This is a genomic window from Mixta tenebrionis, from assembly GCF_006517625.1.
In the GTDB taxonomy this organism is placed as follows: domain Bacteria; phylum Pseudomonadota; class Gammaproteobacteria; order Enterobacterales; family Enterobacteriaceae; genus Mixta; species Mixta tenebrionis.
This window is the reverse complement of record NZ_VHQI01000001.1, coordinates 285,059-515,744: the sequence shown is the minus strand read 5'-3', so window position 1 is coordinate 515,744 and position 230,686 is coordinate 285,059. Positions and strand designations below refer to the sequence as shown.

At 56.1% G+C, this 230,686-nt stretch carries 211 protein-coding genes, 7 tRNA genes and 2 pseudogenes (2 of these 220 cut by a window edge); 138 read left to right on the top strand and 82 right to left on the bottom strand.

What is annotated here, in order from left to right:
- From pflB to ycaO, 3 genes are all read right to left on the bottom strand, one after another.
- Positions 1-461, bottom strand: partial view of a formate C-acetyltransferase gene (gene pflB / locus FKM52_RS02360; protein ID WP_141174578.1) — the beginning only. It extends 1,834 nt beyond the left edge of the window; only the first 461 of its 2,295 coding nucleotides appear in the window; its start codon is at positions 459-461; the stop codon falls past the left edge of the window.
- An 86-nt stretch (positions 462-547) separates the two neighbouring features.
- A complete protein-coding gene (focA, locus tag FKM52_RS02355; RefSeq protein WP_141174577.1) occupies positions 548-1,408 on the bottom strand; it encodes a formate transporter FocA in 861 nt (286 codons plus the stop codon).
- A 352-nt stretch (positions 1,409-1,760) separates the two neighbouring features.
- Positions 1,761-3,518 carry a 30S ribosomal protein S12 methylthiotransferase accessory factor YcaO gene (gene ycaO, locus FKM52_RS02350; protein WP_141174576.1) on the bottom strand — a complete coding sequence of 586 codons (1,758 nt, stop codon included), beginning with the start codon at positions 3,516-3,518 and terminating at the stop codon, positions 1,761-1,763.
- 308 nt (positions 3,519-3,826) lie between these two features.
- On the opposite strand from ycaO, the gene serC reads away from it, so the two are divergent.
- From serC to kdsB, 11 genes are all read left to right on the top strand, one after another.
- Positions 3,827-4,912: a 3-phosphoserine/phosphohydroxythreonine transaminase gene (gene serC, locus FKM52_RS02345; protein ID WP_141174575.1), complete on the top strand. Its 1,086-nt coding sequence runs from the start codon at positions 3,827-3,829 to the stop codon at positions 4,910-4,912.
- Positions 4,913-4,995: 83 nt separating this feature from the next.
- Positions 4,996-6,282, top strand: a complete 1,287-nt coding sequence (aroA, locus tag FKM52_RS02340; protein ID WP_141174574.1) for a 3-phosphoshikimate 1-carboxyvinyltransferase — start codon at positions 4,996-4,998, stop codon at positions 6,280-6,282.
- A 208-nt stretch (positions 6,283-6,490) separates the two neighbouring features.
- A complete protein-coding gene (cmk, locus tag FKM52_RS02335; RefSeq protein ID WP_141174573.1) occupies positions 6,491-7,174 on the top strand; it encodes a (d)CMP kinase in 684 nt (227 codons plus the stop codon).
- A gap of 114 nt (positions 7,175-7,288) precedes the next feature.
- Positions 7,289-8,962, top strand: coding sequence for a 30S ribosomal protein S1 (rpsA, locus tag FKM52_RS02330; RefSeq protein ID WP_038627041.1), 1,674 nt, complete (start codon positions 7,289-7,291; stop codon positions 8,960-8,962).
- A gap of 86 nt (positions 8,963-9,048) precedes the next feature.
- Entirely contained in the window at positions 9,049-9,333 is a 285-nt protein-coding gene (ihfB, locus tag FKM52_RS02325) for an integration host factor subunit beta (protein WP_038627039.1), read from the top strand.
- Between the two features lie 205 nt (positions 9,334-9,538).
- The gene (locus FKM52_RS02320; RefSeq protein ID WP_141174572.1) at positions 9,539-11,800 is read left to right on the top strand and encodes a ComEC family protein; all 2,262 of its coding nucleotides are present in this window, start codon (positions 9,539-9,541) and stop codon (positions 11,798-11,800) included.
- Between the two features lie 35 nt (positions 11,801-11,835).
- Positions 11,836-13,584, top strand: coding sequence for a lipid A ABC transporter ATP-binding protein/permease MsbA (gene msbA, locus FKM52_RS02315; RefSeq protein WP_141174571.1), 1,749 nt, complete (start codon positions 11,836-11,838; stop codon positions 13,582-13,584).
- The gene (gene lpxK / locus FKM52_RS02310) at positions 13,581-14,564 is read left to right on the top strand and encodes a tetraacyldisaccharide 4'-kinase (protein WP_141174570.1); all 984 of its coding nucleotides are present in this window, start codon (positions 13,581-13,583) and stop codon (positions 14,562-14,564) included. The genes msbA and lpxK overlap by 4 nt, the downstream gene beginning before the upstream one ends.
- Positions 14,565-14,622: 58 nt before the next feature.
- A complete protein-coding gene (locus tag FKM52_RS02305) occupies positions 14,623-15,843 on the top strand; it encodes a winged helix-turn-helix domain-containing protein (protein WP_141174569.1) in 1,221 nt (406 codons plus the stop codon).
- Positions 15,844-15,912: 69 nt separating this feature from the next.
- Positions 15,913-16,095: a Trm112 family protein gene (locus tag FKM52_RS02300; RefSeq protein WP_038627028.1), complete on the top strand. Its 183-nt coding sequence runs from the start codon at positions 15,913-15,915 to the stop codon at positions 16,093-16,095.
- Positions 16,092-16,838 (top strand): 3-deoxy-manno-octulosonate cytidylyltransferase, encoded by a 747-nt coding sequence (gene kdsB, locus FKM52_RS02295; RefSeq protein WP_141174568.1) that lies wholly within the window; start codon positions 16,092-16,094, stop codon positions 16,836-16,838. The genes FKM52_RS02300 and kdsB overlap by 4 nt, the downstream gene beginning before the upstream one ends.
- Positions 16,839-16,889: 51 nt before the next feature.
- On the opposite strand, the gene elyC is transcribed toward kdsB, so the two are convergent.
- Positions 16,890-17,675 (bottom strand): envelope biogenesis factor ElyC, encoded by a 786-nt coding sequence (gene elyC / locus FKM52_RS02290; protein WP_141174567.1) that lies wholly within the window; start codon positions 17,673-17,675, stop codon positions 16,890-16,892.
- Positions 17,676-17,800: 125 nt separating this feature from the next.
- On the opposite strand from elyC, the gene cmoM reads away from it, so the two are divergent.
- From cmoM to FKM52_RS02255, 7 genes and pseudogenes are all read left to right on the top strand, one after another.
- Positions 17,801-18,586 (top strand): tRNA uridine 5-oxyacetic acid(34) methyltransferase CmoM, encoded by a 786-nt coding sequence (gene cmoM, locus FKM52_RS02285; protein ID WP_141174566.1) that lies wholly within the window; start codon positions 17,801-17,803, stop codon positions 18,584-18,586.
- Entirely contained in the window at positions 18,583-19,905 is a 1,323-nt protein-coding gene (gene mukF, locus FKM52_RS02280; protein ID WP_141174565.1) for a chromosome partition protein MukF, read from the top strand. The genes cmoM and mukF overlap by 4 nt, the downstream gene beginning before the upstream one ends.
- The gene (gene mukE, locus FKM52_RS02275) at positions 19,886-20,593 is read left to right on the top strand and encodes a chromosome partition protein MukE (protein ID WP_141174564.1); all 708 of its coding nucleotides are present in this window, start codon (positions 19,886-19,888) and stop codon (positions 20,591-20,593) included. The genes mukF and mukE overlap by 20 nt, the downstream gene beginning before the upstream one ends.
- On the top strand, positions 20,590-25,068 hold the full coding sequence (gene mukB, locus FKM52_RS02270) for a chromosome partition protein MukB (RefSeq protein WP_141174563.1): 4,479 nt from the start codon (positions 20,590-20,592) through the stop codon (positions 25,066-25,068). Before mukE ends, mukB begins: the two co-directional genes overlap by 4 nt.
- A gap of 241 nt (positions 25,069-25,309) precedes the next feature.
- Positions 25,310-27,022 (top strand): annotated as a pseudogene (gene ldtD / locus FKM52_RS02265) (L,D-transpeptidase); the annotation flags it as partial.
- Positions 27,023-27,209: 187 nt separating this feature from the next.
- Positions 27,210-27,758, top strand: a complete 549-nt coding sequence (mepK, locus tag FKM52_RS02260; protein WP_141174561.1) for a peptidoglycan L,D-endopeptidase MepK — start codon at positions 27,210-27,212, stop codon at positions 27,756-27,758.
- A gap of 47 nt (positions 27,759-27,805) precedes the next feature.
- The gene (locus FKM52_RS02255; RefSeq protein ID WP_141174560.1) at positions 27,806-28,435 is read left to right on the top strand and encodes an MBL fold metallo-hydrolase; all 630 of its coding nucleotides are present in this window, start codon (positions 27,806-27,808) and stop codon (positions 28,433-28,435) included.
- A gap of 56 nt (positions 28,436-28,491) precedes the next feature.
- Here the strand turns inward: FKM52_RS02255 and FKM52_RS02250 are convergent, their stop codons facing one another.
- The 4 genes from FKM52_RS02250 to pncB form a co-directional block, all read right to left on the bottom strand.
- A complete protein-coding gene (locus FKM52_RS02250; protein WP_141174559.1) occupies positions 28,492-29,682 on the bottom strand; it encodes an amino acid aminotransferase in 1,191 nt (396 codons plus the stop codon).
- Between the two features lie 188 nt (positions 29,683-29,870).
- Positions 29,871-30,992: a porin OmpF gene (gene ompF, locus FKM52_RS02245; protein WP_280115549.1), complete on the bottom strand. Its 1,122-nt coding sequence runs from the start codon at positions 30,990-30,992 to the stop codon at positions 29,871-29,873.
- A 301-nt stretch (positions 30,993-31,293) separates the two neighbouring features.
- Positions 31,294-32,694 carry an asparagine--tRNA ligase gene (asnS, locus tag FKM52_RS02240; RefSeq protein WP_141174558.1) on the bottom strand — a complete coding sequence of 467 codons (1,401 nt, stop codon included), beginning with the start codon at positions 32,692-32,694 and terminating at the stop codon, positions 31,294-31,296.
- A gap of 195 nt (positions 32,695-32,889) precedes the next feature.
- Positions 32,890-34,110 (bottom strand): nicotinate phosphoribosyltransferase, encoded by a 1,221-nt coding sequence (pncB, locus tag FKM52_RS02235; RefSeq protein WP_141174557.1) that lies wholly within the window; start codon positions 34,108-34,110, stop codon positions 32,890-32,892.
- Between the two features lie 236 nt (positions 34,111-34,346).
- Between pncB and pepN the strand changes: the two genes are divergently transcribed.
- Entirely contained in the window at positions 34,347-36,962 is a 2,616-nt protein-coding gene (gene pepN / locus FKM52_RS02230; protein WP_141174556.1) for an aminopeptidase N, read from the top strand.
- A 246-nt stretch (positions 36,963-37,208) separates the two neighbouring features.
- Here the strand turns inward: pepN and ssuB are convergent, their stop codons facing one another.
- Genes ssuB through ssuE form a run of 5 tightly spaced genes read right to left on the bottom strand, consistent with a single transcriptional unit; the run spans position 37,209 to position 41,458 of the window.
- Positions 37,209-37,988, bottom strand: coding sequence for an aliphatic sulfonates ABC transporter ATP-binding protein (gene ssuB / locus FKM52_RS02225; protein ID WP_141174555.1), 780 nt, complete (start codon positions 37,986-37,988; stop codon positions 37,209-37,211).
- On the bottom strand, positions 37,985-38,776 hold the full coding sequence (gene ssuC / locus FKM52_RS02220) for an aliphatic sulfonate ABC transporter permease SsuC (RefSeq protein WP_141174554.1): 792 nt from the start codon (positions 38,774-38,776) through the stop codon (positions 37,985-37,987). Before ssuC ends, ssuB begins: the two co-directional genes overlap by 4 nt.
- A gap of 11 nt (positions 38,777-38,787) precedes the next feature.
- A complete protein-coding gene (gene ssuD / locus FKM52_RS02215) occupies positions 38,788-39,933 on the bottom strand; it encodes an FMNH2-dependent alkanesulfonate monooxygenase (protein ID WP_141174553.1) in 1,146 nt (381 codons plus the stop codon).
- Positions 39,934-39,945: 12 nt separating this feature from the next.
- A complete protein-coding gene (locus FKM52_RS02210; RefSeq protein ID WP_141174552.1) occupies positions 39,946-40,896 on the bottom strand; it encodes a sulfonate ABC transporter substrate-binding protein in 951 nt (316 codons plus the stop codon).
- Between the two features lie 10 nt (positions 40,897-40,906).
- The gene (gene ssuE / locus FKM52_RS02205; protein ID WP_141174551.1) at positions 40,907-41,458 is read right to left on the bottom strand and encodes an NADPH-dependent FMN reductase; all 552 of its coding nucleotides are present in this window, start codon (positions 41,456-41,458) and stop codon (positions 40,907-40,909) included.
- A gap of 244 nt (positions 41,459-41,702) precedes the next feature.
- On the opposite strand from ssuE, the gene pyrD reads away from it, so the two are divergent.
- A complete protein-coding gene (gene pyrD / locus FKM52_RS02200; protein ID WP_141174550.1) occupies positions 41,703-42,713 on the top strand; it encodes a quinone-dependent dihydroorotate dehydrogenase in 1,011 nt (336 codons plus the stop codon).
- A 199-nt stretch (positions 42,714-42,912) separates the two neighbouring features.
- The gene (locus tag FKM52_RS02195) at positions 42,913-43,458 is read left to right on the top strand and encodes a cell division protein ZapC (protein ID WP_141174549.1); all 546 of its coding nucleotides are present in this window, start codon (positions 42,913-42,915) and stop codon (positions 43,456-43,458) included.
- A 12-nt stretch (positions 43,459-43,470) separates the two neighbouring features.
- On the opposite strand, the gene FKM52_RS02190 is transcribed toward FKM52_RS02195, so the two are convergent.
- Entirely contained in the window at positions 43,471-44,580 is a 1,110-nt protein-coding gene (locus FKM52_RS02190) for a YcbX family protein (RefSeq protein WP_141174548.1), read from the bottom strand.
- Positions 44,581-44,704: 124 nt separating this feature from the next.
- On the opposite strand from FKM52_RS02190, the gene rlmKL reads away from it, so the two are divergent.
- The 6 genes from rlmKL to rmf all read left to right on the top strand — a co-directional run bounded on the left by rlmKL (position 44,705) and on the right by rmf (position 52,673).
- Positions 44,705-46,816, top strand: coding sequence for a bifunctional 23S rRNA (guanine(2069)-N(7))-methyltransferase RlmK/23S rRNA (guanine(2445)-N(2))-methyltransferase RlmL (rlmKL, locus tag FKM52_RS02185; RefSeq protein ID WP_141174547.1), 2,112 nt, complete (start codon positions 44,705-44,707; stop codon positions 46,814-46,816).
- 6 nt (positions 46,817-46,822) lie between these two features.
- Entirely contained in the window at positions 46,823-48,733 is a 1,911-nt protein-coding gene (locus FKM52_RS02180) for an ABC transporter ATP-binding protein (protein ID WP_141174546.1), read from the top strand.
- A 15-nt stretch (positions 48,734-48,748) separates the two neighbouring features.
- Positions 48,749-50,017 (top strand): membrane integrity-associated transporter subunit PqiA, encoded by a 1,269-nt coding sequence (gene pqiA, locus FKM52_RS02175; RefSeq protein WP_141174545.1) that lies wholly within the window; start codon positions 48,749-48,751, stop codon positions 50,015-50,017.
- Positions 50,004-51,647 (top strand): intermembrane transport protein PqiB, encoded by a 1,644-nt coding sequence (gene pqiB, locus FKM52_RS02170; protein ID WP_141174544.1) that lies wholly within the window; start codon positions 50,004-50,006, stop codon positions 51,645-51,647. Before pqiA ends, pqiB begins: the two co-directional genes overlap by 14 nt.
- Positions 51,644-52,225 carry a membrane integrity-associated transporter subunit PqiC gene (pqiC, locus tag FKM52_RS02165; RefSeq protein WP_141174543.1) on the top strand — a complete coding sequence of 194 codons (582 nt, stop codon included), beginning with the start codon at positions 51,644-51,646 and terminating at the stop codon, positions 52,223-52,225. The genes pqiB and pqiC overlap by 4 nt, the downstream gene beginning before the upstream one ends.
- A 265-nt stretch (positions 52,226-52,490) precedes the next feature.
- Positions 52,491-52,673: a ribosome modulation factor gene (gene rmf / locus FKM52_RS02160; protein ID WP_141174542.1), complete on the top strand. Its 183-nt coding sequence runs from the start codon at positions 52,491-52,493 to the stop codon at positions 52,671-52,673.
- Positions 52,674-52,730: 57 nt separating this feature from the next.
- On the opposite strand, the gene fabA is transcribed toward rmf, so the two are convergent.
- Together fabA and FKM52_RS02150 are read right to left on the bottom strand one after the other, a co-directional pair.
- Complete coding sequence (gene fabA, locus FKM52_RS02155) at positions 52,731-53,249, bottom strand: bifunctional 3-hydroxydecanoyl-ACP dehydratase/trans-2-decenoyl-ACP isomerase (RefSeq protein WP_141174541.1); 519 nt, start codon at positions 53,247-53,249, stop codon at positions 52,731-52,733.
- A gap of 65 nt (positions 53,250-53,314) precedes the next feature.
- Positions 53,315-55,063 carry an AAA family ATPase gene (locus FKM52_RS02150; RefSeq protein ID WP_181407879.1) on the bottom strand — a complete coding sequence of 583 codons (1,749 nt, stop codon included), beginning with the start codon at positions 55,061-55,063 and terminating at the stop codon, positions 53,315-53,317.
- 185 nt (positions 55,064-55,248) lie between these two features.
- Between FKM52_RS02150 and matP the strand changes: the two genes are divergently transcribed.
- A complete protein-coding gene (gene matP / locus FKM52_RS02145; protein ID WP_141174540.1) occupies positions 55,249-55,710 on the top strand; it encodes a macrodomain Ter protein MatP in 462 nt (153 codons plus the stop codon).
- Positions 55,711-55,776: 66 nt separating this feature from the next.
- Here matP and ompA read toward each other — a convergent pair whose 3' ends face one another.
- Positions 55,777-56,850: a porin OmpA gene (ompA, locus tag FKM52_RS02140; RefSeq protein ID WP_141174539.1), complete on the bottom strand. Its 1,074-nt coding sequence runs from the start codon at positions 56,848-56,850 to the stop codon at positions 55,777-55,779.
- A 350-nt stretch (positions 56,851-57,200) separates the two neighbouring features.
- Entirely contained in the window at positions 57,201-57,707 is a 507-nt protein-coding gene (gene sulA, locus FKM52_RS02135; RefSeq protein WP_141174538.1) for an SOS-induced cell division inhibitor SulA, read from the bottom strand.
- Positions 57,708-57,917: 210 nt separating this feature from the next.
- Here sulA and FKM52_RS02130 point away from each other — a divergent pair, with 210 nt between their 5' ends.
- A complete protein-coding gene (locus FKM52_RS02130; RefSeq protein ID WP_141174537.1) occupies positions 57,918-58,535 on the top strand; it encodes a TfoX/Sxy family DNA transformation protein in 618 nt (205 codons plus the stop codon).
- Here the strand turns inward: FKM52_RS02130 and yccS are convergent.
- On the bottom strand, positions 58,532-60,679 hold the full coding sequence (yccS, locus tag FKM52_RS02125) for a YccS family putative transporter (protein WP_141174536.1): 2,148 nt from the start codon (positions 60,677-60,679) through the stop codon (positions 58,532-58,534). The two genes, FKM52_RS02130 and yccS, sit on opposite strands and share 4 nt — an antisense overlap.
- Before the next feature lie 12 nt (positions 60,680-60,691).
- Positions 60,692-61,138 carry a YccF domain-containing protein gene (locus FKM52_RS02120; protein WP_141174535.1) on the bottom strand — a complete coding sequence of 149 codons (447 nt, stop codon included), beginning with the start codon at positions 61,136-61,138 and terminating at the stop codon, positions 60,692-60,694.
- A gap of 135 nt (positions 61,139-61,273) precedes the next feature.
- Here FKM52_RS02120 and helD point away from each other — a divergent pair, with 135 nt between their 5' ends.
- Entirely contained in the window at positions 61,274-63,328 is a 2,055-nt protein-coding gene (gene helD / locus FKM52_RS02115) for a DNA helicase IV (RefSeq protein ID WP_141174534.1), read from the top strand.
- A gap of 5 nt (positions 63,329-63,333) precedes the next feature.
- On the opposite strand, the gene FKM52_RS02110 is transcribed toward helD, so the two are convergent.
- Positions 63,334-63,792, bottom strand: a complete 459-nt coding sequence (locus FKM52_RS02110) for a methylglyoxal synthase (protein ID WP_141174533.1) — start codon at positions 63,790-63,792, stop codon at positions 63,334-63,336.
- A 71-nt stretch (positions 63,793-63,863) separates the two neighbouring features.
- The gene (locus FKM52_RS02105; RefSeq protein ID WP_141174532.1) at positions 63,864-64,514 is read right to left on the bottom strand and encodes a DUF2057 family protein; all 651 of its coding nucleotides are present in this window, start codon (positions 64,512-64,514) and stop codon (positions 63,864-63,866) included.
- Positions 64,515-64,704: 190 nt separating this feature from the next.
- Between FKM52_RS02105 and FKM52_RS02100 the strand changes: the two genes are divergently transcribed.
- Positions 64,705-65,121 (top strand): CoA-binding protein, encoded by a 417-nt coding sequence (locus FKM52_RS02100; RefSeq protein WP_141174531.1) that lies wholly within the window; start codon positions 64,705-64,707, stop codon positions 65,119-65,121.
- A 69-nt stretch (positions 65,122-65,190) separates the two neighbouring features.
- Here the strand turns inward: FKM52_RS02100 and hspQ are convergent, their stop codons facing one another.
- Together hspQ and rlmI are read right to left on the bottom strand one after the other, a co-directional pair.
- A complete protein-coding gene (gene hspQ, locus FKM52_RS02095) occupies positions 65,191-65,508 on the bottom strand; it encodes a heat shock protein HspQ (RefSeq protein ID WP_141174530.1) in 318 nt (105 codons plus the stop codon).
- A gap of 63 nt (positions 65,509-65,571) precedes the next feature.
- Positions 65,572-66,762 (bottom strand): 23S rRNA (cytosine(1962)-C(5))-methyltransferase RlmI, encoded by a 1,191-nt coding sequence (gene rlmI, locus FKM52_RS02090; protein WP_141174529.1) that lies wholly within the window; start codon positions 66,760-66,762, stop codon positions 65,572-65,574.
- A gap of 89 nt (positions 66,763-66,851) precedes the next feature.
- Between rlmI and yccX the strand changes: the two genes are divergently transcribed.
- Entirely contained in the window at positions 66,852-67,130 is a 279-nt protein-coding gene (yccX, locus tag FKM52_RS02085) for an acylphosphatase (RefSeq protein WP_141174528.1), read from the top strand.
- A 32-nt stretch (positions 67,131-67,162) separates the two neighbouring features.
- Here the strand turns inward: yccX and FKM52_RS02080 are convergent, their stop codons facing one another.
- Together FKM52_RS02080 and yccA are read right to left on the bottom strand one after the other, a co-directional pair.
- Positions 67,163-67,489: a TusE/DsrC/DsvC family sulfur relay protein gene (locus FKM52_RS02080; protein WP_141174527.1), complete on the bottom strand. Its 327-nt coding sequence runs from the start codon at positions 67,487-67,489 to the stop codon at positions 67,163-67,165.
- 104 nt (positions 67,490-67,593) lie between these two features.
- Positions 67,594-68,256 carry an FtsH protease modulator YccA gene (yccA, locus tag FKM52_RS02075; RefSeq protein ID WP_141174526.1) on the bottom strand — a complete coding sequence of 221 codons (663 nt, stop codon included), beginning with the start codon at positions 68,254-68,256 and terminating at the stop codon, positions 67,594-67,596.
- A gap of 220 nt (positions 68,257-68,476) precedes the next feature.
- Here yccA and FKM52_RS02070 point away from each other — a divergent pair.
- The 4 genes from FKM52_RS02070 (at position 68,477) to agp (ending at position 70,972) form a co-directional block, all read left to right on the top strand.
- A tRNA-Ser gene (locus FKM52_RS02070) sits at positions 68,477-68,564 on the top strand.
- Positions 68,565-68,767: 203 nt separating this feature from the next.
- Positions 68,768-68,855 (top strand) — tRNA-Ser (locus FKM52_RS02065).
- A 203-nt stretch (positions 68,856-69,058) separates the two neighbouring features.
- Positions 69,059-69,146: transfer RNA gene (locus FKM52_RS02060), tRNA-Ser, on the top strand.
- A 302-nt stretch (positions 69,147-69,448) separates the two neighbouring features.
- Positions 69,449-70,972: a bifunctional glucose-1-phosphatase/inositol phosphatase gene (gene agp, locus FKM52_RS02055; protein ID WP_141174525.1), complete on the top strand. Its 1,524-nt coding sequence runs from the start codon at positions 69,449-69,451 to the stop codon at positions 70,970-70,972.
- Positions 70,973-71,019: 47 nt separating this feature from the next.
- Here agp and FKM52_RS02050 read toward each other — a convergent pair whose 3' ends face one another.
- The 3 genes from FKM52_RS02050 to wrbA form a co-directional block, all read right to left on the bottom strand.
- Entirely contained in the window at positions 71,020-72,396 is a 1,377-nt protein-coding gene (locus FKM52_RS02050) for an NAD-dependent succinate-semialdehyde dehydrogenase (protein WP_141174524.1), read from the bottom strand.
- A 63-nt stretch (positions 72,397-72,459) separates the two neighbouring features.
- Positions 72,460-72,690 (bottom strand): YccJ family protein, encoded by a 231-nt coding sequence (locus tag FKM52_RS02045; RefSeq protein ID WP_103058002.1) that lies wholly within the window; start codon positions 72,688-72,690, stop codon positions 72,460-72,462.
- Positions 72,691-72,714: 24 nt separating this feature from the next.
- Positions 72,715-73,314 (bottom strand): NAD(P)H:quinone oxidoreductase, encoded by a 600-nt coding sequence (gene wrbA / locus FKM52_RS02040; RefSeq protein WP_141174523.1) that lies wholly within the window; start codon positions 73,312-73,314, stop codon positions 72,715-72,717.
- Positions 73,315-73,602: 288 nt separating this feature from the next.
- Between wrbA and FKM52_RS02035 the strand changes: the two genes are divergently transcribed.
- From FKM52_RS02035 to FKM52_RS02025, 3 genes are all read left to right on the top strand, one after another.
- A complete protein-coding gene (locus tag FKM52_RS02035; protein WP_141174522.1) occupies positions 73,603-74,514 on the top strand; it encodes a DMT family transporter in 912 nt (303 codons plus the stop codon).
- Positions 74,515-74,687: 173 nt separating this feature from the next.
- The gene (rutR, locus tag FKM52_RS02030; RefSeq protein ID WP_141174521.1) at positions 74,688-75,314 is read left to right on the top strand and encodes an HTH-type transcriptional regulator RutR; all 627 of its coding nucleotides are present in this window, start codon (positions 74,688-74,690) and stop codon (positions 75,312-75,314) included.
- Positions 75,315-75,392: 78 nt separating this feature from the next.
- Positions 75,393-76,358: a metal-dependent hydrolase gene (locus FKM52_RS02025; protein ID WP_141174520.1), complete on the top strand. Its 966-nt coding sequence runs from the start codon at positions 75,393-75,395 to the stop codon at positions 76,356-76,358.
- A 33-nt stretch (positions 76,359-76,391) separates the two neighbouring features.
- On the opposite strand, the gene cycA is transcribed toward FKM52_RS02025, so the two are convergent.
- Positions 76,392-77,786, bottom strand: coding sequence for a D-serine/D-alanine/glycine transporter (gene cycA / locus FKM52_RS02020; RefSeq protein WP_141174519.1), 1,395 nt, complete (start codon positions 77,784-77,786; stop codon positions 76,392-76,394).
- 295 nt (positions 77,787-78,081) lie between these two features.
- Here cycA and FKM52_RS02015 point away from each other — a divergent pair, with 295 nt between their 5' ends.
- The 3 genes from FKM52_RS02015 to FKM52_RS02005 all read left to right on the top strand — a co-directional run bounded on the left by FKM52_RS02015 (position 78,082) and on the right by FKM52_RS02005 (position 80,869).
- Entirely contained in the window at positions 78,082-78,780 is a 699-nt protein-coding gene (locus FKM52_RS02015) for an extensin-like domain-containing protein (protein ID WP_141174518.1), read from the top strand.
- Between the two features lie 621 nt (positions 78,781-79,401).
- The gene (locus FKM52_RS02010; RefSeq protein WP_141174517.1) at positions 79,402-80,124 is read left to right on the top strand and encodes an autoinducer binding domain-containing protein; all 723 of its coding nucleotides are present in this window, start codon (positions 79,402-79,404) and stop codon (positions 80,122-80,124) included.
- 127 nt (positions 80,125-80,251) lie between these two features.
- Positions 80,252-80,869 carry an acyl-homoserine-lactone synthase gene (locus tag FKM52_RS02005; RefSeq protein ID WP_141174706.1) on the top strand — a complete coding sequence of 206 codons (618 nt, stop codon included), beginning with the start codon at positions 80,252-80,254 and terminating at the stop codon, positions 80,867-80,869.
- A 137-nt stretch (positions 80,870-81,006) separates the two neighbouring features.
- Here the strand turns inward: FKM52_RS02005 and FKM52_RS02000 are convergent, their stop codons facing one another.
- A complete protein-coding gene (locus FKM52_RS02000) occupies positions 81,007-81,231 on the bottom strand; it encodes a DUF2594 family protein (protein WP_141174516.1) in 225 nt (74 codons plus the stop codon).
- 479 nt (positions 81,232-81,710) lie between these two features.
- Between FKM52_RS02000 and uvrY the strand changes: the two genes are divergently transcribed.
- From uvrY to FKM52_RS01880, 25 genes are all read left to right on the top strand, one after another.
- On the top strand, positions 81,711-82,370 hold the full coding sequence (gene uvrY / locus FKM52_RS01995; protein WP_141174515.1) for a UvrY/SirA/GacA family response regulator transcription factor: 660 nt from the start codon (positions 81,711-81,713) through the stop codon (positions 82,368-82,370).
- Positions 82,363-84,195, top strand: a complete 1,833-nt coding sequence (gene uvrC, locus FKM52_RS01990) for an excinuclease ABC subunit UvrC (protein ID WP_141174514.1) — start codon at positions 82,363-82,365, stop codon at positions 84,193-84,195. The genes uvrY and uvrC overlap by 8 nt, the downstream gene beginning before the upstream one ends.
- Positions 84,196-84,266: 71 nt before the next feature.
- Positions 84,267-84,815, top strand: a complete 549-nt coding sequence (gene pgsA / locus FKM52_RS01985) for a CDP-diacylglycerol--glycerol-3-phosphate 3-phosphatidyltransferase (protein ID WP_141174513.1) — start codon at positions 84,267-84,269, stop codon at positions 84,813-84,815.
- Positions 84,816-84,963: 148 nt separating this feature from the next.
- Positions 84,964-85,039: transfer RNA gene (locus FKM52_RS01980), tRNA-Gly, on the top strand.
- Positions 85,040-86,342: 1,303 nt separating this feature from the next.
- Complete coding sequence (locus FKM52_RS01975) at positions 86,343-88,940, top strand: filamentous hemagglutinin N-terminal domain-containing protein (RefSeq protein WP_141174512.1); 2,598 nt, start codon at positions 86,343-86,345, stop codon at positions 88,938-88,940.
- Between the two features lie 53 nt (positions 88,941-88,993).
- Positions 88,994-90,643: a ShlB/FhaC/HecB family hemolysin secretion/activation protein gene (locus tag FKM52_RS01970; RefSeq protein ID WP_141174511.1), complete on the top strand. Its 1,650-nt coding sequence runs from the start codon at positions 88,994-88,996 to the stop codon at positions 90,641-90,643.
- Between the two features lie 20 nt (positions 90,644-90,663).
- Positions 90,664-91,041: a holo-ACP synthase gene (gene acpS, locus FKM52_RS01965; protein ID WP_141174510.1), complete on the top strand. Its 378-nt coding sequence runs from the start codon at positions 90,664-90,666 to the stop codon at positions 91,039-91,041.
- Positions 91,042-91,061: 20 nt separating this feature from the next.
- A complete protein-coding gene (locus FKM52_RS01960) occupies positions 91,062-91,817 on the top strand; it encodes an SDR family oxidoreductase (RefSeq protein ID WP_141174509.1) in 756 nt (251 codons plus the stop codon).
- A 3-nt stretch (positions 91,818-91,820) separates the two neighbouring features.
- The gene (locus tag FKM52_RS01955) at positions 91,821-92,372 is read left to right on the top strand and encodes a hotdog family protein (RefSeq protein WP_141174508.1); all 552 of its coding nucleotides are present in this window, start codon (positions 91,821-91,823) and stop codon (positions 92,370-92,372) included.
- A gap of 18 nt (positions 92,373-92,390) precedes the next feature.
- A complete protein-coding gene (locus FKM52_RS01950; RefSeq protein ID WP_141174507.1) occupies positions 92,391-92,693 on the top strand; it encodes an acyl carrier protein in 303 nt (100 codons plus the stop codon).
- A 17-nt stretch (positions 92,694-92,710) separates the two neighbouring features.
- Entirely contained in the window at positions 92,711-93,871 is a 1,161-nt protein-coding gene (locus tag FKM52_RS01945; protein WP_141174506.1) for an aminomethyl transferase family protein, read from the top strand.
- A 137-nt stretch (positions 93,872-94,008) separates the two neighbouring features.
- On the top strand, positions 94,009-96,567 hold the full coding sequence (locus FKM52_RS01940) for a beta-ketoacyl-[acyl-carrier-protein] synthase family protein (protein WP_141174705.1): 2,559 nt from the start codon (positions 94,009-94,011) through the stop codon (positions 96,565-96,567).
- 4 nt (positions 96,568-96,571) lie between these two features.
- Positions 96,572-97,798: a beta-ketoacyl synthase N-terminal-like domain-containing protein gene (locus tag FKM52_RS01935; RefSeq protein ID WP_141174704.1), complete on the top strand. Its 1,227-nt coding sequence runs from the start codon at positions 96,572-96,574 to the stop codon at positions 97,796-97,798.
- A gap of 1 nt (position 97,799) precedes the next feature.
- A complete protein-coding gene (locus tag FKM52_RS01930) occupies positions 97,800-98,783 on the top strand; it encodes an ATP-binding protein (protein WP_181407878.1) in 984 nt (327 codons plus the stop codon).
- A 21-nt stretch (positions 98,784-98,804) separates the two neighbouring features.
- Positions 98,805-99,506, top strand: a complete 702-nt coding sequence (locus tag FKM52_RS01925; RefSeq protein WP_141174505.1) for an ABC transporter ATP-binding protein — start codon at positions 98,805-98,807, stop codon at positions 99,504-99,506.
- Positions 99,493-100,152, top strand: coding sequence for a hypothetical protein (locus FKM52_RS01920; protein WP_141174504.1), 660 nt, complete (start codon positions 99,493-99,495; stop codon positions 100,150-100,152). Before FKM52_RS01925 ends, FKM52_RS01920 begins: the two co-directional genes overlap by 14 nt.
- Positions 100,153-101,466 carry an ABC transporter permease gene (locus tag FKM52_RS01915; RefSeq protein ID WP_141174503.1) on the top strand — a complete coding sequence of 438 codons (1,314 nt, stop codon included), beginning with the start codon at positions 100,153-100,155 and terminating at the stop codon, positions 101,464-101,466.
- A 10-nt stretch (positions 101,467-101,476) separates the two neighbouring features.
- Positions 101,477-102,265 carry an outer membrane lipoprotein-sorting protein gene (locus tag FKM52_RS01910; RefSeq protein ID WP_141174702.1) on the top strand — a complete coding sequence of 263 codons (789 nt, stop codon included), beginning with the start codon at positions 101,477-101,479 and terminating at the stop codon, positions 102,263-102,265.
- Positions 102,265-103,632 carry a hypothetical protein gene (locus FKM52_RS01905; RefSeq protein WP_141174502.1) on the top strand — a complete coding sequence of 456 codons (1,368 nt, stop codon included), beginning with the start codon at positions 102,265-102,267 and terminating at the stop codon, positions 103,630-103,632. Before FKM52_RS01910 ends, FKM52_RS01905 begins: the two co-directional genes overlap by 1 nt.
- A gap of 10 nt (positions 103,633-103,642) precedes the next feature.
- The gene (locus FKM52_RS01900; protein ID WP_141174501.1) at positions 103,643-104,575 is read left to right on the top strand and encodes an ACP S-malonyltransferase; all 933 of its coding nucleotides are present in this window, start codon (positions 103,643-103,645) and stop codon (positions 104,573-104,575) included.
- Positions 104,576-104,591: 16 nt separating this feature from the next.
- Positions 104,592-105,593 (top strand): hypothetical protein, encoded by a 1,002-nt coding sequence (locus tag FKM52_RS01895; protein WP_141174500.1) that lies wholly within the window; start codon positions 104,592-104,594, stop codon positions 105,591-105,593.
- Positions 105,594-105,611: 18 nt separating this feature from the next.
- Entirely contained in the window at positions 105,612-105,773 is a 162-nt protein-coding gene (locus FKM52_RS21635; protein WP_160250436.1) for a hypothetical protein, read from the top strand.
- A gap of 290 nt (positions 105,774-106,063) precedes the next feature.
- Positions 106,064-106,137 (top strand) — tRNA-Cys (locus tag FKM52_RS01890).
- Between the two features lie 9 nt (positions 106,138-106,146).
- A tRNA-Leu gene (locus FKM52_RS01885) sits at positions 106,147-106,233 on the top strand.
- Positions 106,234-107,290: 1,057 nt separating this feature from the next.
- On the top strand, positions 107,291-108,031 hold the full coding sequence (locus FKM52_RS01880; protein ID WP_141174499.1) for a YoaK family protein: 741 nt from the start codon (positions 107,291-107,293) through the stop codon (positions 108,029-108,031).
- A gap of 18 nt (positions 108,032-108,049) precedes the next feature.
- On the opposite strand, the gene FKM52_RS01875 is transcribed toward FKM52_RS01880, so the two are convergent.
- On the bottom strand, positions 108,050-109,552 hold the full coding sequence (locus tag FKM52_RS01875) for a SulP family inorganic anion transporter (protein ID WP_141174498.1): 1,503 nt from the start codon (positions 109,550-109,552) through the stop codon (positions 108,050-108,052).
- Positions 109,553-109,789: 237 nt separating this feature from the next.
- Positions 109,790-110,044 carry a biofilm/acid-resistance regulator YmgB/AriR gene (locus FKM52_RS01870; protein ID WP_246085483.1) on the bottom strand — a complete coding sequence of 85 codons (255 nt, stop codon included), beginning with the start codon at positions 110,042-110,044 and terminating at the stop codon, positions 109,790-109,792.
- Positions 110,045-110,675: 631 nt separating this feature from the next.
- On the opposite strand from FKM52_RS01870, the gene FKM52_RS01865 reads away from it, so the two are divergent.
- From FKM52_RS01865 to FKM52_RS01845, 5 genes are all read left to right on the top strand, one after another.
- Positions 110,676-111,107: a MarR family winged helix-turn-helix transcriptional regulator gene (locus FKM52_RS01865; protein ID WP_377091467.1), complete on the top strand. Its 432-nt coding sequence runs from the start codon at positions 110,676-110,678 to the stop codon at positions 111,105-111,107.
- A 1-nt stretch (position 111,108) separates the two neighbouring features.
- Positions 111,109-112,794, top strand: coding sequence for an MFS transporter (locus FKM52_RS01860; RefSeq protein ID WP_141174495.1), 1,686 nt, complete (start codon positions 111,109-111,111; stop codon positions 112,792-112,794).
- Positions 112,791-113,882, top strand: coding sequence for an HlyD family secretion protein (locus tag FKM52_RS01855; RefSeq protein WP_141174494.1), 1,092 nt, complete (start codon positions 112,791-112,793; stop codon positions 113,880-113,882). Before FKM52_RS01860 ends, FKM52_RS01855 begins: the two co-directional genes overlap by 4 nt.
- Complete coding sequence (locus tag FKM52_RS01850; protein WP_141174493.1) at positions 113,879-115,255, top strand: efflux transporter outer membrane subunit; 1,377 nt, start codon at positions 113,879-113,881, stop codon at positions 115,253-115,255. The genes FKM52_RS01855 and FKM52_RS01850 overlap by 4 nt, the downstream gene beginning before the upstream one ends.
- A 258-nt stretch (positions 115,256-115,513) precedes the next feature.
- The gene (locus FKM52_RS01845; RefSeq protein ID WP_141174492.1) at positions 115,514-115,699 is read left to right on the top strand and encodes a hypothetical protein; all 186 of its coding nucleotides are present in this window, start codon (positions 115,514-115,516) and stop codon (positions 115,697-115,699) included.
- On the opposite strand, the gene FKM52_RS01840 is transcribed toward FKM52_RS01845, so the two are convergent.
- Positions 115,654-116,850, bottom strand: a complete 1,197-nt coding sequence (locus FKM52_RS01840; protein ID WP_141174491.1) for a glycoside hydrolase family 1 protein — start codon at positions 116,848-116,850, stop codon at positions 115,654-115,656. The genes FKM52_RS01845 and FKM52_RS01840 overlap by 46 nt on opposite strands.
- 106 nt (positions 116,851-116,956) lie before the next feature.
- Here FKM52_RS01840 and FKM52_RS01835 point away from each other — a divergent pair, with 106 nt between their 5' ends.
- Entirely contained in the window at positions 116,957-117,508 is a 552-nt protein-coding gene (locus tag FKM52_RS01835) for an O-acetyl-ADP-ribose deacetylase (protein WP_141174490.1), read from the top strand.
- Positions 117,509-117,540: 32 nt separating this feature from the next.
- Complete coding sequence (locus tag FKM52_RS01830) at positions 117,541-119,013, top strand: phospholipase D family protein (RefSeq protein WP_141174489.1); 1,473 nt, start codon at positions 117,541-117,543, stop codon at positions 119,011-119,013.
- A gap of 24 nt (positions 119,014-119,037) precedes the next feature.
- Here the strand turns inward: FKM52_RS01830 and mdoC are convergent, their stop codons facing one another.
- Positions 119,038-120,153, bottom strand: coding sequence for a glucans biosynthesis protein MdoC (gene mdoC, locus FKM52_RS01825; protein ID WP_141174488.1), 1,116 nt, complete (start codon positions 120,151-120,153; stop codon positions 119,038-119,040).
- A gap of 245 nt (positions 120,154-120,398) precedes the next feature.
- On the opposite strand from mdoC, the gene FKM52_RS01820 reads away from it, so the two are divergent.
- The 3 genes from FKM52_RS01820 (at position 120,399) to FKM52_RS01810 (ending at position 124,825) form a co-directional block, all read left to right on the top strand.
- Positions 120,399-121,958, top strand: coding sequence for a glucan biosynthesis protein G (locus FKM52_RS01820; protein WP_377091469.1), 1,560 nt, complete (start codon positions 120,399-120,401; stop codon positions 121,956-121,958).
- Positions 121,951-124,509: a glucans biosynthesis glucosyltransferase MdoH gene (gene mdoH, locus FKM52_RS01815; protein ID WP_141174487.1), complete on the top strand. Its 2,559-nt coding sequence runs from the start codon at positions 121,951-121,953 to the stop codon at positions 124,507-124,509. The genes FKM52_RS01820 and mdoH overlap by 8 nt, the downstream gene beginning before the upstream one ends.
- Before the next feature lie 79 nt (positions 124,510-124,588).
- A complete protein-coding gene (locus FKM52_RS01810; protein WP_141174486.1) occupies positions 124,589-124,825 on the top strand; it encodes a YceK/YidQ family lipoprotein in 237 nt (78 codons plus the stop codon).
- 5 nt (positions 124,826-124,830) lie between these two features.
- Here FKM52_RS01810 and FKM52_RS01805 read toward each other — a convergent pair whose 3' ends face one another.
- From FKM52_RS01805 to FKM52_RS01795, 3 genes are all read right to left on the bottom strand, one after another.
- The gene (locus FKM52_RS01805) at positions 124,831-125,232 is read right to left on the bottom strand and encodes a MysB family protein (protein WP_141174485.1); all 402 of its coding nucleotides are present in this window, start codon (positions 125,230-125,232) and stop codon (positions 124,831-124,833) included.
- 150 nt (positions 125,233-125,382) lie between these two features.
- On the bottom strand, positions 125,383-126,303 hold the full coding sequence (locus FKM52_RS01800; protein ID WP_141174484.1) for a Kdo(2)-lipid IV(A) acyltransferase: 921 nt from the start codon (positions 126,301-126,303) through the stop codon (positions 125,383-125,385).
- Positions 126,304-126,461: 158 nt separating this feature from the next.
- Positions 126,462-127,559 carry an NADH:flavin oxidoreductase/NADH oxidase gene (locus FKM52_RS01795; RefSeq protein WP_141174483.1) on the bottom strand — a complete coding sequence of 366 codons (1,098 nt, stop codon included), beginning with the start codon at positions 127,557-127,559 and terminating at the stop codon, positions 126,462-126,464.
- Positions 127,560-127,766: 207 nt separating this feature from the next.
- Between FKM52_RS01795 and trhO the strand changes: the two genes are divergently transcribed.
- On the top strand, positions 127,767-128,828 hold the full coding sequence (gene trhO / locus FKM52_RS01790; protein WP_141174482.1) for an oxygen-dependent tRNA uridine(34) hydroxylase TrhO: 1,062 nt from the start codon (positions 127,767-127,769) through the stop codon (positions 128,826-128,828).
- 63 nt (positions 128,829-128,891) lie between these two features.
- On the opposite strand, the gene FKM52_RS01785 is transcribed toward trhO, so the two are convergent.
- Positions 128,892-129,467, bottom strand: coding sequence for a YceI family protein (locus FKM52_RS01785; protein WP_141174700.1), 576 nt, complete (start codon positions 129,465-129,467; stop codon positions 128,892-128,894).
- Between the two features lie 4 nt (positions 129,468-129,471).
- Positions 129,472-130,047: a cytochrome b gene (locus FKM52_RS01780; protein WP_141174481.1), complete on the bottom strand. Its 576-nt coding sequence runs from the start codon at positions 130,045-130,047 to the stop codon at positions 129,472-129,474.
- A gap of 212 nt (positions 130,048-130,259) precedes the next feature.
- Between FKM52_RS01780 and FKM52_RS21630 the strand changes: the two genes are divergently transcribed.
- Both FKM52_RS21630 and proP read left to right on the top strand, forming a co-directional pair.
- Entirely contained in the window at positions 130,260-130,415 is a 156-nt protein-coding gene (locus FKM52_RS21630; protein WP_181407877.1) for a hypothetical protein, read from the top strand.
- 291 nt (positions 130,416-130,706) lie between these two features.
- On the top strand, positions 130,707-132,167 hold the full coding sequence (proP, locus tag FKM52_RS01775; RefSeq protein WP_141174480.1) for a glycine betaine/L-proline transporter ProP: 1,461 nt from the start codon (positions 130,707-130,709) through the stop codon (positions 132,165-132,167).
- Between the two features lie 95 nt (positions 132,168-132,262).
- Here proP and solA read toward each other — a convergent pair whose 3' ends face one another.
- The 8 genes from solA to mdtH form a co-directional block, all read right to left on the bottom strand.
- A complete protein-coding gene (gene solA, locus FKM52_RS01770) occupies positions 132,263-133,378 on the bottom strand; it encodes an N-methyl-L-tryptophan oxidase (protein WP_141174479.1) in 1,116 nt (371 codons plus the stop codon).
- Positions 133,379-133,478: 100 nt separating this feature from the next.
- Positions 133,479-133,733: a biofilm formation regulator BssS gene (gene bssS / locus FKM52_RS01765; protein ID WP_141174478.1), complete on the bottom strand. Its 255-nt coding sequence runs from the start codon at positions 133,731-133,733 to the stop codon at positions 133,479-133,481.
- A 216-nt stretch (positions 133,734-133,949) separates the two neighbouring features.
- On the bottom strand, positions 133,950-134,225 hold the full coding sequence (locus FKM52_RS01760) for a hypothetical protein (RefSeq protein WP_141174477.1): 276 nt from the start codon (positions 134,223-134,225) through the stop codon (positions 133,950-133,952).
- Positions 134,226-134,371: 146 nt separating this feature from the next.
- A complete protein-coding gene (dinI, locus tag FKM52_RS01755; protein WP_141174476.1) occupies positions 134,372-134,617 on the bottom strand; it encodes a DNA damage-inducible protein I in 246 nt (81 codons plus the stop codon).
- 137 nt (positions 134,618-134,754) lie between these two features.
- Positions 134,755-135,798 (bottom strand): dihydroorotase, encoded by a 1,044-nt coding sequence (gene pyrC, locus FKM52_RS01750; RefSeq protein WP_141174475.1) that lies wholly within the window; start codon positions 135,796-135,798, stop codon positions 134,755-134,757.
- A 133-nt stretch (positions 135,799-135,931) separates the two neighbouring features.
- Positions 135,932-136,498 carry a lipoprotein gene (locus FKM52_RS01745; RefSeq protein ID WP_141174474.1) on the bottom strand — a complete coding sequence of 189 codons (567 nt, stop codon included), beginning with the start codon at positions 136,496-136,498 and terminating at the stop codon, positions 135,932-135,934.
- 141 nt (positions 136,499-136,639) lie between these two features.
- Entirely contained in the window at positions 136,640-137,287 is a 648-nt protein-coding gene (gene grxB, locus FKM52_RS01740) for a glutaredoxin 2 (RefSeq protein WP_141174699.1), read from the bottom strand.
- A 110-nt stretch (positions 137,288-137,397) separates the two neighbouring features.
- Entirely contained in the window at positions 137,398-138,603 is a 1,206-nt protein-coding gene (gene mdtH / locus FKM52_RS01735; protein ID WP_141174473.1) for a multidrug efflux MFS transporter MdtH, read from the bottom strand.
- A gap of 292 nt (positions 138,604-138,895) precedes the next feature.
- On the opposite strand from mdtH, the gene rimJ reads away from it, so the two are divergent.
- From rimJ to murJ, 3 genes are all read left to right on the top strand, one after another.
- Positions 138,896-139,486, top strand: a complete 591-nt coding sequence (gene rimJ / locus FKM52_RS01730) for a ribosomal protein S5-alanine N-acetyltransferase (protein WP_141174472.1) — start codon at positions 138,896-138,898, stop codon at positions 139,484-139,486.
- Between the two features lie 30 nt (positions 139,487-139,516).
- A complete protein-coding gene (locus FKM52_RS01725) occupies positions 139,517-140,437 on the top strand; it encodes a Gfo/Idh/MocA family protein (protein WP_141174471.1) in 921 nt (306 codons plus the stop codon).
- Positions 140,438-140,556: 119 nt separating this feature from the next.
- On the top strand, positions 140,557-142,095 hold the full coding sequence (gene murJ, locus FKM52_RS01720) for a murein biosynthesis integral membrane protein MurJ (RefSeq protein WP_141174470.1): 1,539 nt from the start codon (positions 140,557-140,559) through the stop codon (positions 142,093-142,095).
- A gap of 38 nt (positions 142,096-142,133) precedes the next feature.
- Here the strand turns inward: murJ and flgN are convergent, their stop codons facing one another.
- The 3 genes from flgN to flgA form a co-directional block, all read right to left on the bottom strand.
- A complete protein-coding gene (flgN, locus tag FKM52_RS01715) occupies positions 142,134-142,565 on the bottom strand; it encodes a flagellar export chaperone FlgN (RefSeq protein ID WP_141174469.1) in 432 nt (143 codons plus the stop codon).
- A 5-nt stretch (positions 142,566-142,570) separates the two neighbouring features.
- Positions 142,571-142,870, bottom strand: coding sequence for a flagellar biosynthesis anti-sigma factor FlgM (gene flgM / locus FKM52_RS01710; RefSeq protein WP_141174468.1), 300 nt, complete (start codon positions 142,868-142,870; stop codon positions 142,571-142,573).
- A gap of 102 nt (positions 142,871-142,972) precedes the next feature.
- Entirely contained in the window at positions 142,973-143,632 is a 660-nt protein-coding gene (flgA, locus tag FKM52_RS01705; RefSeq protein ID WP_141174467.1) for a flagellar basal body P-ring formation chaperone FlgA, read from the bottom strand.
- Between the two features lie 154 nt (positions 143,633-143,786).
- Here flgA and flgB point away from each other — a divergent pair, with 154 nt between their 5' ends.
- From flgB to flgL, 11 genes are all read left to right on the top strand, one after another.
- Positions 143,787-144,200: a flagellar basal body rod protein FlgB gene (flgB, locus tag FKM52_RS01700; protein WP_141174466.1), complete on the top strand. Its 414-nt coding sequence runs from the start codon at positions 143,787-143,789 to the stop codon at positions 144,198-144,200.
- A gap of 3 nt (positions 144,201-144,203) precedes the next feature.
- Positions 144,204-144,608, top strand: coding sequence for a flagellar basal body rod protein FlgC (gene flgC, locus FKM52_RS01695; RefSeq protein ID WP_141174465.1), 405 nt, complete (start codon positions 144,204-144,206; stop codon positions 144,606-144,608).
- Positions 144,609-144,620: 12 nt separating this feature from the next.
- Positions 144,621-145,295, top strand: coding sequence for a flagellar hook assembly protein FlgD (gene flgD / locus FKM52_RS01690; protein ID WP_141174464.1), 675 nt, complete (start codon positions 144,621-144,623; stop codon positions 145,293-145,295).
- A gap of 30 nt (positions 145,296-145,325) precedes the next feature.
- A complete protein-coding gene (flgE, locus tag FKM52_RS01685; RefSeq protein ID WP_141174463.1) occupies positions 145,326-146,525 on the top strand; it encodes a flagellar hook protein FlgE in 1,200 nt (399 codons plus the stop codon).
- Positions 146,526-146,546: 21 nt separating this feature from the next.
- Positions 146,547-147,305 (top strand): flagellar basal body rod protein FlgF, encoded by a 759-nt coding sequence (locus tag FKM52_RS01680; RefSeq protein WP_141174462.1) that lies wholly within the window; start codon positions 146,547-146,549, stop codon positions 147,303-147,305.
- 17 nt (positions 147,306-147,322) lie between these two features.
- Positions 147,323-148,105, top strand: a complete 783-nt coding sequence (flgG, locus tag FKM52_RS01675) for a flagellar basal-body rod protein FlgG (protein ID WP_141174461.1) — start codon at positions 147,323-147,325, stop codon at positions 148,103-148,105.
- A 77-nt stretch (positions 148,106-148,182) separates the two neighbouring features.
- The gene (flgH, locus tag FKM52_RS01670) at positions 148,183-148,887 is read left to right on the top strand and encodes a flagellar basal body L-ring protein FlgH (RefSeq protein WP_141174698.1); all 705 of its coding nucleotides are present in this window, start codon (positions 148,183-148,185) and stop codon (positions 148,885-148,887) included.
- Between the two features lie 9 nt (positions 148,888-148,896).
- Positions 148,897-150,006 (top strand): flagellar basal body P-ring protein FlgI, encoded by a 1,110-nt coding sequence (locus FKM52_RS01665; RefSeq protein WP_141174460.1) that lies wholly within the window; start codon positions 148,897-148,899, stop codon positions 150,004-150,006.
- Positions 150,006-150,974: a flagellar assembly peptidoglycan hydrolase FlgJ gene (flgJ, locus tag FKM52_RS01660; protein WP_141174459.1), complete on the top strand. Its 969-nt coding sequence runs from the start codon at positions 150,006-150,008 to the stop codon at positions 150,972-150,974. The genes FKM52_RS01665 and flgJ overlap by 1 nt, the downstream gene beginning before the upstream one ends.
- A gap of 125 nt (positions 150,975-151,099) precedes the next feature.
- Positions 151,100-152,737: a flagellar hook-associated protein FlgK gene (flgK, locus tag FKM52_RS01655; RefSeq protein WP_141174458.1), complete on the top strand. Its 1,638-nt coding sequence runs from the start codon at positions 151,100-151,102 to the stop codon at positions 152,735-152,737.
- A 25-nt stretch (positions 152,738-152,762) separates the two neighbouring features.
- A complete protein-coding gene (gene flgL, locus FKM52_RS01650) occupies positions 152,763-153,728 on the top strand; it encodes a flagellar hook-associated protein FlgL (RefSeq protein WP_141174457.1) in 966 nt (321 codons plus the stop codon).
- A gap of 319 nt (positions 153,729-154,047) precedes the next feature.
- Here flgL and rne read toward each other — a convergent pair whose 3' ends face one another.
- The gene (gene rne, locus FKM52_RS01645; RefSeq protein ID WP_141174456.1) at positions 154,048-157,458 is read right to left on the bottom strand and encodes a ribonuclease E; all 3,411 of its coding nucleotides are present in this window, start codon (positions 157,456-157,458) and stop codon (positions 154,048-154,050) included.
- Between the two features lie 572 nt (positions 157,459-158,030).
- On the opposite strand from rne, the gene rluC reads away from it, so the two are divergent.
- A complete protein-coding gene (gene rluC / locus FKM52_RS01640; protein ID WP_141174455.1) occupies positions 158,031-158,984 on the top strand; it encodes a 23S rRNA pseudouridine(955/2504/2580) synthase RluC in 954 nt (317 codons plus the stop codon).
- A gap of 52 nt (positions 158,985-159,036) precedes the next feature.
- Here rluC and FKM52_RS01635 read toward each other — a convergent pair whose 3' ends face one another.
- Positions 159,037-159,630, bottom strand: coding sequence for a Maf family protein (locus FKM52_RS01635; RefSeq protein ID WP_141174454.1), 594 nt, complete (start codon positions 159,628-159,630; stop codon positions 159,037-159,039).
- Between the two features lie 142 nt (positions 159,631-159,772).
- On the opposite strand from FKM52_RS01635, the gene yceD reads away from it, so the two are divergent.
- The 14 genes from yceD (at position 159,773) to ptsG (ending at position 172,037) form a co-directional block, all read left to right on the top strand.
- Positions 159,773-160,294 (top strand): 23S rRNA accumulation protein YceD, encoded by a 522-nt coding sequence (yceD, locus tag FKM52_RS01630; protein WP_141174453.1) that lies wholly within the window; start codon positions 159,773-159,775, stop codon positions 160,292-160,294.
- Positions 160,295-160,308: 14 nt separating this feature from the next.
- The gene (gene rpmF, locus FKM52_RS01625) at positions 160,309-160,479 is read left to right on the top strand and encodes a 50S ribosomal protein L32 (protein WP_038626789.1); all 171 of its coding nucleotides are present in this window, start codon (positions 160,309-160,311) and stop codon (positions 160,477-160,479) included.
- Between the two features lie 26 nt (positions 160,480-160,505).
- On the top strand, positions 160,506-161,540 hold the full coding sequence (plsX, locus tag FKM52_RS01620) for a phosphate acyltransferase PlsX (RefSeq protein WP_141174452.1): 1,035 nt from the start codon (positions 160,506-160,508) through the stop codon (positions 161,538-161,540).
- A gap of 6 nt (positions 161,541-161,546) precedes the next feature.
- Positions 161,547-162,500: a beta-ketoacyl-ACP synthase III gene (locus FKM52_RS01615; protein ID WP_141174451.1), complete on the top strand. Its 954-nt coding sequence runs from the start codon at positions 161,547-161,549 to the stop codon at positions 162,498-162,500.
- Positions 162,501-162,515: 15 nt separating this feature from the next.
- Positions 162,516-163,445, top strand: a complete 930-nt coding sequence (fabD, locus tag FKM52_RS01610) for an ACP S-malonyltransferase (RefSeq protein ID WP_141174450.1) — start codon at positions 162,516-162,518, stop codon at positions 163,443-163,445.
- 12 nt (positions 163,446-163,457) lie between these two features.
- Positions 163,458-164,192, top strand: a complete 735-nt coding sequence (gene fabG / locus FKM52_RS01605; protein ID WP_141174697.1) for a 3-oxoacyl-ACP reductase FabG — start codon at positions 163,458-163,460, stop codon at positions 164,190-164,192.
- 154 nt (positions 164,193-164,346) lie between these two features.
- Positions 164,347-164,583 carry an acyl carrier protein gene (gene acpP, locus FKM52_RS01600; RefSeq protein WP_038626777.1) on the top strand — a complete coding sequence of 79 codons (237 nt, stop codon included), beginning with the start codon at positions 164,347-164,349 and terminating at the stop codon, positions 164,581-164,583.
- Between the two features lie 86 nt (positions 164,584-164,669).
- Positions 164,670-165,911, top strand: coding sequence for a beta-ketoacyl-ACP synthase II (fabF, locus tag FKM52_RS01595; RefSeq protein ID WP_141174449.1), 1,242 nt, complete (start codon positions 164,670-164,672; stop codon positions 165,909-165,911).
- Between the two features lie 125 nt (positions 165,912-166,036).
- Positions 166,037-166,840, top strand: coding sequence for an aminodeoxychorismate lyase (gene pabC / locus FKM52_RS01590; RefSeq protein WP_141174448.1), 804 nt, complete (start codon positions 166,037-166,039; stop codon positions 166,838-166,840).
- A 13-nt stretch (positions 166,841-166,853) separates the two neighbouring features.
- Complete coding sequence (gene mltG, locus FKM52_RS01585) at positions 166,854-167,879, top strand: endolytic transglycosylase MltG (RefSeq protein ID WP_141174447.1); 1,026 nt, start codon at positions 166,854-166,856, stop codon at positions 167,877-167,879.
- Positions 167,869-168,498 carry a dTMP kinase gene (gene tmk, locus FKM52_RS01580; protein WP_141174446.1) on the top strand — a complete coding sequence of 210 codons (630 nt, stop codon included), beginning with the start codon at positions 167,869-167,871 and terminating at the stop codon, positions 168,496-168,498. The genes mltG and tmk overlap by 11 nt, the downstream gene beginning before the upstream one ends.
- 2 nt (positions 168,499-168,500) lie before the next feature.
- The gene (gene holB, locus FKM52_RS01575) at positions 168,501-169,499 is read left to right on the top strand and encodes a DNA polymerase III subunit delta' (protein ID WP_141174445.1); all 999 of its coding nucleotides are present in this window, start codon (positions 168,501-168,503) and stop codon (positions 169,497-169,499) included.
- A 15-nt stretch (positions 169,500-169,514) separates the two neighbouring features.
- Positions 169,515-170,315: a metal-dependent hydrolase gene (locus FKM52_RS01570; protein ID WP_141174444.1), complete on the top strand. Its 801-nt coding sequence runs from the start codon at positions 169,515-169,517 to the stop codon at positions 170,313-170,315.
- A gap of 288 nt (positions 170,316-170,603) precedes the next feature.
- Positions 170,604-172,037 carry a PTS glucose transporter subunit IIBC gene (ptsG, locus tag FKM52_RS01565; RefSeq protein WP_141174443.1) on the top strand — a complete coding sequence of 478 codons (1,434 nt, stop codon included), beginning with the start codon at positions 170,604-170,606 and terminating at the stop codon, positions 172,035-172,037.
- Positions 172,038-172,195: 158 nt separating this feature from the next.
- Here the strand turns inward: ptsG and FKM52_RS01560 are convergent, their stop codons facing one another.
- The 8 genes from FKM52_RS01560 to FKM52_RS01525 form a co-directional block, all read right to left on the bottom strand.
- Positions 172,196-172,966 carry a DeoR/GlpR family DNA-binding transcription regulator gene (locus tag FKM52_RS01560; RefSeq protein ID WP_141174442.1) on the bottom strand — a complete coding sequence of 257 codons (771 nt, stop codon included), beginning with the start codon at positions 172,964-172,966 and terminating at the stop codon, positions 172,196-172,198.
- A gap of 31 nt (positions 172,967-172,997) precedes the next feature.
- Positions 172,998-173,429: a PTS sugar transporter subunit IIA gene (locus tag FKM52_RS01555; protein WP_141174441.1), complete on the bottom strand. Its 432-nt coding sequence runs from the start codon at positions 173,427-173,429 to the stop codon at positions 172,998-173,000.
- A gap of 132 nt (positions 173,430-173,561) precedes the next feature.
- The gene (sgcQ, locus tag FKM52_RS01550; protein WP_141174440.1) at positions 173,562-174,368 is read right to left on the bottom strand and encodes a BtpA family protein SgcQ; all 807 of its coding nucleotides are present in this window, start codon (positions 174,366-174,368) and stop codon (positions 173,562-173,564) included.
- A 13-nt stretch (positions 174,369-174,381) separates the two neighbouring features.
- A complete protein-coding gene (gene sgcC / locus FKM52_RS01545) occupies positions 174,382-175,695 on the bottom strand; it encodes a PTS sugar transporter subunit IIC SgcC (RefSeq protein ID WP_141174439.1) in 1,314 nt (437 codons plus the stop codon).
- 12 nt (positions 175,696-175,707) lie between these two features.
- On the bottom strand, positions 175,708-175,986 hold the full coding sequence (gene sgcB / locus FKM52_RS01540) for a PTS sugar transporter subunit IIB SgcB (protein ID WP_141174438.1): 279 nt from the start codon (positions 175,984-175,986) through the stop codon (positions 175,708-175,710).
- Positions 175,987-176,000: 14 nt separating this feature from the next.
- A complete protein-coding gene (locus tag FKM52_RS01535) occupies positions 176,001-177,104 on the bottom strand; it encodes a M42 family metallopeptidase (protein ID WP_141174437.1) in 1,104 nt (367 codons plus the stop codon).
- Positions 177,105-177,989: 885 nt separating this feature from the next.
- Positions 177,990-179,129, bottom strand: coding sequence for a beta-galactosidase BglB (gene bglB, locus FKM52_RS01530; protein ID WP_141174436.1), 1,140 nt, complete (start codon positions 179,127-179,129; stop codon positions 177,990-177,992).
- A gap of 10 nt (positions 179,130-179,139) precedes the next feature.
- The gene (locus tag FKM52_RS01525) at positions 179,140-180,732 is read right to left on the bottom strand and encodes an MFS transporter (protein WP_141174435.1); all 1,593 of its coding nucleotides are present in this window, start codon (positions 180,730-180,732) and stop codon (positions 179,140-179,142) included.
- A gap of 366 nt (positions 180,733-181,098) precedes the next feature.
- Between FKM52_RS01525 and hinT the strand changes: the two genes are divergently transcribed.
- From hinT to FKM52_RS01485, 8 genes are all read left to right on the top strand, one after another.
- Positions 181,099-181,449, top strand: coding sequence for a purine nucleoside phosphoramidase (gene hinT / locus FKM52_RS01520; protein ID WP_141174434.1), 351 nt, complete (start codon positions 181,099-181,101; stop codon positions 181,447-181,449).
- Positions 181,450-181,469: 20 nt separating this feature from the next.
- Positions 181,470-181,838 carry a YcfL family putative periplasmic lipoprotein gene (locus tag FKM52_RS01515; RefSeq protein ID WP_141174433.1) on the top strand — a complete coding sequence of 123 codons (369 nt, stop codon included), beginning with the start codon at positions 181,470-181,472 and terminating at the stop codon, positions 181,836-181,838.
- Between the two features lie 41 nt (positions 181,839-181,879).
- Positions 181,880-182,455, top strand: coding sequence for a penicillin-binding protein activator LpoB (lpoB, locus tag FKM52_RS01510; RefSeq protein ID WP_181407885.1), 576 nt, complete (start codon positions 181,880-181,882; stop codon positions 182,453-182,455).
- Positions 182,436-183,266 (top strand): thiamine kinase, encoded by an 831-nt coding sequence (gene thiK, locus FKM52_RS01505; RefSeq protein ID WP_141174431.1) that lies wholly within the window; start codon positions 182,436-182,438, stop codon positions 183,264-183,266. Before lpoB ends, thiK begins: the two co-directional genes overlap by 20 nt.
- A gap of 57 nt (positions 183,267-183,323) precedes the next feature.
- The gene (nagZ, locus tag FKM52_RS01500) at positions 183,324-184,361 is read left to right on the top strand and encodes a beta-N-acetylhexosaminidase (RefSeq protein ID WP_181407876.1); all 1,038 of its coding nucleotides are present in this window, start codon (positions 183,324-183,326) and stop codon (positions 184,359-184,361) included.
- 40 nt (positions 184,362-184,401) lie between these two features.
- Positions 184,402-184,944: an alpha/beta hydrolase YcfP gene (gene ycfP, locus FKM52_RS01495; protein ID WP_141174429.1), complete on the top strand. Its 543-nt coding sequence runs from the start codon at positions 184,402-184,404 to the stop codon at positions 184,942-184,944.
- 217 nt (positions 184,945-185,161) lie between these two features.
- Complete coding sequence (locus FKM52_RS01490) at positions 185,162-186,466, top strand: NAD(P)/FAD-dependent oxidoreductase (RefSeq protein WP_141174428.1); 1,305 nt, start codon at positions 185,162-185,164, stop codon at positions 186,464-186,466.
- A 265-nt stretch (positions 186,467-186,731) separates the two neighbouring features.
- Positions 186,732-187,280, top strand: coding sequence for a glycine zipper 2TM domain-containing protein (locus tag FKM52_RS01485; RefSeq protein WP_141174427.1), 549 nt, complete (start codon positions 186,732-186,734; stop codon positions 187,278-187,280).
- 54 nt (positions 187,281-187,334) lie between these two features.
- On the opposite strand, the gene mfd is transcribed toward FKM52_RS01485, so the two are convergent.
- Complete coding sequence (gene mfd / locus FKM52_RS01480; RefSeq protein ID WP_141174426.1) at positions 187,335-190,784, bottom strand: transcription-repair coupling factor; 3,450 nt, start codon at positions 190,782-190,784, stop codon at positions 187,335-187,337.
- Between the two features lie 411 nt (positions 190,785-191,195).
- On the opposite strand from mfd, the gene lolC reads away from it, so the two are divergent.
- From lolC to cobB, 5 genes are read left to right on the top strand one after another with little or no spacing between them, the layout of a single operon-like run.
- Entirely contained in the window at positions 191,196-192,395 is a 1,200-nt protein-coding gene (gene lolC / locus FKM52_RS01475; RefSeq protein WP_141174425.1) for a lipoprotein-releasing ABC transporter permease subunit LolC, read from the top strand.
- The gene (gene lolD / locus FKM52_RS01470; RefSeq protein WP_141174424.1) at positions 192,388-193,092 is read left to right on the top strand and encodes a lipoprotein-releasing ABC transporter ATP-binding protein LolD; all 705 of its coding nucleotides are present in this window, start codon (positions 192,388-192,390) and stop codon (positions 193,090-193,092) included. Before lolC ends, lolD begins: the two co-directional genes overlap by 8 nt.
- Positions 193,092-194,333, top strand: a complete 1,242-nt coding sequence (gene lolE / locus FKM52_RS01465; RefSeq protein WP_141174423.1) for a lipoprotein-releasing ABC transporter permease subunit LolE — start codon at positions 193,092-193,094, stop codon at positions 194,331-194,333. The genes lolD and lolE overlap by 1 nt, the downstream gene beginning before the upstream one ends.
- A gap of 22 nt (positions 194,334-194,355) precedes the next feature.
- A complete protein-coding gene (nagK, locus tag FKM52_RS01460) occupies positions 194,356-195,264 on the top strand; it encodes an N-acetylglucosamine kinase (RefSeq protein WP_141174422.1) in 909 nt (302 codons plus the stop codon).
- 18 nt (positions 195,265-195,282) lie between these two features.
- The gene (cobB, locus tag FKM52_RS01455) at positions 195,283-196,122 is read left to right on the top strand and encodes a Sir2 family NAD+-dependent deacetylase (RefSeq protein ID WP_141174421.1); all 840 of its coding nucleotides are present in this window, start codon (positions 195,283-195,285) and stop codon (positions 196,120-196,122) included.
- Positions 196,123-196,169: 47 nt separating this feature from the next.
- Here the strand turns inward: cobB and FKM52_RS01450 are convergent, their stop codons facing one another.
- Complete coding sequence (locus FKM52_RS01450) at positions 196,170-197,132, bottom strand: sugar-binding transcriptional regulator (protein ID WP_141174420.1); 963 nt, start codon at positions 197,130-197,132, stop codon at positions 196,170-196,172.
- Positions 197,133-197,168: 36 nt separating this feature from the next.
- Positions 197,169-197,963, bottom strand: a complete 795-nt coding sequence (locus FKM52_RS01445) for a triose-phosphate isomerase (protein ID WP_141174419.1) — start codon at positions 197,961-197,963, stop codon at positions 197,169-197,171.
- 240 nt (positions 197,964-198,203) lie between these two features.
- Here FKM52_RS01445 and pdxA point away from each other — a divergent pair, with 240 nt between their 5' ends.
- The 7 genes from pdxA (at position 198,204) to FKM52_RS22165 (ending at position 204,236) form a co-directional block, all read left to right on the top strand.
- Positions 198,204-199,217 carry a 4-hydroxythreonine-4-phosphate dehydrogenase PdxA gene (pdxA, locus tag FKM52_RS01440; RefSeq protein WP_141174418.1) on the top strand — a complete coding sequence of 338 codons (1,014 nt, stop codon included), beginning with the start codon at positions 198,204-198,206 and terminating at the stop codon, positions 199,215-199,217.
- 28 nt (positions 199,218-199,245) lie between these two features.
- Positions 199,246-200,958 carry a four-carbon acid sugar kinase family protein gene (locus tag FKM52_RS01435; RefSeq protein WP_141174417.1) on the top strand — a complete coding sequence of 571 codons (1,713 nt, stop codon included), beginning with the start codon at positions 199,246-199,248 and terminating at the stop codon, positions 200,956-200,958.
- A gap of 139 nt (positions 200,959-201,097) precedes the next feature.
- The gene (locus tag FKM52_RS01430; protein WP_141174416.1) at positions 201,098-202,120 is read left to right on the top strand and encodes a 2-keto-3-deoxygluconate permease; all 1,023 of its coding nucleotides are present in this window, start codon (positions 201,098-201,100) and stop codon (positions 202,118-202,120) included.
- A gap of 1 nt (position 202,121) precedes the next feature.
- Positions 202,122-202,490, top strand: a complete 369-nt coding sequence (locus tag FKM52_RS01425; protein WP_141174415.1) for a PTS glucitol/sorbitol transporter subunit IIA — start codon at positions 202,122-202,124, stop codon at positions 202,488-202,490.
- Between the two features lie 72 nt (positions 202,491-202,562).
- The gene (gene rpiB / locus FKM52_RS01420; protein ID WP_141174414.1) at positions 202,563-203,021 is read left to right on the top strand and encodes a ribose 5-phosphate isomerase B; all 459 of its coding nucleotides are present in this window, start codon (positions 202,563-202,565) and stop codon (positions 203,019-203,021) included.
- 18 nt (positions 203,022-203,039) lie between these two features.
- A complete protein-coding gene (gene tal, locus FKM52_RS01415; protein WP_141174413.1) occupies positions 203,040-203,990 on the top strand; it encodes a transaldolase in 951 nt (316 codons plus the stop codon).
- 39 nt (positions 203,991-204,029) lie between these two features.
- Complete coding sequence (locus FKM52_RS22165; RefSeq protein WP_141174412.1) at positions 204,030-204,236, top strand: hypothetical protein; 207 nt, start codon at positions 204,030-204,032, stop codon at positions 204,234-204,236.
- A gap of 45 nt (positions 204,237-204,281) precedes the next feature.
- On the opposite strand, the gene potD is transcribed toward FKM52_RS22165, so the two are convergent.
- The 5 genes from potD to potA form a co-directional block, all read right to left on the bottom strand.
- On the bottom strand, positions 204,282-205,328 hold the full coding sequence (gene potD / locus FKM52_RS01405) for a spermidine/putrescine ABC transporter substrate-binding protein PotD (RefSeq protein ID WP_141174411.1): 1,047 nt from the start codon (positions 205,326-205,328) through the stop codon (positions 204,282-204,284).
- An 11-nt stretch (positions 205,329-205,339) separates the two neighbouring features.
- Positions 205,340-206,110, bottom strand: a complete 771-nt coding sequence (gene potC, locus FKM52_RS01400; RefSeq protein ID WP_141174410.1) for a spermidine/putrescine ABC transporter permease PotC — start codon at positions 206,108-206,110, stop codon at positions 205,340-205,342.
- 312 nt (positions 206,111-206,422) lie between these two features.
- A complete protein-coding gene (locus FKM52_RS01395; RefSeq protein WP_141174409.1) occupies positions 206,423-207,334 on the bottom strand; it encodes a GNAT family N-acetyltransferase in 912 nt (303 codons plus the stop codon).
- Between the two features lie 486 nt (positions 207,335-207,820).
- Positions 207,821-208,678: a spermidine/putrescine ABC transporter permease PotB gene (potB, locus tag FKM52_RS01390; RefSeq protein WP_141174408.1), complete on the bottom strand. Its 858-nt coding sequence runs from the start codon at positions 208,676-208,678 to the stop codon at positions 207,821-207,823.
- The gene (gene potA / locus FKM52_RS01385; RefSeq protein ID WP_141174407.1) at positions 208,671-209,786 is read right to left on the bottom strand and encodes a spermidine/putrescine ABC transporter ATP-binding protein PotA; all 1,116 of its coding nucleotides are present in this window, start codon (positions 209,784-209,786) and stop codon (positions 208,671-208,673) included. The genes potB and potA overlap by 8 nt, the downstream gene beginning before the upstream one ends.
- 269 nt (positions 209,787-210,055) lie before the next feature.
- Between potA and pepT the strand changes: the two genes are divergently transcribed.
- Complete coding sequence (gene pepT, locus FKM52_RS01380) at positions 210,056-211,282, top strand: peptidase T (protein ID WP_141174406.1); 1,227 nt, start codon at positions 210,056-210,058, stop codon at positions 211,280-211,282.
- A 37-nt stretch (positions 211,283-211,319) separates the two neighbouring features.
- Here pepT and FKM52_RS01375 read toward each other — a convergent pair whose 3' ends face one another.
- The 8 genes from FKM52_RS01375 to rluE all read right to left on the bottom strand — a co-directional run bounded on the left by FKM52_RS01375 (position 211,320) and on the right by rluE (position 219,173).
- Positions 211,320-212,444, bottom strand: coding sequence for a ribosomal protein uL16 3-hydroxylase (locus FKM52_RS01375; RefSeq protein ID WP_141174405.1), 1,125 nt, complete (start codon positions 212,442-212,444; stop codon positions 211,320-211,322).
- Positions 212,445-212,500: 56 nt separating this feature from the next.
- On the bottom strand, positions 212,501-213,964 hold the full coding sequence (phoQ, locus tag FKM52_RS01370) for a two-component system sensor histidine kinase PhoQ (protein ID WP_141174404.1): 1,464 nt from the start codon (positions 213,962-213,964) through the stop codon (positions 212,501-212,503).
- A 3-nt stretch (positions 213,965-213,967) separates the two neighbouring features.
- A complete protein-coding gene (gene phoP / locus FKM52_RS01365; RefSeq protein ID WP_141174403.1) occupies positions 213,968-214,636 on the bottom strand; it encodes a two-component system response regulator PhoP in 669 nt (222 codons plus the stop codon).
- A 116-nt stretch (positions 214,637-214,752) separates the two neighbouring features.
- Positions 214,753-216,123, bottom strand: a complete 1,371-nt coding sequence (purB, locus tag FKM52_RS01360) for an adenylosuccinate lyase (RefSeq protein WP_141174402.1) — start codon at positions 216,121-216,123, stop codon at positions 214,753-214,755.
- 50 nt (positions 216,124-216,173) lie between these two features.
- Complete coding sequence (gene hflD, locus FKM52_RS01355; protein WP_141174401.1) at positions 216,174-216,812, bottom strand: high frequency lysogenization protein HflD; 639 nt, start codon at positions 216,810-216,812, stop codon at positions 216,174-216,176.
- Positions 216,813-216,850: 38 nt separating this feature from the next.
- The gene (mnmA, locus tag FKM52_RS01350) at positions 216,851-217,963 is read right to left on the bottom strand and encodes a tRNA 2-thiouridine(34) synthase MnmA (protein ID WP_141174400.1); all 1,113 of its coding nucleotides are present in this window, start codon (positions 217,961-217,963) and stop codon (positions 216,851-216,853) included.
- Between the two features lie 98 nt (positions 217,964-218,061).
- Complete coding sequence (locus FKM52_RS01345) at positions 218,062-218,499, bottom strand: NUDIX domain-containing protein (protein WP_141174399.1); 438 nt, start codon at positions 218,497-218,499, stop codon at positions 218,062-218,064.
- 17 nt (positions 218,500-218,516) lie between these two features.
- Positions 218,517-219,173, bottom strand: coding sequence for a 23S rRNA pseudouridine(2457) synthase RluE (gene rluE, locus FKM52_RS01340; RefSeq protein WP_141174398.1), 657 nt, complete (start codon positions 219,171-219,173; stop codon positions 218,517-218,519).
- Between the two features lie 101 nt (positions 219,174-219,274).
- Here rluE and icd point away from each other — a divergent pair, with 101 nt between their 5' ends.
- Positions 219,275-220,528, top strand: coding sequence for an NADP-dependent isocitrate dehydrogenase (gene icd, locus FKM52_RS01335; RefSeq protein WP_141174397.1), 1,254 nt, complete (start codon positions 219,275-219,277; stop codon positions 220,526-220,528).
- Between the two features lie 107 nt (positions 220,529-220,635).
- Here icd and FKM52_RS21880 read toward each other — a convergent pair.
- A pseudogene (locus FKM52_RS21880) lies at positions 220,636-220,949 on the bottom strand (site-specific integrase); the annotation flags it as partial.
- 189 nt (positions 220,950-221,138) lie between these two features.
- Here FKM52_RS21880 and FKM52_RS01325 point away from each other — a divergent pair.
- Positions 221,139-221,921, top strand: coding sequence for an MBL fold metallo-hydrolase (locus tag FKM52_RS01325; RefSeq protein ID WP_141174396.1), 783 nt, complete (start codon positions 221,139-221,141; stop codon positions 221,919-221,921).
- A gap of 106 nt (positions 221,922-222,027) precedes the next feature.
- On the top strand, positions 222,028-223,008 hold the full coding sequence (locus tag FKM52_RS01320) for a GlxA family transcriptional regulator (protein WP_141174395.1): 981 nt from the start codon (positions 222,028-222,030) through the stop codon (positions 223,006-223,008).
- A gap of 182 nt (positions 223,009-223,190) precedes the next feature.
- Here FKM52_RS01320 and FKM52_RS01315 read toward each other — a convergent pair whose 3' ends face one another.
- Both FKM52_RS01315 and FKM52_RS01310 read right to left on the bottom strand, forming a co-directional pair.
- A complete protein-coding gene (locus tag FKM52_RS01315) occupies positions 223,191-223,946 on the bottom strand; it encodes a glycosyltransferase family 25 protein (RefSeq protein ID WP_181407873.1) in 756 nt (251 codons plus the stop codon).
- Positions 223,947-224,205: 259 nt separating this feature from the next.
- Positions 224,206-225,708, bottom strand: a complete 1,503-nt coding sequence (locus FKM52_RS01310; RefSeq protein ID WP_246085482.1) for a phosphoethanolamine transferase — start codon at positions 225,706-225,708, stop codon at positions 224,206-224,208.
- Positions 225,709-226,265: 557 nt separating this feature from the next.
- On the opposite strand from FKM52_RS01310, the gene FKM52_RS01305 reads away from it, so the two are divergent.
- Positions 226,266-226,661: a VOC family protein gene (locus FKM52_RS01305; RefSeq protein ID WP_141174393.1), complete on the top strand. Its 396-nt coding sequence runs from the start codon at positions 226,266-226,268 to the stop codon at positions 226,659-226,661.
- 114 nt (positions 226,662-226,775) lie between these two features.
- Here the strand turns inward: FKM52_RS01305 and FKM52_RS01300 are convergent, their stop codons facing one another.
- Positions 226,776-227,444 (bottom strand): DUF3313 domain-containing protein, encoded by a 669-nt coding sequence (locus tag FKM52_RS01300; protein ID WP_141174392.1) that lies wholly within the window; start codon positions 227,442-227,444, stop codon positions 226,776-226,778.
- Positions 227,445-228,180: 736 nt separating this feature from the next.
- Between FKM52_RS01300 and FKM52_RS01295 the strand changes: the two genes are divergently transcribed.
- Together FKM52_RS01295 and FKM52_RS21620 are read left to right on the top strand one after the other, a co-directional pair.
- Positions 228,181-228,423, top strand: a complete 243-nt coding sequence (locus FKM52_RS01295; RefSeq protein ID WP_141174391.1) for a hypothetical protein — start codon at positions 228,181-228,183, stop codon at positions 228,421-228,423.
- 228 nt (positions 228,424-228,651) lie between these two features.
- Entirely contained in the window at positions 228,652-228,984 is a 333-nt protein-coding gene (locus FKM52_RS21620; protein WP_181407872.1) for a hypothetical protein, read from the top strand.
- 210 nt (positions 228,985-229,194) lie between these two features.
- Here the strand turns inward: FKM52_RS21620 and FKM52_RS01290 are convergent, their stop codons facing one another.
- Positions 229,195-229,452 carry a hypothetical protein gene (locus tag FKM52_RS01290; RefSeq protein ID WP_141174390.1) on the bottom strand — a complete coding sequence of 86 codons (258 nt, stop codon included), beginning with the start codon at positions 229,450-229,452 and terminating at the stop codon, positions 229,195-229,197.
- Between the two features lie 484 nt (positions 229,453-229,936).
- On the opposite strand from FKM52_RS01290, the gene FKM52_RS01285 reads away from it, so the two are divergent.
- Positions 229,937-230,012: transfer RNA gene (locus FKM52_RS01285), tRNA-Val, on the top strand.
- A 232-nt stretch (positions 230,013-230,244) separates the two neighbouring features.
- Positions 230,245-230,686, top strand: the 5' end (the start) of a protein-coding gene (locus FKM52_RS01280; protein ID WP_141174389.1) for an amino acid permease. It continues 788 nt past the right edge of the window; the window shows 442 of its 1,230 coding nt (coding positions 1-442); the start codon lies at positions 230,245-230,247; its stop codon lies off the right edge, out of view.

Genomic DNA, 230,686 nt, shown 5'->3' with positions numbered 1-230,686 from the left:
GTATAAACATCGAATACGCCCTGGTTATGGGTTTTACGGTATTCGGTGAAGATTTTTTTCAGCTGCGGATCGAGTTCGCGGTTATAGGCTTTGCAGGAGCCTTCAACCATTTTGATGCCGCCAAACGGAATGATTGCGCGTTTCAGCGGAGCATCAGTCTGCAAACCAACGATTTTTTCCAGGCTTTGATCGATATAGCCGGCATCGTGAGAGGTGATGGTAGAAGCGACACTGGTATCGAAATCAACCGGCGCGTGCGTACGGTTTTCGATTTTGATGCCTTCCAGGACTTTATTCCAGAGCTGAGTGGTTGCTTCAGTAGCACCGGCCAGGAAGGATTCATCTCCTTCATAAGGCGTATAGTTTTTCTGAATAAAATCGCGAACGTTAACTGATTTCTGCCAGTCGCCGGCGGTAAAACCTTCCCAGGCAGCATTCAGTTTGTCATTGAGCTCGGTCATAATATACCTACCTTCTGATAAAAGTTCTTTTTTAGACCAAACAGGGGATGTTTGCCTGCCCGGTCGAATTCGTTACGCAGCTACCGTTAATGATGAGCTGAGTTGCCGCGTAAATAAATTACCCAGTACGTTAACCCCACCAGCAAGCCGCCGCCGATGATGTTGCCGATAGTGACAGGAATGAGGTTATCAACGATAAAGTGGCTTAACGTCAGGTGAGAGAACTGATCCGCCGTTACGCCGGTCGCCTGCCAGAATTCAGGGGAGGCAAAATCACGGATAACAATTCCCATAGGGATCATAAACATGTTGGCAATGCTGTGCTCGAAGCCACAGGCGACAAACATCCCTACCGGTAATACCATGGCAAGCATTTTGTCCGTCAGGCTGCGCCCGGAATAGCTCATCCAGACCGCAAGGCAGACCATCAGATTTGCCAGCGTACCCAGGCATACGGCCTGAATAAAAGTATGATGCATTTTGTGATCGGCGGTCTGTAAGACATTTAAGCCCCATGCGCCGTTGGCAACTTCATACTGACCGGAAAACCAGATAAGCGCGACAAAAAACAGTGCGCCGAACAGGTTGCCGACGTAAACGTTCAGCCAGTTTTTCGCCAGCTGTCCCCAGCTGATGCGGCCGCTGGCCTTAGCGACCACGATCAGTACGGTTGAGGTAAAGAGATCGGCGCCGCAGACGACCACCAGCATCAAACCTAATGAGAAACAGAGACCGCCGACCAGCTTAGCCAGGCCATAAGGAACATCGGCTGTTCCGGTGGTTGCGGTAATATAGAAAACAAAGGCGATAGAGATAAAAACGCCAGCGTTGATTGCCAGAAAAAACGTGGTTAATGGATGTTTCGTAGCTTTATAGACACCCGCTTCTTCAGCAACTTTCGCCATAGCTGGTGGTAATAAAAGATTGAAAGGATTGTCAGTACTCATACCAACGCACTCCCATAAAAAATTGTCGGCGTGATACTAACAAAGGAGTATTTGGCAAAATTTGATGTAGATCATATTGGGCGATAAGACAGAATGCAAAAGCCGGATAAAATACAGGGGTAATCCGTTTAAGTGTTTGAATTATAATAATAAAAATTATTTTAATTTATGCAAAAAAAATTGAATAAAGCATTTAATGTATAGCTTTAAAAAGAGAAAAGCCGCGGTGAATAGCGGAGATTGTAATTAAAAAGAAATGGAATTGTTTATATTGTTAATGTCACGTCAGGTAAAATAAACCGGCCAGCTATTATAAAGTAGCTGGCCTGAATTAACAGACTGGCAGCGCTATTTATTTCCAGTAAAGCCGTTTAGCGCGCTGTAATTTTTCCCAGGCCGCCAGCAAAGCCTGATGGGCTGGAAAAGCCTGTAGATTGTTGTCTACCGGCTGCAGCCCATAAAAAGGCTCTTCGCCGCTTAAAGCCGCTGAGGCTGCCGCAACCGCGTCTGCGCCATACATACGTATAAAGGCCGTGTAATACTGTTGCGGATCGCGCTCTTCTTCCTGTGCCAGCAGCAGCAAAGTTTGCAGGCAGCGGTAATAGTTGGCGCGTTCGGCAGTAAACACCGAGCTGTTGAACTCCATCGTCCATTCGGTCCAGATCAGCGCCTGATCGAGATCGCCGCCGGCCAGCGCCAGCATGGCCTTCAGTTCGCCAATCCGCAGCGTATACCAGCCGTTATCTTTACCGGTCGCCAGCCCCAGCAGTTCACGCACGCGGGTAAAGTCGTCATGGCCTTCTTCATCCAGCTGTTCGATGAGCGCCAGATAATCCGCTTTATCCCACTGGCTGCCAGGCAGAGCCAGCAGCGTTTCGCGCAGCGCGGCGCCCATATTATTATTCGCCAGCAGCAAATCTTCCGCCGGATAGATATCAGACATCCCCGGAACGATAATGCGGCAGGCATAGACGCCCAGATGCTCGTAGTCTGCAATATAAACTTCTTTATCTTCCGCCTGGAAAATGGCCATCAGCGTGGCAAATTCCTCTTCCGTGCTGCCGTCAAAGCGCCAGTCAACAAAAGGATAATCCGCCGTTTCCTTAAACAGATCCCAGGAGATAGCGCCGCTGGAATCGATAAAGTGCGTTTCCAGATTGGCGTGCTCAGCGACTTCTTCGTCATCAAAGGTAGGCGGCGTAAACACATCCAGATCTTTCAGGCTGCGGCCCTGCAGAAGTTCGGTCACGGTGCGTTCCAGCGCCACGCCGAAATCGGGGTGGGCGCCGAAAGAGGCGAAGCAGGTGCCGTTTGACGGATTAAACAGCACGACGCAAATCACCGGATACTTGCCGCCAAGCGACGCATCGAAGGCAAAAATCGGGAAGCCTTCTTCCTCAAGACGAGCAATCGCTTCCACGACGCCAGGATAGCGATCCAGTACCGCTTGCGGGATCGCCGGCAGGCTGATGGCTTCAGCAATAATGCGATTTTTGACATAGCGTTCAAAAACCTCGGAAAGCCCCTGCACGCGCGCCTCATTGCGCGTATTACCTGCGGACATGCCGTTAGAGACATAGAGGTTGCCGATAATATTCACTGGAATATAAACGGTCTGCTGGTCAGACTGGCGGGTAAAGGGCAGGGCGCAGATACCGCGCGCGCTATTGCCGGATTGCAAATCGATCAGATCGCTGGCGCTCAGCTCATTTTCCGCATCGTAAAACTGGCGCAGGCGTGCATCAAGCATACCTGCCGGCAGGCTATCGTCTTCCGGCAGCGGGAACCACTTTTCATGGGGATAGTGCACGAATTCGCCGTTGGCGACGGCGTCGCCTAACCAGAAATCGGCGAAAAAATAGTTAGTCGATAAACGTTCGAAATATTCACCGAGCGCAGAGGCCAGCGCCGCTTTTTTGCTGGCGCCCTTACCGTTAGTAAAGCAAAGCGGGCAGTCGCGGTCGCGAATATGTACCGACCAAACATGAGGAACGGGGTTCAGCCATGAGGCTTCTTCAATATTGAAGCCCAAATCCTGCAGCTTTTGCTGAAAGCGTGTAATGGAGTCTTCCAGCGCGGCATCTTTGCCCGGAATAAAAGTTTGAGTCATGTCGCCTACTATTGATTGGTTGCGCGTAAAGCGCGCAATGATACGGGCTTTCCGTTCAGGACGCTATTGACGCGCCAACTTTCCTTAACCGTATCCTGACAAAATTATCATTTTCTTTCTGCCGCTATCCCTCTCTGATGCGTGAAGCCTCACAAAATATCGCGTCGCTTTACTTTTGCCCTACAAGCTGTTGCGACAGATGCGGAGAAAACGTGATCCCGCCCAGAGAAATGTTTGCAGCATACTAATGGCAGTGATAAAACCGATAGCCTATTCACATCCAACCGATCTGACAGTGGTGACGGGAAATGACGCAGGTTTACAATTTCAGCTCCGGTCCGGCAATGTTGCCGGTAGAAGTGCTTCGTCGTGCGGAACAAGAGCTTTGCAACTGGAACGGGCTGGGCACCTCCGTAATGGAAATCAGCCATCGCAGTAAAGAGTTTATTCAGGTTGCAGAGGAAGCAGAAAAAGATTTACGCGATCTGCTGAAAATTCCCGGCAACTATAAAGTTTTATTCTGTCACGGCGGCGCTCGCGCGCAGTTTGCCGCGGTGCCGATGAACCTGCTGGGCGCGGCGAAAACCGCAGACTATGTCGATGGCGGCTACTGGGCGCACAGCGCCATTGAGGAAGCGAAAAAATACTGCCTGCCGAATGTTATCGACGCTAAGGTGCAGGTTGACGGCAAACGCGCGCTGCTGCCGATGAAAGCGTGGACGCTGAGCGATGAAGCCGCCTACGTACATTTTTGTCCGAACGAAACTATCGACGGCCTGGCCATTGATGAACAGCCCGATTTTGGCGACAAAGTGGTGGTGGCCGATCTCTCATCAACCATCCTCTCGCGTCCGCTGGACGTCAGCCGCTATGGCGTAATCTATGCCGGCGCGCAAAAAAACGTTGGGCCTGCCGGGCTGACGCTGGCAATAGTGCGGGAGGATTTATTAGGCAGGGCTCAGCAGGCGTTGCCGTCGGTACTTAACTATAAGACGCTGGCAGATAACGACTCTATGTACAATACGCCGCCTACGTTTGCCTGGTATCTTTCCGGCCTGGTTTTTAAATGGCTGAAAGAGCGCGGCGGCGTCAGCGAGATCGATAAAGTTAATCAGGCGAAAGCCGATTTGCTCTATGGCGTTATCGATCGCAGCGACTTCTATCGTAACGAGGTGGCTACGGCTAATCGCTCTCGCATGAATGTGCCGTTCCAGCTGGCTGAGCCGTCGCTTGATAGCCTCTTTCTGGAAGAATCTTTTGCCGCTGGTCTGCATGCGCTAAAAGGACACCGCGTTGTCGGCGGTATGCGCGCTTCTATTTATAATGCGATGCCGCTTGAAGGGGTGAAAGTTTTGACCGACTTCATGATCGATTTTGAACGCCGTCACGGCTGATTCCGATCTGCTTTGCTACTTACTGAAAACCTCGCCCTGATGCGAGGTTTTATTGCGCTGCTTTAATGGAGAAAAGTGTTCACATGCAGGAATCCCTGACATTACAACCCATCGCTCACGTTGAGGGCACGGTTAATCTTCCTGGTTCTAAAAGCGTGTCTAATCGTGCTTTGTTGCTGGCTGCGCTGGCGCAGGGAAAAACGCTGCTGACCAACCTGTTGGATAGCGATGATATTAAATATATGCTGCAGGCCCTTAGCGCGCTGGGAGTGAGTTATACGCTCTCCGCCGATCGTACCGTCTGTGAAGTCAGGGGCAACGGCGCGCCGCTGAAAGCGACAGGCGCGCTGGAGCTTTTCCTGGGCAACGCCGGCACCGCCATGCGGCCGCTGGCCGCCGCTCTGTGCCTCGCCGATAATGACCTCATCCTGACCGGCGAGCCGCGCATGAAAGAGCGCCCTATCGGGCACCTGGTCGATGCGCTGCGTCAGGGCGGCGCGCAAATCGATTATCTCGAACAGAATGACTATCCGCCGTTGCGCATTCGCGGCGGTTTTGTCGGCGGGGAAGTCACCGTTGACGGCAGCGTCTCCAGCCAGTTTTTAACCGCCCTGTTGATGGCGGCGCCGCTGGCGCCGCAGGATACCGCGATCGTGATTAAAGGCGAGCTTGTTTCGCGCCCCTATATCGCGATCACGCTGCAGCTGATGAAAACCTTTGGCGTTACGGTAGCCCATGATAATTATCAGCGTTTCTCTATTCGTGGAAACCAGCGCTATATTTCGCCGGGTAATTATCTGGTTGAAGGGGACGCTTCATCCGCATCCTATTTTCTTGCCGCTGCGGCGATAAAAGGCGGGACGGTACGCGTTACCGGCGTCGGGCGCCATAGCATGCAGGGAGATATCCGCTTCGCTGACGTGCTGGAAAAAATGGGCGCCCGCATCGAGTGGGGCGATGACTATATCGCCTGTACGCGCGGAGAACTGCACGCTATCGATCTGGATATGAATCATATCCCTGATGCCGCGATGACCATCGCGACCGCGGCGCTGTTTGCCAAAGGCACTACGGTACTGCGTAATATATATAACTGGCGCGTGAAAGAGACCGACCGTCTGGCTGCGATGGCTACCGAGCTGCGTAAAGTCGGCGCGCAGGTGGAAGAAGGTCATGACTTTATTCGCATTACGCCGCCTGCCCATATCCGCTCCGCGGCGATAGGCACCTACAACGATCACCGCATGGCGATGTGTTTCTCGCTGGCGGCGCTGTCAGATACGGCGATAACGATTCTTGATCCGAAATGCACGGCGAAAACGTTCCCGGATTATTTTGAGCGGCTGGCCGCTATCAGTAAGCACGCTTAAGTGCCACGTACCGCTTTTTTGCAACCTCAACAGCGCTGACGGGCTGGCGTAACGGCTTTATTACAAAGGATTGTCCTAAAAAGAAGAATATTTAAGCCCGGTCTATGCTTAAAGTTAACGTTCGGAATGATTGCAGCGTATAATGCGCCGCGACCTGTGATTGAATGCAGGGAGCCATAAGAACGACCAGCAGCGACAGGAGAAAAATATGACGGCATCAGCCCCGGTAATAACCATCGATGGACCAAGCGGCGCCGGTAAGGGCACGCTGTGTAAAGCGATGGCTGAAGCGTTGCAGTGGCACCTGCTGGACTCCGGCGCTATTTATCGCGTGCTTGCGCTGGCAGCGTTGCATCATCAGGTAGATATTGAAACAGAAGAGGCGCTGGTGCCTATTGCCGCGCATCTCGACGTACGCTTTATTTCTACCGATGGCGAAATGGCGGTCATCCTGGAAGGCGAAGACGTTACGGGTGAAATTCGCACTCAGGAAGTTAGCAATACCGCTTCAAAGGTTGCAGCTTTTCCGCGCGTGCGTGAAGCATTGCTGCGACGTCAGCGGGCATTTCGCGATGCGCCCGGCCTGATCGCCGACGGGCGTGATATGGGCACGGTGGTTTTCCCGGACGCGCCGGTAAAAATTTTTCTGGACGCCAGCTCCGAAGAGCGGGCGCAACGCCGTATGCTACAGTTGCAGGAAAAGGGCTTTAGTGTTAACTTTGAACGCCTTTTAGCCGAGATAAAGGAGCGCGACGAGCGCGATCGTAATCGGGCTATTGCGCCGCTGATACCAGCGGAAGATGCTTTGGTGCTGGATTCTACCAGCATGAGCATCGAACAGGTTATTGCTACCGCACTGGGCTATGCCCGTGAAAAGCTGGCCTTAGCATAACGGCGGCGAAACAGATGCTATAACCTGATGCCATGGAAGGGCATCAGGCATGTTAAACAACCCCATCCGGCAGGAAGTCAGATGGACGTTAAATTTACCTTTTAAAGATTAAATATGACTGAATCTTTTGCTCAACTCTTTGAAGAGTCCCTGAAAGAAATCGAAACCCGCCCGGGTTCCATCGTTCGTGGCGTTGTTGTTGCTATCGACAAAGATGTCGTACTGGTTGATGCCGGTCTGAAATCTGAGTCTGCCATTCCGGCTGAGCAGTTCAAAAACGCCCAGGGCGAAATTGAAATCCAGGTCGGTGACGAAGTTGACGTTGCTCTGGATGCAGTAGAAGACGGCTTCGGTGAAACCCTGCTGTCTCGTGAGAAAGCAAAACGCCACGAAGCCTGGCTGATGCTGGAAAAAGCTTACGAAGAAGCTGCAACTGTAACCGGCGTGATCAACGGCAAAGTCAAGGGCGGCTTCACTGTTGAGCTGAACGGTATTCGCGCGTTCCTGCCGGGTTCCCTGGTTGACGTGCGTCCGGTGCGCGATACGCTGCACCTGGAAGGCAAAGAGCTTGAATTTAAAGTAATCAAGCTGGATCAGAAACGCAACAACGTTGTGGTTTCTCGTCGTGCCGTTATCGAATCTGAAAACAGCGCAGAACGCGATCAGCTGCTGGAAAACCTGCAGGAAGGCATGGAAGTCAAAGGTATCGTTAAGAACCTCACTGACTACGGCGCATTCGTCGATCTGGGCGGCGTTGACGGCCTGCTGCACATCACCGACATGGCGTGGAAACGCGTTAAGCATCCGAGCGAAATCGTCAATGTTGGCGACGAAATCACGGTTAAAGTGCTGAAGTTCGACCGCGAACGTACCCGTGTATCTCTGGGTCTGAAACAGCTGGGCGAAGATCCGTGGGTAGCTATCGCTAAACGTTATCCGGAAGGCACTAAACTGACCGGTCGCGTAACCAACCTGACTGACTACGGCTGCTTCGTGGAAATCGAAGAAGGCGTTGAAGGTCTGGTACACGTGTCTGAAATGGACTGGACCAACAAAAATATCCACCCGTCCAAAGTCGTTAACGTCGGCGACGTGGTAGAAGTGATGGTTCTGGATATCGACGAAGAACGTCGTCGTATCTCTCTGGGCCTGAAACAGTGCAAAGCTAATCCGTGGCAGCAGTTTGCGGAAACCCATAACAAGGGTGACCGTGTTGAAGGTAAAATCAAGTCAATCACTGACTTCGGTATCTTCATCGGCCTGGAAGGCGGCATCGACGGTCTGGTTCACCTGTCTGACATCTCCTGGAACGCAACGGGTGAAGAAGCGGTTCGCGAATACAAAAAAGGTGACGAAATCGCCGCTGTGGTTCTGCAGGTTGACGCAGAACGCGAACGTATCTCCCTGGGCGTTAAGCAGCTGGCAGAAGACCCGTTCAACAACTACATCTCTCTGAACAAGAAAGGTGCCATTGTTACTGGTAAAGTCACTGCAGTTGACGCTAAAGGTGCTACAGTTGAATTAGCAGACGGCGTTGAAGGCTACCTGCGCGCTTCTGAAGCTTCACGCGACCGCGTTGAAGACGCAACTCAGGTGCTGAATGTTGGCGACGAAGTTGAAGCCAAATTCACCGGCGTCGATCGTAAAAACCGCGTTGTAAGCCTGTCTGTGCGTGCTAAAGACGAAGCTGACGAAAAAGATGCTATCGCTTCTGTTAACAACAAACAGGAAGAAAGCAACTTCTCTAACGCGATGGCTGAAGCGTTCAAAGCTGCTAAAGGCGAGTAATCGTCTGCCGGTTCCGGGTTGCCGCTGGCGCCCGGAAGCGGAAGCAGGCTGTCAGACCATTCCAACAGGGATTAACCGGAGGATTAATGACCAAGTCAGAACTTATTGAAAGACTTGCGGCCCAGCAAACTCATATCCCGGCGAAAGCCGTAGAGGATGCGGTAAAAGAGATGCTTGAACACATGGCCACGACTTTGGCTCAGGGTGAACGCATCGAAATCCGGGGGTTCGGCAGCTTCTCTCTGCATTACCGTGCGCCGCGCGTTGGGCGTAATCCTAAAACTGGCGATAAAGTGGAACTGGAAGGTAAATACGTTCCCCACTTTAAACCCGGCAAGGAACTACGCGATCGGGCGAATATCTACGGTTAAGGCAGAATGACGACGCATAAAAAACGACACTACGGTGTCGTTTTTTTTTGTCTTTTTTTAGCGTTGCGCGTTAGCTCGCAGCGCGGGTGATTAATTCGGTAACGGCTTTAATTTTTTCCCATTGTTGCTTCCGGTAATCTCTTTTGCCGCCAGCGGTTAACTTCAGATGCGGGCATACTCATCCTTCGCTTAACGGGATGAAACAATGCCATATTCTCTGCCTTTTCTGGCCCTGATGTCAGCGCTTGGCACGCTCCCCTTGCTCTTGCTGGCAGATTTGCCCGGCGAGAAGTGTTTACTGCTGCTGCTAGCCGGCGCGTTGCTGTTTTTAGCGCAACCGCTACGCAGTCTGCGCTATATCGGCGTTTACGGGCTGTTCAGCGTGTGGGCCTTGCTGGCCGCGCAACAGGCGCTGGCACCTTTTGCCGGACTGACGCGCGCGCCTGTTGCCGTAACGGCGGAGATTGTGCAGGTGCTTGCTGAAAAAGAGCGGCTGGTGATCAGAATCCGCCGCTATGGCAAGCAAAACTTATTTCTTCCGCTGTATGCCAGCGTCGCGGTCAGCCGGATACAGCAGGCATGGTGTCCGGGTCAGCGCTGGGAAATGAATTTGCGGTTAAGGCCGGTGCACGGCAGGCTAAATGAAGGCGGCTTTGACGCGCAGCGTTTCGCTGTTGCTAACAGCATGCCGTTGCAGGGAACGCTGCTGGCGGCGAAGGTGATAGTCAGCCGCTGCTCAATGCATCATCGGCTGGTTAGCAAGGCTCAGCAACAATATCAACATTTACCCTGGCACGGTGTTATGACGGCATTGCTTTTTGGCGATCGCCAGAGGTTGAGCGTGGCGATACGCGATACGCTGCGCGATACGGGCATTGCCCACTTAATGGCTATTTCAGGTATGCATATCAGCCTGGCCGCCTCTCTGGGTTGGATCGCAGCGCGTCTGTTACAGTTTCTGTTGCCTGCGTGGCGCATCAGCTATCCGCTGCCGTTGCTGTTCAGCCTCGGCGTAGCCGCGCTCTACTGCTGGCTCTCCGGCAGCAACCCGCCGGCAATAAGGGCGTTGATAGCGTTAACGGTATGGGCAGTGATTCGCTTTCAGCATATCAACTGCAATAGCTGGCAAATCTGGCTGGTTTGCGTAGGCACTATTTTATTTTTCGATCCGGTAACGGTGCTTTCCGATAGCTTCTGGCTTTCGGTACTGGCGGTTGCGATGCTGCTGTTCTGGTATCAATGGTTTCCCTTGCCTGCGCGCTGGCGGCATCGTAAACGCTGGATGCCTTTGCAGCTTGCGCATCTGCAGCTGGGAATGATGCTGTTGATGATTCCCCTGCAGGCATTGATTTTTCACGGTCTGAGTTTAACCTCGCTGCCGGCAAATATGCTGGCGATTCCGGTGGTTTCTTTTATTACCGTTCCGGCATTGCTGGTGGCGTTAATTATGCCTGCCGACTGGCTGGCTTTGCCGTTCTGGTGGCTGGCGGATCGCTCTCTGGCGCTGCTTTTTTATCTGCTGGCGTTTCTACCGCAAGGATGGATGGCGCTGGGTAAGAATGCGCTGGTTGTCGGCGTGCTCGTCTGGCTGTTGCCGATCGCTTTTCGTCTGGGCTGGTGGCAACGGGCGCCGATAGCGCTCATTACCGCCTGCTCGCTGCCGCTGCTGTGGCACGGCTCGCGCGCCAGGCCGGAATGGCGGCTGGACATGCTGGATATCGGCCATGGCCTGGCGCTAGTGATTTCGCGCCAGGGACATGCGCTGATCTATGACACGGGCAACCGTTGGCCTGGCGGCAGCGCCGCACGGCAGGCGCTGCTCCCCTGGCTTAGCTGGCAGGGCCTTAAGCCCGATGAAATTATTATCAGCCATCAACACCTTGATCATATTGGCGGCCTGGAGGATATGCAAAAAGCATGGCCGAACGTCGTCGTGCGCAGCGCGTTGGCATATCCTTATCACCAACCCTGCGTGGCCGGTATGGCCTGGCGCTGGCAGGGGCTGCAGTTTGACGTGCTGTGGCCGCTGGCTACGGGCACGCAGGGCGGTAATAACGACTCCTGCGTGCTGCGCATCAGCGATGGGCGTTATCGCGTGCTGTTAACGGGCGATCTGGAAGCCAGAGCGGAAAACAGGCTGTTACAGCGCGATCGGCAGGCGCTTAAAGCCGATATTATCCAGGTGCCGCATCACGGCAGCAAAACCTCATCCAGCGCTCCGCTGTTACGCAATGTCGATGGCCGTCTGGCCCTTGCTTCGGTAGCACGCTATAACGCATGGCGTCTGCCTTCAGCGCGTATTGTGGAACGCTATCGCGCTTTGGGCTATCTCTGGCGCGATACGGCCCATTCAGGTCAGCTCAGCGTAGAGTTTTATTCTGACGGATGGCAAGTTAAAGGCTTAAGAGAACAAATATTGCCCCGCTGGTATCATCAGTGGTTTGGCGTCCGCGGGGAATCCAGGTAAAATGAGCGGCTATTTCAAACAATGCTGGTTAAATAATGCATCAAGATAAAGATCTCTCAACATGGCAGACCTTTCGTCGCCTTTGGCCGATGATCGCACCGCATAAAGCGGGATTGATTGTGGCAGCCGTAGCGCTGATCCTCAATGCGGCAGGCGATACCCTTATGCTGTCATTGCTGAAACCTTTACTGGATGAGGGCTTTGGTAAGGCCGATAAGTCAGTCTTAATATGGATGCCGCTGGCGGTAATTGGCCTGATGCTGGTTCGTGGCGTAACCAGCTATGCTTCAAGTTATTGTATTTCATGGGTTTCCGGCAACGTAGTGATGAATATGCGCCGCCGTTTATTTAAGCATATGATGGGCATGCCGGTTTCCTTTTTCGATCAGCAATCCACGGGCACTTTGCTGTCGCGCATCACCTACGATTCGGAGCAGGTGGCTTCCTCTTCATCCAGCGCGCTGGTGACCGTGGTGCGTGAAGGGGCGTCGATTATCGGCCTGTTCATCATGATGTTCTATTACAGCTGGCAGCTTTCCCTGATTCTGATTGTGCTGGCGCCGATTGTTTCGCTGGCGATCCGCACCGTTTCAAAGCGTTTTCGCAGCATCAGCAAAAATATGCAGAACACCATGGGACAGGTCACTACCAGCGCAGAGCAGATGCTGAAAGGGCATAAAGAGGTGCTGATTTTCGGCGGGCAGGAGGTTGAGGCTCAACGTTTTGACAAGGTCAGCAACCGCATGCGTCATCAGGGTATGAAGCTGGTCTCCGCCTCTTCTATCTCCGATCCTATTATCCAGCTAATCGCTTCTCTGGCGCTGGCCTTTGTGCTTTACGCCGCCAGCTTTCCCAGCGTCATGGATACCCTGACGGCAGGTACGATTACGGTAGTGTTTTCTTCCATGATCGCGCTGATGCGTCCGTTAAAATCATTAACGAATGTCAACGCGCAGTTTCAGCGCGGTATGGCTGCCTGCCAGACGCTGTTTTCTATCCTCGACAGCGAGCAGGAAATCGATACCGGCACGCGCGAGATTGAGCGGGCAAAAGGCGATATCGAATTTCGTCATGTTACCTTCAGCTATCCTGGGCGCGATATTCCTGCCCTGCGCGATATCAATCTGACCATTGCAGCGGGTAAAACCGTCGCGCTGGTAGGGCGATCCGGCTCCGGGAAATCCACCATGGCCAGCCTGCTGACGCGTTTTTATGATATTCAGCAGGGCGAAATCACCATTGACGGATACGATCTGCGTGAATACAGCCTGCGGTCGCTGCGTAATCAGGTCGCGCTGGTCTCGCAGAACGTTCATCTGTTTAACGATACTATCGCGAACAACATCGCCTATGCTCGTACCGATGTCTATAAGCGCGAAGAGATCGAAAAAGCGGCTGAAATGGCTCACGCGATGGACTTTATTCGTAAAATGGAGAATGGGCTGGATACCGTAATCGGCGAAAACGGCGTGCTGCTTTCCGGCGGCCAAAGGCAGCGTATCGCTATTGCGCGCGCGCTGCTGCGCGACAGCCCGATTCTGATTCTGGACGAGGCTACCTCCGCGCTGGATACTGAATCTGAACGTGCGATCCAGTCAGCGCTGGATGAGCTGCAGAAAAACCGCACCTCGCTGGTTATTGCGCACCGCCTGTCGACGATTGAGAAGGCGGATGAAATCGTAGTGGTGGAAGATGGACGTATTATTGAGCGCGGTACGCATGATGAGCTTATCAGCCGGCAGGGCGCCTATGCGCAGCTGCATAAAATGCAGTTTGGCCAATGATTGAACGTATCTGGAGCGGACGCTCGCCGCTCTATGTGCTGCTGTTGCCGCTCAGCCTGCTGTATGGCTTCATTACCGCGCTGATCCGTCTTGGCTATCGTCTCGGCCTGCGTAAAGCCTGGCGTGCGCCGGTTCCGGTGGTGGTGGTAGGAAACCTGACCGCCGGCGGCAACGGTAAAACGCCGGTAGTCATCTGGCTGGTGCAGCATCTGCAGCAGCGCGGCCTGCGGGTCGGCGTAGTGTCGCGCGGCTATGGCGGAAAGGCGGCGCATTATCCGCTGTTGCTAACGGCGGAAACTCCTACTCAGCAGGCGGGAGACGAGCCGGTGCTGATCGCCCGGCGTACCGGTGCGCCGGTAGCGGTTTCTCCCGTGCGTAGCGAGGCGGTGCAGGCGCTGCTGGCGGCTGGCCCGTTGGATGCCATCGTTACCGATGATGGTTTGCAGCACTATGCGCTGGCGCGCGATATTGAGATAGTTGTGGTGGACGGCGAGCGTCGCTTTGGCAACGGCTGGTGGCTGCCGGCCGGCCCCATGCGGGAGCGCGCCGGACGTCTGAGCAAGGTTGATGCGGTGATTGTAAACGGCGGTAACGCCGAAGCGTCGGAAATAGCCATGAGCCTGGCGCCCGGTGCGGCTATCAATCTGAAATCGGGCGTAAGCCGCCCGCTATCGTCGTTCACTTCCGTTGTCGCAATGGCCGGGATTGGACATCCTCCGCGTTTCTTCGCCACCCTGCGCCAGCAGGGGGTTACGCTGATTAAAACCGTGCCGCTGGCCGATCATCGTTCCTGTAGCGAAGCCGAATTGCTTGCGTTAACGCCAAATAATGAAACCTTAATGATGACGGAAAAGGATGCGGTAAAGTGCCGCGCCTTTGCTCACGATAACTGGTGGTATCTCCCGGTCGAGGCGCGTTTATCCAGCGGCGCGGAGAGTCTGCTGGATAAAATTGCTGCGCTGGCTGCCCGCTCTCGCTAAGGTAAATCTTTTCCACCGAGCGATGACCTCGGGCGCCGGCTGACAGAAGGAAACGCTGATGGCGCCCCTGGCTCTTTCCCGACAAACCGCCCGCAATGTGCATCTTGCGACGCAGGGCCTGTTAAACCCGCCGAAACGCAAAGCAGGTTTTAACGATCTGCTGGCGGTTATCAAACGTATGTCGCTGCTGCAGATCGATACCATTAATGTGGTAGCGCGCAGCCCTTATCTGGTTCTGTTCAGCCGCCTCGGCGACTATCCGCAGGCGTGGCTGGAGCAGGCGCTGGCTAACGGCAGCCTGTTCGAATACTGGGCGCATGAGGCCTGTTTTATTCCCACGGAAGATTATCCGCTGCTGCGGCATCGTATGCTGCAACCGGAAAAAATGGGCTGGAAGTACAGCGCCGAATGGATGCAGCAGCATGCCGATGAGATCGCCAGCCTGCTACAGCATATTGCTGAAAAGGGGCCGGTGCGCTCTGCCGATTTTATGACCGCGCCGGGACATCAGCCCGGCTGGTGGGCATGGAAACCCTATAAGCGTCACCTGGAAAACCTGTTTACCGCAGGCGAGCTGATGGTCAGCGGACGGCGCAATTTTCAGCGCCTGTACGATTTGCGTCAGCGGGTGATGCCGCAGTGGGACGATGCCTTGCATATGCTCAGCGAGCCGGCGGCGCGCGAACAGATGTTGCGCAACAGCGCTGCCAGCCTGGGCATTTTTCGCGCTGAGTGGCTGCCTGACTACTATCGTTTAAAACAGGTGGCGCTGAAAGAGCTAGTCCCGCGCTGGCAGGAAGAAGGCTTTATTGTTCCCGTCACGGTAGAAAAAATGGGCGTGATGTGGCTGCATCACGATGCGCTGGCGCGCCTGGAAAAACCGCTTAGCGCCAGCCATACGGCGCTGCTTTCGCCTTTCGATCCGGTGGTGTGGGACCGGCGGCGAGCTGAGGCGCTATTCGATTTCAGCTATCGGCTGGAGTGTTATACCCCGGCGGCGAAGCGACAGTATGGCTATTTTACTTTGCCGCTGCTGCATCGCGGGGCGCTGAAAGGGCGGCTGGATGCAAAAATGCTGCGCCGCGAGCGCTGCCTGCAGGTTAATCAGCTATGGCTGGAGGAGAAAACCCGCGTCAGCGCCGGGTTTGCGGCGGATCTGCAGCGAGCGCTTAGCCGTTTTGCCCGCTGGCAGGGCGCGGAGCGGGTCATACTAAGGCAGGCGCCCGGTGAACTGATGCGGATACTGGGAGCTGGCTGGCAACTGGCGGAGCAGGCTTGACATTATCGCCCTGTTCTGCGGCTGTGTTATGCTTGCTTTTCTGAGGCTTCGGTCCATTACGGAGGAAACATGGATCATCGTTTACTTGAAATCGTTGCTTGTCCGGTATGTAACGGCAAGCTCTACTACAACAAAGAACAGCAGGAGCTGATTTGTAAACCGGACGGACTGGCTTATCCGGTTCGTGATGGCATTCCGGTCTTACTGGAAAACGAAGCCCGCACGCTGTCAGCAGACGAGATACATCCATGAGTTTTGTCGTTATTATTCCGGCTCGTTTTGCATCAACCCGCCTGCCAGGTAAGCCGCTGGTAGATATTCACGGCAAGCCGATGGTGGTGCACGTGATGGAACGGGCGCTGCAGTCCGGCGCCGATCGCGTTATTGTGGCTACCGATCATCCTGATGTTGCGGCAGCGGTTAGCGCTGCGGGCGGCGAAGTCTGTTTAACGCGCGCCGATCATCAGTCCGGCACCGAACGGCTGGCGGAAGTGGTAGAAAAATATCAGTTCGCCGACGATGCCATTATCGTTAACGTACAGGGCGATGAACCGCTTATTCCGCCGGAAATTATTCGTCAGCTGGCTGACAACCTGGCGGGCGTCACCGCCGGTATGGCGACGCTGGCGGTGCCGATCGACAGCGCCGAAGAGGCGTTTAATCCTAATGCGGTAAAAGTGGTGCGTGACGCGCAGGGCTATGCGCTCTATTTCTCCCGCGCCACTATTCCATGGGACCGCGAGCGTTTCGCGCAATCGCGCGATGCGATTGGCGACAGCCTGCTGCGTCATATCGGCATCTATGCCTACCGTGCCGGTTTTATCCGTCGCTACGTCAGCTGGCAGCCGAGCGAGCTGGAGCAAATCGAGCTGCTGGAGCAGCTGCGCGTGCTGTGGTACGGCGAGAAAATTCATGTCGACGTGGCGCAAACCACGCCAGCCGCCGGGGTGGATACCGCAGAAGATTTAGCCCGCGTGCGCGCGGTACTGCAATAACCGCTGCCGTTGCGATCCGGCAAGAGGCTGCCCGGCCTCTTGCCGCCAGCGTTATCGCGCTTCTTCCTTCCCGATGCTGTTTTTACCGTTAAGTTTTTGCCAAATCGTTCCGATGCCTTCATAAACCGCGCGGTCGCTATGGCTCAGCCATAAGGGAGCCGGCAACGCTTTTTCCCACCAGTTCAGCGCTGATTCGATCGCCATCTGATTTGCCGGCGTCGCAAGCGGCGCTAATCCCTGATGACGGAAAAAAGCCATCGCGCGCGGCATATGATTAGCGGAAGTCACCAGCAGAAACGCCTGTTCTCCCACCATTTTTTTCACCGCGCGCGCTTCATCGTCCGTATCGCGCGGCCAGTCGAGCCGGATAATATCCTGCTCCGGCACCCCCAGAGATAGCGCTACGGCAGCGGCCGCTTCGGCGTTGCTTACCGGATTGGTTTCCGCCGCGCCGCCGGTAAAGATCAGCCGCGCGCCGGGGTTCAGGCGCCACTGCCTTACGCCTTCCGTTACGCGCGACAGGCTGTTGCTAATCAGGTTTGAACTGGGCGCCCACTTCGAATTCCACGTATAGCCGCCGCCTAATACCACGATATAACGGATATTCGCCGCGGCGTTGCGCGTAGGATACTGCCGCTCCAGCGGACGCAGCAGGCTATCCGCTACCGGCTGCAGACTCAATGCAAAAAGTATGACCCAGGCGGCTGAAACGAGAGTTTTCCCGCTTTTCTGCCAGCGCGTGAACCAAAGCAGTAAAATCCCCGCCGCCATCAGCAAAAGCAGGAGCGGCAAAGGCAGTAATAGCCCGCCCACGATCTTTTTCAGGGTAAAAAACATATTTGCGGATTCCTTTTGTCCGAAAAAACATCATCCGAGAGCCAGAGTTTGCATCAAAGGTTCATTCTTAGCCGGGGTATGACAAAATAGGCGCTACTGAACCGCAATCTACCGGAGCTGCCGCTATGCAGGATCGTAACTTCGACGATATTGCAGATAAATTCGCGCAAAACATTTACGGTACCACTAAAGGACGAATTCGTCAGGCGATCCTGTGGCAGGAGCTGGACGCGCTGCTGCCTACGCTGCCGGCTCGCCCGCTGCATATTGTCGACGTCGGCGGCGGGCAGGGGCAGATCGCCTGCGGGCTGGCGGCGCGCGGTCATCAGGTATTGCTGTGCGATATTTCCGGCGAAATGCTGCAGCGCGCGCGCGCTAATGCGGAGCAGCAGAAGGTGCTGGCCAATATGCAATTCAAACAAATTAGCGCTCAACAGCTGGCGCAACATTTGGATAAGCCAGCAGATCTGGTATTGTTTCACGCTGTACTGGAATGGGTCGCCGCGCCCGAAGAGATCCTGGCCGTGCTGTATAACGCGCTGGCGCCGGGCGGAATATTATCGCTGATGTTTTATAACCTGCACGGACTTATCCTGCAGAACCTGGCGCACGGCAATTTCGGCTGGCTGGAATCAGGCATGAAGAAGCGTAAAAAGCGCACCCTTTCGCCAGATTATCCGCGCGATCCCCAGCAGGTTTATCAATGGCTACAGGCATGCGGCTTTGTTATTGAACGTCGCGCCGGCATTCGGGTATTTCACGATTACATGCACGATAAACAACAACGAATTGATGAATTCGATCGGGTATTGGCGATGGAAACGCAATATTGCCGCCAGGAACCCTTTATCAGCCTTGGGCGTTATATCCATGTTACCGCGCGGAAACCCGCCCAGAAGGATCGACTATGAGTGATTTTTCCCAGACTGTCCCGGAACTGGTTTCCTGGGCGCGGAAAAACGATTTTTCCGTTTCGTTACCTACCGAACGTCTGGCCTTTTTACTGGCTATCGCCACCTTAAACAGCGAGCGCATGGATGGTGAAATGAGCGAGGGCGAGCTGATCGACGCCTTTCGTCATGTCAGCAAGGCGTTTGAACAGACCCATGAAACCGTAATGGTGCGCGCCAACAATGCGATAAACGATATGGTGCGCCAGCGCTTGCTTAACCGTTTTACCAGCGAGCTGGCGGATGGCAATGCTATCTATCGCCTGACGCCGCTGGCTATCGGCATTACCGATTACTATATCCGCCAGCGTGAATTTTCCACGCTGCGCCTCTCGATGCAGCTCTCTATTGTGGCGCAGGAACTGAAGCGGGCGGCGGATGCGGCGGATGAAAACGGCGACGAATTTCACTGGCATCGCAACGTCTTCGCGCCGCTGAAGTATTCGGTGGCGGAAATTTTCGACAGCATCGATTTAACCCAGCGTCTGATGGATGAGCAGCAGCAGTCGGTAAAAAATGATATCGCGGAGCTGCTGAATCAGGACTGGCGCGCCGCGATTTCCAGCTGCGAAATGCTGCTCTCGGAAACGTCCGGCACGCTGCGCGAGCTGCAGGATACGCTGGAGGCCGCCGGCGATAAGCTGCAGGCCAATCTGCTGCGTATTCAGGACGCCACGCTCAACAGCCCCGATTTAGGCTTTATCGATAAGCTGGTGTTCGATCTGCAAAACAAACTCGACCGTATTATTAGCTGGGGCCAGCAGGCGATCGATCTCTGGATCGGCTACGACCGTCACGTGCATAAATTTATTCGTACCGCTATCGATATGGATAAAAACCGCGTTTTCGCTCAGCGTCTGCGTCAGTCGGTGCAGAACTACTTTGAGCAGCCCTGGGCGCTAACCTGGGCTAATGCGGATCGCCTGTTCGATATGCGTGACGACGAGATGGCGCTGCGTGACGAGGAAGTCACCGGCGAGCTGCCATCGGAGCTGGAGTACGAAGAATTTAATGAAATCCGTGAGCAGCTTGCAGCGATGATTGAAGAAGCGCTGCAGGTTTACAAAACGGAAAATAAACCGCTTAACCTCGGCGAGGTGATGCGGGATTATCTGGCGCAGTATCCACGTTCCCGCCACTTTGACGTGGCGCGCATCGTCGTCGATCAGGCGGTGCGTTTAGGCGTGGCGGAAGCTGATTTTTCCGGGTTGCCGGCGCAATGGCAGCCCATCAATGATTACGGAGCCAAGGTGCAGGCGCATGTCATCGACAAATATTGAACAAGTGATGCCGGTTAAGCTGGCCCAGGCACTGGCGAATCCGCTTTTTCCCGCGCTGGACAGCCAGCTGCGTGCGGGACGACATATTGGCATTGAAGAGCTGGACAACCACGCTTTTTTAATGGATTACCAGGAATATCTTGAAGAGTTCTATGCGCGTTATAACGTTGAGTTAATTCGCGCGCCGGAAGGTTTTTTCTATCTGCGTCCGCGTTCCACCACGCTGATTCCACGGTCGGTGCTCTCCGAGCTGGATATGCTGGTGGGCAAAATTCTCTGTTATCTCTATCTCAGCCCGGAGCGCCTGGCGAACGAGGGTATTTTCTCCCAGCAGGAGCTCTATGACGAACTGCTAAGCCTGGCGGATGAAAGCAAGCTATTGAAGCTGGTAAACCAGCGTTCCACCGGTTCCGATCTCGATCGCCAGAAGCTGCAGGAAAAAATGCGCGCCTCGCTGAACCGCCTGCGCCGGCTTGGCATGGTGTGGTTTATGGGCAATGACAGCAGTAAGTTTCGCATTATGGAATCCGTGTTCCGCTTCGGCGCAGACGTACGCAGCGGCGACGATCCGCGCGAGGCGCAGCTGCGCCTGATTCGCGTCGGCGAAGCGATGGCGCTGGAAAGCGGCGTTGAACAACCGGATGCCCAGGAAGCCCAGTCAGAAACGGCGGAGGATGAAGAGGAATGATTGAACGCGGTAAATTTCGCTCGCTAACGCTGATCAACTGGAACGGTTTTTTTGCGCGCACCTTTGAACTTGATAGCCTGGTTACCACGCTTTCCGGCGGCAACGGCGCCGGTAAATCAACTACCATGGCGGCCTTTATTACGGCAATGATCCCCGATCTGACGCTGCTGCATTTCCGCAACACCACCGAAGCGGGCTCTACCAGCGGTTCACGCGATAAGGGGCTGCACGGCAAGCTGCGTCCCGGCGTCTGTTACTCGGTGCTTGATGTGGTGAACTCGCGCCATCAGCGGGTGATTGTCGGCGTGCGGCTGCAGCAGGTAGCCGGACGTGATAAAAAGGTGGATATCCGGCCTTTCAGCATTCATGGTTTGCCGAGCGCTCAGCAGCCTACTGAAATACTGACCGAGACGGTCGGCACGCGCCAGGCGCGCGTTTTGCCGCTTAACGAGCTGAAAGAGCGGGTTGAAGCGATGGAGGGGGTACAGTTTAAACAGTACAACTCCGTTATCGACTACCACAGCCTGATGTTTGAGCTGGGCATTGTGGCTCGCCGTCTGCGCTCGGCCAGCGACCGCAGCAAATTTTATCGCCTGATTGAAGCCTCGCTTTACGGCGGCATCTCCAGCGCCATTACCCGCTCCCTGCGCGATTATCTGCTGCCGGAAAACAGCGGCGTTCGCAAGGCGTTTCAGGATATGGAAGCCGCGCTGCGCGAAAACCGCATGACGCTGGAAGCTATCCGCGTAACGCAGTCCGATCGCGATCTGTTTAAACACCTGATTTCTGAAGCTACCAGCTACGTGGCGGCAGACTATATGCGCCACGCTAACGAGCGCCGCATTCATCTTGACGGCGCGCTGGCGCTACGCAGCGAACTGTTCGCCAGCCGCAAGCAGCTGGCCGCCGAGCAGTATCGTCACGTAGAAATGGCGCGCGAACTGGCTGAGCACAGCGCTGCCGAAAGCGACCTGGAAACGGATTACCAGGCTGCCAGCGATCACCTGAACCTGGTGCAGACGGCGGTGCGTCAGCAGGAGAAGATCGAGCGCTACGAGGCCGATATCGACGAGCTGACCTACCGGCTGGAAGAGCAAAATGAGGTGGTGGCCGAAGCGCGTGAGCTGCAGGAAGAAAATGAAGCGCGTCGTGAAGCAGCGGAGCTGGAAGTTGACGAACTAAAAAGTCAGCTGGCGGATTATCAGCAGGCGCTGGACGTGCAGCAGACGCGCGCTATCCAGTATCAGCAGGCGCTGGCGGCACTGAAGCGCGCGCAGGAGCTTTGCCGTTTGCCGGAGCTGAGCGCTGAAAATGCGGAAGAGTGGCAGGAAACCTTCCAGGCGCGCGAGCAGGAGGCGACGGAAACGCTGCTGATGCTTGAGCAAAAAATGAGCGTGGCCGAAGCGGCGCACAGTCAGTTTGAACAGGCGTTTGAGCTGGTTTGTAAAATCGCCGGGCCGGTGAGCCGCAGCGAAGCCTGGCAAACCGGGCGGGAGCTGTTGCGCGATGCGGCGAACCAGCGCCATCAGGCGGAGCAGCTTGCCTCGCTGCGCATGCGCCTCTCCGAAATGGAACAGCGACTGCGTGAGCAGTATGAAGCCGAGCGCCTGCTGAACGAGTTTTGCAAGCGTCAGGGTCAGCAGTATGAGGCTCATGAGCTGGAAGCGCTGCAGCAGGAGCTGGAAGCGCGCATTGAGCAGCTGGGGCAAAGCGTCGCCGAGGCGGGCGAACAGCGCATGATGATGCGCCAGGAGCTGGAGCAGGTACGCGAGCGCATCAGCCATCTGACCGCGCGCGCGCCGCACTGGCTGGCCGCACAGGAGATCCTGACCCAGCTCAGCGAGCAAACCGGAGAGCCGCTGGCCAGCAGCCAGCAGGTGACGGAGTATATGCAGCAGCTGCTGGAGCGCGAGCGCGAAACCACGGTTGAACGCGATGAAATAGCGGCGCGCAAGCGGGAAACGGAGCAGCAAATTGAACGTTTAAGCCAGCCCGGCGGCGCGGAAGATCCACGGCTCAACGCCCTGGCGGAACGCTTTGGCGGCGTGCTGCTTTCAGAAATCTATGATGACGTAACCTTTGAGGACGCGCCTTACTTCTCGGCGCTGTATGGGCCGTCACGTCACGGTATCGTGGTGCCCGATCTTTCGCTGGTGCGTGAACAGCTGGATGGGCTGGAAGAGTGTCCGGAAGATCTTTACCTGATCGAAGGCGATCCGCAATCCTTCGATGACAGCGTATTCAGCGTAGAAGAGCTGGAAAAAGCGGTCGTGGTAAAAGTGGCGGATCGCCAGTGGCGTTATTCCCGCTTTCCGAAGGTGCCGCTGTTCGGCCGCGCCGCCCGTGAAAAGCAGCTTGAGCTGCTGCATAGCGAACGCGAGCAGCTGGCGGAAACCTACGCTACGCTTTCGTTTGACGTCCAGAAAACGCAGCGCCTGCATCAATCCTTCAGCCGTTTTATCGGCAGCCATCTGGCGGTAGCGTTCGAAGAAGATCCTGAGGCGCAGATTCGTCAGCTGAATGTCCGTCGTGGCGAAATTGAGCGCGCGCTGAACGCCCATGAAAGTGAAAATCAGCAGCAGCGTCAGCAGTATGAACAGGCGAAAGAGGGCGTGGCCCAGCTGAACCGCCTGCTGCCGCGCGTCAATCTGCTACTGGACGAAACGCTGGCCGATCGCTGCGAAGAGCTGCGTGAACTGTTGAGCGAGGCGCAGGAAGCGGCGCGCTTTATTCAACAGCACGGCAGCCACCTGGCCCGCCTTGAGCCGCTGCTGAGCGTGCTGCAAAGCGATCCGCAGCAGCATGAACAGCTGAAAACGGATTATCAACAGGCGCAGCAGGCGCAGCGCGAAGCGCGCCAGCAGGCGTTTGCCATTACCGAAGTGGTGCAGCGGCGCGCGCACTTTAGCTATGTCGACTCTGCGGGGATGCTTACCGGCACCAGCGATCTGAATGAAAAGCTACGTCAGCGGCTGGAGCACGCCGAGGCGGATCGCACCAGAGCGCGCGAACAGCTGCGTGAACACCAGGCCAAACTGACGCAGTATTCCCAGGTGCTGGCGTCGCTGAAAAGCGCTTACGACGCTAAACGCGATATGCTGAAAGAGCTGCAGCAGGAGATGCAGGATATCGGCGTGCCGGCGGACGCCAGCGCGGAAGAGCGCGCCAGAATCCGTCGCGACGAACTGCATAACGCGCTCAGCCATAACCGCTTACGCCGCAATCAGCTGGAAAAACAGCTGACTTTCTGCGAGGCGGAGATGGACGGCCTGCAGAAAAAACTGCGCCGCCTGGAGCGTGATTATCATATCAGCCGTGAGCAGGTGGTCAGCGCCAAGGCGGGCTGGTGCGCGGTAATGCGTATGGTGAAAGATAACGGCGTCGAGCGTCGCCTGCATCGCCGCGAACTCGCCTATCTCGGCGGCGATGAGCTGCGATCGATGTCGGATAAGGCGTTAGGCGCGCTGCGCCTGGCGGTAGCCGATAACGAGCATCTGCGCGACGTGCTGCGTCTCTCTGAAGATCCGAAGCGCCCGGAACGCAAAATTCAGTTCTTTATCGCGGTTTATCAGCATCTGCGCGAACGTATTCGTCAGGATATTATTCGCACCGACGATCCGGTAGAAGCTATCGAGCAGATGGAGATCGAACTGAGCCGGCTGACGGAAGAGCTGACCGCGCGTGAAAAAATGCTGGCGATTAGCTCGCGCAGCGTGGCGAACATCATTCGTAAAACCATCCAGCGCGAACAGAACCGTATCCGCCAGCTTAACCAGGGTCTGCAAAGCGTCAGCTTCGGTCAGGTGCGCAGCGTGCGTCTGAACGTCAACGTGCGTGAAAGTCACGCCATGCTGTTGGAGGTGCTCTCTGAGCAGCACGAGCAGCATCAGGATCTGTTTAACAGCAACCGCCTGACCTTCTCGGAGGCGCTGGCGAAGCTCTGGCAGCGCCTGAATCCGCAGATCGATATGGGGCAGCGCACGGCGCAGACTATTGGCGAGGAGCTGCTTGACTACCGTAACTACCTGGAAATGGAGGTTGAGGTAAACCGTGGTTCCGACGGCTGGCTGCGCGCTGAAAGCGGGGCGCTGTCAACCGGCGAGGCTATTGGTACCGGTATGTCGATTCTCGTTATGGTGGTGCAGAGCTGGGAGGAAGAGGCGCGACGCCTGCGCGGCAAGGATATCAGCCCGTGTCGCCTGCTGTTCCTTGATGAGGCGGCGCGTCTTGATGCGAAATCTATCGCTACGCTGTTTGAGCTTTGCGAGCGTCTGGAGATGCAGCTGATCATCGCCGCACCGGAAAACATCAGTCCGGAGAAGGGCACGACCTACAAGCTGGTGCGCAAAGTCTTCAATAATACCGAGCACGTACATGTTGTCGGCCTGCGCGGCTTCTCTGCCGATCCGCTGCCGGGCGCCAGCCAGCGTGAAGCGGAGCAGGACCAGCCGGAGGGTGAAAAAACCCAGGTTTGATATAGTAATGTTGTTGCTTCGCGTTTAATCTAACCAGCGGCATTTGCTCTATGAGACAAATGCCGTTGTTCGTTTATATACTTATTATAATAATTAACAGTCTTGACGGTGCGTTAACCGCAGATAAAACAGGCAGGGGGCAAGGATGTTGCTGGCAAATTTTTATATGGTTAGAAGAAAGGCGCTGGCCTGGGCGGTCGCCATCAGTCTGCTACAGGTATGTACGGCTGAGGCGGCGGTAACGACGACCGTACCGACAACGGTTACGGAAAAAATCATGAGCGCCGCGACGGCGCAGCAGGAAATTCTGGCTGCGCTGCCGCAGGGCGTAAAACCTTTCTACAGCGGAACGCTGGCGTCGCTTTACGCTACGCGCCACATGCAGCCGCTGTGGCAGGATCGGCAGGCGGTGCAGCAGTTTCAACAGCAGCTGGCAGAAATTGCGCTTTCGGGCATCCAGCCGCAGTTTACTCAGTGGGTACAGCAGTTAACCACGCCTGAAATTACCGGTATGGCGCGCGATATTATCTTATCGGACGCCATGCTCGGCTATTTGCAGTTTGTAAGCAATGTGCCGCAACAGGGGGAGAGCTGGCTCTATAGCCGGGTGCCTTATAAAATGGCGCTGCCGCCGTTGTCGGCCACTAACCAGTGGATCGCTGCCGTTAATGAGGGGCACGCCGCAACCTTTATCCACTCGCTGGCGCCCCGGCATCCGCAATATGCGCCTATGCATAAAGCGCTCAAGTCTCTGCTGGCGGATACGCGTCCCTGGCCGCAGCTGAAAAACAGGCAGACGCTGCGTCCGGGTCAGGTCAGCGATGATGTACCGGCGTTAAGAGAAATTTTGCAGCGCACCGGTATGTTTACACAACACGATACGCCGGCGCCGACCGAGGATACGGCCTCTGCTGACGCTTCTCGCCCGCGTGATAATACGCAGACGGCAGCCGTCAGCCCTTCAGCGGCGAACGTGGCCGATCTGCCCGCGGCGACGCCGGAGCATCCGGGCAACCTTGCCTCTTCGTCGCCCGCCAGCAGCGATAATATTTATGGGCCGGAGCTGGTGGAAGCGGTAAAAAGCTTTCAGCGCTGGCAGGGGCTGGACGCCGATGGCGCGATTGGTCCGCGCACCCGTGAATGGCTGAATGTATCGCCGCAGCTGCGCGCTGCGCTGCTGGCGTTGAATATTCAACGCCTGCGCCTGCTGACGGATGATATGCGTAACGGCATTATGGTGAATATTCCCAACTATTCTCTGGTCTATTACGCCGACGGCAATAAAATTTTGTCGTCGCGCGTTATTGTCGGACGTCCCGATCGTAAAACGCCGTTAATGCGCAGCGCGTTAAATAACGTGGTGCTTAATCCGCCGTGGAATGTTCCTACCTCGCTGGTGCGTCAGGATATTATTCCCAAGGTAAAGCGCGATCCTTCCTATCTGTATAAGCATGGCTATACGCTGCTGTCGGGCTGGAGCAGTCAGGCTGAAGTTATCGATCCCAGCATGATTAACTGGAACATGGTCTCGGCGGATAACTTTCCCTATCGGCTGCGTCAGGCGCCGGGCGCCAGCAACTCGCTGGGACGCTTTAAATTCAATATGCCCAGTTCAGACGCTATTTATCTGCATGACACGCCCAATCATGGGCTGTTCCAGAAAGATATTCGCGCGCTGAGCTCCGGCTGCGTGCGGGTGAATAAAGCATCGGATTTGGCGAATTTGCTGCTGCAGGACGCCGGATGGAGTGACGCCCGCATCTCCAGCAGTCTTAAGCAGGGTGATACGCGCTATGTACCAATACGGCATCGCGTCCCGGTTAATTTATTCTATTTAACCGCGTGGGTAGCTGAAGATGGCAAGACACAATTCCGTACAGATATTTACAATTACGATACCACCGCTCAGTCGGGGACGCGCATTCTGGCGCAGGCGGGGCAACTGTTGCTTTAACCCTTGATTTTTTTAAGGCTTTTGGTGGGCTGTCTGCGCTGTCAGACAGCCGTTTTATCCCCGCTGCTTGTGTCGTTCTTCATACTCCTGTCGTTTGGCGGCTTGACGTTAACAAAAGTGGCGGTTATGGTGCGAGCTTGTGTACTTTTTGCACGCTTCGCTTTCTTTTTGCAGGTAAACGCATTTTATGGCTAATATTGATTCTCAACGTCGTAAGCTGCTGGTTTTGGGCGGCGCGGCAGCAGGGCTTGCGCTGCTTCCGGACGCAGCTTTCGCCTCAGTTTCTACCTCTCGTCCGCGTATCCTAACGCTTAATAATCTTCATACGGGCGAAACCCTGAAAACTGAATTTTTTAATGGCAAAAACTACGATCTGGAAGAGCTGGCGCGACTAAATCACTTTTTCCGCGATTATCGGGCTAATAAAATTAAAAGTATCGATCCGAAATTGTTCGATCAGCTCTATCGCCTGCAGGCGATGCTTGAAAGTCGTAAACCCATCCAGCTTATTTCCGGTTATCGCTCACTCGCCACCAATAATATGCTGCGTGAAAAAGGCCGCGGCGTCGCCAGGCACAGCTATCACACGCTGGGACAGGCGATGGATTTCCATATTGAAGGCGTATCGTTAAGTAATATTCGCAAAGCGGCATTAAAAATGCGCGCCGGTGGTGTAGGATATTATCCACGTAGCAACTTCGTGCATATTGATACCGGGCCGGTAAGAACCTGGTAACAGAACGATAGTTTAGCGGCTGCCCTGGCCGCTGATAACGGAGCATTATGGATTACCTTATTATCCCCGTAACGTCCTTTGCACAAAACTGTTCGCTGGTCTGGTGTAATGAAACGCGCGAGGCGGCGCTGATCGATCCCGGCGGCGATGCGGAACAGATTAAACAGCAGGTTGAGGCGCAAAACGTGCAGGTTAAAGCGGTACTGCTGACGCATGGCCATCTCGATCATGTGGGCGCGGCGGTTGAGCTGGCGGCGCATTATGGCGTGTCGATCGTTGGACCGCAAAAGCAGGATGCCTTCTGGCTGGATGCGCTGCCGGTGCAGAGCCAGATGTTTGGCCTGGCTGAATGCGCTCCCTTTACTCCCGATCGCTGGCTGGAAGAGGGAGATAGCCTGGAGTTAGGGCGGGAAACGCTGGAAGTGCTGCACTGCCCTGGTCATACGCCAGGCCATATCGTTTTCTTCCACCGTGCCGGACGCCTGCTATTTTCCGGCGATGTTATTTTTAATGGCAGCGTAGGGCGCACGGATTTCCCACAGGGAAGCCATGAGGCGCTGATTAACGCCATTAAAAATAAACTGCTGCCGCTTGGTGATAACGTGACGTTTATTGCGGGCCACGGACCAATATCCACCCTGGGCCGCGAGCGTATCAGCAACCCTTTCTTAAACTGAAACCTCAGCAACAAAAATGGGCCACAGGGCCCATTTTTTTATGTTCGCAATTGCCGTTATAGCACCGCAACGATAGCTTCGCAGAGTGCAGCCATGTTATCCGGCGTCATACCAGCCACGTTAATACGTCCCGAATTGACCGCATAAATAGCATACTCTTCGCGCAGGCGAATAACCTGTTCTTTATTCAGACCGCTGAACGAGAACATACCGTTCTGGTGAATAATAAAGCTGAAATCGCGATTAGCGCCTTTTTCCTGCAGGGTATTCACGAACAGCTGGCGCATGCGGTGAATGCGCTGACGCATATCAGTCAGCTCCTGTTGCCAGATTGCGCGCAGCGTATCGTTGCTCAGAATAGTGGCGACAACGGCCGCGCCGTGCGCCGGCGGGTTAGAGTAGTTGGCGCGGATGGTATATTTTACCTGGCTGAATGCGGTATCAGCGATCGTGCTGTCGGCCGCTACCAGCGTAAAGGCGCCTACACGTTCGTTATACAGGCCAAAGTTTTTTGAGTAAGAGCTGGCGATAAGCAATTCGTCGTGGCTGGCAGCGAATATACGCAGCCCTTCGGCATCTTCTTCCAGCCCGCGTGCGAAACCCTGATAGGCGAAATCGAACAGCGGCAGCCAGCCGCTCGTCTTCGACAGCTGCGCCAGCTGCGCCCACTGTTCGGCGGTAGGATCGATGCCGGTTGGGTTATGACAGCAGCCGTGGAACAGCACCACGTCGCCCGCTTTGGCGCCGCGCAGGCTGTTCAGCATGGCGTCGAAATCAAGCTGGTGGTTCACCGCGTCATAATATTGATATTCATATACGTCGAGGCCCGCTGCGCTAAAAACGTTTTTATGGTTCGGCCAGCTGGGATTGCTGATCCAGACGCGTTTCGTGGTGGTTTGCGTCGCCAGAAAATCAGCGGCTACGCGCAGTGCGCCGGTGCCGCCGGGCGTCTGCGCCGTACGGGCGCGTTTTTCGCTAATAATCACGCTGTCATGACCGAACAGCAGGGCCTGGGTACAGCGGGCAAAATCGGCCAGACCATCAATGCTGAGATAGTTTTTAGTGGTTTCATTTTCCAGCAGGTACTGTTCGGCCTTTTTAACGCTGGTCAGTACCGGCGTCTGTCCGGTTTCATCTTTATAGACGCCAATACCAAGATTAATTTTATTCGGGCGATCGTCAGCGCGGAAAAGATCGGCTAAGCCGAGGATAGGATCGGCGGGTGCAGCACTAATATTTTCAAACATATGAGAGGTCCGTAAGCTTCGAAAAAAGCGAAAAGAGGCTTCAGGTTAACGCCAGAAAGATTAAATGCCAACCGTTTGCGAGAAAAAGTAAGGGGTAAATTCAGCTTTAAAACAGAAGAAATAAAAACGGGGCCAGAGGCCCCGTTATTTATGCCGGGCGGAGTCAACGCGCCCGTTATTACGCTAACTTAGAACTGGTAAACCAGGCCCAGTGCAACGGTGTCGCCAGAGCCGAGGCCCAGACGGTTGTTGTCATCAATCTGGTTGATGATGTAGTCAACGTAGGTGGACATGTTTTTGTTGAAGTAGTAGGTTGCGCCCACTTCAAAGTATTTAACCAGATCCACATCGCCGATGCCTTCAACATCTTTCGCTTTGGACTGTACGTATGCCACGGACGGACGCAGACCGAAGTCGAACTGATACTGCGCAACCAGTTCCAGCTGCTGAGTTTTGTTCGCGAAGCCAACGTTACCGGAAGTCAGGTTACCGGAAGTTTTGTCTTCAATGAAGGTTGCGTTGCGAGCTTCGCTATACATTGCCGCCAGGTAGATATTGTTGGCGTCGTATTTCACCGCTGCAGCCCACTGCTCAGCACGCTCACCGCCATTACCGAAGTAAGAGTTCTGCTGGCCGTTGGTACGGTCGCCAGAACCGTAGCCAGCGGCGAAGCCGAGGCCGATCGGTGAGGTATAGGTGGTAGAGATTGCGTAGCCGTCGCCGTTAGCCTGCTGAATGCCGCGGCTGTTAGCGTTTACGCCATCGTCGTTTTTACCCTGATACTGTAACGCGAAGTTCCAGCCTTCAACCAGGCCGAAGAAGTCGGTATTACGGTAGGTTGCCAGGCCATTGCTGCGGCCTACGAAGAAGTTATCTGAGTAAGCGGAATCGCCACCGAATTCCGGCAGCATATCGGTCCAGCCCATTGCATCGTAAACGACGCCATAGTTACGGCCGTAATCAAATGAACCGTAGTTAGCGAATTTCAGACCGGCAAAGCCCAGACGGGTTTTGTTGCCTTCCTGAACGTCGTTGCCGCCTTCAGAGCGGTTAGCCTGTACGTTGTATTCCCACTGGCCGTAACCGGTCAGCTGGTCGTTAATCTGAGTTTCGCCTTTAAAACCGAAGCGAACATAGCTCTTATCGCCATCGCTGGCGTAGCCGTCGTTATCAGAGAAGTAATGCAGACCTACAGCTTTGCCGTACAGGTCCAGTTTGTTGCCGTTTTTATTATAGATTTCGGCCGCATTTGCTGCTCCGGCAGCTAACAGAGCGGGGATAACCACTGCCAGAATATTGCGCTTCATCATTTTTTATTACCCTCATCGGAGTTATTTGGACACCTGCCACTGCCGTCAAGAATTCTTTACAAAATACCTGATCAGAGTTTGGTGTCTTCCTGTGTCTGCTGGCATCTTTCCATTCACAGCCAGGTAATTCTACCCCGAAAATGCTACTAAACCCTAATAGTAGTTTCAAGAAGAAAATATGTATTACAAAATGTAAAAATCAGGGAACTTTGTGAGAGAACTCAAAATTTAAAAAAATAAAAAAAGGCTGACGTAGTCAGCCTTTGTAGATATATGAATTTCTTATATTTAATGTCGAATTTTAGAAAGTGGCGTTGCGAGGCGTGCGCGGGAAGGGGATTACGTCCCTGACATTCTGTACGCCGGTAACATAGGCGATTAAACGTTCAAACCCTAAGCCGAAACCAGAATGCGGCACGGTGCCGTAACGGCGCAGGTCACGATACCACCAGTAATCTTCTTTATTGAGGCCCATTTCATTCAGGCGCTGATCCAGCACCTCAAGGCGCTCCTCACGCTGCGATCCGCCGATGATTTCGCCGATGCCGGGCGCGAGAACATCCATCGCCGCCACGGTTTTACCGTCGTCGTTAAGACGCATGTAAAACGCTTTAATATCTTTCGGATAGTTTTTGACCACCACCGGCGCCTGGAAATGTTTCTCCGCCAGGTAGCGTTCATGTTCGGAAGAGAGATCGATGCCCCATGTCACCGGGTTTTCGAAGTTCTGGCCGCTGGCCAGCAGAATGTCGATCGCGTCGGTATAATCTACCTGGGCAAAATCGGCCGTAACAAATTTTTCCAGGCGAGTAATCGCTTCTTTGTCTACGCGTTCGGCAAAGAACGCCATATCGTCCGCACGCTCTTCCAGCACGGCCTTAAAGACATACTTCAGCATCGCTTCCGCCAGATTGGCGGCATCATCCAGCGAGGCGAAGGCGATCTCCGGCTCCAGCATCCAGAATTCCGCCAGGTGGCGGCTGGTATTAGAGTTTTCCGCGCGGAAAGTCGGGCCGAAAGTATAGATTTTCGACAGGGCGCAGGCGTAGGTTTCGCCGTTCAGCTGACCCGATACCGTCAGGAACGCCTCTCTGCCGAAGAAATCTTCATTAAAATCCACTTTGCCCTGCGCATCGCGCGGCAGGTTTTCCAGATCCAACGTAGATACGCGGAACATCTCGCCGGCGCCTTCGGTATCGGAGGCGGTAATTAGCGGGGTGGAAACCCAGAAATAGCCGTTTTCATGGAAAAAGCGGTGCAGCGCCTGAGCCAGCGTATGGCGAACGCGCGCGACGGCGCCGATCAGGTTGGTGCGCGGACGCAGATGGGCGACCTCACGCAGATATTCGATGCTGTGACGTTTTGCCGCCATCGGATAGGTATCGGGATCTTCCACCCAGCCTACCACTTCAATTGCCGTCGCCTGAATCTCAAAACTCTGTCCCTGACCCGGAGATTCAACCACTTTGCCCGTGACAATAACGGAACAACCGGTAGTTAAACGCAGCACTTCGCTCTGGTAATTAGGCAGAGAATTATTGACGACAGCCTGAACGGGATTAAAGCAGGAGCCGTCATACACGGCGACAAAGGAAATACCGGCTTTTGAATCTCTTCGGGTACGCACCCAACCGCGTACGGTGACATCGCTGCCTACCGCAACCTGGCCGAGCAGTACGTCCGCTACAGGCACTACGCTCATAAAGTTCTCTCTTTATTAGTTCGAAAATAAACGGGTTAACCCCGAAAGCAGGGCTAATCTATGTTACTTGCCGTCCGTCAGGACACAAGCAGAAATCATCGACAGGGCGGAGTTTTGTTGTTATTTCGCGAATTATGCGATCGGAGCGAGGGGCAGTCGCGCCAGCACAGCGAAAAATCGTGCCGGCGCGACGGGTTAGCTGGCTTTTTTTACCAGCGGCAAATCGAAGGCTTTACGGAGGGCGCGGACAAAGGCTTTGTCCTGACAAATAGTTTTTCCCGGACTGTCAGAAAGCTTGGCTACCGGCTTGCCGTTGCACTCCACCAGCTTAATGACAATGTTCAGCGGCTTAACCTGAGGGATATCACAAGTTAAACGGGTGCCGATGCCGAACACAACATTGGTACGCTGACCAAAGTGCCGGTAAAGGTCGATAGCTTTGTTGAAATCAAGATTATCGGAGAAGACCAGCGTTTTGCTTTGCGGATCGATCGCCAGCTTTTGATAGTGCGCCAGCGCTTTTTCGCCCCATTCCACCGGATCGCCGGAGTCATGACGCAGCCCCTGATAACGGTTGGCGAAGCCAGGGCCGAAATCGCGCAGAAAGGCATCCATAGTGATGCAGTCGGTCAGGGCGATGCCCAGCTTATCGTCATACTCATCCAGCCAGGCCTGCAGCGCCGCGCGCTGGCTGTTGGCGAGCACCGGACTGATTTGCTGGTGCGCCTGAAACCACTCATGCGCTTGGGTGCCGACCGGCGTGATGGCTAACCGGCGGGCGATATCGTAGTTGCTCGACCCCACCAGCCACGGGAAATCGCTTTGCAGGGTGCTGACGATGGCGAACTGTACGTCGCGGGAGAAGCGGCGTCGGGTGCCGAAATCCATCAGGCTGAAGCGGGTAAGATCGAGCCCCTGGGTGCGCTCCCTGAAATCGCTGATTTTCTCCTGCAGGCGTTCAACCGCCATTGCCGGCGTCGCCTGCGGCGAGCGGTGGCGGTGAACCACTTCGCTGATCAGCGCCAGCAGCGGTACTTCCCACATAATCACTTCGCGCCACGGGCCGCTGATGCGGATATCCAGCTTGCCGCCATGGTTGCGGACCCGCACCTGGTCAGGGTTATAGCGAAACGTTTTCAGCCAGTCGAGATAATCCTGCTTAAAGAAAGGACGGCTCGCCAGATAAGCATACTCCTCTGCGTTCAGCGCCAGATGCTGCATGTGAGCAATCTCAGCGCGAATCTCATCGGCATAGATACCTAACAGATCGTCGCCCCGGCAACGGAACTCTGCGGTAACGGTCACGTTGCGATAGCGATGAAAAACAGCCTGCTGCATATGAAGCTTATAAGCATCGGTATCAAGCATCGTGGTTAAAATTGGGGAAGCGTATCGTGTCATGGTGCGTTTCAGCATCCTCTCGCGCGGGGCGTTTCCGTGGGTGTAAACAGATCTTCAGGACGAAAAGTATAACCTGCTAACAGATTAATAGAAGCCGATCACAGCATAAAACCGGGGCAAAGGTCGAGGATAAATACAGGGCGGCGAAAGGTATGTAGCATTAACTGCGAAAAGCGCCGTTCCGACGTGGCAAGCAGGACGCAACCAGAATAGACTTAGCGGTTAAACCATTGTAGACGCGAGAAGAATGTATGACGCAACAGCCGCAAGTGAAGTACCGCCATGACTACCGTGCGCCCGATTACACCATTACCGATATCGATCTGACCTTTAATCTCGACGCCGGCACGACGCGGGTGACGGCGGTGAGCAAAGTAAAACGCCTTGGTGACGCTCAGGCCGCGCTGCGTCTTGATGGCGGCGATTTAACGCTGGTTTCGCTGCTGGTGGATGAACGTCCGTGGCAGGATTATCAGCTGGAAGAGGGCGCGCTGCTGCTCAACAATTTGCCGGAAAATTTTACGCTGACGATCGTCAATGATATTCATCCCGACGCTAATACCGCGCTGGAAGGGCTTTATCAGTCCGGCGATGCGCTCTGCACCCAGTGCGAGGCGGAAGGTTTTCGTCATATTACCTGGTATCTGGACCGCCCCGACGTGCTGGCCCGCTTTACCACGACGCTGATCGCCGATCGCGCGCGCTATCCGTTCCTGCTCTCTAACGGCAACCGTATCGACGCCGGAGAGACGGATGACGGACGCCACTGGATCAAGTGGCAGGATCCGTTCCCGAAACCCTGCTATCTGTTTGCGCTGGTGGCCGGCGATTTCGACGTGCTGCGCGATAGCTTCACCACCCGCTCCGGGCGTAACGTGGCGCTGGAAATCTATGTCGACCGCGGCAATCTCGATCGGGCCGACTGGGCGATGACCTCGCTGAAAAACAGTATGAAGTGGGACGAAGAGCGCTTCGGCCTGGAATACGATCTCGACATCTTTATGATCGTCGCGGTGGATTTCTTCAATATGGGCGCGATGGAGAATAAAGGTTTAAATATCTTTAACTCTAAATATGTGCTGGCGAAGGCGGAAACCGCCACCGATAAAGATTATCTCGGTATTGAAGCGGTTATCGGCCACGAATATTTTCATAACTGGACCGGCAACCGCGTAACCTGTCGCGACTGGTTCCAGCTCAGTCTGAAAGAAGGACTGACGGTATTCCGCGATCAGGAGTTCAGTTCCGATCTCGGCTCGCGTGCGGTTAACCGCATCGATAACGTGCGCGTTATGCGCGGCGCGCAGTTTGCGGAAGATGCCAGCCCGATGGCCCACCCGATCCGTCCCGATCGCGTTATCGAGATGAATAACTTTTATACCCTGACGGTATATGAGAAGGGATCGGAAGTGATCCGCATGATGCATACGCTGCTGGGCGAAGAAAATTTCCAGAAGGGGATGCAGCTTTATTTCCAGCGTCATGACGGCAGCGCCGCTACCTGCGACGATTTCGTGCAGGCGATGGAGGATGCCTCGCATATCGATTTAACCCAGTTCCGCCGCTGGTACAGCCAGTCCGGCACGCCGGTGCTGACGGTACGCGACGACTATAATCCGGAGCTGGCGCAGTATACTCTGCACGTTACCCAGTTTACGCCGCCTACCGCCGATCAGCATGAAAAGCTGCCGCTGCATATCCCGCTTGATATTGAACTCTATGACGATAAAGGCGAACCGATTGCGCTGCAGCACAACGGCCAGCCGGTGCATCATGTGCTGAACGTGACGGAAGAGTTCCAGACCTTTATTTTCGATAATGTGCCCCAGCAGCCGGTGCCGTCGCTGCTGCGCGAGTTTTCCGCGCCGGTCAAGCTTGACTACAGCTGGAGCGATGCGCAGCTGACTTTCCTGATGCGCCATGCGCGCAACGATTTTTCGCGCTGGGATGCGGCGCAAAGCCTGCTGGCTACCCATATTAAGCTTAACGTGGCGCGCTATCAGCAGGGGCAGCCGCTGTCGCTGCCGCTGCATGTGGCCGATGCGTTCCGCGCGGTGCTGCTGGATGAGCACAGCGATCCGGCGCTGATGGCGCTGATCCTGACCCTGCCGGGCGAGAACGAGATTGCCGCCCTGTTTGATATTATCGATCCGGAAGCCAATGCCGCCGTGCGTGACGCATTAATGCGCACCCTCGCGGTGGAGCTGGCTGACGAGTGGCTGGCGGTTTATCGCGCTTATCAGACGCCGACGTACCGCGTTGAGCATAGCGATATCGGCAAACGCGCGTTGAAAAACGTCTGTCTGAGCTATCTGGCGTTGGGCGATGCGGAGCAGGCCAGCCGCCTGGTGCAGGCGCAATATCAGCAGGCGAATAATATGACCGATGCGCTGGCGGCGCTGACGGCGGCGGTCATGGCGCAGCTGGATTGCCGCGATGAGATGCTGCGCGCCTGGGATGAGCGCTGGCATCAGGATGGGCTGGTGATGGATAAGTGGTTTACGCTACAGGCCACCAGTCCGGCGCCGGACGTGCTGACGCGCGTGCGCGAACTGCTCCAGCATCGCTCCTTCAGCATGAGCAACCCGAACCGTATCCGTTCATTAATCGGCGCTTTCGCCTCGGCGAACCCGGCGGCTTTCCATGCGAAAGATGGCAGCGGCTACCGTTTCCTGGTGGAGATGCTGACCGATCTTAACCGCCGTAACCCACAGGTTGCGGCACGGATGATCGAGCCGCTGATCCGCCTGAAACGCTATGATGCCGATCGCCAGCGGATGATGCGCGAGGCGCTGGAAGAGTTACAGGGGCTGGAAAAACTCTCTGGCGATCTGTATGAAAAAATCAGTAAGGCATTAAGCGCCTGAGGAAGGAATCTTTAGCCGGTAATCTGCGGATAAAGGTTGATTGATTTGTTAATCTAAAAAACGATAACTTATCGACGAAAAGCCAGAGGTTGTCGCCTCTGGCTTTATTCTTTCCTGCATTCTGCATTCTGCATTCTGCATTCTGCATTCTGCATTCTGCATTCTGCATTCTGCATTCTGCATTCTGCATTCTGCATTCTGCATCCCGCATCCCGCATCCCGCATCCTGCGTTCTGTATTCGGCGTTCAGCGTTCGGCGTAACGCACCGTCGGCGCCGGCGCGCGCCGCATCACTCGTTCCAGCACCTGCTCCTCCAGCCCCGCCAGCCGGGCAGAGCCGCGACGGCGCGGGCGCGGCAGATCGATAGTCAAATCCAGCCCGATACGTCCATCCTCAATCAGCAGCACCCGATCGGCCAGCGCGACGGCTTCACTGACATCATGCGTAACCAGCAGCACGGTAAAATTTTGCTGCTGCCAGATCTCCTCAACCAGCGCCTGCATCTCTATACGCGTCAGCGCATCCAGTGCGCCCAGCGGTTCGTCCAGCAGCAGCAGGCCGGGGCGGTGGATCAGGGCGCGCGCCAGCGCCACTCGCTGCCGCTGGCCGCCGGAGAGCGCGGCGGGCCACTCTCCGGCGCGATCGGCCAGCTTCACCGCTTCCAGCGCCTGCATGGCAGCGGCGCGCCAGTCGCCGCGTAAACCCAGGCCCACATTATCGATTACCCGCTTCCACGGCAGCAGGCGCGCGTCCTGAAACATCAGGCGCGTCTCTTCCTGCGCGCTGGCAAGCGGCGCCTGCCCGGCCAACAGCTCCCCTTCGCTGGCCGCTTCCAGTCCGGCCAGCAGGCGCAGCAGGGTGCTTTTGCCGCAGCCGCTGCGTCCTACCACCGCCACAAACTGGCCGGAAGGGATGTGTAAATCGATGCCCTGCAGGATGGCGCGATCGCCAAAGCGCTTACCGACATTCTGTAGCCCAACGGGCGTGCCGGCGTTAAGACGCGACGGCGCTGCAACAGCGTTCATATTACGGCCTCCTTCAGTTGATAAGCGGGATGCCAGCGCAGCCATAGCCGCTCCAGCAGTACGGCGCTGATGTCCGCCAGCTTGCCCAGCAGCGCATAGAGGACGATAGCGACGACGACGATATCGGTCTGTAAAAACTCGCGCGCGTTCATCGCCAGATAGCCAATACCAGAATTAGCGGAGATGGTTTCCGCCACGATCAGCGTCAGCCACATCAGGCCAAGCGCAAAACGCACGCCCACCATAATTGAGGGCAGGGCGCCCGGCAGCATCACCTGGCTAAACAGCCGCCAGCCGGAAAGGCCGTAGCTGCGCGCCATCTCCACCAGACCGCGATCGACATTGCGGATGCCGTGAAAGGTATTGAGATAGATGGGAAACAGCGTGCCAAGCGCCACCAGGAAAATTTTTGCCGATTCGTCAATGCCGAACCATAAAATCACCAGCGGAATCAGCGCCAGATGTGGGATGTTGCGCAGCATCTGCACCGAGGTATCGAGCAGGCGTTCGCCCCAGTGCGATGCGCCGGCCAGCAGCCCAAGCGCCAGACCAAGCGTGCCGCCGATAATAAATCCGGTTAGCGCGCGCCAGCTGCTGATAGCGAGATGCTGCCACAGTTCGCCGCTGGCGCTGAGACGCCAGAAAGTCAACACCACGCTTTGCGGCGCGGGCAGAATACGCGTTGAAAGCCATCCGCTTTGCGACGCGATTTGCCACAGCGCCAGCAGCAGCAGCGGCAGCAGCCAGGGCACCAGCGGATGGCGCGAACTGAATTTGCCTTTGCTCATGATGCGTATCCTCAGCTTTGCGAAACTTTTTGCGGCGCGAAATCATTCGCCACCGCTTCGCCATGCGCCGGTATGCGGCGCGGCGCGGGCACGTCAGGCACCACCAAATCGAGGTGAGGGAATAGCAGTTCGCCGACCCGATAAGCTTCTTCCAGATGGGGATAACCGGAAAGAATAAAAGTCTCGATGCCGAGATCGGCGTACTCCTGCATCCGCGCCGCTATCGTCGGGCCATCGCCAACCAGCGCCGTACCGGCGCCGCCACGCACCAGGCCGACGCCGGCCCAGAGGTTAGGGCCGATCTCCAGCCGATCGCGGCGCCCGTTATGCAAGGCCGCCATACGCTGCTGACCGACAGAATCGGTACGCGCCAGCGTCGCCTGCGCTTTGGCGATAGTGGCGTCATCAAGGTGGGCGATAAGTCGATCGGCGGCCTGCCAGGCTTCCGCATTGGTTTCGCGTACGATAACGTGCAGGCGAATACCGAAACGTACCCGGCGCCCCTGCGCCGCTGCTTTAGCGCGCACCTGTTCAATTTTCTCTTTGACCTGGGCTGGCGGTTCGCCCCAGGTAAGATAGACATCTACCTGTTCTGCCGCTAAATCCTGCGCCACCGGCGATGAGCCGCCGAACCAGAGCGGCGGACGCGGCTGCTGTACCGGTTTAAACATCAGCCGCGCGCCGCGCACCTGCAGATAGTCGCCCTGATAATCGACGGTTTCCCCTTCCAGTACGCGCCGCCAGATGCGGGTAAACTCGGCGGATTCCGCATAGCGCTCGGTGTGATCGAGGAAGACGCCGTCGCCCGCCAGCTCTTCCGGATCGCCGCCGGTCACCAGGTTAAACAGCGCGCGACCGTTGGAGAGCCGATCCAGCGTCGCGGCCTGACGCGCTGCCTGGGTCGGCGAGATCACGCCGGGGCGTAGCGCCACCAGAAAACGCAGCCGCTGGGTAACCGGAATCAGCGAGGCGGCAACCAGCCAGGCGTCTTCGCAGGAACGTCCGGTAGGGATCAGCACGCCGCCGAATCCCAGCCGATCCGCCGCCTGAGCAATCTGTTGCAGATAAGCGTGGTCAACCGGGCGGGCGCCTTCCACCGTGCCGAGATAGTGACCGTCGCCGTGGGTGGGTAAAAACCAGAAAACGGATAGTGCCATGATATTCTCCTTTCACTGTACGGTTGCGCCGTGCCAGATATGGCGGGTGACGTCGAGCTTCACGGGAAGCAGATGATTTTGGTAAAACAGATCGGCGGTGCGCTGCTGCGCCTGTACCGTTTGCGCGCTGACCGACGTAATGCGCGTCGGCGGGCGGTGATCGAGATAGCTGGCGATGACGGTTTCAGGCAGCCCCATGCTTTGCGCCAGCAGTCGGATGCTTTCGGCACGCTGGCTCTGCGTCAGGGCGTCCGCCTGGCTGAAAATATCGAGCACCGACTGAATAAATGCGCCGTGCGCTTCGGCATAGCTGCGGCTGGCCAGGTAGAAAGATCCGGTGAGACTCAGCGCGCTGCCGTCGGTCAGCACCCGCACGTTGCCCTGTTGCAGAGCGGCGGAATAGTAGGGATCCCAGATCGCCCAGGCATCGACATTGCCCTGCTGGAAAGCGGCGCGCGCGTCGGCGGGCGTCAGCCAGATCGGCTGGATATCCTGAAACTGTAAGCCCGCTTTTTGCAGCGCGCGCAGCAGCAGGTTGTGGGCGCTGGAGCCTTTTTGCAGCGCCACCTTATGGCCTTTTAAATCCGCTACCGTTTTGATCGGGCTGTTCGCCGCCACCAGAATAACCTCCGCCTGCGGCTTGGGCGGTTCGGCGCCGACATAGAGCAGATCGGCGCCGGCGGCCTGCGCGAACAGCGGCGGAATATCGCCGGTGCTGCCCAGATCGATACTGCCTACGTTGAGCGCCTCCAGCATCTGCGGCCCGGCGGGAAACTCTACCCAGCGAATTTGCGTACTGGGGTAGCGTTGCTCCAGCAGGCGGTGCGTTTTAGCCAGCACCATGCTGACGGAACCTTTTTGGTAGCCGATACGGATGGCGTCAGGCGGAGCGGAGTGGGCGGCTGCGCTGAAGCCGAGCAGCGCCAGCAGGGCAGCGGTAAGCTGACGAGAGAAAAGAGACATGGGCTGCTCCTTATACTGCCCGTGCCAGGCGAGTTTCACGCTGGCGCAGGGCATAGCAGAAGGTGGTCAGGGCGTCATTTAACCGCTCGTTCAGCAGGGCGCCGATCTCAGGATGCCGATCGTAGTGGCTGATTTGGCTGTCTTCGGCAAAGACGCCGTGCAGCACTTCCTGCGCCTTCAGCGCGCTCAGCACCGGCTTCAGCGCGTAGTCCACCGCCAGCATATGCGCCAGGGTGCCGCCGGTAGCCAGCGGCAGCACTACTTTATGTTCCAGCGCGCGCTCCGGCAGCAGATCGAGCAGGGTTTTCAGCGCGCCGGAAAAAGAAGCTTTATAAACCGGCGTGGCGACAATAAGTCCGTCGGCCGCCGCTAAATCGCCTTTCAGCGCCAGCAGCGCCGGCGAATCGAAGCGCGCATAGAGCAGCTCCTCCGGTGGGAAGTTATGAATGTTCCAGGGGATCACTTCGATGCCACAGCCTTCCAGCGTCTGCTGGCACAGCGTTAACAGCGCCGTAGATCGGGAAGGAAATCGGGGGCTTCCTGCCAGAGTAATTACGCGCATCGTCACTCCTTATAACCTAAGGTTATTATTAGTGGTGTATTGAGAACTAATGGCTTTATAGTGGCAGAGCGGAAGGCGTCGATTAAATGATTTATCCGGCAATAAAAAGCTAATTTTGCGCTAAAGCAGGGCGCCGGGCGGCAATCTCAGATTTACTGGCGCCGGGATTTAACATTTCTGGCTTTTTACCGCCGTTATGCCAGATAATATCGCCCCGTTTGCCATCGGGAATTCAGGAGAGCCCATGTTTTACCCTTTCGCACGTAAAGCCTTGTTTCGTCTTGACGCAGAACATGCCCATGAACTGACGCTGCAGCAGCTGCGTCGTATCAGCGGTACGCCGCTGGAAGGATTGATTCGCCAGCGCCTGGCGGCGCGTCCGGTAACCTGTATGGGGTTAACTTTTAAAAATGCGCTTGGCCTGGCGGCCGGAATGGATAAAAACGGCGACTGCATTGACGCCTTCGGCGCGATGGGCTTCGGTTTTATTGAGGTAGGAACGGTAACGCCGCGCCCGCAGCCGGGCAATGATAAGCCGCGTCTGTTTCGCCTGGTGGAGGCCGAAGGGATTATTAACCGCATGGGTTTTAATAATCTCGGCGTGGATCGGCTGGTGGAAAATGTGAAACGCGCCAGCTTTAACGGCGTGCTGGGCATTAATATCGGCAAAAATAAAGATACGCCGGTAGAGCAGGGAAAAGAGGACTATTTGACCTGCATGGAAAAGGTCTATCCGCTGGCCGGATATATCGCCGTTAATATTTCCTCGCCCAACACGCCAGGCTTGCGGACATTGCAATATGGTGAGGCGCTGGATGATTTGCTGATGGCAATAAAGGCGCAGCAGAAATTGCTGGAAAAGAAACATCTGAAATATGTGCCGGTGGCGGTAAAAATTGCGCCCGATCTTTCTGAAGAAGAGCTGGTACAGATTGCCGATAGCCTGGTTCGTCATCAGATTGACGGCGTGATCGCGACTAATACCACGCTCGATCGTTCGCTGGTGAGCGGCATGAAATTTAGCGAAGAGACAGGCGGCCTGAGCGGGAGACCGGTACAGCTGCGCAGCACTGAAGTGATCCGTCGTCTGGCGCAGGAGCTGCAGGGCAAATTACCGATTATCGGCGTGGGCGGCGTTGATTCTCTGATTGCCGCGCGCGAGAAAATAGCGGCAGGAGCCACGCTGGTACAAATCTACTCCGGCTTTATTTATAAAGGCCCCGGTTTGATCAAAGAGATTGTGACCCATCTCTGACCTTCCTGAAGAATCTGGCCGGGGGCTTTTAATCTGTTTCCGGCTGGTTTATATTTTGTACATTCTTTGTTCTCAAATGGAAAACTGTTATTTACGGCGTCGAATAGTTTCTGTTTCTGCCGTGGTTGATGAACAATATTTTGTTTCAGGTTGGCGATAACCTGAATTCCGGAACCCTCAACTTGTAGTAAGGCAAACCATGAGGATAAAACCTGACGACAACTGGCGTTGGTTTTTCGACGCAGAGCAGGATCGTATGATGCTCGACTTAGCGGATGGTATGCTGTTTCGCTCGCGTTTTTCCCGCAAAATGCTGACGCCGGACGCGTTTAACGACGCTGTATTCAGCGTTGACGATGCGGCGCAGTTCTATACCTGGCAGGAGAGCTGCCGCGAAGCGGCGCTCAGCGATGAACAGAGCGCCGAGCTGCTGCTCAACGCGCTGGTTGCTTACCGTTTCCTGAAGCCGCTGATGCCGAAAAGCTGGTATTTTCGCGTGCGTCAGCGTCACTGCTGGCAGCCGGGCGACAGCGATCTGGTTACGGTTACCCTTGACGAGAGCGGGGAAGAAGCCAGGCTGCTGGTAATTGAGGCGGGAGAAAGCGCGGCGCTGTGCGTGCTGGCGCAGCCCCAGCTGCAGCTGGCCGGTAAAACGATGATGCTCGGCGATGCGATTAAAATTATGCACGATCGCCTGCATCCCTGGCATGCCGAACAGGCGCAGCACTACGCCTGGGCCAGCTGAGCAAGCGCGGCGTCAGGCCAGTTCAATATCGCCGGCGGGAATGCAGCTGCAGCTCAGCACGGTGCCGTCGGCGCGCACGGCGTCCTGCTTCAGCGCCTTTACTTCGCCTGAGACCAGCCGCATTGCGCAGCTGCCGCACAGGCCCGCGCGACAGCTGTAGGGAATGCGATGGCCCTGCAGCTCCAGCTGTTCCAGAATAACCTGTTGATTATTTCCGCTAAACTGCTGGCCGCGGTAGCGGATGGTCACAGGGCTTTCCGCCGCCGCTGCTACTTCCAGCGTCTCTGCTGTCTTACCCGCGCCATACAGGCGCGGCGGCTGAGTTTGCAGTACCTCCAGCGTATCGCCGACCCGAATAATGCCGCTGTTGCGGGCGATCAAATTCATGCCAAAATCGACAGCGCCGCTGTTATCCAACGCGCTGCGAAAACCCTGTAAGGTTTTCAGCGGTTCGCCGGCAGGGTGCTTCTGCCCACGCTCCGGGCTGATGGTGGTAAAAATGCAGCGGCTGCAGGGCTTCGCGACCTCAAATTCCACCTCGCCAATGCGCAGGCGCGCCCAGCGATCTTCTTCCCAGGCTGCCGCGCCGGTAACCGCCAGGTTCGGGCGGAACTGCTCCAGCCGGATGCTTGCCGTACAGCGCTGCTGCAGATCGTGCAGCGAGGCTTCGTTAACCAGCAAAAATGGATAGCCGTCGGCAAAACCGAGCGGCACGTCAGGACGACGTTTTACCCGGCGCGTCATTTCCGGGCCGACCCAGCGCAGCTGAACCGGATGCGGGAAAAAGCCGCTCAGCCAGTCATTAATCGGCGGCGGCGCGATGCGGGCGGTAAAGTGATTGCCCCAGACTTCAGTCGCAGCCTGCTGCGGCTGAAAATCAGCGTAGCGCAGCGTCGCGCTGCTGCTGTCCGGCGCCTGCAGCCACAGCCCGTCCGGCAGCAGCGCCGGAATAAACTGCACCAGCTGCGGAAACTGGCGGGCGGTAATAAAGGTGCCGTTTTCGGTAGTCAGCATAAACAGACGATCGAAGGCCAGACCGCTCTCTCTCACCTGGGCGTGCGAAAGCTGTAATCCCCGCATCGATTTGATCGGATGAATAAACAGGCGTGACAGAACAATCATAAGGCTCTCCGAACTTAACTGCAGCCAGGGCAGGAATCTGCGTTTAAAAGGAAGCTAACTTTATGACATGCGGCGGCGATTAGCTATAATGCGCAACAATTTTCCCAATACTGTAAGTGATGATATGAATTCTCTGTTTGCCAGTACGGCGCGTGGGCTCGAAGAGCTGTTGAAGAGTGAGCTGGAAGCGCTGGGGGCGCAGGAGCTGCAGGTGGTGCAGGGCGGGGTACATTATCAGGGCGACGATCGCTTAATGTATCGCAGCCTGCTGTGGAGCCGTCTGGCGTCGCGTATCCTGCTGCCGTTGAGCGAATGCCCGGTCTACAGCGATCTCGATCTCTATCTTGGCGCCCAGGCCATCGACTGGACAAACCTGATTAGCGGCACCTTTGCCGTCCACTTTAGCGGCACCAATGAGGCGATCCGCAACAGCCAGTTCGGCGCGTTAAAAGTAAAAGATGCCATCGTCGACAGCTTTACCCGCAAAAACCTGCCGCGTCCGGATGTCGATCGTGAACAGCCGGACGTGCGCATTAATGTCTGGCTGAATAAAAATAGCGCCAGCATCGCGCTCGATCTGAGCGGAGAAGGCATGCACCAGCGCGGCTATCGTCAGCAGACGGGGCTGGCGCCGATGAAAGAGAATCTGGCGGCCGCTACGGTGCTGCGCTCCGGCTGGCAGCCGGGCACGCCGCTGCTCGATCCCATGTGCGGCTCCGGCACGCTGCTGATCGAGGCGGCGCTGATCGCCTGCGATCGCGCGCCGGGCCTGAACCGCCGGCAGTGGGGTTTCAGGGGCTGGAAAGCGCATCAGCCTGAGCTGTGGCGCGAACTGATCGATGAGGCGCAGGCCCGCGCCCGTCAGGGCGTGCAGCAGACCGCCTCACGTTTCTTTGGCTACGATAATGATGAACGCGTGCTGGAACGCGCGCGCGGCAACGCCCGTCGCGCCGGCGTGGCGGAGCTGTTTACCTTCGGCGTACAGGATGTGGCGCAGCTGAAAAATCCGCTGCCGCAGGGGCCGGTCGGCACCGTTATCAGCAACCCGCCCTATGGCGAACGTCTGGAGAGCGAACCGGCGCTGATCGCGTTGCACAGCCAGCTGGGGCGCGTCATGAAAAGTCAGTTTGGCGGCTGGCATCTCTCGCTGTTCAGCGCCTCGCCCGATCTGCTGAGCTGTTTGCAACTGCGCGCCGACCGCCAGTTCAAAGCGAAAAACGGCCCGCTGGAGTGCGTACAGAAAAACTATCAGCTGGCGGCGAGCAGCGGCGAAGGAATGCCCGCGCAGGTAGCGGAAGATTACGCCAACCGCCTGAAAAAAAATATGAAGAAGCTGGACAAATGGGCGCGTCAGGAGGGTATCGAATGTTATCGCCTGTATGACGCCGATCTGCCGGAATATAACGTTGCCGTCGATCGCTACGCCGACTGGGTGGTGATTCAGGAATATGCGCCGCCGAAAACCATCGATGCGCTTAAGGCGCGTCAGCGTCTGTTTGATGTGATCAGCGCCACGCTGACGGTACTGGAGCTGCCGACCAATCGTCTGGTGCTGAAAACGCGCGAAAAACAAAAGGGTAAAAGCCAGTACCAGAAGCTGGGCGAGAAAGGCGAATATTTCGAGGTAAGCGAATTTAATGCGCGCTTCTGGGTAAACCTGACCGACTACCTTGATACCGGTCTGTTTATCGATCACCGTCTGGCGCGGCGTATGCTGGGGCAGATGAGTAAAGGCAAGGATTTCCTCAATCTGTTCGCCTATACCGGCAGCGCCAGCGTGCATGCCGGGCTGGGCGGCGCGCGCTCCACCACCACGGTAGATATGTCGCGCACTTATCTGGAATGGGCGGAGCGCAATATGCGCTTAAACGGCCTGAGCGGACGCCAGCATCGCCTGATGCAGGCGGACTGTCTGAGCTGGCTGCGTGAAAGCCGCGAGCAGTTCGATCTGATCTTTATCGATCCGCCCACCTTCTCTAACTCAAAACGTATGGAAGAGAGCTTTGACGTACAGCGCGATCATCTGCAGCTGATGCGCGATCTGAAGCGCCTGCTGCGCGCGGGCGGCACCATTATGTTCTCTAACAACAAGCGCGGTTTTAAAATGGATCACGAAGGCCTGGCCGCTATCGGCCTGCGCGCCCAGGAGATCACCGCCAGGACGCAGTCGCTGGATTTTGCCCGCAACCGCCACATTCATAACTGCTGGCTGATTACCCACGCCGGTAAGGAATAACGCTGTATGTCACTAATTAGTATTCACAACGCTTATCTCTCGTTCAGCGATGCGCCGCTGCTCGATCACACCGAACTGCATATTGAAGAGAATGAGCGCGTCTGTCTGGTAGGGCGCAACGGCGCCGGTAAATCCACGTTGATGAAAATCATCAACGGCGAGCAGCCGCTGGACGATGGCCGCATTATCTTCGAGCAGGATCTGGTGGTGGCGCGTTTGCAGCAGGACCCGCCGCGTAATATCGCCGGTACGGTATATGACTTTGTCGCCGAAGGCGTGGCGGAGCAGGCGGAACATCTGAAGGCCTACCACGCCATTTCCCATGTGGTGATGAACGATCCGAGCGAAAAAAATCTTAATGAGATGGCGCGCCTGCAGGGCGTGCTGGATCACCATAATTTGTGGCAGCTGGAGTCGCGCATTAACGACGTGCTGCAGCAGATTGGCCTGGAGCCGGAAGTGGAGCTGTCGTCGCTCTCCGGCGGCTGGCTGCGTAAGGCGGCGCTGGGACGAGCGCTGGTCAGCAATCCGCGCGTGCTGCTGCTGGATGAACCGACCAACCACCTGGATATTGAAACCATCGACTGGCTGGAAACCTTTCTGAAAACCTTCCAGGGCAGCATCGTCTTTATCTCCCACGATCGCTCTTTTATCCGCAATATGGCGACGCGCATTGTCGATCTCGATCGCGGCAAGCTGGTTTCCTGGCCGGGCGACTATGATAAATACCTGACCGGCAAAGAAGAGGCGCTGCGCGTCGAAGAGATGCAGAACGCTGAATTTGACCGCAAGCTGGCGCAGGAAGAGGTCTGGATTCGCCAGGGCATCAAGGCGCGTCGTACCCGTAACGAAGGCCGCGTGCGCGCGCTGAAAGCGCTGCGTCGTGAACGCTCGGAGCGCCGCGAGGTAATGGGCAAGGCGCAGATGCAGGTCGAGGAGGCGTCCCGCTCCGGCAAGATCGTCTTTGAGCTGGAGAATGTCAGCTACAGCATCGGCGATCGCACGCTGGTCAGAGATTTCAGCGCTCAGGTACAGCGCGGCGATAAGATTGCGTTGATTGGGCCGAACGGCTGCGGTAAAACCACGCTGCTGAAGCTAATGCTGGGCCAGCTTAAGGCGGACAGCGGACGCGTACACAGCGGCAGCAAGCTGGAGGTAGCCTACTTCGATCAGCACCGCGCCATCCTCGATCCCGATCGTACGGTGATGGATAACCTCGCCGAAGGCAAACAGGAAGTAATGGTAAACGGCAAGCCGCGCCACGTGCTCGGCTATCTACAGGAGTTTCTGTTTCATCCGAAACGCGCCATGACGCCGGTACGCGCGCTTTCCGGCGGGGAGCGCAACCGTCTGCTGCTGGCGCGCCTGTTCCTGAAGCCCAGCAATCTGCTGATCCTCGATGAACCCACTAACGATCTGGATGTGGAAACGCTGGAGCTGCTGGAAGAGCTGATTGATGGCTATCAGGGCACCGTGCTGCTGGTCAGCCACGATCGACAGTTTGTAGATAATACCGTTACCGAATGCTGGATTTTTGAAGGCAACGGCAATATCGGCGCCTTTGTCGGCGGCTATCATGATGCTCAGCATCAGCGTGCCGCATCGCGTCAGAGCCGCGCCGCGCCGGTAAAAGCGTCGGCCCCGGTGGAGAAAGCGCCCAGAAACGAGGCGGTAAAACAGCCTGCTGCAAAGCTAAGCTATAAGTTACAGCGTGAGCTGGAACAGCTGCCGCAGCAGCTTGAGGCGCTGGAAGCGCAGATTGAGCAGCTGCAGGCGCAGATGGCGGACGCCAGTTTCTTCAGCCAGCCGCATGATAAAACGCAGCCGGTGCTGGATGCGCTGGCGCAAGCCGAGCAGCAGCTGGAAAGCGCTTTCGAACGCTGGGAATACCTTGAATCGCTGAAAAACGGCGCCTGAGAGCGGGAGTAGGCTATGTGTTCCTCCGAACACTCAGAAGAGTGGATGCTTTGCCCGCAGTGCGACCTGATGACGCGGCTGCCGCCGATTGCTATCGGGCAAAAGGCGAGCTGTCCACGCTGCCACGCCGCCCTGATCGTTAACTGGAGCGAGCCGCGCAGGCGGCCCTCCGGCTATGCGCTGGCCGCGCTGTTTATGCTGCTGCTGGCCAACCTGTTTCCCTTTGTCAGTATGCAGGTCTCCGGGCTGGGCAGCGAAATCACTCTGATGGAGATCCCACAGGTGATGGTTTCGGAAGATTACGCCAGCCTCGCTACGCTGTTTATGCTGTTCGTGCAGGCGGTGCCCGCTTTTTGCATGGTAACGCTGCTGCTGCTGGTTAATCCGCTGCCGTTGCCGCAGCCGCTGCGTATTGGCCTGGCGCGTATTCTGTTTAAGCTGAAAAGCTGGGGGATGGCGGAAATTTTCCTTGCTGGCGTGCTGGTTAGCTTCGTTAAGCTGATGGCCTACGGCGATATCGGCATCGGCAGCAGTTTTCTGCCCTGGTGCCTGTTTTGCCTGCTGCAGCTGCGCGCCTTTCAGTGCGTCGATCGACGCTGGCTGTGGCGGGAAATCGCTCCGCAGCCGCCGCTGCCGTTCAGGCCGCAGGCCGGCATCAGCGGCCTGAAGCAGGGGCTGCGATCCTGTCCATGTTGTACTGCGGTGCTGCCCGCCGAGCGTTCTCTCTGTCCGCGCTGTGCGACGATAGCGCACGCGCGTCGTCGGCACAGCCTGCAGTGGACGCTGGCGCTGCTGTTTACCTCGGTTATTATCTATATTCCCGCCAATATCCTGCCGATTATGGTAACCGAGGCGCTGGGCGACAGAATGGGCTCCAATATCATGGCCGGAGTTATCCTGCTGTGGAGCGACGGCTCTTATCCGGTGGCGCTGGTAATCTTTATCGCCAGTATTATGGTGCCATCGCTGAAAATGTTGGCTATCGGCTGGCTGTGCTGGGATGCCAACGGGCATGGCAGGCGCGACAGCGAAAAGATGCATCTGATTTATGAAGTGGTGGAATTTGTCGGCCGCTGGTCGATGATCGATGTTTTTGTTATTGCCGTACTCTCCGCCCTGGTACGTATTGGGCAGTTAATGAATATTTATCCCGCGCCGGGTGCGATACTCTTCGCGGCAGTGGTGATCCTGACAATGTTTGCCGCCATGACGTTTGATCCCCGTCTCACCTGGGATCGTGAACCAGAGAATAGTATGAAGGAGCCGAGTCTTGACGGAAAATAATCACGGCGTTGCCAAAGTGGATCAAATTAAACGCTGGTCGCCGGTATGGATAGTGCCGGTGGTTACCGTTCTGATTGGCGCCTGGATCCTGTTTTACCATTTCAGCCATCAGGGGCCGGAGGTGACGCTGATTACCACCAACGCCGAAGGCATTGAAGGTGGCAAGACGGCGATTAAAAGCCGCAGCGTGGACGTGGGCGTGGTGGAAAGCGCCGTACTGACCGACGATCTGCATCATGTGGAGATTAAAGCCCGGCTCAATGCGGGAATGGAAAAGCTGCTGCATGAGGACAGCGTCTTCTGGGTCGTGAAACCGCAGGTGGGACGCGAAGGCATAACCGGTCTTGGCACGCTGCTCTCCGGCGCCTACATTGAACTGCAGCCGGGCAGTAAGGGCAGCAAGCCGGATCGCTATAAATTGCTCGATGCGCCGCCGCTGGCGCCGCCTGACGCAAAAGGCATCCGTATCGTGCTGGACAGTACCAAAGCGGGCCAGCTTAATCCGGGCGATCCGGTGCTGTTCCGCGGCTATCGCGTCGGATCGGTAGAAACCAGCAGTTTTGATGCCGACAAACGCGCTATGCAGTATCAGCTTTTTGTCGCCGCGCCTTACGATCGGCTGGTCACTTCTAACGTGCGTTTCTGGAAAGACAGCGGCATTGCGGTAGAAATGTCCGCATCCGGCATGCGCGTCGAAATGGGATCGCTGACCACGCTGTTTAGCGGCGGCGTCAGTTTTGACGTGCCCAACGGCTGGGAGCTGGGCGTACCTGCGGAAAATAAGGCGGAATATCACCTGTACGACGATCAGCGCAGCATTCAGGATTCGCTCTACACCAACCATCTCGATTTCCTGATGTTCTTTAACGATTCGATTCGCGGCCTGCAGCCGGGCGCGCCGGTAGAGTTCCGCGGCATTCGCCTTGGCACCGTCGCGCAGGCGCCTTACACCGTGCCGGGCTGGAATCAGTCGCTGAATAATGATTACCGTATTCCGGTACTGGTGCGTATCGAACCCGATCGTTTTATTAACCGTCTGGGCAGCGATTTCAATATTGAGCAGCACCTGCAGGATGGTAAAAAGCGTGGCCTGCGCGCCTCGCTGAAAACCGGCAACCTGCTTTCCGGTTCGCTGTATATCGATCTCGATTTTTACGATAACGCCCCGCAGTATAAAGGGCCGGATAAGGTTGCCGGGCTGGAGATTATTCCTACCGTTACCGGCGGGTTAAGTCAGATTCAGCAGAAGCTGATGGATGCGCTCGACAAAATTAACAAGCTGCCGCTGAATCCGATGATCAACCAGGCTACCGGTACGCTGAAAGAGAGCCAGCGCACGCTGCAGGAGCTGCAGAAGACGCTGGATAACGTGAATAAGCTTACCGCCAGCCCGTCAATGCAGCAGCTGCCGCAGGATATGCAGCAGACGCTGCGCGAGCTGAACCGCAGCATGAAAGGGCTACAGCCGGGATCGCCGGCCTACAACAAGCTGGTGGGCGATATGCAGCGGCTCGATCAGGTTCTGCGCGAGCTACAGCCGGTACTGAAAACGCTTAATCAGAAGAGCAACGCGCTGGTATTTGAAGCCAAGCCAGGCGAAGACCCGCAGCCGAAGAGGGCGAAACAATGATGAAATGGATGCCGCTGGCGATGGCGCTGGCGTTAAGCGCCTGTAGCAGTACCACGCAAACCACGCTTTACCAGCTGCCGGCGGCGGCGCCGACAACGACGCCGGGCGGCCAAAGCACGCTACTGGCGGATGCCGCGCCGCCGATATGGGTGGAGCGCGTATCGGTGCCCGATTACCTGGCGGGCAACGGCGTGGTTTATCAAACCAGTGACGTAAAGTACGTGATCGCGGCGAACAATTTGTGGGCCAGCCCGCTCGATCAGCAGCTGCAGCAGACGCTGGTAACTAACCTCAGCAATGCGCTGCCTGGCCGGCTGATTTCCGCCGCGCCGCTGGGCGAACGGCATGATACGCTGAATGTGAACGTGACCGGCTTTCATGGCCGCTATGACGGGCAAGTGGTTATCAGCGGCAGCTGGACGCTGGAGCACGGCGGAAGGATTACCCGTCAACCATTTAATCTGACGCTGCCGCAGCAGGAAGATGGCTATGACGCGCTGGTAAGAACCCTGGCGCAGGGCTGGCAGCAGGAAGCGCAAAAGATGGCTACTGCTTTTTCTGCTCTACAACAGAATTAATTATTCTGTCCCTGATTCCGATCTGCCGGCGCCGCTCAGCGCGCCCGGATCGGAATTTTTTCATTTCACAATCAAAAAGTTGCCCCTCAGACAGTCAAATCCGCCAGGAAAACCTCTAAAAATAGCTTATTCGTATGACAATGGCGTGAATTTTGCGCATTGACCTTTGCCGCCGATAGAGGTAGAACAGAAATGTGGTTGCGCATTTTGTGACCATTGTTTTCTTTCCACCAGTTCCACCATACCTGAATGAGGGAAATGAGGCATGAAGAGACAGAAACGAGACCGCCTGGAACGGGCACATTCACGAGGTTATCAGGCTGGCATCAACGGGCGCTCAAAAGAAATGTGTCCTTATCAAATGATAGAGGCTCGGTCTCACTGGTTGGGAGGTTGGCGAAAAGCCATGGAGGACAGGGCGGTTAGCGTCAGTACGGCGCTGGCCTGACGGCCTGTTCAGAAAAAGGATAACCTCCGCTGCAAGCGGAGGTTTTTGTTAAGGCGTTTAGAACGCGGTGGTGTCTTTAAACAGACCCACTTTCAAATCGCTGGCGGTGTAGATAACGTTTCCGTCAACCAGCACTTCGCCATCCGCGACGCCCATTACCAGCTTACGGTTAATGACGCGTTTAAAATGGATACGGTAGGTGACCTTCTTAGCAGTCGGCAGCACCTGGCCGGTAAATTTCACTTCGCCAACGCCCAGCGCACGGCCTTTGCCTTCCGCGCCCAGCCAGCCCAGGTAAAAACCGACCAGCTGCCACATGGCGTCAAGACCCAGACAGCCCGGCATTACCGGATCGCCAATAAAGTGGCAGGAGAAAAACCATAGATCGGGATTGATATCCAGCTCGGCTTCAACATATCCCTTACCAAAATTACCGCCTTCTTCGCTCATTTTGACCACGCGGTCCATCATCAGCATATTGCCTGACGGCAGCGGCGGACCTTCAGCGCCAAAAAGCTCTCCGCGTCCAGAGGCAATCAGATCTTCTTTTGTATAGGAGTCGCGTTTTTCAACCATGTTCAATAAGCCTTGTTTAGTGAATCACGAAGTTTAGCTAACAGGTGTAAGCTGAACAACTCCGATCAGCTGTGGTTAAACCAGTTTAGCCAACGCAGCGGCCAGGGGCGCTGGCGCGCGTGCTGTTGATTAAATTCTGTGATGCGTTCCTGAATCGACTGCAGTAAACATGGCGCGTTATCCTGCTTCCAGGCGATGCCGGTCAGCAGCGGCAGCGCCTCGTCAACTTCGTTGACCGCCCACAGATGAAACTGTCCGTCACGTACCGCGTCCACCACTGCCTGCTGCAGGCAGAGATGACGTACGTTTGCCGCCGGGATAATCACGCCCTGCTGGCCGGTCAGGCCGCGTTGCTGACAGACTTCAAAGAAGCCTTCAATTTTTTCATTCAGCCCGCCAACCGGCTGAACATGACCAAACTGGTCGACCGAACCGGTGACGGCGATCTGCTGATTAATCGGCTGTTCGGCCAGCGCGCTGACCAGAGCGCACAGCTCGGCGAGCGAGGCGCTGTCGCCGTCAACCTCGGAGTAAGATTGCTCAAATACCAGCGAGGCGGAGAAGGGGAGCTGCTGATCGAGCTCCAGCTCGGCAATCAGAAAAGCCTGCATAATCATCATGCCCTTGGCATGAATATTGCCGCCCAGCTCGGCTTTACGTTCAACGTCGGTGAACTCGCCGTCGCCCACATGGACCACGCAGCTAATGCGCGACGGCTCGCCGAAGGCGCGCGGGTGGCCAGGAAACTCCACCACTGACAGCCCGTTAATTTGGCCAGCGACGGCGCCTTCGGTTTCAATCAGGATCTGATCAAGCAGGATCTCATCGCGCATCTGCTCCGGCAGATAATTTTCCCGCCAGCTGCGCGCGTCCAGCGCGGTTTGTAACGCCTCCGCATCCAGCCTCTCGCCATACCCGGCGGCTTCGCGCAGCTGGCGCCCGATCCAGGCTGGGCACAGCGGCAGGATCTGCTGATCGCCGCTGTAGCGTACCGCCTCCTGCAGCAGCAGAGGCCAGAAGTCGGGCATTATCGCCGGCAGGCCGGCCTGGCGTGACAGCGCCGTAATCCAGCGGCACCACAGGGCCATATCCTCCGGCTCTTCCAGGCGCAGGCTTTCTTCATATTCGCTGTAAATAGCCAGTGAAGCGAGTTCAGGCTCCATCTCCTGAAAATCCGCCATCGCATCGCGATCGCCGCACAGCACCAGCTTCAGCTGCATCGGCATTGAGGGAATGGCGACCGGCAGCGGGCGCGACTCATCCGGCGACAGCCAGTCAAAACGTCGTTGCTGCACGATCTGTTTCAGACGCAGCCACATCAGCGGCTGCGCCAGCAGCGTGCGCAGGGAGAGCAGCAGCGTACCGCCGTTAGCGCGATGAATCAGGCCCGGTTCCAGCGTAATGCGTTGCGCAAAGATACGTACGCAGCCAAAAAGCTGTTCAGGTTCGATCCAGTCGGCGCACTGCGTATCGCCGCGGCTGGCAAATGCTTCCTCTGCCGTCTGCGCCGGTTGCCAGCTAATCTGTTCTTCATTAATCAGATAGTTACCGCCGTAAAGCCCCTTCTTCTTCGCGCCGTTATGCTGTAATGTTTGCGCCAGTAATGACAGCGTCTCGCTGTTTTCCGCACAGCGAATCAGCAGCAGTGGAAAAGGAGCGCGGCTGCGCTGCAGCAACTGGGCGGCATCAAACAGGCGAGGCTGAATATCCGGCAGAATATCGGTGCCGTTATCGCTAAAGTCGCGGGAGAAAATAGGCTGGAAACTATCGGCATCAGGCTGTAACGCCTGCCATGCAAGTCGGTTGCTGGTCAAAGTGATCGTATTTGTCTTGTATTAATGAAAAGCGCGATTATACAGCTTTTCAGGCTGTTAAGCACGGCAGAGATCGAGCCGCTATTGAGAAAGCGCATGGCGCATGCTCCGCTGCGCCTTTCTCTGCCGCAAGAGATAAAAAAGCTGTTATTCTTAGTTTGTTACCTGCTCATGATGAGATTCCGATGAAATATCAGCAGCTGGAAAACCTTGAAAGCGGATGGAAATGGAAGTACCTGGTGAAAAAACATCGGGAAGGGGAGCCGATCACCCGATACGTTGAAATCAGCGCCGCGCAGGAGGCCGTGAAGGCTTTACTGGCGATGGAGAACCATCCGACGGATGTGGTGAAATGGATCGGGCAACATATCAATCCGGCGCTGGAAAACCGCATGAAGCAGACGATTCGCGCGCGGCGAAAGCGTCATTTTAATGCTGAACATCAGCATACCCGTAAGAAATCCATCGATCTGGAATATCTGGTGTGGCAAAGGCTGGCGGGGCTGGCGCATCGTCGCGGCAGCACTCTCTCCGAGACTATCGTACAGCTTATTGAGGATGCCGAGCGGAAAGAGAAATATGCCAGCCAGATGTCGACGCTACGTCAGGATCTACAGGCCATTCTCGGTAAAGACGATATAAAGTAGAGCGTTAGCTACGACGCAGCTATAAAAAAACCCCGCCTGAGCGGGGTTTTTCGTAACGACTATTACTTAAGCCTGCGGCTGAGTAACAACGTCTTTCATACCTTTAACTTCGATTTCTACGCGACGGTCCGGCGCCAGGCATTCGATCTGGGCGTTACGGCCTTTCACGCTGTCACAGGTGTTGCCAGTAACCGGGTTAGATTCACCCATGCCACGTGCAGAGATCTTGTTAGCCGGGATACCTTTAGATACCAGGTAATCAACAACGGACTGAGCGCGTTTCTCAGACAGTTTCTGGTTGTACTGGTCAGAACCGATACGGTCAGTGTAGCCCAGAACGATAACAGAACCATCTTTCGGATCCATGGAGCTCAGCTGAGAGTACAGCTGATCCAGCGCCTGCTGACCTTCAGCTTTCAGCGTGGACTTGTTGAAGTTGAACAGCACGTCAGATTTCAGCGTGAAGTGCTTGGTTTCAACAACCGGAGCCGGAGCCGGAGTCGGGGCCGGCATCGGAGCTACTGCATCATCCTGACCGAAGCGGTAGGAAAGGCCCAGGCTCAGCATGCCGTTATCAGGACGCGTACCAACGGTACCTGCATCGCCGATGTTGTTAACCCACTGGTAGTCCAGACGGGTAGCCCAGTTTTTGGTCAGCGCATATTCAACACCAACGGCGGCCAGCGGAGAAACGCCGGTATCGTGGTCTTTACGGCTGATGTTAGTACCAACAACGTGCTGAGTAGAGTCAGCGCGCCATACCATACCACCCAGGCGGGTATAGATATCCAGGTCATCCATAATCGGGTAGCTCAGTTTAGCTGCCAGCTGGATGCCTTGTGCTTTGAAAGCGCCGTTTACTACGTCGCCTTTGTACGGCATACGGCCGAGCCAGTCATAACCCAGCTCGAAGCCAAGATAAGGATTAGCCTGATAACCAACGAATGCACCAGCGCCCAGCTGGCTTTCGTGAGTCGGGCCATCGTTATTTACGTAGTTGTTACCGTAGTAACCAGTATCGTGATACTGAGACCAGCCCAGTTTAGCACCGGTGTACCAGGTGTCATCTTTCGGAGCGGCCTGCGCTACGGTAGCGAAGCCAGCCAGTGCCACTGCAATTGCGATAGCTGTCTTTTTCATTTTTTGCGCCTCGTTATCATCCAAATAGGCAAGGAGCTTAAAGTAAGCTCTTGGTTGTAATCCTTCGCCGGGTCCTTTTGCTCGATTATTACTCTACCGGAAAACGGAGGTTATTGAGCACCCTGGCGAGATAAAGTCTACAACGTGGCGAGAAACTTACAAGTAAGTTGTGAGGCAGGTGCGCAAAAAAAGACTGTTCCGTACACAATTTTTAACATCTGTCCTGATTTTTAGCGCCAAAAAAAGTATAAGTCAGTATGGCGAAACTCAGGCGCAGCCGCGCCAGAGTAGAATCAGCGGGTTATCAGAAGAATGCCGCCGTTTTTAACTGAGATTTATCTTATATTTACTTAATGATACAAAGTTGAGTGAATTTTCAGCCGGTTTTTTTGTCCGTCAAGTAACGAACCGCCGGTTTGCGGACGCATAATCAGCCCCAAAGCCTGCCCAACCGAAGCTGCTTCTTCAAGCTGCCGCCGCTCATTTTCACTAATATCGTACGGAAACCATCCCAGCACAACGCTGTAATTGCCCGTCTGCAATGCTTTTATCATCGCTGCGACCGTCCCTGCCTTCGGCTGGTTGGCGATCTGCATCATTTTATTCAGCGGTAGCCCGGAAGCTTTCAGCCAGCTGCGGCTGATCTTTTGCGGCGGAGTAAGCCACAGCTGCCAGCGTGACTGAGCGCCCAGCTGCTGAAGCAGCGGCAGTAGCAGCAGCTGCGTCAGTCCCGGCTGCGCTTCACTGTAACTTAATTCGCTAATCCAGCCGTGAGCCAGCGTCGGCGATAAAGAAGCATCAGAGTGGCCTGGCAGGGCCGCGCGAGCAAAAGAGGACTTCAGTAAGTGGGTACGCATGATTATCAGCTCATGTGGTTACTGTATGGATATACAGTAATGCGATAAAGAGCTAAGATCAACCTCATTTTTTGAAAACGTCTCGCAATTTTACTACGTAAATTACTGCAAGTTAATTTAGTAATTGAATCGTTAACCAGAATTGCCTATGTTTTTAGATGAAGTAAAACAGGGAGTTAGTCCTAAATCGTTAAGGAACTGGAGCAGCATATGGATACACAACAGCGCATTGCTCAATCAAAAGCACAGCTGGCCGCATTAGGCAATATTACTGTTCGCTCGCAGTTTGGCGGCTATAGCCTGGCGGTAGAAAAGGTTGTGTTTGCCTTAATCACTAATGGGGAACTTTATCTGCGCGGCAGCGAAACGTTAAATAGCTATCTCAGCAAACAGTGTTTACCGCCGCTGGTTATCAATAAAAAAGGCCTGCCGGTTATCCTGCATTATTATCGTATCAACGAGGAGCTGTGGGCCGATAGATCGCTGCTGATCAAACTGTCAAAGTCGGCGCTGGCGTTGGCCCGGCAGCAAAAAAACGCCCGCCGGCATACTATGCGCGTTAAGGATCTGCCCAATATGGGCGTTCGCATGGAGACGCTGCTGCGGGAGATCGGCATCAACAGCGTGCATGCCCTGCGTGAGGCGGGCGCGAAGGATTGCTGGCTGCGGTTAAGAGCGCGCAATCAACACCTGGGGCTGAACTGCCTGCTGGCTCTGCAGGGCGCCATTTCCGGTCATCATCAGGCGGCGCTGCCCGCAGAGGTAAAAGAAGAGCTGCGCCACTGGTTTTACTACACGGTGAACGCCGGTAAAGGACGGCACCGCTAAGCGGCAGAAGGCAACGCAAGCTGCTTTTTCAAATGGGCGATTTCCGGAAGCAGGGCGATCAACAGGCCGATCTGTTGTAGCACCAGCTGTCCCTGAGAATCCGCTTCATTGTTTAAGTGGCTGATACGGGCAGATAGCATGTTCATCATCTGCTGCGTTTGCTGTTCGCTAACGATGTTGACCTGCAAAACATCGTTCACATAGCAGACCGCGTCGTCTAACAGCGTCAGCAGTTCCGGCTGCGTTATCTTTTCCCGGTGGGCGCCCAGCGCGGATATATAGCTTAAAAAAGAATGATTGAGACAAAGTAAGCGAAAGGCTGCTTCGCGCTGCAGCGGATCGGGGCGCATTTCCGTCGACAGGTTAGAAACAACGGATGCCAGCTCCGCGTCGCCGTTGTGCGCATCGCGTCGCGCAATGCGATAGGCCAGGCGGTTGTCTTTCCCCTGATGATACTGTTCAAGGATTGCGTCCAGATAACGGCAGTTAGCCGTCAGGGTTTTTTCCGCCACGGCGGGTAAACGACGGAAACGCCAGTCCGGCCAGATATAGCTGACGGCAAGCCAGGCGATGCCGCAGCCGAGCAGGGTATCGACGATACGTGGTACGGCAACCACGAAACCTTCACCCAGCAGGTTGAAGCAGAGCAGCACCAGCAGCGTAATAAACATCGTGGCATGCGCATACTGCACCTGACGAAAGGCGAAGAACAGCACGCCGGAGAGGACGATCAGCAGCAGCTGGCCATCGATGGATGGCACCAGCCACAGCACCGGCAGTCCAATGGCGATACCCGCCAGCGTGCCGATAATACGCAGCGCCAGGCGCCGCCGCGTAGCGTTATAGCCGGGCTGGCAGACAAACAGGCTGGTTAGCATAATCCAGTAGCCGCGCTGCAGGCCGGTAAGCTGAATAAAGGCGTAGCCGACGCAAAGTACCAGCGACATGCGCACCGCATGGCGAAACAGCGGTGATTCCGGCGTCAGATGCCGGCTGAATCGCAGACGGATATCGCTCCAGCCGGTCAGTCCTTCGCTGGACAAATGGGTATCGCTGCCGCTATGGCGCGCCTGTTCCAGCGCCTGCTCCGATTCAATCGTCGCCAGCTGCGCATCGATCGCCTTCAGGTTTCTCAGCAGATAATGCAGCGCTTTTTGTCGCGCTTTATCTTCCGGCGTGTCGGGCAGACGTTCCAGCGCGGCCTGCAAATGACCAAAGGCGCGCTCAAAGCGGGAATCGTGCTGGTAGCTCTGACGCAGTAAAATCGCATGCGAAAGCTGGCGGCACGCCTGCGCCTGCATCGTCAGCAAACGTTCAAAGCGGAACAGAATTTCACTGTAGCGCCACTGCTGGCGCAGCGCATGGTATTGCACGTGGGAAGAGCTGGCGCGCTCGTGAATATCCTGCGCGACAAAATAGTAGTGCAGCGTGCGCCGCGTGCCGCGCTGTCCGCGATCGCCGCGCAGTCGGCTTTGTATCGAGGTTTTTGTCTCATTAAGTACGGCAACCAGCTTACCGTTGGCCATCGCCACATCGACTAAACCGCGATCGTCGTTTTCTTCAACGTCAGGATCGAACAGGTGGGCTTTGGCTTCCAGATAGTGCGCCAGCAGGCTATAGCTACGCGCCAGATTTTCCTGCAACGGGCGGATAGGAAAGAGTAAATGTCCTACCAGCGTAAGCAGGTTATACCAGATCGCGCCAAGCAGCAGCAGCACCGGCTGGAGATACCATTGTGAAAACAGGCTGACGCCCAGCATGGTATAAATGGCGATCAGCAGTGCGCCAAACGCGATGGTGGCGTAGCGCTGCCCAAGCGCGCCCAGCAGAATAAAGCCCCAGGCGGAAAAGGCCAGCCCGATAATAAACAGCCACGGCCAGGGAAACAGCAGTTCGACCGAGACGGAGGCGATACAAAAGCAGAGCAGAGTAATCAACAGGTTGCGTAGCCGTCCGGTAAAACGATCGTCAAGATCGGCCAACGCGGCGGCTACCACGCCCAGCGTCAGCGGCAGCGTCCAGATGATTTGATCGATCCACCAGGGAAAGGCGGCGGCGCCCGCCAGCGCCAGAAAAATTCGGGTCAGGTAGAGCCCGCTGCTGTTGGCAATATAGCGACGCAGCCCGGCTGTTAGCGCGATCATGGTTTACCCGCCTTACTGATAGCGGCGACGCGCATTGGCCTCGCGCGCGGCTCGTGCTTCCTCAGTGGAGACAACGCGGCGGCCGACCGGCCATAGCGCGATAGCCGCCAGCTTAAAGTTAGCGATGCCAACCGGAATGCCAATAATCGAGATGCACTGCGTAATGCCGACCATAATATGGGAAAGGCAGAGCCACCAGCCGAAGAAAATGAACCATAAAATATTCAGCAGCGTACCGCCGGTATTCATCAGCACATTACTTTGCTCCGGGCGCAGTTCATTGACGTGCACGGCTTCATTGCCGTAAGGAAACAGTGAAAGCCGGGTGATTTCCCAGCAGGAACGCGTCAGCGGCAGCGTAAAGATAAGGATAATGCTGACCAGCGTCGCCAGTAACCAGCTTAACGTGGTAAAGAAGCCACCCAACACAAAATTAAGGATATTCAAAACGGTACGCATTACAGGCTTCCTTCAGAAAACAGTATTTATCAGAGATAGCAGCGTTTGATTGTAACCTGTTTTATTGGTGGAGCGGTAAACTACAGCCCGGTAGACTAGCCCTCAACAGAATCCGTATACCTTTGGTTATAACGCATGGAATTAAAAGCAACGTCCCTCGGCAAACATCTGGCGCAGCACCCCTATAACCGGGTGCGCCTGTTAAGCGCGGGGGTTGAGGTCAGCGGTGAAAAGCATGAATACCTCATTCCGTTTAACCAGCTGCTGGCGATCGAATGTAAACGCGGTCTGATCTGGGGCGAGCTGGAGTTTACCCTGCCGGATAATAAGGTAGTAAGGCTGCACGGAACGGAATGGCAGGAAACGCAACGTTTTTACCATTACCTGACGCAGGCGTGGCAGCAGTGGAGCGTCGAAATGAGCGCGATTGCCGCTCAGGTATTGCAGCAGCTGGTTGATGATCTGCAGCAAACGCAGAAGGAGGATCGCTGGCTGAAGCGAAGCGAGCTGGCGGAGCGGCAGGCGCAGATTAAAGAGTCGTTCAGCGCGCTGCCGCTGCCTGCTGTACGGCTTGACGAATTTGAAAACTGTCGCGCCCTTTATCATCAGTGTCTGCACTGGCTGCAACAGGGTGAAGCTACGCTGGCAAGCCATAACCAGGCCTGGACCGGACGTATGCTGCAGCAATATGCGGATTTTTTCTCAACGATAGAGACGTCGCCGCTGAACGATTCGCAGGCGCGTGCCGTAGTGAATGGTGAAGAGACGCTTCTGGTACTGGCCGGGGCCGGCAGCGGTAAAACTTCGGTGCTGGTGGCGCGCGCGGGCTGGCTGCTGCTGCGGCGGCAGGCTCAGCCACAGCAGATACTGCTGCTGGCGTTTGGACGGCAGGCGGCGCAGGAGATGAACGAGCGCATTAAGACGCGCCTGCACAGCGACGCGGTTGAAGCGCGCACTTTTCACGCGCTGGCGCTGCATATTATCCATGAGGGAAGCAATAAGAAGCCGGTTATTTCCCGTCTGGAAACCGACAGCGCAGCACGACGCCAGCTGCTAATTGCAGCCTGGCGCCAGCAGTGCGCCGAGAAAAAAGCGCACGCCAGCGGCTGGCGTCAATGGCTAACGGATGAGCTGTCATGGACGGTGCCGGAGGGCGATTTCTGGCAGGATGAAAGCCTGACGCAGCGCCTGGCTAGCCGGCTGGAGCAGTGGCTGGGGCTGATGCGGTTACATGGCGGCGCCCAGGCCGCGATGATAGCCGATGCGCCTGAGGCCGTACGCGATCGTTTTGCCAAACGCATTAAGCTGATGGCGCCGTTAATGAAGGCGTGGAAAAACGCGCTGAAGGAAGAGGGTGCGGTCGACTTCTCCGGCCTGATACATCAGGCGGTAAATCTGCTGGAGAAGGGACGTTTTATCAGCCCCTGGAAACATATTCTTGTCGATGAGTTTCAGGATATATCGCCGCAGCGGGCGGCGTTATTGCGTGCGTTACGTCAGCAGAATCGTCAGACCAGTCTGTTTGCCGTCGGCGATGACTGGCAGGCTATTTACCGCTTCAGCGGCGCGGAAATGAGTTTAACCAGCCGGTTTCATCACCATTTTGGCAGCGGCGACAGCTGCGTGCTGGATACCACCTATCGCTTTAACGATCGCATTGGTGAGGTTGCCAGTCGTTTTATTCGGGAAAATCCGCATCAGCTGGCTAAGCCGCTGCATTGCCTGAACAAAGGCGGCAAGAAGGCGATTTCGCTGTTGCCTGAGGAGCGCCTGGAAGAGCTGTTGAATAAAATTAGCGGCTACGCGCGTCCTGAAGAGCGGGTGCTGCTGCTGGCGCGCTATTACCATCTGCAACCGGGCCTGCTGGCAAAAGCCAAAACGCGCTGGCCGAAACTTAACCTTGAATTTATGACGATACATGCCAGCAAGGGCCAGCAGGCGGATTACGTCATTGTTCTTGGACTGCATGAGGGCAGCGATGGTTTTCCGGCAGCGCAGCGCGAAACGGTTATTGAAGAAGGACTATTGCCTGAAGCTGAAGTTTTTCCTGACGCCGAAGAGCGGCGGCTGGCCTATGTAGCGTTGACGCGCGCGAAACAGCAGGTATGGCTGCTGTATAACCGCCAGCAGCCATCCGTTTTTGTCGCTGATTTTAAACGCCTTGGCGTACCGCTGCTGCGCAAGCCGTAGCGGTATTATTTCAGGCGCGTTTGGAGATAGCGCTGATAATCGGGAATCTGAACCGGGACGGCCTGCGCGAACAGCGGCGAGTTAATAATAAAGTCGGCGGTAGAGCGGTTGGTGGCGGTGGGAATGTTCCATACCGTTGCCAGACGCAGCAGCGCCTTAACGTCAGGATCGTGCGGCACGGCGTTTAGCGGATCCCAGAAAAAGATTAACAGATCGATTTTTCCTTCGGCAATCAGCGCGCCAACCTGCTGATCGCCGCCCATGGGGCCGCTCAGCATGGCATTCACCTCAAGAGCGGTTGCGCGCTGAATCAAATTACCGGTGGTGCCGGTGGCATACAGCCTGTGTCCGGTTAACAGCGCCCGATGCTGGCTGACCCACTCCAGCAGTGAAGCTTTACAGTGATCGTGCGCTACCAGGGCGATGTTTTTGGCTGCAGCAAGGGTACGGGTGGTCTGCTCCATTCAGGCATCCTGTTGAGAAAGAAGTGAAAAAGGGAAACAGATTTGAGTTTACCCTTGCCGCACGGTAAACATCAACTTGCCCGTAGCGCCTTTACCCAGCTCAGCAGGCGTTGGCGGGTGGCGCTGTCAACCTGGTGAAACCATAGCTGCAGCAGACGGCCGGTAGGCGCGTCGGTGCTGACTACATCTGTCGGGAAGTTTTCCTGCCGTACGCTCAGCGGCGGCTGTTGGGCAAAACGCGGAACGGAGGCGATACGTCCGTTGCGGTTATAAATCATCAGCGCTTTTTCCAGATCGGTCTGTTGGCGATCGTGCAGCGGCAGCCGATCGCGACGGCTGGGCACCGTCTGGCCGTTTTCATCCACCACGATAAAGGCGCTGTTTTTATCAAACTGCCGACGATCGTGCAGATTTTCCAGCGGCGGCAGGCGGATAGAGATCGCTTTCGCTTTCGCCACAAAGGTAACGATCAGCGGATCGGAAATATAGCTGCGCTTGGCGCCGCTCTGGAAAGATCCAATGGGTTTTTCAACGCGAAACAGAAGTTGGTGTTCACTGTTATCCAGTTCCAGCCCTTCGGCGCCTTTAAGCAGCGAGCCTGAAATTTTACGTCCGTCCAGCACCAGTAAATCGATATCAGGATCGAGCTTGAGCGTAGTCGCGTAACAGGATGTTGCGAACAGCAACGCAAGCAAGCCTGAACAGATCAAACGCAGCTTCATTGTTTCTCCAAAAGGCGCACGGAATCTCCGGCAGTGAATGTATCAAATTCTTACATTATGGCAGCGTGTTAACATTTTAACATATTATTTTGTGCCCTGAATCGTTAAATGCTATCGGGAAAGCGGTTGTTTTATTCCGGCAGGATAAATGGCCTAGAATGGGGGGATTAATCATCCCAGGAGCAGCTTTATGAACGATCAATTGATTGCCGATGTACTGACCTCCACCCGCACTATCGCGCTGGTAGGCGCCAGCGAGCATCCGGGGCGCCCCAGCTATGAGGTTATGGCCTGGCTGCTACAGCAGGGCTACCATGTTATCCCAGTGAATCCCGGCCTGGCAGGCCAGATGCTGTTGGGACAAAAGGTCTATGCTGCGCTGGCCGATATTCCTGAGCCGGTAGATATGGTGGATGTGTTCCGTCGCCCGGAAGCGGCCTGGGGCGTGGCGCAGGAGGCGATTAGCATCGGCGCGAAAACGCTGTGGCTTCAGCAGGGCGTAATTAATGAGCAGGCGGCGGCGCTGGCGCGCGAAGCTGGTCTCAATGTGGTTATGGATCGCTGTCCGAAAATTGAGATTCCGCGCCTGGGGTTAAAGAAAAAGTAACCGGCGATTAAACAGGCCTGATGCGGATGACCATATCAGGCCTGTTTGCCGTGAACTGTGCGGGCGGTTTTAATGGCGAAGCCGGGGCGCCAGCAGCTGTTGGCGAATCGATGCGGCTAACTCGTCCAGCGACGGCTGCTCAGGATGTTCGCCCTGCGGCTCGCCTGCCAGCTGCGCTTCAGCCAGATAGGCATGTACCGGCTCGCCGTCATCATCTTCAGTGACCACGTGATACCAGGGCGCGGCAAGCAGCGCATCGCTGGTTTCAACATCCTCAACAGCGGGATCGTCGAGCGAATATTCGGGATCGACATCAACTACCACGCCCAGAAAGCCCAGCATCCTGTGACGCACCTGCTGGCCAATTCCAAATTTACTGGCAATCATCAATACCTCCTGACAAACGTTGCCTCTGTCAACCAATATGGGGGCAAAGGCATCGTTTTCAAGTTACAGCACGCGGCAGGCGACGCCTTTCAGATAAAGTCCTTCAGGATAGCTGGCGATAACCGGATGATCGGCAGCCTGTCGGAACTGCTCTATAAATTGTACATCACGCCGGGCGTCCAGGGCGGCGTCGGCGATAATCTTCTGAAATAAATCGGTCGGCATCAGGCCGGAGCAGGAAAAAGTCAGCAGCATCCCGCCGGGGTTAAGCAGCTGCATCGCCAGCATATTAATATCTTTATAGCCGCGGCAGGCGCCCGCCAGCTGATTTTTGTTTTCAACAAACTTTGGCGGATCCATAACGATCAGATCGAATTTTTCGCCGCCGTCACGATAGTTACGCAGCAGCTTAAATACGTCGTCGCGCAAAAACTGCGCTTTGCTGACGTCCAGACCATTCAGCTCAACGTTTTGCCGCGCCACGTCCAGCGCCGCCTGCGAAGTATCGACGCTGATCACCTCGCGACAGCCGCCAAGCAGGGCGGAAACCGCAAAGCCGCCGGTATAGGAGAAGCAGTTGAGCACGCGTTTATCCTGTGAGTAGCGGCGCGTGGCGAAACGGCTGTCGCGCTGGTCCAGGTAGTAACCGGTTTTGTGGCCGGTGCGGATATCCACCAGCAGCTTCATGCCATGTTCGCTAATCGGCAGCAGGTCGGGCGGCAGCTCGCCGCTTACCGGGCCCTGCGCCAGCTCCAGCCCCTCTTTTTTACGTACGCTGACGTCAGAGCGATCGTAAATGCTGCAGTCGGGATAGCACTGCTGCAGCGCTGAAATAATAGCGGGACGCTGATATTCAGCGCCGGCGGAAAGCAGCTGTAATACCAGGAACTGACCGAAACGGTCGATGGTAACGCCGGGCAGGCCGTCGGACTCTCCGGCTATCAGACGATAGCTGTCGAGACCGTCGCGCGCGGCCAGCCAGTCGCGCAGCTGCTGCGCGCTCTGCAGACGGCGCACAAAAAAGGCGATATCGATCGATTCCTCCTGCTGCCAGCTCCAGACGCGCGCGCGAATTTGCGAATCGGGTGAAAATGCGGCGCGGGCCAGCCATTTGCCCTGGCTGTCGCAAACGTCAACGGTTTCACCGCGTTGGGCTTTACCTTCCATACGGGCGACGGCGCCGGAAAAAATCCAGGGATGACGACGGAGCAGGGACTTTTCACGCCCCTTAGCGAGAATTAATCGAACGGTCATATTTTGCTATGCTTACCAACGGAAAATGAGGCGACATTGTCCGGTGGATGCCGGAAAAATGCAATCAACGTACAACAGGAGAAAAGGCGATGGCGCAGCGGTGTATAAAGGCCTGGGTTCATGGCCTGGTGCAGGGCGTAGGGTTCCGCTACAGTACGCAGGCGCAGGCGCGGCAGCTGGGTCTGACCGGCTATGCGCGCAATATGGATGATGGCAGCGTAGAGGTGCTGGCCTGCGGCGAAAGCGATCGGCTGGAACAGCTGCTGGCATGGTTGCAGGCGGGCGGGCCGCGCAGCGCGCGCGTCGATCGGGTATTAACCGAGCCGCATCAGCCAGCGGCGCTCCCGCAGCAATTTACTATCGGCTGAAGAAAAGGGCGGGTAGCGGCCCGCTTAAAGCCTTATAAACATTTTACCGGTTTGGGCAGCCCGGCGATTTTTGTCGCCTGCTTCGCCGGCCCGTCAGGGAAAAGACGAAACAGATAGCGGCTGTTGCCTTTCTCCGGGCCAAATTTTTGCGCCATTGCCTTAACCAGCATTCTCACCGCCGGCGAGGTATTAAACTCCATATAGAAGCCGCGTACGAAGTGCACCACTTCCCAGTGCGCCTCGCTCATTTCAATCGATTCTTCCGCGGCGATCAGCAATGCCAACTCTTCGCTCCAGTCTGCCGGGTTGAGCAGATAACCCTGCGCGTCGCGCGCAATATTCTGACCTTCAAACAACACGGTGTTGCCTCACTGAATAAACCAGCGTCTATCTTAGCAAAGTTAACGGCGGCAAAAAATAAAGCCCCGCAGAGCGGGGCCGGAGAATAACAGGCGTTACGCCCTTAATCGTTGCGTGAAGCGAAGCCCAGAATGCTGAGCAGGCTAACAAAGATGTTATACAGCGAAACGTACAGGCTGATAGTGGCGCGAATATAGTTGGTTTCACCGCCATGAATAATATTGCTGGTTTCCCACAGAATCGCGCCGGTAGAGAACAGAATAAACAGCGCGCTGATGGCCAGCTGCAGCGCCGGCAGATGCAGGAAGAGGTTAGCAATCACCGCCACCAGCAACACGACAAAGCCCGCCATCATCATCCCGCCGAGGAAAGACATATCCCGGCGCGTGGTCAGCACATAAGCGGAGCAACCGAAAAACACCAGCGCGGTGCCGCCAAGCGCCAGCGCGATAGCGTCGCCCATACCGGCCGACAGGAAAGCGTTAAGAATCGGCCCCAGGCTGTAGCCAAGGAAGCCGGTAAAGGCGAAGGCGGCCAGAATACCTGCCGGACTGTTAGCCAGACGATAGGTAAGAAACATCAGCCCATAAAATCCGACCAGCATCAGGATCAGGCCCGGCGCGGGCAGATTTAAGAGCGTGCTGGCGGTGGCGGTCACGGCGGAAAACGCCAGCGTCAGGCCCAGCAGAAAATAGGTATTACGCAAAACTTTGTGAGTGCTCAGCAGCGAACTACTGCTGCCTGAGCGGGAAATAATACGATCCATAATGCACCTCATACAGGGGTCACAATCCTGCCACAGAGCATACGAAGCGCAGGAAAAAGGGAAAAGCCGTTTTACCCTTCTTTACGCGTTAGTCGGTTGTTTTTGTGAGCGCAGTGGCGATAACGCCAGCAAAAAAAAACGGCGTTGCCTGTTTTTCAGGCGAACGATCGGGTTAACTATTTACAAGCGGCAAAGGGATGTTTATAGTTCGCCTCATTGCGGAGGGGTGGCCGAGCGGCTTAAGGCAGCGGTCTTGAAAACCGCCGATGGGAAACCATCCGAGAGTTCGAATCTCTCCTCCTCCGCCACTAAATTTATAGCGGGTCAGCAGCAATGCTGGCCCGTTTTCGTTTGTCTGAAAGCCGCCCGCTGCTGTTATTATCGCCGTTGCGCTGCGAAAACAGACAAACGGATATTTTTTTGTTTTAAAGGGCTTGCGCAAGCAGAATCAAGCCGTTAGACTTCGTCGCACAATATGACACGACGGCGAATTGCCTGTCGATCGTCTTGCGGAGGGGTGGCCGAGCGGCTTAAGGCAGCGGTCTTGAAAACCGCCGATGGGAAACCATCCGAGAGTTCGAATCTCTCCTCCTCCGCCACTAAATTTATAGCGGGTCAGCAGCAATGCTGGCCCGTTTTCGTTTGTCTGAAAGCCGCCCGCTGCTGTTATTATCGCCGTTGCGCTGCGAAAACAGACAAACGGATATTTTTTTGTTTTAAAGGGCTTGCGCAAGCAGAATCAAGCCGTTAGACTTCGTCGCACAATATGACACGACGGCGAATTGCCTGTCGATCGTCTTGCGGAGGGGTGGCCGAGCGGCTTAAGGCAGCGGTCTTGAAAACCGCCGATGGGAAACCATCCGAGAGTTCGAATCTCTCCTCCTCCGCCACATTTTAAGAGCCAGCACAGCGTGCTGGCTTTTTTCATATCCGCCCGCCTCTGATCCCCGCTTTATTCCGCTTGCTGACGCTCTGCTTTACCCGCAGCGCAGGTATAAAACATTCTGTTGCTTTTCAGCCAGCTAACAGGGCTAACCGGCGGTGTCGCGCGTCTGCTATAGTCCTGATACGATATAAAGCCGCATCGCCGCCGCAGGGCGGGAAGCGACATGATGTGTCATACCTGGTATTGGCTCTCACGCCTCTAGTCAGGAGTCAGCAACCCATCATCGGATCAAATGGAACGGTAATAATGATTAAAAAACTCTCCCTTTGCGCACTGTCGGTTATTGCGGCGTTACCCATAGGATTTTCCGCCCAGGCCGCTGATGGCGATCTGCAACTTCAGCAGGTGCTGATATTAAGCCGACACAATCTGCGCGCGCCGCTGGTGGATAATGGCAGCCTGCTGGCTCAGGTTACTAAAAAAGCGTGGCCGCAGTGGGATGTTCCCGGCGGCGAGCTGACTACCAAAGGCGGCGTGCTGGAAATCTATATGGGGCGTTATACGCGCGAATGGCTGGCGCAGCAGGGGTTGTTAAAGAAAGAGGTCTGTCCCGCCCCGGATGAGGTGTTTACCTACGCCAACAGCCTGCAGCGCACCGTCGCCACCGCCCAGTATTTTGTTACCGGCGCGTTCCCTGGCTGCGATGTAGCCGTGACGCATCAGAATGAAATGGGCAGCATGGACCCGGTATTTAATCCGGTGGTGACTAACGATAGCGAAGACTTTAATAAAAAGGCGCTGGCGGCGCTAAACGCCCAGGGCGACAAGCTGGATCTTAAGTCTGCTTTCCAGCAGCTTGAGAAGATAGTGGACTATAAAAATTCACCGGCCTGTAACGGTAAAAAACAGTGCACGCTGAGCAGCGAAAATCAAAATAAATTCAGTGCGGAAAACGGCAAAGAGCCAAACGTCGCCGGGCCGCTGAAAGTGGGCAACTCGCTGGTGGACGCCTTTACGCTGCAATACTACCAGGGGTTCCCGCTGGAGCAGGTAGCCTGGGGAGAAATTAAAACGCCGGAACAGTGGCAGGCGCTGTCGGCAATTAAAAACGGCTATCAGGATGCGCTGTTTACCGCGCCGGAGATCGCACGTGAGGTGGCCGCGCCGCTTATTGACTATATTCGCAGCCAGCTGCCAGAGCAGAATCAAGCCTCCGCGCCTAAGGTTATGCTGCTGGTAGGCCACGATTCTAACGTCGCTTCGCTGCTGGCGGCGCTGGAGGTGAAGCCTTACACGCTGCCGGGCCAGTATGAAAAAACGCCCATCGGCGGACAGGTAGTATTTGAACGCTGGCATGATGCTAAAGCGAATAAGGATCTGGTAAAAATTGAATATGTGTATCAGACGGCAGAGCAGCTGCGCGATGGTGAAGCGCTCAGCCTGAAGAATCCGCCGCAGCGCGTCACGTTGCAGCTGAACGGCTGCCCGGCGGATGCTAATGGTTTTTGCTCATGGCAGCAGTTTAGCGGGGTATTAAACGCCGCGCTGCAGGGGACCGCATTGCAGCCTGCCGCCGCGCCGGTAAAGACGCCAGTGGCGGCAGAGAAGGCGGCGCAGGAAAAGGCGGCTGCGGATAAGGCCGCCCAACAGAAAGCGGCGCAGGAAAAGGCGGCTGCGGATAAAGCCGCCCAGCAGAAAGCGACGCCAGAAAAAGCTGCAGCGGATAAGCCTGCTCAGGAAAAGGCGGCTGCCGCTACGCCTGAAGCGCCGGCATCGTCCGGCGAAAAGGTACAGCAAAAAGAGATTTCCGACGCCGCGCCAGCGGCATAAAGGCAAAGGGAGCCTCTGGCTCCCTTTTTTTACATGATAATGCGGACTTACTGCCCGGCAATTACTACCAGCTTCTGGTTAACAAACTCTTTAATGCCGAGATCGGAGAGTTCGCGCCCATAGCCGGAGCGCTTGATCCCGCCGAAAGGCAGTTCCGGGGCGGTATCGCTCGCCGAGTTGATAAACACCATGCCGGTTTCGATACGCGAGGCCAGACGTTTGCCGCGTTCCGTATCGCCAGTGAAAATCGCGCCGCCCAGCCCATAGTGCGAATCGTTGGCTAAGCGCACCACGTCATCATCGCTATCCACCACGTAGATCTGCGCTACCGGCCCGAAAAATTCGGCAAAATAGGCGGGATTATCGCGCGTAATACCCGTCAGTATCGTGGGCTGATAGAAACAGCCGGGACCTGAAACCGTCTCGCCGCCATAGTGGAGCGTTGCGCCATGTTTAATGGCGTCCTTTACCTGCTCGGCCAGGGTATCGCGCGCGCTGGAAGAAGAGAGCGGGCCAAGCGTGGTACTTTCATCCAGCGGATCGCCCAGCTTCATTGCTTTAAAGGCGTCAGTAAACTTCGTTAAAAACCGCTCGGCGACGCTGCGCTGGACAATAAAGCGCTTCGCCGCAGTACAAACCTGACCGGCGTTGCTGAGTCGCGCCTGTACGCCCTGGCTGACGGCCTCTTCCAGATCGCAATCATCGAGCACGACAAAAACGTCATTGCCGCCCAGCTCAAGCGTGCTTTTCTTCAGGTACTTACCCGCCTGCTGCGCCACGGCGCTCCCGGCGCGTTCGGAACCGGTAAGCGCCGCGCCCTGAACGCGATCGTCGGCGATCAGCTCAGCGACCTTATCGCTGGAAATAAACAGATTGGTCCAGGCGCCTTCAGGCGCGCCCGCTTCACGCACCAGCGCCTCAAACAGGCTGGCGCAGTGTGGGACGATTGCGGCATGTTTCGCCAGCACCGGATTGCCTGCCGCCAGGTTTGGCGCCAGCACGCGCATTAGCTGATAATAGGGGAAGTTCCATGGCTCCACGGCCACCAGAACGCCGAGCGGATGATATTCGACCCAGGCCTCGCCTGAAACGTCAGGGTAGGGCACCGGCTGTAGAAAGCGTTCGGCATTTTCCGCATAGTAGCGGGCGATGCGGGCACAAAGCTGCACTTCGCCCCGGCTCTGTTTCAGCAGCTTGCCCATCTCCAGGCTGGCGGCTTTCGCCAGTTCATCGACACGGCTGTCAATCAGATCCGCCAGCTTATGCAACACCTGCAAGCGCGGTTGAATATCGCCTTTTGACCAGTCGGACTGATAAAGCTGCCAGGCTTTTTCCAGCGCGGATTCGACATAGTCATCGTTATGAGCAGGCCAGGTTTTAATCACTTCGTTGGTTGCGGGATTTACGGACTGGTAGGTTGACACAAAAGGCTCCTTTTCGCTGGCTGTAACAAACAGGGCGGGAAAATCCCGCCCATTTCTGGCTAATCAGACATTCTTTCGTTCAACAACCGTATCGTCCCAGGTCAGAACGTCGGCGTCAGTCTTATCAAAGGCGCGAAACAGCACTTCATCATTGCCCTGCTGGCGCCAAATTTCTTCAGCCAGCTTTTCGTCATAGTTTGCTACTTCAAAAATTGCCTCAGCAATCTCAGGTGAGGTATGGCGCAGGCTTGCCCATTCGCCGACGTGATGTGCTTTAGATTGTTGCGTTGCCATCGTATTCTCCTGTGTTGGTTGAGACTATCCGTTCAGTTTCACCGTCAGCCGGGCGACATGCTCGCCCTGGAAGCGGGCAATATCCAGCTCCTCCTGCGTGGGCTGACGTGAACCGTCGCCGCCGGCATAGGTTGAGGCGCCGTAAGGCGTGCCGCCGCGTACCTGGCTCACATCAAACAGCTCTTTCGTGCCGTAACCGATGGGGACGATCACCATGCCGTGATGGGCCAGGGTGGTCCAGGTGGAGGTGATGGTCTGCTCCTGCCCGCCGCCGGTTCCGGTAGAGGTGAAAACGCTGGCCACCTTGCCGTAGAGCGCGCCGGCGGCCCACAGTCCGCCAGTACGATCGAGGAAAGTGCGCATCTGTCCGGACATATTGCCGAAACGGGTTGGGGTGCCGAAAATAATGGCGTCATACTGTGGAAGCTCTTCTGGCGTCGCCTCCGGCGCGGCCCGATCGGTTTTACCGCCAGCCTGAGCGAAGCGCGCGGCCTCCATGGTTTCAGGTACGCGTTTGATGACCACTTCAGCGCCGGCTACCCGCTCTGCGCCTTCCGCTACCGCTCTTGCCATGGTTTCAACGTGTCCATACATTGAGTAATAGAGCACCAGAATTTTCGCCATCGTTCGACTCCCTGTTTATTCTTTGACAGCGGTCCGCCATAGTAGCCGGACCCCTTATTTTTTAGGCGTAGCAGGTTGTTTATCGCCCGATTCCGGCGCCTGGTTCGGATCGTCTTTGCTCGGCTGGGATGGTTTCTGAGTCATAACGTTCTCCTGTAGCGATGAAAGGTAACAACAGTAATTGAGTATAGAAGAAGACGGCGACCTTGCCTGGACGCGCTTTGGCGATTGACCTGCCACAACGGGGAAAGCACACTGTCAGCCTTAATTTTTCGGGATTTTCTGGATATGTCTGGTTGGTTATCACGCTACAAATGGCGGCTTACGTTGCCGGAAGGCATTCTTATCTTCATCACTATGGTTTGGGGCGGCACCTTTATGGTGGTGCACCATGCGATGACCATGAGCGGCCCCTTCTTTTTTGTCGGGCTGCGCTTTGCCACCGCGACGGCGGCGCTGCTGCTCTTTTCCTGGCGATCGCTGGGCGGCTTTACGCGTCGTGAGCTAACGGCGGGCTTCTGGATCGGCATCGCCATCAGCTGCGGTTACGGCCTGCAGACATGGGGAATGCAGACTATCTCCGGCAGCCAGTCGGCCTTTATTACCGCGCTCTATGTACCGCTGGTGCCGCTGCTGCAGTGGGCCTGTTTAGGGAAAAGGCCGGGGCTGATGTCCTGGTGCGGGGTAGCGCTCGCTTTTGGCGGACTGCTGCTGGTGGCCGGACCGGAAAGCGGCGGGCTTGCTCTGAGTCCGGGCGAGCTGGCGACGCTGCTCAGCACGCTGGCGATTGCCGGAGAGATAATCCTGATCGGCGCCTGGGCCGGCAAGGTTGATATCCGCCGCGTCACTATCGTCCAGCTGGCCGTCGCCTCGCTGGCCTCCTTTCTGCTGATGATTCCGGACGGCGAGCAGGTGCCGGCCATGTCTCCCTGGCTCTGGGGAAGCGCGCTGGGTCTCGGCATCGCCAGCGCATTGATTCAGATCACCATGAACTGGGCGCAGCGCAGCGTTTCGCCCACGCGCGCCACGCTGATTTACGCGGGCGAGCCGGTATGGGCCGGCCTCTTCGGACGCATAGCCGGCGAGCGTTTGCCCGGCGCGGCGCTGCTCGGCGGCGCGTTGATTGTGCTGGGCGTTATCGTTAGCGAACTGAAGCTGAAGAAACGGGGCGGGGCGAGGTCCGTTGCGCGTGAAGAGTAGCCGCAGACGGCGTGCGCAGATAAAGAGCGAGCCGGATAAACTTCTCATCGACGTCAGGTGATAATAGCCGTGTGGGGGATAAACATCAGCCAGTCGCGCAGCGGGCTGCGGCCGCACCAGCGCTTTTTTGTTAACATAAAGCGCGTGCATTTTCAGAAAGGAACCGGGGAAACGTGGTAGATCAGGCTTCAACACGACATTCGCGCGCGGCGGCAAAGCGCTCCGCTATTCTGGCGGCGGCGCTGGAATATTTTTCACAATTTGGTATGCACGGCACCCGTCTCGATCGGGTAGCCGAACGAGCCGGAATATCGAAAACCAACCTGCTTTACTATTTTCCATCAAAAGAAGCGCTTTATATCGCGGTGCTGAAAGATATCCTCGACGTCTGGCTGGCGCCGTTGCGCGCGCTGCGTGCGGATCAGGATCCGCTGGAGGCGATTCGTCACTATATTCAGCTGAAACTGGAGGTTTCACGCGATCACCCCCAGGCCTCGCGGCTCTTCTGCCTGGAAATGTTGCAGGGCGCGCCGCTACTGAAGGCGGAGCTGGAGGGCGATCTGAAGCAGCTGATTGATAATAAATCGCGCGTGATTGAAAACTGGATTGCGCAAAAGCGACTGGCGCCGGTAGCGCCGCAGCATCTGGTATTTATGCTGTGGGCCACTACTCAGCACTATGCCGATTTTGCCGTGCAGGTTGCGGCGGTGAGCGGTTATACCCTGCATGATGCGGCGTTTTTTGCGCAAACCGTGGCTAACGTACAGCATATGGTGATTGAAGGTATCCGCATGCGTTAACCGGGGCGAGAAACTTTACCTTCGCCACAGCAGAATTGCGCCAGGCTTATAGCGTTAGGTTGCAACGCAGGAGCATGTATGGATTCTGTCTCACAGCTGGCGCTTGGCGCGGCGGTCAGCATGGCGGCGATGGGGCGGCGGGCGCCGCTCTGGCAGTCAGCGCTGGCAGGCGCGTGTTGCGGTACGCTGCCCGATCTGGATGTCTTCCTCGATCATGGCGATGCGATACGCAATATGACGCTGCATCGTACTGAAAGCCATGCGCTGGTCTGGCTGACGCTGTTTTCGCCGCTGCTGGCCTGGCTTATCGCCGGCGCGCTGCAGCAAAAATATCAGTGGGTACGCTGGTGGCCGGCCGTCTGGCTGGCACTGATTACCCATCCGCTGCTCGATCTGATGACGGTATATGGCACGCAGCTGGGGCTGCCGTTTACCGATTATCCCTGGGCCATCGGCAGCATCTATATTATTGATCCGCTCTATACGCTGCCGCTGATTATCGGCCTGATAGCGGCGCTCTGGCGTCAGGCGCCGCGCTGGAATCGCGCCGGGCTGGCGCTCAGCTCTCTCTATTTGCTCTGGAGCATGGCGGCGCAGCTTATCGCCACACAGCAGGTGGCGCCGCAGGTGGCGCAACGCGTGAATAGCGAGGCGAAGCTGCTGGTAACGCCCACCGCGTTTAACACCCTGGTGTGGCGAATTGTGGCGGTTACGCCGGATAATTATTACGAGGGCTACTGGTCGTTGTTATCGCCGCGGCGGCCGCTGCAGCTGACCGCCACCCATCGCGGCAAAGCGTTTTTCCAGCGCTGGCAGGGGGATTGGGCGGTGGCAAGAGTCGCCTGGTTCAGCCACGGCTTTTTCGCCATGCGGCAGCGTGGCGGCCATCTGCTGATTGAGGATTTGCGTATGGGCGAAGCGCCTGATTTCATCTTTACTTTCGACCTGGGCACGCCGCAGGCGCGCGCCAGACATCCGTCACGTCTGCCTTACGGGCGACCGTCATTAGCACAGACGTGGCAGCAGCTGCGACAGCGGCTGTAAAAAAGGGCGAACGGTTGTTCGCCCTTAAGGTTATCAGGCCGCTTTACGGCTGCGTATCCACCAGCCGCAGCCCAGCAGGATAAACCATAGCGGCGTTACCATCAGCGCGTTACGCGTATCTTCCTGCAGCGTCAGCAGCACGATCACAAAGGCGAAAAACGCCATGCAGACCCAGCACATCAGCTTGCCCAGCGGCATTTTAAAGCTGGAGTTCTGATGGCGTTGCGGATGCTTCTTACGGTATGCCAGGTAAGAGCAGAGAATGATCGTCCAGACGAACATAAACAGAATAGCTGATACGGTAGTTACCATGGTAAACACCGTCATCACGTTTGGAATCAGGTAAATCAACGCGACGCCCACCAGCAGGCAGAAGCAGGAGAAGAACAGCCCTGACGTTGGCACCGCGCGCGCGGAAAGGCGTCCAAAGGTACGGTGCGCCACGCCCTGTTCCGACAGGCCGTAGAGCATGCGGCTGGTGGAGAAAATACCGCTGTTAGCGGAAGACGCCGCCGAGGTGAGCACCACGAAGTTTACGATACTGGCCGCCGCGGGCAGTCCAATCATCATAAACATGGCGACGAAGGGGCTGCGATCGGCTACTACGCTGTTCCAGGGCGTCACAGCCATAATCACCATCAGCGCCAGCACATAAAACATAATGACGCGCAGCGGAATGGCGTTAATGGCGCGCGGCAGCACCTTATGGGGATCGTGGGTTTCCGCCGCTGCGGTGCCGACCAGCTCAATCCCTACAAAGGCGAAAACAGCAATCTGGAAACCGGCGAAAAAGCCGCTTACGCCCTGCGGGAACATGCCGCCATAGCTCCAGATATTGGATAGCGCAGCGTGGCCGCCGCCGGGAGAAGGGTAGTGCAGCGCAACCAGCACCACGCCGGTGACGATCAGCGCGACAATCGCCACGATTTTGATGATGGCGAACCAGAACTCCATTTCGCCAAACAGCTTAACCGTCAGGATATTCAGCGCCAGGAACACCACTACGCAAAGCAGGGCGCTCATCCAGATAGAGAAGTCGGGAAACCAGAGCTGAAAATAGGAGCTGATGGCGACAATATCGGCGATGCCGGTCACTACCCAGCAGAACCAGTAGGTCCAGCCGGTAAAATAGCCAGCCCAGGGGCCTAACAGGTCTGCGGCGAAATCGCTGAAAGATTTATATTCAAGATTGGAAAGCAGTAACTCTCCCATTGCCCGCATTACGAAAAACAGCATAAAGCCGATGATCATATAAACGAAAATGATCGAAGGGCCCGCCAGGCTGATGGTCTTGCCGGATCCCATAAACAGGCCGGTACCGATGGCGCCGCCGATGGCAATCAGCTGAATATGACGATTATGCAGGCTCCGTCGGAGCTTATCCGGGTTTTCTGCGCTTTGCAGCGTATCTTTAGTTTGATCTACCATGAGGTGGTTCCTGTCTGTGATGTTGTGCGGCTCTGCTGGCCGATATTTTTCGTTCTTACCGTCAGGTAAGTTGGCATAAGATAGTGTAATAAGCGGATTAACAGCTAATGATTTTTGCCAATCCTACAGGATATTGCGTCTGCGGCTGGCATCATTTATTTACATTTGTTTCAATGGTGCAACTTTTATGCAGCATTGCGCGGATAAGAGCCAAAAGTGACCGCTTTTATGCCGTTTGTCCTCCCGGCAGCTACACTTGCTGTATTATCGCAGCGGCATCTCACAGGGGGGCTGGGTGAAGGGGATTGCGGTGCTGTTGTTACTGATACTGGGCGCGCTGGCGGCTCTTCCCTGGCTGCAGCGACATTTGCCGCCTCACTGGAACCCCTTTACGCCTCTTAAGGTTACCGATGCGCCGGGGCCGGTCACGCAGTATAAATTACAGCGGTTAAAAGGCGATGCTGATGCCTGTCTGCAGGTACTGAAACAGGCAAGGGAAGCGGGATGGGTTGATTTTACCCAGCCGCCCGCGGTAACCGGCGCTTGCCCGCTGACCAGGCCGGTTCGCATTCAGCGCTTCGCCAAAGTCAAACTCAGCAGTAGTTTTCTGGCCAGCTGTCCGCTGGCGGTGAGTAGCACGATGTTTGTTATCCAGGCGCGGAAAAGCGCGCTGCTCAGCCCAGAGCGTTCATCGCTAACGCAAATCGATCATGTCGGAAGCTACGCCTGCCGCAATATTTATCACCGTGCTACAGGGCGTTTAAGCGAGCATGCCGCGGCCGATGCGTGGGACGTTACCGCTTTTCGCCTGGCGAATGGTACGCGCCTCAGCGTTGAACGAGACTGGCAGGGAGCAGGAGAAAAGTCCGCGCTGCTGCGGCAGTGGTTCAGCGATGGCTGCAGCTGGTTTGGTAATGCTCTGGGACCTGATTATAACGCAGCGCACGCCACCCATTTTCATTTCGGAATGCGGGGCTATCGTTTATGCCGCTGATTTACAGCAATGGCAGCAGGCCGGGACGCTGATATTTCAGTCAGATAGCGGCAAAATTATTCGCTCATAGCGACGGGAGCTAGCGCTAATAGCGCCGTCAGCCATTTATAATATAAATTATAATAACCAATTGATTATCTTATTAACGATAAAGTTAATGGTTAATTCGATAACCATATCAATACCATCAGTCGTTAATATCTATTAGCTTCAATGATATGTTTTTTTCACGCTAACGTCGTTAAATCAATTATTCAGCCAAAGGTCCGGCGACACCTACATCATAACTGGTTATGGATAACAAAAGTTATTCTGCTAAGAGTGCAATAACATTGAATAATTTTCAGAAAAATCTTATTATTTAACCTGGCAATCGCAATGCCAGGGAACCAATTTTTAACGAAAATAACATGACGAAATTACAAGGATTTAATCGGCGTAGCTGTAGAGCAATAAGATTACATCCGCTTAACGGTTTAGAAATGCAGCAAGGGGTTATCAACAACACCAGCGACAATATAATTAAAATAATTTTTCGTGAGCATTTAATTTTTTGTTACTTCAGTGGCAGTTTGACTTAATCCACGGCGCGAGCGGGCAGCGCGCACCGGCGAGGCTTTGATGACGTTCGATGATTACTTTGCCTGGCGCAGAGAGGTCGAGGCGCAGTTTTTTTTACTCAATAATCCTGAAGAGTTAACCCAGGCTCTGCAACAGCGGATTGAGGCGCTGGGGCTGGATCACTTTGCTTTATTCATCCGTCATCCGGTACCTTTTACCCGTCCCAGAACCTTCCTTTTCACTACTTATCCCCGACGCTGGTTAACGCGGTACGATAATGAAAATTATTATGCTGTCGATCCGGTTTTACGTAACGTGCCGCCGCCAGGAAAATTTATCGCCTGGGGAGAGGGCGCGGCTAAGGGAGATGAAATATTCTGGCGCGAGGCAAAAGAGTATGGATTGTCTTCAGGTTTTTCCTGTTCGTTGATGGCATCTAATCGTGCAACAGGTATATTATCAGTAGCGTCTAAAAAAGCAGTAAATATGCTGAAATTGCTGCCTGAGCAGCAGTTGGGTCTACAGTATCTTTTGGATCTGGCGTTGCAAACGCTGCTTCGCCTGGATGATATCTCGATGCGGCTCCTGGATATAACGCTGAGCTCGCGCGAACTGGAAATTTTAAAATGGACGGCGGAAGGGAAAACGGCAGCCGAAATTTCGTTGATACTTTCCATCTCGCCCTATACGGTAAATTTTCACCAAAAAAATCTGCAAAAGCGTTTTAACGCGCCCAACAAAACGCAGGTAGCCAGCTATGCGGCCGCAATGGGATTGCTGTAAAAGGGATTGCAACTGCTAAATTTAGTAGTTTCATAAGGTTAACCAGTTGTCTACCCTTCGGCCGGGGTATCAGCTGGGTAAACGCCGTGTATACGGCTTAAACGAGGGAGTGCGACAGGGGAACATGATGAAGATTATCCAAACCCAGCTAAAGGATATGCCATCCTCGTTATTGGCTGAATTGGGCAGTTACCGTTACAGCGTATTCGCTCGTGGTGAAGGCTGGTCCATTCCTTCCCGGCTCAGCACGCCTGGGCAAGAGTACGATCGCTTTGACCGTTCTGACGTCACCTGGCTTATCGCCTGGCATGTACGTTTCGGCATCTGCGGCTGCGCCCGTCTGATGCAGTGGCAGGAGCCAGGCAATATCGAGGGAGTCAGCGTACCTTTCGATCGCAAAGATATGGTATGGGAAATGTCTCGTTTTTCTGCCCGGCTGGATGTAGACGGCGATTTGCCGTTAACGATTCTCTGGCATGCGGTTCAGCTGGCGGAATTGTCTGGCATTGAGTTTCTGGTCAGCGCGGCCACGCCGATGCTGGAGCAGATGTTTGAGCAGCACAGGGTGGAGTTTGAACCCTTAACGCCGGGGCTGATTCAGTCGGAAGATAATCTGTTCGCGGTGAAAATTCCGGTTAAGCAGCAGGGGCTGGCGGAAAAGTATCGCGGCGCGCGCCGCTTTAGCCCTGAAGAAGTGCTGCCTTCGCTTGGCGTCTCTATTAACTGGCAGTCGCACGGGCGCTAAGCCTGCGGCAGGCACGCAAGAGTTAGCCAGCGTCTGAATAAGGGGCGCTGGCCTGCGCACGGGTTACGTTTATTCGCGCTCGATCAGACGCCCGTCCGGGCGTCTGTCAGCGCACGGCAAGAACCGGCGCGCCGGGATCAGCGGCGATAGGCCGTTTTGATCTGGCCGATAGTCTGGCTGAACGCTTCCGCCTGCTGTGGGTCATCCAGCTGCGCAATTACCCGTTCCATATTGAGGATCACTTTTCCCGCATCCGCCTGTCCCATACTTTTCAACATCATGGTCACCAGCGCTTTCAGGCAGGCTACTTCATGCGCCAGGCTTTTGGTTTCTTCTGAGGTAGTAAAGTCGTTCTGACCCATAGTTTCTCCTTGATAAGGCTGCACAAATATTAGAACTGCTGCTCAAAATTCAATCCGGAAAAAGTATAACATAAATTATGAGACCGCTTTCTCGCCACGTTCCGCTCGATGAAGAATAAATCATCCGCTCAAACAGGGCGGCCAATTAAACAGATAAGCTATTTTTTGTACTAAAAAGCGGCGACAGAATAATTAATGGCTGGGAAAAGTAGCCTAACCAGTTATTATTGTAACCCATTGTCTGAAAAGGGTTTGTCATTTAAAAAAATTTTTGCTTATTTTTAACTCTTTTAACCTTTTCTTATCTGGATGACTGAAAGCTTTTCAGCGAGATAGTGGATAAAAGCAGGGCGAAAACACCCATTTACCCGCCTAAAAAAACACTGAATTATGTTCAAACCCACCACAAAAGAGAGTAACATTAAGGCGCTTAATTAAAGTGTCGCCCATAAACATTACCATTCCGGAGAAATCCTCTTTTGATTAGCATTCTTCTTGTGGATGACCACGAACTGGTACGCGCAGGGATTCGTCGCATACTGGAAGATATCAAAGGTATTCAGGTAGCCGGTGAGGCCTGCTGCGGTGAGGATGCGGTAAAATGGTGCCGAACAAATCAGGTCGATGTCATCCTGATGGATATGAACATGCCGGGGATTGGCGGCCTGGAAGCGACGCGTAAAATCGCGCGCTTCAACCCGGATGCCAAAATTATCATGTTGACGGTGCATACGGAAAATCCGCTGCCGGCTAAAGTTATGCAGGCCGGAGCCGCGGGCTACCTCAGCAAAGGCGCCGCGCCGCAGGAAGTGATCAACGCCATTCGTTCGGTTCATTCAGGGCAACGTTATATCGCTTCAGATATCGCGCAGCAGATGGCGCTAAGCCAGATTGAGCCTGAAAAGGGTGAATCTCCCTTTAGCTGTTTGTCGGAACGGGAATTGCAGATTATGCTGATGATTACCCGGGGACAGAAAGTGACGGATATTTCTGAACAGCTGAATCTCAGCCCCAAAACCGTTAACAGCTACCGTTACCGAATGTTTAGCAAGCTGAATATCAGTGGCGACGTAGAGTTAACGCATCTGGCCATCCGGCATGGCCTGTTTAATGCGGAGTCGTTGATCAGTAGTGAGTGAAGTCTTTGACGCAAAATCGTTCCTGAAAACCGTCACCAGTCAGCCAGGCGTTTATCGCATGTATGACAGTGGCGGCACGGTAATTTACGTTGGCAAAGCGAAGGATCTGAAAAAGCGCCTCAGCAGCTACTTCCGCAGCAATCTGGCCAGCCGCAAAACCGAAGCGCTGGTCGCCAATATTCATCATATCGACGTCACCGTTACGCACACCGAAACCGAAGCGCTGCTGCTGGAGCATAACTACATTAAGCTCTATCAGCCCCGCTACAACGTGCTGCTGCGTGACGATAAATCCTACCCCTATATTTTTCTCAGCGCCGATCCGCATCCGCGTCTGGCGATACATCGCGGCGCCAAACATGCGAAAGGCGAATATTTCGGCCCGTTTCCTAACGGTTATGCGGTACGTGAAACGCTGGCGCTGCTGCAGAAAATTTTCCCTGTTCGCCAGTGCGAAAACAATGTTTATCGCAATCGCTCACGTCCCTGCCTGCAATATCAGATAGGCCGCTGTCTGGGGCCGTGCGTGGCCGGACTGGTTAGCGAAGAGGAGTATGCCCGGCAGACGGAATATGTCCGGCTGTTTCTCTCCGGTAAAGACGATCAGGTGCTGAATATGCTGGTCAGCCGTATGGAGCAGGCCAGTCAGGCGCTGCGCTTTGAAGAGGCGGCGCGCCTGCGCGATCAAATCCAGGCGGTACGCCGCGTTACGGAAAAACAGTTCGTCTCTAACCAGGGCGACGATCTGGACGTTATCGGCGTCGCTTATGACGCCGGAATGGCCTGTCTGCACGTGCTTTTTATTCGTCAGGGCAAGGTGCTGGGCAGCCGCAGCTATTTTCCGAAAATTCCAGGCGGCACCGAGCTGGCTGAAGTCGTGCAAACCTTTGTCGGGCAATTCTATCTGCAGGGGAGCGAGGCGCGTACGCTGCCGGGCGAGATTCTGCTTGATTTCAACCTGCCGGAACGTGAGCTGCTGGCGGAATCGCTGAGCGAGCTGGCCGGACGTAAGATTCATATACAAAGCAAACCGCGCGGCGATCGCGCCCGCTATCTTAAGCTGGCGCGCACCAACGCGGCGACGGCGCTGGTCACCAAACTCACTCAGCAGTCGACGATTCATCAGCGGCTTACGGCGTTGGCCGATGCGCTTGATCTGCCGCAGATTAAGCGCATGGAGTGTTTTGACATCAGCCATACTATGGGAGAGCAGACGGTGGCCTCCTGCGTGGTGTTTGACGGCAACGGACCGCTGCGAGCGGAATATCGTCGCTATAATATTGCCGGCATTACTCCCGGTGATGACTACGCGGCGATGAATCAGGTGCTGCGGCGGCGCTACGGCAAAGAGCTGGAGCCGGAAAAGGTGCCGGATGTCATTATCATCGACGGCGGGAAAGGGCAGCTGGCCCAGGCGAAACAGGTTTTTGCCGAGCTTAACGTCAGCTGGGATAAAGATCATCCGTTACTGCTGGGCGTGGCGAAAGGCAGCGATCGTAAAGCGGGCCTGGAAACGCTGTTTTTAGAACCGGAAGGCGAGGGATTTTCCATGCCGCCCGATTCGCCTGCGCTGCATGTTATTCAACATATCCGCGACGATTCCCATAACCACGCTATCGCCGGGCATCGTAACCGGCGCGCAAAGGTGAAAAATACCAGCGCGCTGGAAAGCATTGAGGGCGTGGGCCCGAAACGCCGTCAGCAGCTGTTAAAATATATGGGCGGCCTGCAGCCGCTAATGAACGCCTCGGTTGAAGAGATCGCTAAAGTTCCCGGCATTTCTCACGCCCTGGCGGAGAAAATTTATTACTCGTTAAAACACTAGCATTGAAACCCCGGTGGCAATGTAGCAACATACGGGTAAACCCTACTCATGCCAGACAGTTAGCGTGCCTTATGCAATTGAATATACCGACGTGGCTTACCCTGTTTCGTGTCGTCCTGATTCCTTTTTTCGTTCTGGCGTTCTATTTGCCATTCCACTGGGGGCCGATGGTGTGCGCCATCATTTTCGTGGTTGCGGCCATCACCGACTGGTTTGATGGCTTTCTCGCCCGCCGCTGGCAGCAGTCTACCCGCTTCGGCGCCTTTCTCGATCCGGTTGCCGATAAGGTGATGGTGGCGATGGCGCTGGTGCTGGTGGCGGAACAATTTCACGCCTGGTGGATTACGCTGCCAGCGGCGACCATGATTGCCCGCGAAATCATTATCTCCGCGTTACGCGAGTGGATGGCCGAAATAGGCAAACGCAGCAGCGTTGCGGTCTCCTGGATCGGTAAGGTGAAAACAACGGCGCAGATGCTGGCGCTGGTTGCGCTGCTGTGGCATCCCAACCAGCTGGTTTCCGCTATCGGCGTTGTTGCGCTCTATATTGCCGCAGTCTTGACGTTCTGGTCTATGTTCCAGTATCTCAACGCCGCGCGCGGCGATCTGTTTGAACGCTGATTGAAGCGCTGCAAAAAACGGCAAACGGATACGGGCAGGGATAATTTTATTGACTCATCTGTTCAGGTCAGTAGAATGCAACGCATCGATGGGCGATAATGTCGCCGGGAGAAAGAGGTTTTCAGCCCTCGGTTAATTGCTGATGTTAGCGGGAATAGCTCAGTTGGTAGAGCACGACCTTGCCAAGGTCGGGGTCGCGAGTTCGAGTCTCGTTTCCCGCTCCAGATTATCATCGACAGATGAACGCCGTTTCGTCTGTTGTTAAAAAAGGGCCGCAGGGCCCTTTTTTGCGTTTTAACGTTATTGCATTTTGCCGGCCGGCTGTCAGCCGCCGCTTTTTCGCCATTCTTCCACGCCGCGCATTCTTTCTGCTAAAAAAGAGTAGACGGGCAAAATTATTCAGACTACTGCTGACTGCTGACTGCTGACTGCTGACTGCTGACTGCTGACTGCTGACTGCTGACTGCTGACTGCTGACTGCTGACTGCTGACTGCTGACTGCGCTGCTTGTTATCCCTCCTTTCCATTTTTTTAGTTCTCTGTTCCCGTAGCGCTAAAATTTTTACCGTGACAGCAACAGGGGTCCTGTTGCCTGCGCGTCAGCGCTTTGCCGTGTTCATATCATTAACGCTAATTGATTTAATAGTAATTAACCCATGGTTAATTATTGTTTTTCTATATTACTGGTTATTTAATGATTGCTTGCAAGGGAATGTTATTATATTTTAGCGGTCAATTGACTTTTTGCATTATTTAAGCAGTACAGGAAAAATTAAAACGGCGGGCCAGAAACAGATGCTTCGTCGCAATAAAAGTTAACAGGCTAATTATTTAAATGGCGTCAGACAGGCGCCTTATCGGTACGCCGAAAATAACCGTGTTAAAGATTCTGGCGTATCCCAGTATTAACGCACAACTCTGTGCCTGTTTAGCGCTTTAAATAAGTTAACGATAGCTAAATTATAGTTATAAAAATTTTCCTAAAAATTCGCCTGGATTATATTGCTGTGGTTTGCTCGCCGAAATAATCGTACAGCGGGGAGTATAGCTGGCCTGATATCCCGCTTAGTAACATGGCAACAGGCGTTGGTTTGTTAGTAACCCATTGAATTAATTGCATTGTGTGTTTTTTTAATTTGCTTGTTGGCCAACAAAACGAATCATTTTAAGCGGCTCCGGCTTACGTCTTACCGGCCATCGCCGCTTAAATATGGATCTTGCCTTTACAGGTGAGGACGCTATCAGATGCGGATGAGCGCTTCTGACAGCGTAGTGTAAATTCAATACTCTGAAAGTATTGAAGCAGGGAGCCTTAATTAGTGATGGAATACAAATATTCAGATGAGATCATTTTGTTTGCTTACTGAATGGAATCACTAGCCAGGCGCTAATAAAAAATAAAAATAGTAAAATTAGGAAAAATGAAATGAGAACAAAAAAATAAAGTGTGGCATAGCAAAATTGAATCCCATAGCCGCATCGTTGCTATTAACCCTGCCCGTAGTAACCCAGGCCGCTAATATCGCTATGAAAGATGGCGCAGCGTCAGTGGTTAACGGGGTGACGGTCATCAATATCAATAAAGCTAATGATAAGGGCATTTCCCATAACATCTACGATAAGCTGAACGTGGATAAGAGCGGCCTGATTTTTAATAACAGCCAGAGCGACGTTACCTCCAAACTGGCCGGCGAGCTTCAGGGCAACAGCAATCTGACCTCAGGCGCGGCAAAAATTATCCTGAATGAAGTTACCTCCAGAAATCAGAGCACCCTGAACGGGAAGATGGAAGTGGCTGGCAGCAAGGCGCATCTGATTATCGCCAACCCGAACGGCATCAGCTGCCAAAGCTGCGACTTCATTAATACCGAAAAAGTTACCCTGACTACCGGTAAGCCGGATATGCAAAACGGTGAGCTGAAAGGCTATGCGGTAAGCGGCGGCACTATTGAGGTTAAAAAGCTGACGAATGAATCGCCGACCGAGCTGCTGGCGCGCTATGTAACGGTAAGCGGCAAGGCTATGGCTAAAGAACTGACCGTTATCGCGGGCAATAACTACATTGATGCCGCAGGAAACGTAACGGGTAAGGTTAATGCGGGCTGGAACTTCTTCAACAGCTACGGTATCGACGTAGCGGCTCTGGGAGGCATGTATGCTGATAAAATCAAACTTATCAGCACCGAGCAAGGGCTGGGCGTACGTAATGCGGGCGCGATCGCCGGCGGGCCGTTGGGCGTTGAAATCACAAGCAAAGGGAAGTTAATAAATACCAAAGCTGCCATCAGCTCTCTGGGCGATGTTTCTATCAACACGGCTAATGCGCTGGAAAATGGAGCAGGCTCAATTACTGCCGAACGTAATATTAATATCAATACCAACCAGACTGCGCTGACCAACTCAGCCGGGGGCAGAATCGCGACAAAAGGAAACGTATTTATCGATAGCGGCGTATTTAACAACGTCAATGGCAAAATCGAAGCAAGCGAAATGGTGGCGATTAATACCCATAACCAGACGCTGACCAACACCGGCAAAGGAGAGCATTCAGGTATCCACTCCGCCGTGGTTTTACTGGAAACGGGAACGCTGGATAACCGTAACGGTTTAATTAAAGGTCACTATGTCGGCACAACATCCAATTATATTGATAACAGTGATGGTACGATAGAAGCCACCGGCGATATGGATTTAACCAGTAAGAGCCATCTCTATAATACTAAAGGACTTATTCGTTCAACGGCCGGATATGTTCATATTGACGCGCTGCAGGGCAGCGTAACTAACGGCACCACGGCGACAGCCGATACGTTTAGCGGAGACTCGCTGGGGATTATCGCGGGCGAGGGCGGCATCCGGATTAAGGCTGCAGCCATTAATAACCGTAAAGGGCAGATTGCGACTAAAGGTAACCTGGAGCTTACCAGCAGCGGCTCGGTTGATAATTATGATGGTAAGTTATCAAGCAATAAATCAGTCTATGTTACTGCTAAATCGCTGCTGAATTCCCGCGCTGGCCTGGTCAGCGATGAAAACATTGAAATCAAAGTTGACCGCGAATTCCTTAACACCCTTGCCATTGTTAAAGCGAAAGAGGGGCATGTAAAAGTTCAGGCAGACAGTATATTTAACAAAGGCAGCATATTAGAAGGCCAGGATGTCATGCTGACTGCCGACAGATATATTGATAACAGTGAAGCGCTGATGGTTGCCAATAAAAAGTTGACCCTTAACGCCGGAACCTACGTTGATAACCGTAATGGTTATAGCTTTGCGGGTATTCATGGCAACTACCTTGGCATGGCGCAGCAGAAAGGCGGTATGGTAGGGCGTGCCGGCGTAGAGATTAACGCAGCCACCCTTATCAATAGCAACAGCCGTATTGTCGGCGAGGCTGGTCCGGTTAACCTGAAGATTAAAGGCGACGTAAATAATAACTATGGCAAAATTATAGCTAACGCCGGCGCGGCTTCTATCCACGCCAACCATATCAATAACAATTACGCGCTCATAAGCAGTAAAGGTACAATGACGGTTGATGCTGTGTCTATGGATAACCGTAGCTCCGGAACGGTTGTTGAAGATAATGCGACAGGCGTGATTGAAGGGCACCAGGGGTTAGCATTAACCCTGAATAATACTTTTACTAACTATGGCTGGATCAACAGTAAATCAGGTGATGTTACCGTAAATGTAAAACAGGGGATCTTCTCTAACCGTAATACTGTCCATGCGGAAGGCGATGCCTCTGTGACTGCTAAAAGTGCGGTCACCAACTATAAAGATATGGTTGCCGGCAAAAACCTTACGGTTAAATCGGATGGCTATATTACCAATAACCATCAAAGTAATATGGATAGCGGTGAGGTGACTCTGATAAGCGCTAAAGGCGACATCACTAATAAAGCTAACATAGTTAGCGACAAGCTGGTTACCGTTCAGTCCGGGAAGAATGTTTATAACTACGGCAACCTGCATTCAGAGAAAGAGGTTCAGGTTACTGCGCAAAGCATTCTCAATAGCGGTCAGAAGGCTACGTTAGGCGGCTTTGAAGGAACCGATTTGAACAGTCCAAAAGTTACTAACGTCGGCGGAACAATACTGGTAACTGAACGGCCTAAATAATAAGTAAATAAAAAGCGGCAGCCTGGCTGCCGCCTTTTTAATTCGGGACCATCATGAAAATAACGCACGCTATTTTTTGCTTTTTAACTGTTTACGCCTGTCATTTTCAGGCTGTCGCACAGTCGAACTTAAACCGTATCATCAAAGAACAACAGAATAATGATGATGCCGCACGTAAAGAAAACCGGCTGGATAAAAAGGATGTTTATTCTACCATTGACGTAAAACATAACGATACGTCAGATTTTCCCGTGGAGGAGAACTGCTTTACAATAAACGAACTTGTGCTTGAAGGTGATTTTTTACAGCGCTCATCGCTTAATCGGTTAAAGGAGAACATTGCGCATCGCTGTATAGGCATGCGTGGTGTAGAAAAAGCGGTTACCCTTATCCAGGATTATTTTATCAATGCAGGCTACATTACCACGCGTATTGAAATCCCCGACCAGGACCTAACCCTGAATAAGCTGACATTAAAGGTAATTCCGGGAAGAATTGAACAGATAAAAATTGAAAATAACGACGTTTATCAATGGATTCTGCCTTTTAAACCGGGCGACGTGCTGAATATCAGGGATATCGAACAGGGACTGGAAAATTTGCAACGTGTGCCCGGCGTTGATGTGAAAATTGGTATTGAGCCTGGCAGTCGTGACGGTTACAGCAACGTGGCGATCGCCACCAATCGCTACCGTAGCTGGAACCTGCGCGCAACCTATAACAACTGGGGCGACGAGAGCACCGGCAGGCAGTTGGCGGGAGGAGCGGGCTACCTGTATAACCTGACCGGCAGCAACGATATTTTCTATCTCTCAGGCAGCACCAGCACTACGGGGAACTATAAAAGCCTTAGCGCCTACTACTCCATTCCTTTCGGCTATTGGGATTACGAACTGTTTTACAGCCGCAGTTCTTCACGCCAGGGCTTCCGCATAGCGGATATGGATCTCAGCTATCGCGGTGAAAATAACTATTTTAGCGCCAAAGCCAGCAGGACGCTTTTTCGTAACAGCGATAAAAAAATCACCGGATCGGCAGAGCTTATCAGAAGAAAAGCCGACTATCGGCTGAACGATATAGCGTTGTTATTACAAAAACGTGACATGGGCAATGTGCGTTTCGGGCTGCATTATAAACAGAACTATCCCGGCGCCGCGCTGAACGGCAGCCTCTCCTACCAGCGTTTCCTAACCTGGTTTGGCGGAACGCCAACCCCGGATATGAAAACAGGCGAAGTCAGCGAAGCAAGCCACATGGTTAATCTCGATCTGAATTATATCAAGCTGCTGCGCTATCGCGCTGTCGATGCCTATTACGATGTAAAATTTGGCGCGCAGTATTCGCCCGATCCGTTAACGTTGCAGGATCAGTTTACCCTGGGCAGCCGCTGGAACGTACGCGGTTTTGAAAACAGCAGCGGAATTTATGGCGATAAGGGTTTCTATTTACAGAATACCTTAAATTTTATCACCGGATTTAAAGGTATAGAGCTCTATACCGGCGTTGATTACGGTCAAATATCAGGCGGCGCCTGGGATCGTAATTCAGGCAATAGCCAAAAAATTATCGGAGCCGTCACGGGTGCAAAGGGCAGCGCTGGCGCACTGGGTTATGACTTTTCGCTATCCGCCCCTTTATTTTCACCGGATGAGCTAAATATAGATAAATTTACTATAAACTTTCACGTTTTTTACCAGTTATAATCCTGACTAAGAGGAAAGATATGTTTATTGGTACGGACATAGTTGAAGTAGAGCGAATTGAAAGGGCGGTTTCGGTATCAGGCATTGCTTTCCTGCAGCGGGTTTTTACCGAGCGGGAGATTAATAAAATTGATGCCCGTGAGCCGAATTATGAAAGAGCCGCCGGATTTTGGGCGGCAAAAGAATCGATGGTTAAGGCCGTCGGCCTGGGTTTTCGTGAAGGCATACGTTTTCATGATATGGAAGTGGAGCACGATATATATGGCTGTCCCTGTTTCGTTCTGCATGGACGGCTGAAGGAAATTCTGACTGAAAGAAGAATGACAAAGTTATCGTTGAGTATTTCACACTGTCGGACCCATGCGATAGCCGTGGTGGCTATTCTTACACAGCACTAGCTAACAGGGTATTTATTCATATGTATAAGTATAACGATCTTATCGATAAAACCGTGCTGGTTACCGGCGCCAGCGGCGATCTTGGGTTGGCTATTTGCACCCGGTTCTTAGAACAACAGTGCCAGGTTTATGCGTTATACCATTCTCACGCCGGTGATTTAAACGAGTTGAAAAAGATCCACCCGCAGGGCGAACGGTTGAATATTTTACAGTGCGACCTCACCAATAGCGAGGCGGTCGTCCAGCTCTGCGCTTTCCTCGCTGAAAGCGCAGGGAAAATTGATGTACTGGTAAATAATGCCGGTATTGTTAAAGACAGCCTGTTTGCTGCAATGAGCATTGATGATTTCAGCACGGTTATTGATACCAACCTGCTAACGATTTTCAGGCTAACCAAAGAAGCGTTAATGCTGCTGAGATCGGCGGAAAGCCCGGTAATTGTTAATGTCGCCTCGATTGCCGCCATTATTCCCAGCGTCGGTCAGATTAATTACAGCGCCTCAAAAGGCGCGATGCTCAGCTTCACCCGCACCCTGGCGGCGGAGCTTGCGCCGCGAGGCGTACGGGTTAATGCGGTGGCGCCGGGCATGATTGATTCAAAAATGGTCAAAAAAGTATCGCGCACCGTTGTACGCGACGTGATTAATTCCATTCCGCTAAAGCGGCTGGGTAAAAGCGCTGAGGTGGCGAATACCATCGTTTATTTAAGCTCTTCAGCGTCCAGTTACATTGTAGGGCAGACCATCGTTATCGATGGCGGCCTGGTTATGCGGTGATTTATGTCGAAATATGCTATTCCCTCGAAAATTTTTTTGGAAATGGGCGGCTGGCGTCCGCCGCTGCTGATGGTGGATCGCATTGATGATTTTAAATATGGCCCAAACGGTTATGTGCAGGTTATCAAACACGTTACCTATAACGATCCTTATTTAGCCGGCCATTTCCCGGAAGATCCTATTATGCCGGGAGCGATTATTTCTGAGATTTTTGGCCAGGCGAGTGAATACTTATCTTTTTTAACCGATATCTGTGACCTGTATCGTGAACGCTATAATGAAAGCCTGCACACATTGCGTGATATCCGCGGAAAAATTTATGACGATAATATGCGGGATATTATTCGCACCCGACGCGCGCAGGTAAGAGGCGTGCTGGCGGCACAAAATTTAAAATTTAAAGATACCGCCTGGCCGGGAGACACCATCGAGGTAGTAAGCAAGCTGGCTTTCGCCGATGAAAAAGGATTTAAACATTATTCGGTTTCCGCTCACGTCGGAAAACGGCTGATCAGTCAGGGGACGATAATCAATTATCGGGAAGTTAACTTATAACGACATGGAGTTTCAGTGATGACAACGATGCAAGAGAACATCGATGAGCGTAAGGCGGTATTGTATACCATTAAAACGGAAATTATTCAGCGCCTGAATATTCCCAAAGATGCAGCCCAGATTGATGATGACACCGCGCTTTTCGGCAATGGCCTGAAGCTTGACTCTGTGGATGCCACGGAAATTCTGGTTCTGCTGGATAAAGTATTCGATATTCAGGTTAGCGAAACTGACGATCCCGCCTACATGCGCACTATCAATAATCTGGCATCGTTTGTTATCCAAAAGAAAAAAGCAGCCTCATCCGCTAACGATAAATAAGTCATAAAGGTATTGATATGCACACACTTCATGATTTACACCTAAAAAATCACGCCCGGATGGGGGAATTTAATCATAAGATCGTACCCGCTGCTTATCATGACGATGATATTGAATATCGGGCCGTCAGGGAAAATGCGCTGCTGGTTGACTATTCCCATATGTCTATCGTAAGCGTAATCGGCGAAGACGCCTGGGCGCTGGTAAACCATATGGCCTCTGCGGATGTTTCTACTATTCGCGATGAACAGGGCATCTATTCTCTGGTTCTTAATGAAGACGGCACCATCTGCGGCGACGTCTATATACTCTGCTCAGATGAGGGCTACTATCTCCTTTCTGAAAATATGACGGCGTCGGCGGTGATTACGCGGCTGGAAAACATTCTGGAAAAAGCGGAAGAGCTGGATATTCAGGATGCGCCGGAAATTAAATCCATGGAGGAGGCCGACTGGGGCGCCATACTGCTGGAAGGGCCTTACTCCTGGGAGGTGCTGGCGGAAGTCTACGGCTTTGACATTATTGGCCTGCCTTACCACGAATTTATGAACGCCGATGACGGCCTGATGATTTTCCGCTGCGGCAAACATGGCGAATTTAGCTATTTGATGGCTGGTGAACAGCCTGCGCTGGCGGCGCTGTGGCAGCAGCTGCTTGAACGCGGCGAAAAATATTGTCTGCAAACCGGCGGCCTGGATTATCAAAAAACGGTGCGTATAGAGAATCCCGCCTGGGATGCCTCGATCTATGGCGCTTACTCGCGCAATCCGGTCGAGCTGCAGCTGCAGTGGGCCGTACAGTACGATAAAGAAGATTTTATCGGCAAAGAGGCGGTAGAAGAATATTCCCGCAGCGGCGTTGCGCGCAGGGTGGTGGGGATGTTGCCTGTTGCGGCCTGCACGGACATGCAGCCTGACGATGAGGTAGTGGCTGAGGGCAAGGTTGTCGGCAAGCTTATTAGCGCCACCTTCTCACCGGCCCGCCGTTCCTTTATTGCGCTGGCTCTGCTGGATGAAGCCTATGCCTGGTCCGATATCGAAGGCTTTACCATTCGCACCCGCGACGGCGACGTTGCCGCAATGACGCACAATTTACCGTTCCTTTATAACCTCAGCATGTTGGTCAGCCCGACGGAACACAGTTTTGTCGATGCGTCGAAATCCCGCAGCGCCCTGTAGCGCGCTGCCGTTTGTTTGATTTGCAGAGCGGGGCCTGAGCGGTGAACGGCGGCCGCCAGCCGGCTCAGACCCTTTCTGCGCCTGAGACAGGGGGTAATCTCTCCCCACATTAAAAAAATAATAAACAGGTATGGATGATGCAAAAACAGCGAAAAAGAGTAGTGATTACCGGGATGGGGATATTGTCATCCCTGGCGGATAATCTTTCAGACTTCAGGCAGGCGCTGCTGGATAAAAAATGCGGCGTGGCGGATAGCCAGCGCTTCGCAAAATGGTTTGCTAACGCACGCGCAGCTGAAGTTCTGCATAAGATTGATTATTCAGATCTTTCGGACGATATCGTTAAGTCACTCGATAATGCGGCGCTCTGGGCATACAAGGTCAGCAAGGATGCCCTGATTCAGGCCGGGCTGATTAACAACCGCGCGTGCCTTAACGAAACCGGGCTGATTATCGGCGTCTCTTCCGCCGGAACAGAGGCTTTTTTGCCGCTGTTCGAGCAGCGGATTGCGGATTTTTCCCTGCAGAAGGCCATCTACTCCGGCGGTTTTTCCTCGTGCTGTTCCAGCGTTTCCACCCTGCTGGGGCTGAAGGGCGGCATGGAGCTGGTGGCGACGGCCTGTACCGCCAGCCCGAACGCGGTGGGAATGGCTTTTGATTATATCCAAAACGGCAAAGGTCATACCATGCTGGCGGTAGGGACCGAGCCCGTTTACTTGCCGACGTTCGCCGGGTTTTACGTGCTGAACGTGATGCATCCCGATTCCTGCACGCCATTTTCCGGCAGTCCCGGCATGTCTATCGGCGAAGGCGCCGGCGCAATCGTGCTGGAAGAGTATGAGCATGCCCTGGCGAGGGGCGCCACCATTTATGGCGAGATCCTTTCCTACGCTACCTCCTGCGACGCCTACCATGAGACCGGACCAGATCCGCGTGCCGGCGGCGCGGTACAGGTAATGAAGAAAGCGATGCATAACGCCGGCATTACCCCGGAGCAGGTGGATTACGTCAACGTGCACGGTACGGGAACCGAGGCGAACGACCGCATCGAAACGCTGGCGATGAAGAAAGTTTTCCCGGACGCGGCGAAAATGGTGGTCAGCTCAACCAAGTCCTACTTTGGGCATAATATTGGCGCGGCGGGGATCGTGGAGTTAATCGCCTGTCTGGTAACGCTGCCGGAAAAACAGGTATTGCCAACGCTCAATTTCGCTACGCCGCGTCCCGGTTGCGATCTGGACTATGTCGCCAACGCCTTTCGTGAAAAAGATGTCAATATCTTCCTCAAGAACAACTACGCCTTCGGCGGCAACAACTGTAGCCTGGTGGTAAGCACCCGGCCCGCTTCGGTGCCGGTAACCACATATGATGAAAAGCGGGTGGTGATTTCTGGTATCGGGGCCGTAACCGCTATTGGGCATACCCTGAATGAAATCGTGGATTTTATCTGGGCCAGCGAACGGGCCGTCGCGCTCAGTCCGGTGAAGTTTTATGACGATACGCTGAAAGAGGCGGCAGAGCTGCTGGAGGTTCTGGTCGAGACGCGACAGTTTGAAGCGCTGCAGGGCGATAGTTTTTCCGTTAGCGATCGACCGCTGCCGGAAGAGGCGGAACATTTTAAAACTTTCCAGATTACCGGGCTGGAACCGCGCAAACATCTGCGCCGTTACGATGCGCGCAAAGCCACGCGCGGCGGAACCTTCGCGCTGATCGCGCTGGCGGAAGCGCTGAACAGCGCCGGGCGCAAAATCAGGAAAGATGGCGACGAGTTCGGCTTTATTATGGGTATGGCGCGCGGTCCGCAGGAAACCACCTATAAATATCTGCAGAGCCTGAAGCCGGATCCGCGCAAGGTGCGTACCTCTGAATTTCCCGGCTCGCTGATGAACGCCATTCCCACGTTTTGCGCCATCTCCGAAGGTATTAAAGGCTACACCACTACCCTGGCGACGGGCGAAAACGCCGCGCTGGGCGCGCTGACCTATGGTTATGAACTGATCCGTCAGGCGCTGCAGCCGCAGGTGATCGTTGGCGGCGCGGATGAATATTTCCCCTCGATGTCCCTCTATATGGACGCCGTTACGCAAAAAATTCATATGGCTTCCGAGGCGAGCCAGTACCAGATCTATGGCAAAAATCCGCAGGGTTTCGTTCCCGGAGAAGGCGCCTGCATGCTGCTGCTGGAAGCGCCGGAAACCGCGCTGGCGCGCAATGCGCAGATTCTGGCGGAGATCGTGGGCTACGGTAAATCGAACAGCAACAGCTATTTTGACGCCTCAGCGCTAAGCGAAAAGGCGCAGGCAATGGCGCAGGCGATAGCGCGGGCGCTGACGGACGCGGGTCTGAGCGCGAAAGATATCGATCTGGTTTGCGGCAGCAGCAACGGCAGTAAAGAGAGCGCGCAGATTGAAATCGACGCGATCGAACAGGTTTTCCGTCAGCAAAACCCGCAGGTGCCGGTGGTCAACTACAACGCCTTTTTCGGCTTTGTGGAATCCGCCGCCGGGCTGCTGAATCTCGCCATACTTACCGACTGCATGAAACATCAGCGCGTTCCGGCGATCCCTTATACCGCAGAGTTTTGTGACGCCCGCCTTAATTTCGTGCGCGAACCGCTGAGCATGGCGCTAAACCAGGTGCTGTTAGTGGGGGCCTCCGAGGGTGGAAACTACTATGCATTCGTTATCAGGAAATGAAGCGTTGAGCAACGCGAGCATCATCGCTGGTTACAGCGTCTGTCTGCCGTTTGCGGAAAACAGCCAGGCGTTAATCGACCACCTCCGGCAGGGAAAACGGGTTGAGAAAACGCGCTGGTTTAAAACGGACGACGAGGCGATCAAAAGCGGTTTCAAAAGCAACCGCGGCGTCGCCCGCCTGCGCGGCAACCGCGATCTTAACAGCGTATTAGCCCTGCTGGATGGTCTGATTGATGAAGCGCTTGCGCAGGCCGGGCTGGATAAGGCTTGCCTGACGGGCGAAAACGTTCGGGTTTATCTCACCGGCCTGGGGCCGCGGACGGATGCGCGTGATTACAAAAATTTCTACGATCGGAACGATATTGAGGATGTCAAGCTGGTCACCTCGGTAATGAATCTGCACGTAGAGAAAATGTCGCAGGACGGCGTGTCTCATCATATTGCCAGCCGCTATCGGCTGAAATATCAGCCGCCTAATATGAACTGCACCAGTAATTCCGCGCTGGCGGCGCTGCATATCGGCCATAAGGCGATAGCGCAGGGCGCTGTCGATTTGGTAATGGTGATTAACTGCTCGGAAATCAAAACCCAGGACTGCTGGTTTCTGGAAAATAACGGCATGCTGGATAGCGAAGTGGTGCAGCCCTTTGGCGAAAACAGCAGGGGCGTTCTGTTTGCCGAAGGCTACAGCGTTATGCTGCTGGAAAGCGGGCGCCACCGCCGCGCCCGCCAGCGCTTCGACGGCCTGCAGCTGAGATCGATCTATGCGCAGATCGGCGCCAGTCGCAGTAACGATGCCGCCCATTTAAGCCTCAGTTTACTCAAGGCGATGAATAGCGTCATGCTGGAAGCGGCGATCGGCTGTCACGATCTCGCCGCGATTATTCCTCACGGCAACGGCTCCGACGCCAGCGATAAGGCGGAGGCGAAGGCGCTGAGTATGCTGTCAGACGCTCAGCAGGTTCCCGTTCTGGCTTACAAAGGGCAGATAGGGTACACCGCCACCGGCTCCGGCCTGGTGGATTTAATTATCGCTCACCATGCGCTGACGCAGCAGGAGCTGCTTTCTCCCGTCAGCAATGACGCAATTATTAAAGAAATGTCCGATCGTTTGTTGGTCGATCGCGGCGTTGTGCAGCATAACAAATCGCACCTGTTGAAAACCGGCGTCGGCGTTGATGGTTCCATTATCGCCATGGTGATTTCCCCTTATTATCGACAGGCGGATTGATATGGATAATACCATCTATCTCTCTTCTTATTCCCTTATTGAGCCAGAGGATGAGTTTTACTTTTATATTCCCAGCTGGCTGAACGTATGGGAATCGCATATCTATAACAAGGCGTTGAAAGCCACCAGGGCGCAGGGCTGGGGCTTTAAACGCTTTGGAACCAGGCGCGAGCTTTACGCCAGGGAGATGATCCGCAAGCCTGACTACATTAAATATATCGAAGCGCTGGAGCAGGCATCCGATATTGCGCTGCAGCAGCTGGCGGCAAAAGTGCGCATGCAGCTAATTAAATCACGCACGGCGCTGTTCTACGTGGATTCCTGGGGAGAGGCGGGGCTGTATGAGAATATGTCCAGCGCGTTGCATGCCGGAATTATCGATACCCTGCCTAAAAACCTGCTGAAAAAATTCTCGGTGAACGGTTTTACCTGCAAGATGCGCGGCGAAAAGCAGTCGCTGATGCAGGCAATGCGCGTCGCGCAGGATTATCTTAACTGGGATATCTGCGATTTTGTCGTCATTTGCGCCGCCTACCGTTCAATTCCGCTGCTGGTTTTCTCCGACGAAGATATTGCCGGCGGCGGTAAAAGAAAATCGCAGGATACGAATGTTAATCTCTCGGTAGAACGCGTTGGCTGCTTTATTTTCAGCAAGCGCGAAAGCGCGCTGAGGATCGACTGCGGCGGCTATATCGATGCCGGTAACGATATTCACCGCGCTGCGCCGCTTATTACGGCCGAGGCGCCGATCGATCGCCTGTTTTTTACCGGCCTGAGAAAAAGCCGGGCGGGCAGCGCGCTGCTTAAGGCGACAGAGGCCGCCGGTCTGGCGGCGCTTAATCTGACGGAAAAATATGGCGGCAGCGGCTGCCTGACGCCCGCACTGAGCTGGGTCGCTCTGGAACAGCAACCGCCGGCGACGGCGCGCACTATCGTTCCTGATAATTATGGCGGCTACAACTACTTCGACACATGGCGTGATTAACGGGCTTAATGGAAAAGCGAAATGGCAAACAATATAAAGGAACTGCCGGCAATTTGTCTGAGCGGTATTAGTAAAAGCTACGGTAGCGGCGAAAACAGAGTCGAGGCGCTCAAAAATATTAACCTTGAGATTGCCTGCGGCGATTTTCTGGCGCTGTGCGGCCCGTCAGGCAGTGGTAAAAGCACCTTATTAAATATTCTGTCCGGTATCGATAAGCCCTCTACCGGCACGGTAATGTTTTTAAACCAGGTACTGAACGAACTTAATGAGCAGCAGCTGGCGCAGATCAGAAGCCGGGAGCTGGGCTTTATCTTTCAATTTTTCAACCTGATGCCGGTGCTTAACGCGCTGGATAATGTCCGCTATCCGCTCATTCTGAATGGGCATTTTAGCCGCAAAGAGGCGAAAACGCGTGCGCTGCGCTATCTGGATCTCGTCGGGCTGGCGGATCTGGCGGATCGTAAACCTGGCGAACTCTCTGGCGGGCAGCAGCAGCGCGTGGCGATAGCGCGAGCGCTGGCCCATGAGCCAAAAATCGTGGTTGCCGATGAGCCGACGGGCAATCTGGATATCGCCACCGGCGAAGCGATCCTGGATCTGCTGTCAGAGATTAACGCGCAGACCGCCACCACCTTTATTATTTCCACCCACTCCATTCAGCTAAAACAGCGAGCGGGACGCGTAATCAATATCAGGGATGGAGAACTGGATGATGAAGCTTAACTACCGGTTTCCGCTGTTATTCTGTATCTGTGGCTTGCTGTTCAGCGCCAGCGCGCCGGCCAGAGCAAATAGCGGTCTGCCGGCGGTAGAAACGGTATTGCAAAAGGGCTTTCCCGCCCGGCAGCACGACCTGGAAAAACTAACCACCGCGCTGTTCGATGAATATAGCCGGCAAAAAAATGTTGCCTCGTTAGTTTTCTACGCTTACGGCGCGCTACAGCTGGCGCATCACTACGACAGGGTTAACGATATCGTTAAGGCTGCTGAATATGCGAAGCTGGGTTTTTTCTATCTGGATGAAGCCGTCGATCTTCATGAATCTGATACGCGCGTGCGTTATTTAAGGGCGCGCCTTGACGCCTGGCTGCCCGCTAAGCTGGGACGCTGCGCGATCGTCCTGCACGATACGGCCGAGCTGCTGGCGGCAAATAAGGCCGCTCTCAACGAGCTTACTCCCGGCATTAGCTACATGCGCTACCGTGCGCTTTATCACTGTGGAGAGCAGCAGCAGGCCGCCGCGCTGTTAGCGCAAATAACAGCGCGCTATCCCGACTTGCCATGGCTGGCGCTGGAGAATAACGTCGCGCCGCAATGGGAAGCCCGTGAAGTCGCGCAGATTATATTGCCTTTAGTCAACGGAGGATAAATGACGGGCGGAGTGGAAATAGTCACGATTTTGGTCGCGCTGATTTTATGCTTCGTGCTTTATTGCGTGCTGTACAGAACCCAGGATGCGAAATTCGCTTTCCTGAATTTGTTCAGGCATAAAAGGCGCTCGTTCTCAACCATTGCCGCTATCATTCTGGGCGGGGTCGCCATCTTTATTTATGGCGGATTTATTGGCTACTCCTTCTGGATCTTGCAGGAGCAGACAATAAGAACCAACGTCGGCCATGTGCAAATTTATCATCAGCGCTATTTCACCACGGCGAATAAAAGCCAGAGCATTATTGACGATTACGAAAAGCTGAAGGCGCAAATCGTTAACGACGACGAGCTTTCCGCTTATATTTCTACGCTGGCAGGGCAGCTGGAGTTCTCCGGGGTGATCTCCCACTATGAAAATGAAACCTCCAGCTATTTCTCGGCGCTGGGCGTGGAGCCGCTGGCGGCGCTGAAGCTTGGCTCCTTTGATAAACTGCTGTCAGGCAGCGATCTGTCGCGTATTAAAACCGATCGGGTAACGCTGGGAAGCGGGCTGGCGAACACGCTTAATGCGGGTTATATGGACTGGCTGGATGTAATGGTAGTCAACGCCAGGGGCGGGCAGGGCGCGCTTTCGCTGCAGCTGGGCGGCGTGTTCGCCTCCGGGATCAAAGACTATGACGATGTGGCGATGAAAGTTCCGCTTACGACCGCTCAGCATATTATGGGAACCAACGGCGTCAGCAAAATTTTAATTCTGTTAAAAAATGATGATGATTTACCGCTGTTTAAAGCAAAGCTACAGCGCTTTATCGCCGATAAACAGCTGCCGCTGGTGGTAAAAGAGTGGAAAGAGATGTCGCTGTTTTATCAACAGGTGGAAAGCCTGTTATCCGGTATCTATTTCTTTATCAAAATTATCGTCGCGCTGATCGTTATTTTTATGATCGGCAACTCCATGACGATGAATATCGTAGAGCGAACGCGCGAAATTACCACCCTCAGAGCAATTGGGCTGCGGTCGGGCCACGTTATGCGGCTGTTTTTACTCGAAGGCATCTTTATCGGGCTGGCTGGCGCGCTGGGAAGTTTGCTTATCGGCTATGGTCTTGCCGGAATCATCAATCTGTACGGTATCGCTATGCCGCCTTCTCCGGGACAGACGCAGGGATATATCGCCTTTATTAAAACGGATAACCCCGCGCTGATCTGGATGACATTTATTCTGCCGGTAGCCACTTCGGCGCTGGCGTCTGTTCTGCCTGCGCGCCGGGCTGCGCGGCTGAATATTGCCGATGCGTTTAAATATGCCTGAGGAAGCGATGATGAGACGCCATAATCTGCGCTTAGCGCTGGCCCTGCTGCTGTTTGCTCCGGCGGGTTGGGCCGCCGACGGCTCCTCGCCGCAGGCGCTGGAAATTATCCGGCGGGCGGATGAGGTGCGCTCGCCTAACCGGCCTTTTCGCTATACCGTTACGGTGCTGGAATATCGCTCCGGCGCCGGGCAGCCAGCCGCTAAGCAGGTGCTGGATATCTCGATGCGCTTTATAAAGCCGGAAAAGGGAAGAGAGGCCGATGCGCGATCGCTGGTGCGCTTTATCTATCCGCCCGGCGACCGCGGCAAAATTATGCTTTCTGACTGGTATGCGCTCTGGTTTTATACGCCGCAGCTGCGGCGTCCGGTGCCCATTTCCCGTCAGCAGAGGCTGCTGGGGCAGATCTCAAATGGCGATGTCATCGTCACCAATTTTGAATATGCCTACCATGCCGAGCTGGCTGGCGAGGAGCCCTGCGGAGAAAAACGATGCTACAAGCTGCAGCTGGAGCGAAAAACCGCTGACGTTATCTGGCCAAAAATCACCTACTACGTAGAGAAAGACAGCGACTACCGTCCTTATAAAGCCAGCTATTACTCGCAGGATAATAAGCTGCTTAAAGAGGTGCGGTATCAGAATTATCAGCCGGTGCTGGGAAAATATCGCCCAACGCGCATCGTGGTGCAGGATGTCCGCTACAACAAAGGCTACTCCGTGATGGAATATAGCGACGTCCGGTTTGAATCTCTGCCGGTGTCGCATTTTACCAAAGAGTATATTCAGCGGGGTAAAGGCTGATGCTGCGCGCTGCTCCGTTATGCCTTTCACTGCTGCTGGTTTCGCCCGGTCTGCTGGCTGATTGCCTGAGCGGGGCGGAGATGACGCTATTCGGACAGGTAAGCTACGCCAAACGGCAGCCTGCGCTCTGGCGACCAGACGGCAAACATCCTTATCAGAAGGATAATTTTTATAACGACTGGGGCCTTCACTACAGCAATCGTTGTTGGCTGGTGGAAAATAGCCTGGAGACGCAGGTTTCGCTTTACGCGCTGGCATATCAGCCTTATCGCAAGCCAAAGAGCTTTGAGCAGGATCGACATCGTGTCAGGGGGCTGATCGATCGCCTGAGTCTTTCCTGGACGCTTTCAGAGCAGCTCAGCGTTGCGGCGGGGAAACTCAGAGCCCGACCGGGGCTGTTCTATTTAAAATCGCCGGCTAATCTACTTGCCGGCTATTACGGCGGATTTAAAGCCAGCGGCATTCACCATCTGGAGCTAAAGCCGATCTATAGCGAAGCGTTTTGGGGGCTGCGCTTAACGGAAGAAACGCCTGATTACGTTCTGGCTTTCACCTTATCGCCCAGGCTAACTCATATTGCTAAGCGCTATGAATCGTCCGGCAACTGGACGGCAGCCGAGCGTGCTAACGCCAGCGAGCGCTACCTGCTGCGCTATACCGACTACCGGGCGGCTAACCATACGCCCTCGCTCAGCATCGGCCTTGGTGAATCCCGCAGCATTGCCGTTGCTGATAGTTTCTATCTGACGCCGCAGTTCGCCATCAATGCGGAGCTGGCCTGGCATTCTCGCCAGCAGTGGCGCCATCTGGACAGCGATAAGGCGCGTCAGGTGCAGGATTATCAGTTTCCCGCCTCGCTTTATCACCGCAGCAGCAGGAATGGCGTGGAGGCGGCGTTCGGCAGCCACTACACCACCGATAACTTTAGCCTGCTGGGCGTGGAGTACTATTTTCAGAGCGAAGGCTACTCCAGAACGGCATGGCGCCAGCAGACGCAGCTGATTCGCTTTCTTAACCAGCGCAGCGGCTATGCGCCGCTCGACCGGGCGTTTGATGCCTGGCAATATCTGATGGGAGCGGAAATAGACAATGTTGCGAATCGGGGCCAGCTGCAGGGCCGGCATTATCTTCACGCCTTCGCTACCCTGCGTCTCGCCGATCGTGCCAGTTTACAACCTTACGGCGTGATCAATCTGCAGGATAACAGCCTGGCATTCGGCATTCATTATAATAAGCCCCTGGTGCAGCTGGATGGAAAGATGGAGCTCTATAGCGGCATCTATCGCGCCCAGGGAAATAAAGATTCGGAGTTCGGCCTGTTTGGCAACACCACGGGCGTCTACTCCGGGATTAAATATTATTTCTGAGGCAGGGTATATGGATATCAATATAAACAGCACGTCAGCGCCCGTCGTTTTACTGTTTGCCGGGCAGGGAAATCCGGTTATTGGCATGGGGGCCGATCTCTGGGATATTAACGCCGCCACGCGCCATATTTGGGACTGCGCCAGCGATATTTCGGGGCTGGATCTTCGTCGCCTGTGTTTAAAGGGGCCGATGAATAAGCTGATACAAACTACGGTGCAGCAGTTGGCGGTAACGGCGATTAATCTCACGCTCTACACTCTGATGCGGGAAAAAATCGCCTCCCGCACTATTCTCGGCGTCTGCGGTCATAGCGTAGGCGAATATAGCGCGTTATACGCGGCTGGCGCACTGCAGCTGGAGGATATCTTCAGCATAATTCACTTCCGCGCCGCCTTAATGGACAGGTTAAGCAGGCAGAATAAAGGCAGCATGCTGGCGGTGAAGGGGCTTGATTATCTGGCGATGCGCCAGCGGATTGCGGACGCCGGCATGGAGCTGGATATCAGCTGCGACAACAGCCGCTTTCAGCAGGTAGTGGGCGGCACGGCCTCCGCCCTGAGCGAGTTTAATCGCCGCCTGGTTGCCGAAGGGCTTGCGGCGGTAAAACTGGGCGTCAGCGGCGCCTGGCATACGCGCCTGATGAGTGACGGCGTTCAGCAAATGCAAGATTTTCTGATGGATATCCCCATTGGGCAACCGCTATGCGACGTTCTGATGAACGTAACCGGAGCGCCGGAAAGCGATCCGCAGGCGATTCGGCAAAATTTATCGCAGCATTTAACCCATACGGTGAAGTGGACTGATTCGCTGGAGCGTCTGCTGGCGTATGAAACGCCGCCGCTATTTATTGAAATCAGCAATAAGGCCTATCTGGGACAGCTGCTTAATGACTTTCCGCGCAGCTCGCCGGAAATGATCTTACATTGCCGAAAAATTATCTGAATAGCGGAGAGAGAGGATGATTCCAGATTATTTAACTTTTATTCGCTATCAGGATAAAAGGCTTTTACCTTTCCTTTACCTGATACTGTTTTTCTTTTTGGGGCTCTACTGGCGGAATAACGGCTATGCCATTAACGCAGAGGATGCCGGCTTTCTCAGCGCAATTACAGCAGTTATTTTATTTAACGTTATCTATGAGCTGGAAGCATACTGGATGTATAAGGGCGTCACGAAGAACGTTGATTTAAGCTATTTTATCGGCAAAAGCTGTGGCGTTATGGAAAAGCGGCTCGCGCGCCCGCCGGCGGTGGCAATATTAGCGCTGGCGGCGCTGTGGCTTATTCTTTCTTACAGTCTGCGTCTGCCGCTGACAACGCCGGCGCTTGTTGCGCTGTCAGCGATGCTGCCGCTGCTGGTTTATCTGGTGTTCCGCTGGCTAAGATCGAGCTACATCAGGCAGCTGGGGATCACTACTCAACATCAGCGGCAGTACCGCACGCTTTATCACTATATCGCCTGTAGTTTTGTGCTGAATATGGCGCTGACGCTGCTGACTATTCACCCATTAAAAAGAAATCCTGACTTCTCTGCCGCTCAGGGATGGCTGACGCCAACGCTGGTGGTCGCGACGTTTATTTTATGCGCAACGGTGTTGGCTATAAACTTATTATTTACCCGTCTGTCGAAGCGTTACGTCTTTCTCGGCAAACTGTTTTTAAACGAAATCGATTTTTCTTTTTCGACTGGCATCCCCTGCGCAAAATTCCATGAAACATCGCTGGCTTTCAGGCTGCTGCTGGTACTAAGCATTCAATTCGTCTGGATAGTTCTGGTTAATTTGCTGCTGCTTTTGTTGGCCTGGCCTCTGCCGTTCGCAGTCTATTTTCTCATCTGTTTCCTGCCTGGCGCGCTCTATTATTTACTGCATCTCTACTGGTGCTGGCATACCGATTACCTTGCGGCCTGCGATATGTATTTTCGCTGGAACGAAATCGATAAGCGTAGCCAGCTCTGGTAACGGCGAAACTATAAGCGAATGGAAGATCGCGCCCGTGGGTTTTATCCACGGGCTGGGGAAGAAACTGACGATTTTTCCGCCGTTGGCGATCCGACGCGCTTCACGGCAGCAGAAAATGGTATAAGACGCAGAAAAAACCTTTTCTTTGCGGCAAAAGGCATCTATACCTTATTGCTGTGACGCTACCGTGCCGCGTGAAATGGCCGTCGTGCGTTGTCAGAACCTCTTTATCCGATCGGATAAAGAAGGGGAATCGGCGATTATTGCAGCAATATATTTCCCCGTCAGAAAAGGTTCTGAAAAAATTAACTTCAGGGGGTTGCCAACCGCGGGAAGTTAGTCCATAATGCCGTCCATCAGATGAAGGAACGCGAAAACGCTTCTTGAATCAAAGGGTTAGCATTTAGAGTTAAGGTGTTAACTTAAAAAGAATTTAGATTGTCCGGCTGCGGATAATCGCACGGAATAAAGGCGCGTTGGCAGAGTGGCCATGCAGCGGATTGCAAATCCGTCTACCTCGGTTCGACTCCGGGACGCGCCTCCACTTTACACTGCCCGGGTGGTGAAATCGGTAGACACAAGGGATTTAAAATCCCTCGGCTGTATGGCTGTGCGGGTTCAAGTCCCGCCCCGGGCACCAAAAGAAAAATCGAATAAAATCAAAGCAATAAGCAGTGATGTCGTAACCGCCCAAGGGCGGTTTTTTTGTTTTTACTCCGCTGTTCCTGATATAGCTTGCTGATTATCGGATCTGTCCTGTGCTTGTTTCTCACCGGTTAGCGGCCTCTGCCGCGCGCTGGCGTCAATTATTTACCGTCCGTTCGTATCTCATTCGCACCTTTATGCCGTATCGCACCACTGCCGGCGCATGGCTAAATTTTTATTTATTTAATCCTGGCTGTACGTTATTTTTTAATCGGCAATAACGCGAGGTGTTGAATATTTAACCCTGTAGCTTACAGGGGATGGAAAATACCGTTCCCCGGCAGAGTAGAGTGCAGATTAAATAACCATTTTTATTGAATTTATTTCTGTAACGGCATCAATTAGCGATACCGCTGTGAACGGATTATTATTTAAACATCGGTTAACGGGGCTATTCAGCCGTTACGGATGGTCAGGCCGCTACTTCCTCAGATAGCATATCCTGCTGGACAGGTTTATTGATAACTTTCGCGCAATAATGCAGCGCCTGTAAAATAACCGCGCCGCCTGTTCTGGCGTTTACCTGTTATATATCAGGGCTTCGTGGGCGTTGCGCCTGTCCGGCCTGTTTGCCGTAAGCTTATCGCCGTTATTCTCTGTTTTATTAGACATTCTGCCAGCCTTATCCGCTATGCTTTTTATCAACCGCAACCGCAACCGCAACCGCAACCGCAACCGCAGCAGCCAGCCGTAACAGCTGCTGAGTTAGCGTTGTTAGTTACAACATACTTGTAACGGCGCGGGCACGCTAACCCTGGGCAGGGTGCGAAACGGGGCTTAACAGCATCGCAGGCAAAAAGAGCAGGCCGCGGTTTGATAAACAGCAAGAGAAACGCAATAAAAAAGCGCATAATAGCGCCTTCTCCATCTTAATCTCTCGCCGCCCGTTGGGAACCGTCTGCCGCGAGGCGAGAAAACAGACGATACGTACATCACCGGCGTAGGTCTGCCGCGCCGGCAAGTAATAACCTAACTCTCAGCCGTAACTCACCATGTTAATTTGTCAGGATGAGGCCAGAACCTTCGTTACCGATAGTCGCCTGGCCGCTACGCTTGCGCTGGTCGCGGGCGCGTTAAATACCGCAGCGTTTGAAGCGGTTGGTTTTTTTTCCGCCAACATGACCGGCAACGTCTCTTCTTTATCCGATCGGCTGGCGCGCAGCGAACTGCCGGTCGCCTTCTTTTTTCTACAGATCGTGTGCCTGTTTATTATCGGCTCAACCTTTTCCACGCTGTTGATTAATCATGGCCGCCGACACGGTATCCGCTCCGTTTATGCAGTCAATATCCTGCTGGAAGGCCTGTTGCTGTCGCTGCTGGGATGGGCGGAAACGCGCTTTGCGCAATTTTCCTCCGGCGCCTTAATGATCCTCAGCCTGAGCTTCCTGATGGGGCTGCAGAATGCCGTTGTTACACGGATATCAAACGCCCGCGTGCGCACCACCCATGTCTCCGGCACCTCGACTGATATCGGGATTGAAATGGCGATGCTGCTGGATATTTTACGACGCAGAGAGTCGCCGGAGTATGCGCCCGTTTACCTGCAGCGGCTGCTGCTGCATGGCTCAACGCTGGTGGCTTTTCTGCTTGGCGGCATCGGGGGGATTTGGCTGTATCGCTTTACCGGCATGGCGTTCTTATCCATTATCGGCGTATCGTTAAGCCTGCTGGCGCTGGGCTATCTTTGTAAGGCGCGCTATCTGTCGCAGCTAAAAAGATCGGGCCGTCAGTAGGCGGCGGCCCGCAGCTATCTAGAGCGTACCGCTCAGCCGGCGATGAAAATCGCTGCTGCGCGTATCCAGCCCGACGATCTTTACCTGCGCCTGGTAACGCTGGTAGCGGTTCTCAATGGCGTCCAGCGCCGCCACGCTGGAGGCATCCCAGATCTGCGCGTGCGTTAAATCGATGGTGACATCTTGCGGATCGTGCGCGTAGTCGAAATGTTCGAAAAGATCGTTGCTGCTGCCGAAAAACAGCGGCCCGCGCACCACATAACGCACCGATGCGCCATCTGCGCTGAGCTGGCGTTCGGCATGAATAACATGCGCCACGCGGCGTGCGAAAAGCAGAATAGCGAACAGGACGCCGCCGACCACGCCAATGGCCAGGTTGCCGGTCCAGACCGTTGCCGCCACCGTCAAGCCCATGGTTACCGTTTCTGAAAACGGAATACGCTTCAGCGTGGCGGGGCGCAGGCTGTGCCAGTTAACGGTTTTTACGGCGACAATCATCATAATACCCGCCAGCACTACCATCGGAATCCGCGCCATCAGCGCGCTGAGGCCGGTAACCAGCAGCAGCAGCACCAGCGCGGCGGCCAGAGTAGAGACACGGGTGCGCGCTTTGCCCAGCTCAACGTTGACCATGGTTTGTCCGATCATAGCGCAACCGGCGATACCGCCGTAAAAGGCGGCGAGGATGTTGCCTGCGCCGAGGCCCCAGCATTCACGCCGCTTGCTGGAGGGCGTATCGGTCAGATCGTCTACCAGCTTCGCCGTTAACAGCGATTCCATCAGCCCGACCAGAGCGATGCTTATCGCCGTTGGCCAGATAATCTGCAGGGTCGCCAGGTTAAGCGGTACTGCCAGCTGGTTCAGACCCGGCAGGCCCGCCAGCATCGGGCCTGCATCGCCGACGTCAGGCACCGGCAGGCCGCAGAAAATAGCGATGGCGGTGACGGTAACGATCGCCACCAGCGGCGCGGGCACGCTGTTTAGCAGGCGCGGCAACAGCAGTACAATCGCCAGCGTCAAAATGAACAGCAGCCAGACCGGCAGCGTCTCTCCCCAGACGTGCGGCACCTGGGCAAAGAAAATCAGCACGCCCAGCGCATTGACGAAGCCGAGCATAACCGAGCGGGGAATATAGCGCATCATGCGCGCCAGCCCGGCCAGCCCGAACAGAATCTGCACCGCGCCGCCGAGCAGAACGGCGGGCATAATATACTCAACGCCGTGAGCGCGTACCATCGGCCCGATCACCAGCGCCACCGATCCCGCCGCTGCGGTCACCATTGCCGGCCGCCCTCCCAGCAGGGAAAGCGTCAGCGCCAGTACTACCGATGCGATCAGGCTGACTTTTGGGTCAACGCCCGCAATAACGGAAAAAGAGATAACTTCAGGAATTAACGCCAGCGCGGTGATGACGCCGGCAAGGCACTCGCGCGTCAGTAATTTCGGCGAGCGCAGTACGCGGGCAACGGTCAGCTCGCTGTCGGCGTGCTTTGCAGCATGCGCCTCAGAAGAGGTGGTCATAATATTGCAGGCTCTTATTGTCGTGGTATCTGATACGGCGGGGCGCATCGTTATTCTGAAAGGGTAAAATTGCCGTTCGGGGCAAGGCCGTTATGTTAGCGTTAATTTCCTGCCAGCACCAGCCGCAGAAGGCGTCCGATAACCGGACGCCCTGGCCAGCGCAGCCCGATAACGCCGGCTTCCGCGTTGGGCGAACCGCCGCCTGCAACTTTGCAGGAGAATTACCGCGCCGTCGGATTAGCTGAGAATGTCATCTTCGGTTTTATGCACCACCAGCTCCAGCACGTGACGATAAATATCCAGCATCACCACGTCGCTTTCCCGTTCCAGACGCTGAAGAAGCCTGGCGATTATCGCCTTGTTAGTGACGGGGCGTCCCATTTGCAGCACTTCCGCGACTACGGTGCCCAGCATCTCCATCTCACTGACGGCGGAGTTATCCTGCGCGTTAAAGTAATCGGCCATTTCCTTGTCAGTTTGCGGTGTCATCATCTGCATGTCAGTCCTCTCTAACGCAGCCTGCGGCGCGTTAAGGCTTATCATATCCAATCGGAGCCGGTTGCTATCACCGGGGTTTAGTGTGTTGTCACGGGTAGCGCCATGATGCTGAAACCGGATGCAACGCATCCTGCAGGCGAAAAAAAACCTCTGAAGGTGGAAATCCGGGTTAAACACCTTCAGAGGCGACGCAAATGCATCATTCGTTACAGAGCCGTTAGCCAGCTCAGCGCTAAAGTTATACAAAAATGTTAAAGCTGTACAAAGAAAGCTTATACAATTTGTGCTATTCGTTAACTATCAAATAATTAGTTATGAATTTAATTATCCCGAAGTTATACAATAAGTCAGAGAAAACGTTTCACTTGCAACGTTTGGCCGCAAAGGTGACGCAGCGCTGCTGCCAAAGGCACCGGTTTGACAATATTCTTAAGCGGCGGGTCAGGTTGAAAAAAGGCAGGGAGCGTATGCGGGTGACGCAATCGAAGCGGGCGAGCGGCAGATAGCAGAGTTAATGCCACTTTTTGCACCATAATCGGCCATCCGCTTTCTTCACAATTACTTTTCCTGAAGCCTATAATTAACCACGGTTGTTTACATTGAAGTCTAATCATTAGGTAGCAACATTTTGGATTCTCAACAGCGTTTCTCCCGCCTGCTGCAGCTTACCGCCCACGCCTGGCGGCTGGCGATCGATCGCCAGCTAAAAGAGAGCGGCCTCAGCATGAACAGCTGGCTGGCTGTCGCCACGCTGGCCAGCACCAGCGAACCCATGACGCAAAGAGCGCTGGCGCAGGTGCTGGGCCTGGAGGAAGCCAGCGTAGTGCCGCTGGTGGATCGGCTGGTGGCGCAGCGGCTGGTTAAACGCTCACAGCCGGAACAGGATCGCCGCAAGCGCCTGCTGCTGGTCACCAGCCAGGGCAATGCGCTGTTCAGCAAAGTCAGTATCGAAGTCGATGGTTTACGGAGCAGGCTGCTGGCGGATATTGATGGCGATGAACTGGCCGTTGCGCAGCGGGTGCTGCAGCAGCTGTTGGATAAAACAGGGACGCTCTGAGGTGGCAAAAAACAATCCTTACGCCCCGCGCCAGTGGCAGCCGCATGAAAAGCCGGTATTGCCTGGTTCGCCCTCAACGCCGATTCATCCAACGCATAAGCGCATCGCCTTCGGCCTGATTGGCCTGCTGATTACCCTGACCGGCGCGCTCAGCAACGCGCTGGTCACCGCCAATCTCACCAACCTGCAGGGCACGTTTGCCGCCTACAGCAATGAGATCGCCTGGCTGCCGGCGGTATATGTGATGGGCAATATTTCGATAAACCTGCTGCTGGTGAAGTTTCGTCAGCAGTTCGGCCTGCGGGTTTTTACCGAAGCCTTCCTGCTGCTGTATGTGCTGGTGGCCTTTTTTCACCTGTTCGTCAACGATCTCAGCTCGGCGATTATTGTACGCACCGCACACGGCATGGTGGCGGCCGCGTTAAGTTCGCTCGGCATCTATTATCAGGTGCAGGCGTGGCCGGCGAAGCACCGCCTGAAGGCGCTGGCGATCGGCATCAGCGGATCGCAGCTGGCTATTCCGCTGGCGCGGCTGTTCTCATCGGAGCTGCTGCAGCTGGATGAGTGGCGCGGCCTCTACCTGTTTGAGCTGGGGCTGGCGGTAGTGGCGCTGGGCTGCGTATTTATGCTGAAGCTGCCGCCGAGCGATCGCAGTAAGGTGTTTGAGAAAATGGATTTTGTCACCTTCATGCTGATGGCGCCCGGAATGGCGTTACTGTGCGGCGTGCTGTCGCTGGGGCGCATTGAGTGGTGGTTTAACACGCCCTGGCTCGGCATCTGCCTGGCGCTGGCGCTGCTGCTGATCGTCAGCGCGATAGTGGTGGAGCATAACCGTAAAAATCCGCTGATCAACACCCGCTGGCTGAGCAGCGGGGCGATTGTACGGCTGGGCATCGTGATGATTATGATGCGCGTGGTGCTGGCGGAGCAGAATACCGGCGCCATCGGTTTTTTGCAGCAGGTGGGATTGATTAACGATCAGCTGCAGGGCCTGGCGCTGGCGATTGTCTGCGGCGTGGTGCTGGGGATCGTTACCAGCGCGCTGACCCTGAAGCCTGCGCACTTTAGCTGGCCGATTGTCACTTCGCTGCTGGTGATGATGATCGCTTCGCTGATGGATGCGCATGCCAATCCGCTGACCCGTCCGCACAATATGTATCTTAGCCAGTTTCTGCTCGGCTTCAGCAGCGCCTTCTTTATGGCGCCGGCCATGCTGCGGGGCATCGGCAGCGTGGTGACCCAGCCGAAAAACCTGGTGAGCTTCGTCGTGCTGTTCGGCATGAGTCAGAACCTCGGCGGGCTGATCGGCTCGGCAATGCTGGGCACGTTTCAGGTGTGGCGCGAAAAGTATCACTCCAGCCTGCTGGGCGATCGGCTCTCGCTGCTCGATCCTAACGTTACCGAGCGCCTAAGCCAGTACGGCGCGCTGTTTAACAGCCAGCTGAGCGATGCCAGCCTGCTGAACGCCCAGGCGGTGGCCCAGCTGCAAAACGTCGCTACGCTGCAGGCCAACGTGCTGGCGTGGAACGATACCTATTTACTGACCGCAGGTATGGCAGGCTGCACGCTGATCTGGGTGCTTTATCGTCTGACGCGTCTGCGCATCCTTACCCGACGCCAGCAGCAGCGTGAAGCGGCTGCGGCAAACCCGATTCCGGCAACTTCTGACAGCAGGGAGAAACAATGAGTCAGCAGGAAGAAATCATCGCCGCCGAGCGCGAGCGCAATAATAAGCTTCGCATTCTCTCCGTCGCCGTCGGCAGTGGGATTGTTATCGTCGGCGTGCTGATCATCCTGTACGCGTGGCAGCTCTGGCCCTTTACCAGTACGGTGCAAAGCACGGAAAACGCCTACGTGCGCGGGCAGATCACCTTTATCAGCCCGCAGGTCAGCGGCTATATCACCGCGGTTAACGTGCAGGATTTACAGCCGGTGCATAAGGGCGAGGTGTTGATGACCATTGACGACCGTATCTACCGGCAGCGCGTGCAGCAGGCGCAGGCGCAGCTGGCGATGAAGAAAGCGGCGTTAGCCAACAACCAGCAGCAGCGCCGCAGCGCCGAGGCGGTTATCGTGCGTAATCAGGCGGCCATTGACAATGCGCAGGCGCAGGCGGTGAAAAGCGGTCTGGATCTGAAGCGGGTGGAAAACCTGGTGTCGGACGGCTCGCTCTCGATACGCGAACGCGACGCCGCGCGCGCCGCTAACAGCCAGGCGGTTGCTGCCGTCCAGCAGGCGAAGGCGACGCTGGATGTTTCGCGACAGGATCTGCAAACGGTGATTGTCAACCGCGCTGCGCTGGAGGCGGATGTCGCTAATGCCGAGGCCGCGCTGCGGCTGGCGCAGATCGATCTCGATAATACCCAAATCATCGCGCCGGAAGAGGGGCAGCTGGGGCAGATTTCAGTTCGCCGCGGCGCTTATGTTTCTGCCGGGACGCGTCTGACCTCGCTGGTGCCGGGGCAAAAATGGGTTATCGCCAATATGAAAGAGACGCAGCTGGCCAACGTGCGGCCCGGTCTGCCGGTGACCTTCAGCGTGGATGCGCTTGACGGCGCCATCTTCCACGGCGTGGTGGAATATATCTCGCCGGCGGCCGGCTCGGAGTTCAGCGCTATTTCTCCGGATAACGCCACCGGCAACTTTGTGAAGATCGCGCAGCGCATTCCGGTGCGTATTAAAATTAACGGCGACGAACAGGCGCGCCTGCGCCCTGGGATGTCGGTGCAGGTCAGTATCGATACCGCCGCCCAGCCTCAGGAGCCGCAGCCATGAGGAGAGCGAGCTTACCTGCGCTGGCGCTGCTGCTCCCTCTGCTGAGCGGCTGCGCCACCCAGGTTGAGAAGGCGCCATCCTCGCTGCCGATACCGCAGCAGTGGCGGCAGAAAGTAGGGCCGTCCGCCGCGCCGGAGGCTAACTGGTGGCGCGCCTTTGCCGATGCCGATCTTAACCGGCTGGTGGAGCAGGCGCTGCGCCATAACCCGGATATTCTTATCGCCCGTTCGCGCGTCGATCAATATCGGGCGCAGCTGCGCGCCGCCGCAGGCGATAACTTTCCCACGCTGGATGCAGGGATCGGCGTAACCCGCGCCCGCACGCTCTCGGCGGCAACCGGCGCGCCGCACGACGGCGACGTTTATCAGGGGCTGCTGCAGGCCAACTACCAGGTAGACCTGTGGGGAGCGCGCAGCAGCAGCATCGAGGCGGCGCGCGCCAGCCTGGCGGCGCAGCAGGCGGCGGCGGCGGCGGAGGAGCTGACGATCGCTACCTCGGTGGCGTCCGGCTATATGTCGCTGCTGGCGCTGGACGAGCAGCTGCGCGTTACCGAGGCGACGCTGGCGACGCGTGAAAACTCGCTGAATCTGGCCCGCCGCCAGTTCGAGGCGGGATACACCTCGCGTCTGGAGTGGATGCAGGCGGCAGCGGAATATCAGACGGCGAAAGCGCAGATCCCGCAGCTGAAGCATCAGATCGCCCAGCAGGAGAACGCGCTCAGCATTCTGGTCGGCATGAACCCGCGCCATATTGCGCGCCAGTCGCGCTTCACCCAGGTCATGCCGCAGCGGCTGCCCGCGCTGCTGCCTTCGGCGCTGCTGCAGCGAAGGCCGGATATTGCGCAGGCCCAGCGTCAGCTGCTGGCTGCCGATCGCTCGCTGGCTTCATCGCAGGCGCAGCTGCTGCCTTCGCTTAACCTCACCGCCTCCGGCACGCTGAAAACCTCGGTGCTGCATCAGCTGCTGGACAATCCTTTCCGCCTGTGGAGCGTGGGCGGCAGCGTGCTGGCGCCGCTGCTGAACCGCGAGGCGCTGACGGCGCAGGTGGATGTTTCCATGGCGACGCGCAATCAGGCGCTCTATAACTATGAAAAAGTAGTGCGCAACGCCTTCAGCGAAGTTAATGACGCGCTGGATGCCATTCAGCAAACTCAGGCGCAGCTGGCGGAAGTGGAAAAGCAGCAGGAGATCGCCGCCGATACGCTGCGCATCGCGCGTAACCGTTATCAGAACGGCTATGCCTCCTATCTGGATGAGCTGGATGCGCAACGTACGCTGTTCAGCGCGCAGCTGAATGTAGTACAGCTGAAAAATAATCTGCTGCGGGCGCAGATCGATCTTTACCGGGCGCTGGGCGGCGGCTGGCAGCCGTAACGCCAGCGAGGCAGCGCATAGCGCTCTGGCGGCGGGCGACGACCCGTTTCGCCTGAGATAATGAGAAGAGGAGCTGGACTATGCCGTCGGAACGTTCTGAAAATGATCCCTTGCCGCCGTTAGGCGATGCACAGTTTGCCGTTGCGGTGTTTGCAGTAACGTCTTTTGCGCTTATAATATTTGTCCTGCTGGTAACGCTATGCGTTTCATAGTACCTGTTGCTGGCGTGAAATCCGGTAGCTAATAGGGAGATCAGTGATGGAGAACAGGGATGATAAGCTTATTGCGCTGGTTGGGCTGCTGACCGCCTGCCTGATTACCGTGGTGTTTCTGGGCGCCGTGGCCTGGATGAACGATATCCGGCGCGCCACGCAGGTAACGCCGGACGTACAATCCTGCTATCTTAAATCCGCGCCATCCTCCTCGCCGCCTGTTCGCCCCTGAGTTTGATGCCTGAATTTAATCTGCTGACTACGCAGCGCTAACGCCAGCGGTTCATAGATTTTGCGATTGCCATTGGGATCGGGCAGGCTGAACAGCGGGCCTGGCGAACGCCGATCGTCCGCCCAGGCCGGATATTCCACCACAGGGTAGAGAGAAACGCCCTCCATGCCCACGCCGCGCTCCAGCGCCAGCTGAACCTCATCAACCACCACATTCAGCCAGCTGGCGCGCGCATCGCCTTCCGCGCCGGTTTCCGCCAGCAGCATTGGGCGCTGATAGCGCTGCCAGACCTCCTCCAGCAGCAGATGCAGCGGGCGCCAGGCGGGCTGCGTGGCGGTTAACGGCGCCCCATTGCTCAGCCACTGATTATCGGGATAGTAGTTAAGCCCGATAATATCCAGCATCTCCGCGCTTCCGCCCAGTTCCGGGCACGTTCTGCCGCACAGCATATCCCAGGCGGCAAACTGCGCCTGATGCTGCCGATGCGCTTCCGCCCGCGCCGATGCGCTATCGTCAGCGGGGGCGACATGCACCAGCGGATCGGTCAGGACAAAGCGCGCCTGCGGATAGACTTCGCGAATCGCCGCGATGGCCGCCAGGCTGGCGCGCGTCAGCTGCTTTTTCAATGCCTGCCCGCGCCCGCTGGCGTGCGGATTAAGCCAGGCGACCTCGGCGCCCGCCCATGACCAGAACGATATCTGGTTGACCGGCGTAAAGAAAGGCTGCTCAACGCCTTCGTTGCGCATCACTTCCGCCATCGCTTTCGCAAAGCGGGCGAAGGCGCTGATAAAATCGGGCGACCAGATATCAAGATGGGCAGGATAGCCGAAGTGGGCCAGCTCCCAGATAATCTGGATGCCGTGCTGATTGGCCGCGTGCACCATCGGCAGGAAAGAGGACCAGTCGTATTCGCCCGGCTTTTTCTCAATCAGATACCAGCGCGCGCCGTCGCGGGCGGTCAGCAGCTGATGCTCCGCCAGCGCGGCGTAGTCTTTCTGCGCCAGCATGTCATGTCCGCTGCTGATAATCATATCAAGGCGTTTGCCTCCGCTGCGGCAGGCGGTCGAGCAGGCGAAGCTGCCCTGAAAGAAGCTCCTGAACAGCGAAGGAGAGTGGCGTTTTGCCGTTGCAGAGACAGATGAGGTCGACATCAGGTTCTTCTCCTGTGAAAAAGGCAGGCGCGCAACGTTTCGCTAAGTCTAGACTAAATGACAACCCTGACCCGGTTTTCACTGCACGGTTTAGAAGGAGGAGCAGATGCAGCAGCGGTTACGTATTATGCACGGCGATATTACCCGCCTGCAGGTAGATGCCATCGTCAACGCGGCAAACAGCAGCCTGCTGGGCGGCGGCGGCGTGGATGGCGCCATTCATCGCGCCGCCGGCCCGGCGCTGTTAGCCGAATGTCGTCGCCTGGCGGCAAGCCAGGGCGGCTGCGCCACCGGCGAAGCGGTAGTGACCGGCGCGGGCAACCTGCCGGCGCGCGCGGTGATCCACACCGTTGGCCCGGTCTGGCGCGGCGGAGAGCAGGGCGAAGCGGAGCTGCTGGCCAGCGCCTGGCGCAACAGTCTGCGGCTGGCGGCAGAGCATCGCTTCGCTACCGTCGCCTTTCCGGCGATCTCTACCGGTATTTACGGCTATCCTAAAGCCGAAGCGGCGGCGATCGCGCTGCGCACCATTGCGGCGTTTTTTCAGCAGCACGATTATCCGCAGCAGGTCTGGCTGGTCTGCTTTGATCAGCAAATGTATCGCCTGTATCAGCAGCAATCAGAACTGTCGGATAACACTCTGGGAAAGCAGGATGAATAATATTTCTCAGGCTAATAAGAAAAGGAAAACCCATGGCTGAAGCGCTTTACCCGCAGGATAATCTTACGCCAGCCGCCAACCGGACTCGTCTTGCCAGGGCGGTCGCGCCCCGCGTCGCTCAACATCCGCGTCACAGCGGCCTTCATCCGCTAAGCGACGGGCTGGACGCTTTCGCCGCGCGCTATCTGCTGCTGGCGATGGCGGAGGATCGCATCGATATTCAGTATTATATCTGGCAAAACGATATGTCAGGGCGGCTGCTGTTCAGCGCGCTGCTGGAGGCGGCCGATCGCGGCGTTCAGGTGCGGTTGCTGCTGGATGATAATAATACCATGGGGCTGGATGAAACCCTGAGCGAGCTGAATCGCCATCCGCAGATCGCCATCCGGCTGTTTAATCCCTTCTCGTTTCGCACGCTGCGCGCGCTGGGCTATCTCAGCGATTTCGCCCGCCTTAACCGGCGCATGCATAATAAAAGCATCACCGTCGATGATATGGTAACCATCGTCGGCGGACGTAATATCGGCGATGAATATTTCGGCGCCGGCAAGCAGCCGCTGTTTTCCGATCTCGATGTAATGGCCATCGGGCCGGTAGTGACGGAGGTTGCGGAAGATTTTGAGCGCTACTGGCACAGCGCGGCGGTAAAACCCTTTGAGTCGGTGGTTGATAACGCGACCGATGCCTCGCGCAGGGCGGTAAGCCTGCCGGAAGCGTGGCGCGACAGCGAACAGGTAGCACGTTATATGCAGCGCGTTCAGTCCTGCGGCTATATGTCCCAGCTCGACAGCGGCGAGCTGGAGATGATCTGGGCGCCGGCGCGCCTGCTCAGCGACGATCCGCGTAAAGGGCTGGGCAAGGCGCGACGCGCTACGCTGCTGCCGCAGCGTATGCTGGAGGTTATCGGCCGTCCGCAGCGCCAGTTCGATATCATCTCCGCCTACTTTGTGCCGACGCGCGCCGGCGTGGCGCAGCTGCTGGGGTTGGTGCGCCACGGCGTTGATATCGCCATCCTGACCAATTCGCTGGCGGCGAACGATGTTTCCGTGGTGCACGCCGGCTACGCCAAATGGCGCAAAAAGCTGCTGCGCCACGGCATCCGCCTTTATGAGCTGAAGCCGCAGAGCAGCCGCGAGGAAAAACCGCACGATCGCGGCCTGACCGGCAATTCCGGTTCCAGCCTGCATGCGAAAACCTTTAGCGTTGATAACCAGAAGGTATTTATCGGCTCTTTTAATTTCGATCCGCGCTCGGCGGTGCTGAATACCGAGATGGGGCTGCTGATTGAAAGCGAAGTGTTGGCAGGCGACATCCACCAGCGTTTTGTTGAAGAGATGCGCGAGCGCGCCTGGGCGCTGCGCCTGGATAAATGGGGGCGCGTCAACTGGGTGGAATATGAAGGCGAGGCGAGAGAAATTGTCCATAAGCATGAACCGAACACCCATATCTGGCAGCGCTTGCTGGTGCGGCTGGTCTGGCGCTTACCGGTAGAGTGGTTACTGTAACAGGCTTCCTTGCCCGTTCATGGTTCAGGCGCGCTTTTTACCGGAAAACAGGAAGCGTAGCAGCGGAACGCGCAGGTGAATCTCATAAAGTATAAATGCGATGCCGAACACAAACGCCAGCCCGGCGGCGAAGCCGAGCGCGCTATTGTGAATGTGCGGCGTGATAACGATGCCGTACAGCAGCGTCAACGGATGATGCACCAGATAGATAAATAGCGAAGCGTTTACCAGCCAGCTAATCCGCGGCGAATGAGCGTTAAGGAAACGATGCCCGAAGGCGAAGACCAGATTTACCATCCACAGGCCCATCAGCATGGAGATGAGCGCATCAAGCTCATACAGCCAGCCTTCGCCGCTGCTGTAGCGCTGGTTGGCGATGTAGGCCAGAAAGGCCAGCGCCGCGCCCGGCAGCGTCCAGGGGTTGAAGCGTACAAACAGCGCCTTCAGCGCCGGATTGCGCCAGGCCAGCGCGCCAAGATAAAAAAAGGGCAGATAGAACAGCGTCTGCATTACGCTAAAGTTGAACAGTCCATCGCTCAGCAGGGCAGGCTGAAACAGAAAGATCAGGCGGCGCACGGCGCCCCAGCACAGGCCGTAAAACAGCAGCGCCAGGGTTAATACGCCCCAGCCGGGCGTCGACGCATTTTCGGCGGCAAGGCGCAGGCGCCGAAACAGCCAGAGGCCGAGCGTCGTCAATATCACCAGCACCAGCAGGAACCACAGATGGGAAATCAGCTCCCACACCAGAGTATTGTACTTTTCATACAGGGTAAAATGTTCCCAACCCGTCACCTTTCCCGTCCACGCCCTGAGCATAAAAAACTGCGGCAGCGTAATCAGCGGGATAGCGCTCAGCATCGGGATGCCGACGCGTTCAACGCGCACCTTCCACCATTCGTCCGGCGCATAGCGCAGATAGAGCATGTAAGAGAAGTAGCCGGAGATAACGAAAAACACCTGCATGCGAAAGGCGTGAATAAAATCGTTAAATACCGTAAGCCACAGCGACGGCTCAAGGCTGTTAACGGACCACTGGTGGCTGGAATAAATAAGAGAGACGTGAAAAGGAACGCCGAGGAGCATCAGGCAGGCGCGGATGGAGTCAAAAAAATATTCACGCTGCTGAGATTTTGTACGCATAGTTATCCAGTTTTAGTACGTTTTATATACCGGTTCACTCCGAACCTGACAAAAGCAAATGCTTTACTTTACCGGAGCAGGGATCCATATAATATCAGCCGATTCTGTAACAGACGATCAACGCAGGTTAACGCCCTGAGCGCCGCGAAAAAAGGAACAAAAACGCTGGCATGCTGTCGGAAAACGGAATAATCCATTAATATGAATGGGATTGATTTAAGCACACGAAAGGGGGGGATGTGCTGATTACTAACAAAAATAAAACGGAACTGAAAAAACTGCACTGGGTGGGTGCTGCGGTTCTGCTGGCCTTGTATGCCAACAACGGTTGGGCTTTTAGCATCGACGACGTGGCAAAAGAGGCGAAATCATTAGCGGGAAAAAGTTTTGACGCGCCGAAGAGCAATTTGCCCTCTCAGTTTCGTGATATGAAATATGCTGACTATCAGCAAATTCAGTTTAATCATGATAAAGCCTGGTGGAACAAACTGAAGACGCCTTTCAAGCTGGAGTTTTATCATCAGGGCATGTATTTCGATACGCCGGTAAAACTTAATGAGGTAACGGCGAATTCAGTACGCGAAATCAAATACAGCCCGGACTATTTTAATTTTGGCAAGGTACAGCACGATCCGGAGGCGATCAAAAATCTGGGCTTTGCCGGGTTTAAGATCCTTTATCCGCTTAATGCCAAAGATAAAAATGATGAAATTACCAGCTTCCTCGGCGCCAGCTATTTCCGCGTTATCGGCGGCGGCCAGGTGTATGGTCTCTCCTCGCGCGGCCTGGCGATCGATACCGCGCTGCCTTCCGGCGAAGAGTTTCCGCGCTTTCGCGAGTTTTGGGTAGAGCGGCCGAAGCCGCAGGATAAGCAGCTGGTGATCTATGCGTTGCTTGACTCGCCGCGCGCTACCGGCGCCTACCGCTTCGTACTGCGTCCGGGTAAGGACACTAATGTCGACGTGCAGGCCAAAATTTATCTGCGCGATAAGGTTGGCAAGCTGGGCGTAGCGCCGCTGACCAGCATGTATCTGTATGGGGCGAATCAGCCTTCTCCGCTGGTGAACTATCGTCCCGCGCTGCATGATTCCAACGGTCTGTCGATTCATGCCGGCAACGGCGAGTGGATCTGGCGTCCGCTGAATAACCCGAAACATCTGGCGGTCAGCACCTTTACCGTGGAAAGTCCGAAAGGCTTCGGGCTGCTGCAGCGCGGGCGCGAATTTAATCAGTATCAGGATCTCGACGATCGTTACGATCTGCGTCCGAGCGGCTGGATTGAGCCGCAGGGCGACTGGGGCAAAGGGCGCGTCGAGCTGGTAGAGATCCCGACGGCGGATGAAACCAACGACAATATCGTCGCCTTCTGGACGCCGGAGCATCTGCCGGAGCCGGGCAAGGAGATGAACTTTAAATATCGTCTGCGCTTTACCCGCAATGAGGACCAGCTGCACTCGCCGGAAACCGCATGGGTGAAAAGTACGCTGCGTTCCACCGGCGACGTCAAACAGTCGAACCTGGTGCGTCAGCCGGACGGCACTATCGCCTTTGTGATTGATTTTGTCGGCCAGCAGATGAGCAAGCTGGCGGATAATACGCCGGTCGCGCCGCAGGTCAGCATCGGCGATAACGGTGAGATCGTGGAGCAGAGCGTGCGTTATAACCCGGTCAGTAAAGGCTGGCGCCTGATGCTGCGCATCCGCGTAAAAGACAATAAGCAGCCGACCGAAATGCGCGCCGCACTGGTTAACGGTGATAAAGCGCTGACGGAAACATGGAGCTATCAGTTGCCTGCCAATGAATAAATCAATGCTTACTCCAGCCGACTATATCGACACGCTGCCGCTGACGCCTGAGCGTCGGGCGGCGCTCTCCGCCACTCTGCCGACGGGCGAAGAAACCTACAGTCAACTTCATCAGCAGCTGGGCCAGGGCGGCCCGGCTGAGGCGCGTCCCGACGATGCGCCGCTCACCTCGGTTAAATCACGTCTTGAGATGAGCTGGCCCGATTCGCTGGACGGCGGAAACCAGTTTGGTCAGGACTATCTCGGCCGCACCACGCTAAAGGCGATGCCGCCGGTAAAGCGCTCGCTGATGTTCCCGGAGGCCTGGCGCACTAACCCGCTGGCGCGCGCCTGGGATGCGCTGCGCGGCAAGAAATCGACGCCGCGCTATGCCACGGCGGAAGAGCAACGTCAGGAAGATAAATGGCGTCACGTCGGCTCGATTCGCCGCTATATCCTGCTGATTTTAACGCTGTTCCAGACGGTTATCGCCACCTGGTATATGAAAACCATTCTGCCTTACCAGGGCTGGGCGCTGATCGATCCAATGGATATGCTGAATCAGGACTGGCAGCAGTCGCTGCTGCAGCTGCTGCCCTATGTGCTGCAAACCGGCATTCTGTTCCTGTTCGCCATTCTGTTCTGCTGGGTTTCCGCCGGTTTCTGGACCGCGCTGATGGGCTTCCTGCAATTGCTAATCGGGCGTGACAAATACAGCATCTCTTATACGCTGCGCGGCGACGAACCGATCGATCCCACGCACCGCACCGCGCTGATTATGCCGATCTGCAACGAGGATGTGGAACGCGTTTTCGCCGGCCTGCGCGCCACCTGGGAATCGGTGGTACGCAGCGGCGAGAGCCAGCATTTCGATGTCTATATTCTCAGCGACAGCTACGACGCCGATATCGCCATGGCGGAGCAGAAGGCGTGGATGGAGCTGGTGCGCGACGTGGGCGGCGCCGGCAAGATTTTCTATCGCCGTCGTCGTCGTCGCGTGAAGCGTAAAAGCGGCAACATCGATGACTTTTGTCGTCGCTGGGGCAGTCAGTACAGCTATATGGTGGTGCTGGATGCCGACAGCGTAATGAGCGGCGAATGTCTCACCGGTCTGGTGCGCATGATGGAGGCGAACCCCAACGCCGGTATTATCCAGTCGTCGCCAAAGGCGTCCGGCATGGATACGCTTTACGCGCGCTGCCAGCAGTTCGCTACCCGCGTTTATGGGCCGTTGTTTACCGCCGGTCTGCACTTCTGGCAGCTGGGCGAGTCGCACTACTGGGGCCACAACGCCATTATTCGCGTGCAGCCCTTTATTGAGCACTGCGCGCTGGCGCCGCTGCCGGGCGAAGGTTCGTTTGCCGGATCGATCCTCTCCCATGACTTCGTGGAGGCGGCGCTGATGCGGCGTGCGGGCTGGGGCGTGTGGATTGCTTACGATCTGCCTGGTTCTTATGAGGAGCTGCCGCCGAACCTGCTGGACGAGCTGAAGCGCGACCGCCGCTGGTGCCACGGCAACCTGATGAACTTCCGTCTGTTCCTGGTGAAAGGAATGCATCCGGTGCACCGCGCGGTGTTCCTGACCGGCGTGATGTCCTATCTCTCCGCGCCGCTGTGGTTTATGTTCCTCGCGCTCTCTACGGCGTTACAAATTGTGCATACCCTGATGGAGCCGCAATACTTCCTGCAGCCGCGCCAGCTGTTTCCGGTATGGCCGCAGTGGCGTCCTGAGCTGGCGATAGCGTTGTTCTCTACCACGCTGGTGCTGCTGTTCCTGCCGAAGCTGCTGAGCGTGGTATTGATCTGGTGTAAAGGGGCGAAAGGCTACGGCGGCGCGCTGCGTCTGCTGGCGTCGATGCTGCTGGAGATGCTCTTCTCGGTGCTGCTGGCGCCGGTGCGTATGCTGTTCCATACGGTGTTTGTCGTCAGCGCCTTCCTCGGCTGGGAAGTGGTGTGGAACTCGCCGCAGCGCGACGACGACGCCACGCCGTGGAGCGAGGCGTTCCGCCGCCACGGTTCGCAGATGCTGCTGGGCCTGGTTTGGGCAGCAGGCATGGGCTGGCTCGATCTCAACTTCCTCTGGTGGCTGTCGCCGATTGTCTTTTCGCTGATCCTGTCGCCGTTTGTTTCGGTGATCTCCAGCCGGGCAGGCAACGGGCTGGCGGCGCGGCGGGCGAAGCTGTTCCTGATCCCGGAGGAGTATGCGCCGCCGCAGGAGCTACAGGATACCGACGCCTACCTGCAGCTGAACCGCGCGCGCGCGCTGCAGCATGGCTTTATGCATGCGCTGTTCCATCCATCGTTTAACGCGCTGGCAACCGCGCTGGCAACCTCGCGCCACCTGCAGAGCGACTTGCTGGATCACGCGCGCGATCGGCGGGTTGAGCATGCGCTCAGCGATGCGCCGGCGAAGCTGAGCCGTGAGGAACGTCTGACGCTGCTTAGCGATCCGGTCATGCTGGCGCGCCTGCACTATCGCTTGTGGAAGGATGCGGAGAAGTATCACGAGTGGCTGGATGACTATCGCACGCTACCGCTAAATCCGCTGGCGTTAGCGCCGGCAAAACAGTAAGTGAAGCGGCCTGCGGGCCGCTTTAATTCCGGGCGTTTATCCGCTATCTGCTGCTGACAGCCGTGGTCGGGAGAAAACAATGAAAAAGGGAACGGGCGCTTTACTGCTGTTGGCAAGCTTACTGTTGTCCGGCTGCGGCAGCATTATCAGCCGCACGGTGCCGGGGCAGGGGCATGGCAATCAATACTATCCCGGCGTGCAGTGGGGAGTACGCGACACGCCGTGGCGCGTTATCACCATTATCGACGTGCCGCTGTCGGCGCTGCTGGATACGCTGCTGCTGCCGGTTGACGCCCGCCACGGGCCATACGAGTAGCGCGCTTACCAGCGATCCGATTCGTTATTGCTGCCGCTGTCTTCCCACTCCTGCGCCACCGCCTGGCCCTCTTCGGTATCCAGCGGCGCTTCCAGCTGGAACTCGCCTTCATCCCACTCGTGCAGCGTATTTTCCGGCATCCACTCCTGACGCAGCTCAACCTCGTCAAAATCGCCGTCAAAAATCGCCTGCGCGGCTTCACCGGTGCGCAACGGCAACAGCTCGCCATCATCGCTTTCGTCGGCGAGGAACTCCGCCTGCCACATAATTTCCCCATCCTGCATGACATATTTTTGCAGGTTAAACTGTCCTACCGACGCCTCGTCATCATCCAGATGCGGGTTGTCCGCCAGAAACTCTTCACGGGCGTTATCGATAGCTTCTTCCAGTGTGCTGAACATGCTCATTGGTCTCTCCTTACTCTCCTGGGGGAATGGTTTCTGGAAAGAATAGACGAAGATTTGCCGCGTATAGCCCCGGCGTTAAAAAAACTGTAGCGGGAAAGGGGGAGAGGCGGCCCTTCCGCTTCGGCGGGAAACGGAAGGGCTAAGAGGGGATTAGTAGAGCTTAGCGGCGCCCTGCGGACGCGTTTTAAAGCGGCGGTGCAGCCACATATATTGCTCCGGCGCCATCAGGATCGCCTCCTCGATAACCTGATTAATCGCGCTGGCGGTCGCCTCTTCGCTGTCAATGGGGATACCCTGCACGGGCGGCAACACCACCAGTTCGTAGCCCTTACCGTGCGGTAAGCGGCGCGGCACAAAGGGAATAACCGACGGGCCGGCGCTGCGGATCAGCAAATAGCTGCCCTTGGTGGTGGCGGCATCCGGCACGGCGAACAGCGGAACGAAGACGCTGCTTTTCGGGCCGTAATCGTGATCGGGCGCGTACCAGATGATTTCGCCGCTTTTCAGCGCGCGGATCATGCCTTTAAGATCCTTACGATCGAGCATGCTTTTATTCGAACGCATGCGTCCCCAGGTTTGCAGCCAGTCGATCAGCGGATTATCGTTAGGGCGATAGACGCCGATGCCGGGATTCAGCATGCCGAAATAGCGGGCGCCCAGCTCCAGCGTCAAAAAATGTATCCCGATCAGCAAAATGCCTTTTTTCTCCTGCAGCGCGCGTTTGATGTGCTCATCACCGATACTGGCGAACCATTTTTCTATGCGCCAGTCGGGCCAGAACCAGGCGATACCGGTTTCCAGCAGCCCCATGCCGACCGACTCGAAATTGCGCTTCACCAGCGCGTCTCGTTCGGCGGTGGGCATCTCAGGAAAACAGAGTTCCAGGTTACGCTGGGCGATAGCGACGCGGCGGCGCATAAAGCGCATAGAGAGGCGTCCCAGCCCGCAGCCAAGGCGGTAAAGCAGCGGGTAGGGCAGCAAAACGATCAGGTAAAGCAGACCGATACCCAGCCAGAGTAGCCAGTAACGCGGGTGCAGCAGGCTGCGGGAAAATTGAGGCAGATGAGTCATGTTCTTCCAGTTATTCGTTGCGGCAGGCAAATGGATTTGCCGCAGTGTCCAAATTTAAGGGGCATATTGTGCCATTTTTTTAATAAGGGCTGAAATAATGACATCAGCCCAACAGTTCAGTAGCGCAGAAGATGCGCTGCCGGCGAACAATTTATCGCCTAAACGTTAAACAAACCTTTAACTTCATGCGGTTCACAGCGCCAGTACTGCGGCGGCGCCTGTACTTTTTCGCCCAGCGCGGCAGCGGCGTGCCACGGCCAGCGCGGATCGTAGAGCATGGCGCGCGCCAGGGCGATGGCGTCGGCCTGGCCGCTGGTCAGGATCGATTCCGCCTGCTGTGGTTCGGTAATCAGGCCCACGGCGATAACCGGCATGGCGGTTACCGCTTCTTTTATACCGGCGGCGAAGGGCACCTGGTAATTGGGGCCGACGTTGATCTGCTGCTGCGGCGAAAGGCCGCCGCTGGAGACGTGAATATAGTCGCAGCCGGCCTCTTCCAGCGCCTTGCTCAGCGCGATGGACTGCGCCTCATCCCAGCCGCCTTCTACCCAGTCTGAGGCGGAAATGCGCACTCCCACCGCCTTGTCGCGCGGGAAGACGCGGCGCACCTCATGATAGATTTCCATCACCAGACGCATCCGGTTTTCCAGCGAGCCGCCATATTCGTCGTCACGCTGGTTAGAGAGCGGCGACAGGAACTGGTGCAGCAGGTAGCCGTGCGCGGCATGAATTTCCACCAGCTCAAAGCCGAGACGATCGGCGCGTATGGCGCTGTCGATAAAGGCCTGTTTGATCTCTTCAATGCGCGCTTTGCTCAGCGCCAGCGGCTTACCGTCTTTATCGCTGTAGGGCAGGGCGGAGGGGGCGGACGTTTGCCAGCCGCCCTGCTGCGGAGTTAAAAAACCGCCGCCGCGCCAGGGCACATCGGTAGAGGCTTTGCGTCCGGCGTGACCCAGCTGAATCCCCAACGGCATGGTGGCGTAGCGCTTCACATCGGCAATCGTCTGCGCCAGCGCCTGCTCGGTTTCGTCATTCCACAGTCCGAGATCCTGCGGCGTAATGCGTCCGGCTGGCTCTACCGCGGTTGCTTCGATAATTAACAGGCCGGCGCCGGAGAGGGAGAGATGGCCTAAATGAATGCGGTGCCACGGCGTGGCTTTACCCTGTTCCGCCGAGTACTGGCACATTGGCGCAATAATAATGCGGTTGCTGAGGGACAGGTTGCCCAACTGCAGCGGCGTAAATAGCTGGCTCATTGTTGTCTCCATCTGTTATCACCTTGGTGATAGTAAGTGCGCTAATAAAGTGATCATGCTCAACGTGTTTATCAACGTGGTCAATTGTCAGTATGTGCGGTAGCGTCGGCGCGTCAAATGTAGAAAAAATGCTGCAAAGCTTTGCTTTACTGTTAAATACGGTATGATGCGCGCCTGAAAAATCGCTTACTAATGGGAACGAACACCATGCCAGTGTTACATAACCAGGTATCCAATAAAGAGCTGAAGGCGCGTATGCTGGCGGAAACCGAGCCGCGCACTACCGTTTCTTTCTATAAATATTTCACTATTGACGATCCGCAGGCGTTTCGTGACGCTCTCTATCTGGCGTTGACCGAGCTACAGGTGTTCGGACGCATCTATGTCGCCCGTGAAGGCATCAACGCGCAGATTAGCGTGCCGGCCAGCCGCTATCCGCGCCTGCAGGAGCGGCTGTACGGCTTTCATCCGGCGCTGAATAACCTGCGGATGAACATTGCGCTGGATGATGACGGCAAATCCTTCTGGGTGCTGCGCCTGAAGGTACGCGATCGCATCGTGGCCGACGGCATCGACGATGCAAGCTTTGATGCCGGCCAGGTCGGCGCCTATCTGAAAGCGGCTGAGGTGAACGCCATGCTGGACGATCCCGACGCGGTGTTTGTGGATATGCGCAACCACTATGAATATGAAGTGGGGCACTTTGAGCGGGCGATGGAAATTCCGGCCGACACTTTCCGCGAGCAGCTGCCGATGGCAGTAGATATGCTGCAGGATCGCAAAGAAAAAAAAATCGTTATGTACTGTACCGGCGGCATTCGCTGTGAAAAAGCGAGCGCCTGGATGCGGCACAACGGCTTTGAGCAGGTTTATCATGTGGAAGGCGGCATTATTGAATATGCGCGCCGCGCGCGTGAGCAGGGGCTGCCGGTGCGTTTCAAAGGCAAAAACTTTGTGTTTGACGAGCGCATGGGCGAACGTATTTCAGACGATGTGATCGCCCACTGCCATCAGTGCGGCGCGCCCTGCGATACGCACGTTAACTGCGTTAACGACGGCTGCCATCTGCTGTTTATTCAGTGCCCCGCCTGCGCGGAAAAATACCAGCACTGCTGTAGCCCGCTCTGTATGGAAGAGGCGGCGCTGCCGCCGGAAGAGCAGCGTGCGCGCCGCGCCGGACGGGAAACCAGCAACAAAATCTTTAATAAGTCGCGCGGCCTGCTGAACGCCACGCTGACTATCCCGGCGCCGCAGGAGCCGCAGGAATAAATAAAAAAGGGCGGCCTGCGCCGCCCTGTGAACCGTTGTTCAGCCCTCCCTGCGGAGGGTTTTTTATTTCTGGCGCACGCCCTCGACGGAGATAATCAGCTCTACCTCCTGCGATGCCGGGCCAAGATTGGTTTTAATATTAAAATCTTTCAGCGCCAGCTTGCCTTCCGCCTCAAAGCCCGCGCGGTAGCCGCCCCAGGGATCGTCGCCCTGGCCAAGCAGTTTTGCTTCCAGAGTAATCGGTTTGGTCACGCCGTTCAGCGTCAGGTTGCCGGTAATATCCAGCTCGTCGCCATCCTTTTTCACGCCGGTAGAAACGAACGTTGCCTGCGGAAACTTGCTGGCGTTAAGGAATTCCGCGCTGCGCAGATGCTTGTCACGTTCGGCATGGTTGGTATCCACGCTGTTGGTATTGATAGTTACCTTGACCTTATCCGCCGTCGGATCTTGCTCATCAAAGGTAAAGCTGCCGTCAAAATCGTTAAAGCTGCCGTAAAGCCAGCTGTAGCCAAGATGCTGGATACGGAACTGAATAAAGGCGTGCTGCCCCTGTTTATCGATCTTATATTCCGCAGCGGTCGCCGCCTGAGCGCCCAGCAGCAGGGTTGCGGCCGTTAAGGCGCAAAGCGTTTTTTTCAACATATTATTTCTCCGTTTTAATAGATGAAGAGATGCGGCAACCCAGCATCCGTTTCAGTGTGATATCGCGATCGATAAAGTGGTGTTTCAGCGCCGCCAGAGCGTGCAGCAGCGACAGGATCACTACGCTCCAGGCAAGCCACAGGTGAATATCGCCGGCCAGATCCGTTTGCGCTGCGTCGATGTTCACGGCGGCGGGTACCGGCAGCAGGCCAAAGATCTCAATGGGCTGGCCTTCGGCAGTCGAAATCAGATAGCCGCTGATAAAGATAGCGAACAGCAGCAGATAGAGCAGCAGGTGGGCGGCGGTGGCGCTATAGCGTACCAGCGGCGCATAGCTGGCAAGCGGCGAGGGCGCGGGAGAGATAAAGCGCCACAGCACGCGCAGAACCATCAAAGCCAGCAGCACCATACCGATACTTTTATGCAGCTCCGGCGCCTTGTGATACCAGCTATCGTAATAGCCGAGCGTAACCATCCACAGCCCCAGCGCAAACATCCCATAGACGCTTAGCGCTACCAGCCAGTGAAGCGATACGGCGATATGTCCATATTCGTCGCGACTGTTTTTCCAACGCATTGTGTTCTCCCTTATTCACGTTTTGACATGAGACTGAACAAGCGGAAACAAAAAAGCAACAGAAAAGCGCGCCGCGAAGAAATTTTTTATTTTTTATCAAATTTTTTGAAGTAAAACAGACAATGAGCGGCAATTTTATCGCTGTTTCTTCTGGAAAGGATGCTCGATTCAGGCGTAAGTAAGGTTAAGGCTGAAGAAAGGGTTAAGGTACGGTGCCTGGAGATATTTTCAGTAATATTGATGATAAAATGGATTTTTTTAAGTTATCGTCAATTTTTGTCAAGAAAAAAGGCCTAAAAAACCGGCAGCAGGAAACAGCGGGTTTACATAATACGCGCCCGGAAAAAGCGACGCTGGCGACTGGTTAGCGTCAGGATGATAAACGCCCGGCTTTAATGTGGCTATTAAATGGCGTCTTTGGCAGAAAAGATGGCATTACGCACTACACACACGCAACAGCTCAGCGGTAAATTTCAACAAAGTTGCAATTTGCTGGCGCGATGTATAAAGTAAAAAAGTGTCAATAAGCGTGATGCAGATCTCATTTCTGCCTCATGTGTTCACGCTGCGTTATAGCTTTCCTTACCAAAAGGCCTCTGGCCGGCTATGAAAGCTATGGTGCTGCCTATCCGTCATCGCGTCATCCGTGAGGAAACGATATGAACGTAGCTACAGGCTCATCAAAAAAACATTTCTGGCAAAAAAAAGCCCCGAAAGAACTTACCGTAGACGATATTACGATAGTCGATAACGCGCTGCTGAAGCGTGCCGTTGGCGCCGCTGCGCTGGGCAACGCGATGGAGTGGTTCGACTTCGGCGTGTACAGCTATCTGGCGGTCACCATCGGCAAAGTTTTCTTCCCTGGCGGCAGCCCCGCCGCCCAGCTCATCGCCACCTTCGGCGCCTTCGCCGCCGCTTTTCTGGTGCGTCCAATAGGCGGATTGGTATTCGGCCCGCTGGGCGACCGTATCGGCCGGCAGAAGGTGCTGGCGATCACCATGATCATGATGGCGATCGGCACCTTTTGCATCGGCCTGATCCCCGGCTATAACGCCATCGGTATCGCCGCGCCGCTGCTGCTGCTGCTGGCGCGTCTGGTACAGGGCTTCTCTACCGGCGGCGAGTATGGCGGCGCCGCTACCTTTATCGCCGAATATTCAACCGATAAGCGCCGCGGCTTTATGGGCAGCTGGCTGGAATTCGGTACGCTCGGCGGCTATCTGCTTGGCGCCGGACTGGTTACCGGGCTAACCGCGCTGCTTTCTCAACAGCAGCTGCTTGACTGGGGCTGGCGCGTACCTTTCTTCATTGCCGCGCCGCTGGGGCTGTTCGGCCTCTATATCCGTCTGAAGCTGGAGGAGACGCCCGCCTTCCAGAAACATATGGAAAAGCAGGAAGCGCTGGAACACAACAAGCCGCGCCTGACGCTGTGGCAGATGCTGAGCAAATATCGCGCGCAGATGCTGAAATGTATCGGGCTGGTGCTGCTGTTCAACGTCTCCAACTATATGCTCACCTCTTACATGCCCAGCTATCTGACCGGCGTACTCGGCCTGAGCGAACTGAGCGGCCTGATGCTGGTGCTGGTGGTCATGTTCGTTATGATGCCGCTGACGCTGTTCTGGGGCCACTGGAACGACCGTCTGGGACGTCGTCCGGTAATTGCGCTGGGTTCGGTGGGGCTGATTGTACTGGCGATCCCCTGTCTGATGCTGGTTGCTACCGGTAATCTGGCGCTGGTCTTTATCGGCCTGATGATCCTCGGCGTGCTGCACAGCTGCTTTAGCGGCACCATGCCGTCCGCGCTGCCGGCGCTGTTCGCTACCGATATCCGCTACAGCGCGCTGGCGATCGGTTTTAACATTTCCGTTTCGCTGTTTGGCGGCACCACGCCGCTGATTGCCGCCTGGCTGGTTAACACCACGCAGAATTTGCTGATGCCGGCGTACTATTTAATGGGGGCGGCGGTCATTGGTTTAATCACCGTCTTCTTTATGCGCGAAACGGCGCGTAAACCGCTGCGCGGATCGGCGCCGGCGGTAGGCTCCGAGGCGGAAGCGGAAAAGCTGGTGAAAAAGCTCAGGCTGCGTCGGCAAAAAGAAAAAATGCAGACGCAATAATAAACCGCATCGCTGCAGCGTTTTAAAATTAAACAATCATAGCGGCAATTATTATATTAAAAATAATAAGGCACAAATTCATTGTGCCTTTGTTGTTATTTAAAGCGGGAAAGTGAAAAAGGCGTTAAGTCAAATTGATGGGGCTTATTCGCGGCAAAAGCGCAGGCTATTTCGCCTAATACGCTGGCAAATTTAAAACCGTGACCGCTTAATCCGCTAATCACCAGCCGGCTGTTATCATCCGGCAGCGTATCGATAATAAAATCTTCATCAGGAGAGATATCATAAGCGCAGGCCGCGCCGTGCAAACAGCCGCCGATGCCCGGTAAAAAGCGCCGCAGAAAATTAAACGCTTCGCTGCCGTCGCTGGCGTAAGCGCCAAAAGGCTTACGCGCTTCGCCGGGCGCCATCGGCTGTCCGCCGTCGTGACGGCCTAATTTCAGCTCGTTATCCTCTGCCGGAAAGCCGTAATAGCGGCTGCCGTCTTCCATTTCCACGGTAAAGCCGGGGAATTTATTCTCTTCGCTGTAGCGGCCATCGGCCTGATACCAGGCAAACACCTTGCGTACCGGCGTAACGGGCAGCTCAGGACAGAACCGCCCGACAGCGGTGCCGGTACTGATCAACAGCTTATGGGCGTAGTAGTCGCCGTCCGGCGTGGTTACGCGCTGTCGTTCGCCTTCTCGCGCAATGGCGGTAACCGGGCAGTTGAACAGCTGGGCGCAGCCCGCCTCGCGCGCCAGACGAATCCAGCTGCGGATCGCCGTCTCTGATTTCAGATAGCCGGAGCGGGGTTCGTAAATGCCGGTATAGCCTTCCGGCACCTCAATCTCCGGCCAGCGTTGGCGCACCTCTGCCGCCGTCAGCCGCTCGGTTTCCAGCTGGAACCGGCGCGCGCTTTCCATGACGTTGGCGATAAACGGCGAGGCGTCAGGCGCCAGATTAATAATGCCGCAGCGGTGCATAATGCGCTCGCCGCTCTGCTGTTCCAGCTCATCCCAGAGCGCCTGCGCGCGCAGCAGCAGCGGAACGTAGCGCGCGCCTTCGCCATAGGCGTGACGAATCAGCCGCGTGGCGCCATGATGGCTTGCCTGCTGGTGGGGCGGATGGGCGCTGTCGATCATCAGAACGTTAAGCCCTGCGCGGGTGGCATACCAGCCCGCAGCGGCGCCGACGGAGCCACTACCGATAACGATAAGATCATAAACCATTAGCCAACTTCTCCTGACGCTGCAAAGAATTAGCAGCATAGCAAAAGCGGACAGACAATAAAAAGGCACCCCGTAAGGTGCCTGTTAATGCTAAATCAAATTAATGCTTTTTGTAGTCCCGGGCGAGAATCTCACTGGCTTCTATTTTGGCGATGCCCGCTTCAAGAATCGAGATAAATTGTCTGGCAACATCCGTAGTCAACCAGTAAGTCGGCCCTACGTCAGCTTCATCAGGCGGTTGCTGATTAGATGAAAGCGAATGCAGACGAATCATCATCGCGTCATACGAGTCCACGGTACTGATATCCCATCCAACGAGGGGATGTGTCTGAATGATCTCTTTATTACTGTCCATTATAACCCCCTTATTACTCGTAGAACGAAGTGATTAATTGAGGTTCCAATGCGGCTTTTTTTCACAGAGCAGAAGTGATTATAACAGCGTTACAGAATTAAGCGGCATGAAAAATGCGCTAATTGCATTATTAATCGGCAGGTGAAGATTATTTGACCAAATTCTGAATTTTCTTAGAGGGAAAAACTCCTGCCTGCCGCAGGAGTGGATAAAAAATTAATCGTCGCTATCTGACTGAATTCTTACTGGCGAATGACGTTTTTCCAGTTCATCAGCAAGACGGGCAAAATGCTGCTGCATCGCCTCGTCGTAATTTTGATTTTGCGCTTCCAGCCGCAGGCTGTGAATCAGCAGCTGGTTGGATTTATCATCCAGGCAAAATCCAAGGTAAGAAAAGGCATTTTCCAACACGATTAGACGACGCTGCTGTTCGCCGATCAGCGCCAGCAGTTCTCCAAACGTCATCGCCGCTTCGGGGTTTTCAGTGGTCATGGGTAACACCTCCTGTAAAGCATGACTGGCGCCAGAATATGACATCGGCTTAAAACAGTCTATAGCGTGTTACGCGGGTGGTTAAGGAGTCCGGATAAAAAAAAGCCGGATGGCGATATCCGGCAAACAACGGCACAATGAGGAATTCAGCTGGCGCTAAACCAGTCGTCCGCGCTCTCCCAGGTTTCCTGCAGGATTTCGCTGACGCGATCTTTGGTTTCTTTGCCGCTGCCCATAACGGTGAGGTTATTGGCGCCGGCATAGCGTACCGAAATATGGTGGTCCATTTCCGGAAAAGCCCGATCGATTCGTTTGGACAGCTCCTGCGTCAGCGCATCGATCGCGCCGGCAGGGAGTTGAGTGGTTCTGGCTATAGTGACTTCAACACGCATATCTGCCTCCGCTGTGAATACTGTGCATTTATACAGTTATCACGCAGGCAAAGCAACGAAAAGCTGCGCGGGAAACAAGAGAAAAACCTGCAGGAAAGGATAAAGCGGCTGTGGCGCAGGGCCGCAGCCGCCAGGGATCAGGCGATGCGCCAGTTTAAGGTTTCACCGGCGAGGAAGGGCACCAGCCTGTCATTACCGACAGCGATGCTTTCCATCACGGTCCAGGGTTCACGCACCAGGCGAATCGTTCCTTCATTCAGCGGCAGGCCGTAAAAGCGCGGGCCGTTTTCCGAGCAGAACGCTTCAAAGTGCTGCAGCGCGCCCAGCTCTTCGAAAACCGTAGCATAGGCGGGCAGCGCCGTTGGCGCATTAAACACTCCGGCGCAGCCGCAGCTGGCCTCTTTACGCTGGCGCAGATGCGGCGCGGTATCGGTGCCGAGGAAAAAGCGCGGATTGCCGTTGGCAACCACTTTACGCAGCGCCTCCTGGTGCACGTTGCGCTTCAGAATCGGCAGACAGTAGAGGTGCGGGCGCACCCCGCCCACCAGCATATGGTTGCGGTTAAACATTAAATGCTGCGGGGTAATGGTGGCGCCAAGATGCTCGCCGCCTTCTGCTACATACTGCGCCGCCTCTTTGGTGGTGATATGTTCAAACACCACCTTCAGCGCCGGATAACGCTGACGCAGCGGTTCCATTACCGTTTCGATAAAGCGCGCTTCGCGGTCGAAAATATCAATATGGGCGTCGGTCACCTCGCCGTGAATCAGCAGCGGCATGCCGATACGCTGCATACGCTCCAGTACGGCGGCAATCGCCTCAATGCTGGTGACGCCGTGGCTGGAGTTGGTGGTGGCGTGAGCGGGATAGAGTTTGGCGGCGCTAAAGACGCCGGCGTTAAAGCCTTTTTCCAGCTCATCGGCGCTCAGCGAATCGGTCAGGTAGCAGGTCATCAGCGGCTGAAAGCGGTGCTCTGCCGGCAGCGCGGCCAGGATGCGCGCGCGATAGGCGCTGGCCGCCTCAACGCTGGTCACCGGCGGCGCCAGGTTGGGCATAACGATGGCACGGCCGCACACGGCGCTGGTATAGGGAAGTACGGCGCGCAGCATCTCATCGTCACGCAGATGGATATGCCAGTCGTCAGGGCGGCGAATGATCAGTTGCTGGGGTTGGGCAGTCATCGGTTATGCTCCGGCGTAAGAAAGGGAAAGACAGTTTTTAGCCGGGTACTAAGCATAAGGATAAAGGCAACCGATTGCACTTGCTTTATGCGCTAACGGCAAAAAAAGCCCCGCCAGGCGGGGCGTTGCATCGTTACCTGTCGGTAAAGGGAATCACCAGCTCGCCGGGTTTAACTTCAATACCTTTCGCCAGCTTCTTCGCCAGCGCTTCCGCCTTGCTGCGATCTTCGCTCAGCACCCAGGCCGGCTCGCGATCGAAGTAGCTTTTCAGCGACTGGTTAAGATAGGGCGTCAGCGTTTGCAGCATCGACTGCATCTTCTCCGGCTGCACATCGGCCTGTACGATCTCCAGATCCTTCAGGTAGATGGCGCCTTTTTCCTTATTGAAAAACGGCTGCGCTTTCATCTTCAGCAGCATATCGGCCTGCTGCGGGCCGAGCAGCGAGGTGATATTAACCTTCGCCTTGCCGGAGAGCGTGACCTTATTTGGCTCTTCGCGGCCAATCTGGCTGCTGAGATCGCTCAGCACGATATGTGCGTTGACCAAACCGGAAATGCCAATATTTTTTTCGTAGTTGTTATGTTTTTGCAGGGCCTGGTTGATCTCCTGCTCGCTAATGGTGTACTGGGTGATTTGGTTGCAGGCGGTCAACAGACCGGCCATCAGAAGGGCGCAGAGCGCCAGAAACGCCTTGTTCATGACAATCCTCGAAAGTAATGCGGAAATAGTCTCCTTTTAACCAGCCAAAGCTTGCCGCAATCACCGCCGCGAGTCACCAGGAGAATACGCAAAGCGCAGAAAAAACCGGGGGAAAAAGCGGCGCGCGGCCGCCCGGAAGGGTTAAATAGCGATAGAGCTAAGCAAATTGACCTGTGTCTGCTTCGCCATATTGTCGCGATACTCCGCTACCCGGCTGGGATAGTTAACGCCCGCGACCAGCGTCAGCGAGCGCAGCAGGGGAAACAGATGTATATCATCGTCGGAGAGTTCGCCGTTCACCGCGTTCGGCTTGACGATCAGCTTATCGAGATCCTGCAGATCGTTGCTGATTTTTTTTATCAGCCCGTTTGCATGCTGCTTCAGTTCGCTGAAGTCGCCGAGGCTCGCTTCTTTTTTCTGTTTAAACCAGGCGCGCGCTTCCGGCGTGGCGAATTCGGCGAAGGCGGCCTCTGCAACGCGCGGCAGCAGCAGTTTATTGACGTAGCCGTTAACGTTGCGCAGCCAGTCGCTGATGGCGGGATTAGTTTTTCCGGTCAGCAGCGGTTCGCCATCCAGCTTATCCACATAGCGCACAATATCCATGCTTTCCGGCATGCAGCTACCGTCCTTCTTTTGCAGAATCGGCGCTATTTTCTGTCCAATCAGGCGCTTCGGCGTGTCTTCATCGTCATTAAGCATCACCACCAGCTCAATTGGCAGGTTTTTCAGGCCGAAAATCATACGGGCCTTAACGCAGTAGGGACAATGATCGTAGATATAAAGTTTCACCACACATCTCCTTAAGGCGATTGCCGATGGCGCTAACCTGCGGCAATCTTTTGAATAGTCTTAAAAAGTATGGTGGAGATTCAGGGGAAGGGCAAACCGCGGCGGCAGTCTTAGCCGCCGCTGAGCATCGCCGGAGCCGCGCTGCGCGGCTGAAACTGCCACCACAGCGCCAGCAGGGTGACGAAGCCGACGCTGCCGAGCATCAGCCAGGGCAGTTCCGGCATGCCGAGCTTCCGCCCGGTATCGAACATCCAGCCGCCGCCGGTATAGCCGAGCGCGCCGCCCAGCGCCAGCCCCAGCCGGCTGAAACCGAGATAGCTGCCGCGCGCGCGCGGGCTGGCCAGCTCGGCGCTGAGCGTTTCACGCGCCGGTTCGGCGATAATCGAGCCGATATAAAACAGGCAGATCAGCACAAACAGCTGCTGTAGCGAGCCGGTCAGGCCGATGGGCAGCAGGCTGAGCGTCATCAGCAGCAGGCCCGCCATCAGGCGATGCTGCAGGCGAAAGCGTTTTTCGCTCCAGCGGGCGATAGGGTAGAGCAGCGTCAGCGACAGCGTGGCCTCAATGGCGTACATCCATTTTACCGCGCTGGGGCTGCCGGCGATCTGGTTAACCATAATCGGCAGCATCAGCATCACCTGTACCGCCAGCACGTAGTAGCCGGTCAGCGTCAGCACGTAGGCGCAAAAGCGGCGATCCTTCATTACGCGTCCCAGTCCTTCACGCAGCGGAGTCGGCACGCTGGAGATACGCCAGGCGGGCAGCAGCAGGGCGTTAAACAGCGCGGCCAGCACAAAGACCAGCGCGCCGGCCCAGCAGACCAGGCGGAAATCCCAGGCCAGCAGCCAGCTGCCGATCAGCGCGCCCAGCACCGCACCGGCGCTGTCCTGCATCATTAGCAGCGAGAAGAAGCGACCGCGCGCCTGCGGGCGAATAAGCTTGACTACCAGCGCGGTACGCGGCGGATCGAACAGCGTGCCGCCGATGCCGGAAAGCAGACAGGAGAGCCAGAGAATCCAGGGTTCGCTCGCCATCGCCATGGCGGCGAAGCCGGCGGCGCGCAGCAGCATGCCGCTGACGATCATCGGTCTGGCGCCAAAGCGGTCGGCAATCGCGCCGCCGAACACGCCCAGCCCCTGCTGCACCAGCTGGCGCAGGCCCAGCGCAATGCCCACCACAATCGCCGCCCAGCCGAGATCGTCAACGAAGCGGATAGAGATCAGCGGGAAGACGACAAAAAATCCCAGCACCACCAGCATATTATCCACCAGCAGAAAAACCCGCCCGCGACGTCGGGCCCGCGCCATATCAGCCATGCTGATTCCTTAGTAACCGTAAACAAATCTGTTTTTTGAAGACTCTATTCTGCGTGCTGCCTGTTGGTTTTAACAGCAAACGCAAAATGATATTTTTTTATCGATCTTTGACAAAATGTGCTGTAATTTCAGTGGAGTAATGCGGGCTGTCTCGCCATTATCCCTGGCGTCCCCGATGCTGAACCGGCGATGAAGCCAGGGGAGGCAGCGTCAGGTAAGCGCGCCGCGTCCGGATGCTGAGCGGCGGGCATCAATCAATTTCGTTTATCAGCCATGGCTTTCAGGAGAAAAGATGTTTGGCTATCGTTCCGCCGCGCCCAGGGTGCGGCTGACCACCGATCGTCTGGTGGTACGTCTTGTTCATGAACGCGATGCATGGCGGCTGGCTGATTATTATGCTGAAAATCGCGCTTTCCTCAAGCCCTGGGAACCGGTGCGCGATGAAAGCCACTGCTATCCTTCCGGCTGGCAGGCGCGCCTCAGCATGATTACCGATATGCATAAGCAGGGCAGCGCTTTCTATTTTATCGTGATGGATCCCGAAGAAAAAGAAGTACGCGGCGTCGCTAATTTCAGCAACGTGCTGCGCGGCTCGTTTCACGCCTGTTACCTGGGCTATTCGCTTGGCGAAAAGTGGCAGGGGCAGGGAGTCATGTTCGAGGCGTTGCAGTCGGCGATTCGCTATATGCAGCGGCAGCAGCGCATGCATCGCATTATGGCGAACTATATGCCGCATAATCAGCGCAGCGGCAATTTGCTGGCGCGGCTGGGCTTTGAAAAAGAGGGCTATGCCAAAGACTATCTGCTGATTGATGGTCAGTGGCAGGATCACGTGCTGACCGCGTTGACCTGGCGTGAATGGACGCCGGAGCGGCGCGGATAGCTGAGGCAGCTTTTCGCGACAGAGGGCGCTATGAGAGTAAAAATTGGGGTGGTGGGTTTAGGCAGCATTGCACAAAAGGCGTGGCTGCCGGTGCTGGCGCGTGCCGACGACTGGACGCTGACGGGCGGCTTTTCGCCTGACCAGCACAAGGCGCAGCGGGTGTGCGACAGCTATCGTATGCGCTGCTATAGCCAGCTCGATGCGCTGGCCGCCGACTGCGATGCGGTTTTTGTTCACAGCAGCACCGCCAGCCACTATCGCGTAGTGCGCGCGCTGCTGGAGCTGGGCGTGGATGTCTGCGTCGATAAGCCGCTGGCGGAAACCCTCGGCGAAGCGGAGGCGCTGGTTGATTTGGCGCATAAACGCGGACGCAAGCTGATGGTGGCGTTTAATCGCCGCTTCGCGCCGCGCTATCAGCAGCTAAAAGCGGCGCTGCACCAGCCGGCGTCTGTTCGCATGGAGAAGCACCGTAGCGACAGCGTTGGCCCGCACGACCTGCGCTTTACCCTGCTGGATGATTATCTGCACGTGGTGGATACCGCGCTGTGGCTGGCCGAAGGGCCGGTTAAAGTGCAGCACGGTTATATTCAAACCACCGAGGCCGGAGAAATGCTCTACGGCGAGCATCATTTCAGCGTCGGCGCTACTCAGGTCACCACCGCAATGCACCGACGCGCCGGCACGCAGCGCGAATCCGTTGCGGCGATTGCCGACGGCGGCGTCTGGCAGCTGGATGAGATGCGCGACTGGCGTCATGAAGCGGCAGGGCGATGTACCATTGAACCGCCGCCCGCCTGGCAAACCACGCTGGTACAGCGCGGTTTTGACGGCGCGGCGCGTCATTTTATCGCCTGCGTACAAAATCAGACAATGCCGGAAACCAGCGGCGAGCAGGCGCTCAGGGCGCAGTGCATCGTGGAGAAAATCTGGCGCGATCTCGATCGGGAATAACCTGCTGTAACAATCCATTGTGGTTATTTCGCTGCGTATCGGTAGACTAACCGCCGGATCGGCCCGCTGCCGATCCGCTATTGTCTGTTAACCGGAATTTTCAGGATGCGCAGTTAACCATGAACTTGTTGAAATCCCTGGCGGCGGTCAGCTCCATGACGCTGTTTTCCCGCGTGCTCGGCTTTGCGCGCGACGCGATTGTGGCGAGGGTGTTCGGCGCCGGGATGGCCACCGACGCCTTTTTCGTCGCCTTTAAACTTCCCAACCTGCTGCGTCGTATTTTCGCCGAGGGCGCCTTTTCTCAGGCGTTCGTGCCTATTCTGGCGGAGTATAAAAGCAAGCAGGGCGAAGAGGCGACGCGGGTATTCGTCGCCTATGTATCGGGCCTGCTGACGCTGGCATTGGCGCTGGTGACCTTTATCGGCATGATCGCCGCGCCCTGGGTGATTATGATTACCGCGCCGGGCTTCGCCGATACCGCAGATAAGTTTGTCCTGACCAGTAATCTGCTGCGCATCACCTTTCCCTATATCCTGTTGATTTCGCTGGCGTCGCTGGCGGGCGCGATCCTCAACACCTGGAACCGCTTTTCGGTGCCCGCTTTTGCGCCGACGCTGCTGAATATCAGCATGATCGGCTTCGCGCTGTTCGGCGCGCCGCACTTCCATCCGCCGGTGCTGGCGCTGGCGTGGGCGGTAGTGGTGGGCGGCGTGTTACAGCTGGGCTATCAGCTGCCGCACCTGAAAAAAATCGGCATGCTGGTACTGCCGCGCCTGAATCTGCGCGACGCGGGCGTCTGGCGCGTGCTGCGGCAGATGGGGCCGGCGATCCTCGGCGTCTCCGTCAGTCAGATCTCGCTGATTATTAATACCATTTTCGCCTCGTTTCTCGTCTCCGGCTCGGTCTCCTGGATGTACTACGCCGATCGTCTGATGGAGTTTCCTTCCGGCGTGCTCGGCGTGGCGCTGGGCACCATCCTGCTGCCGTCGCTGTCGCGCAGCTTCGCCAGCGGCAACCAGGATGAGTATTCGCGCCTGATGGACTGGGGGCTGCGCCTCTGCTTTCTGCTGGCGCTGCCGAGCGCGGTGGCGCTGGGCATTCTTTCCGGCCCGCTGACCGTGGCGCTGTTTCAGTACGGCAAGTTTACCGCCTTTGATGCGGCAATGACGCAGCGTGCGCTGATCGCCTATTCGGTGGGGCTGATGGGATTAATCGTGGTGAAGGTGCTGGCGCCGGGCTTCTATTCGCGTCAGGACATCAAAACGCCGGTAAAAATCGCTATCGTGACGCTGATTATGACCCAGCTGATGAACCTGGCCTTTATCGGGCCGCTGAAGCACGCCGGGCTGTCGCTTTCCATCGGGCTGGCCGCCTGTCTCAACGGCGCGCTGCTTTACTGGCAGCTGCGTAAGAAGCAAATTTTCCAGCCGCAGCCGGGCTGGTGCGGCTTCCTGCTGCGCCTGGCGGCGGCGGTGCTGGTAATGGCGGCGGTGCTGGTGGGGCTGCTGATGGTGATGCCCGCCTGGGATAGCGGCGCGATGCCGTATCGTCTGGTTAAGCTGACGGCGGTCTGCGCGGCCGGCGGCGGCGCCTATTTTCTGGTACTGGCGCTGCTGGGCTTTCGTCCGCGTGATTTCGCCCGCCGCTCGGTTGCCTGATCGGCTCGCCGCCGGAAGCGATTCGGCGGCGAAACCGGTCAGACGCGGCGCGAGCCGAAGCCGGCTGAGGCAGCCTGACCGTCGGGGCCGTAAAAGGCCTGAGTTTGATGCGGCTTCAACAGCGCCAGCGCTTCGCTGTTCAGCGCCATCTGCTGATTCAGCAGCATGCCGTTATGACTGTTGCGATCGCGCAGTTCGCGCGAGCGCTGCTCAATTCCCTGCCAGCGCCGCGCCAGCTCCGGCTGGCTGCGGTAGGGCGCCTGCAGGCGATGCTCTGTTTCCGATTCCCGCCGCATCCCGTCAAGATAGTTCAGCGTGGTCAACAGCGAACTTTTGTCTTCAGTAATACGCTGCAGCAGGCTGCTGTTAATCAGGCCGGCCGCAAGCTGCTCATGTTCTTCTTTAATGATATTACTCAGCGAGCTGAGAACGTCCTGCATTTTATCCAGCGCGGTAATCAGGCTATTCATCGCGATTATTTATCCTGCAAGTACGATTTCGCTTCCTGAATCAGGGCGTCAGCGATTTTACCGGTATCCATTTTCAGCTCGCCGTTGCGGATGGCGGCCTTCAGCTGCTCGACGCGCGCGCTGTTGATATCCTGGCTGCCTGGCTTCATCAGCTGGGACTGGGCGCCGCTCAGGCTGACCTGGGCCGCTCTGGCCGGCGCGGCAGTGTCGCTGGCCTGACGCGCTTTCGCGCTGCCGCCCTCGCTGCTTTCGCGCGGCTGAACGGTGCTGACGGGCTGCATAGCTTTGGTTTTGTCGATGCTCATGGTCTGGCTCCTGTGGGTTCAGGCGCTGAGGCTGCCTGATGGGCAAAGAGTACAATGTCTGTTGATCCCACTATCGGCAGAACAACATCTATCTTTAGCGCTTTATAGCGATATCAGAATATTCCCATCCGCATCTACGCTGCCGCTGACGATTTGCCCGTTGCCCATTCTCACTCTGACCCGCTGCGTCGCCGTGGCGTTATTCAGCGCCCGTCCTTCGCCGCTGGCGTTAAAACCGTCGCCCTGGGCGATAACCATAACCTGCTGGCCCGCCTTGACCCGCCACGGCTGGCGCACCATCGACAGCGTCAGCGGCTGATCCGGCAGCAGGTCGCGCACGCTGACCGCCGCGACAATCTGCTGCGCATCGAGCACCGCGCGGGCGGGCAGGGTATCGAGCCGCCCCTGTTTGATGCCGAGGTCGGCGGCGCTCAGCGCGCTGCCGCGTGCAATTGGGCGGTTAACCACCACGTAATCGCCGCTGACCTGCACCTCCACCTGTAAATAGCGACGATCGCGCTCGCAGCTGGCCGCCACGCTGATCAATCCCCACAGACGGCTGTTGCCCGGCAGGCTGAACTGCGGCGCGGCGCAGGCGGGCCACTGCGCCTGCGGCGTGCGCACCACGACATTGATGCCTGCCGCATGCAGCGGATCGCGGGCTTTAAAAAACTGGTTCAGCTGCGCGCTGAGATCTTCTGCCCACACCGGCAGCGCCAGCAGCAGCAGCGTCGCCGCCAGCCATCCTTTTATTGTCCGCATCGGTTTACCCCATACTTTTATCTGCCGCAGATTCTACCCGCCTGGCGCCATATTCAAGGCAAAAAATAGCGCCGCTTTTTAGCGCTATTCCGGCGATAGCTTTGCACGCGCCCGATTAAGCTGACAGCTCAAAATTTTCATTTCCGGAGGGAGCATGCTCGACAAACTGGATGCAGCGTTGCAGTTCGGCACCGAGGCGCTGAATCTGCGGGCTCAGCGTCAGGAGATCCTGGCATCCAACATCGCTAACGCCGATACGCCGGGCTATCAGGCGCGGGATATCGATTTCGCCAGCGAGCTTAACCGCGCGCTGGAGAAGGGGCGTGCGCAGGGTACCGGCCTGGAGCTTGCGGTGACGTCGGCACGCCATATTCCTGCGCAAACCGCCACGCCGCCAGCGCTGGATCTGCTTTACCGCATTCCCGATCAGCCGTCGATGGATGGCAACACGGTGGATATGGATCGCGAGCGCACGCAGTTCGCGGATAACAGCCTGAAATATCAAACCGACCTCACGCTCATCAGCAGCCAGATAAAAGGCATGATGACCGTGCTGCAGGGACAATAACCGATGGCACTGCTTAATATTTTTGATATCGCCGGTTCGGCGATGACGGCACAGTCTCAGCGATTAAACGTGGCCGCCAGCAACCTGGCGAACGCCGACAGCGTGACCGGGCCAGACGGTCAGCCTTACGTAGCGAAACAGGTGGTATTCCAGGTGGATGCCGCGCCCGGCCAGGCGACCGGCGGCGTGCGCGTGGCGCAGGTAGTGGAGGATCAAAGCCCGGCGAAGCTGGTGTTCGATCCCGGCAACCCGCTGGCGGACGCTAAAGGCTACGTCAGGATGCCCAACGTCGACGTGGTCAGCGAGACGGTCAACAGTATGGCGGCGTCGCGCAGCTATCAGGCGAACGTCGAGGTGCTGAACACCGTCAAGTCAATGATGATGAAAACCCTGACTATGGGCCAATAACGGAGAACAATCATGGGCATAGCCGTTGGCGTTAATGAAAAGATCAATCCCAGCGTATTAACCAACAGTACGGGCGCCTCAGCCAGCAGCAGCGCATCCGATCTGCAAAGTAACTTTTTGACCCTGCTGGTAACGCAGTTGAAAAACCAGGATCCCACCAATCCGATGGAGAACAACGAGCTGACCACGCAGCTGGCGCAGATCAATACCGTCAGCGGTATTGAGAAGCTGAACACTACGCTGGGCTCGATATCCGGTCAGATCAACAGCAATCAGTCGATGCAGGCGTCCACCCTGATCGGCCACGGCGTAATGGTGCCCGGTACGCAGATCCTGGCGGGCAAGGGGCAGACCACGCCGTTCGGCGTCGATCTGACGCGCGCTTCCACCAGCACCACCGCCACTATTACCGACGGCAGCGGCAAAGTGGTGCGCACCCTCGATCTGGGCGGCCTGACCGCCGGCGTTCATAGTTTCTCATGGGATGGCGTCCTGAGCGACGGCACCACCGCCCCGGACGGCAAATATAACGTCTCGATCGCCGCCAGCGACGGGACAGAACAGCTGGTGGCGCAGCCACTGAACTACGCCTTAGTGAACGGTGTTACCACCGATTCCAGCGGGGCAATTCTTGACCTTGGGACGATGGGCAACACCACGCTCGATAAAATTCGTCAGATTCTCTAAAAACGACACCAATTTATTCAGGAGTGACACATGGGCTTTTCACAAGCGGTCAGCGGCTTAAACGCGGCTTCCAGCAATCTCGACGTTATCGGCAACAACATCTCCAACTCGGCGACGGCGGGCTTTAAATCAAGCACCGTCTCCTTCGCCGATATGTTCGCCGGTTCAAAAGTGGGCATGGGGGTAAAAGTCGCAGGCGTAATCCAGGACTTTAACGACGGCACCACCACCACTACCAGCCGCGGGCTGGACGTGGCGATCAGCCAGCAGGGCTTTTTCCGCATGGCGAACGATAACGGTTCGGTTTACTACAGCCGCAACGGCCAGTTTATGCTGGACGAGAACCGCAATATCGTAAACATGCAGGGCATGAAGCTGACCGGCTATCCGGTAGCGGGTACGCCGCCGACCGTGCAGACCGGCGCCAACCCGGTTGCGCTCAGCGTGCCGACCACCCAGATGACCGCCAGCGCCACCAGCAAAGGCAATCTGGTCGCCAACCTGAACTCTTCAGACAGCGCCAAATCCGACGCCGGCTTCGCCGCTACCGATCCCGCCAGCTATAACGCCAAGTCTTCCATGACCACCTTCGATTCGCTGGGCAACGCCCACACCATCGATCTCTACTTCGTGAAGACGGCGGACAACAGCTGGAGCGTGCATCCGCTTGATTCCAGCACCGGCACCGCGACCGCGCCGTTCGCCATGAGCTTTAACCCGGACGGCATTATGACCAGCGCCGCCAGCCAGACCATCGCCATGGGCGCGCTGAACGGCTCCAACGCGCAGACCTTTACGCTCGATTTTACTAACAGCATGCAGCAGAACACCGGCAGCAACACCTTCGGCAACCCGACGCAGGATGGCTACAAGCCGGGCGACCTGGTGAGCTATCAGATCAATAACGACGGCACCGTGGTCGGCAACTATTCCAACGAGAAATCGCAGGTGCTGGGCCAGATCGTGCTGGCGAACTTCGCCAACGCCGAGGGGCTGAAATCGGAAGGCGACAACGTCTGGTCATCCACCGCCTCCTCTGGCCAGCCGCTGGTTGGCCTTGCCGGGACCGGCAACCTCGGCACCCTCACCGCCGGCGCGCTGGAATCTTCTAACGTCGATCTGAGCAAAGAGCTGGTCAATATGATCGTCGCGCAGCGTAACTATCAGTCCAACGCGCAGACCATCAAAACCCAGGATCAGATCCTCAACACGCTGGTTAACCTGCGTTAATACGCCTGACGGGATAGCGCTATGGATCACGCGATTTACACCGCCATGGGCGCGGCAAGCCAGACGCTCAATATGCAGGCGGTAACGGCCAACAACCTGGCTAATGCTTCCACGCCGGGCTTTCGCGCCCAGCTTAATGCGCTGCGCGCGGTGCCGGTAGAGGGGCTTTCGCTGCCGACGCGCACGCTGGTGACCGCCTCGACGCCCGGCGCCGATATGTCGCAGGGGGCGCTTGATTATACCCAGCGCCCGCTTGACGTGGCGGTGCAGCAGGATGGCTGGCTGGCGGTGCAGACCGCTGACGGCAGCGAGGCCTACACCCGCAACGGCAACATGCAGATCAGCCCCACCGGACAGCTGACTATTCAGGGCAATCCGGTCATGGGCGACGGCGGGCCGATTGCCGTGCCGCAGGGGGCGGAGATCACTATCGCCTCTGACGGCACGCTGACCGCGCTGAATCCGGGCGACGCGCCCAACGCCACGGTGCAGCTGGGGCGCCTGAAACTGGTGAAGGCGACCGGGCAGGAAGTGACGCGCGGCGATGACGGCATGTTCCGTCTGACGCCGGCGGCGCAGGCGCGCTTAGGCGCGGTGCTGCAAAACGACCCGACGGTGCAGGTGATGCCCGGCGTGCTGGAGGGCAGCAACGTTAAGCCGGTAGAAACCATGGTCGATATGATCGCCAACGCCCGCCGCTTCGAGATGCAGATGAAAGTGATCTCCAGCGTCGATGAAAACGAACAACGCGCCAATCAATTGCTCAATATGAGCAGCTAAGGCGAGAGGAAAACAGCATGATCAGCTCCTTATGGATCGCCAAAACCGGCCTTGACGCCCAGCAAACTAATATGGACGTCATCGCCAACAACCTGGCTAACGTCAGTACCAACGGCTTTAAGCGTTCGCGCGCGGTGTTTGAAGATCTGATGTATCAAACCATGCGCCAGCCGGGCGCGCAGTCTTCCGAGCAGACCACGCTGCCGTCCGGTTTACAGATCGGTACCGGCGTGCGTCCGGTAGCGACCGAACGTCTGCATACCCAGGGCAACCTGTCGAAAACCGACAACTCGAAAGATGTGGCGATTAACGGCCAGGGCTTTTTCCAGGTGCAGATGCCGGACGGCACCCTGGCCTATACCCGCGACGGCTCTTTCCAGGTAGACCAGAACGGTCAGCTGGTTACCAACGCCGGTTTTCCGGTACAGCCGGGCATCACCATTCCCGCCAACGCCCTGAACATCTCTGTCGGGCGCGACGGGGTGGTTAGCGTCACTCAGCAGGGCCAGACGCAGCCGGTACAGGTTGGACAGCTAACGCTGAGCACCTTTATCAACGATACCGGGCTGGAGAGCGTCGGCGAGAACCTTTATCGCGAAACCCAGGCTTCCGGCGCCCCTACCGACAGCACGCCGGGCCTGAACGGCGCGGGGCTGCTGTATCAGGGCTATGTGGAAACCTCCAACGTTAACGTGGCGGAAGAGCTGGTCAGCATGATCCAGACGCAGCGCGCCTATGAGATCAACAGTAAAGCCATTACCACCTCCGATCAGATGCTGCAAAAACTGACGCAGGTATAAGGGTAAACGCGCGCCAGCGCAGCGGCGGGGCGCAGGCTCCGCCAACTCAGAGTGAAATAATGAAAGGTATACAGGTCATGGCGAAGCAGTACCTATTGAAGCCTCGACACTGGACGATCGTCGCGCTGGCGATCGCCCTTAACGGTTGCGCGCTGGTCCCCCGTAAACCGCTGGTCGATGGCCCGACAACGGCCCAGCCGATGCCAGCCATGCCGCCGGTGGTAAACGGCTCTATTTTTCAGGGGGTGATGCCGATGAACTACGGCTATCAACCGCTGTTTGAAGATCGTCGTCCGCGCAATATCGGCGACACCCTGACTATCGTATTGCAGGAAAACGTCAGCGCCAGCAAGAGTTCTTCCGCCAACGCCAGCCGCGACGGCAGCGCCAGCATCGGCCTCAATGCCGTACCGCGCGCGCTGGAAGGGCTGCTCGGCGGCGATAAAACCGCGCTGGATGCCTCCGGCAAAAATGATTTCGCCGGCAAAGGCGGCGCCTCCGCCAACAACACCTTTACCGGCACCATTACGGTTACCGTTAATCAGGTGCTGCCGAACGGCAACCTGAACGTGGTCGGTGAGAAACAGATCGAGATTAACCAGGGCACCGAATTTATTCGCTTCTCTGGCGTGGTCAACCCGCGCACCATCAGCGGCAGCAACACCGTGGTGTCAACCCAGGTGGCCGATGCCCGCATTGAGTATGTCGGCAACGGTTATATTAATGAAGCGCAGAACATGGGTTGGCTGCAGCGCTTCTTCCTGAACATCTCACCGATGTAAGAGGCTTTTATGTCACAGTCACGCATTATTCACTTCGCGCTCGCGCTGCTGCTGTCAGGCGTCAGCGCCTTTGCCAGCGCCGACCGCATCCGCGATCTCACCACGGTTCAGGGCGTGCGCGATAACCAGCTGATCGGCTACGGTCTGGTAGTGGGCCTCGACGGTACCGGCGACCAGACGGCGCAGACGCCTTTTACCACCCAGTCGTTGAACAACATGCTGTCGCAGCTCGGCATTACCGTGCCGACCGGCACCAATATGCAGCTGAAAAATGTAGCGGCGGTGATGGTGACCGCCAACCTGCCCGCCTTTGGCCGCCAGGGACAGCAGATCGACATAGTGGTTTCCTCGCTGGGCAACGCCAAAAGCCTGCGCGGCGGTACGCTGCTGATGACGCCGCTGAAGGGCGTCGATAACCAGGTCTATGCGCTGGCGCAGGGCAATATTTTAGTCGGCGGCGCGGGCGCGTCGGCAGGCGGCTCCAGCGTGCAGGTTAACCAGCTGAACGGCGGACGCATTACCGGCGGCGCCACTATCGAACGCGAAATTCAGAGTAACTTCGGCAGCCAGGGCACGCTGAACCTGCAGCTGAACGAGGAAGATTTCAGCATGGCGCAGCGTATCAGCGATGCGATTAACGGGCGCGGCTACGGCTCGGCAATGCCGCTTGATGCCCTTACCGTTCAGGTGCGCGTGCCGATGAATAACAGCTCGCAGGTGCGTCTGCTGGCCGATATCCAGAATATCGATGTCGCGGTGCCGGTGCAGGATGCCAAAGTGATTATCAACTCACGTACCGGCTCGGTGGTAATGAACCGTGAAGTGTCGCTCAGCTCCTGTGCGGTGGCGCAGGGCAACCTGTCGGTCACGGTTAACCAGCAGCAGAACGTCAGCCAGCCGAACACGCCGCTGGCGGGCGGACAGACGGTGGTGACGCCGCAAACCCAGATCGATCTGCGTCAGGAGGGCGGCGCGCTGCAACGCGTCAACGCCAGCGCCAACCTGAACAGCGTGGTGCGGGCGCTGAACGCGCTCGGCGCGACGCCGATGGATCTGATGTCCATTCTTCAGTCAATGCAGAGCGCCGGCTGCCTGCGCGCCAAACTGGAAATCATCTGATGAACGAGACGCGATCGGTAACGGGCGCCGCCTGGGACAGCCAGGCGCTCAACGACCTGAAACGCCAGGCGGGCGGCGATCCGCAGGGCAAGGCGCTGCAGGTGGCGAAACAGGTGGAAGGCATGTTCGTGCAGATGATGCTGAAAAGCATGCGTCAGGCGCTGCCGCAGGATGGCCTGTTAAGCACCGAACAGTCGCGCATGTTTACCTCAATGTATGACCAGCAAATTGCGCAGGAGATAGGCAATAAAGGGCTGGGGCTGGCGGATACCATCGTCAAACAGATGATGCCCGCCCAGGCGCCCGACGAGCGCGCCGGCAGCGTGCCGATGCCGCTCGATCGCGCGGTGATTATCAATACCCTGGCGCCGAAGCAGCGGGAGCAGATGCAGACGCAAATGGTGCAGCTGGTGCAGCGCGCGCTGCCGAAACTGCCGCAGCCTACCGAAAGCGCGCCGCTCAGCGGCGACAGCGGCGATTTTATCGCTCAACTGATGCAGCCCGCGCAGCAGGCGAGCGCGCAGAGCGGCATTCCGCATCAGCTGATCCTCGCCCAGGCGGCGCTGGAGTCGGGCTGGGGACAACGCCAGATCCTGACGCCGGAGGGCAAGCCGAGCTACAACCTGTTTGGCATCAAGGCCACCGGCAGCTGGCAGGGCAAAACCACTGAAATCACCACCACCGAATATGAAAACGGCGTGGCGAAAAAGGTGAAGGCGGCGTTTCGCGTCTATGACTCTTACCTCGATGCGCTAACCGACTACGTCAGCCTGCTGAGCAAGAATCCCCGCTATGCGGCGGTGAAGGGTGCGAGAAGCGCGGAAGAGGGCGCGCACGCCTTACAGGCGGCGGGCTACGCCACCGATCCTAAATACGCCAAAAAGCTGGTGGGAATGATCCAGCAGTTTAAACACCTCGGTGAAAAAGTCGTTAAAGCCTACGGCAAGGATATGGGCGATCTGTTCTGATTTTTTACTCAAGTTTCACTTAAGCACGCCGATAACCACAGCAGGCCAGAGAGCGCGTAAGCGCGCCTCTGGCGCCTGATTCGTTGACTGCCGCCCGGCGCGTGACCGGGGCAAAAGGAACCGACATGTCCAGCTTAATTAACTCCGCAACGAGCGGACTGAGCGCCGCGCAGGCTGCGCTGAATACCACCAGTAATAACATCAACAATTACAACGTGGCGGGCTATTCGCGTCAGACGGCGGAGATCGCCTCGCTGCCCAGCACCCTGCGCGGCGGCAGCTACTATGGCAATGGCGTTACTATCAGCGGCGTCCATCGCGAATATGATGAGTTTATTACCGGCCAGCTGCGCAGCGCCTCCGCGCTTAACAGCGGGATAACCTCGCAGTATAACCAGATCTCCAATATTGACGATCTGATGTCCGGCGCATCCAATAGCCTGTCGGGCACGCTGTCAGGCTTCTTCACCACCGTGCAGAACGTGGTAAGCAACGCGGACGATCCCTCCGCGCGTCAGACGCTGCTGGGTAAAGCGGCAGGCCTGGTTAACCAGTTTAAGGTGACCGATCAATATCTGCGCAATATGGACGCCAGCGTCAACGGCAGCCTGGCCTCTTCCGTTCAGCAGATCAACAGCTACAGCAGCCAGATCGCTAATCTGAATACCCAGATCGGCAAGCTGCAGGCGGCGGGCGCGGGCGCCGATCCCAACAGCCTGCTGGATCAGCGCGATGCGCTGGTTAACCAGTTAAACGATCTGGTGGGCGTGAATGTCTCAAAGCAGGACGGCAGCTACATCGTCTCAATGTCCAACGGTCTGACGCTGGTCAACGGCTCCGACAGTAATCAGCTGGTAGCGATGGCCTCCAGCAGCGATCCGGCGCGCACCACTATCGGCTATGTCGATAAAACCGCCGGCAACGTCGAGATCCCGGAGAGCCTGATTAGCAATGGCTCGCTGGGCGGCCTGCTGAAGTTCCGCAATGAAGATCTCGATGCGGCGCGCAACAAGCTGAACCAGCTGGCGCTCAACTTTGCCGACAGCTTCAATACCCAGCATAAAGCGGGCTATGACAGCGAAGGCAAGGCGGGCGTCGATTTCTTCTCGGTTGGCGGCCCGGCGGTGGTCGGCAACGGTAAAAACGGCTCTGCCGTTACCCTGGCCGCCAGCTGGAGCGATGCCAGCAAAGCGCAGGCCACCGACTATAAAGTGACCTGGGACGGCAACAGCTGGAATGTGAAACGGCTGGCGGACAATACCAGCGTCAGCGCGACGCTGGACGGCAACGGCAGGCTCAATTTCGATGGTCTGCAGCTGACGCCCTCCGGCACGCCTGCCGCCAACGACAGTTTCGTGGTGAAGCCGGTCAGCAACGCCATCGTTAATATGGGCGTGGCGATTAGCAGTGAAACGCAGATTGCCGCCGCCTCGGCGCCGGATGGCGCAAGCGATAACCGCAACGCCCAGAGCCTGCTCGATTTGCAGAGCAAGGATCTGGTGAACGGCAATGCCACCCTGGCGCAGGCTTATGCCAGCCTGGTCAGCGATATCGGTAACAAAACCAGTACGCTGAAAACCACCAGCGACACGCAAAGCAATGTGGTGAAACAGCTTACCGAGCGCCAGCAGTCGGTTTCCGGCGTCAACCTTGATGAAGAGTATGTCAACCTGCAGCGTTACCAGCAGTATTACATGGCAAACGCCCAGGTTTTACAGACGGCGTCGGCGATCTTTGACGCCCTGATCGGCATTCGTGGCTAACTGAACTGATAAAGGAATAATCACCATGCGACTCAGCACCAGCATGATGTATGACCAGCAGCTGCGCGGCGTTACCAACGCGCAGTCGGGCTGGCTGAAGGCGGGCGAGCAGCTCTCCACCGGCAAACGGGTCATTAATCCGTCAGACGATCCGCTGGCGGCGGCGCAGGCGGTGGTGCTCTCTCAGGCGCAGGCGGAAAACAGCCAGTACAAGCTGGCGCGCACTTTCGCCAACCAGAGCGTCTCGCTGGAAGAGAGCGTTTTACAGAACGTGACCACCACCGTACAGAGCGCGCAATCGCTGATCGTGGCGGCGGGCAACGGCTCGCTTTCCGACGATGACCGCGCTTCCTATGCGACGCAGCTGGAAGGCGTGCGCGCCCAGCTGATGAACCTGGCGAACAGCACCGACGGCAACGGGCGCTATATTTTCGCCGGCTACCAGAGCGACAGAGCGCCTTTTACCGAAGATGCTAACGGCAGCGTGGTTTATAACGGCGGCGCTAACGCTATTACGCAGAAGGTGGATACCAGCCGCACCATGACCACCAGCCATACCGGCGAGCAGGTTTTCCTCTCGCTGACCGGCAACGCGGTAAAAGAGCCGAATAACGGCATCAGCGAGAAGAATATTTTTACCACCCTGGATACGGCGATCGATGCGCTGAAACAGCCGATTCAGAACGGCGACGACGCGGCGAAAGCCGCCTCAAAGGATGCGCTGGATAAAACCACGCGCGGCCTGAGCAATTCGCTGAACAACATTCTTGCGGTGCGCTCCGAGCTGGGCACCCAGCTGGATGAACTGGATAAGCTCGATAGCCTGGGCGAAGATCGCAGCACGCTACAGGCCTCTAAAATGAGTTCGCTGGTAGATGTCGACTATGCCCGCGCCATCTCCAGCTATGTGATGCAGCAGTCGGCGCTGCAGGCTTCCTATAAGACCTTCAGCGATATGTCGCAGATGTCATTGTTTCAGATGAACCGTTAATTCTTTCTTTTTTGAACGTGCTTAACCGGGCGCGTTCAGTTTTACCCGCCGCGATGGCTTATCGTCGCTGGCGGGTTTTTTTTGCCCGCTATGCGGCGCAGGTTAGCCGGAACGGTAAAAATCCAGCCCTGCTGGACGTCGGCATTGATTGCGCGGTAAGGATCGCCGCCCTTCGGAAAAGAACGTTCTGTGACTGCTGTAAGCGGTCAATCTAAAGACAATAAGGCGGGATCTGACGGTTGATAGCCACAGGAAATGGTTTTCAGCAGGCAATAAAAAACCCCGGCCAGGCCGGGGTTGATGCTGTACTGCGAGAGGCTCAGGGGCGGGTAGCCGGAGCCGTCGCCTGATGAGTGGCGCTGTGTCCACCGGCGGCGCCTTTGCCTTCAAAGTGGAACGGCGGGCGCTCCCAGCTGCTGTGGCGCGGCGCTTCAGGCTGCCATGCCGGAGCCGGCGCTTTGGTCATCGGCGCGCTGGCGTGGTGCTTGCCGGACATCACCGAAGCGCGTGCCTCGTCCTGTGATGCGACAGGCTGCCGGCTTGCTGCTTCTGCTACCGGCGCAGGCTGCGGTTGTTCAACCTCAACTGCGGCAGGCGCTTCGTCACGAGCGGCAACCGGCGCATGCGGTTCGCTGACCGGCAGCGTCGCCTGCGGTTCGATCGCCGGCGCGTTCAGTACCTGCTCAACCTGAGCGGCGGTTTCGGCGCTAACGTCGGCGGCGCTTTGAACAGCAATCTCTGCGGCCTGCTGCGCCTCTGGTACAGCGGTGCGCGCCTCAGCTTCAGCTACAGGCTGCGGCTCCACAATCTGCGAAACGGCGGCCGGTTTCGGCTGGGTTTCAACATCTTCGTCGACCGCCTTAGCCGGTTCAGCCTGCGCGGCGACATGCTCTGCGCGGGCTTCTGCAGCGGCAGGAATGACCGAAGGCTGTTGATTAACCGGCACCTCGATGGCGGAAGCGTCATGCGTATCCACTGGCGTAACCGGCGCACTGAACTGCTGCGGCTCAGCCTGCTGCACTACCTGTTCCGCTGCCGGCTCGATAACGGCTTCGCTGGCGGCAATCGGCAGCGCGACGGCGACGTGCTCTTCGCGGCTCTGTTCCGACGCCTCTTTCAGCTCCTCGTTATTGAGGTGGTTAGCCTGGGCGACCGGATAACGCACCCAGACTTTACCGGAGGCCATTTCCGGCGACGCGGCGCCAGAGGCGAGCGGCATCGGCGACTGTGACGGATAGCGTTCGTCGCGGTAGCGACGGCGGCGCTGACCGCTGACGCGCAGATGACGCGGAGAACGGCGTGAACGGCGCGGCATATTGCCGCTATCGCGATTTTCCTGCTCTTCCGATTCGTCTGCCTGTGCCTCAGTCGGCTGCGGCGCTTCAACCGGCGCGGCGGCAGCTTTCGCATCCTCAGCGGCGGGCTGTGCGACAGCCGGCGCGATCTCTTCCGCCGGCGCGGTTTCCGCGCTTTCGATACGCACTTTCTGCGCCAGCTGACGCGGCTTACGGCGCGGCATTACCTGAACGCGCTCTTCCGCTACGCTCTCTTCGCTTTCCGTCGGCGCGGCGGCCAGCTGCTCTTGTTCCTGCTGAGCGGCGGCTTTCGCGGCTTCCTGCTGTTGACGACGCTCTTCCTGACGGCGACGCTGGCGTTCGGCGCGCTGTTCGCGGCGCTGTTGCTGCTGCTCTTCGCGCTGCGCGCGCGCTTCGTCGGTCAGAGTGGTTTGACGCTCGTCGCGTACTTCGGCGTTCGGCTGCTGGCGCTTATTGCGACGCGGCTCTTCGCGCGTTTCGCGCGCCTGCTGCGGCGCTGCCGCTTCAGCGTTACGATCGCGGTTGCGGTCACGACGATTATTGTTGCCGCGACGGTTATTGTTGGCGTTGCGACGCTCACGCTGCTGCGTGGCTGTTTCGTCGTTCTGCTTCGCTTCCTGCGGTTTTTCCGCAGCGGCAGGCGCGGCGGATTCCCCGGCAAACAGTTTTTTCAGGCCGCCAAGCAGGCGCCCGATAATACCGCCGGCGGCGGCAGGCGCGGCGGCTTGCGCGGCGACCGGCTGCTGGGCCGGAGCTTTCGCTTTCGGCTCGCTGACGGCAGGGCTTTCCTGCGGCGCCGGCGGCGTATCCGGCATCACAAAAGCGGCGAGGGCCGGCTGCTCAGGGCGACGGCGTTCGGCGTGCTCATCTTCCGACGGCAGCGCCATTTCCGCTTCGTGCAGTTTCGGCAGATGGTAGCTCAGGGTCTGCGTCTCTTCGCCGCTGCGTACGCGCAGCACCGAGTAGTGCGGGGTTTCCATCTGATCGTTCGGTACGATAATCGCTTTTACGCCGCCCTGACGTTTTTCGATGGCGCTGACGGCGTCACGTTTTTCGTTAAGCAGATAGGAGGCGATCGGCACCGGCACGATAGCATGGACTTCTTTGGTATTCTCTTTCAGCGCTTCTTCTTCAATCAAACGCAGAATAGAGAGCGACAGCGATTCGTTATCGCGTACGGTGCCGGTGCCGCTACAGCGCGGGCAGACGTGATGACTGGATTCGCCCAGCGACGGGCTGAGGCGCTGACGCGACATCTCCAGCAGGCCGAAGCGCGAAATATGGCTAATCTGAATACGGGCGCGATCCTGACGCACCGCCTCGCGCAGGCGGTTTTCTACCGCGCGCTGGTGACGTACCGGCGTCATATCGATAAAGTCGATAACGATCAGGCCGCCGAGATCGCGCAGGCGCAGCTGGCGCGCAATCTCATCGGCCGCTTCGAGGTTGGTGTTAAACGCCGTCTCTTCGATATCGCCGCCGCGCGTGGCGCGCGCCGAGTTGATATCGATAGCGGTCAGGGCCTCGGTAGAGTCGATAACAATGGAGCCGCCGGACGGCAGGCGCACTTCGCGCTGGAAGGCGGATTCGATCTGCGATTCGATCTGATAATGGCTGAACAGCGGGATCTCGCCGGTGTAGAGCTTAATTTTGCTGCTGAAGTCGGGACGGCCCAGCGCGGCGATATGCTGACGCGCCAGCTCCAGCACTTTAGGGTTATCAATCAGGATTTCGCCGATATCGGGGCGCAGATAGTCGCGGAAGGCGCGTACGATCACGTTACTTTCCTGATGGATCAGGAAGGGCGCGGGGCGGTTTTCCGCCGCTTTTTTAATCGCCTCCCAGTGCTTCAGGCGGAAGCTGAGATCCCACTGCAGCGCCTCGGCGGATTTACCGACGCCAGCGGTACGTACGATTAAGCCCATGCCTTCCGGCAGCTCAAGCGAGGAGAGCGCCTCTTTCAGCTCGGTGCGATCGTCGCCTTCGATACGGCGGGAGATACCGCCAGCGCGCGGGTTGTTCGGCATCAGCACCAGATAGCTGCCGGCCAGGCTGATAAAGGTGGTCAGGGCCGCGCCTTTGTTGCCGCGCTCTTCTTTATCGATCTGAACAATAACTTCCTGGCCTTCGCGCAGAACATCTTTAATGTTGGGACGGCCGTGCGCGCTGTAGCTGGCGGGGAAATACTCGCGGGAAATTTCTTTTAACGGAAGGAAACCGTGTCGTTCGGCGCCGTAATCAACAAAAGCCGCTTCCAGGCTGGGTTCTATGCGGGTGATCTTTCCTTTATAGATGTTGGCCTTTTTCTGCTCGTGTCCGGGGCTTTCGATATCCAGATCGTACAGACGCTGTCCATCCACAAGCGCAACACGCAACTCCTCCTGTTGAGTTGCGTTTATTAACATTCTCTTCATCGTAACGTACTCGTTATTCTTACGTGAGTGACTAAGCTACGGGCTAAGTAACACTGGACGAAGAATAACCGACGGCCCCGTGTCTTATCGCGTCAGCGTCAACCTCACGGTTGTCGGTCGCTCAAGGGGCGCAAAAATCTCGGCAGCCTGTTTTTATGAGGAAAAACAGCGCTCGGATGAGGGAACCGCCACTGAATTTACCAGAGAGAGTCAATCCCGTCTTATCGTCCAGGCTGCAACCCGCAGCCCGCTAAATGCCTGATGCCACAATACGTCTTACGCCATTGCTGCGTGTATGTGCTATCCGGCAAAATTTCTTAATTCGCTAATTATGATTTCCTGTTGGTGAGCCGCCAGGAAACCGCGCCATTATTCCATTGCTAACCTTGTTATAGCAAGGTGACTTTTCATTACTGATAAACTTTCTTGCTGTTTTAGGCCTTCATTTTGCAGGCTTTTTCACCAGCCCGGTTTAAAAGTATAAAACAGACGCTGAAATTAGCGATACGCTGTCAGTTAAGCACAGAAAAAGAGGTGGCGCTATTATCTGCCACTCATTAGAATCGCCACCCATGAATATGAACACGCCAGCAGTACGAATTGTCGCCATCTCCGCCGATGAAGCGGGGCAGCGCATCGATAATTTTCTTCGCACGCAGCTTAAAGGCGTGCCGAAAAGCATGATTTATCGCATTTTGCGTAAGGGTGAAGTGCGAGTGAACAAAAAACGCATTAAACCTGAGTACAAGCTGGCCGCCGGCGACGAAGTGCGCATTCCGCCGGTGCGCGTGGCGGAGCGTGAAGAAGAGGCGATTTCGCCGAAGCTTGAGCGCGTCGCCAGCCTGACGGACGCCATCCTGTATGAGGATGACTATATTCTGGTGCTGAACAAGCCTTCCGGCACCGCCGTACACGGCGGCAGCGGATTGAGCTTTGGCGTAATTGAAGGGCTGCGGGCGCTGCGCCCGGAAGCGCGCTTCCTTGAACTGGTGCATCGTCTCGATCGCGATACCTCCGGCATTTTGCTGGTGGCGAAAAAACGCTCCGCGCTGCGCTCGCTGCATGAGCAGCTGCGCGAGAAGGGAATGCAGAAGGATTACCTGGCGCTGGTGCGCGGGCAGTGGCCGTCGCATCTGAAATCGGTGCAGGCGCCGCTGCTGAAAAATATCCTCCAGAGCGGCGAGCGCGTGGTACGCGTCAGCAGCGAAGGCAAGCCCTCTGAAACGCGCTTTAAGGTGGAAGAGCGCTATGCGCAGGCGACGCTGGTGAAGGCCAGTCCGGTAACCGGGCGCACCCATCAGATTCGCGTCCATACGCTGCACGCCGGACATCCCATCGCCTTTGACGATCGCTACGGCGAACGCGAATTTGACCGGCAGCTTGCCGCTACCGGCCTGCGTCGCCTGTTCCTGCACGCGGCGGCTCTGGCCTTCACCCATCCGCACAGCGGCGACAGAATGCGTCTGGAAGCGCCGCTGGATGATGAGCTTAAACGCTGCCTGGCCGTCCTGCGCCAGCAGAAATAATCCCGTCAGGCGCCTCACCAAAGTGGGGCGCACGCTTTTGGGGCTTGCGGGTTTAGTTTCGCGCCGCCGTTAAAGGATTGATGCCCACCTCACGCAGCAGCTCGCCAAGAGCGATCAGCGGCAGTCCTACCAGCGTATTAGGATCGCGCCCCTCCAGGTGCGTAAAGAGCGTAATCCCCAGGCCTTCGCTTTTAAAGCTGCCTGCGCACTGCAGCGGCTGCTCTAAAGCAACGTAGGCGCTGATTTCCGCTGCGCTTAACTTACGAAAACCGACGTTGAAAGGCTCCACCAGCGATAAGGCGCGCTTCTGCGCCGCGCAACAGAGCGCCAGGCCGGTATAAAAGGTGATGGTTTTACCGCTGGCGGCGCGCAGCTGAGCGCGGGCGTTTTCCTCGGTGTGCGGCTTACCGGTTATTTTCCCCTCCAGCACGCATACCTGATCGGAACCGATAATCCAGCTGTTCGGATAGCGCTCGCCCAGCGCCTGCGCCTTGGCGCGCGCCAGCCGCTCAACCAGCTGCGGCGCCGTTTCGCCTGCGTAAGGCGTTTCATCCACCTCCGGCGCAATGCTAATAAAAGGCAGGCCTAATTTATTAAGCAGCGCCTGACGAAATAATGAAGTCGAAGCTAAAATAAGCTGTGGCATAAATTTTCAGTTAAAATATAGCGGATCGGAAGCAGACATTTTAAACTGTGCGCCGCACTGGATGCGAATATCAGGTGAAAGATGCTGTTTAACGGCCTTTTTCTTTGACTCTCTGTCGTTACAAAGTTAATATGCGCGCCCTATGCAAAAGGTAAAATTACCCCTGACTATCGATGCGGTTCGCGCCGCGCAAAAGCGCCTTGATTATGCGGGCGTCTACACACCTGAACAGGTGGAGCGCGTAGCCGATTCTGTAGCCAGTGTGGACAGTGATGTGCAATGCGTTATGTCGTTTGCCGTTGATAACCAGCGTTTAGCCGTTTTGAAAGGCACGGCGGACGTTAGCGTCACGTTGAATTGCCAGCGCTGCAACAAGCCATTTGCACATCAGGTTCACGTAACATATTGCTTCAGCCCTGTTGCAGATGATGCGCAGGCGGAAGCGTTACCGGAGGCCTACGAGCCGGTCGACGTCAACGATTTCGGTGAAATCGATCTGCTGGCGCTGGTGGAGGATGAAATTATCCTCGCCCTGCCTGTAGTTCCGGTGCATGATTCTGAACACTGTGAAGTGTCCGACGCGGACATGGTCTTTGGCAAACTGCCTGAAGAGGCGGAAAAACCAAACCCATTCGCCGTATTAGCCAGTTTAAAGCGTAAGTAATAGGAGTAAGGTCCATGGCCGTACAACAGAATAAACCAACCCGTTCCAAACGTGGCATGCGTCGTTCTCACGATGCGCTGACCACTTCCACTCTGTCCGTAGATAAAGTTTCTGGCGAAACGCATCTGCGTCACCACATCACTGCGGATGGCTACTACCGCGGTCGCAAGGTCATCGTTAAGTAATTCTTGCGGCAACGCAAGGCGCTACTTTGACACGTTTGACCCTGGCCATTGATGCTATGGGCGGGGATTTCGGTCCCTGCGTGACAGTGCCTGCAGCTTTGCAGGCACTGGCCTTACACTCGCAACTTCAGCTTCTTCTGGTCGGCGATCCCGCCGCTATCACGCCATTACTCGCTAAAGCTGATTCCGCTGTAAAGGGGCGTCTGCAGGTTATCCCTGCCGAATCGGTTATCGCCAGTGATGCCAAACCCTCTCAGGCTATCCGCCACAGCCGCGGTAGTTCGATGCGCGTCGCGCTGGAGATGGTGAAAGAAGGCAAGGCCCAGGCCTGCGTCAGCGCCGGAAATACCGGAGCGTTGATGGGGCTGGCGAAATTATTGTTAAAACCGCTGGACGGCATTGAACGCCCGGCGTTAATGACCGTGCTGCCGCATCAGCAGCGCGGCAATACGGTGGTGCTTGATTTAGGCGCCAACGTCGAATCCGACAGCGCCATGCTGGTGCAGTTTGCCATTATGGGAGCGGTGATGGCCGAGGAGGTGTTGGCTATCGGGCAACCGCGCGTGGCGCTGCTGAATATTGGCCACGAAGAGACCAAAGGGCTGCAGTCGATCCGTGAAGCGGCGGAGCAGCTCAGGGCATCGCCGCAGATCAATTATATCGGCTACCTTGAGGGCAACGATCTGCTGACCGGCAAGGCTGACGTGCTGGTTTGCGATGGTTTCGTCGGCAACGTCACGCTGAAGACCCTGGAAGGCGTGGTAAGGATGTTCCTGTCGCTACTGAAATCTTCAGGCGAAGGGAAAAAGCGGGCGTGGTGGATGAAGCTGCTGGAGCGCTGGATTAAGCGTCGTCTGGCGCAACGCTTCGGCCATCTCAATCCCGACCAGTACAATGGCGCCTGTCTGTTAGGATTGCGCGGCACGGTGATTAAAAGCCACGGCGCGGCGAATCAACGCGCGTTTGCCGCAGCAATCGAACAGGCAGAGCAGGCGGTGCGGCGGCAAGTCCCGGAGCGGATTGCCGCGCGCCTTGAGGCTGTATTAGCCAGGAGTGATTGAGCGGACATGTATAGCAAAATAATCGGTACGGGCAGTTATCTGCCCGCTCAGGTACGGACCAACGCCGATCTGGAAAAAATGGTAGAAACTACCGATGAGTGGATTGTTACCCGTACCGGCATTCGCGAACGTCGTATCGCCGCCCCGGATGAAACCGTGGCGACCATGGGCTTCGCCGCCGCCGGGCGCGCGCTGGAAATGGCGGGCGTCGACAAAAATGATATCGGGCTGATTATTGTCGCCACTACCTCAGGCAGCCATGCGTTCCCCAGCTCAGCCTGCATGATCCAGAATATGCTGGAAATCAAAGACTGCGCGGCGTTTGACCTGGCGGCAGCCTGCGCAGGCTTCACCTACGCCCTGAGCGTGGCCGATCAATACATCAAAAACGGCGCGGTGAAACATGCGCTGGTGGTGGGCGCCGACGTGCTGGCCCGCACCCTCGATCCAGACGATCGCGGCACCCTTATTCTGTTTGGCGACGGCGCCGGCGCCGCGGTGCTTTCCGCCAGCGAAGAGCCGGGCATCATCTCTACCCATCTGCACGCCGATGGCCGCTATGGCCAGCTGCTGACGCTGCCCTATCAGGATCGCGCGACGCAGGATCGGCCGGCTTATCTTACTATGTCCGGCAATGAAGTGTTCAAGGTGGCGGTTACCGAACTGGCGCATATCGTTGATGAGACGCTGGCGGCCAATAACCTTGAGCGCACGCAAATCGACTGGCTGGTTCCGCATCAGGCCAACCTGCGTATTATCAGCGCCACGGCGAAAAAACTGGGTATGGGCATGGATAAGGTGGTGGTGACGCTGGATCGTCACGGCAATACCTCTGCCGCTTCCGTACCGGCGGCGCTGGACGAGGCGGTGCGCGACGGGCGGATTAAGCCCGGTCAGCTGGTACTGCTGGAAGCCTTTGGCGGTGGTTTCACCTGGGGCTCGGCGCTGGTTCGTTTTTAATCGAAGGAACAAAAGATGACGCAATTTGCAATGGTTTTCCCAGGCCAGGGTTCGCAAACCGTTGGCATGCTGGCCGGTCTGGCTGCAAATCACCCGATTATTGAAGCCACCTTTAAAGAGGCTTCCGATGCGCTGGGTTACGATCTGTGGCAGCTGACCCAGCAGGGACCGGCCGAAGAGCTGAATAAAACCTGGCAGACGCAGCCTGCGCTGCTGGCCGCCTCGGTAGCCATCTATCGTTTATGGCAGCAGCAGGGCGGTCAGATGCCGTCGATGATGGCGGGCCATAGCCTGGGCGAATATTCTGCACTGGTGTGCGCGGGCGTTATGAACTTTGCCGATGCGATCAAACTGGTCGAGCTGCGCGGCAGGCTGATGCAGGAAGCCGTTCCGGCGGGCACCGGCGCCATGCAGGCGATTATCGGCCTTGACGATGCGGCAATCGCGCGGGCGTGTGAAGAGGCGGCGCAGGGCCAGGTGGTTTCGCCGGTCAACTTTAATTCGCCGGGTCAGGTGGTGATAGCCGGCCATAAAGAGGCCGTAGAGCGTGCGGGCGCCGCCTGTAAAGCGGCGGGCGCAAAACGTGCGCTGCCGCTGCCGGTCAGCGTGCCCTCTCACTGCGCGCTGATGAAGCCGGCGGCGGAAAAACTGGCGGTAGCGCTGGAAAATATTATTTTTAACGCACCAACCTTACCGGTTGTAAACAATGTTGATGTAAAATGCGAAACCTCACCGGAAGCTATTCGCAGCGCGCTGGTTCGTCAGCTCTATAGCCCGGTACGCTGGACAGAAAGCGTAGAATTTATGGCGGCGCAGGGCGTTAGCGCGCTGCTGGAAGTTGGACCGGGTAAAGTGCTTACCGGTCTGACGAAGCGTATTGTCGACACTCTGACAGCCTCGGCGGTAAACGATGCCGCCAGCCTGGCAGCGGCGCTTGAACAATAAACGAGGATAATGATGAGTTTCGAAGGAAAAATTGCTCTGGTGACCGGCGCGAGTCGCGGCATCGGACGCGCCATCGCCGAAACGCTGGCGGCGCGCGGCGCGAAAGTTATCGGTACCGCTACCAGCCAGAACGGCGCAGATGCGATCGGCGCTTATCTGGGAAATCAGGGTAAAGGCTTACTGCTGAACGTTACCGATCCGGCGTCAATTGAAAGCGTCCTTGAAAATATTCGCGCCGAATTTGGCGAGGTGGACATTTTAGTCAATAATGCTGGCATTACGCGTGATAATCTTCTGATGCGCATGAAGGATGATGAGTGGGATTCCATTCTGGATACCAATCTGACCTCCGTGTTCCGCCTGTCTAAAGCGGTAATGCGTGCGATGATGAAAAAACGCGCGGGCCGTATTATTACCATTGGCTCCGTTGTGGGCACTATGGGTAATGCGGGTCAGGCGAACTACGCGGCTGCCAAAGCGGGTTTAATCGGCTTTAGCAAATCACTGGCGCGCGAAGTTGCGTCACGTGGCATTACCGTTAACGTTGTGGCGCCGGGTTTCATTGAAACCGACATGACGCGCGCGTTGAGCGACGAGCAACGCGCCGGCATTCTGGCGGAAGTCCCGGCGGGCCGTCTTGGCGGCGCGCAGGAAATCGCCAGTGCCGTCGCATTTTTAGCCTCTGACGAAGCAGCGTACATCACCGGTGAAACGCTGCATGTCAATGGCGGAATGTACATGGTCTGATAATTACGAAAACTATTTGCGTTAATTGCGGCAATAGCCGCAAAATAACGTCAAATCGTGGTTGGACCAGCCGGGATTGAGTTGCATCTTTTCCAACTTTTTATACACTACGAAAACCATCGCGAAAGCGAGTTTTGATAGGAAATTTAATAGTATGAGCACTATCGAAGAACGCGTTAAGAAAATCATCTCCGAGCAGCTTGGCGTTAAGCAGGAAGAAGTCACCAACGAAAAATCTTTCGTTGAAGATCTTGGCGCTGATTCTCTTGATACCGTTGAGCTGGTAATGGCTCTGGAAGAAGAGTTTGATACTGAGATTCCGGACGAAGAAGCTGAGAAGATTACTACTGTTCAGGCTGCTATTGATTATATCAATAACCATCAGGCCTAATGAACACCCATCAGGCGGTCATTCGACCGCCTGAGTTTTTTGTTCACTTCACATAGTGTCAATCTTTCCCTCCCTGGAGGATGAACGTGTCTAAGCGTCGTGTAGTTGTGACCGGTCTTGGCATGTTGTCTCCTGTCGGCAATACCGTAGAGTCAACCTGGAGTGCTCTCCTTGCCGGGCAGAGTGGCATCAGCCTGATCGACCATTTCGATACTAGTGCCTACGCAACGCGTTTTGCTGGCTTAGTAAAGGATTTTAATTGTGAAGAAATCATCTCGCGCAAAGATCAGCGTAAGATGGATGCCTTCATTCAATATGGAGTTGTCGCTGGCGTACAGGCCATGCAGGATTCCGGCCTGGTTATTACCGAAGAAAACGCGCCCCGTATCGGTGCGGCGATTGGTTCAGGCATTGGCGGGCTGGGGCTGATTGAAGATAATCATGCCTCGCTGGTGCAGGGCGGGCCGCGTAAAATCAGTCCGTTCTTTGTGCCTTCTACCATCGTTAACATGATAGCCGGCCATTTAACTATCATGTATGGGATGCAAGGCCCCAGCATTGCCATCTCTACCGCTTGCACTACCGGCGTTCATAACATCGGTCAGGCGGCGCGTATCATCGCCTATGGCGATGCGGATGTGATGCTGGCGGGCGGCGCGGAAAAAGGTAGTACCCCGCTGGGTATTGGCGGCTTCGGCGCGGCGCGCGCGCTCTCCACGCGTAACGATAACCCGCAGGCGGCAAGCCGCCCGTGGGATAAAGATCGCGATGGTTTCGTGCTTGGTGACGGCGCGGGCATTGTCGTGCTTGAAGAGTACGAACATGCCAAAAAACGCGGCGCGAAAATCTATGCCGAGCTGGTAGGCTTTGGCATGAGCAGCGACGCCTATCACATGACTTCGCCGCCGGAAAACGGCACGGGCGCCGCTCAGGCGATGCTTAACGCGTTGAAAGATGCGCAGCTGTCGCCAGAGAAGATCGGCTACGTCAATGCACACGGCACCTCGACGCCGGCGGGCGACAAGGCTGAAGCGCAGGCGGTGAAATCGGTGTTCGGCGCCGCGGCGTCAAGCGTGATGGTCAGTTCGACCAAGTCGATGACCGGTCACCTGTTGGGCGCTGCGGGGGCGGTGGAGTCTATCTACTCTATCCTTGCGCTGCGCGATCGGGCCATTCCGCCAACGATCAATCTCGATAACCCGGATGAAGGCTGCGATCTCGATTTCGTGCCGCATACCGCGCGTCAGGTAAAAGATCTGGAGTATACGCTGTGTAACTCCTTTGGCTTTGGTGGTACCAACGGCTCGCTGATTTTCCGGCGCGTCTAGGTCTGTTCCTTTGCCGCTAAAAGGCCCGCTGTGCGGGCCTTTTTTACATCCGCCAATAGCGCTTTCGTCGCTTGCTGGCGGAATGGGCTTAACCGGCAGTCATCGCGTTCACACTGGGTATAAGCATGTTTTGGATTAACGGAGAGCCGCAGCAGCAGATCGCCATCGGCGATCGCGCTTTGCAGTACGGTGACGGCTGTTTTACCACCGCGCGCCTGCGCCAGGGTAAAATCGACTGGCTGGAGGCGCACCTGCAGCGGCTGCGCGAGGCAACCTCGGTGCTCAAAATTAATGGCCTCGACTGGCGACTGCTGAAGCAGGAGATGCTGGCTGCCGCGCAAAGCTGGCCGCAGCCAGAGGGCGTGCTAAAGGTTATTCTTTCACGCGGCGCGGGCGGGCGCGGCTACAGCGGCGTTGATTGCCGACAGCCGACGCGCATTATGATGCTGGCGCCCGCGCCGGGCCACTATGCCGCGCTGCGCGTAAACGGCGTGCGTCTGGCGACCAGCCCGGTGCGCCTCGGCATTAACCCGCTGCTGGCCGGCATCAAACACCTTAACCGCCTGGAGCAGGTACTGATCCGTGCGGAGCTGGAGCAGAGCGGGGCGGAGGAGGCGCTGGTGCTTGACATCGAGGGCAGGCTGGTGGAATGCTGTGCGGCTAATTTATTCTGGCGCCGGCAAAAACAGCTGTTTACCCCGGCGTTAAGCGGGGCGGGAGTCAATGGAATTATGCGCCGGCATGTTATCAGCCTGGCGCGGCGGCATGGCTACTTTTGTCACGAGGTGCGGGAAAAGCCGGAAGTGCTGGCGGAGGCGGATGAGGTATTTATCACCAACGCGCTGATGCCGCTGCTGCCGGTACGTCAGATCGATAACTGGCGCTATCAATCCCGCATGCTCTGTCAGCTGCTGGCGCCGGATTGTTAAAAATGGATCAATCATGAGTGGTAAAATAAAAATTGCGGCGGCGGCATTGCTGCTGCTCGTCGTCGTCGTCGCTGCCGGCTGTTACTGGCAGGTGCTGCGCTTTGCCGCTGCGCCGTTGACGATTAACCAGCAAACTCTCTTTACGCTGCCAGCCGGCACCGGACGGGTGGCGCTGCAGGCCCGGCTGGAGAGCCAGCACATTATCGCCCCTTCGCCCTGGTTCGGCGCGCTGCTGAAGCTGAAGCCGGAGCTGGCGAAGTTTAAGGCGGGCACCTATCGTCTGGAAAAGGGGATGAGCGTGCGCCAGCTGTTAGCCCTGCTGGCCAGCGGCAAAGAGGCGCAGTTCCCGGTGCGCTTTACTGAAGGTACGCGCCTGCAGGATGTGCTGCGCGAGCTGCGCAAGTCGCCCTGGGTGAAGCATACGCTGGCAGACGATAGGCCTGCGACGGCCGCCGCGGCGCTAAAGCTGCCTGAGGGTGAAAGCCTGGAAGGATGGCTCTGGCCCGATACCTGGCTTTATACCGCCAATACCAGCGATGTGGCGCTGCTACAGCGCGCGCATCAGCGCATGAAGTCTGAGGTTGCCGCTATCTGGCAACATCGCCAGCCTGACTTGCCCTACCGCTCGCCGCAAGAGCTGGTCACCATGGCCTCTATTATTGAGAAGGAAACGGCGATCGGCGATGAACGCACCAGGATCGCTTCGGTATTTATTAACCGTCTGCGCATCGGAATGCGTCTGCAAACCGATCCCACGGTGATCTATGGCCTGGGGGAGAACTACAACGGCACGCTGACGCGTAAGGATCTGGAAACCCCCAGCCCTTACAATACCTATATCATTAACGGGCTGCCGCCGGGGCCTATCGCTCTGCCGGGCAAGGCCTCGCTGGAGGCGGCAGCGCAGCCGATAAAAAGCAACTATCTCTATTTTGTTGCCGATGGCAAGGGCGGGCATACGTTTACCACCAACCTTGCCAGCCATAACCGGGCGGTTAAAGCCTGGCGCATGACGATGAAGGAAAAAAATGAGCGGTAAATTTATTGTGATTGAAGGCCTGGAGGGCGCAGGCAAAACCACCGCGCGCGACTGCGTGGTGGAAGTGCTGCGCGCGCGAGGCGTTACCGATATCGTTTTTACTCGTGAGCCGGGCGGCACGCCGCTGGCGGAGAAGCTGCGCCAGCTGATTAAGCAGGGGCTGGAAGGCGAAAAGATTACCGATAAGGCGGAGCTGCTGATGCTCTATGCGGCGCGGGTACAGCTGGTGGAAACGATAATTCAGCCCGCGCTGGCGCGTGGCGCGTGGGTGGTGGGCGATCGCCACGATCTCTCCTCACAGGCCTATCAGGGCGGCGGACGCGGTATTGACGCCCGGCTGATGCAGACGCTGCGCGATACCGTGCTGGGCGCGTTTCGTCCTCATCTGACGCTTTATCTGGACGTCACGCCTGATATCGGCCTGCAGCGCGCGCGCGCGCGCGGCGAACTCGATCGTATTGAACAGGAGTCGCTGGCGTTTTTTGAACGTACCCGCCAGCGCTATCTTGAACTGGCAGCGAACGACGCGACCGTTAAGATTATCGATGCGACGCAGCCGCTGGCAGAGGTGACGTTGTCACTTAAACGGGCGCTGCACAGCTGGCTGGCGGAGCAGTAATAATGAACTGGTATCCATGGCTTAATCCGGTGTATCGCCAGGTTATCGGTCAGCATCAGGCCGGGCGCGCGCATCATGCGCTGCTGGTGCAGGCGCTGCCGGGCATGGGCGATAGCGAGCTGATCTGGGCCATTAGCCGCTGGCTGCTCTGTCAGCGGCGCGACGGGCTGAAAAGCTGCGGCCGCTGTCACGGCTGTCAGCTGATGCTCGCCGGAACGCACCCTGACTGGCATCGGCTGGCGGCGGAGAAGGGCAAAAGCGCGCTGGGCATCGATGCAGTGCGTGAAGTGAATGAAAAACTCTATCACCATGCGCAGCAGGGCGGCGCGAAGGTGGTCTGGCTGCCCGATGCCGGCCAGCTGACCGAAGCGGCGGCGAATGCGCTGCTGAAAACCCTGGAAGAGCCGCCGCAGAACAGCTGGTTCTTTCTCAGCAGCGCGGAGCCGTCGCGGCTGCTGCCGACGCTGCGTAGCCGCTGTCTGCGGCTGCACCTGGCGCCGCCGGATGAGCGGCAAAGCCTGGCCTGGCTGCAGAAGCAGGAGGCCGGCGCGCCTGAGGCGATGCTGGCCGCGCTACGCTTAAGCAGCGGCGCGCCGGCGGCGGCGCTGGCGCTGCTCGATCAACAGCTCTGGGCGCAGCGTCAGGCGCTGTGCGAGACGCTCTCCAGCGCGCTGGACGAGGATGTGCTGACGCTGCTGCCGCAGCTGAATCACGATAATGTCGTCGCGCGTATCGGCTGGCTCGCTTCATTACTGACGGACGCGCTGAAGTGGCAGCAGAGCGGCGATCGCTTTATTACCAATGTCGATCGCCCTCAGCTGGTGCGGCAGCTGGCGCAGCGCCTGCCGGCGGCGGCGCTGGATAAAAGCCTGCGTCAGTGGCTGCTGTGCCGGGATCGCCTGAGTCGCATCGTGGCGGTCAATCGCGAGCTGCTGCTGACTGAACAGTTACTGAACTGGGAAACGTTGCTAAAACCGGCGACATCGTCGTCGGTTCAATAACCAAAGAGAGTCGTTATGTTTTTAGTTGATTCCCACTGCCATCTTGATGGCCTGGACTATGAGACGCTGCACAAAGACGTTGACGATGTGCTGGCGAAAGCCGCCGCGCGCGACGTCAGGTTTATGCTGGCGGTCGCCACCACTTTGCCGGGCTTCCGGGCAATGGCGCAGCTGCTGGGCGATCGGCCCAGTATCGCCTGGTCCTGCGGCGTGCATCCGCTTAATCAGCAGGAAGAGTGGGATTTTGCCGAGCTGCGTCAGCTGGCTGCCGATGCGCGCGTGGTGGCGTTAGGGGAAACCGGGCTGGATTACTACTATCAGCGGGAAACCATGGCGCGTCAGCAGGCATCCTTTCGCGAACATATCCGCATCGGACGCGAGCTGAACAAGCCGGTTATCGTGCATACGCGTGACGCGCGGGAAGATACGCTGGCTATTCTGCGGGAGGAGCGGGTTGAAGAGTGCGGCGGCGTGCTGCACTGCTTTACCGAAGATCGGGAAACCGCAGGCAAGCTGCTGGATATGGGATTTTATATCTCGTTTTCCGGCATCGTCACCTTCCGTAACGCGGAAGCGTTGCGTGAGGCGGCGCGCTATGTGCCGCTGGATCGTCTGCTGGTAGAGACGGATTCGCCTTACCTGGCGCCGGTTCCGCACCGCGGCAAAGAGAATCAGCCTGCGTGGACGCGAGACGTGGCCGACTATATGGCGGTGCTGAAAGGGGTGGATATTGAGACGCTGGCGCAGGCCACCACGCAGAATTTCTCCGATCTGTTCCACGTTCCGATGGAACGCCTCACCGCTACTGCGGTTTGATCTTTATTTTACTGCTCGTAATTAATCCCTGAAAAACGTAAAGTGCAGCGCGGAAAAGGGCGCGCTGCGACTTTTTTCAGTATAAAAGTTGGCAAAAAAATAAAAAATATTCTAAAGATTAGCCGCCTGATAGACGAAACGTGACAGGTATCAAACAAAAACGGCAGGATTTATTTTACCCTTCGTAATAAATCCAGAGGGCCTGATAAGCCCCAATGACGCAAGATCCTCCCTCTTGCGCCCGCGTACTACGCGACTAAAAGCACTCATACTCAGGAGTTCCACAATATGTTTAAGAACGCATTTGCAAACCTGCAAAAGGTCGGTAAATCGCTCATGCTACCGGTATCGGTGTTGCCGATTGCCGGTATTTTATTGGGCGTCGGCTCGGCAAACTTCACCTGGCTGCCTGCTGTTGTTTCACATGTCATGGCGGAAGCGGGCGGCTCGGTGTTCGCTAATATGCCGCTGATTTTCGCTATCGGCGTGGCGCTGGGCTTTACTAATAACGATGGCGTCTCGGCGCTGGCGGCCGTGGTCGCTTACGGCATCATGGTGAAAACCATGGCGGTGGTCGCGCCTCTGGTGCTGCATTTGCCGGGGCAGGAGATTGCCGATAAGCATCTGGCGGATACCGGGGTGCTGGGCGGTATTATCGCCGGCTCCATCGCCGCCTATATGTTTAACCGCTTCTATCGCATTAAGCTGCCTGAGTATCTGGGCTTCTTTGCCGGTAAACGTTTCGTTCCGATCATCTCTGGGATGACGGCGATTGTTCTCGGCGTGGTGCTCTCCTTTATCTGGCCGCCGATCGGCAGCGCGATTCAGGATTTCTCACAGTGGGCCGCCTATCAGAACCCGGTTGTCGCCTTTGGTATCTACGGCGTGATTGAGCGTTCGCTGGTGCCGTTTGGTCTGCACCATATCTGGAACGTACCTTTCCAGATGCAGATCGGCGAATTCACCAATGCGGCTGGTCAGGTGTTCCACGGCGATATTCCGCGTTACATGGCGGGCGACCCGACCGCGGGCAAACTCTCCGGCGGCTTCCTGTTCAAAATGTATGGTCTGCCGGCTGCCGCTATCGCTATCTGGCATTCAGCAAAACCGGAAAATCGCGCGAAAGTGGGCGGTATCATGATCTCCGCGGCGCTGACCTCGTTCCTGACCGGTATTACCGAGCCGATCGAGTTCTCCTTTATGTTCGTGGCGCCGATCCTGTACGTTATCCACGCGATTCTGGCAGGTCTGGCTTTCCCGATTTGTATCCTGCTCGGTATGCGTGACGGCACCAGCTTCTCGCACGGCTTGATCGACTTTATCGTGCTGAGCGGCAACAGCAGCAAAATCTGGCTGTTCCCGATTGTGGGTATCATCTACGGCCTGATTTACTACGCTATTTTCCGCGTGCTGATCGCGAAACTGAATCTGAAAACGCCTGGCCGTGAAGATGCGACGACCGAACAGAGCACCGGCACAGCCAACGAAATGGCGGCAAACCTGGTCACGGCGTTTGGCGGTAAAGAAAACATCACCAACCTCGATGCCTGTATTACCCGCCTGCGCGTTAGCGTGGCTGACGTTGCTAAAGTCGATCAGGCTGGCCTGAAAAAACTGGGCGCCGCCGGCGTGGTGGTTGCGGGTTCCGGCGTACAGGCTATTTTCGGCACCAAGTCCGATAACCTGAAAACTGAAATGGATGATTACATCCGTAACAGTTAATCACTGCCGTATCCGGCAAAGGCGAGCTGCGGCTCGCCTTTTTTATGCCCCAGATTAAACCACCGGCGACGGTGGTTTACGGCATGTGGCCCCGCGCGCCGTTCAGGAAACTAAAAAGATAGCCCGGCAGGCAGCGCTGTGGTTAACCACAAGCAACGTCACACAATGATAAGATTGCAGCCCGCCTGTTGATAGCGCAGGCGAACAGCGGCAGGCAAGGCGCCGTCGCTGATAATGGTATGGATGCAGGAGAGCGTGGTTACCGCGTGGGGTTTCACCGTATCGAATTTCGTGTGATCGGCCATCAGGATAACCTTTTGCGAACGCTGTATCAGGCGTTTTTTCACCCCGACCTCAAACATGGTCGCGTTGGTCACGCCGGTCTCCAGCGACAGGGCGTCGCAGGAGATAAAGGCGCAGGCTACGGAGAAAGCGTTAATCATCTCCAGCGCCAGGCTCTCGCCGACGGAAAAATAGCCCGGACGGATAAGGCCGCCAATGATATAGCTCTCTACATACGGAAAGGAGCCCAGCTCATTGGCGATTTTAATATCGTTGCAAATCACCTTGACCCTGGCATCGGTCAGGTTTTTCGCCAGCTCCAGGCAGGTTGAACCGGAATCGAGAAAGAAGCAGTCTCCATCGTTAATCAGCGTGCGGGCAAACGCCGCGATTTCTCGCTTGGCTGCGCCCTGCAACGTTTTTTTCACGTCGAACACATACTCTTTATTATCGGCGCTGTCGTCAAAATCGATCCGCCCGTGCCCGCGAACCATGCCGGGATAGCGGTTGGCGATATAGTGAAAATCCCGACGTACCGTAGCTTCGGCGTAGCCAAAAAGCTCAATGGCCTGCTGGCTGGTAAGATGACGATGCTGCCACAGATAGTGCAGCATCTGTTTGATGCGGTCAGGTCGCGGTTGGCCCATCTTGTTCTCGCTCCTCTGGTATGGCGGCAGACTATGCGCGCAGTAGCCGGTACAGCGCCTCATCGGTTTGCGCCTGGCGCAGCGCCGCTACGCGCTCCGGCGAGTCGATCAGCTCGCTGATGCGCTGAATGGTGCGGATATGCGCATCGGCGTCCGTGGCGCTGGCGCTAATTAAGAGCCACACCGGATCGCACTCTTCATGACCAAAAGCGACCGGCGTCGCCAGCGTCGTTACGCAAATTTGATTATGGTTCGCTCCCTGTTCCGGCCGCGCATGCGGCAGGGCGATGCCGGGCGCCAGCAGATAGTACGGTCCCCAGCTAAGGGTATTGTCGATAATTCCCTGCAGATAAACGGGCTCTGCGGCGCCAAAGGCGATCAGCGGGCGAGTAGCGATCTCCAGCGCCTGTCGCCACTCCTGCGCTTCGCGCCGCGCCTGAACCCACTTCATATCATTAATCATCGGTCGTTGACTCCTTGCCGCGTTGGGTTACGCTTGATAACGATCCCCGCCGGTACTTTTGGCGAAGGCGGCGGGGATCGGTAGAAACGTTATCGTTCTCTACAGGGGATAAGCGTCATGCTTATCCCTTTTTTACTGGCGAATTTGATGCACTTTCTCCATAAAGCGCGCCACCCGCGCCCGATCGACAAAGTTGGCAAAAACGCCATCCTTCTTAAACGTTGTGGCAGTGACGCAACCGTCGGCGATGTTCAGCTGTTCCTCAACATTTTCCAGGCAAACGCCGGTATTAGCCAGCACTACCGTATTCGGCACCGTTTCCTTCACGCGCTTTAGCAGTTCGCTGTCGGTACGCACGCCGGCGGTCAGACCGGAAACGCACAGCGCGTCAGGATTGTTGTTGAAGACGGTGGATTTGGCGATAGAACAGATATCACGGTTACCCAGATAAACCGCGGCTTCCGGCACAATGTTAAACAGGGTTTTAACCTGACCGGCGCCGATGCGATGCTGATGACGAATGGTTTCCCCCACGTTGGTATCCCAGACGCCGAAATCGCTGGCGTAGGCGCCGGTAAAAATTTCACGAATAAACTTCGCCCCGGTCGCCATCGCTAAATCAAAGGATGCGACGGGATCCCACAGCACGTTCACGCCAAAGGGAACGCGAATCTCCTCCATCAGCTGCCCGATAATGCGCGCCATGGCCGCCGTGGTTTCCGGCCTGACCCTGGTTAAGTAGGGCAGACTGAACTCATTCGAAAACATCACCGCGTCAACCCCGCCGTTCTGTAAGGCCAGCAGGTCATCTCTGGCTCTGTCGATTACCCAGTTCATGCCTTTTGCGGCGTCAAAACCGGGATCGCCGGGCAGCGCTTGCAGGTGACACATCGCGATAACGGCCTTCTCTGTTCCAATTACCTCTTTCAGCCAACTCATTCAGGAGTGCTCCTTATTCTGGTAGTTCACGTTTACGTAACAAAAAGACGACGCCTGAGACAAGCCCAACGGCGACGATGACGCCCGGAACGCCGAACAGCATAAGTTCCGCCAGCGACCAGCCAAACATATTCCCGACGGACAGGGCGGTGATCTGCGCGTTGTCGCTGGCGAAGCTAAAGCCGCCGTTCAGCGCCATAGCGGTAAAATAGGGGGCGAACTGCGTGGCGATCAGCAGAACGGTAACCATGACGATAACGCCGCTGATCAGGGTGCGAATCAGATCGCCGCGGTGAATAACCGTCGCCATGCAGATAAAGAACGGGGCAACGGGCAGGTCAGCCAGCGGCAGAACTTTATTGCCTGGTAAAATGCTCGCCAGAATCAGCATCACCGGGATCAACAGCAGGCCGACGGCGATGGTGGTGGGATGGCCCAGCGTGACCGCAGTATCCAGCCCGATGTAGACCTCACGCCCTTTAAAACGGGTCTGAAAAAATTTGCGCGCGCCGTCGGAAATGGGCATTAATCCTTCGACAATAAGACGAATCATGCGGGGAAACAGCACCATAATGGCGGCAACGGTAATCATCAGGCTGGCGCAGCCTTTAAAACCTTCGCCGGCCGCCAGGCCAAATACCAGGCCCAGCACCACGCCGATAATCACCGGATCGCCAACCATGCCGTAGCGTTTCTGGATCTCCTGCGCATCCACGTTGCGGCCTTTCAGCAACGGGATCTTTTCGTAAACCGCATCCAGCAGGATAAACAGCGGCACCGAGCTGGAGCCATAGCCCTGCGGAATGGAGATACCCTCCAGCCCGACGATGCTTTGCACCCGTTTCGCCGTCCAGTCCGCCATTTTTAGCGACAGCGCCGCATGACAGATCGCCCCCAGCACGCCATAAGCCAGGCTGCCGGTCATCAGCTGGACGACCGATCCGGTAATTGCGTAGTGCCAGTAGTTGTAAATATCGACATTCATGGTTTTGGTCAGGCGGGTAACCAGCATGCCGACGTTCAGCAAAAAAATAACCGGAATGATCATCGCGCCGATGGCGGTGGCATAGCCCACGCCGGAGGCGGGGCCTGCGCCAACGTCAAAAACGTGCAGGGTCAGGCCGAAGCGCTCAATCATCACCTTGATCGGCGGGCTGAGGTTATCGATCGCCATCACAATGACCAGACCCATGCCGACAAAGCCGATGCCTATCGTTACCCCGGCTTTAATCGCCTGCAGCAGAGGTATACGAAAGATCAGACCGATCGCGATCATCACAATGGGAACGAAAACCGTACCTCCCAGAGACAGGATGTAGTCAAACATAATGCCTCCTCGTTATTGCGTTAGCAGCGCCTTGATTTCTTGCTTTAACGCATCGTCATTTATCCCCGTCAGCAGCGGCGCGCCGTTAAGCGTCGGGATGCCATAATCGGTACTGGTGCGCATCGAGGTGATAATGAGATCCATGCCGTTACAGTTAAAGGGTATTTCGCTCAGGCAGCACTGGGCGGTGGTGGCGGCAATATTTTGTTCGGCGAGAAAAGCCTGTAATTTTGTTGCAATCATCGTTGAAGTCGACATGCCGGTACCGCATGCTACAAGGATCTTTTTCATAGTGGTTGTGCCTTTTATAGAACGCCTGTATCAGGCTCGATGGGAAAATGGGCTGACGGCATCGCGGCAAGCGCGGTAAGGAGTTGAATACAGCTGGCTAAATCGCGCAGGCTGGCCACCTCAGCCGGGGAGTGGGTGTAACGGCAGGGAATAGAGAGGCTGGCGCAGGGAATGCCGCCCTGTTCGACCTGGATATATCCCGTTTCGGTAATCACGCCCGGCGCCACCTCCCGCTGTACCGGAATATTGCGTTCACCGGCGGTAGTTTCCAGCATCTGAATCAGACGCGGCGGCGTAATCAGCCCCGCCAGCGTGCCGCGGCCGTGGTAGTTGAGGCAGGTAATGCCCACGCCCTGGTTTACCCTGACTTCCGAATAATCATCCAGGTCGGGGGTGTCGCAGGAGGGAGTGATATCGATACCGATCGCCAGGTCGGGCTTCACGCGCTGCAGCACCGGCAGGATGCCGCGAATATTAAACTCTTCCTGCACCGAAGCGACCAGGTAGACCGCGATATCCAGCGGCGTTTCACTTATCGCGTCGGCGACGCCCAGCAGCGCGGTACAGCCCAGACGATCGTCAAGCGCCTTGCTGCAAACCAGATCGTTGCCCAGCATTTTCGGCGGGTTATAGAGCGTGACGGGCGTTCCCACTTTGATTCCCATACGTTCGGCATCGGCCTTATCTTTGGCGCCGATATCGATCCAGAGTTTATCTATAGAGGGGGACTGGGTACGCTCATCGCCCTTAGCGAAGTGGTAGGCCTTAATGCCAATACAGCCTGTGATCGGGCCGTTGCTGCCCGCCAGCGTGACTATCGAGCCTGGCATGGTAATTTGCGCCGGGCCGCCGACGCGTTCAAAGCGTAAAAAACCGGAGGGTTCTATTTTGCGCACCATAAAACCCACTTCATCCATATGGGCAAATATCATCAGGCGTAACGCATCGGTTTTATCGCTGCCGAAACGGGCGACAATATTACCTAAGCGATCGCGCCAGACTTCTTTTGCATGGCGACTGAATTCCTGCTGCATCACATCAGCGACGCTATTTTCAAACCCTGATATAGCATTAAGCTGTAAAAGACAGAACAAACTATCTTTAATTGAAAACGACATAATTTTCTCCGAGGCGTAAAGCAATCAACCGCTGAGCATTTATAAGGGGGAACTGAGTGAATAATTGTGAGACGTGTCATACTACATAGGGAAAAAATAGCAGTTGGATGATAATGTGACGCCCATTAAATAAAAACGCTCAGCCGAAATGTCATATTCGCCGCCGGCAGATTAACCCGTTATGCCGCCGGCTGCTTTTCTCTCACTCGTAAGCGGTAGGGCGCAAACAGCCGCTAAGGCGCTGTCGTATGGCGCAATAGTGTAATGTTATTTAACTGTCAGCGATGCGGGGCGATACAGATTATTTTTCAGGCGGCAATGGGTGAATAATTGATCAATAGATTATTGGCGCTACTGTTTATTTCATTAATGTTGCGAGCCGGGCGTCGCGTCGGCCAGTTAAAAACCGCTATTGCTGAACCACTGGCGGCTGTAGTTTACGGCCCTATTTTCCAGCGCTTAATTTTCTCTGAATCTGTTCACTGCCGCATTATTATTAGCGCCAGCTTTTGCCGTGGACGATAAAAATCAGTTTTATCGCGTCGGTAATAAATAGCAGAGCGGCGGCAATGGCGTATTTTTAGTTTTAAAAAATTCCTTTATTATTTTTTCTGTTTTTTTGCGGGGAGTAATTAGCGCTGAATCAGTAAAATCTGGCGTTGCGGTTATTACGGCGCGCCATACTAACCAGACAGCAAATGCCGCGCTGAACGGCGACATATTGTGCCTCAACCGCGCTGGCGTAGCCCGGCTGAGGTAAAAGGCGTCGTCGCAGCAAAAAGGCGCTACGGCAGGGGATGTCGGTGACAGTTAAAGCGTGCCGGCGCCGGCTAACAGAACGCATACGGCCCCGTAGTCGGGGCCGTCGGCAGCAGAGAGGCGGCGTCAGAGATAAACGCGCAGATACTCGGTCAGGCACAGCAGCGCCATTGCCTGGCCGTAAGGCATTGAGGTCAGCGGGATCTGGCGATAGTAGTCCAGATCGGCGCCCATGGCGGTGCCGAATGAAACCTGCGTCAGCTCGCCGTCGTGATTAATATGATCGATCACGCCCTGTACCGCCCGTTCCGCCATCGGCAGATAGTCGCGAGAGAGATAGCGCTTACGCACCGCCTTTAACATACCGTAGGCGAAGCCGGCGGTGGCGGATGCCTCCAGGTAGCTGTCGCGATCGTCCAGCAGCGTATGCCACAGGCCGCTCTCATGCTGCCACTGCTGAAGCGCCGCCGCCTGGCTTTCCAGCACCTGTTGCAGGAAGCGGCGCGTCGCGTGCTGTTCCGGCCAGCCCATCAGCTCGATAAATTCCGGGATGACGATAGTCAGCCAGCTGTTGCCGCGCGCCCAGCGCGCTTTAGCGAAATTATGGTTGCCGTCGAAGCTCCAGCCGTGGAACCACAGCCCGGTTTCCCGATCCATCAGGTACTGTACGTGCAGCAGGAACTGATAGCTGGCTTCCTCCACATATTCCGGGCGGTTGAGCAACTTGCCGATTTTCGCCAGCGGCAGCACGCTCATCATCAGCGTATCGTCCCACAGCTGCTGGTGGTTTTCGTTGTTATAAACGATATGTTGCAGGCCGCCCCGTTCGGTGCGCGGCATCTCATACATTACCCAGTCGGCCCAGCGTTCCAGGACCGGCAGCAGCGCCGGGTTGCGCGTCTCTTCATAACGGTAGGCCAGCGTCAGCAGCGGGCAAACGGTATTGACGTTTTTGGTCGGGGTTCCTTCCGCCAGGCGTTCACGAAACCAGTCGTCGATAATCGACAGCGTTTTTCGATCGCCGGTTTGCTGGTAGTAGTGATACATGCCGTACAGCCCGATGCCGTGCGTCCACTCCCAACCGGCCCAGCCTTTGGTATCGATAACGCGTCCGTCATCCAGCCGCAGCAGGAACTCGCCGCTCTCATCAACGATCGCCACTAAGTTATCGGTCAGTTTTTCAATCAGCTGCACCAGCTGGGCGCGGGGCAGTAAAAATTCAGGCTGACGTAGCAGGGCACTATGTTTTACCGGAAATACAGTCATCGTTCAGATCCTATCGTTTCAAAGAGTGTGACAGCGCCGTATCTGCGGCCTGTTCGGGACGCAGCGCCGGAGCAGGAGATTTATGGCGGTTAAGGAAGCCGATATTGTTATTGCCCCACAGGTTTTCATAGGGCAGCCCGGCGAGCGTTTCCACCGTCGCGCGCGCTTCAGGCGTAATGCGCTCCGGTACCGGACGGCCCGCCTGGCGCATCTTGCTGGTTTCCTCACGCAGTATCGAGTGTGTCTGCAGGTTGAGACGGAAGCGCAGCGAAATCAGAAAGCCGATCGCGAGAACGCACAGCGTGCCGACGCTGAGGATTAGCAGAATGGTATGCTGTACGGTATCGCTCTGCTGCGCCTGGCCGGAAACAAAGCCGGAAAGCTGTAGCACAATACCCACCAGCATCACGGCGCCCGCCTGCGACGCCTTACGCGTCAGGGTCATAATGCCGGCGAAGATGCCTTCGCGACGCTGCCCGGTGATCACCTCATCGACGTCGGCGATATAGGTATAGATATTCCAGGGAACGTAGTTGATGCCGCCACGCCCCAGGCCCGCCAGCGCGGAGATAAATACCAGCAGCGCCATATTATCGTTCATGCCGCTGTACCACAGGCCGGCGTAGGAGAGGGCGCTCAGCGCGAACAGCGTTACCACCAGACGGTAAGAGGGCGCCGGCCCAAGACGGATGCAGAGCGGGATCATGCCCATAACCGCGATAAACTGCAGAATCGCCATCGTCCCCATCAGGCTGGAGGCGATCTGCGCGCTCTGCATCAGCACAAACACCACATACCAGGTGAACACGGCGTTAAATACATCCTGCGCAATATAGCCGCCAAGATACATGCCCAGATGCTGCCGGAAGATACGCACGCGCAGCGTTGAGGCCAGCTCGACGTAGAGGCGTTTCAGGCTCTGCGCCAGCGTCAGCTGCCGCTTCTCTTCTTCAGCGCGCCGCGATTCCGCGGAAAACTCCTCTGCCGGGCGCTCCCAGGTATAGAACCAGACCAGCGTCAGCACGATGGCGCAGATAATGGAGAAGACCAGGCTGGCGTAGAAAAAAGAGATGGCGTTATCTTTGCCGAAGTGGTTAATCAGCACGCCGGGCAGGAAGGCGGCGAGGATGGCGGAAAGCTGCGCCAGGGCGATACGCGCGCCGGAAAACTTGGTTTTCTTTTTGAAATCGTCGGTCATCTCCGGCACCAGGGTTTCATAAGGCACCAGGATCATGGTGTAGACGATATCGAACAGCAGATAGGTCAGCAGATAGTAGAGATAGCTCATCTCTCCTACCCACATCAGGCTATAGCTGAATACGCAGGGAATGCCGAGCAGAATAAAAAACTTGCGTCGGCCGAAGCGCTTGCCCAGCCAGGTGGAACCGAAGTTATCGGTAAGAAAACCCATTAGCGGGCTGATGATGGCGTCAAGCACGCGCGCCATGGCGAAAATGAAGGTGGCCTCAATCGGCGACAGGCCGCAGAAAGTGGTATAGAAATAGAGCAGCCACGCTGCCGTCAGGGCTGTGGTGCCGGCGCCTAAAAAGTCGCCCGATCCATAAGCCAGATAGTGCCGTAAACCGATTTTACGCGCTGGCATTGTTTATCTCCTCGTTATGACCACGGATAAATCGCCTGAACTGCAATAGCTCAGTGGGATTACCCAGAAGGTAAAGTGGCGGGAGCGCGCAAACCTTCGCATTTTTGCTGCGGTCAACAGCAGACTGGCAAAAAAGCAAAGGAAAACCTGCCGTGTGTCTAATTTATAAAACGGTGTTTTATTTTGCATGACAGGCGCGGGAAGTTTTGCGAAAAACCGCGCAAAAAAACGTGCTGGTCGCCAGAAAGCGTACAAAAAAGTGGCACTACGGCCGGTGAAAGCAAAGAAAAGCGGCGGGAAGGTTGAAAGAAAACGAAATTGTCGCTCATACTGCCATAACTTACCTCTTTGCTAAGGATATGCCTCATGGCTGAAGAAACTATTTTCAGTAAAATTATTCGTCGTGAAATCCCTGCGGATATTGTCTATCAGGATGAACTGGTCACCGCTTTCCGCGATATTTCACCGAAGGCGCCAACCCACGTGCTGATCGTACCGAACATTCTGGTGCCGACCGCAAATGATGTTAGCGAAGCGCATGAGCAGGCGATGGGACGTATGTTTACCGTTGCGGCGAAAATCGCCAAAAAAGAAGGCATTGCCGAAGATGGCTACCGGCTGATTGTTAACTGCAACCAGCATGGCGGCCAGGAAGTGTACCATATCCATATGCACCTGGTCGGCGGCTGTCCGCTGGGGCCGATGCTCAGCGCTTAATCTGCCAGCGGAACTCCACTATGCGCGCCTTATTTGCCAGCCTGCCGCTGGCTTTGCTTTTGACCGCCTGCAGCAGCGACAAACCGATGATCGATACCTCGCAGTCGCTGATTATGGAATCCTCCGTCCTGTCGGCGGGCATTCTTACCAGCAAGCCGGTACTGACGGAAAAAGCCGGACAGCAGCGGGCGGTAAGCCTGCTGGAAAACCAGCAGAGCAGGCCGGTTACCGTTCACTATCGTTTCTACTGGTATGATGACAAAGGGCTGGAAATACAGCCTTTTGAAGCGCCGCGCACCGTAGTGGTGCCCGGAAATCAGCGGGTGGAGATCGGCTCGCAAACGGGCAATCTGATGGCAAGTAAAGTTCGTCTCTATCTTTATCTGTAAGGGGAAAAGCCGTGTCCAGAGGTTTAAAACTCTGCGGTGTTATGCTGCTCGCATTCGTGCTGGCGGGTTGTATTAACAACCAACAGTCTCAACAGCCGCCGGCGCCGATAGAACCGGCGCAGCCGGCGCCGCCGGTGGTGGTACAGCCGCCGCCGATAACCAGCCCGCAGCCGGGCGAGGCGGTGCCGCCGCCGCCGAAGTTGAAAAGCATCGACTGGGATGCCAGCCTGCAGCCGCTGGTAAAACAGATGCTGCAGGCGCAGGGCATCACGCCGGGCAGCGTACTGCTGGTCGATCGCATTAAAAACAGCACCAACGGCAGCCTGCAGGCGGCAAAGGCGACGACGGCCTTACAAAACGCGCTGGCAAACAATAATACCTTTACGCTGGTTACGCCGCAGCAGCTGGCCCAGGCGAAGCAGACGCTCGGCCTGTCGCCGGAGGATAGCCTCTCCTCGCGCAGCAAAGCGGTAGGGCTGGCGCGCTACGTCGGCGCGCAGTATGTGCTTTACAGCAATGCGCAGGGCGACGTTAAATCCCCTGAGCTGCAAATGCAGCTGATGCTGGTGCAAACCGGAGAAATTATCTGGTCAGGCAATGGCAGCGTACAGCATTGACAGCGAGCTACAGCCGCTGATCGACGCGCAACAACCGGCAGCTTCGTCTGCCGGTTGTTTTTATCCGCTTAACGGTCTGACCGGCCTCTCCGGCAGGGTTGTTTGCGGCTCGCAGCAGTGGCTGGCGCGCCGAACCCCGTTATCCCCGATTCCCTTTATCTGTCGCCAACGCGAGCGGCGTATCTTGCGACATCTTGCGGCGAGCGGCATGGCGCCGCGCGTGCTGGCAAGCAATGCGCGCTGGCTGCTGCTGGAGTGGCTGCCGGGCCAGCCGGCGGCGCCTGCTGACCTGCCGGCGCTTCAGCCGCAGCTGGTGGCGCTGATGGCGCAGCTGCATCGTCAGCCGCTAAGCGGCTATCGGCTCCGGCTGCTGCCGCTGCTGCAGCATTACTGGCAGCGCTGTCGCCAGCGGCATCCGCGCTGGCTGCGGCGGCTGCGGCGGCTGGCGCAGCAGGGCGAACCGCCGCCGCTGCGTCTGGGGCTGCTGCATATGGATATTCATCCCGGCAATCTGCTGCGACAGCCCGCTGGGCTGCGCCTGATTGACTGGGAATATGCCGCCGACGGCGACGTGGCGCTGGAGCTGGCCGCCGTTATCGACGGCAACGCCCTGGACGCTGCGCAGCAGCAGCGGCTGTTAAGCGACTATGCGCGCGCCAGTCGTCTCGATATTGATGCGCTGCGCCGTCAGGTGGCGCGCTGGCGTCCCTGGCTTCAGCTGCTGGCCGCCAGCTGGTATCAGCTGCGCTGGGAGCAGAGCGGCGAGGAAGCGCTGCGCCAGCATGCGCTGCAAGCCTGGCGACAAATTTAGCGCGCGGCCGGCGCATTCCCGCTATGATATGCGCCAGTTTTTACAGGAGAAATCATCATGTCGATACCCGGTCCGGTGATGCTGGATGTGGCAGGTTACGAGCTGGACGCCGAAGAGCGTGAAATTCTGGCCCATCCGCTGGTAGGCGGTCTGATTTTATTTGCGCGCAACTATCACGATCCCGCTCAGCTGCGCGAGCTGGTGCGGCAGATTCGTGCCGCTTCCCGTGCGCGGCTGGTGGTGACGGTCGATCAGGAGGGCGGGCGCGTACAGCGTTTTCGCGACGGATTTACCACGCTGCCCGCCATGCAATCCTTCGCCGCTCTGAATACCCCGCAGCAGGCCGATGCGCTGGCGCAGCAGGCGGGCTGGCTGATGGCGGCGGAGATGATCGCCATGGATATTGATATCAGCTTCGCGCCGGTACTGGATATCGGTCATATCAGCGCGGCGATTGGCGATCGCGCCTTTCATGACGATCCGCAGATCGCGCTGCGCGTAGCGCGGCGCTTTATTGCCGGGATGCGTGAGGCGGGGATGAAAACTACCGGCAAGCATTTTCCCGGACACGGCGCCGTCAGCGCCGACTCCCATAAGGAAACGCCGCGCGATGAGCGCGATGCCGCCACTATACGCCAGCGCGATATGGCGGTTTTCCAGCAGCTGATTGCGGAAAACGCGCTGGATGCCATTATGCCGGCGCACGTTATCTACACGCAGCTCGATCCGCGTCCGGCCAGCGGCTCCGCCTTCTGGCTGCAACAGGTGCTGCGCGGCGAGCTGAACTTTGACGGCATCATCTTTTCCGACGATCTTTCTATGGAAGGCGCGGCGATTATGGGCAGCTATGCCGAGCGCGCGCAGGCGTCGCTGGAGGCGGGCTGCGATATGATTCTGGTCTGCAACCAGCGCCAGGGGGCGATCAGCGTGCTGGATAATCTGCCTGCGATCAAGGCGGAGCAGGTAAGCCGCCTGTATCATCGGGGATCGTTCAGCCGCCAGCAGCTGCTGGATTCGGCGCGCTGGCAGCAGGCCAGTCAGGCGCTGAGCGCGCTGCAGGCGCGCTGGCTGGCCCACAAGGCGTCGGGCAGCTAATGCGCCATGCCCGGCAGCTTAACCAGAGGTGAGGATAACCATGATTATTTATCTGCACGGTTTTGATTCCAGTAGTCCGGGCAACCATGAAAAAGTGCTGCAGCTGCAGTTTATCGATCCTGATGTGCGGCTGCTGAGCTACAGTACCCGCCATCCGAAGCATGATATGCAGCATCTGCTAAAAGAAACCGATAAGATGCTGATGCTGAACGTTGACGATCGTCCGCTGATTTGCGGCGTCGGTCTCGGCGGCTACTGGGCCGAGCGTATCGGTTTTCTTTGCGACATTCGCCAGGTGATCATTAATCCTAATCTCTGGCCTTATGACAATATGGGCGACAAAATCGATCGCCCGGAAGAGTATCTCGATATCGCCACCAAGTGCGTTGGCAACTTTCGCGAGAAGAACCGCGATCGCTGTCTGGCTCTGCTCTCGCGCCATGACGATATGCTCGACAGTCAGCGCAGCGCGCAGGAGCTGCAGCCCTGGTATGAGCTTATCTGGGACGAAGAACAGCCGCATAAATTCCCGTCGCTTTCCCCTTATTTACAGCGTATCAAGGCCTTCAAAACGCTGGGCTAAAACCTGCAGGCGGGGTCACGCCGATAGTTATCCCGCCTTCCCGCGCGCTGCTGCCGGCGCGACTGGAGAAAAATTGATCTGCATCAAATTTGGTATGACCAACTTACCCCGTCATGCTATTCTCACCCCAGCTCGCGATTTAATTTCGCAACCCTATGTTAACTAAAGTTTTTATTAACTTTGAGTTAACTTTTGGTTTACATTTTGAAGGGGTCTTTTGACTATGCCGTTGAAAAAGATTGTTATTGTTGGGGGAGGCGCTGGCGGGCTGGAGCTGGCGACGCAGCTGGGGCATAAGCTGGGCCGCAGCAAAAAGGCGGAAATTATTCTGGTGGATCGTAACCACAGCCACCTGTGGAAACCCCTGCTGCACGAAGTCGCTACCGGCTCGCTGGATGAGGGAATCGACGCGCTCAGCTATCTGGCTCATGCGCGCAATCACCATTTCCAGTTTCAGCTGGGCTCGCTGGTGGATATCGATCGCGAAAATAAGCAGCTGCAGCTGGCGGAGATTCGCGACGCGCAGGGCGAAGTGCTGGTGCCCGCGCGGGCGCTCTCTTACGACACGCTGGTGATGGCGCTGGGCAGCACCTCAAACGATTTCGGCACGCCGGGCGTGAAAGATCACTGCATCTTCCTCGATAATCCGCATCAGGCGCAGCGTTTTCATAACGAAATGCTGAATCTGTTCCTGAAATTTTCCGCTAACGCCGGCAAGCAGGGAAAAATCAATATCGCCATCGTCGGCGGCGGCGCAACCGGCGTGGAGCTTTCCGCCGAGCTGCATAACGCCGTCAGGCAGCTGCACAGCTATGGCTATAAAGGGCTGGATAATCAGGTGCTGAACGTCACGCTGGTGGAGGCGGGCGAGCGCATTCTGCCGGCGCTGCCGGCGCGGATTTCCGCTGCGGCGCATCAGGAACTGAGCAAGCTCGGCGTCCAGGTGCTGACGCAGACCCTGGTGACCAGCGCCGATAAAGAGGGCCTGCACACCAAAAGCGGCGATTTTATTGCGGCGGATCTGATGGTCTGGGCGGCCGGCATCAAAGCGCCGGACTTTATGAAAGAGATTGGCGGGCTGGAAACCAACCGCATCAATCAGCTGGTGGTAAAAGAGACGCTGCAGACCACGCGCGATGATGATATTTACGCCATCGGCGACTGCGCATCCTGCGCGCTGCCGACAGGCGGGTTTGTACCGCCGCGCGCGCAGTCGGCGCACCAGATGGCCTCGAAGGCGCTGGATAATATTCTGGCGCAGATGCGCGGCCAGGCGCTGAAGCCCTATGTCTATAAGGATCACGGTTCGCTGGTTTCGCTCTCGCGCTTCAGTACCGTCGGCAGCCTGATGGGCAACCTGATGCGCGGGTCGATGATGGTGGAAGGGCGCATCGCGCGTTTCGTCTATATTTCGCTCTACCGCATGCACCAGATTGCGCTGCACGGCTACTTTAAAACCGGTCTGATGATGCTGGCGGGCAGCATTAACCGCGTGATCCGTCCGCGTCTGAAGCTGCACTAGGCCGCATCTGACGGCTTACCTTCGGCCTGTGTCGCCCCGGCGGCGCAGGCTGTTTTCCCCTTCCCGGCGTGCGCCAGGAACTGTCTGAAAAGCCAGTCTTTACTGCGCTTTGGCGCTTTTCTTCCCTTTATCTGATTGTCGCTTTACCCCTGCGTCTGCAAAATTTTTATTACTACCACGGCGGGGCGCGCACGCCGAGGATGCCCGGCTGCAACGGAACCAGCAGCGGCAAGATTGCGCGGTAACATTATCAGGAGGATTTCCTGTGAATAAATCAATGATAGCGGGTATAGGTATTGGTGTGGCGGCAGCTCTGGGCTGTGCCGCCGTTGCCGGCATGAATGTGTTTAACCCTGCTCCCCAGTACGCACAGGTTATTTCCGCAACGCCCATCAAGGAAACCATCAAGAATCCACGTCAGGAGTGCCGTAACGTAACGCTGACGCATCGTCGTCCGGTGCAGGATGAAAACCGCATTGCCGGATCGGTGCTGGGCGCCGTGGCCGGCGGCGTGCTGGGCCATCAGTTCGGCGGCGGGCGTGGTAAAGATGTCGCCACCGTTGCGGGCGCGCTGGCGGGCGGCTATGCAGGCAATCGCGTGCAGGGCAACCTGCAGGATCGCGATACCTGGACCACCACCGAACAGCGCTGTAAAACTGTTTACGACAAGCAGGATAAGATGCTGGGCTATGATGTCACCTACAAAATTGGCGACCGGCAGGGGAAAATCCGCATGGAAAACGATCCCGGCACCCGCATTCCGCTGGATCGCAACGGCCAGCTGATCCTTAACGATAGCGACAGCCGGACATAAATAATATCCTTATCAGCAATTAAGGGGCCGTGGCGGCCCCTTTTTTTACGCCGCTCAGCCAGCCAGAGTATGCGCCTGCATCTGCTCCATCAGCTCTCGCACCCAACGCATGCGCAGCTTGCGCTCATCCAGATCGCGGGTAAACTTCAGGCGCGTCGGGCCATCCAGCCGCCACTGTTGCGGGTCCTGCTGCAACAGGCTAATCAGCCAGCCTGGATCGACCTGGTTTTTCTCGGCGAACTCGATAAAACCGCCTTTTTCGCTGGCCTCAATCCGACGCACGCCCAGCTGCTGCGCGGACAGGCGCAGCGCGGCGATATCCAGCAGGTTGCGCGCCGCGTCCGGCAGCTTGCCGAAACGATCGATCAGCTCCACTTTTAAATCATCCAGTTCGCGGCGATCGTCCGCGCTGGCGATGCGCTTGTAGAAGGAGAGGCGGGTGTTAACGTCAGGAATAAAGTCGTCCGGCAGCAGCGCGGGCATCCGCAGCTCGATCTCCGTCTGGTGGCGGGTCAGATCCTCCAGCGACGGTTCGCGCCCCTCTTTCAGCGCATCGACAGCGTTCTCCAGCAGCTCCATATAAAGCGAAAAGCCGATACTCTCCATCTGGCCGCTCTGATCTTCGCCCAGCAGTTCGCCGGCGCCGCGAATTTCCAGATCGTGCGTCGCCAGGGCAAAACCAGCGCCCAGATCTTCCAGCGAGGCGATTGCCTCCAGGCGCTTGTGCGCATCGGTAGTCATCGCTTTCGGCGGCGGCGTCAGCAGCCAGGCGTAGGCCTGATGGTGCGAACGTCCGACGCGTCCGCGCAGCTGATGCAGCTGCGCCAGGCCAAAGTGGTCGGCGCGCTCGATGATAATGGTATTAGCGGTGGGAATATCGATACCGGTTTCGATAATGGTGGTGCAGACCAGCACGTTAAAGCGCTGATGATGGAAATCATTCATCACCCGCTCCAGGTCGCGCTCGCGCATCTGCCCGTGGCCGATCGCGATGCGCGCTTCCGGCACCAGTTCCGCCAGACGATGCGCCGCCTTTTCAATATTTTCCACGTCGTTATAGAGATAATAGACCTGACCGCCGCGCAGCACTTCACGCAGGATCGCCTCGCGCACCACCAGGCTGTCATATTCGCGGACGAAGGTTTTCACCGCCAGGCGTCGGGCGGGCGGCGTGGCGATAATCGACAGATCGCGCATGCCGCTCATCGCCATATTCAGCGTGCGCGGAATCGGCGTGGCGGTCAGCGTCAGAATATCGACATCGGCGCGCATCGCCTTGATGCGCTCTTTATGGCGCACGCCGAAGCGGTGCTCCTCATCGACAATCAGCAGCCCAAGGTCGCGCCATTTCAGATCGCTCATCAGTAGCTTATGGGTGCCGATCAGAATATCAATCTTGCCTTCGCTTGCCTGCTCCAGCACCTGCGCCTGCTCTTTGGCGCTGCGGAAGCGGGAGAGCATCTCAATGCGCACCGGCCAGTTGGCGAAGCGGTCGCGGAAGTTATCGTAGTGCTGCTGCGCCAGCAGCGTCGTTGGCACCAGCACCGCCACCTGCTTGTTGTTCTCTACCGCCAGGAAGGCGGCGCGCATCGCCACTTCAGTTTTACCGAAGCCGACATCGCCGCATACCAGCCGATCCATCGCCAGCGGCTGACGCATATCGTTCAGCACCGCGTTAATCGCCTGCGCCTGATCCGGCGTGGTTTCAAACGGGAAGCTGTCGCAGAACAGCTGGTACTGTTCGCGATCGTAGGTAAAGGCGTAGCCCGGCCTGGCGGCGCGCTGCGCGTAAATATCCAGCAGCTCCGCCGCCACGTCGCGCACCTTTTCCGCCGCCTTTTGACGCGCGCGCGACCAGGCGTCGCTGCCCAGCTTGTGCAGCGGCGCGTTCTCATCCGCGCCGCCGGCGTAGCGGCTGATCAGATGCAGTGAGGAGACCGGCACGTAGAGTTTGGCGTCGTTGGCGTAGGCCAGCATCAGATATTCCGCCTTGATGCCGCCCGCTTCCAGCGTGGTCAGGCCGATATAGCGCCCTACGCCGTGCTCAAGGTGTACCACCGGCTGACCGGGATGCAGCTCCGCCAGGTTGCGGATCAGCACGTCCGGGTTGATGGTGCGGCGCGTATCCTGGCGGCGGCGGCTGACGCGCTCGCCCAGCAGATCGCCTTCGCAAATCAGCGCGCGCTGGCGCAGATTGTCGATAAAGCCGCGCTCGCTGGCGCCAATCATCAGGTAGCAGCCCGACGCGTCGGCCTGCTCAAGGCGCTGGATCGCTTTCGGCTGCAGCTTAATGCGCGCCAGCAGCTCCTGTAACGCTTCGCGTCGGCCTTCGCTCTCGACGGAAAAGATAACGGCGCCGTTAAAACTTTCCAGAAAGCGGCGCAAATTATCCAGCGGCGCTTTCGCCTGCGGTTCGACGGCCAGATCCGGCAGCGACTGATAATCGAGGTTGCTGTTGGCCGCTTTATCCGGCAGCGTTTCGCCGCTCATACGTACGCGCGGCCACTTTTTCAGCTCGGCGAAAAGCCCATCGGTACGCAGCCAGAGCGTTTCCGGCGGCAGCAACGGGCGCATCGGATCGACGCGGCGATTTTCGAAGCGCGCCATAATATCCTGCCAGAAACGCTCGGCGCTCGCCTCCAGATCGCCGGTGCTGACTACCAGCGTGCCGCGCGGCAGATAGCTGAATAGCGGCACCAGCGGCTGGGCGAAAAACAGCGGCTGCCAGTATTCAATGCCTGCGGGCAATGTGCCTTTGCTCACCTGCTGATAGATATGTTCCGGCTCGCGACGCACGTCAAAATGTTCGCGCCACTGGCTGCGAAACAGCTCAATCGCCGCTTTATCGGTGGGGAATTCGTGCGCGGGCAGCAGGTTGATCGCCTCAACTTCTTCCAGCGTGCGCTGGCTGTCGACGTCAAACAGCCGCAGGCTGTCGATCTCATCATCGAAAAAGTCGATCCGGTAGGGCTGCTCGCTGCCCATCGGAAACAGATCCAGCAGCGCGCCGCGCGTGGCGTATTCGCCATGCTCCATTACCTGATCGACGTGACGATAGCCCGCCTGTTCCAGCCGGTCGCGCAGGCGATCGCGCGACAGCTGCTGACCCTTCTGCATCACCAGCGCATACCCATGCAGGAAATCGTGCGGGCAGAAGCGCTGCATCAGGGTGGTGACCGGCAAAATCAGCACGCCGCGCTCCAGCGTCGGCAGGCGGTAGAGGGTGGAAAGGCGCGAAGAGATAATGTCCTGATGGGGAGAGAAGCTGTCGAACGGCAGCGTTTCCCAGTCGGCCAGGCTGAGCACCGGCTGGCGGGTGAACTGTCTGATTTCATCCTGCAGCCGCAGCGAGGTTTGCATATCCGGCGCAATCAGCATCACCAGTCCGGGGTGACGCTCCGCCATTTCCGCGCATTCAACGGCACAGGCGGCGCCGGTAAGCTGGCCCAGCTGACGTTGATCGGCTGCCGCGGCGGGCAGGGCATAGCGAATCTGTTCAGGCATAGTCTTTTCGACGTTCTCTCTGTTTATTTCAGGGGCGTAATCATTCCACAGAACGCGCTACGGATCATCTGCTGAGGCCGGCTTTTTGTCCCGCCGCGATCGTGCGCCGCGACTTTCGCCGCACCGCTGTTTGACAATTGCGCCTTTTGCATACTTACTCATAAGCGGCTCCGGCGCCGGTTATGCGGCTGGTTTATCCTTAACCCTTTAAATATCAAGGGCAAGTATAGTGCAGTTTGGCGCAGGAGCGAGGAGCGCGGCGGCCCCTGCGCTATTTTTCGGCAGCGGACGGCGACTGAAAAATTCTGACGCATCTTTCGCGTTAACCCTGGCGGGTAAAGGTTCCATAAAGCAGGCGGCTCCTTTATCATCCTGACTACTTTGCTTTTTGCCACGCATAAGACGGATCTCATGTATCAACCTGTCGCGTTATTTATTGGCCTGCGCTATATGCGCGGACGTGCCGCAGACCGCTTTGGCCGGTTTGTCTCCTGGCTTTCCACTATCGGCATCACCCTTGGCGTGCTGGCGCTGGTCACCGTTCTGTCAGTGATGAACGGCTTCGAGCGTGAGCTGGAGGGCAATATTCTCGGCCTGATGCCGCAGGCGCTGATTACCGGCGAGCATGGCTCGCTCAATCCCCAGCGGCAGCCCGCCAGCGCTCTTCAGCTGCAGGGCGTGAAGCGCATTACGCCGCTGACCACCGGCGATGTGGTGCTGCAAAGCGCCAACGGCGTGGCGGTGGGCGTGATGCTTGGCGTAGAGCCGAACGAAGCCGATCCGCTGTCGCCCTGGCTGGTCAATGTCCGGCAGCAGGCGCTGCAGCCCGGCCAGTACAACGTTATTCTCGGCGAACAGCTGGCCGCCCAGCTTGGCGTCAAGCGCGGCGATCGGCTGCGCCTGATGGTGCCTTCCGCCAGCCAGTTTACGCCGATGGGGCGGCTGCCCAGCCAGCGGCTGTTTAACGTTATCGGCACCTTTGCCGCCAACAGCGAGGTGGACGGCTATCAGATGCTGGTAAATCAGCAGGACGCCTCGCGCCTGATGCGCTATCCGGCAGGTAATATCACCGGCTGGCGCCTGTGGCTGGATAAGCCGCTACAGGTGGACAGCGTCAGCCAGCAGCCGCTGCCGCCGGGGCTGGTGTGGAAAGACTGGCGCGACCGCAAGGGCGATCTTTTCCAGGCGGTGCGGATGGAAAAAAATATGATGGGGCTGCTGCTGAGCCTGATTATCGCCGTAGCGGCGTTTAACATTATCACTTCGCTCGGCCTGCTGATTATGGAGAAGCAGGGCGAAGTGGCGATCCTGCAAACCCAGGGGCTGACGCCGCGTCAGATCATGCTGGTGTTTATGGTGCAGGGCGCCAGCGCCGGGATTATCGGCGCGCTGCTCGGCGCGCTGCTCGGCGTGCTGCTGGCCAGCCAGCTGAATAACCTGATGCCGGTTATCGGCATATTTCTTAACGGCGCCGCGCTGCCGGTAGCCATCTCCTACTGGCAGGTGAGCGCCATCGCGCTGATCGCCATGGCGCTGGCGCTGTTGTCAACGCTCTATCCATCGTGGCGCGCCGCCGCCGTACAACCCGCTGAGGCTTTACGCTATGAGTGAATCTATTCTGTTACAGTGTCACAAACTGTGCAAACGCTATCAGGAAGGGAGCGTGCAGACAGAAGTATTGCGCGACGTTAGCTTCACCATGCGGCCCGGCGAAATGATGGCGATCGTCGGCAGCTCCGGCTCCGGTAAAAGTACCCTGCTGCATCTGCTGGGCGGTCTGGACGCGCCGACCTCCGGCGATGTGCTGTTCAACGGGCGCGCGCTCGGCGCCATGAATTCGGCGCAGAAAGCGGAGCTGCGCAACCGCGAGCTGGGCTTTATCTATCAGTTCCACCACCTGCTGCCCGATTTTACCGCGCTGGAAAACGTGGCGATGCCGCTCCTGATCGGCAAAAAAAGCCGGCAGGAGGCGCAGGAAAAAGCGCTGGAGATGCTGAGCGCGGTTGGTCTTGATAAACGCGCCGCTCATCGTCCCGCCGAGCTTTCCGGCGGCGAGCGGCAGCGCGTGGCGATTGCGCGCGCGCTGGTCAATAACCCACGGCTGGTCATGGCCGATGAGCCGACCGGCAACCTTGACGCGCGCAACGCCGACGCCATCTTCGATCTGCTGGGCGAGCTGAACGTGCGTCAGGGCACCGCGTTTCTGGTGGTCACCCACGATTTGCATCTGGCGAGGCGGTTGCCGGCGCAGCGCGAAATGCGCGACGGCCAGCTCAGCGAACAGGTAACGCTGACGGGAGCGCTGTAATGGCTTCACTCTCTTTACTGTTAGCCACGCGTTTCAGCGGCGGACGGCGGCGCGGCGGCATGGTGTCGCTGATTTCGGTGATCTCCACGCTGGGCATCGCGCTGGGCGTGGCGGTGTTGATTGTCGGCCTGAGCGCGATGAACGGCTTTGAGCGCGAGCTGAATAACCGCATTCTGGCGGTGGTGCCGCACGGCGAAATCGAGCCGGTCGAAGGGGCGCTAAGCGGCTGGCAACAGATGCTGCCGCGCATCGAACAGGTGCCGGGCATCGCCGCCGCCGCGCCCTACATTAACTTTACCGGGCTGGTGGAGAGCGGAGCGAAGCTGCAGGCGATTCAGGTCAAAGGCGTCGATCCGGCGCTGGAGACGCGCCTGAGCGCGCTGCCGCAGTTTGTGCAGAACGGCGCCTGGTCCAGCTTTAGCGCCGGAAAACAGCAGATTATTATCGGCAGCGGCGTGGCGAAATCGCTCGCTCTTCGCCAGGGCGACTGGCTGACAATTATGATCCCCAACAGCGACGGGCAGAATAAGCTGCTGCAGCCGAAACGCATTCGCCTGCAGGTAAGCGGCATTTTGCAGCTGAGCGGCATGCTCGATCACAGCCTGGCGCTGGTGCCGCTGGCCGATGCGCAGCGCTACCTGGATAAGGCGAACAACATTAGCGGCATCGCGCTGAAAATGAACGATCCCTTTAACGCCGTTAAGCTGGTGCGCGACGCGGGCGAGGTAACGCAATCCTACGTCTACCTGCGCAGCTGGATCGGCAGCTACGGCTATATGTATCGCGATATCCAGATGATCCGCGCCATTATGTATCTGGCGATGGTGCTGGTGATCGGCGTCGCCTGCTTTAACATCGTTTCCACGCTGGTGATGGCGGTAAAAGATAAAAGCAGCGATATTGCCGTGCTGCGTACGCTGGGGGCGAAGGATGGCCTGATTCGCGCCATCTTCGTCTGGTACGGCCTGCGCGCCGGACTGCTCGGCAGCCTGAGCGGCGTGGCGGTGGGCGTGCTGGCGGCGCTGAATCTGACGCCGCTAATCAAGGGCATTGAACATCTGACCGGGCACCATTTTCTTTCCGGCGATATCTATTTTATCGATTTTCTGCCGTCGGAGCTGCACTGGCTGGATGTGCTCTCGGTACTGGCGACGGCGATCGTGCTGAGCCTGCTGGCGAGCTGGTATCCGGCGCGCCGCGCCAGCCGTATCGATCCGGCGCGGGTATTAAGCGGACAGTAATTCTGACGTGACGGGTGACAAGATGTATTACGGCTTCGATATGGGCGGCAGCAAAATTGCGCTCGGCGTGTATGACCAGCGGCGTCAGCTGCTCTGGAGCAAGCGCGTCGCCACGCCGCGCGATGATTATGCGCAGCTGCTGGACGCTTTCGTCAGCCTGACGGCGGAGGCGGATGCGCTGAGCGCAACGCGCGGCAGCGTCGGCATCGGCGTGCCGGGCCTGATTAATCCCGAAGATGGCGCGTTGTTCACCGCTAACGTCCCGGCGGCGCGAGGACGCGCGCTTGCTCAGGATTTGAGCGTGCTGCTGGATCGCGAGGTGCGCATCGATAACGACGCCAACTGTTTTACCCTTTCCGAAGCCTGGGACGAGGAGTTTCAGCGCTACCCGCTGGTGCTGGGGCTGATTCTCGGCACCGGCGTCGGCGGCGGGCTGGTGGTTGAGGGCAGGCCGGTATCCGGTCGCAGCGGCGTCAGCGGCGAAATGGGGCATATGCGCCTGCCGGTGGACGCGTTAAGCGTGCTGGGCGAGGGCGTTCCCCTGCTGCCTTGCGGCTGCGGCAAGCGCGGCTGTATGGAGACGGTGCTTTCCGGAGGCGGTTTCGCCTGGCTGTTTTACCATTTTTATCAGCAGAGGCTCAGCGCGGAAGCGATCGCCGAACGCTATGCGCAGGGCGATCCCCAGGCGCGGGCGCATACTGCACGCTTTCGCGCCCTGCTGGCGGTTTGCCTGGGCAATCTGCTGACCCTTATCGATCCGCATCTGGTGGTGATCGGCGGCGGATTATCCCGGTTTGAGGCGCTCTGTGACGGCCTGGCGGAACTGGTGCAACCCCACCTGCTGCCGACGGCGAAGCCGCCGCGCTTTGCGCGTGCGCGTCATGGGGACGCGGGCGGAATGCGCGGTGCGGCATTCCTGCATCTCAGGTAAGTAATCAAAGGAGAGTTTATGCGCACACCCCGTCGCCGTTTACGCATTGCGCGCCTGCGTAAAACCCGGCACAAAATGCATCAGCGTTTCCGGCAGCGTATTTTTGAACGCGATCGCAACGCTGAGCTGGCGGCCCATCCGCAGCCGCGCGTGGTGGTGCTGACCGGCGCCGGTATTTCCGCCGAATCGGGCATTCGCACCTTTCGCGCCGGTGACGGACTGTGGGAAGAGCACCGCATTGAGGATGTCGCCACGCCGGAAGGCTTCGCCCGCGATCCGGCGCTGGTGCAGGCGTTCTACAACGCGCGCCGTCGTCAGCTGCAGCAGCCGGAGATCCAGCCCAATGCCGCCCATCTGGCGCTGGCGGAGCTGGAGGCGGTGCTGGGCGATAACTTCCTGCTGGTGACGCAGAATATTGATAACCTGCACGAACGCGCGGGCAGCCAGCGCGTGCTGCATATGCATGGCGAGCTGCTTAAGGCGCGCTGCAGCGTCAGCGGCCAGGTGCTGGAGTGGGCCGGCGATCTCAGCGCGGACGATCGCTGCCACTGCTGCCAGTTCCCGGCGCCTCTGCGCCCGCACGTGGTCTGGTTCGGCGAGATGCCGCTGGGGATGGATGAGATCTATCAGGCGCTTTCTGAAGCGGACTATTTCCTGGCGATCGGCACTTCCGGGCACGTTTATCCGGCGGCGGGCTTTGTGCATGAGGCGAAGTTACAGGGCGTGCATACCGTGGAGCTGAACCTGGAGCCAAGCCAGGTCGGCAGCCAGTTTGCCGAAAAACATTATGGCCTCGCCAGCGCGGTGGTGCCGGCGTGGGTGGAAAAATTCCAGAAGGGACTTTACCGGCTGGTGTAGCGAAAATTCGGCGGCGGCGCGCAGCGGCAACGCCGCCGCAGGCCGGACTACAGCGCCTTGTGCATATTCATCACCGTGCGGGCATTGGAGGCGCTGGTAGCCAGCACGTCAATGACGCCGGTGCGCAGCGCGCCGAGAATGGCGGTGGCCTTGGTGCTTTCCGCGGCGATGGCGATAACGCAGGGGATGGCGCGCAGCTGCTCAAGGCTCAGGCCGATTACGCGATCGTTCATTACGGTATCGGCGGGCTTGCCCTGAATATTAAAAAAGCTGTAGCCCGCCAGATCGCCCACTACGCCCTGTTCCTGACGAGCGGTGATGATCTCCTGCGGCGTAAACCAGCCCAGCTGCACCATAAAGCTGTTCTCATTCATATCGCCCAGCCCAATCAGCGCCACGTCCGCCTTGCTCGCCTGTTCCAGCGTCGCTTTGATCAGGCGATTCTGCATAAAGGCGGTGCGCAGCTCCGAGCTTTCCACATAGGCGGGCGCGTAAAGCGTTTCGCTAAAGCCGTTGAACTTGCGCGCCAGATTACGGCTGATATGGTCAGCGTCTATCAGCTGATTATCGCGCTTGGTGCCGCCGATGCCGCAGATAAAACGGCAGCGGCGTTCCGGGAAGATGCCGACGTGGTTGGCGACGGCGGCGACGTTGCGCCCCTGGCCTACCGTTACGGTCATATCATTTTTCAGAATGCTGGCGAGATAGCTGCTGACCAGCGCCGCTACCTGCTGACGCTGTTCATCCTCATCATGATGATCCAGCGCGATTAGCGCGCGCTTGATGCCGAAATGAGAAATAAACTGCTGCTCGATCTGCGAACTGAATACCGGATGATATTTTACGTTAATCTCCACGATCCCTTCGCTGCGGGCCTTTTTCAGCAGCCTGCCGACCTTGATGCGTGAAATACCGAAGCGTCTGGCAATCTCTTCCTGCGTCTGCTCGCGCTCATAATAGGCTACGGCAATTTCGGTAAGAAGTTCATAATCTGCATCTTGTTCACTCATCACATTCTTTTTCCATCTGAGATAACAGGCACCATACTACAGCGCTTTCAGGATAAAATCCTGCACTACGCTCTGTACGATGCGGCAGTAACCGGCGGCGTCCCACGCCGCTCGCCCGATAAATAAGCCATCAATATCAGCCTGTTGCAGCAAAGGCGCCGCGTTTTGCAAATTTACGCTGCCGCCGTACAGCAGCGGGATGCGCGCGCCTGCCTGCGCGCCATATTTTTCCTGCAGCGCGATGCGCAGCAGACGGTGCATCGCGCCGGCCTCTTCAGGCGCGGCGGGCGTGCCGCCCGCGCCGATAGCCCAGATCGGTTCCCAGGCGAGGAGACATCGCTGCGCCTCGGACGCCGTCAGGCCGTGCAGCGCGATTTTCGCCTGGCGGATCACCGTTTCCGGCGAAACTCCCCAGGCTTTTTCCTCGGCGCTGTCGCCGATACAGATCAGCGGGCGCAGGCCGTGCCGCAGGGCTGTATGAACTTTGCGGTTGATGGCGCCGTCGCTCTCATTAAAGCTGGCCCGCCGTTCGGAATGGCCCAGCTCAACCAGCGAGGCTCCTGCCTCCAGCAGCATGCTGGCGGAAATCTCGCCGGTCCAGGCGCCGCTTTCCGCTTCATGCATATTTTGCCCGCCGGTCAGGCAGGGCAGCTGCTGCTCCGCCAGCCAGCGGGTAACCGGCTGAATGGCGGTAAAAGGCGGGATCACAAAGGGCTGCACTGCCTCATGCAGCACCGGCGGCAGCAGGTACGCCAGCGCTTCGCACCAGGCCTGCGCTTCCGATAGCGGTTTATTCATCTTCCAGCTGGTGCCTACCCACACTTTTTTCATTGCTCTGCTCCTTTGCAAAAAATTCAGCCTGTCAGGCAATGCTTTTATCACCGCCTTTGTGCTGTGAACATATTATTTATTATTGAACATATGTTAGATCACAAAATTAACACGAAAGCGCTGTGAAAATTTTAAATGTGATATCAGTCACTATAAACAGGGTATTCATCGGATATGTTTTTGATCACATGTTAAGTAAGTGAACATATGAACATAATTAACTATTGTGAGGGAGAAGATATGGCGCATGAGAAAAAACCTGTAGTCGCACTGACCCTGGGCGATCCGGCCGGCATCGGCCCGGAGATCGTCGTCGCCACCCTGATGGAAAAAAGCGTTTATCAGGAATGCCGTCCTTTCGTGATCGGTTCCGTAGCGATTATTGAGCGGGCAATGAAAATTCAGGGCTGTCATTTTCCCATCCATAACATTACTCATCCCAGCCAGGCGCGCTTTAGCTGGGGCGCCATCGATGTGCTGGAGCCGCAGCAGTATGACTGCGACAGCATCGTCTGGGGCAAAGTGCAGCCGCTGGCGGGCAAGATGTCGCTTGATTACGTTATGAAATCGATCGAGCTGGGGCTGGCAGGGGATATCGACGTGGTATCTACCGCGCCGATACATAAAGAGGCGATCAAGCTGGCAGGCTGCAAGCTGCCGGGGCATACCGAAATCTATCAGGTGGAAACCCATTCCGATTATGGGTTGACCATGTTCCACGTACATAACCTGCGCGTCTTTTTTGTCAGCCGCCATATGGCGCTGAAAGCGGCCTGCGATTACGCCAGTAAAGAGCGCGTGCTGGCCTGCATCCAGCAGATCCACCATGAATTTACCGCGCTGAATATTGCCCGGCCGCGTATTGCGGTAGCGGCGCTAAATCCGCATGGCTCCGACAACGGTCTGTTTGGTCATGAAGAGGCGGATAACCTGATTCCGGCGGTCAAAGCCGCGCAGGAGATGGGCATCAACGCCGTCGGCCCGGTGCCGGCGGATTCGGTATTCCACCTTGGCAAACTGGGCAACTACGACGCCATCCTCTCGCTTTATCACGATCAGGGGCATATCGCCTGTAAAACGCTCGATTTTGAACGCTCCGTCACCATTACCTTCGGCCTGCCGTTTATGCGCAGTTCAGTGGATCACGGCACCGCGTTTGATATTGCCGGCACCGGCAAGGCGGGCACGGTCAGCATGCTGGAATCGACGCTGGTAGCCGCGCGCTACTGGAAGATGAAGCACGGCCAGGCCTGAGACGTTGGCTGCAAAGAGGAAGCGAGAGATGGAAAAATATCTGTTAATCAGCAGGGGCAGTAAAGGCTGGGGCGGCCCGTTAAAAATTGCCGTAACGCCAGGGAAAAAAATCGCCTATATCACCGGGGGCATCTGCCCTTCGGTTGTTGAACGCCTGTGCGAGCTGACCGGCTGGCCCGCGCTGGACGTGTTTAAAAACGGCGAGCCGCCGGAGGAGGAGATCGGCCTGATGGTGATCGACTGCGGCGGCACCCTGCGCTGCGGGCTCTATCCGAAACGGGGCATTCCCACCATTAACCTGCATCCTACCGGTAAAAGCGGGCCGCTGGCGGACTATATCCATGAAGAGATCTACGTGTCCGGCGTAACGCCCGCCAGTATCGAAGCCGTCTGGCCGCGCGGGGAAGGCGGGCTGCTCGGCATTGTGGCGGATGATTTAACCGGCGCGACCACCGTTGGCGTACTGCTGGCGCGCAGCGGCCTGAAAAGCGCCGCTTTTTTTGATACCGATTCCTTTGCGCACAGCGATGCCGACTATCCGGCGATGGTGATCAGCAGCGACAGTCGGGCATTACCGAAGGCGGAGGCGCAGCAGCGGGTAGGGGCGGCGGTAGCGGCGCTGCAGGCGCGCGGCGCTCGCTATTTTACCAAGCGCATCGATACCACGCTGCGCGGCGGGATCGGTTATGAGATCGATGCCATGCTGGCGCGGCTGCCGGGGGAAACGATCGCGCTGGTGGTGCCCGCGATGCCGCAGTCCAGACGCATTCTGGTTGGCGGCTATTCGGTTATCGATTCGGTAGCGCTCTCCTGTACCGACGTGGCGCGCGACGTGCGCACGCCGGTAACCGAGTCCTGGGTGCCGGGGCTGCTGGCGGAACAGACGCAGCACCAGGTGGGACATATCGCCCTCTCTTCGGTAATGAAGGGAAAACCGCAGATCGAAGCGGATCTGCTGGCGCAGCAGCAGCGCGGCGTGCGGGTGATTGTGCTGGACGCCATCGCTATCGAGGATGTGGATGCCATTGCCGGCGCGGTAGTGGCGCTGGGCTGGAACGTACTGGCGGTGGACCCTGGGCCGTTTACCGAACGGCTGGCGGCGCGGCGTGGATTAATGCATGAGCCACGGCGCTCGCTGCCGACGGCGCTGCCGGAAAAAGCCTCAGGTTCGATCGTTATCGTGGCCGGCAGCGCCACGGCGGTAACGAAAAAACAGCTGCGCTACCTTATCGATAGTCACGCCAATATTTGTCATATCCCGGTAGATGCCGAACTGCTGGTCGATCGGCAGAATGCGGCGGAGATCGAGGTAAATCGGGTAGTGCGTCAGGCGAAGCTGTGCGTGCCGCAGCATAAAAACGCGCTGTTGGTGTTTGAATCGGCCCTGACCGGGCGGCTGCTGAATCTGCATCAGGAGGAAGCGCGCTTTGGCCTGGCGCACGGGCAGGCGGCGGAAAACATCAACAGCGGGCTGGGAGCGATCGTGCGTGAAGTATTGCACTGCGCTGCGGCGGAAATTAAAGGGCTCTATATGACCGGCGGCGATACCATGGTCAACGTGCTGAAAGCGCTGGGCGCTACCGGTATTGAAATGATTGACTATGTTATTCCGCAAACCGATATGGTCAGAATTATCGGCGGGCCATGGGCCGGACTGGTTTGCGTAGGAAAAGGCGGACTAACCGGCCCGGAGGATATTATCGAAACTATCATTGCGCATATTTATCAGGAAGCGCAGTGATTTTTATTTCTGTAGCCTGCTGCCAATAATAAATTATAGCTAATTACTTATCAATACCAGACTGACGGCGTAATAGTCGTACGGGTGGTTTATTTCGCCGTTACTCACTCTCTTTCCGGTTAATTAAGTGAGTTATATCATGAAAATAAATATTTTTGAGAAAATGAATAAAGTACCCGGCGGTTTGATTATTATCCCGTTGCTGGCGGCGATACTAATTAACAGCTTCGCGCCCGAAGCGTTAAATATCGGCGGGCCAACCACCGCGCTATTTAAGTCCGGATCCAGCGCGATGATGGGGATATTTCTGCTAATTTGCGGCGCTTCAATTAATATACGCCAGGCGGGGCTGCCATTATATAAGGGCGCGGTGTTATTAATACTTAAATGTCTGGCGGGCGCGATCGCCGTATGGGGAGCGGGAGCGCTGTTTGGCCCGGCGGGTTTCCTCGGTATTTCGATGCTGGCGCTGGTGGCCTGCTTAACCAGCTCTAACAGCTCGCTCTATATCGCGCTGTGCAGCAACTACGGCGACGCCAGCGACGCCGGCGCGATCTCGGTGTTCTGCATCAAGGATGGTCCCTTTGTTACCATGATGGTGCTGGGCGTCAGCGGGCTGGCGAATATTCCCTTCGCCGCGCTGCTGTCGATGCTGATTCCGTTGCTGATCGGCATGCTGTGGGGCAACCTTGACGAGAAGTTTAAGCAGCTCTGCGCCGCCGCCCAGCCGCTCATCATTATTATTATGTCGTTTGCTATCGGCGCTAACTCCAGCATCACCACGGTCTTTACCGCCGGGCTTTCCGGCATTCTGCTCGGCCTGATCTCCGCCGTGACGGGCATTCTGTTTTACTTTCTGTACAACTTCTTCCTGAAGAAGAAAACCGCGCTGGGTGCGGCGCTTGGCACCACCGCCGCCAGCTCGGCGCTCACCCCGGCAATGGTGGCGCAGGCCGATCCGTCGCTGGCGGTATTTGTCGATGCAGCCACCGCCCAGCTGGCCACCGCCAGCATTATTACCATGATTACCGCGCCGGTAATGGTGGCGTGGTTTGATAAACGCTTAAAACGCCACGCGCCCGTCAGCGAAACAGCGGCGGCTGCGGCTAAAGGAGAGGAAAATATCGCGCTCTCTTCGCAGGTTACCAAAGGAAATAAATAGCATGGCCGCGTTAATTTATCAGCTGGAGGTGCGAGCGGTAGGGGAATTTGTGCGGGACTATCTGCAGGAAAATAAACTCATCCTGTTTGCCGAACCGGCGCCGGCGGATATTGCTTTCTATTGCGCGCTCCATCGCCCGGGTGAATTAAACGAGCTGATTCAGCCGGGGCAGAAAATGCGCATTAACCAGCGCGTTTATGCAATAACTGCGGTTGGCGAGGCGGCGAATAAAAACCTGGCGCAGCTGGGACATATTACGCTGAGCTTTGACGGCGCCCAACAGGCTGAATTACCCGGCGCCGTTCATGTCAGCGGCGCGCCGCCGCCGCTAATCAGCGTGGGGGATCGTATTGTTTTTTCTTACGGCTGACAGGGCGGCAATAAAGAGTGCTGCGCTGTTAACCACGGCAATTTTATTATTTTCTGATTAAAGGAGACAGCCATGAAGTCAATCGCTATTGGCGCGGATGATGCCGCGTGGGATTTTCGTGACGCCATCGTGCGTTATTTAACGGAGCAGGGGATTGAGGTGGTGGATTACAGCAGCGATAAGCATCGCGAGGCGGGGCTTTATCCCGACGTCGCGCATAAGGTGGCGATGGCGATTAAGCGTGGGGAGCATCAGCGCGGCATTTTAATCTGCGGCACCGGCATTGGCATGAGCATCGTCGCCAATAAGGTGCCGGGCATTCGCGCCGCGCAGTGCCATGACAATTTTTCCGCCGAGCGGGCGCGCAAAAGCAATAACGCGCAGATTATTACCCTCGGCGCGCGGGTTATCGGTCAGGAGCTGGGTAAGAGCATTATCCAGTCGTGGCTTCAGGCGGAGTATGAGGGCGGCGGCTCGGCGCCGAAGGTGGAGCGCATCAGCTACTACGAACATCAGCATGCCAAAGCGTAAGGCGCGGGAGGAACAACTATGAACCAGCTTGAGGCGCTTAAGGCCTTTACCGTGGTGGTCGCCGACAGCGGCGATATTGAATCGATCAAAAAATTTGCGCCGCAGGACGCCACGACTAATCCGTCGCTGGTGCTGAAGGCGGCGCAGCTGCCGCAGTATCAGCCGCTGATCGCCAACGCCATTGAGAAGGCGCGGCGTCAGGGCGGCAGCGCGCAGACCCAACTCCTTAACGCCTGCGATCGGGTAGCGGTGGATATCGGCACCGAGGTGCTGCGCCATATTCCGGGCCGCATCTCTACCGAGGTGGATGCCCGCTACGCTTTCGATCGCGGCATGTGCGTGGCGCACGCCAGCAAGTTAATTCAGCTCTATCAGGAAAACGGTATCGATCCGTCGCGCATTCTGATTAAGCTGGCCGCTACCTGGGAGGGGATACGCGCCGCCGGGGAGCTGGAGCAGCGCGGCATCAACTGTAATCTGACCCTGCTGTTCTCATTTGCTCAGGCGCGCGCCTGCGCCGAAGCGGGCGTGTTTTTAATTTCGCCCTTTGTCGGGCGCATCTATGACTGGTATCAACAGCATCAGCCGGCGGAAAGCTACAGCGTGGAGAGCGATCCGGGCGTGCGTTCGGTGCGCGCTATCTACCAGTATTACAAAAGTCACGGCTACGACACCATCGTGATGGGCGCCAGCTTCCGGCGCATTGAACAGGTACAGGCGCTGGCGGGCTGCGACCGTTTGACCATTTCTCCGGCATTGCTGGATGCGCTGGCGGCCTGCGATGCGCCGCTGACGCGCCAGCTGGCGCCGGAAGGGGTGAGAATGACGCGCCCCAGCCCGTTGGGGCAGGCGGAATTTCTCTGGCAGCACCATCAGGATGCGATGGCGGTAGAAAAGCTGGCGGAAGGTATTCGCCTGTTCGCCGCTGACCAGATCCGTCTGGAAAAACAGCTGGCTACGCTGCTGTAAACGCCTGGGAGGAGCGATGAACAATAACCAGCAACGCCAGTGCGCTGCGTGCTGAGTATGGATGCGGTGCAGCGGGCTAATTCAGGCCATCCCGGCGCGCCGCTGGGGCAGAACCTGGCGCAGCAGATGCGCAGCGGCTGGCGGCTGTCGTGCGCTGCGCCTGTATGCTGTAGCGCGTTGCCGCTGGATAAAAGAAAGCGGCGTTCTGGGCTGCCTCAACGCCGCGTAATAACAAGCGGAGCCTGATGCTCCGCCTGCGAGGGGGCTTGCTGGGGGGAAGGACGTTTCGCCTTAGCGTCCCGCCTTCAACTTCTGGAACAGCATCTCATACTGTACGCTGGCGTCGCCGACGTCATCCTGCCATTCGCCGTTTTTAATCACCGCATCGGAAGGGTAGAGCGACGGATCGTTAGCCACCGCCGGCGGCAGCAGCTTTCTCGCCGCCAGGTTCGGCGTTGGGTAGCCGATAGTTTCCGCCACCTGCGCCGCCACTTCCGGACGCAGCAGGAAGTTAATCAGCTTCAGCGCGCCCTCTTTGTTTTTCGCATTGGCGGGAATCGCCAGGCTGTCCATCCAGAAAATGCCGCCCTCTTTCGGCCAGACGATCTCCAGCGGCGTTCCGGCCTGACGCGCGACATATGCCGAGCCGTTCCAGATCATACCGAGGTTGACTTCGCCTTCCATATAGGGGTTGCCGGGGTTGTCGGAGTTAAACGCCAGCACGTTCGGCATCAGCTTTTTCAGCTCGTCGTAGGCGGCGTTAATCTCTTTGGCGTCGCGGGTGTTGCCGGAGTAGCCAAGCTTGCGCAGCGCCATCTGGAACACTTCGCGCGCGTCGTCGGTCAGCAGCAGGCTCTGTTTATATTCCGGCTTCCACAGATCCGCCCAGCTGGTGATGCTCTGCGCATCGATAACATCGCTGTTCACTCCAATGGCGGTAGCGCCCCAGATATAGGGGATCGAGTAATCGTTATTGGGATCGAACGGCTTGTTCAGCAGCTCAGGATCGAGGTTGCTGAAGTTCGACAGCTTGCTCTTGTCAATTGGTTGAATCATACCTTCGTTGCGCATTTTCGCCACGAAATAGGTGGAAGGCACCACCAGATCGTACGCGCCGTCCTTGTAGGTTTTCAGCTTGGCGTACATGCTTTCATTTGATTCATAGGTGGAGTAGATCACCTTGATGCCGGTCTCTTTAGTAAACTGCTCCAGCAGTCCCGGCGGCACATATTCAGTCCAGTTGTAGAAATAAAGCGTTTTGCCGTCATCGGCAGCCTGCGCGCTCTGTAAGCCCAACGCCAGCGCCCCAGCCGCCAGCCAGTAACCCCATTTCTTCATTAACCTTTCCTCTATTTTGTTTTGTCACGCAGCAGCAGCTGGCTACCGGCCACCAGCAGCAGCGACAGCACCATCAGAATCGTCGCCAGCGCGTTAACCTCCGGCGAGACGCCTACTTTTACCATCGAATAGATCTTCAGCGGCAGAATTTCGAAGCCCGGCCCGGTGACGAAGGAGGAAACCACCACATCATCCATCGACAGGGTAAAGCTCAGCAGCCAGCCTGCCGCCACCGCCGGCATCGCCAGCGGCAGAATAATTTTACGCAGGATGGTGATCTCGCTGGCGCCGAGATCGCGCGCCGCCTCCAGCATGCGTACATCGAACCCCTTCAGGCGCGAGTAAACGGTAATTACCACGAACGGCAGACAGAAGGTAATATGCGATACCAGCAGCGACCAGAAGCCCAGCGAGATGCCGAGCAGCATAAACAGTACCAGCAGCGAAATCGCCATCACGATATCGGGCGACATCATCACCACAAACAGCATGCCGCTGACGAACGGCTTGCCGCGGAAGCGATAGCGGTAGAGCGCCACCGCCGTCAGCGCGCCGATGAGCGTCGCAAAGCTGGCGGAGAGTACGCCCATCGCCAGTGAATGTTTTGCCGCCTCAATCAGGCTGTCGTTGTTTATCAGCAGCGCATACCACTGGGTGCTGAATCCCTGCCAGTTGATGCCGAAACGCGAAGCGTTAAAGGAGTTGACGATCAAAATAACGATCGGAATATACAGCCAGGCGTAAATGAGGAACATAAAGCCGCTGCGTAAGGTTTTACCCATTCTTCCAGCTCCACTTTCTTATGCGAACCCTTGGTCAGCTTAAAAAATTAGCGATGCAACCCATTGTTTTATGACTAAAACCGCATCAAAGTTATCGACTCAACGGAGTCCGGACGGCGATCCGCCTTTCAAAGGCGCGCATTCTACATCATTTTACCGCATATAACGATTTTACTGGCGGTTAAACCTGACGGCGCGGCAGCTATCGCCACCGGCGGCGCGCGCTTTTCGCCCGCCGGCCAGGCTGGATGCCGGACGTGGAGAAGGCGCTGGCGTGGCGGCCGCTGCGGCGCGAAAACCGAGGCTTTAGCGCTAAAGCGTAACGATTCGCCCAACCGGCTGCTGATAGCACCAGCGGTTTTTATATTCCACCGTTGGCCTGCCGAAGGAGAAACGCATCGCTTTACCCTTGCTTTGGCACTCGCTGTCGGCCTGCTGTACGTTCAGCCAGGTGATAATGGTGCCCGGCGACAGCGCGGAGAGCGCCGGATCCAGCCCGATATTAATATAGTCGTAAGTGATATGCCGCGCGCTTTCCGCTTTCATAATAAGCTGGATCGCGCAGGGGCTGCCGTTAAAAAACAAAATATCGCCAAAAATATGCGGTTTAATTTGCTGCAGGAATTCACGCTGCGCCGCCGATTTTTCAATCTTTTGATTACGTCGTTTAAAAAACAGCTCAGCGTAAATTGTCAAAATATCGTCAGCGCTGAATTGCTGGATCGGTAAAATTTCGCCGCCCTGCTGTAAAAATTTGCGCAGCTCTTTTTTTCTCGTCTGCCGGGTTTTGGCGGAAAATTGCGCCACGCCTTTTGCCAGGCAGAGAGAACGCCTGGCATTAAAGCGGTAGGTACTATTTATCGCCTGTTGCCGGTGACAGCAGGAAAGAATTTTACTGTTAAACGGCAGAAAAATCTTCTCCTGCGGAGCCAGCGGCAGAATAAGCTCATCTTTGGCAATCGGCAGGCAGGCGGCGCTGGTGATATTTTCGCTGGCGTAATCGTTGGCGATAAGCTGATTATTCCATACGCAAAGCGCGCCTTTAATCTCTCCCTGCCCGTTAGCCCTGACAAAGTAACGCGAGTTCACCTTCAGCAGCTGATTCTGAATGGCAAGTACATCGGGATGCGTGGAGAAATTACCGCCGTAGCGTAAATAAGCGTGCCGATAGTCCGCCGCCGTCGCTTCTTCCCATCCTGACAGCTTCGCCGTTAATTGACTCATCTTTTCCCCGTTGCATCAATACCTACGCTATCCGGCAGAGGCAACAATCCACCGTCGGCCAGAAAACGCGGCTGGTTAATTAAAGGTTAATTTATTTTTATGTTGTAAATAATAAACAGGATTCGCTATTAAAATCGTTGCGGATTTTAATGCTGACGTAGATAAAAATTTATTAATTTGTCGCATGGCGTAATAATTAACGTGCGTGTTAACAAAAATAAAATGGCGCATTAACCATTTAATTTTTCGTTGAAAAAACGCCGGATATAATAACGGTTCCTTTAATATCTGGTGCAGATCGAAACAAAGAAATTTCCTGCTGTAGACGAATAATACCTTTTTTCACTAAAAAAGATAAACAGGCGATGAGTTTTATTAGCCGGAAAGAGGAGCGCGGCCGGCGCTGAAAAAGCTGAGGTTATGCAGGAGGAGTAAAACTATCCCCATACGGCCGGCAGGGCTGTATGGGGAAAGCGGCAGTTACGCTCAGTTATCCAGTTCGGCGACTTTCTTGTTCAGCAGGCGCGCCGCGCGCCAGTAGAACAACAGCATCAGCCCCATTACCAGCGTTAACACAATGCTGGTGGCGGCGCCGAACGGCCAGTCGCGGATATTCAGGAACTGGCTCTTAATGACGTTGCCGATCAGCAGGTTTTTCGCGCCGCCCATTAAATCGGCGACGAAAAACAGCCCCATAGCGGGCAGCAGCACCAGCAGGCAGCCCGCCACAATGCCCGGCATGGTAAGCGGCAGGATAATGCGCCAGAAGGTTTGCAGCTTGCTGGCGCCAAGATCGCGCGCCGCTTCCAGACAGGACTTATCCAGCTTTTCCAGACTGGAATAGAGCGGCATTACCATAAAGGGCAGCAGGATATAAACCAGGCCCAACACCACCGCTTCCGAGGTATACATAATGCGGAAGGGCTTGTCGATGACTCCCAGCCACAGCAGAAACTCATTCAGCCAGCCGCGCGTGCTGAGAAAAATCTTCAGGCCGTAGATGCGGATCAGCGAGTTGGTCCAGAAGGGAACAATCAGCAAAAACAACATTACCGGACGTACGCGCGGCGGCAGTTTGGTCAGGCACCAGGCGAAAGGGTAGCCGAGCAGCAGGCAGCAGAGCGTGGCGATCAGCGCCATATTGAGCGAATGCAGCAGCACCGCGCCATACAGCGGATCGAGCAGCCGGGTATAATTATCAAAGGTCAGCGCCAGCCGGACAAAATTAGCGTCATCACGCGTCAGAAAGCTGGTGACGATAATCATCAGATTTGGCAGGAACACAAACAGCAGCAGCCAGCCGACGATCAGAGTGATGATCGTTTTCTGAAAACGGTTACGCATTATTTTCATCAGGCAGCACCACCTCCCAGCTTTCTACCCAGGTAATCGCCATTTTTTGATCCAGCGAGTGATCGAAATCAGGATCGTCCTCGTTAAAGAATTCGCTGACGGTAACCAGTTTGCCGTTTTCCAGCTCGACGGTGGATTCCAGCGTCATGCCTTTATAGTTGCGCTCGCGTACGAAGCCCACCAGACCTTCGGCGCCTTCGCCGTCGTGGATCTCCTCTACGCGCAGATCTTCCGGGCGCAGCAGCACGTGCAGGCGCTGGCCGGGCGTTACCGGGAAAGGCACCAGGATATCGCATTCGCGGCCTTCCACCCTGGCGCGTACGCGCCGATCCGCCAGCGGCGCAATCACCTCGGCGTCAAAAACGTTGATTTCGCCGATAAAGCGTGCCACAAACAGATTGGCGGGCTCTTCATAAATTTCACGCGGCGAGCCGTCCTGCTCGATGCGCCCTTCGCGCAGCACCACGATGCGATCGGACATGCTGAGCGCCTCTTCCTGATCGTGGGTGACAAAAATGAAGGTAATGCCCAGTTTGCGCTGCAGCGCCTTCAGTTCGTTCTGCATCTGCTTGCGCAGCTTGTAGTCCAGCGCCGAAAGCGATTCATCCAGCAGCAGCACCTTCGGCCGGTTGACCACCGCGCGCGCGATGGCGACGCGCTGCTGCTGCCCGCCGCTGAGCTGGTGCGGGCGACGATCGGCAAAGCTGTCGAGCTGTACCATCGCCAGCGCCTCGTTGACGCGCGCTGCAATTTCCGCCGCCGGGGTTTTCTGCATGCGCAGACCGAAGGCGACGTTTTCAAACACCGACATATGCGGGAACAGCGCGTAGCTCTGAAATACCGTATTGACGTGGCGGTGCTCTGCCGGCGTGGCGGTGATGGTTTCGCCATCAAGTACGATCTCGCCGCTGTCGGTCTCTTCCAGGCCGGCAATCAGGCGCAGAATGGTGGTTTTGCCGCAGCCGGAGGGGCCAAGCAGGGTAATAAACTCGCCGTGGTGTATGGTCAGGTTAAAGTCGGCAATAATTTCTTTGCCGTCAAAAGCTTTACTGATGCCAGAAAGCGTAACCAGCGCCGTTTGCGCGCGTGTTTGCGTCATTTTAGTCACTCAGCCCGAAGTTATCGGCAGACAGGGCTGCCTGTATGTGCGTAAAGCGTGGTCGCTACGGTCGACCCGCCACAGAGTCAGGGGCGCGATGATACCTGAAAACGGCGTTATTTCCATGCTCGCGGACCAATAAGCGCTATTTAAGGTGAAAAAACGCGATATGTCTTTTTGCACACTACGCTTTAACAGTATGACCTGACGCAATATGTTGATGGAGCAGGCTTCCCATAATAGCTCACGGCCATTAAGAGAGAAGAAAGATGACAACGCTACTGGACCGGTTTTTACACTATGTTTCATTTGATACCCAGTCACGCCCGCATGCACGGCAGGTTCCCAGCACGGATGGGCAGTGGCAGCTGGCGCGGGTGCTGTATGACGAGCTGATTGCGCTGGGCCTTGAGGAGGTGACGCTTAGCGAGCACTGCTGCGTAATGGCGACGCTGCCCGCTAATATCGATCGTCAGGCGCCGGTAATCGGTTTTATCTCCCATATCGATACCTCGCCTGATTTCAGCGGTAAGCACGTAAGCCCGCAGATTGTGGAAAATTATCGCGGCGGCGATATTGCGCTCGGCATTGGCGAAGAGATTCTGTCGCCGGTGATGTTCCCGGTGCTGCATCAGCTTACCGGCCATACGTTAATCACTACCGATGGTAAAACGCTGCTCGGCGCCGATGATAAAGCGGGCGTGGCGGAAATTATGACCGCGCTGGCGCGGCTGGCGCAGGGCGATATTCCGCACGGAAAAATCCGCGTGGCCTTCACGCCGGATGAAGAGGTGGGGCGCGGCACGGAACATTTCGACGTTGAGGCGTTCGGCGCCGAGTGGGCCTATACCGTTGACGGCAGCGGCCTCGGCGAGTTTCAGTTTGAGAACTTTAACGCCGCCTCGGTAACGGTGAAAATTGTCGGCAATAATGTGCATCCCGGCACCGCAAAGGGCGTGATGGTCAACGCGCTGGATCTGGCGATGCGCTTCCACGCCGAAATTCCCGCTACCGAAAAACCGCAGTTTACCAGCGGCTATGAAGGTTTTTACCATCTGAACAACATTAAAGGCTCTGTGGAACGCGCCGAGCTAAGCTATATCGTGCGCGATTTCGATCGCGACAGCTTTGAAGCGCGTAAGCAGAAGCTGATCGATATCGCCCGACGGGTAGGCAAGGGGCTGAATCCTGACTGCTATATCGACGTCACTATCGAAGACAGCTATTACAATATGCGCGAGATCGTCGAGGCGCATCCGCACAGTATCGAGCTGGCGCTACAGGCGATGCGGAGCTGCGGCGTGGAGCCGGACGTGAAGCCGATTCGCGGCGGCACCGATGGCGCATGGCTCTCCTTTAAAGGGCTGCCCTGCCCGAATATCTTTACCGGCGGCTATAACTATCACGGCAAGCATGAGTTTGCTTCGTTGAATATTATGGAGAAAACGGTAGAGGTGCTGGTCGGCATCGCCAGGCTGGCGGCGGAGAAAAAATAGCGTCCCGGCGGCTGGCTGCGCGCCAGCCGCCACGGAATTATGCTTCGTTGAAGAACCAGTAACCGCTGTTTACCAGCCCCGCCAGCTGGGCAAGGAAGGCGGGATCGTCAAGCGCGTCGGCAAAGTCGTTCAGGCCCAGCGTCTGCTTATCGGCCAGCGCTTCCAGCGCGGCGGGATGGGCTGATTCCAGCTGCTCGCCGTTGATAAATACCGCATCAGCGATTTTCAGCACGCGCAGACCGCCGAGGCGTGCCAGCCGATCGCCCTGCTGAAGCGCATCATAAATTTCGTCAGGCTGATAGGGCGGTTCCGGCGGCGCAATATCCAGTTCATGGCGCGACTGTGAGATAAACTCGCCGAACCACTGGCGGAACTGCTCCGGCTGCTCGATCACTTCCAGCATCAGCTGGCGAATACCGTCGATCTCCTGCGGCAGGATATCGGCCGGACAGGCGCGCGCGGCAATATCCGGATCGCTGTAGCGGCGGCTGCCCAGTTCGCGCGCCAGCACAAAATCGGCGAAGCCGCTGATTAACTCACGTCCGCTGGGGGCGCGGAAACCGACCGAATAGTTAAGGGCGTTTTCCAGCGAGTAGCCTTCGTGCGGAAAGCCCGGCGGAATATAGAGGATATCGCCCGGCTCCATCTCTTCATCGATAATGGCGTCAAACGGCTCGACCTGCAGCAGATCGGGATGCGGGCAGTGCTGCTTCAGCGCCACCTTTTCGCCAACGCGCCAGCGGCGGCGGCCGGTGCCCTGAATAATAAACACGTCATACTGATCGAGATGCGGGCCGACGCCGCCGCCGGGCACCGAGAAGGAGATCATCAGATCGTCAACGCGCCAGTCGGGCAGAAAGCGAAACGGGCGCATCAGCTTAGCGGCAGGCTCGTGCCAGTGATCCACCGCCTGCACCAGCAGCGACCAGTTATGCTCGCCGAGATGATCGTAGCTTTCAAACGGGCCGTGGCTCACCTGCCATTTGCCCTCCTGCTGGCTGACCAGACGACTGTCCACCTCGTTTTCCATCGCCAGCCCCGCCAGCTCATCGGGCGAGATAGGATCGATAAAGTTTTTAAAGCCGCGTTTGAGAATTACCGGACGTTTTTGCCAGTAGGTTTGCAAAAAATCATTCCAGTTAAGATCGAGCTGATAATCCATAAGGTTATCCGGTTCAGGCTATAGGTTGCAGCAAGTATAACAGCGGCGGTGCGGTTCTACTCAAGGTTATGTTCCACTTCCTGACGCTGGAAAATAACTTTCATGCGCGCGCCGCCAAGCGGGCTGGTGCCGGCTTCGATATCGCCCGCATACTGCTCAAGGATATCGCGCGCCACCGCCAGCCCCAGCCCCTGGCCGGGGCGCAGCGTATCGGCGCGCTGGCCGCGCAGAAAGATCAGCTCGCGCTTGCTTTCCGGAATGCCGGGACCGTCATCTTCCACAATCAGTTGCAGGCTGGCGTCGCTTTGCTGCGCGCTGATCTCTACAAACTCCAGGCAATATTTGCAGGCGTTATCCAGCACATTGCCCATCACCTCCATAAAATCGTTTTGATCGCCCACGAAGGTGATCTCCGGCGAAATATCCAGCGACAGGGAAACCCCCTTGCGCTGGTAGACCTTGTTGAGCGCCGAGCAGAGGCTGTCCAGCAGCGCGGAAACTGAATGCAGCTCCCGCTTCAGCGGATTATGATCCGCCTGCATACTGGCGCGATGCAGATAGTAGCCAATCTGCTGTGAAATTCGGCTAATCTGCTCCAGCATAATCGGTTCCGCCTGCTCGATGGAAAGGTTTTTGCCGCCGCGCAGCGATCGCAGGGTGCTTTGCAGCACCGCCAGCGGCGTTTTCAGGCTGTGGGTGAGATCGGAAAGCGTGGTGCGGTAGCGCGTATAGCGCTGGCGTTCGTTCTCCAGCAGCAGATTTAGGTTGCGCGCCAGGCTGCGCAGCTCCTGCGGCGGATTGGCATCAAGCGCCTCGCGCTGGCTGCTTTCCAGCTCGCGGATTTGCGCCGCCAGCACGCCGATAGGACGCAGGCTCCAGTGCGCCGCCAGCCAGAGCAGCGGAATGACCAACAGCAGGTTAACCAGCAGTACATAGCTGAACCATGACCAGACCACGTCGGAGTGCTGCAGTTCCTGCGGGATGGAATCCACCACCACCACGGTCAGCGCCGGCAGCGTAGTGGTGGCGTCATAGCGGTTGACCGCCACCGAGTGGGTAAAGGTGCCGTCGCCGTTATCGTCATAGTCGTTGAGCTTGCTCTGCGCCGCCGCATCGTCGCCCAACGCCTCGCGACTGGTTTGATTATTGGTATCGATTTCGTAAAAGTCGGGCTTTTTCAGCCACTCCGCCCTGATTTTCTGGCGAATTTCCGGCACGTCGCGCTGCTGCCACAGCAGCCTGCCGCGCTCGTCATAGATAAAAACCAGCGTCGGCGAGTTCAGCGTCATCTGCTCCGGCTGCACGATGGTCAGACGATTGTCGTGCCACTGGGCAAGGGTATAAAACAGATTGCTTTCGCCGCGCATAACGCGATAGGTGGTTTTGTCGAAGCTGACCATATAGCCGACCACCGCCACCATGCCGTAGGAGAGAGAGAGTACCAGCACCACGGCGGCGGTCGCCAGCAGGAAGCGGGCGCGCAGCGAGAAGGGGCGGTAGCTTTGCAGAAAACGCTTCAAGGCTTAAATATCGAACCGGTAGCCTTGTCCGCGCACGGTGGTGATCACCTCCTGCGGATAAACGGCCTGGATTTTTTTACGTAAGCGCCCCATCAACACATCGATGGTATGGCTTTCGCGCAGCTCGGCGTCGGGATAGAGCTGGAGCATCAGCGAATCTTTGCTGACCACTTTGCCGACGTTGCGCAGCAGCGTTTCAATAATGGTGTATTCGAAGGCGGTTAGCTTGATCTGCTGCTCATGCACCGACAGTTCGCGGCGTGAGAGATCGATCTGAAACGGCGGCAGCGTAATAATCTGCGACGCCAGCCCGCTGTTGCGCCGCATCAGCGCCTGCATCCGCGCCACTACTTCTTCAATATGGAAGGGTTTAGTCACGTAATCGTCGGCGCCCGCCTCCAGCGCTTCCACTTTCGCCTGCCAGCCTTCGCGCGCGGTCAGCACCAGAATCGGCTGTTTCACCTCCTGGCTACGCCAGCGACGAATCAGCGTCATGCCATCCTCATCGGGCAGACCAAGATCGACTAAGGTAATATCGGGGGAGTGTTCGGTGAGAAAATAGTCGGCTTCTTTCGCATCTTCCGCTGCGTCGACCTGATGGCCCATTTCCCGCAGCTGTACGGAAAGATGGTGACGCAGCAGGGCGTTATCTTCGACAACCAAAACGCGCATAGTCTTTTCCTTTGCAAATAACTCAGCGCTGAGTATAGGGGAGGAGAGATAAACCGGGCGTTAACGCAACGACAGTCCCGGACGAACGGCTGCTTCTCGTCGTCCGGGAAAGCGGCTTATTTCAGATCGTCTACCATCTGCACGGCACGGCCGAGATAGTTGGCCGGCGTCATCTGTTTCAGACGGGTTTTTTCCTCTTCCGGCAGCGCCAGCCCGTCGATAAAGGCCTGCATGCCGGCGGCGTCCACGCGTTTGCCGCGCGTCAGCTCTTTCAGTTTCTCATAGGGTTTTTCAATGCCGTAGCGGCGCATTACGGTCTGGATCGGCTCCGCCAGCACTTCCCAGTTCTGATCCAGCTCCGCCAGCAGGCGATCGCGGTTGATCTCCAGTTTGTTGATGCCCTTCAGCGTGGATTGCCAGGCGATCAGCGCGTAGCCGAGGCCGACGCCGAGATTGCGCAGGACGGTGGAGTCGGTGAGATCGCGCTGCCAGCGCGATACCGGCAGCTTGCTCGCCAGATGCTGCATTACCGCGTTCGCCAGGCCGAGATTGCCTTCGGAGTTTTCGAAATCGATCGGATTTACCTTGTGCGGCATGGTAGAGGAGCCGATTTCACCGGCCACGGTGCGCTGTTTAAAGTGGTTCAGAGCGATATAGCCCCAGATATCGCGATCGAAATCGATCAGAATGGTATTAAAGCGCGCCACGCAGTCAAACAGCTCGGCGATATAGTCGTGCGGTTCAATCTGGGTGGTGTAGGGGTTCCACTGAATACCCAGCGAGGTAACGAAAGATTCGCTCAGCTGATGCCAGTCCACCTGCGGATAGGCGGCGAGATGCGCGTTATAGTTGCCGACCGCGCCGTTAATTTTGCCGAGGATTTCAATCTGCTCCAGCTGACGCAGCTGACGCGTCATGCGGTAGGCGACGTTTGCCATCTCTTTGCCCATAGTGGAGGGCGTGGCGGGCTGGCCGTGGGTACGCGACAGCAGCGGAATATCGCGATACTGCCGCGCCAGATCTTTGATGGCGTCGATCAGCTGCGTCCAGTAAGGCAAAATCACCTCGCGACGTGCGGTTTCCAGCATCAGCGCGTGCGACAGATTATTGATATCTTCAGAGGTGCAGGCGAAGTGGATAAATTCAGACACCGCATGCAGCGCCGGTACCGCGGCCACTTTTTCCTTCAGGAAATACTCTACCGCCTTGACGTCATGGTTGGTGGTGCGTTCGATGGTTTTGATACGCGCGGCGTCGTCCTGGTTAAACCCGGCGACGATCGCATCGAGGAAAGCGTTTGCGTCGGCGTCAAAAGCAGGAACTTCCTTGATCTCTGCGGTCGCGGCCAGTTTTTGTAACCAGCGAACTTCAACCTGAACGCGAAACTTCAGCAGGCCATATTCGCTGAAGATGCCGCGCAGCGGGCTGACTTTGTCGCCGTAACGACCATCGACGGGTGAGACGGCGGTCAGAGAGGATAATTCCATCAGAGCAACTCCTGGATCGTTAACTAAAGGTCTGGTGCGTATCGGCCCGATCAGGCCGACGGCATCCCGGCTAAAATACGTTTCGCCTCGCGCAGCAGGCGATTGCGGAAAAACATTAACTGTAAGCGCCCGCCGCCAACCTGCTGCCAGAGCACCGCTGAGCGAATGCCCGCCAGCAGAACCGCGCGAACTTTGCTCTGTACCTGGCTGTTTTGCAGCACGGCAGGCGAGCCGGTTACCTGAATGCGCGGGCCGAGCGGGCTGATCACATCAACATAAATGCCCGCCATGGCGGCGATAATGGTTTCCGATTCGAGATCGTAATGGCTCAGCTGGCGATCGAGCTGGGCGATGCGCTGAGCCAGGGTATCAAGCGCTGACCTGCTGGCGTTCAGCTTGCGCTCCAGCACCATCAGGCTCAGGGTATAGCGCGTCAGTTCGGCGCCCGCGCCCTGACGGCTGGGATTGCCCAGCACCGCCAGCAGCGTCTCAAGGCCCAGACGCAGATGCGCTTCATCATTGCCGTAGACGGCAAGCGTGGAAGCGGGATTTAAATCAAGCAGGCTGCCCAGAGCAGTTCGCAGCGATTGCTCATCGCACTGACCCTGATGGGCCAGCTGATGCGCCAGGTGCGCCGCCTGGCAAATGCCAGCCAGCGCCAGAGTGATGTCATAATAATTTTTAGCCACGGTTACTCCTGTATACTCGTCGTAAGCCGCACGCGCCGCTACGCCTGTACCAGCGGCAGGCGCTGCTCAATAATGCCGCCGCCGAGACAAACCTCGCCCAGATAGAACACCGCAGACTGGCCTGGAGTGACGGCGGCTACCGGCTGTGCAAAGCGAACTTCGATGCGATCGTCATCCAGCGGCGTTATCACGCAGGGAATATCTTCCTGACGGTAGCGTGTTTTCACTACGCACGACAGCGGCGCGCGTAGCGTCTCACGATCCACCCAGTGCAGCTGCTGCGCAATCAGCCCTACGGACATCAGACGCGGATGATCGGCGCCCTGTGCGACAATCAGGCGATTGCTGGCGACATCTTTGTCTACCACGTACCAGGGATCGTCGTTGCTCTCTTTCAGGCCGCCGATCCCTAACCCTTTACGCTGCCCCAGCGTGTGATACATCAGCCCCTGATGTTCGCCGACGGTCAGGCCGTCAACGGTGACAATCGGGCCGGGCTGGGCGGGCAGGTAGCGTCCAAGGAAATCGCGGAATTTACGTTCGCCGATAAAGCAGATGCCGGTGGAATCTTTTTTCTTCGCCGTGACCAGATCCAGCTCTTCGGCGATGCGGCGCACCTCCGGTTTGGCAAGCTCGCCGACCGGAAACAGGCTTTGGGCGATCTGCCGGTGGCTGAGCGTGTAGAGGAAGTAGCTCTGATCTTTATTACCATCGAGGCCGCGCAGCAGCTGACTGCGGCCGTGGCTCTCCTGACGGCGCACATAGTGGCCGGTAGCGATATAATCGGCGCCGAGATCTTCGGCGGCGAACTCAAGGAAGGCTTTAAATTTGATCTCTTTATTGCAAAGAATATCCGGATTCGGCGTGCGGCCTGCCTTATATTCGGCAAGGAAATGCTCAAAAACGTTATCCCAGTATTCAGCGGCGAAGTTAACCTTATGCAGCTTCATACCAAGTTTGTCGCAAACTGCCTGGGCATCGGCCAGATCGTCCGCGGCGGTACAATACTCTTCGCCGTCGTCCTCTTCCCAGTTTTTCATAAATAAGCCTTCCACCTGATAGCCCTGCTGCTGCAGTAACCAGGCGGAAACGGAGGAATCAACGCCGCCGGACATCCCGACGATCACTTTTTTCTGGCTGTTGTCAGACATGACACACTCACGACAAGGAACGAAAACAGGCGGCGTATTCTAGCACGCGTCGGCCGGGGGCGCATCCCCGCCGCGCGCCCTGGCGCGGCGGAAGGCCATTATCGATAAAAGCGCAGCAGAGAGAGCGGATAACGCGCGCCGCTTTGCCAGATGCGCACGCTTTCCGCTACCAGCGGCGATCGTAGCTTATCCGCAGCCAGAATCTGCTGCGGCGGCAGCCACCAGCAGCGCTCGATATCGCCGTCCTGCGGCTCAGTAGCCTGACGGCTGGGCAGATCGACGGCGAACAGGAAGCGGATAAAAGGCGTGTTATCCGGCGCGGTCCACTGCTGCACGCCGAGAAAATGTTCCATCTCCGCCTGAATGCCGGTTTCTTCATACAGCTCGCGGCTGGCCGCCTGCAACAGGCTCTCTTCCGCCTCCAGATGTCCGGCGGGCTGATTCCAGGTGGCTTTGCCGTTAACCATCTCTTCTACCACCAGCAGTTCGCCTTCCGCCTGTACCATACAGGCGACGGTAACGTGGGGTTTATACATGCGCGGCTCCTTACCCGTTAAACTGCGTCGCTGACGTCGCGCCATTCGCCCGGCGCCAGCCCATCCAGCGTTAGCGCCGCCATGGCGTAGCGGATCAGGCGCAGCGTCGGATAGCCGACGTGCGCGGTCATGCGCCGTACCTGGCGGTTGCGTCCTTCATACAGCGTGATTTTCAGCCAGCTGACCGGGATCGATTTACGCTGGCGAATCGGCGGCTGGCGCGGCCAGAGCCACTCCGGCTCGGCAACTTTCTCCACTCCGGCAGGCAGGGTAGGGCCATCTTTCAGATTAACGCCATTTCGCAGCGCATCAAGCGCCGCTTCGTCCGGTTCGCCTTCTACCTGCACGTAATAAATTTTACCGGTGCGCTTGCCGGGCTGGGTCAGCTTCGCCTGCAGCGCGCCATCGTTGGTCAGCACCATCAGGCCTTCGCTGTCGCGGTCGAGACGGCCCGCGGCGTACACCTCGCTAACCGCAATATAATCTTTTAGCGTGGCGCGGCCTGCCTCATCGGTGAACTGCGGCAGCACATCATAGGGCTTGTTAAAAATAATCACGCGCCGCGGCCCCCTGCGTATTGCAGAGGGCGCAGAGGCGCGGCTGAATCGTTTAACGTTGTGATTCTTAACGACAGTTTTACGCATGAGCTTTGCACTTAGGGTTAATGAGCGCATTATAACGCGAAATTGAGATGATTGGCGTGGCGGCAATATTCAAGTAGTATTGACGCGCATCTTACAAATCATTAACAAAAAAGCGCTCGAAGGAGAGGTTAATGGAAAGCAAAGTAGTTGTTCCGGCGGAAGGTCAGAAAATCACTCTTGACGATCAGGGCAAACTGGTTGTGCCTGCTAATCCCATCATCCCTTATATTGAAGGTGACGGCATCGGCGTAGACGTATCGCCAGTGATGATCAAAGTGGTTGATGCCGCCGTGAAAAAAGCCTACGGCGGCGAGCGAAAAATTTCCTGGATGGAAATTTACACCGGTGAGAAATCGACTCAGGTGTACGGCCCGGACGTATGGCTGCCGGAAGAAACCCTTGACCTGATTAAGGATTATCGCGTTGCCATTAAAGGCCCGCTTACCACCCCGGTCGGCGGCGGAATTCGCTCTCTGAACGTTGCCCTGCGTCAGCAGCTGGATCTCTATATCTGTCTGCGTCCGGTACGTTACTACCAGGGCACTCCAAGCCCGGTGAAGCGCCCGCAGGATACCGATATGGTGATCTTCCGTGAAAACAGCGAAGACATTTATGCGGGTATCGAGTGGAAAGCGGGTACGCCGGAAGCGGATAAAGTGATCAAGTTCCTGCGTGAAGAGATGGGCGTCAGCAAAATCCGCTTCCCGCAGCAGTGCGGCATCGGCGTGAAGCCTTGCTCGGAAGAGGGGACTAAACGCCTGGTACGTGCGGCGATTGAATACGCCATCACCAACGATCGTGATTCTGTCACGCTGGTGCACAAAGGCAACATCATGAAGTTCACCGAAGGCGCCTTTAAAGACTGGGGCTACCAGCTGGCGCGCGAAGAGTTTGGTGGTGAGCTGCTGGACGGCGGTCCCTGGGTGAAAATCAAGAACCCGAACAGCGGCAAAGAGATCGTCATTAAAGACGTGATTGCTGACGCCTTCCTGCAGCAGATTCTGCTGCGTCCGGCGGAATATGACGTTATTGCCTGTATGAACCTGAACGGCGATTACATTTCCGACGCCCTGGCGGCGCAGGTTGGCGGTATCGGCATCGCACCTGGCGCTAATATCGGTGATGAATGCGCGCTGTTTGAAGCTACGCACGGCACCGCGCCAAAATATGCCGGCCAGGATAAAGTGAACCCCGGTTCCGTTATTCTCTCCGCGGAGATGATGCTGCGCCATATGGGTTGGAAGGAAGCCGCCGACCTGATTGTTAAGGGCATGAGCGGTGCCATTAACGCCAAAACCGTAACCTATGACTTCGAACGCCTGATGGAAGGCGCTAAGCTACTGAAATGTTCAGAGTTTGGCGACGCGATTATCAGCAATATGTAATGACTGGTTAGTAACGTCAAGCCAACATAAGGTATTGAATTTATGTTGGCTTCCTTATTTGTATTTCTTCCCCCAAAATTCCCCACAACCATCTAAAAAAATCCGCTTTAGAGCGCTATTTTCATCCAGCCCTTACCGCGATCGTCATGGTATTTTGCCGTTTGCTGTACCGATTTATGACCGGGTAGTTTTTGCGTATCTACGCCCTGTTTTTCGTATAGTTGTTCCGCCAGCGAACGTTGCAGGCGCTCTGTTTCCCCAGTCAATATTGGCAGCATCGCGAGCCATGCTGAAATTCAGTGTGTGCGTGCGGGTTTTTACCTGTGCGCCGCGTTCCGCCTGCGAAGCGGCGCGAAAAAGGGAGCGGCCAGGGGTTTACGGCATAGTCCCTGCATCTTGCCGCTACGTCTTCTAAAGTCCAGCCAAACAGCCTCATAATCGTGACGGCCCGGCCGATCGCTTTTATTTGACCCGATTTCATCGACTAATGACCTGAGAGCATGTCACGGCTTTCTTCCTTCACTTCATATAGTAGATCCACTCGCAGCCATAATGCTTGCTAATCGAAAACTGGCTGAGGCTTAAAATCTGACCAATAACTGGAGTAATAATGAAGATAACGCAAATCCGCAATGCTACGCTCGTACTGGAATATGCGGGTAAGAGATTTCTCATCGATCCGATGCTGGCGGACAAAGATGCCTGGGACGGTTTTGCGGGAAATGCACGTCCGCACCTACGTAACCCTATGGTAGAACTGCCTGTAGCGGTAGAGGATTTGCTGGCCGTTGATGCCGTTATCCTGACGCATACGCATACCGATCACTGGGATGAAGCGGCGCAGCAGGCCGTGCCTAAAAACATGCTCATCTATACGCAGGATGAGAACGATGCGGCGCTGCTCCGATCTCAGGAGTTCCTCAATATCCGCGTGCTGAAAGATGAAAACCATTTTGTAGATGGCCTAACGATATACAAAACTGACGGTCAGCATGGTAGCAATGAACTGTACGCGGATGCTGAATGGGGCGGTTTACTGGGAGATGCTTGCGGCCTGGTATTTACGCATCATGATGAGAAAACACTCTATATTGCCGGCGATACCGTCTGGGTAAAATCTTATGCAAAAAGCCTGCAGCGCTTCCAGCCCGATATTGTGGTGCTGAACGCCGGCTATGCGGTTAACGACCTTTATGGCCCGATCATTATGGGTAAAGAAGACACGCTGCGCACGCTTAAGATGCTGCCGGCTGCGACGATCGTTGCTTCTCATATGGAGTCGATTAACCATTGCCTGCTGACCCGCGCAGAGCTGCGTGAGTTTACGCTTGAGCACGGCATTGAAGACAAAGTCTTGATTCCAGCAGACGGTGAGACAATGGATTTCTGTTAACCGCTCTGCCTGAGTAGCGGCATTCGCTGTTATTATTTGCTCTCTTTTGGTCAGCGTACCCGCCAGCGTTCTCACGGCGGCCATCATTTACGGTAAAATTAATTTTATGTCTGCACTAACAGTAGCCGTGCTTGCCACAGATGGATTCAGCCCGTTTCACTTTTCCGTACCCTGTATTATTTTTGGGCAGTCTATGCCGCAGCCGGATTTATTCCGTGTGGAAATCTGTGCTGAAAAACCAGCTTTAGTCATGTCTGATCCTGGGCTGTCTGTCAAAGTCGAGCACGGTTTGGACAGGCTTGATGTTGCAGACATCGTTATCGTGCCCTACTGGAATCAACCGGAAGAAAGGCCTTCACAGGCTCTGCTTGATGCGCTCATTAGCGCATGGCAGCGCGGCGCAGAGGTGGTAGGTCTTTGCTTAGGGACTTATGTACTGGCCTACGCTGGTTTGCTCAATGAGCGCCGGGCTGCCACACACTGGGAATATGAAGCGGACTTCCTTGAACGTTTCCCTGCAGTTCACCTGGATAGCAACTCCTTATATACCAGTGATGAGCGGCTGATTACCTCAGCCGGTACAGCGGCTGGCATAGACTGCTGTCTTAATATTATCCGGGAGCATTACGGTTCGGCCGTTGCCAACCGGGTGGCCCGAAGGATGGTGGTTCCGCCTTACCGGGAGGGCGGCCAGGCGCAGTTTATAGAGCGTCCGGTTCCGGAAACCTCGCGGGACGGCAAAATGAATCAATTAATGGATTATCTGCGCCGCAATCTGGACAAACCTCACAAGCTGGATTCTCTGGCCGGATTTGTCAGCATGAGCCGGCGAACGCTGACGCGTCACTTCCTGAAGGCCACCGGTACCACGCCGGGAGACTGGATTAACGCGGAACGGCTTCAGCGAAGCCAGGAACTGCTGGAGACGACCGATCACAGCATTGAAAAAGTCGCCGAGATGGCCGGATTTCAGTCACCGGTTTCATTCCGCCAAAGCTTTAAGTCAAAATTCAGCGTAAGTCCCAGCGAATGGCGCCGGGCCTTTCGAGGACCTGATTTGGTTGAGCGACAACATGACCCGGCATAACAGCGAATGCGGGCATTTTAATCCGTACAGAGACTAACTCATTTCTCTGCCGCATGCGTGCCGGGCGCTAACAGGAAACATTAGCTGAGGCGTGATAATATAATTTTTCGCCGGAGCGACGGCATCGGCTTTTTTTGACGCTAACGCGCCGGGGCGTTAATAAAGGGTAGAAAAATTCATCACTATCCCTTGCCCTGGTCTGTTATTTTATGGAACAGAGGAACAACCGCACGACGGTAGCGATGTTTTATTTTAGCTTTGAGCGGACGCTTTAACATTAATTCTTGCCAGGTTTCTTTTTTTTGCCGGTCTAAATCAGAGTTACCTTTATTGATATTTATTGTCGAGCTGTTTGACTCTTCAGAAAGAGAAACAGGGTGAGGGATGACTGAATAAACGGTCAACAGGGACAGCTCTTCAAAAAATGTCCATTTATCGGCCGTCATCCAGACAGGATAAAGATGTGTGAGCAACGACTCCGCCGCTTGTTTATTAATTAAATAACTATGGGCAGTGGTTGCCTGATGCGTTTTATGCAGTGAGTAATGGCCGGTTATATTTCTGGTGGGTTTTTTCAGGTACTTATTAACGCGGCTTAGTAAAACCACCTCCGGCCTGTTATTGCTCAGGTTAAGGTTTACCAGAATGTTGCCGGTATCGGCGTGCAGAATGACATCATCTTCCAAAATCAGTGCCGTATCAATATTATCGTCGATCATTTTTTTGTAGACCAGCTGATGGCTTAGCGCACAGCCTATTTCTCCAGGCAAAAAAGCATAATTGATTATGCTGGTCGCCTGTTTAATTTGCTTATCGGACATTAATCTGCCGTCAACAGCCTTAATAAATTCAAAGGGCAGGCCGAGATTGCTCATCTGCTTCTGCATTTGCAAACGTCTTGCGACTGAATTTTCCAGATTAATAATGAATATCTTCATATTTTTCAGTAGCCCTGGCCTGGGGGAAATAAATGTTTTTCCGTAACCGGCGAGTATAATGAACATTCAGCGCTGATACAATAAATTATTACTGCCTGCGATCTCCTGCAGTAAGGCGCTATTGCTGTGCTAACCGCTCTGCGGATTACTTTAAGGGCTGCGCTTTTTATAGCGATGCCTGTGTCTGGCTCTGGCGGCAGGTGCTAAAAAAGTGCTGTAGAATCGTTTCAAAGCAATAAACCGTCCCTGGCTTATCAACTTATTCAGGTATAACCGCAGGGTCTTCCGCTAAGCTATGATAGGGAACCATGGTTTTACCATTAAAAACCTGTACTTCATTTGCGTTATCGTCCCAGCTTTGCAGCTTGGGTGCTATGACTTTGATGCCGGTTTCCCCGGCGAAAAAGGAGATAAAATTAAAGGCGCTGACAGCTTTATCAACGTATTTTCTTTCCCTGGCGTCATCAGAAAGCATCAGTAAAGGAACATGATAGTTCTGTTTGGTGGCCGAACTATGACGCAAGTAAACAGCGTTGCCTATAGTCCTTTTTGATAATCCGTGATCGGAGAAATAAAATAATTTAAAAGGCTGACCGGTTTGTTTTAGCATAGTGTAGGCTGAACCAATCAGGCTGTCTGTATTTCTGTAAGTGGATATATAGTCAGAGATATCCTCATTAGCGTAATGGAAATAAGGTTTTTTACCGTGTAATCTTTTTTTAAATTGAGGGTGTGAACCCATCAAATGTAAAATGATAACTCTTTTCCCCGTATCTTTCGCGGCCAGTATAGCTTGTAAATGGGGAAGAAGCGCAACATCGTCAATATCTGATGAGGCATAATCACCTTTTTTTAAAAATATTTTATGATCGCTGTACATTGCCAGTTTTGAGGTGGGTAAATCAAAATCACCCAGCATGCCCTGATTAGAGATCCAAAAGGTTTCAAAACCAGCCTGCTTCGCCAGGTTAACGAAATTATGAGAAATATCGAAGTTTTCACCATCGCTTAATGATAAGGCTCTGGGTAAAGAAAGGAAGGTATTTGGCGCGGTAGAAATATAATTTCGATAAAAAGTACCGTTAGCCTGTGATAAAAATGGTGTCGTGGGTAAGGGATAACCGAACACAGACATATAGTCGGCACGCATACTTTCCCCAATAATCACCACAATATTAGCGTAGTGATTATCCGTCTCCGCTATCTGCCATTGGGCATTAACGTTGCCCTCACTTAATTTTTTAATTTGCTGCAGGTAAGTCGCCGTTGAGTTGTTTATACTGATAAAGAAATTGATAATTTTTATCTTTTCCAGCCTGCCAGTGAAACTTAAAACGCCAATAAATATAACCAACAGTACCGTAAGGAAATATTTAATATATGATCTGTAGTGGAATTTAAAAATATTTTTTTTCAGCAGGAGCCAGGATGAGACAACTAACGCTGGCAGCGCATAACAGATGTAGGGCACCGAATATAAAAACTCAATGCACTCTTTTTTATTCGTTTGCAGCAGAGCCGCAATTATTGATAATGAGGGCGGACCGTAAAGGTAGCCCGTGGGAGAGTAAATGGCGATTAAAGCAAAGAGCGGCACTAAAATAATTAAACGCAGCAGTGGATAAAGCGATATAGTTACTAAAAATAACGCAATAAAAATAATATCAATACCTTTAGCGCCGCCATATCCCATCGCATAATTAAGTAATATTGATGGATATAAAACAACCAAAAAGTTACGTAAATGTGAAATGAACTTCAACTTTCAGTGACTCCATGCTGTGTGTTGTAACCTGTAAGCTACTCATACTGATAATGAGTAAATACAGTAAAAGAGATAACTATTTAAATTAACTTAACTATTATGTGTTTTTTTGTTTGTCGTGCGGGCTGGAAATATATCCTACCATAAGTAGAAGTTTCTGATAACCGCTACGTCATAAAGCAGCGTCTGTTGCTGTACAAATTAAAGCTGGTTTATTTTTTAGCCACAGGTAAAGAGAGCAGGCGTACAGATTCACTCAGGTTTATTTTGAGCCGCAAGTGGCGTCAGCTGCTGTATAAATTAGTTCTGGTTTTGTTTTTTAGCTGCAGACGGGGCCAGCCGTTGTGCCGCTCAATGCTGGTTTATTTTTAGCTATACGCGAAGCGGCGGCGATACAGAATAGCCTGATCTGGTTTTAGACGAACGGCTGTTTAGTACATATTCTTATTAGCAGCCATTATCTATCGCTTGTTAACTATGTACAAAAAACAGGCGGGATAGCAAAAAAGCTATGCGTAACTACACTGTACAACAAATAAAGGTCAGGAGGCTGCATGGAATTCCAACAGTTGAGAATCGCCCGCCCGGTTACCGTGCTTGAAGAGAGCTGTCAGCTGTACTGCAATGGTTTGGGCTTAAAAAAACTTGGTGATTTCACCGATCATCAGGGGTTCAGCGGGTGCATGCTGGGGCGGGAAGATCTTGCCTGGCATCTGGAATTTACGCTGTGTCACCAACATCCGCTTACGCCATCTTCATCTCCTGAAGATCTTTTAGTTCTTTATATCCCGGAAGAGGAGAACTGGAGCAGGCTCTGTTCTGATATGGACAACGCTGGTTTTCGCCGGGTGGTTTCTTTTAACCCCTACTGGGATCACAGAGGCGTCACCTTTACAGATGCAGATGGTTATCGGACAGTAATACAAAATATGCGTTGGTTAAATGCTTAAACATCCTTACGCCTGTTGGCGTAAGGATGTCACAATTTCTGCCGCTGCGGCTTTATGTTCCCGGCACCGGCATATGAGCTGCTGTAGCTATTTTAATGCGGGCCGGGAAACAGCTTAGCTGGCGGGAAACGCAATCGTATCGGCCACCATTTCATCTATTGCCTGTTTCACCTCCGCTGCGGTGATGGGAGCCGAGCTGTCAGACACGCTTTTACCATACCCTTTGCGCACCACTCTGATAACCGGCTGCTGAGTCGTGGCATCAATGACTTCAGCTTCAAGGAACAGTACCGCATTTTGTGAACGATGACCGGTAGCCGCCATTGTGCTGGCAACCACGGCGGCTACCGGCACAACTTCATAAAACTGTACGCTTTTGTTCTCTGCCGTCACTGCCGTAATGGCCGCCTTAACGATCAGGCTGCCCTGCTGCGGCTGGGGCAGAAGTGTAAATTTTTGCCCTACGGCATTTTTAAGCTGCTGTTGCGTATAAGAACGGATCTCTTCCAGCGTCACGGCGCTGACTCGCCTGTTGGGCGCAGGCGTAGGATAATAAACGACCGGCGCAAAATAGGCGCTACGGTAATTATTTTGGTGCCAGGCGGGCGAAACCCAGCGCAGCGTCTGCTGGCCCTGGGCCGTTTTCACCGGCTTTAGTACGGAGTAATCATCAAGAAAGCCGGAATACTGATTTTTTTCAGCAACCTTTGAAGAGCAGCCGGCCAGTAGAGCGACCAGCACGACAGTACTTAATTTAATGCCATTTTTAACTAAAGTAAGCATGATTAGCCCTTAATTAAGAGCAGGGGATTCCCTGCTGACTCATTTGAGTAACTCAAACCTACGCCGGTAGCTGGTAAGTTTAGCAGTAAAACTGTCTGTTGCGGTTTTATTCAGCCTGAAAACATTTGATGTTGGGAACGGCGCTGCGAAACAGGGCATTGGAAACAGCAATCCATTATATCCAGACAGCGTTAATTAACTTTGTTTTTGTATTATTCTGATGCAACCGTCAATAATATTCGTGCGGCTGTTAAGCATGTTTAAATTAAATCATTTCAGGATTAATCAAAGCCGGTGGTAATATTTTTATCTGAGGACAGAGTGTTGAAGCAATTCCGCTTTTTCAGCCTGGCTATTAATAATACGTGCGAAACGCACAGCAGCCTTCTGCTGTAAGAAACTGCAATAACCTGTTGACATATAGGATATTTTTTTGTGCGGCCTGTTGCTGTCTGCTTTAACAATTCTGTTCCACCAGAGTAAATTGACAGATAATTTATTTTCTGAGCAACGGCAGGTCAGGCTGGTTAATTACTTTGTTCTGCTGCTTTGAATTGACAATGCATCCATTTTTTGTGCAGTTTTATATTGTCTGATTGGATTTTTTCTTTGTATGCATTTTTTGCATTTGATGCTTTTTAATAATCTGCTCATTTGACAGCGCGATGTTATTATAATTAATATCGCTTCTCTCCTGGAGAGAAGAAATTAACTGGCTAACAATTAAGGATGAAATATGAAAACGCTTAACACTCAAGAAATTCACATGGTAAGTGGGGCTGGTATCGCTGATGCGCTGAAGGGGATAAATTCTGCGTTAACAAATATTAACGCTAAACTCGAAAGCACCAATAACGCTATCGAAAATGCTACGCATCCTGGTCAGCAAATTGGTCTGACGCATAAAGCGATTGGCCTGGGCATTGCCAGCTCTATCTTGACAGCTATTTCCGAACGTCTTGCAGCTAAAGCCGTATAAGCGCTTAGCTAATATTCAATAACAGCCTGACATAACGGATGTCGGGCTGTTTTTTTATTTATTATTTCCTTGTGCTGCATTGTTTATATGGCTGAACGCGGGATGCTTTAAAGACCGCTGCCAACCCGTCGGCAGAAAATGCCTGAAACGATGATTATGTTGTCGCCGGTAAACGAAATCAGGCTTTCACACTGACGTTAAAGTTTTATTTTTCCGGCGGAAAACAGCATGGCATTATTTCATCAGGATGGTTGCCGTGGCGGTATTAGAGCTATGTTGCCTGTTGCCTGTTGCCTGTTGCCTGTTGCCTGTTGCCTGTTCCTGTTGCCTGTTGCCGCCGGCATATGCTGCTTTAGTCTCGCTTTACTGACACAATCACATCAGCGCGTTTCCGTCAGCCTTCGCGTCCAGCAAAACAGTTATTTGATGCCGGTATCATCAATACCGCAAGTCAGACCGCCGGTAACCGTTAAAAACCTCACTAATCCTGCAAAAATGCAGATGCCCGTTAACCGCAATGGCAACAGCGCCTATACTGGGGGCCGGGCCATAGCAGGATGAGCAAGCGCATCAGAAGGGGGCGTATGAAAAAAGTTATTATCGTGGCGATCTGTTTAACGTTGGCGGGTTGCTCATGGGGCATCACATCATTAATTCCCGCAACGGATGTGTGCCCCAACGGGCGTGATGGCGTAACCGGCCAGTGCCGATAGTTTTATCCGCAACGCTGATGGCGGTTGCGGACAGGTTTTCTAACATTTCTGCTAAAGGTTAATGGTGCGAGATAAAAACAAGATGCGCCGCCGTTTCTTCGCTTAGCTGCATCTCCTCCGCCTCACCGCTGGCGGAAACAAAGATAACGGCGTCGCCTGGAATAAGATCCTGAAAGGCCTCTACAGGCTGCGACGCCTTTTGAATTTCAAACTGACTGCGTGCTTGCGTACTTTCATCGTCGGCTTGCGCCGTGGAATAGTTGCCGGTAAAGGTGAATTCCGGATGATCTTTAATATGCAGTTGAACAGAGGGCATAGCGCCTCCCGATTGCCGTAAGCTGAATTATCAGCCTACGCGCAGTAATTACTTTTGCCACAGTCACCGCCGTAATCTGCCGCTGATTAAGATAAATCCTAAACCACAGGCGCGCTATAGACTGTCCCTACAGCCTTGCGTCGCAAGGCCGCCGGCGATTTGCCAGCGTGGCTGCGGTTTAATTCGCATCTGCGCTTGTTAAAGCTGTTGCCAGGAGTAGGCTTAAAGCACATCAGATTTTTTTCGAGGCTTTTCACCATGAGGTAACTATGCATCCGCTTAAATTCTGCTGCCCCGGCTGCGGCAGCCATCAGTTTATTTTTACTCAATCCTCCCGCACCTGCAAAATGCATCACGGCGCCATTTGCGCCAGCTGCCGCTTGCCTCTGACTCAGGCATCCTGCTTCGCTGGTTTATTGCATCATAACGGCTATAACAAAGGTCGTTAATGACCCTTACGGCCAGCGGCCGCTAAGATAGCGAAACGGGCGTGGTATAAGTGGTGATTACACCAGCCGTACCGGCTGAAGATGCGGGTTCGAGTCCTGCTGCCCGTTCCAGCTTCACAAGGTTGGTAAGACCTTTTTCCCGGCGACGGCCGATCGTCTCCGGTGCTGCTCCGTTTTTTCTGATAAAATCCCCGCACAGACGTTTCTCTAACCTCGACTGTTTCTGCCGTTGTTGTGGCGTTGGGCTAATTCCTCCAGCTGCGGCTCGATGAAAAGCTCAAACCAGAGATGCATAACCTGTAAATGTTACTGAGTGACTGTTTTTTTTATTGGTAGGATTGTTATGAAACAGCAGGGTTGGACGTTCCAGGATACGGTCTGGACGCTGGGTTTGTATGGCACGACGGTTGGAGCGGGTACGCTTTTCTTGCCGATTGAAATTGGCGCCCGCGGGCCGGTTATCTTTATCATTATGCTGCTGCTGGGACTGCCGCTCTCGCTGCTGCCTCACCTGGTGCTGGGCCGCATCTATATGAGCGAGCCCGATCGCCAACGGCTGCCGGCGCTAAGCACCTGGTTTGGGCCGCGCGGCGATCGCATCATGACGCTGCTTTACTGCATCGCCTTTTATCCGGTGATGCTGGTCTATGGGATTTCGCTGGTCAGCGCGCTGGATAATTTCTTAACCGAGCGCCTGCATATTGCCAACGTCAGCCAGGGGCTGCTGACGCTTATTTGCATGGTGGTACTGTTCGGCATCCTGAGCAAGGGACGCGCCAGAGTGG

Bases quoted from the DNA above. Each gene is read 5' to 3' on its own strand.
- hspQ (WP_141174530.1), bottom strand. From the start codon at position 65,508: ATGATTGCCAGTAAATTTGGAATTGGCCAGCAGGTGCGTCACAGGATG.
- holB (WP_141174445.1), top strand. From the start codon at position 168,501: ATGAACTGGTATCCATGGCTTAATCCGGTGTATCGCCAGGTTATCGGT.
- FKM52_RS01450 (WP_141174420.1), bottom strand. From the start codon at position 197,132: ATGAGTGAACAAGATGCAGATTATGAACTTCTTACCGAAATTGCCGTA.
- lpoB (WP_181407885.1), top strand. From the start codon at position 181,880: ATGCTGCTCGCATTCGTGCTGGCGGGTTGTATTAACAACCAACAGTCT.
- ycaO (WP_141174576.1), bottom strand. From the start codon at position 3,518: ATGACTCAAACTTTTATTCCGGGCAAAGATGCCGCGCTGGAAGACTCC.
- rpsA (WP_038627041.1), top strand. From the start codon at position 7,289: ATGACTGAATCTTTTGCTCAACTCTTTGAAGAGTCCCTGAAAGAAATC.
- FKM52_RS01940 (WP_141174705.1), top strand. From the start codon at position 94,009: ATGCAAAAACAGCGAAAAAGAGTAGTGATTACCGGGATGGGGATATTG.
- FKM52_RS02305 (WP_141174569.1), top strand. From the start codon at position 14,623: ATGGCGCCCCTGGCTCTTTCCCGACAAACCGCCCGCAATGTGCATCTT.
- FKM52_RS01780 (WP_141174481.1), bottom strand. From the start codon at position 130,047: ATGCGTTGGAAAAACAGTCGCGACGAATATGGACATATCGCCGTATCG.
- mukF (WP_141174565.1), top strand. From the start codon at position 18,583: ATGAGTGATTTTTCCCAGACTGTCCCGGAACTGGTTTCCTGGGCGCGG.
- FKM52_RS01555 (WP_141174441.1), bottom strand. From the start codon at position 173,429: ATGATTAATGATATGAAGTGGGTTCAGGCGCGGCGCGAAGCGCAGGAG.
- pdxA (WP_141174418.1), top strand. From the start codon at position 198,204: ATGGCGCATGAGAAAAAACCTGTAGTCGCACTGACCCTGGGCGATCCG.
- ompF (WP_280115549.1), bottom strand. From the start codon at position 30,992: ATGATGAAGCGCAATATTCTGGCAGTGGTTATCCCCGCTCTGTTAGCT.
- pqiA (WP_141174545.1), top strand. From the start codon at position 48,749: ATGTGTTCCTCCGAACACTCAGAAGAGTGGATGCTTTGCCCGCAGTGC.
- FKM52_RS02035 (WP_141174522.1), top strand. From the start codon at position 73,603: ATGTCTGGTTGGTTATCACGCTACAAATGGCGGCTTACGTTGCCGGAA.
- FKM52_RS01945 (WP_141174506.1), top strand. From the start codon at position 92,711: ATGCACACACTTCATGATTTACACCTAAAAAATCACGCCCGGATGGGG.
- ssuE (WP_141174551.1), bottom strand. From the start codon at position 41,458: ATGCGCGTAATTACTCTGGCAGGAAGCCCCCGATTTCCTTCCCGATCT.
- FKM52_RS01800 (WP_141174484.1), bottom strand. From the start codon at position 126,303: ATGACTCATCTGCCTCAATTTTCCCGCAGCCTGCTGCACCCGCGTTAC.
- FKM52_RS01895 (WP_141174500.1), top strand. From the start codon at position 104,592: ATGATTCCAGATTATTTAACTTTTATTCGCTATCAGGATAAAAGGCTT.
- elyC (WP_141174567.1), bottom strand. From the start codon at position 17,675: ATGTTTTTTACCCTGAAAAAGATCGTGGGCGGGCTATTACTGCCTTTG.
- FKM52_RS01560 (WP_141174442.1), bottom strand. From the start codon at position 172,966: ATGGGCCAACCGCGACCTGACCGCATCAAACAGATGCTGCACTATCTG.
- FKM52_RS01900 (WP_141174501.1), top strand. From the start codon at position 103,643: ATGGATATCAATATAAACAGCACGTCAGCGCCCGTCGTTTTACTGTTT.
- FKM52_RS02195 (WP_141174549.1), top strand. From the start codon at position 42,913: ATGAGGATAAAACCTGACGACAACTGGCGTTGGTTTTTCGACGCAGAG.
- flgN (WP_141174469.1), bottom strand. From the start codon at position 142,565: ATGAATAGCCTGATTACCGCGCTGGATAAAATGCAGGACGTTCTCAGC.
- trhO (WP_141174482.1), top strand. From the start codon at position 127,767: ATGCCAGTGTTACATAACCAGGTATCCAATAAAGAGCTGAAGGCGCGT.
- FKM52_RS02190 (WP_141174548.1), bottom strand. From the start codon at position 44,580: ATGATTGTTCTGTCACGCCTGTTTATTCATCCGATCAAATCGATGCGG.
- matP (WP_141174540.1), top strand. From the start codon at position 55,249: ATGAAATATCAGCAGCTGGAAAACCTTGAAAGCGGATGGAAATGGAAG.
- msbA (WP_141174571.1), top strand. From the start codon at position 11,836: ATGCATCAAGATAAAGATCTCTCAACATGGCAGACCTTTCGTCGCCTT.
- FKM52_RS02105 (WP_141174532.1), bottom strand. From the start codon at position 64,514: ATGAAGCTGCGTTTGATCTGTTCAGGCTTGCTTGCGTTGCTGTTCGCA.
- rpiB (WP_141174414.1), top strand. From the start codon at position 202,563: ATGAAGTCAATCGCTATTGGCGCGGATGATGCCGCGTGGGATTTTCGT.
- FKM52_RS21620 (WP_181407872.1), top strand. From the start codon at position 228,652: ATGGCATTATTTCATCAGGATGGTTGCCGTGGCGGTATTAGAGCTATG.
- sgcC (WP_141174439.1), bottom strand. From the start codon at position 175,695: ATGTTTGACTACATCCTGTCTCTGGGAGGTACGGTTTTCGTTCCCATT.
- cobB (WP_141174421.1), top strand. From the start codon at position 195,283: ATGCGCACACCCCGTCGCCGTTTACGCATTGCGCGCCTGCGTAAAACC.
- FKM52_RS01805 (WP_141174485.1), bottom strand. From the start codon at position 125,232: ATGAGCATGTTCAGCACACTGGAAGAAGCTATCGATAACGCCCGTGAA.
- rpmF (WP_038626789.1), top strand. From the start codon at position 160,309: ATGGCCGTACAACAGAATAAACCAACCCGTTCCAAACGTGGCATGCGT.
- flgK (WP_141174458.1), top strand. From the start codon at position 151,100: ATGTCCAGCTTAATTAACTCCGCAACGAGCGGACTGAGCGCCGCGCAG.
- FKM52_RS01870 (WP_246085483.1), bottom strand. From the start codon at position 110,044: ATGATGACACCGCAAACTGACAAGGAAATGGCCGATTACTTTAACGCG.
- pepN (WP_141174556.1), top strand. From the start codon at position 34,347: ATGACGCAACAGCCGCAAGTGAAGTACCGCCATGACTACCGTGCGCCC.
- bglB (WP_141174436.1), bottom strand. From the start codon at position 179,129: ATGACTGTATTTCCGGTAAAACATAGTGCCCTGCTACGTCAGCCTGAA.
- tal (WP_141174413.1), top strand. From the start codon at position 203,040: ATGAACCAGCTTGAGGCGCTTAAGGCCTTTACCGTGGTGGTCGCCGAC.
- lpxK (WP_141174570.1), top strand. From the start codon at position 13,581: ATGATTGAACGTATCTGGAGCGGACGCTCGCCGCTCTATGTGCTGCTG.
- wrbA (WP_141174523.1), bottom strand. From the start codon at position 73,314: ATGGCGAAAATTCTGGTGCTCTATTACTCAATGTATGGACACGTTGAA.
- rlmI (WP_141174529.1), bottom strand. From the start codon at position 66,762: ATGACCGTTCGATTAATTCTCGCTAAGGGGCGTGAAAAGTCCCTGCTC.
- FKM52_RS01955 (WP_141174508.1), top strand. From the start codon at position 91,821: ATGTCGAAATATGCTATTCCCTCGAAAATTTTTTTGGAAATGGGCGGC.
- FKM52_RS01835 (WP_141174490.1), top strand. From the start codon at position 116,957: ATGCAGCAGCGGTTACGTATTATGCACGGCGATATTACCCGCCTGCAG.
- thiK (WP_141174431.1), top strand. From the start codon at position 182,436: ATGGCAGCGTACAGCATTGACAGCGAGCTACAGCCGCTGATCGACGCG.
- FKM52_RS01295 (WP_141174391.1), top strand. From the start codon at position 228,181: ATGAAAACGCTTAACACTCAAGAAATTCACATGGTAAGTGGGGCTGGT.
- mltG (WP_141174447.1), top strand. From the start codon at position 166,854: ATGAGTGGTAAAATAAAAATTGCGGCGGCGGCATTGCTGCTGCTCGTC.
- cycA (WP_141174519.1), bottom strand. From the start codon at position 77,786: ATGGTAGATCAAACTAAAGATACGCTGCAAAGCGCAGAAAACCCGGAT.
- FKM52_RS02045 (WP_103058002.1), bottom strand. From the start codon at position 72,690: ATGGCAACGCAACAATCTAAAGCACATCACGTCGGCGAATGGGCAAGC.
- FKM52_RS01830 (WP_141174489.1), top strand. From the start codon at position 117,541: ATGGCTGAAGCGCTTTACCCGCAGGATAATCTTACGCCAGCCGCCAAC.
- flgH (WP_141174698.1), top strand. From the start codon at position 148,183: ATGGCGAAGCAGTACCTATTGAAGCCTCGACACTGGACGATCGTCGCG.
- FKM52_RS21635 (WP_160250436.1), top strand. From the start codon at position 105,612: ATGGAAGATCGCGCCCGTGGGTTTTATCCACGGGCTGGGGAAGAAACT.
- ihfB (WP_038627039.1), top strand. From the start codon at position 9,049: ATGACCAAGTCAGAACTTATTGAAAGACTTGCGGCCCAGCAAACTCAT.
- mukB (WP_141174563.1), top strand. From the start codon at position 20,590: ATGATTGAACGCGGTAAATTTCGCTCGCTAACGCTGATCAACTGGAAC.
- FKM52_RS01435 (WP_141174417.1), top strand. From the start codon at position 199,246: ATGGAAAAATATCTGTTAATCAGCAGGGGCAGTAAAGGCTGGGGCGGC.
- FKM52_RS02120 (WP_141174535.1), bottom strand. From the start codon at position 61,138: ATGCGTACCGTTTTGAATATCCTTAATTTTGTGTTGGGTGGCTTCTTT.
- cmk (WP_141174573.1), top strand. From the start codon at position 6,491: ATGACGGCATCAGCCCCGGTAATAACCATCGATGGACCAAGCGGCGCC.
- potB (WP_141174408.1), bottom strand. From the start codon at position 208,678: ATGCGTAACCGTTTTCAGAAAACGATCATCACTCTGATCGTCGGCTGG.
- flgB (WP_141174466.1), top strand. From the start codon at position 143,787: ATGCTCGACAAACTGGATGCAGCGTTGCAGTTCGGCACCGAGGCGCTG.
- pepT (WP_141174406.1), top strand. From the start codon at position 210,056: ATGACAACGCTACTGGACCGGTTTTTACACTATGTTTCATTTGATACC.
- rmf (WP_141174542.1), top strand. From the start codon at position 52,491: ATGAAGAGACAGAAACGAGACCGCCTGGAACGGGCACATTCACGAGGT.
- lolC (WP_141174425.1), top strand. From the start codon at position 191,196: ATGTATCAACCTGTCGCGTTATTTATTGGCCTGCGCTATATGCGCGGA.
- FKM52_RS01920 (WP_141174504.1), top strand. From the start codon at position 99,493: ATGATGAAGCTTAACTACCGGTTTCCGCTGTTATTCTGTATCTGTGGC.
- FKM52_RS01855 (WP_141174494.1), top strand. From the start codon at position 112,791: ATGAGTCAGCAGGAAGAAATCATCGCCGCCGAGCGCGAGCGCAATAAT.
- potC (WP_141174410.1), bottom strand. From the start codon at position 206,110: ATGGGTAAAACCTTACGCAGCGGCTTTATGTTCCTCATTTACGCCTGG.
- mnmA (WP_141174400.1), bottom strand. From the start codon at position 217,963: ATGTCTGACAACAGCCAGAAAAAAGTGATCGTCGGGATGTCCGGCGGC.
- rlmKL (WP_141174547.1), top strand. From the start codon at position 44,705: ATGAATTCTCTGTTTGCCAGTACGGCGCGTGGGCTCGAAGAGCTGTTG.
- FKM52_RS01570 (WP_141174444.1), top strand. From the start codon at position 169,515: ATGTTTTTAGTTGATTCCCACTGCCATCTTGATGGCCTGGACTATGAG.
- tmk (WP_141174446.1), top strand. From the start codon at position 167,869: ATGAGCGGTAAATTTATTGTGATTGAAGGCCTGGAGGGCGCAGGCAAA.
- FKM52_RS02130 (WP_141174537.1), top strand. From the start codon at position 57,918: ATGGATACACAACAGCGCATTGCTCAATCAAAAGCACAGCTGGCCGCA.
- FKM52_RS01910 (WP_141174702.1), top strand. From the start codon at position 101,477: ATGAGACGCCATAATCTGCGCTTAGCGCTGGCCCTGCTGCTGTTTGCT.
- FKM52_RS01975 (WP_141174512.1), top strand. From the start codon at position 86,343: ATGAAAGATGGCGCAGCGTCAGTGGTTAACGGGGTGACGGTCATCAAT.
- mdoH (WP_141174487.1), top strand. From the start codon at position 121,951: ATGAATAAATCAATGCTTACTCCAGCCGACTATATCGACACGCTGCCG.
- helD (WP_141174534.1), top strand. From the start codon at position 61,274: ATGGAATTAAAAGCAACGTCCCTCGGCAAACATCTGGCGCAGCACCCC.
- FKM52_RS01915 (WP_141174503.1), top strand. From the start codon at position 100,153: ATGACGGGCGGAGTGGAAATAGTCACGATTTTGGTCGCGCTGATTTTA.
- proP (WP_141174480.1), top strand. From the start codon at position 130,707: ATGAACGTAGCTACAGGCTCATCAAAAAAACATTTCTGGCAAAAAAAA.
- FKM52_RS01840 (WP_141174491.1), bottom strand. From the start codon at position 116,850: ATGTCGACCTCATCTGTCTCTGCAACGGCAAAACGCCACTCTCCTTCG.
- flgJ (WP_141174459.1), top strand. From the start codon at position 150,006: ATGAACGAGACGCGATCGGTAACGGGCGCCGCCTGGGACAGCCAGGCG.
- fabA (WP_141174541.1), bottom strand. From the start codon at position 53,249: ATGGTTGAAAAACGCGACTCCTATACAAAAGAAGATCTGATTGCCTCT.
- cmoM (WP_141174566.1), top strand. From the start codon at position 17,801: ATGCAGGATCGTAACTTCGACGATATTGCAGATAAATTCGCGCAAAAC.
- FKM52_RS01615 (WP_141174451.1), top strand. From the start codon at position 161,547: ATGTATAGCAAAATAATCGGTACGGGCAGTTATCTGCCCGCTCAGGTA.
- pqiC (WP_141174543.1), top strand. From the start codon at position 51,644: ATGATGAAATGGATGCCGCTGGCGATGGCGCTGGCGTTAAGCGCCTGT.
- sgcB (WP_141174438.1), bottom strand. From the start codon at position 175,986: ATGAAAAAGATCCTTGTAGCATGCGGTACCGGCATGTCGACTTCAACG.
- focA (WP_141174577.1), bottom strand. From the start codon at position 1,408: ATGAGTACTGACAATCCTTTCAATCTTTTATTACCACCAGCTATGGCG.
- asnS (WP_141174558.1), bottom strand. From the start codon at position 32,694: ATGAGCGTAGTGCCTGTAGCGGACGTACTGCTCGGCCAGGTTGCGGTA.
- flgE (WP_141174463.1), top strand. From the start codon at position 145,326: ATGGGCTTTTCACAAGCGGTCAGCGGCTTAAACGCGGCTTCCAGCAAT.
- FKM52_RS02255 (WP_141174560.1), top strand. From the start codon at position 27,806: ATGGATTACCTTATTATCCCCGTAACGTCCTTTGCACAAAACTGTTCG.
- ssuD (WP_141174553.1), bottom strand. From the start codon at position 39,933: ATGGCACTATCCGTTTTCTGGTTTTTACCCACCCACGGCGACGGTCAC.
- rluC (WP_141174455.1), top strand. From the start codon at position 158,031: ATGAATATGAACACGCCAGCAGTACGAATTGTCGCCATCTCCGCCGAT.
- nagK (WP_141174422.1), top strand. From the start codon at position 194,356: ATGTATTACGGCTTCGATATGGGCGGCAGCAAAATTGCGCTCGGCGTG.
- yccA (WP_141174526.1), bottom strand. From the start codon at position 68,256: ATGGATCGTATTATTTCCCGCTCAGGCAGCAGTAGTTCGCTGCTGAGC.
- phoP (WP_141174403.1), bottom strand. From the start codon at position 214,636: ATGCGCGTTTTGGTTGTCGAAGATAACGCCCTGCTGCGTCACCATCTT.
- FKM52_RS02100 (WP_141174531.1), top strand. From the start codon at position 64,705: ATGAACGATCAATTGATTGCCGATGTACTGACCTCCACCCGCACTATC.
- FKM52_RS01925 (WP_141174505.1), top strand. From the start codon at position 98,805: ATGGCAAACAATATAAAGGAACTGCCGGCAATTTGTCTGAGCGGTATT.
- sgcQ (WP_141174440.1), bottom strand. From the start codon at position 174,368: ATGAGTTGGCTGAAAGAGGTAATTGGAACAGAGAAGGCCGTTATCGCG.
- lolE (WP_141174423.1), top strand. From the start codon at position 193,092: ATGGCTTCACTCTCTTTACTGTTAGCCACGCGTTTCAGCGGCGGACGG.
- FKM52_RS01305 (WP_141174393.1), top strand. From the start codon at position 226,266: ATGGAATTCCAACAGTTGAGAATCGCCCGCCCGGTTACCGTGCTTGAA.
- FKM52_RS01725 (WP_141174471.1), top strand. From the start codon at position 139,517: ATGAGAGTAAAAATTGGGGTGGTGGGTTTAGGCAGCATTGCACAAAAG.
- FKM52_RS01850 (WP_141174493.1), top strand. From the start codon at position 113,879: ATGAGGAGAGCGAGCTTACCTGCGCTGGCGCTGCTGCTCCCTCTGCTG.
- FKM52_RS01425 (WP_141174415.1), top strand. From the start codon at position 202,122: ATGGCCGCGTTAATTTATCAGCTGGAGGTGCGAGCGGTAGGGGAATTT.
- bssS (WP_141174478.1), bottom strand. From the start codon at position 133,733: ATGGACAGTAATAAAGAGATCATTCAGACACATCCCCTCGTTGGATGG.
- FKM52_RS01290 (WP_141174390.1), bottom strand. From the start codon at position 229,452: ATGCCCTCTGTTCAACTGCATATTAAAGATCATCCGGAATTCACCTTT.
- flgC (WP_141174465.1), top strand. From the start codon at position 144,204: ATGGCACTGCTTAATATTTTTGATATCGCCGGTTCGGCGATGACGGCA.
- FKM52_RS02210 (WP_141174552.1), bottom strand. From the start codon at position 40,896: ATGTCTCTTTTCTCTCGTCAGCTTACCGCTGCCCTGCTGGCGCTGCTC.
- flgA (WP_141174467.1), bottom strand. From the start codon at position 143,632: ATGCGGACAATAAAAGGATGGCTGGCGGCGACGCTGCTGCTGCTGGCG.
- FKM52_RS01875 (WP_141174498.1), bottom strand. From the start codon at position 109,552: ATGACCACCTCTTCTGAGGCGCATGCTGCAAAGCACGCCGACAGCGAG.
- FKM52_RS01315 (WP_181407873.1), bottom strand. From the start codon at position 223,946: ATGAAGATATTCATTATTAATCTGGAAAATTCAGTCGCAAGACGTTTG.
- FKM52_RS01950 (WP_141174507.1), top strand. From the start codon at position 92,391: ATGACAACGATGCAAGAGAACATCGATGAGCGTAAGGCGGTATTGTAT.
- FKM52_RS01345 (WP_141174399.1), bottom strand. From the start codon at position 218,499: ATGTATAAACCCCACGTTACCGTCGCCTGTATGGTACAGGCGGAAGGC.
- mdoC (WP_141174488.1), bottom strand. From the start codon at position 120,153: ATGCGTACAAAATCTCAGCAGCGTGAATATTTTTTTGACTCCATCCGC.
- FKM52_RS01845 (WP_141174492.1), top strand. From the start codon at position 115,514: ATGGAGAACAGGGATGATAAGCTTATTGCGCTGGTTGGGCTGCTGACC.
- pyrC (WP_141174475.1), bottom strand. From the start codon at position 135,798: ATGACTGCCCAACCCCAGCAACTGATCATTCGCCGCCCTGACGACTGG.
- FKM52_RS02300 (WP_038627028.1), top strand. From the start codon at position 15,913: ATGGATCATCGTTTACTTGAAATCGTTGCTTGTCCGGTATGTAACGGC.
- sulA (WP_141174538.1), bottom strand. From the start codon at position 57,707: ATGCGTACCCACTTACTGAAGTCCTCTTTTGCTCGCGCGGCCCTGCCA.
- FKM52_RS01395 (WP_141174409.1), bottom strand. From the start codon at position 207,334: ATGAGTCAATTAACGGCGAAGCTGTCAGGATGGGAAGAAGCGACGGCG.
- rne (WP_141174456.1), bottom strand. From the start codon at position 157,458: ATGAAGAGAATGTTAATAAACGCAACTCAACAGGAGGAGTTGCGTGTT.
- ptsG (WP_141174443.1), top strand. From the start codon at position 170,604: ATGTTTAAGAACGCATTTGCAAACCTGCAAAAGGTCGGTAAATCGCTC.
- pabC (WP_141174448.1), top strand. From the start codon at position 166,037: ATGTTTTGGATTAACGGAGAGCCGCAGCAGCAGATCGCCATCGGCGAT.
- FKM52_RS01535 (WP_141174437.1), bottom strand. From the start codon at position 177,104: ATGTCGTTTTCAATTAAAGATAGTTTGTTCTGTCTTTTACAGCTTAAT.
- lolD (WP_141174424.1), top strand. From the start codon at position 192,388: ATGAGTGAATCTATTCTGTTACAGTGTCACAAACTGTGCAAACGCTAT.
- flgL (WP_141174457.1), top strand. From the start codon at position 152,763: ATGCGACTCAGCACCAGCATGATGTATGACCAGCAGCTGCGCGGCGTT.
- mfd (WP_141174426.1), bottom strand. From the start codon at position 190,784: ATGCCTGAACAGATTCGCTATGCCCTGCCCGCCGCGGCAGCCGATCAA.
- potD (WP_141174411.1), bottom strand. From the start codon at position 205,328: ATGAAGAAATGGGGTTACTGGCTGGCGGCTGGGGCGCTGGCGTTGGGC.
- FKM52_RS01515 (WP_141174433.1), top strand. From the start codon at position 181,470: ATGCGCGCCTTATTTGCCAGCCTGCCGCTGGCTTTGCTTTTGACCGCC.
- FKM52_RS01635 (WP_141174454.1), bottom strand. From the start codon at position 159,630: ATGCCACAGCTTATTTTAGCTTCGACTTCATTATTTCGTCAGGCGCTG.
- hinT (WP_141174434.1), top strand. From the start codon at position 181,099: ATGGCTGAAGAAACTATTTTCAGTAAAATTATTCGTCGTGAAATCCCT.
- FKM52_RS01970 (WP_141174511.1), top strand. From the start codon at position 88,994: ATGAAAATAACGCACGCTATTTTTTGCTTTTTAACTGTTTACGCCTGT.
- flgG (WP_141174461.1), top strand. From the start codon at position 147,323: ATGATCAGCTCCTTATGGATCGCCAAAACCGGCCTTGACGCCCAGCAA.
- mepK (WP_141174561.1), top strand. From the start codon at position 27,210: ATGGCTAATATTGATTCTCAACGTCGTAAGCTGCTGGTTTTGGGCGGC.
- FKM52_RS01525 (WP_141174435.1), bottom strand. From the start codon at position 180,732: ATGCCAGCGCGTAAAATCGGTTTACGGCACTATCTGGCTTATGGATCG.
- FKM52_RS01375 (WP_141174405.1), bottom strand. From the start codon at position 212,444: ATGGATTATCAGCTCGATCTTAACTGGAATGATTTTTTGCAAACCTAC.
- fabG (WP_141174697.1), top strand. From the start codon at position 163,458: ATGAGTTTCGAAGGAAAAATTGCTCTGGTGACCGGCGCGAGTCGCGGC.
- yccS (WP_141174536.1), bottom strand. From the start codon at position 60,679: ATGATCGCGCTAACAGCCGGGCTGCGTCGCTATATTGCCAACAGCAGC.
- dinI (WP_141174476.1), bottom strand. From the start codon at position 134,617: ATGCGTGTTGAAGTCACTATAGCCAGAACCACTCAACTCCCTGCCGGC.
- FKM52_RS01905 (WP_141174502.1), top strand. From the start codon at position 102,265: ATGCTGCGCGCTGCTCCGTTATGCCTTTCACTGCTGCTGGTTTCGCCC.
- rimJ (WP_141174472.1), top strand. From the start codon at position 138,896: ATGTTTGGCTATCGTTCCGCCGCGCCCAGGGTGCGGCTGACCACCGAT.
- pncB (WP_141174557.1), bottom strand. From the start codon at position 34,110: ATGCTGAAACGCACCATGACACGATACGCTTCCCCAATTTTAACCACG.
- kdsB (WP_141174568.1), top strand. From the start codon at position 16,092: ATGAGTTTTGTCGTTATTATTCCGGCTCGTTTTGCATCAACCCGCCTG.
- FKM52_RS01795 (WP_141174483.1), bottom strand. From the start codon at position 127,559: ATGAGCCAGCTATTTACGCCGCTGCAGTTGGGCAACCTGTCCCTCAGC.
- FKM52_RS01760 (WP_141174477.1), bottom strand. From the start codon at position 134,225: ATGACCACTGAAAACCCCGAAGCGGCGATGACGTTTGGAGAACTGCTG.
- FKM52_RS01880 (WP_141174499.1), top strand. From the start codon at position 107,291: ATGTTAATTTGTCAGGATGAGGCCAGAACCTTCGTTACCGATAGTCGC.
- FKM52_RS01930 (WP_181407878.1), top strand. From the start codon at position 97,800: ATGGATAATACCATCTATCTCTCTTCTTATTCCCTTATTGAGCCAGAG.
- potA (WP_141174407.1), bottom strand. From the start codon at position 209,786: ATGACGCAAACACGCGCGCAAACGGCGCTGGTTACGCTTTCTGGCATC.
- FKM52_RS01960 (WP_141174509.1), top strand. From the start codon at position 91,062: ATGTATAAGTATAACGATCTTATCGATAAAACCGTGCTGGTTACCGGC.
- ycfP (WP_141174429.1), top strand. From the start codon at position 184,402: ATGATTATTTATCTGCACGGTTTTGATTCCAGTAGTCCGGGCAACCAT.
- FKM52_RS02010 (WP_141174517.1), top strand. From the start codon at position 79,402: ATGACGTTCGATGATTACTTTGCCTGGCGCAGAGAGGTCGAGGCGCAG.
- FKM52_RS02320 (WP_141174572.1), top strand. From the start codon at position 9,539: ATGCCATATTCTCTGCCTTTTCTGGCCCTGATGTCAGCGCTTGGCACG.
- acpP (WP_038626777.1), top strand. From the start codon at position 164,347: ATGAGCACTATCGAAGAACGCGTTAAGAAAATCATCTCCGAGCAGCTT.
- pyrD (WP_141174550.1), top strand. From the start codon at position 41,703: ATGTTTTACCCTTTCGCACGTAAAGCCTTGTTTCGTCTTGACGCAGAA.
- yccX (WP_141174528.1), top strand. From the start codon at position 66,852: ATGGCGCAGCGGTGTATAAAGGCCTGGGTTCATGGCCTGGTGCAGGGC.
- FKM52_RS02250 (WP_141174559.1), bottom strand. From the start codon at position 29,682: ATGTTTGAAAATATTAGTGCTGCACCCGCCGATCCTATCCTCGGCTTA.
- FKM52_RS02110 (WP_141174533.1), bottom strand. From the start codon at position 63,792: ATGGAGCAGACCACCCGTACCCTTGCTGCAGCCAAAAACATCGCCCTG.
- fabD (WP_141174450.1), top strand. From the start codon at position 162,516: ATGACGCAATTTGCAATGGTTTTCCCAGGCCAGGGTTCGCAAACCGTT.
- flgM (WP_141174468.1), bottom strand. From the start codon at position 142,870: ATGAGCATCGACAAAACCAAAGCTATGCAGCCCGTCAGCACCGTTCAG.
- mukE (WP_141174564.1), top strand. From the start codon at position 19,886: ATGTCATCGACAAATATTGAACAAGTGATGCCGGTTAAGCTGGCCCAG.
- solA (WP_141174479.1), bottom strand. From the start codon at position 133,378: ATGGTTTATGATCTTATCGTTATCGGTAGTGGCTCCGTCGGCGCCGCT.
- murJ (WP_141174470.1), top strand. From the start codon at position 140,557: ATGAACTTGTTGAAATCCCTGGCGGCGGTCAGCTCCATGACGCTGTTT.
- acpS (WP_141174510.1), top strand. From the start codon at position 90,664: ATGTTTATTGGTACGGACATAGTTGAAGTAGAGCGAATTGAAAGGGCG.
- flgD (WP_141174464.1), top strand. From the start codon at position 144,621: ATGGGCATAGCCGTTGGCGTTAATGAAAAGATCAATCCCAGCGTATTA.
- icd (WP_141174397.1), top strand. From the start codon at position 219,275: ATGGAAAGCAAAGTAGTTGTTCCGGCGGAAGGTCAGAAAATCACTCTT.
- FKM52_RS01300 (WP_141174392.1), bottom strand. From the start codon at position 227,444: ATGCTTACTTTAGTTAAAAATGGCATTAAATTAAGTACTGTCGTGCTG.
- FKM52_RS01445 (WP_141174419.1), bottom strand. From the start codon at position 197,963: ATGAAAAAAGTGTGGGTAGGCACCAGCTGGAAGATGAATAAACCGCTA.
- FKM52_RS01320 (WP_141174395.1), top strand. From the start codon at position 222,028: ATGTCTGCACTAACAGTAGCCGTGCTTGCCACAGATGGATTCAGCCCG.
- ssuB (WP_141174555.1), bottom strand. From the start codon at position 37,988: ATGAACGCTGTTGCAGCGCCGTCGCGTCTTAACGCCGGCACGCCCGTT.
- nagZ (WP_181407876.1), top strand. From the start codon at position 183,324: ATGTCGATACCCGGTCCGGTGATGCTGGATGTGGCAGGTTACGAGCTG.
- agp (WP_141174525.1), top strand. From the start codon at position 69,449: ATGATTAAAAAACTCTCCCTTTGCGCACTGTCGGTTATTGCGGCGTTA.
- FKM52_RS02000 (WP_141174516.1), bottom strand. From the start codon at position 81,231: ATGGGTCAGAACGACTTTACTACCTCAGAAGAAACCAAAAGCCTGGCG.
- rluE (WP_141174398.1), bottom strand. From the start codon at position 219,173: ATGCGCTCATTAACCCTAAGTGCAAAGCTCATGCGTAAAACTGTCGTT.
- aroA (WP_141174574.1), top strand. From the start codon at position 4,996: ATGCAGGAATCCCTGACATTACAACCCATCGCTCACGTTGAGGGCACG.
- purB (WP_141174402.1), bottom strand. From the start codon at position 216,123: ATGGAATTATCCTCTCTGACCGCCGTCTCACCCGTCGATGGTCGTTAC.
- FKM52_RS01325 (WP_141174396.1), top strand. From the start codon at position 221,139: ATGAAGATAACGCAAATCCGCAATGCTACGCTCGTACTGGAATATGCG.
- FKM52_RS02180 (WP_141174546.1), top strand. From the start codon at position 46,823: ATGTCACTAATTAGTATTCACAACGCTTATCTCTCGTTCAGCGATGCG.
- FKM52_RS01430 (WP_141174416.1), top strand. From the start codon at position 201,098: ATGAAAATAAATATTTTTGAGAAAATGAATAAAGTACCCGGCGGTTTG.
- ompA (WP_141174539.1), bottom strand. From the start codon at position 56,850: ATGAAAAAGACAGCTATCGCAATTGCAGTGGCACTGGCTGGCTTCGCT.
- ssuC (WP_141174554.1), bottom strand. From the start codon at position 38,776: ATGAGCAAAGGCAAATTCAGTTCGCGCCATCCGCTGGTGCCCTGGCTG.
- pgsA (WP_141174513.1), top strand. From the start codon at position 84,267: ATGCAATTGAATATACCGACGTGGCTTACCCTGTTTCGTGTCGTCCTG.
- serC (WP_141174575.1), top strand. From the start codon at position 3,827: ATGACGCAGGTTTACAATTTCAGCTCCGGTCCGGCAATGTTGCCGGTA.
- yceD (WP_141174453.1), top strand. From the start codon at position 159,773: ATGCAAAAGGTAAAATTACCCCTGACTATCGATGCGGTTCGCGCCGCG.
- FKM52_RS01665 (WP_141174460.1), top strand. From the start codon at position 148,897: ATGTCACAGTCACGCATTATTCACTTCGCGCTCGCGCTGCTGCTGTCA.
- FKM52_RS01810 (WP_141174486.1), top strand. From the start codon at position 124,589: ATGAAAAAGGGAACGGGCGCTTTACTGCTGTTGGCAAGCTTACTGTTG.
- FKM52_RS01680 (WP_141174462.1), top strand. From the start codon at position 146,547: ATGGATCACGCGATTTACACCGCCATGGGCGCGGCAAGCCAGACGCTC.
- FKM52_RS02025 (WP_141174520.1), top strand. From the start codon at position 75,393: ATGGATTCTGTCTCACAGCTGGCGCTTGGCGCGGCGGTCAGCATGGCG.
- mdtH (WP_141174473.1), bottom strand. From the start codon at position 138,603: ATGGCTGATATGGCGCGGGCCCGACGTCGCGGGCGGGTTTTTCTGCTG.
- FKM52_RS02005 (WP_141174706.1), top strand. From the start codon at position 80,252: ATGAAGATTATCCAAACCCAGCTAAAGGATATGCCATCCTCGTTATTG.
- FKM52_RS01745 (WP_141174474.1), bottom strand. From the start codon at position 136,498: ATGAACAAGGCGTTTCTGGCGCTCTGCGCCCTTCTGATGGCCGGTCTG.